The following is a 226745-nucleotide window of genomic DNA, read 5'->3' as shown; positions in this document are numbered from 1 at the left end:
TCAGCGTCTGTCGGAGCTCGACGGGCTCGATCTGCGCGGGGTGGCTGTCCATATCGGCAGTCAGCTGCAACAGCTCGAACCGCTCGAGAAATGCTATGAACGGATGGGACAGCTGGTCGAGCAGCTGCGCGGTGCCGGTCACGAGATCACCCATGTCGATCTCGGCGGCGGGCTCGGTGTGCCCTATACGCCGGACGAGAACCCGCCCAGCCCGGCGGATTATGGCGACATGGTCGCACGGGTCACGAAAGGCTGGAACGTGACCCTGATGTTCGAGCCCGGCCGGGTCATTGCCGGGAATAGCGGCGTGATGATGACGCAGGTTATCCGTATCAAGCCGGGGGTGAACAGCGATTTTGTGATCGTGGATGCAGCGATGAATGACCTGATGCGCCCGGCCATTTACGATGCATGGCACCATTTCGAAGCCGTCCGACCGACGGGTGAAACCATGACCGCTTCCATCGTCGGGCCGATTTGCGAGAGCAGCGATATTTTCGCGAAAGAGCGCGAAGTGGACCGGGTGGTGACCGACGATCTCGGCATTTTCCGTACCGCTGGCGCCTATGGAGCGACCATGGCCAACACCTATAACAGCCGCCCGCTGGTGCCCGAAGTGCTGGTTGATGGTGATCGCTATGCGGTGGTTGCGGAACGCATAGAACCGGCGACGATCATGGCGGCTGAGCATGTTCCGGACTGGCTGAAACAGGGCGGATGACGTGAAACAGCTGCCCATCTTTGTTACGCTCGAAGGGCGCAAGGTGATCCTGCTGGGCACAGGCGAAATGGCAGATGCCAAGCGGCGGCTTTATGAGCGGGCAGGGGCCGAGCTGACCGATGACGAGGCGGCCGAGGATGCCATGCTGGCCGTGGTGGCGATTGAGGACGAAGAAGAGGCGCTGGCCGCTGTCCACCGGCTGAAAGCCCGGGGATTGCTGGTCAATGCCGTCGATCGTTCGGCCCTGTGTGACTATACGACGCCCGCCATCATTGATCGCGACCCGGTTCTGATCGCAGTTGGAACGGGCGGCAAATCTGCCGGTCTGGCAAAGGCCGTGCGTCAGCGTCTTGAACAGCTGTTTCCTGCAAATCTCGGGAGCCTTGCGCAGGCGCTGCATGCCGCGCGGGACAGGATCCGGGAGATCTGGCCGGCGGGGGGCGACCGTCGCCGGGCGATTGATGCGGCACTCGATCCCGGCGGTCCGCTGGACGTGTTCACCGGCAAGGATGAGACGGATGTCGACCAGTGGCTTGCCATGCCGAGTGCCGCCTCCCTGTCACAGGTGATCGATATTGAACTGACGAGCGCGGATCCCGATGATCTGACCATCCGGCAGGCCCGGTTGCTGGGTCAGGCGGACCAGATTTTTGCCGATGCAGCAGTTCCCGAATCCCTATTGGTCCGCGCGCGGGCCGATGCCGAGAGATTTGCGCTTTCGCTTTGGGATGAGCAGCCAAGCGAAGGGCTGGCTCTCAGAATCAGGATGAAGGCATGACACCAGCTCTGCCCGCCATCGCCAGTTCCGAAATCGTGACGGTATTGCAAACCGCGATGGCTCCGGCTTTTCTTCTCGTTGGCCTGGGTGCCATGCTCGCCCTGTTCGCGGGACGTCTGGCGCGGATCATCGACCGCTCGCGGGTGCTGCAAGACCTGTTTGGCCAGACCGAAGGCAAGGAGCATGACCTGATCGTCAATGAGTTGCATGACCTCCAGAAACGCATCAAACTGGTCAACAGCGCAATCTATCTCAGTGTGATCAGCGCGATTGTTGTCTGTGTCCTGATCGGCCTGCTGTTCACCATGGGCCTGGTTGGCAACCTGCCGCTCGATCAGGTTGTTGCCGGCGCGTTTCTGGTCGCGGTGATCCTGCTGTCCATGGCACTGGTGCAGTTCCTGCGCGAAGTGCGCATCGGCATCCGCGATTTCATGATCCGCGAGGAATTTCTGGAGCGGGACGAGAAATAGCTACGGCCTGCATCCAACAAAAAACCCCGCCGGTTTTCACCAGCGGGGTTTTTAAATTGACTGCATCCGGATGGGGTCATCCGGCATGCGCTTGCGGATCAGGCGTAGCTGACCTTTACATTGACCTTGCGACGACGGCGCATGGCTCCGCCGACCAGCCCGAAGCCTGCAATCATCATCGCCCAGGTTCCGGGTTCCGGGACCGCGTTGCGGACGGACGCCAATACCACACTGCCGCGAATGGCCATGCGTTCCTGATCACCTGCGTCACAGCAGGCAATGGAAGAAAGCGCCTCGGCAGGTCCCAAAAATCCGCCACTGTCAAAGCAATTTGAGGAAGACTGCACACAGTAGAACGGACCGCCGGAACCTGTGCCGGGGCTCTGGAACAGGGCGAGGCCGTTGCTACCGAAGTCGTAAAGCAGGTCCGTGGCTGTCGCCGAGAGGCCGGATCCGGTCAAAAGCAGGCCAGAATTGCCGCCGCTCAGTGGTCCGAACAATGTGAAAGACCCGAAAGAATCGGTGACGGTAATCGTCCAGTCGAGAATATTGGCGGAACCAAGCGTGCCAACGGTTCCATCGGTCGTAATGGACAGGTCAGCAGTTCCGCCCGCAACGGTTCGCGAACCGACAAAGGTGGCTGCATTGGCTGAAGTCGCCATTACAAAAGCTGCCGTGCTGGCCAAAAGTAACTTCTTCATAGATATACCCCTCAATCTTGTCTGAAATGCCACGCAACAGGTACCTGGCCGGAATGCCTCATGCCTCTGTGATTCCTGAAAGAATGGCTAACAGATTCGCTCCCGATTGACAAACCCGGCCATCGGCAACTGTCTCGATATGGGACAGTCAGCGCATGCAATTGGCCGGGCCGCGGTCCGTGTTCGAACGAAGTCCGTGAGAAGTGGATCCTCAAGCGCTTCCAAAGGACAAGGATGCTACCCTGTCTGTCTGCTCGGGGGTTCCCGCTGGCAGCCTAAAACTTATACTTGGCCGAGACCTGGACTTTTTGCAGATTCCCGGATGCGCCATTTTCCAGTTGCCGTTTCGCAAACATGTACTCGATGCCGAGATCCAGCGGAGCGACGGGGGAATAGACGATATTGCCGAATACATTCCAGCTTTCATCGGTCACACTGCCGGTCGTCAGGACAACCGGATTATCCGCTTTGAAATAGCTTCCCGACAGCGTGGATCGGACATTGTCGGCCCAGAAATGCCGGTAGGCGACAAAGCCGGAATAGGTGGCAATGGGATCAAGGCTGCCGTCGGCGCGAACCGCAGCATCGTTAACGATGTTCAGTCCGATATAGCGACCCAGGCCCTGTCCCGCTGTCGCCATGAACTTGAAATCGTCTTTTGAGCCGACCTTCAGCTTGCCGGACAGGCTCAGGCCGAAGCCAATAGCGCTGTCGTTGATCAGGCCGAAATCATCCTGGTTGACGCGCAGGTTCCGGCCAATGGCCGCCGCGGTGAGATGCCCGAAATCGCCCTTGTGATTATAGCGCACCACGATGTCGGGAATATTGTCATCCCCGGCAATGACACGCCCGCCGGTCGCCGAAGTGATGGTTGTTTCCGGCTGTTCGAGCGCAATCTGCAAGCCACCATTTGTGTATCGTACCATCGGTTGCCGGTCGAACACCGTGCCCGGTGTCGGACCGATGAAATCAAGGGCTTCCGGGAGCGCACCGACATCCTGGAAAGTCGACCAGGTCTGGCCGAACAGCCAGTTGTCAAAGGTGATATAGGCCTGCCGGACACGCGGGGTGAAGCTGTTGGAAATACGTTCATTGCCACCGGCGGTCACCATAAAATCCAGCTCGATATGGGATCCGATCTTGTGACCATCTCCGACATCGGTTTCGGTTTTCAGGAAGAACCGGGTTTGCCGGGCGCTGAAATCGGTGTCGAAACCGGAAGCCGTGCCCCCGACAGGGATCAGGCCGGGAATCAGAAAATCGCGCGCAATGCTGTTGGAGGCCACCTGGCCGCCGCTGGTGCGTTCGCTGATCGCGTCGACCTTGACATATCCGCCATAGGTGACCCGGGTGTTGCCCACTTTAAAGCCGCGGTTATCGGGGCCTGCGGCTTTCTGTTCCGCGACCTGCTGCTCTACCGCTTCTGTCCGGGTTGCCAGCTGCCGGGTTTCCTGAAGCGCTTGCCGGGCCTGCCGCGCCAGCGCCGCGTCTTCCTGGCTGACAGCCTGTTCCTGGCGGTCGAGCCGTTCAACCAGCATGTTGACCAGCCCTTCCAGCCGGTCGAGCCGGGCATTGACGTCATCATTCTGTGCGAAGGCCGGAGCAGTTGTCATGATACTGCCGGCCAGCAGAAGCATTTTTGCCATGTGTATTTTGCGATGTGCCACAAGATCCTCCCCGGAATGTTGTTGCATTTGGGGTGGCACAGGCGCTGGCGGCGCGAAATTAGCCAATGGTCTATACGACCAATGTCTGAATGCCCGAACCGGCGCTTTGCTCTATCTTCAAGGCAAAGGACAGAGTCGCAAGCGGGAGATGGCGGGATGAACGACGTAGCGGAAAAGACTCGAGAGGCGGAGGTCATTTTGCCGCCGGCCTTGGGCCAGAACACCCATTGTGACGGACCGGAATATGACCGTCTCTATCAGGAAAGCCTTTCCGATCCGGACGGTTTCTGGGCGAAGCAGGCCGGGCGTCTGGACTGGATCACCGAGCCTGGCACCATATCCAGCTGGTCCTATGATCCGGTGGCGATCAAATGGTTTGAAGATGGTGTCCTGAACATCTGTCACAATGCCGTGGACCGGCATGTGGCAGCGGGCAAGGGCGATGTGACGGCGCTGATTTTCGAACCCGATGACCCGGAAGGGGAAGGCCGGGTCATCACCTATGCCGAGCTGCTTGCAGAAGTTGTCATGATGGCGAACAGCCTGAAAAAAATCGGTGTCCGGAAGGGCGACCGGGTCACCATCTATATGCCGATGATTCCGGAAGGCGCGATTGCCATGCTCGCCTGTGCCCGGATCGGGGCAATCCATTCGGTGGTATTTGGCGGTTTCTCACCGGATGCGCTGGCCGGGCGGATAGAGGATTGCGAGAGCAAATTCGTGATCTGTGCCGATGGCGGATTGCGCGGCGGCAAGCCGGTCCCGCTCAAGGCGAATGTCGACGCCGCCCTGGCTCAGGTGGACGTGGAGGCGGTGCTGGTGATCCATCACACTGACATCCCCATCGACATGCAGGAGGGGCGCGACCACTGGTATCACGATATCCGTGCGGACGTCTCCGAAGACTGCCCCTGCGAGCCGATGAATGCGGAGGATCCGCTGTTCATTCTCTATACTTCGGGCTCTACCGGCAAACCGAAAGGCGTGCTGCACACCACTGGCGGCTATGCCGTCTGGACCGCGACCACCTTTCAATATGTCTTTGATTATCAGCTCGGCGAGGTTTTCTGGTGTTCGGCGGACATCGGCTGGGTGACCGGCCACAGTTATATTGTCTATGGCCCGCTGATCAACGGCGCGACCGAAGTGATGTTCGAGGGTGTGCCAAACTATCCCGACCACAGCCGTTTCTGGGAAGTGGTGGAGAAATATCAGGTCAACATATTTTATACTGCGCCGACGGCCATCAGGGCGCTGATGCGCGAGGGCGATGCACCGGTGCAGAAGCACGACCGGTCCTCCATCCGTCTGCTCGGGACGGTGGGTGAGCCGATAAATCCCGAAGCGTGGCGCTGGTATTATAATGTTGTCGGCGAGGGCCAGTCCCCGATTGTCGACACCTGGTGGCAGACAGAGACCGGCGGCATCATGATTACAACGCTCCCCGGGGCGCATGGCATGAAACCGGGGAGTGCCGGCAAGCCCTTTTTCGGAATCCAGCCCCAGCTGGTGACCAATGAAGGCGACGTGCTGGACGGGGCGACCGACGGCAATCTCTGCATCACCGCCAGCTGGCCGGGACAGGCCCGCAGCGTATATGGCGATCATCAGCGCTTCATCGATACCTATTTCTCGACCTACAAAGGCAAATATTTCACCGGCGATGGCTGCCGCCGCGATGCGGATGGCTATTACTGGATCACCGGACGCGTCGATGACGTGATCAACGTGTCCGGGCACCGGATGGGCACAGCGGAAGTCGAATCGGCGCTGGTATCCCATGCGAGGGTCGCCGAAGCTGCGGTGGTCGGTTATCCGCACGATATCAAGGGACAGGGGATCTATTGCTATGTTACGCTGAACGCTGGCGAAGACCCTTCGGATGAACTGGCGGCAGAGCTTCGGGCACATGTCCGGACGGAAATCGGACCAATCGCCACGCCGGACCATCTCCACCTGACGCCGGCCCTGCCGAAGACCCGGTCGGGCAAGATCATGCGGCGCATATTGCGCAAGATTGCGGAGAATGACTTCGGATCTCTGGGTGACACCTCGACGCTGGCGGACCCGAATGTGGTTGATAGTCTGATTGAAGGGCGGTTAAACAGATAGCATGTCGCGCTTCATCATCACCGATGACCATCCGCTCTTTCGCAGCGCTCTGGCACAGGCTGTCGGCAAGATCTGGCCGGATGGAGAGGTGATTGAGGCAGAAACCATAGCTTCGGCGAGGCAGGCACTGGATGACGGTCCGTGCGACATGTTGCTGCTCGACCTGCACCTGCCCGACAGCGAGGGGCTGGCACCATTGCTGGACTTCCGTCAGGATTTTCCGGCGATGCCGGTGGCGGTGGTTTCCGCCAGCGAAGAAGATCGTGTCATCCGCGCCGCACAAAGCCTCGGCGCGTCGGCCTTCATCCCGAAATCTGCGTCACTGGATGACATGTGCCGTGCGCTTTCCGCCGTTCGCGACGGAGACATCTGGTTCCATCCGTCATGTGCGGCAGAAGGGGAGGACGAGTCCGATGATTTCTCGCGCCTGGCAAGCCTGACACCGGCGCAGCGCAAAATCCTGCTGCTGATGAACGAAGGCCTGCTCAACAAGCAGATCGCCTTCCAGATGGAGATTACCGAAGCCACGGTCAAAGCGCATATTACCGCGATATTCCGCAAGCTGGGCGTGATCAACCGGACTCAGGCAGTGCTGATCGCCCAAAAGCTGGATGTCGCCGAACCGGCTACGCAATTGCCCTAGGACGCGGCGTCGGCCGTCTTTTCCTTCTTCGATGATGGTCTGACCAGACTCCCCATCAGTGCGCGGAGCGCCATCGGGGACGCCGGTTTGAGCAGCCGTTCAAATCCGAGATTGCGGCAAAGCGCCAGCGTGGCGTCGGTATCCTCGGCAGTCAGCAGAATTACTGGCGGCTTCTTTCCCCACCTTTCCGTCAACCCGGCATAAATTTCGTCCCCGGTCACGTCATTGTCGAGCTGATAGTCGAGAATGAGAAGATCCGGGCAGCCGGTCTCCACCTCATCCAGCCGCGTGGCCGTCGCGACCTCGCACCCCCAGCGGGTCAGGAGTCCGGACAGGGCCTCCAGCGCCTTTGGCTCATTGTCGATGCACAATATCTCCAGATCATCGAATGATCCTGATGGCGTTGCCGGAACCGCAACCGGTCGCGCTGGCTCCGTCTCCGGTGCGGTCTCGGGCAAAGTCAGCGAAAAACAGCTGCCCTTGTCCGGGGTGGAAACCAGCTGGATCTCGCTACCCAGCAACCGGGCCAGCCTCTGGGCCAGAGCCAGCCCGAGGCCGACTCCCTCGCTGTTGCTGTGAGATCTGAGTTGCCGGAATTCCTCGAAAACGCTTTCCAGATCGTCCTGGGAGATGCCCGGCCCGCTATCCCAGACCTGCAGTTCGATCTTCTGGCCGCGCCGCCGTGCGCCCAGCAATACCCGGCCCTGCTCGGTATAGCGCAGCGCATTGGATATCAGGTTCTGCATGATCGACGCCAGCATGCCCTTGTCCGCGCTGATCCAGGTGGAACTTCCTACCACCCGGAGATCCAGCCTCTCGTCTGCCGCGCGCCCTTCGAACTGGGTCCGCAGATCATCAAAAAGCTCTTGCACTGAAAAAGTTACGGGATTGGGCTTGAGTCCACCGCCATCCAGTTTGGAAATGTCGAGCAGGGTCCGGAGCAGCTTGTCCGCCATTTCAATACTGTGGTCGATCTGGCTGACCAGCTGGCGTGATGTTTCGTTTCCATCATCAATTTCTTCGGACAAGGCCGATGTAAATAGACGCGCGGCATTCATCGGCTGGACCAGATCATGGCTCGCCGCGGCCAGAAAGCGGGTCTTGGACCGGGTGGCCTTTTCCAGCGCGGCATTGGCTTCGGTGAGCTGCCGGGTCCGCTCCTCGACCATGGTTTCCAGCGCCTGTTCCTGCCGGCGATCCGCAGTGATATCGGTATAGCTGGTGACATAGCCCTGCTGCGGAGTCGGGTTGCCCATGATCCGCAGAACCCGGCCATCGGGCTGTTCGCGTTCCAGCGCATGGCGCCGCCCGGCGCGCATATGGCCCAGCCGTTTCTCTACCTCCTCTGCCACAAGATTCCCGTCGGGTTCGGTCCGACCAAGATTATGCGCGATCAGGTCGCCAATCGGCTGCCCGACGATGACCAGTTCTTCCGGCAGGCCGAACATTTCAACATAGCGGCTGTTCCAGGCCACCAGCCGCATATCCTGATCGACCACAGCAACACCCTGGTCGATATTCTCGATCGCGGTTTGCAGCAATTCGCCGCTGAACTGCAGGCGCTGCGACGTTTCGTCGAACATGGCGACCACTTCTTCCAGTGGCACGGCGTCGCCTTCGAGCGTGGATATGATCAGCGAACGCGCGGAGGAGGCGCCCAATATCCCCGACAGCTGCCGTTCCGACATTTCGACCAGCGCCGCATCTGCCCGATCGAGGTCATTATAGCCTTTGCCTGTGGTTTGCCGCAGAGCCGTCAGGGTGGCCCGGGCGTTGTCGCTCCCGACAAATTGTTCCAGCAGCAACCGGAAGTCGGCGACACGTTTGCCGCTGGTTCCGATCTTGTCCTGCGGGAGTTCGCGATCGAGGGCGACGAAACTGGCGGCCTGGGCCTGATCGACAAGATTCGGGCGGGTCGCGACGGACACCAGCGCAAACAGGGAGATATTGGCGACCAGGCTGATGATCACGCCGGATACAAGCGGGTCCCCGGAAATTGCGATCAGGGGATCGCCGCCCAGATAGGCCGGCACAATGAGCAGCAGGAACCAGCTGGCAAATCCGGCGCTGAGTCCGGCCATCATCCCGTTGCGATTGGCGGATTTCCAGTAGAGCCCGGCGATCAGTCCGGGGGCGAATTGTGCCACCGCGGCAAAGGAGATCGTGCCCAGTCCGGCCAGCGTCGCGCTGTTATCGATGGTGCGATAATAGAGATAGGCCAGCGCCAGAAAGCCGAGAACCACGCTGCGGCGCACCCACAGCAATTGTTGCCCCATGGTGAGAGTGCTGTCGCCTGTCCCCTGGCGCAACCGGTAGACAACGGGAACGACAAGATCATTGGTGATCATCGCTGACAGGGCGATGGTGGTGACAATGATCATCCCCGTTGCCGCCGAAAACCCGCCGATAAAGACTGCAATGGCGAGCCAGTCCAGGCCTTGTGCCAGTGGCAGGGCAAGCATGATCATGTCGGGCGCGCTCCGGGCGCCGTCGAGATAGGCGAGGCCGGCCATGGTGATCGGGAAGACGGCGAGCGTGGTGATCGCCAGATAGATCGGGAATGTCCATTGCATCAGGCGTCCCGGCTTGTCGACCGTGGCCTCGACAACGGTCATGTGAAATTGCCGGGGCAAACACAGGGCCGCACAAAAGGCGATCAGCGTCAGCACCCAGAATCGCGCATCCATCTGGTCCGCCGCAAAAATTTCTGCAGGGTTGACCGGCGCGGCGCTGCTGCCGGGTTCGATATTCCAGATCAGCCAGATGGCAAACCCGGCCATGATCATCAGCGCGAAGAGTTTCACGATCGCTTCCGCCGCGATGGTCAGGACCAGCCCGCGGTTATGCCGGGTCAGATCGACACTGCGCGTCCCGAACAATATCGCGAACAGGGCCATGATCCCGGCAACCGCGAGCACAACGTCACTGGTGCCGATATTCTGCCGGATATCGGGTGACAGTTCGGTCAGGGTCTGGGCGACGGATTTGAGTTGCAGGGCGACATAAGGCAGCAGGCCGATCGTTGCGATGACGGTCACCAGTGCGGCGACCGACCCGCTCTTGCCATAGCGTGTGGACAGGAAATCGGCGATTGACGTGCTGTGCATCGCCTTTCCGAGCCGCAATGTCTTGCGCACGATCGGATAACCCAGCGTGAACAGCAGGATCGGTCCGAGATAGATCGGCAGGAATTCGAGTCCTCCCGTGACCGCAGTTCCCACTGCACCATAGAAGGTCCAGCTGGTGGCATAGACGGCGAGCGACAGGCCGTAGACCAGCGCGCTCCGGGTTTCATTGAGCCGGATCCGGCCCCGGTCACCCGCAACGGCCAGCGCAAACAGGCCGGCCGAATAGATCAGGGCTATGGCAATGGCCAGCCAGAGCGTCATCCAGGTCCTCCGTGCCGCCCTGTTCCCTGACGGCTGCGACGGTCATGCCAAAAAAAGAGGGCGACGCCAAGCGCCGCCCTCCGGGCTTCCCGGGAGAAGAGAAAGCCTAATGTGCTGCGGCATCTCCTGCCCCGCGCGGAACGCGGATCGAATCAACCAGCTTGCGGACTTCGAGCGGTGGCGAAGCGGTCATCTTCGAAACCACGATGGCCACGGCAAAGTTGAGCAGCATGCCGATCACGCCGATACCTTCCGGCGAAACGCCGAACAGCCAGTTGGCCGCGACATTGGCCTCCGGATTCACCAGCTTGAAATACGCGATATAGCTGAAGGTGAACACCAGACCGGTGACCATTCCGGCAATCGCGCCTTCCTTGTTCATGGATTTCGAGAAGATCCCCATGAAGATGGCCGGGAACAGCGATGCTGCAGCCAGACCGAAGGCAAACGCCACGACCTGTGCCACCCATCCCGGAGGATAGATGCCAAGGTAACCGGCCACCACAATCGCGGCCGTTGCCGAGATCCGCGCCGCCATCAGTTCCCCTTTCTCGGTGATCTGCGGGCGGAAGGTGGACTTCAGCAGGTCGTGGCTGATGGATGACGAGATCACCAGCAGCAGGCCGGCCGCCGTCGAAAGGGCCGCTGCCAGGCCGCCAGCTGCAACCAGCGCGATCACCCAGCCCGGCAGGTTGGCAATCTCCGGATTGGCCAGCACCATGATATCGCGGTCAACATAGACCTCGTTGGCGCTCTCCTCATTGGGCGGATTGGTGACCATGCGCTGTCCGGCGGTGCCGGTGGTGTCCGCATAGCTCGGCTTGCCCATAAAGGCATCGCCCGCGGCAAGCTGCATCACGCCATCGTCATTCTTGTCATACCAGGCGATCAGGTCATTGGCTTCCCAGTTCTTGAACCAGGCTGGCGCTTCGGCATATTCGGTCTGGTCAACGGTCTCGATAAAGTTGATCCGCGCGAAGGCGCCGACAGCCGGTGCAGTGGTGTAGAGCAGGGCGATGAAAACCAGTGCCCAGCCCGCCGACTTGCGTGCATCAGATGCTTTCGGCACGGTGAAGAAGCGCACGATCACGTGCGGCAGACCGGCGGTACCGACCATCAGCGCCGCAGTGATACAGAACACGTCGATCATCGATTTCGACCCGTCAGTATAGGCCCCGAAACCCATGTCCTGCAGGACAAGATCGAGCTTTTGCAGGACATATAGCCCCGAGCCGTCATTGACTGTCGAGCCCAGACCCAGTTGCGGAATGGGATTGCCGGTGATCAGAAAACTGATGAAGAAGGCCGGCACCATATAGGCAAAGATCAGCACGCAATATTGAGCGACCTGCGTATAGGTGATGCCTTTCATCCCTCCGAGCACCGCGTAAAAGAACACGATCGCCATGCCGATGATCACGCCCATTGTGATCGGCACATCAAGGAAGCGCGAGAACACGATTCCGACGCCGCGCATCTGGCCAGCGATATAGGTGAAACTGATGAAGATCAGGCAGACCACCGCAACCACGCGCGCGGCTTTGGAATAATAGCGGGTGCCGATGAAATCCGGCACCGTAAACTGGCCGAACTTGCGCAAATAGGGCGCGAGCAACAGCGCCAGCATCACATATCCGCCGGTCCAGCCCATCAGGTAGACCGACGCGTCATAGCCGGCAAAGGCGATGATTCCAGCCATCGAAATGAAGCTGGCCGCGGACATCCAGTCCGCCGCCGTTGCCATGCCGTTGACGACGGGATTGACGCCGCCGCCGGCGACGTAAAATTCCTTGGTTGAACCCGCCCGGCTCCAGATCGCGATGCCGATATACATCGTGAAGGAGAGGCCGACAAAAAGATAGATAAGCGTTTGCGTGTCCATGTCAGCCTCCCTCAGTCATCCAGATCATATTTGCGTTCGATCCTTTTCATCTTCCACGTGTAGTAGAAGATCAGACCGATGAAGACGTAGATGGAGCCTTGCTGGGCGAACCAGAATCCCAGCGGATATCCGCCGAGCGAAAACTGGTCGAGAAAATCCCGGAACAATATGCCCGCGCCAAAGGACACGACGAACCAGATCGCCATTAGCGTGACCAGCAGCCGGATATTTTCAGACCAGTAGGCCTGTTCCGATTCCGTGGTTTCAACTTCATCTTCAGACATGAATTCCTCCCCATTTGCGTATGATGGAGATCAGGCTTTTCTCCATTCTGCCCGAGAGGCTAGACGAGGGTGGAAATTTTGAAAGAGCGACTTTGGTCTAATGGTGCCTTTCGACCTTGATTGCCGCGCTGGCGACGATCATGCGCCCATGACGACGTCCTGCAGTTTCAGGTTCGGAGAACCGCGCCTGGCGATTTGCGCGAGGAACAGTTCACCGCACGCGATCGCGTCGGTCAGGCCGTCATGGGCGCGATATTGTGGCAGGCCATATTGCGCCCGAAGCTTGCCCAGTCGCAGCCCGTCAGCTGTGCGCGGCGCCGGAAACCAGCGTTCTTCCAGCTCCATCGTGCAGATATACTGCCCGACAAAGGGCGTACCATATTGCCTGTAGCAGGCGGCGTTCAGAAATCCGGCCTCGATCCGCGCAAAATGTGCAAGCAGCACTTTTCCGGACAGAATGCCCGTCAGTTCGTCGAGCACTTCCCTTTCCGGACGGCCTTCGGCTGCTGCGCTGTCGGTAATGCGATGCACGGTAACCGCCACTTCCTGCAGGGGATCAAGCGCAGCTATGCGCTCGCGGTGCGCGGTTGAAAGATCGATCGCCCGGCTGTTCATCCCGGTCCATCCCGCCTCGAGCAGCGCGGCGTCGGTTCCCAGGCCATCGCTTTCAAAGTCGAGCGCGATGATTTCGATGTCGTCCACCAAATGGTCGGGATCTGGAAGCGTGTTGCTGTAATAGGCTTCCAGCGGCGTTCCTGCAGACTGCTCCCGTGCCTGGTTCCAGCGTCGCTGCCACAATCCCTGCGTTAGCCAGCGCGGAGCGGAGAGCTTCAACTGATCCCTCCGGCATGACTGCGACTGATGCTGTCGAGATGCGTCTTGATCACCTTGAATGCGTCTTTCAGATGCTCGCGCTCAAATCCCGAAAGCGTTTTCGGATCGAGATTGCTGGTCGGTTTCTGGCCGGCCCGGATCTGGCGTGCCTGGTGCCGAAATCTGGTGTCCCGCACAAACTCAAAACAGTCGAGCAAATCCGCTGCACCGCTTTCGCTGAGATGGGGTGTGTCCGCTGCCTTTTGCAGTCTTTCGACTGTCGAGACCTGTTCGAGATCCGCGGCAAGGGCATGGACGCGGCCGATATCGATAATCGGAGCGATCGCCTGGTGCTTCAGGTCGAGAACATCCCCCTCCTGTTCGTCATGCTCGAGCAGAAAATTTCGGAAAAAGCCCAGTGGTACCCGCGTTTTCGCCGCCGCCCGGCCGACGAAGGACAGAAAGATCCTGTTGGCGCTGCTCCACTGCAGCACTTCGCTGCGCAGGTCGGCGACCAGTTCGCTTGCCCCGGCAATGGCGCGCATGTCGAAAAATATGGTGGTGTTGAGGATATTGTCCGGGTCCGGATTGTCGATCCAGTCGCGGTAACATTTTTTCCAGACCGACAACGGCTGGCGCCACCTGTCATTGGTCGCCATGATGTCGCCCGGGCAATAGACATATCCGGCGCTGTTGAGGCCGTCGCAAAGCCGCTGCGCCAGTTGCGCGAAATAGGCGCCATGGGCGTCGGGATCATAGCTGTCATCGAGGACGAACCCATTGTCCTGATCCGATCCTCCGGCCTGCTCCTGACGGGCGAGCGATCCGAACACAACCAGGGCATAGGGCACCGGCGGCGGTCCCAGCTCTGCTTCGGCGAGTTGCAGCAGGCGCTTGTGGGCCGCTTCCCCGATCGCGGAAACAAAGCGGGCCAGATGGTCAGCATCGACTCCGCTGTCGACCAGATAGACAATGACCTGATCCAGCTTTTGCGCTGCCTGTGCGACCGCTTCCGGACTGACAGCTTCGGATATTTCCGCGACGACATGCAGGGCGTTCATCCCGAGCCGTGTGAGCAGATCATTGGCGCTCAGCACACCGATAATTGCATCCGTATCGCCAACCACCGGCAGGTGATGAATATTGTGCCGTGACATGATCAGTTTCGCGCTCAGTGCCTGCTCCCGTTCGGGCAGGGTGATCGGATCGGCGGTCATGATGTCGCTGATCGGGCGGTCATGGGGCATTTGCCGCGCGAGCGCCCGGCGGCGCAGGTCCTTGTCGGTTACGATCCCGACAAGGCGGGTGTTTTCGCAAATCGGAAGCGTCGAAACATCTGCCTCGGCCATCAGACCGGCGCATTCTCCAATCGTCATTTGCGGACTGCCGAAGGTGACCGACTTCCGCCGGAGCAGATCCCGGACCGGCACCGCAAGCATGGGATGCCCGCCATTGCCGTCGCGCGCATTTCGCAAGGATTCCACGGCCTTGCGCAGCCTCTGTGTTTCATCGGCCTGGAAGAAATCCCGGAAAACCGGATGTTTCTCATGAAGCGCCAGAAAATCCTGTTTCCCGAGGCGATAGATCAGACTGTCTTCCAGAGCGATCACCTGATTCCGCGTCCGCGATCCCCGCAGCAGGGAGGGATAGCCGAAGCACAAGCCTTCCCCCAGGCGGTGGCTCAGTTCCGTTCCGCCAATACGCAGCTCGACGGCGCCCGAGCGCACAATATTGAAATGCGCATTATCCTCGTCAGCTTCGATAATCGTGGTGCCGGTACGAAAATAGCGAATCTCGATTTGTCGGGAAATGCGGCCAAGAACCTCCGCCGGAAGATCCCGAAAGGGATTGAACCGCTGCAAAAAGGCAAGGATTTCTTCTATTTCCATGATCGACCGAAGCTATCACGCACCAGCGGGAATCCAAATAAGACTTTCATCTTATCCATGGTAGCTGCGGGTTCTGGCAGTTCAGGCGGTCAACTATTCCTCGGGCGTGTCTGTTATCGACGATTTGCCTGTGCGTTCGGACATATTGTCTTGTATAGACAGAAAGTGAATGAGGTGGATGAAGAGATTGAGGCTATGCAGTTGTCAGTAACAAGACTGGGCTTCGTCAACGGAAAGACCGGACATCCTTGCCCATGAAATTTCGGACTCTGCTGCTGATCGGCCTGGTTCCTGCACTCGCGGCGTGCGGCAGCGCCGACGACCAGCGCGGCGGCCGGGGCGGAGCGCCCACGGTGGTTGGCGGCACCGTGACCCAGGCGGAATTTGTCAGTGACATTGAAGCGGTCGGCACGGCATTTGCCAATGAACAAACCATCCTGACCTCGCCCGTGACCGAAAAAATTGAACGCATCGCATTTTCGGATGGCGCAGTTGTCCGGCGCGGCTCCGTGATTGCGCAATTGTCGCGGGGTGAGGAGTCAGCCGATCTGAATGCTGTCGAGGCGCGCGCGGCCGAAGCGGACAAGCAGCTGGACCGGCTCGTTTCGCTGCAGAAACGCGGGTTCGCAACCAATGCCGCCGTGGACCAGCAGACCGCCTTGCGCGATGCGGCACGCGCCGATGCCAGCGCAATCCGCTCGCGGATATCCGATCGGGTCATTCGTGCGCCCTTTGACGGCGTGATCAGTTTGCGGACGGTTTCGCCGGGTACTGTCGTGACATCGGGCAGCCCGATTGCCACGATCAGCGACATTTCATCGATCAAGCTGGATTTCACCGTGCCGGAGAATTTTCTGACGGCGCTTGAGAAAGGTCAGGCCATTGAAGCCCGGACAGCGGCCTATCCTGACCGGAATTTTTACGGCACGATCGACAATATCAATCCGCTGGTCGATCCCCTGTCGCGCAGTCTGACAGTTCGGGCGATTCTGCCCAATGCCGCCCGGCAACTGCGCCCGGGCATGCTGATGACCGTGCGCATAGTTTCCGAGACGCGAACCGGTCTGGCGGTACCCGAATCCGCGCTGCTCGCCCAGGGCGATCAAAATTTTGTCTTTGTCGTTGATGACGAGGGCATTGCGCGGCGCACACCAATTGAGATTGGCTTGCGATCATCTGGTCTTGTCGAGGTTGTAAGCGGTGTGGCCCTGGGTTCGAAAATCGTGGCCGACGGGACCGTGAAGGTTCGTGACGATGCGCCGGTCAATGCGCTGTTGCCGGGCGAAAAACGCACCGGGAAAGCGGCTGCTCCGGCATCTGCAAACGGTCGGGCCGGTTCATGATATTGTCCGACATATCGGTCAAGCGACCGGTTTTCGCGGTCGTGCTCAGCCTGTTGCTGGTCCTGGCGGGCATTGTCGCCTTTATCGACCTCCCCGTCCGGCAGTATCCGGCAATCGAACCGCCGATCGTTTCGGTCGATGTCAACTATCCCGGTGCCGCAGCCAATGTGGTTGAATCGCGTATCACCCAGATCCTGGAGGACCGCATTGCCGGAGTGGAAGGGATTGAAATGATCCGCTCCTCGTCCCGCGACGGCCGCTCTGACATCACGATAGAATTCTCTCCCGACCGCGATGTGGATGCCGCGGCCAATGATGTCCGGGACCGGGTATCCGGGGCGCTCGATAATCTGCCCGAAGAATCCGATCCTCCCGAAATCAACAAGGTGGACGCGGACGCCCGGCCGTTCATGTGGCTCAACCTGACCGGCGAAGGGCGTGCGTCGCTGTGGCTGGCTGACTATGCCGACCGGGTTTTGGTGGATCGCTTCTCCTCGATCGACGGCGTGGCGCGGGTGCAACCGAGCGGTGCTTCGCGTCCGGCGATCCGGATCTGGCTGGATCGCGAAAAAATGGCGGCCTCCGCGATTTCTCCAAACGATATCGAGGCGGCATTGCGGCGTGAAAATGTGGAACTGCCGGCGGGACGGGTGGAATCTTCCGACCTCAATCTCACGGTGCGGGTGGCGCGGGCCTACGCCAATGTCGATGACTTTCGCGGACTGGTGATCCGGCGGACCGATGACGGCGCCTTGCTCCGTCTCGGCGACCTGGCGCGTGTCGAACTCGGCCCGGAAAATGTCTATGCCCATTTCCGGTCCAACGGGTTGCCGGGTGTCGGCATGGGCATCATTCGCCAGTCCGGTGCGAACGAACTGCAGGTCGCCAATGACATCAAGGACCGGATCAAGGAAGTAACACCGTTGTTGCCCAGCGGAGTCCAGCTGGCGGTGAGCTATGACAGCAGCGTGTTTATCGCCAAGGCGATCCAGAATGTCTGGCAGACTCTGGCATTCGCCGCGATACTGGTCATCACCGTCATCTACCTGTTTTTGGGCTCCGTACGCGCCACTGTCATTCCGGCCGTAACGGTTCCAATTGCCATTATCGGGACATTTTTCGTTCTGTGGCTGCTCGGACTGTCGATCAATCTGCTGACCCTGCTGGCGCTCGTCATGGCGATCGGACTGGTTGTGGATGATGCCATCGTGGTCCTCGAGAATATCTATACGCGGATCGAAAGAGGGGAAAGCCGACTGATCTCCGCTTTTGAAGGTGCGCGCCAGGTCGGATTTGCGGTCGTCGCCACAACGGCGGTGGTCGTCGCGGTTTTTGTACCCGTGATGTTTTTGCCAGGAGAAACCGGCCTGTTGTTCCGCGAACTCGCGATCACGATGATCGTGGCGGTTTCGATTTCCACTTTCACCGCACTGACGCTGATCCCGGTCATGTGTTCAAAAATCCTGCACAAAGGCGGAAGCGAAACCCGGCTCAGCCGGCTGGTGGACGACAGGTTTCAAAAAACCAGCACGCGCTACGAAAGCATCTTGTCACGCTGGATCCGCAAACCGCTGCTGCTCGGTGCCGGAGCCTTCGGCCTCGCTGCGATCTTTGCCGGCATCGGCATGCAGACCCTGAAAACCGAAGTGGCACCGCCGGAGGATACAGGCTTCATGTTTGGTCGCGCTGCACTGTCCGAAGGTGCCGGCTGGGATCGGCTGGTCAAGGTCATGCACGATCTTGAGGACCTGGCCTTGCCATTGACCGAGGAGGATGGCCCGCTGCGGCGGGTCCTGTTCCGTGCTCCGGCATCCTGGGGGCCATCCGGTGATTTTTCCGCGGGACGCATGATCATGTTTCTGAAACCCTGGGACGAACGCGACATGACGACGGCGGAAACGGTGGCGGCGGTGAACGGACTGTTCCGGGATTATCCCGCAGCCCGGGCCTTTGTTTCCGGCGGCTCGACAATCGGCGGGCGCGGCGGGGAAGCCATTCGCTTTGTCATTGCCGGTGACACATATGAAGAACTCACGCGCGCCCGCGATGCACTATTCGTTGCAGCTGACGAATATCCCGGAATCGCGACGCTTGAAAGCGACTACAAGGAAACCCGGCCGCAACTGGTTGTCAATGTGGATACCTTGCGTGCAGCAGATCTTGGGGTGTCGGTACAGGAGATCGGGCGGACACTGGAAACAATGATGGGATCCCGCAATGCCGGGACCTTTGTTGATCGCGGTGAAGAATATGATGTCGTCCTGCAGGCCGAGCCCGAAGACCGGGTGACGGCCGAAGATCTTGCCAATGTGTACGTTCGCGCGAGGGATGACAATCTGGTGCCGCTGTCGGGTCTGGTCAATTTGACCAGCCGGGCGGAAGCCGGAGAGCTTAACCGCTTCAACAAGCTCCGCGCCATCACGCTGGAGGGGACGGTCGCCGACGGCTATTCTCTCGGCGAAGCGCTGACCTTCCTCGAGGATGAAGCAGCGACGCTGCCCGAAGTGGTCTCGATCGGATATGAAGGACAAAGCCGTGCCCTCCGCCAGACCGGCGGATCGATCTGGCTGGTGCTCGGCTTCACGGTCATTCTGGTCTATCTGGTGCTCGCCGCGCAATTCGAGAGCTTTGTCAGTCCGCTGATCATTGTGCTGGGTGTCCCGCTGGCCGTCAGCGGAGGACTGCTCGGGCTGACCGTGATGGGAGGCACGCTCAATCTGTACAGCCAGATTGGCCTGGTCATGCTGGTTGGGCTTGCGGCGAAGAACGGCATATTGATTGTCGAATTTGCCAACCAGCTGCGCGACGAGGGTCTGGAGTTCGAAGCAGCGATACGGGAGTCTGCCAAACGCCGTTTCCGGCCGGTGTTGATGACCTCAATCGCTACCATTGCCGGAGCCTTGCCGCTCATGCTCGCAACCGGTGCGGGAGCGGCCAGTCGCGAAGCGATTGGAACAGTGATTGTCTGGGGCGTCGGAATTTCGACGGTGTTGACGCTTCTGGTGATTCCGGCCTTCTATTATTTGCTGGGCCGCAAGACGGGAAGCCCGCTGGCGGTCACCCGCCGCCTGAAGGAGCAGCGCCAGAGCAAGGATGTGGCCCTGAAAACCTGATCAATCGGTTCCAAAAATGCCGCCCCAATGAAAAGAGGCTGCCCGTCGTTTGACGGACAACCTCTGAACATGGGTCAGCGGTTGGAAGTGCCGCTGCCGGGTTGCCTGATGCCTAGATCAGATTTGCCCCCCGAACGGATTTTTCCGACCCCTGTGCTGAACCATGAGACATCGGACCACCTCCTTTCGCTTGTTGATAAGATACGAACTGTTGCATTGTATATACTCCGCTGTTCGATGTTTACAGGTGTGAATCATATCCTGCGGCCTAACAAGACTTGAAAAAATATAATTTGCTGTCACAATCGCGCGTTCCGGATTTCATCGCCTGACCAGTCAGGATGCGGACGTCCGGCAATCCTCCACAACCCGATGAAACTCCGGCCAGATCGGCAGCGCCAGCGACTGCAAACCGCTGGTTTCAACGGCAAAGCGGCCGCGTGAAAAGATGATGCGGTCCATCATGAAGTCCGACGGCTCGACGGAAATGGCGACATAAGGCAGCGGTCCACCGCTGTTGTTCGCCGGATAGGTCTGCAGGCCGGAACTGCCGCGCAATGTCATTTGCGCGCCATTGCCGGCAACTTCCCCGGCGCGGGACAGAAACAGTCGCGCCCGATTTTTGTCGCAGCGGATCATGAATGTGGCATCACTGCCCGGCTGTCCGAACAGGGCCAGTGATCCGCGGGCGTCCGTGCGATAGACCCAGCTGCCTTGCGAGAGGGGCCAGTCCCGCCAGTCTCCGGAACGAGGCTCGGGAGCGGGCGGAGCGGCCGGTGGGGGCGGTGCAGCAGCGGCCTGGGCCAAAGCTTCCGTAACCACCGGGGCCGCTTGCGAGGCCTGTGTTTCGGGCGGCGCAGCCGAACAGGCGGACAGTGCACTGAAAGCAAGCAGGGTCGTCGATACCGGGCGAACGATTCTCATGGATTGAAATATGGTCAAAAGCCCGGGCTTCGGCTAGTCCCTTTTTGCAATGACAGAAAACAAATCCCGTCCGGGCAAAACCGCACCACCTGCCATCCCAGGAGCGCACAAGACATCACGATTGCGGGTAGACCAGATGCTGGTCGAACGCGGCCTTGCCGAAAGTCGGGCGAAAGCCCAGGCCTATGTCATGGCCGGACTGGTCTCGGTGGCCGATCAAAAGGTTGACAAGCCGGGCCAGAAATTCCCGGCGGATGTCAAACTGGACCTCAAGGGCAAGGACCATCCCTGGGTTTCGCGCGGCGGGCTCAAACTGGATCATGCGCTGGATCATTTCGATCTCGACGTGACCGGAATGACGGCCCTGGATGTCGGCAGCAGTACTGGCGGTTTTACCGATGTGCTGCTGACCCGGGGTGCCGCCAGGGTTTACGCGGTTGACAGCGGGACCAACCAGCTCGCCTGGAAGCTGCGGCAGGATGACCGGGTCGTCGTTCATGAGCAGACCAGCGCCCGGATCCTGACGGATGCCCACATTCCCGAACCGGTGAATCTGATTGTCTGCGATGCCAGCTTTATTTCGCTGACCAAGGTCCTGGAGCGTCCCCTGACTTTTGCGGCAGACAATGCTGTGCTCGTCGCACTGATTAAGCCGCAGTTCGAAGCCGAAAGGCACGAGGTTGGCAAAGGCGGAGTCGTGCGCGATGGGGATGTGCACGCGAAAGTCTGTGCCAAGGTTGAGCAGTGGCTCGCCGCATCCGGCTGGACTGTGACGGGCCTGACGGAAAGTCCGATAACCGGTCCCAAAGGCAATGTGGAGTTTCTGATATCTGCCCGCTTGCCAAAATCTGGCGGAGCCCCTAGCGGATAGACATGACATCGGTAGTGGAAAACGGAATCGCATCACCGGTCACTCTGGCTGACGACGGCGGATTTGACATCGAGCAGTTCGGTCGGGAGAGCCTGGAATGGATTACCGGCCATTATGATCATCTGATCATTGCCGTCATCGTTGCGGTCTCGGTCTTTTTCATTCTGAGCGCAGTCAAACGGCGGCTCACAAAGCTTGCTGAGCAGCGAGGCGATGATGCAGGGGCGACATCGCTCGCCTTGCGCGTCATATCCCGGACCGGCGTGTTTTTCCTGCTGGCGCTGTCGATAGAGCTGGTGGCGGGACTGGCTGAAGCGCCAGATCAGCTGGCCAACATCATTGATCTGGTATTTTTCATATCTTTGGTGTTCCAGTCCGCTATCTGGCTGCGGGCGATCATATTGGGTCTGCTCGATCATCGCATCAACATGTCCGGCCGTGGTCAGGCGGAACTGCAAAATGCCCGGAGCCTGATCCGCTTGCTGGTCACCATCGCGCTGGCGGTGATCGCGGCGGTCATCATTCTCGACAATATCGGGGTCAATGTCACGGCGCTGGTTGCGGGTCTGGGTGTCGGAGGTATCGCCATCGGTCTTGCCGCCCAGGGGATCTTTTCCGATCTGTTTGCAGCGCTGTCGATCATATTCGACAAGCCGTTCCGCAAGGGGGATTCCATCCAGTTTGACGATTTTGACGGCGAGGTCGAGGCGACCGGGCTGAAGACAACCCGCCTGCGCAGCATCACCGGAGAACAGGTGATCATTTCAAATACCAATCTGCTGGACAAGCAGGTGCGCAATCTGACCGGCCTGCCTAAGAGGCGGATCCGGTTCCCGATTGGCGTGACCTACCAGACTACGCCGGAACAGCTGGACGCGATACCGGACATGTTCCGGGCCATTGTTGAAGACCATGGCTATCGCTATGTGCGTTGCGGTTTCATCGGCTTTGGCGACAGTTCACTGAACTTCCGGATGGAGTTTGAAATCTTCAGTTCCAAATGGGATGAGATTTTCTCCGGTCGGCATGCCATCGGACTGGCCATCGTCTCGCGTTTTGCAGCCGAGGGCATCGAGTTTGCCTATCCCACGCAGATGAACTTCACCGCGGCGCCGGACGGGACGGCAATCATGCCCTTTCCCGAACATGGTTCCGACTAGTCCGGCATCGGAAAAAAACTGCAAGCCGAGGGTGCCGTAACGTCACATCCAGTAGCAAAGAAAAACCTTGTCACGGGGCGACTGTGCGGGGACAATACGCGCCAATTTCGACTCTGAATTCATAACATAAAGGACATAATCATGCGTGATGCAGTCATCGTTTCCACTGCCCGGACCCCGATTGGCCGGGCCTATAAGGGCGCGTTCAACATGACCCTCGGGCCCACATTGGGCAGCTATGCCGCGAAGGAAGCGGTGGCCCGCGCGGGTATTGATCCGGGGACAATCGATGATGTCGTCTGGGGCAGCGCGCTCCAGCAGGGTTCACAGGGCACCAATCTCGCACGCCAGGTCGCATTGCGGGCCGGCTTCCCGATCGAAGTCGCCGGGATGACGGTGGATCGGCAATGCTCTTCTGGCCTGATGGCAATCGCCACGGCCCATGCCCAGGTCGTTGTAGATCGCATGGACGTGGTTGTCGGCGGTGGCCAGGATTCGATCTCTACGGTCCAGACCCCTGAAATGCGCGTGCAGCCGGACAAGGCCCTGGTTGCCATGCATGACGATATCTACATGCCAATGCTGCAGACTGCCGAAGTCGTGGGTGAGCGTTATGGTATCACCCGTGAACAATGCGATGAATATGCCCTGCAGTCCCAGCAACGGACGGCCGCCGCGCAGGAGGCCGGCAAATTTGATGACGAGATTTTCGAAGTCACCACCACAATGGGTGTGCAGGACAAGGAAACCAAGGAGATCTCCACCCACGAAGTCACGATCAGCAAGGACGAAGGCAATCGGCCTTCCACCACGCTGGAAGGTCTTCAAGGTCTCAAACCGGTTCTCGGTCCGGACAAGATCGTCACAGCGGGGAACGCGTCGCAACTGTCCGATGGCTCTTCGGCCAGCGTCGTGATGGAAGCCGGTGCTGCCGAAAAGGCCGGCCTTGATCCGCTGGGCCGCTTTGTCGGCATGGCGGTTGCCGGAACCAAGCCGGATGAAATGGGCATCGGCCCCGTCTTTGCCATTCCCAAACTGCTTGAACGGTTTAACCTGAAAATGGATGATATCGGACTGTGGGAACTGAACGAAGCATTCGCCGTGCAGGTCCTTTACTGCCAGCAGAAGCTGGGCATCCCGGACGAAATCCTGAACGTCAACGGGGGTTCGATCTCGATCGGACATCCCTATGGCATGACGGGCGCGCGCTGTACCGGTCACGCGCTGATCGAAGGCAAGCGTCGCGGCGCCAAATATGCCGTGGTCACCATGTGCATCGGTGGCGGTCAGGGCGCAGCGGGATTGTTCGAGATCCTCTGATCATCATAATATTTCGGAGGGCTGGCGGGAAATCGCCGGCCCTTTTTACTTATCGCAAACAAGGATATTTCTCATGGCAGCAGTAGGCCTCATCGCAACCCTGACCGTCGCCGAAGGCAAGAATGCCGATTTCGAAGCGGCTTTTTCCGAACTGATGGATGCCGTCCGTGCCAACGAGCCGGGCAATGAATTTTATTCGGTCTTCCGCAGCAAGGACAATCCGCAGGAATATAAAGTGCTCGAACGCTATGTCGATCAGGCAGCACTCGATGCCCATGGCCAGTCCGAGCATTTCAAGGCCAGCGGACCGAAGCTGGCCCCCTGCATGGCGGCTGCGCCGGTTATTGAAAGGCTCGACGGCATCTAGTCCTGTTCCTCAACGACTGCGGATGCAGGGCGGGGCGGTATTTGCATCGTTACAGCCGCCCCATTTTGGGCGATTTAAGTCAAGCCGAAATTAACGATTTTTTACGGTTCACGGTCTTATGGTCATGCGTGTGGGGACATTGTTGGTCAAAAATGGGCATATATGCAGAACAATTCTATCCACCACGCGCACAATGAGCCGACAGGCGACAACCGCGCTGCACCTCGTCAGAAACTGCTGTTGCGAACCGGAAAACTGGTCGCGGAAGACCGGGAACTGATCTGCGTCGTTCGCGACGTTTCGGTCACGGGTCTCAAGGTCAAGCTGTTTCAGCCGATCCCGCATATCAACCAGTGCGAGCTGGAATTTGCCAACGGCTCGCGTTTCCCGATTCGCAAGGTCTGGGAAGAAGGTGGCCATGCCGGCTTCACTTTCACGGAAGACGTGGATCTGGCCGAAATTGTCAGCCTGTCCTTTGACAATTTTCCCAAACGCTCCCTGCGCATCAATATCGGATTCAACGCCCGGATCAGCTCCGGCCGGTCCGCGCTTGCTGCGCAGTTGCTCAATATCTCGCAAAGCGGCATCTGCATTGCCTGCGATGGCGAGTTGCCGAAGGGCGAAAAGCTGTTCATCCGGTGCGGGGAACTGCCTCCGTTAAACGGCCAGTTGCGCTGGTCGCGGAATGGCTATCACGGGATCATGCTGTCCCAGCCGCTCAGTCTGGAAGATCTGGCCAAATTCTCGGAACATCCGCGCAGCAACTGATTGCTTCGCATCGTTACCGACAGGGACAGCCGGTGCTGTCGTTCTAACCCTTGACCCGTGCCCCTTGGCTCCCGAGCTGTTCCGGCTTGGCCGTTAGCGACAGATTCTGGACAATCGGCTGCCATTTGGCTTCGGCCCGCCGGCGGGCGAGATAGGTATCCAGACCGATCTGCAGCGCGACCAGCATGTAGATGAACGGCTGATAGGCGACCCCGACAAACAGGGCGCCGGTCAGATAGATGATATGCCCGTTCTGCAGGGCGAGGGCGAGCGGAGCGACCCATTGCTCGCTGTCCTTCTTTGACTTCAGGTAGCGCCGGCGCAGGACTTCCATCCGCCAGACACCACCAACATGGATAAACAGCCACAGGGCGAGGCCCGGGAAACCCTGTTCGCCAAGCATCTCGAAATAGCTGCTGTGAAACGCGCGGCTCTCGTCAACAATTTCGACGGGGCCGTCATCTTCCAGTTCATAGGGCAACTCTTCCTCTTCCTGGCTGTCATCTTCTGCCAGTTCATAGGTGAGCTTGTTGATACGATAGACATCGAAGCCGCCGCCAAACGGATTCTGCTTGGCATATTCCCAGGTCCACTCCCACACGGCAATGCGTGTAGAGGCGGATTCATCTGCCTTGTAGTTCTGGATCGTTGACATCCGGTCGGTAAAGCTTTGCGGCAAGAACGGGATCGCCATCAGGCCCAGCGTGACAGCCATGCCGGCATAGACAAAGCGGTAGCGGGCAAAGCGCAACTGGAGCACGGCGAGGACGGCGATACAAACCAGTCCGGTGCGGGCCTGGGTTCCGATCGGAATCAGCAGGGCCGCAAAAACCAGGGCATAGCTGAACAATTTCACGCGCCAGTCGGGCGGGAAGATGGTGCCGTGCCTGGCCAGCCACAGGATCAGCGGAATGATGCAGATGGCCACCATGGATATGATTGAGCCTTCATAAAGACCCGCATTGTCATCAATGAGCAGCACAAGCACCCCGTAGCCGCCACCGGAGGCAAGGGTCTTGATTCCGCCGGTTATGATCAGCGCTGCCGCGCAGAGCACCATGAAAAGAGCCAGTGCTTCCAGCCGGAGCCTGGTTTTCAGCGTGAGTGGCAGGAAGATTGCGAAGATCATCGCTTTCCAGACCCAGTCCCATTTCGCCCAGGCCGCCTCCGGGACGGCAGCCTGCAAGGTCGTGTAGCCGCAATAGATCAGCAACAGCACCATCGCGCCCTGACGAACGGAGAAGCGGCTGTCCTTCTTGTCGTCAGCGACCATATAGCCCAGAAACGCCATCGCGAAGACGATCAGCGACACCGGCACCGAATTGAGCATGAAATAGCTCAGCCGCTGCGGTGCGACGATATCGACATAAGCATAGATCAGGGTGAACAGGAACGGCCGCTTGAATGCGATCAGCAGCAGCACCACCAGATATCCGACAAAGACGAGATCACGCATCGGCATCATCCTGCCACGAACCGGCCTTGCCGCCAGTCGCGAACCCGCTGGGCTCGGGGTCACGTTCGGGCGGGTCCTCGACGTCGAGATCGGGACGATGGATCAATCGCCAGGCCGCGATCAGCAGCAGGCCATGTGTCAGTGCGATTGAAAAATTGTCGATCATTCGGCGTTCCGGGCTTTCCCGTTGGGATCACAAACAGAGCAGACAAATGTCCGCACATATCAGCCGCGATACAGGCTTTGGGTTGACGGGACGTTAATCCTTTTCGGGCACAGAATTGCGCCATGACCCGCATCCTGCACGTTCTTGATCACAGTTTGCCGCTGCACAGCGGTTATTGTTTCCGCACGCGCGCGATCATGAAGTCCCAGCTCGCCGGTGGCCTGGATGTCGCCGGTGTGACGGGAGTCCGGCAGGATCAGCACGGGTTCGAGGCCAGTGGACCACTGGAAGAAGTCGAAGGCCTGTCCTTTTTCCGCACGCTGGCAGATGTTCATGGCCCGTCGCCGATCCGTGAATGGCGTGAAATTTCGGTCTTTGCGGAGCGCATTGCCGAAGTCGTCGAGCAATGGCAGCCCGATGTCCTGCACGCCCATTCTCCGGTTCTGAACGGCCTGGCCGCGCTGCGCGTGGCGCAGCGGACCGGCCTGCCACTTCTCTATGAGATTCGGGCCTTCTGGGAAGATGCGGCGGTCGGCAACGGAACCGGCCGCGAGGGCAGTCCCCGCTACTGGCTGACGCGTCAGCTGGAAAATCACGTGATCCAGTCTGCCGATGCGATTGCCGTAATTTGCGAGGGGCTGAAAAACGACCTCATCCGTCGCGGTACCGCAAGCGAAAAGATCACCATCTCGCCCAATGGCGTGGACCTGTCACTATTTGGCCAGCTGCCGGAAAAAGACGCCGGACTGTCTGCCGAGCTTGGTCTTGAGGGCAAGACAGTGTTGGGTTTCATCGGCAGTTTTTACGATTATGAGGGCATTGACGACCTGATCACCGCGATGCCCACTTTACTGGCGAAGTGTCCGGAGGCTCGCCTGCTGCTGGTCGGGGGCGGCCCGATGGAGAAGCAGCTCAAGGCGCAGGTGGCCGATTCCGCGGCAGCGTCCGCGATCAGCTTTGTTGGCCGGGTGCCGCACGAGGAAGTGGATCGCTATTACGGGCTGATGGATATCATGGTCTATCCGCGCAAATCGATGCGGCTGACCGACCTGGTGACACCGCTGAAACCACTGGAAGCCATGGCGCAGGGGCGGCTGGTTGCCGCTTCGGATGTTGGCGGACACAGGGAGCTGATTGCGGACGGACAAACCGGGCTGCTGTTTCCCGCGGGAAATCCGGAAAAAACCGCCAAAAAACTGGCCGATTTGATCAATTCGCGGGCACAATGGGATCAAATTATTGAAAATGGACGGAAATTTGTTGCGGCAGATCGTAACTGGTCGTCAAACATTTTGCGTTACAATCCTGTTTACCAAAAGCTGATTGCCAGCCGGACGCTGGTGCAGGCAGCCTGATCGACCCTTGTGGCAAGGGTTGTGGTGGAGACAATTGTGGAAGAGTTTGAACAGAATTACCTGCGTTTCAAAGACCCCGCTCTGGCGGTGGTTGGCGGCATTGGTGCGGCCCTCGTCATTGCCACGCTGCCACATGTGTATCTTGAAAATATTGTCGGCCTGACCGGCCTTTCCGAAATCGTTCCGGTGGCGGCACCGCCCCTGGGAAACACGGCGCGGAGCCTGATCGCGATCGCAGCGGGTCTGGTCTCGGCCTCCGCCATTTACTTCATTCTTAATCGCAAGGGGGACCCGGACATGGGTGTTGCACTTAGAGAACAGATTATTGCCAGCGAAGCCGAACAGGCTGAGCGGGAGCTGGAAGCAGAGGCCGGAAAAAGCCGTTTCACCATGCCGAAACTGGCGTTCAATGCCAAATCCCTGACCCGGTTTCTGAAGAAGCCGAAAAAGAAGCCGGCCGAGAAAAAGGTCATGGACCTCGCCGATCTTCCGATGCTGCGGGAAGGGGATCGCCATCCCGACGCGCCAGCGCGCCGCCCGATATTTGCCGATTCCGATCTCGGTACGCCATTGGCGTCCGAAATCCCGCAATTTGAACAGGAAGCGCCTGTTCCGGAACCGGCACCAGTCATGGAGCAGGTCGCTGCGGCCATGCCTGCCGTCGCAAGCGAGGTGGAAGAGCCGCTGGAACTGCAGGAGCCCCTTGAGCCGCAAGTGGCGGCGGAACCCGTGACTGAAGCGGTGGAAGCACAGCCGGAAGATCTGTCCGGACTGTCGGTTTCGCAACTGGCGGACCGACTGGAATTCAGCCTGCGCCGCCTGAAGCAGCTCGAGATTGCCAGCCGCAGTGTGGAATCTGTTGTTGCCGCAAAAGAAGCTGCCGAACCGGTAGCGCCAACGGCAGAAGCCACAGCCCCGGCGCCTGCGGTCGAAGCCGCCGTGCCGGCCCTGAAATCCGTGGACACGGTTCCGGCACCTGACCGGAACCCCCGGCAGGCAGATATGGACGCTGCACTGAAAGCCGCGCTGGGTACGCTGGAGCGGATGACCGCTCAGCGCTGATCTACAGGGTCAACAATCACCAGGATTTCCACCTGACAGTGTTGTCGGGGTGTCGGTGACGCCGGTGTGACGAGCAGGTCAGCAACAAAATGGCCATCCAGGTCGAAATCATGATCGGCCAGCGCCTGCTCGTTTTTGCCGAAGATGTCTTTGTTCGGCCGCCCAGCCAGACTGAGTTCAAAACTGTATCGTGTGCCGGAGAAAGTAATGCTGGCCCAGGGCCGCTCGCGGACGAGCCGGATCCGGCAATCCGGATGCGCGTGCCTCCGGAGTCCGGCCAGCAGATGGTCAACCAGCCTGTCCCGGGCAGGACGAAGTGATGATCTAGCACGCATTGTCGCTGCGCCATTTGTTCATGAAATGTTCTACTCTCTGCGATACCTCGGAACCCGGTTGGCGGCCATTGCGAAGGTCTTCGACAAAGCGGGGATCGCGTACCGACAGCCGCCCGAACCTGGTCCATGGCATGTCGGTTTCACGCAGGAATTTCTCGATCTCTCTCAGCAGGTGCATCATCATTCTCCTTTCTGCAGCTTCGGTCTGGTCTTTCGACTCGACCGGATAGGGAAAATCCTGTCTGATTTGTAATTTCCTACTTGTCTAGGAAAAATCCTACTGCTAGGATTGATGTCATGACAACCGATCCTGCCATTGCCGACCCGCGTGCCCGGCTAGATCAGCTGATCCGGTCCCAGGGAGATGACTATGCATCCATGTCCCGGTTTCTGGGCAAGAACCCGGCTTATGTGCAGCAGTTCATCAAGCGGGGGACGCCGCGCCGGCTGGCCGAGGATGATCGGCGCAAGCTGGCGGCCTATTACCGGATTTCCGAAACCGAGCTTGGCGGGCCTGTACCTGCTGCGCAAAGCCGGGTGCCGCGCGACGGCAAGGCGGGGTTGGTGCGCATTCCGCAACTGCAGGTCGCCGCATCGGCCGGTCCCGGTGCGCTGGCGGAAGAGGATCGACTGGACGGCAATATGGGCTTTGGCCCGGAATGGCTGAAAAAGTTAAGCGTCGATCCCGCAAAACTGTCGATCATCCGGGTCGACGGTGATTCCATGGATCCGACATTATGTGATGGTGACGACATCATGGTCGACCACCGCGCCGCCGAATTGCCCCTGCGGGATGGAATATATGTGCTGCGGATGGATGATGTCCTGCTGGTCAAGCGCATCGCGCTGCGGCCGGGCGGCCGTCTGTCGATCCGCAGCGACAACAGTCAATATCCGGACTGGGAGGACGTTGAAGCGGCGGACACCCGGATTATCGGCCGCGTAATCTGGACCGGCCGGCGTCTTTGAACTGCTGCAGTCGAGCCTCCGTCGGGCCTGTCTTTTTCTAGGCTTGCATCTCCCGCATTCCCTCTCCAAATAGCTGTCCATGACAGAAGCTCCCTTGAAGGCCGTAATCATTCCGGTGACCCCGTTGCAGCAAAATTGCACGCTGCTCTGGTGCACGAAAACCAACAAGGCCGCATTGAGCGATCCGGGCGGCGATCTCCCGCGGCTCAAGGCGGCGGTCGAGGAACATGGCGTGGATCTGGAAAAGATCATCATCACCCATGGCCATCTGGATCATTGCGGTCAGGCGGGAATGCTGGCCGAGGAACTGGGCCTGCCGATCGAAGGGCCGCATGAGGATGACCGGTTCTGGATTGACCAGCTCGACGGAGATGGCGCCCGCTACGGCATGGAAGCCAAAAGCTTTGAACCCGATCGCTGGCTGAAGGATGGTGATCAGGTCACCGTCGGTGATCTGGTCCTTGATGTTGTGCATTGCCCCGGCCACACGCCCGGGCATGTGATTTTCTACCACGAGCCGTCGAAGCTGGCGGTGGTCGGTGATGTGATTTTCCAGGGATCCATCGGCCGAACCGATTTTCCCCGCGGAAATCATCAGGACCTGATCAATGCGATCACCCAGAAGCTCTGGCCGCTGGGCGATAATGTCACTTTCATTCCGGGACACGGCCCGACCAGCCAGTTTGGCTATGAGCGCAAGACCAATGCCTTTGTCGCCGACGATGTCCTGGCGGCGCGATAGCAGGCCAAGGGCATGAGCGGCAGCCTCATCCGGCTCCCGTTGCTGGGCTTGGTCGCGGTGTTTGCACTGACGGGCGGCCAGATTTCTGCGGAAAGTCCGCGCGCATCCGGCTTGCACTCCGATATGGAAGAACTGCTGCGCTGGTTCCCCGGGACCTATGACAATCACCGTCAGGTCTACCGTCAGGCAGTCGACAAGGTTGAACCGGAGCTCAGACAGCGACACACGAATCACGTTTTTTCGCCGCTCCGCATTACCGGCATTCCCGGTCGCACGCTCTATGCGCAGCAATATCAGCATTATGATCCAAAGGACCTCTATCGGCAGCGCATCTATTCCTTCGAGGTGGATGAGGCGGAACAGGCGGTGCGGCTCACAATCTATACGCCAAAGGATCCAGACCGCCTGACTGATGCGCATCTCGACCCGTCGAAGGTCATGGACATGACGGCAGACGATTTCATTCTGAAGCCGGGCTGTGAAGTCTACTGGAAACGCGCTGCTGAGCAATTTGAAGGCTATCTGAAGAAAAATGCGTGCAGCTACTATTCCACCAGCTTCGGCACGCGGGTGTTTCTGAACGAAACCCTGATCCTGCGCCCCGATGCGCTAATCCTGCATGACCGGGCCGTTGACGCAGAGGGCAATCTGATATTCGGTTCGGCCGACAAGGGACCGACGGTCAATCTCAAGATTTCCGGCGAGTAGTCCCGAAAACGCCTGCCAGCCGACATCATTGTTGCGGGTGATGTACTGGCGGCAGGATAAGCGTCAGTACTGCTCAAGATCGTATTCTGCGATTTCCTGCGCCACAGCATTTTTGTGGACATAAGCGGTCGCTTTTTTGAGGTCTTTGGCAAGATGGGGTTTCAAAAACGGCGCTGCCGCCATTGGGTCGCGCCCGGCGAGCGTTTCCCATATGGCGATTGCCGTCACGAGTCCGCGTTCGGTCAGATAACCCTGCCGTTCATATTGCCACCCTTGCTGATCAAAAGAGCTGTGACCCTCAAAATTCCAGGCACTATTTGCCATGAAAATGCCAAAACCCAGATAGACAGCAGTCAGGTCAGTCGTAAGCTCATGGATGTCCCAGCCGCCGGGAGGATCACTTTTTGCATTGGCCATCAAATAGTGGCTGAGTTCATGCGCAAATGTCGCAATGAGGCTTTCCGGGTTTGCCAAATGCCTGGGATTGTAACGAATCTCCGCGAGTTGCTCGCCAGTGGGGCCATTTTTGACAAGAAATTCGCCTGCAGGGGCATGATTCTCGTGCACCAGAGAAATGCCTGATGCGATATTGGCTTCCTTACTCGCTTCTCCAGCAAGGAGCCTTGTCGGCCATTCTGCCATGCCAGACAATGTCCTTACCTGATCGAAAATCTGTTGAGCCTTTTCCGCTGGTTCTCCACTGGTGGGTGGAAAATATTCAGCGGTGGGCAGGACCAGCACGTTGGTGGGGTTGCGTTCAATCCCGCCAAACTCGGCCAACAGCCACTTGAAGCTGGCCAATTGCCATTCCCACTCATCCTTGGAAAGCGGGCGCTTGGGTCCAAAAAGTGACACGGCGTTCTGCTTATCTAATCCTGCGAAAAAGCTGCCACGGATTCGGGGCCGGACACGTTCACAGCTTCAAATGTCAGATAGGGAATTGCAATGGCGTAGATCGCCAGTCCCAGCAGGGTGAGCATGGTGATAAGGGTGCCGATCATCCGGCCTTTGCCAAATTTGCCGTCATCCATGCCGATGCCATGGGCAACGCGCCCGAGGAGATACAAACCGGCAACAATCCACAGCCAGGTCGGGGATTCGCCACCGCCGTGAAGGCTGGCAAACTCGATGACACCAACCAGAATCAGGACCAGCGGTGCGCTTTCGCCGAAATTGGAATGGGCCCGCATCCGCCGGATGACTTTTTCGTTGCCGCCATCCCCGACGCTCACCTTTTCGCTGCTCCGGACCTGGCCCACGCGCACCATCAGCCAGATGTTGATCAGCGCGGCTGCCCCGGCAATTGTCAGTGTTATTGGCAAAACCATTTGCTTCCTCCCTTTTGTTCTGCTGTTCCTGTGCCATTATTCACACGCGCAACCAAGCACAATGCTTGCAACGGGCAGGAAAATCGTTATACGCGCCCTTTCGCGTGTAACTGGCTGTTTGCCGGGCGAGTGATTCTCTGCGAAAAACAGAGCGTGACTTGCCGGAAACCAGCATATGGCCTATTGCACAGTCACAAGATTTTGAAATTTGAAGAGCAGGCTTAGCAATGGCTGTCCCTAAAAGAAAAACCACGCCGTCCAAACGCGGAATGCGCCGTTCCCACGATGCTTTGAAGGTCGAAGCCTATCAGGAATGCCCGAATTGCGGTGAATTGAAGCGTCCTCATCACATGTGCGGCGCCTGTGGTCATTACAATGGTCGCGAAGTCTTGGCCGTCGATCTCTGATCGACTGGCTTTGGCCCACTTGATCAGCGCGAATAAGGGGAAGAATCTGTGGGGATGAGGCCGCGAATCGCAATTGACGCGATGGGCGGCGATGAAGGCGCGCGAATCATGGTAGCAGGCGCTGCCCTGGCGCGCCATCGCCATGAAGGTTTTCAATTCCTGTTTGTCGGCGATGAAACCCGGATCCGCGAAGCGCTGAAAAATCACCCCAATCTCAACGCTGCGTCGGAAATCCTGCATGCGGATGATATTGTCTCCGCAGATGCCAAGCCCAGCCAGGCTCTGCGCAGCTCCAAAAAAACTTCAATGGGCATGGCCGTCAATGCCGTGAAAATTGGCGAGGTCAGTGCCGCTGTCAGTGCCGGCAATACCGGTGCGCTGATGGCGATCTCCAAGCTGGCCCTTCGGACGATGCCTGGTATTGACCGGCCGGCACTGGCCGCATTGCTGCCGACGATGAAAGACAGCGACGTGGTGATGCTCGACCTGGGCGCCAATGCCGAGTGCGACAGTCGCAACCTCGTGCAATTTGCCGTGATGGGGGCCGCTTATAGCCGGATCATGCACGGATTTGAAAAACCGCTGGTCAAGCTGCTCAACATCGGAACCGAGGATGCGAAAGGCACCGGCACGATTCAGGGGGCCGCCCAGGCACTGTATCAGGCCGATGGGTTGGCCATGAACTTTCAGGGCTTTACCGAAGCGGACAAGATTTCGACCGGCGATGTTGATGTCATAGTGACTGACGGATTCTCAGGCAATATTGCACTGAAAGCGCTTGAGGGCACGGCCCGGTTTGTGACCGATTTGCTGCGTCGCAGTTTTCTGAGCTCTCTCCGCTCCAAAATCGGATTTTTGATCTCGCGCCCGGCAACCGAAATGCTGCGTAATCATCTGGATCCGAATAATCATAACGGGGCCGTTTTTCTGGGTCTGAACGGCGTGGTTGTGAAAAGTCATGGCAGCGCTGACGAAAAAGGCGTAGCTAATGCGGTGGAAGTGGCCGCGCGGCTTGTGGAGGACAGCATTTTGGAACGAATCAGTCAGGATCTTGCCAAGATCGGGCCGCTGGAAGTGGCGGAAGCTGCAGCCAAATGACAGTGTCGACCGCCCGGCGTGCGGTCATAAAGGGGACCGGCTCGGCCTTGCCGCGAACCCGGGTCTCCAACGAAGAACTCAGCCAGAAGGTCGATACCACCGACGAGTGGATCGTGGAGCGAACGGGCATCCGTTATCGCCATATTGCCGAAGCTGATGAAACGACAGCCAGTCTGGCAACGGAATCCGCTCGGCGGGCGCTGGAAGCCGCGGACATGAGCGCCGCGGATATTGATCTGATCGTGGTTGCTACCGCGACGCCGGATCAGACGTTTCCCGCAACGGCGACGATTGTTCAGAATGATCTGGGCTGCAATGGCGGTGTCGCTTTTGATGTCGCGGCCGTCTGTTCGGGGTTTCTCTATGCGCTCTCGGTTGCCGAGAGCATGATTCGGGCGGGCAGCGCACAAAACGCCCTCGTGATCGGGGCCGAAACGTTCAGCCGCATTCTGGACTGGGAGGACCGTGCAACCTGCGTGCTGTTCGGAGATGGTGCCGGTGCGGTGGTGCTGTCCGGCGAGGATACGGATCGGGGTATCTTGTCTGCGCGGCTTCATGCCGACGGCGCGCATAACCAGCTTCTGTATGTCGATGGCGGTGCCGGGACCACGGGAACCGTGGGCAAGTTGCGCATGAAGGGCCGGGAGGTTTTCCGTCACGCGGTTGTGAACCTGTCTGCTGTTCTCATCGAAGCCCTCGAGGCAGCGGGAGAGACAGCCGAGAATATTGACTGGGTAGTGCCCCATCAGGCCAATGCCCGGATACTGGATGCCACCGCCAAGAAACTGAAACTCGATCCGGCAAAAGTGGTCAAGACGGTTGACCAGCATGCCAACACGTCGGCGGCCTCAGTGCCATTGGCGCTGGATGTGGCCGTTAATGACGGACGGATCCAGCGCGGCGATCTGCTTGTGCTCGAAGCCATGGGTGGAGGATTTACATGGGGTGCAGCGGTTATTCGCTACTAAATTCCATCGGCAACGCGCTCCTGTAACTGCGTTTGAGTCCCGCTTTCCCTCCTAATCTACCGATATGTGACCGTTTTTGTCATGTTCGTCGCGCAATTTGCCTGCCGGTCGAATGCTGATTGTGCGGCTTCGCGCTCCAAAGCTAATTGCGAACCATGCGGTTGACATCAACAGAGCAGGAAATCGGGAGTGATCTGATTTCCGCACCAATGCTGTTCGCAGCTTATCGCAGTGCCCGGTCACTGGGCGCGAGAAAGCCCGTCCTGTTGCAGGCCTTGCAGATGGATGAACCGGTTCTGCGACAACCAAAGGGACGGCATTCCGTCCGGCACTATGCTACGCTTTGTCACACGGCAGCCATGGAGCTTGGCGGGGTCTGCCGAACGGCAGATATCGGGCGCAACATGGTGCCCGACGGTTTTTCGGATCCGGGCTATTCCGCCGGTTTTCGCAAAACATGGTCGACCGTTCTTGAAGCCATGATCAAGTCGCTGGATCTCGAGCAATCCGAGCCCTGTTTTCATCTGGTCAGGCTGGCCACCGGCGACAGGCTTTACTGGGAGCACCCTGGTTCGGCCTCTGACGAACTGGTCCGGTCACTGTTCTCCATGATAACCCACTGGTTCGCGGCGCTCTCGGCGGGACATCCGCCGTTGGTTCGCACACTCAATTTCCGGCACAGTGAAGACCGGTGCAGAGGTTATGCCCAGTCGATCGGGAAAACGGCTGGGGCCGGTTGCAGTTTCAATCAGATCACCTCGTTTGTCGAATTTTTCCCCGGTGCCCTGGACGGCGCGAATCCGAACCACAATCCAGACATCGTGAACGCCGAAACGCGGCAACGTGCCCGGCGAACATCTCGTAATCCGGGCAAAAAGAAATATGCAAATATGTGTTACGACTATCTGCGACCCTTGCTGGACAAGTCAGGACTGGGCCTGACCGCTGCCGCCCAGAGTTTTGGTGTTGCTGAGCGCACCTTGCGTCGGCGCCTGGTGTCTGAGGGAACATCATTTCGTGAAATTCTGGAGCAGGTCCGGCAGGATTGTTGCCATCTCTATTTTCTCGAGGACAAGCATTTGCTGACCGCGATATCGGCCCGACTCGGCTATAGCGAGCTTAGTGCCTTTACCCGGGCGTATTCCGGCTGGTTCGGGCGGCCGCCGAGCAATGATGCCCGGTCGCCGGACCAGCTGGGACGCGCGCGGGGATTTCGGGAGGAAATGGTGGGCGTAGAGAGAGTTGAACTCCCGACCCCTTCGATGTCAACGAAGTGCTCTACCACTGAGCTATACGCCCACGCTGCAGGCCCTCTAGCCAGCCGCCATTATTCACGCAAGACTAAATCTGCTGCGGGACCTAATTCAGGTCGCTAAGACTGTCCGGTTCGAATAGCCGATCCACCTCCAGAACGAGGTCTTTCAGATGGAAAGGCTTGGACAGGATTTTGGCTTTCGGTACCGATTCACCTGCACGCAAGGTCACGCCGGAAAACCCGGTGATAAACATGACCTGGGTCGATGGTGAGATTTTGGCACATTCCTGAGCCAGCTCGATCCCGTCCATTTCCGGCATCACAATATCGGTGAGAAGCAAGTCAAACTGTTCCGATTCCAGATGCGGGATCGCAGCCGTACCCCGGTCGACAGCCACGACTTCGTAGTTGGCTTTCTGGAGTGCACGTGTAAGATGTTCCCGCATCGCCTGTTCATCTTCTGCCAGGAGAATTCGTATCATTTCGCTTGCCGTCCTGTTCAAAGGGTCCTGCCGATTGACGCTGTTTATGCCGAAAGCCGGTTCTAGGCGCAAATCTCTTAATAATTTGGTGCCAATCGCGAAAAAATGGCGCTTTTCTGGCCGTATTTCAGTTGAAAATGGCCAAGATGGCTGAGGACAACGCCGTTTTGCTGCCAGAAGGCGCAAGTCCGTCATTTTCGCAATTTAACGGAGACGATCACCAGTTTCCGGTACTGATCAGCGTTCCGCATGCGGGGCGTGACTATCCGCCGGCAATCCGGGACAATCTGGCTGTGCCTGCTGCCAGTTTGATCCGTCTTGAGGACCGGTATGCCGATCGACTGGTCACCGGTGCCATTGCAGCGGGATATACCACTATGGTGGCTCGGGAACCGCGGGCGTGGATTGATCTGAACCGGGGTCATCGCGAACTGGATCCGGACATGTTAACCGGAGTCGCTCGCCATCAACTTCCTGAACCCAGCAGGAAAGTTCGCGGCGGGCTGGGACTTGTTCCGCGTCGTCTCAATGGGACGGGAGAGTTGTGGCGCCGCAAATGGGTCTGGGATGAAGTCTGTCAGCGCGTGGATCACAGCCATGCACCCTATCACCGGCTCGTCGAACGGACGCTGGACAAAATGCGTGAAAAATTTGGTGGTGCCATCCTCCTGGATGTACATAGCATGCCGCCTTTGACGGACGGGGACCAAGGTGATGTCGACATAGTGATTGGCGACCGGTTTGGCCGCAGTTCGGGTTCGCGATATTCGGAGATCGCGATGGGTTATTGCAATCAGGCCGGACTCCGCGGTCAGCTGAATCATCCTTATGCTGGCGGATATATACTGGAACGCCACGGGCAGCCCGATCAAGGCATTCACGCGCTGCAGCTCGAAGTCGACCGGCGTTGTTATCTGGATGGTGCGTTGCTCGAACCCGGTGAAGGCCTGCCGGCCATGATCGATCATGTGACCCGGATAGCGAACCTCCTGGCCAATCAAAGCTTTGGCCAGGTCCATTTAATTGCGGCTGAGTAACCGGCCCATTCGGAAAAATTTTGTGCAAGAACAAAAAAACCACCTCGCTTTTGACGGCGAGGTGGCCAAGGTTCAGGGAGGTGGCGTTCCTAAGAACGCCGGCAAAAACCCAATCGGGGGATCTGAGCCTTTGCCCCTTTAATGTGGTCGTTCGGACCACAAGTTGCAAGCCCCAAATGTGAAATTGGGGCTGCTTTGCTGACCCTTCCTTCGGATTTTGCGCCCGAAATGGGTATATCTCAAGTACAGTCAACCTTTGTGCAACCGGATCGGGCACGACCAAGGCCACTGTGGATCAGCCACAATTTCAAGATCCAGCCGTTCGCATGGTCGCTGCGCCATGAGCTCGGGCCGGTAATGCCTGAAAGCGAATCAGACCTGAATGGAAGGGGCCTCACTCACCTGTGGCACCTTGCCCGCAGCAACCTGCTTGGCAAAGACGTCCCGCATGATCTGCAAGGAAAACAGATGCGCATAGATGAGCGGGAGCATACCGTTCTGATTCAGCTTCCGCAGCTCGTCACCGCGCATGTCCCGAAGCTTCTGCTCGTTGACCATGCGAAAACCGCGATAGACATAGGGTTTATCGACCCCGTTTTGCTCGATCGAGACCTCGCCGTCCATCAGCAGTTCCAGCTTCTCCAGTTCTGCCATGAATTGCGCGGTGCGCTGGCCTGAACCTTCGAAATTCTCACAGAATTCCAGAATGCGTTTGGTGTCTTCGCTGGGCTGGTCCCCATCAAAAAGGGGTTGTCCTTCGTCAAATTCACCGATCGCGCCTGCTGTCGGATCGAAGCAAAGAGATAATTCTTCGGCGTCCGGATTGAGTTTCGCAAGCAGGAAGGGATAGCGGCGGACATAAGCTGGAACATAGGTCGGGTGATCAAACTGTCCTTTGTCGTTCAGGTAGGCGTTTACACCCTCGTTCAGACCCATGAGAATCAGTGGCACGCTGTTCTCTCCAACCGAAAAAACGATGGGATAGTTCCGGCACGCGTCGATAAATTCGTCGCTGGTGATCGGAATCGCATGCTGCTGGGCAAGAAACGCCCCGTCGTCGAGACCCTTGATCCGCCATTTCCCGTGCTCTTTGGAATTAAGCGGTACGAGATCCTTGTAGAACATGGGTAGAGCTTGTTGAGGCGCGCTGGCCATGATGACTGTCTCCGAATATTGGTTGTTAAAAAATTTCCTTGCAGCGCCTTTAAGAGGCTGGCTTCCACGACGCAAGGGGAACCAGCTTCCCCGGGTTCATGATGAGATGGGGATCCAGTGCCGACTTGATGGCACGCAGGCTGCCAAGCCGGGCGGAACCGGACAGGCGCTCGAGTTCATCGACCTTGGTCTGTCCGATACCATGCTCCGCAGAAATCGAGCCCCCGGCTGCAACTACCAGATCATGGACTGCCGGCGAAATGGACCTGGCAGATTCCTCGGTCCAGGGCTGTGCCGCGGTTCCCGGTGGGGCCTTGACATGAAAATGGACATTGCCATCACCCATATGTCCGAATGCAGCCACCTCGGTGCCTGTGAATTGCCGCTCGATTTCGGCGCCGGCGTCGATGATAAAATCCGCCATGGCGCTGACCGGCACGCTGATGTCATGCTGCAGGGCCGGACCTTGCGCGCGCTCGGCTTCGGCGATCGAGTCCCGGAGTTTCCAGAAATCCTCGGCCTGAGATTCGCTGCTGGCGATGGCCGCATCCAGAATCAGGTCCTTCCCGATGGCATCGGCAAGGAGCTGTTCGACGCGGTCTCGCGGATCTGGGGCCGACGCCTGATCGCGCACAATTTCGATCAGGACATTCCACTCTGATGGTTTTTCCAGCGGTGCCCGGGTCCCAGGGATATGCGACAGGACGGCGTCCAGGCAGGTGCGCGGAACAATTTCGAAACCCTCCAGCGCCTGGCTTTCCTCGGTGTTGAGAAACTGGAACAACCGGTGGGCCTGCTGCGGCGTCGATACGCCAGCCCAGGCAACACAGCGGTCGATCAGGGCCGGAACAGTCCTGAGCGTGGCCGCGGTCACGACACCCAGCGTGCCCTCTCCACCGATCAGCAGCTGCTTGAGGTCATAACCGCGATTGTCCTTTTTGAGCGGAGCCAGACCCGAATAAATGCTGCCATCCGGCAGGACTGCCTCTATCCCCGCGACCAGCGCGCGCATCGCTCCGTGCCGCAAAACCTGTGTTCCGCCGGCATTGGTCGAGACGAGCCCGCCAACGGTTGCGGATCCCTTGCCGCCGAGAGTGAGCGGGAATCGTTGTCCCTCTCCGGCAAGGGCCTCATGCAGATTTTGCAGGATCACACCGGCATCGCAGGTGACCAGCTGGTCTGCAGCGGCAATGTTCCGGATATTGTTCATCCGTCGCAGCGAAAGCAGGACCGACTGGCCGCTTTTGTCAGGTGTCGCCCCGCCGACCATCCCGCTATTGCCTCCCTGGGGGACGATCGCAATCCGGTACTCTGCGGCGATACGGATGATTTCGGCCACCTCTTCGGTGCACCCCGGAGAAACCAGTGCCTGGGCCGCGCCGGTATACCGGCCGCGCCAGTCGGTCAGCCAGGGTGCCATGTCATCTTCCGATTGCGACAGGCCCTTGTTGCCAACCACGGTTTCCATTTTTTTCAGCCAGTCTGATCGTTCAGGCATGTTCTTGCTCCGCAGGCTCCCTGTTCGGAAGCGGTCAGGTTCCGGTGAGAAGGTCGTCCCGCCGGTCGATTTATCAAGCCCCTTGCCAAAATTTGGTTCAAAATGCCATGAGGCGCAGTTCATCGAATGTTCAATCGGGGCTGTTATAGCATTGATGATAAAGAATAAGGGATTTGGGTGAGTTTTTCGCTTTCTGCCATGCTTTTGCTTGCAGCGCCAATGGCCGCCGAGCCCCTGGTTCCCGAAGAAGGTGCCCGGTCGGAGGGCATTTTTGTGCCGCCAGCTACATGGCGCTGGGCACAGGTGCGTTTTCGCAAGCGGGTGATCATCCGGGTTCCGCGTCAGCGGCCGACACGCCCCTCGACACGTGCCAGCGAATCCCGCACCTCCGCACCGCTCACCTATCGCGAGAAAAGGATGGGCAAGTGCATGCCGATGAACAATATATTGGGCGTGCAGATGTTCGGTGGCCGCAATCTCGATCTGATTACCCGCGATCGCAAGCGGGTCCGGGCTCGACTGGAGAAAAAATGCCAGGCCCGGAGCTTCTATTCGGGATTTTACATGGAGAAATCCGAAGACGGCAAGATCTGTGCTGACCGGGATATTCTCCATTCCCGCACGGGTTCCAAGTGTGAAATCGACCGTTTCCGGGAACTTGTCCCTGAATGAGGCGCCTTCACAGCGTGGAGATTGCTTGACAATCGCGCGTTTTGGCACCATTTCCCGGCCCAGTTCCGGCTGGCATGCTTCCAGTCCGCATTGATACTCTTGATTTCCGGAAACATGATGAAATTTGCCGACCTCGGCCTCTCTGATGAATTGTTAAGTGCCGTCGCCGACGCGGGCTATGACGAGCCGACTCCCATTCAGGCTCAGGCCATCCCGCCGGTGCTGATGATGAAGGACATTATCGGCATAGCGCAGACGGGAACCGGAAAAACCGCCAGCTTCGTGCTGCCGATGATCGATGTTCTGGCGCATGGCCGGTCCCGGGCACGCATGCCGCGATCGCTGATTCTCGAACCGACCAGGGAACTCGCGGCCCAGGTAGCCGAGAATTTTGAGAAATACGGCAAGAATCACAATCTGAGCATGGCCCTGCTGATTGGCGGCGTTTCCATGGGGGATCAGGTCAAGGCTCTCGAAAAGGGTGTCGATGTGCTGATCGCCACGCCGGGCCGTCTGATGGACCTGTTCGAGCGGGGCCGGATATTGATGTCGGGCTGCGAATTGCTGGTCATTGACGAAGCGGACCGGATGCTCGACATGGGTTTTATCCCCGATATCGAGGAAATCTGCTCGAAGTTGCCGGCAACGCGCCAGACGATGCTGTTTTCGGCAACCATGCCGCCGCCGATCAAGAAGCTCAGCGACCAGTTTCTCACCAGTCCGAAATATATCGAGGTATCGCGTCCGGCGACGGCCAATACGTCGATTGACCAGTCGATCATCCACATCGCGCCGCGCGGCAAACAGAAGCTGCTCTATGGCATTCTCGATAATGAAGGCGTCGAGACCGCGATCATTTTTTGCAATCGCAAGACCCAGGTTCGCGATCTGTGCCAGCAGTTGCGCAAGGACGGGTTTGATGCCGGACAGATTCATGGTGACATGGACCAGACATCGCGGCTGGCCGAGCTCGAACGGTTCAAGTCCGGTGAAATCAATATTCTCTGCGCGTCTGACGTTGCCGCCCGCGGGCTGGACATCAAGGGCGTCAGCCATGTCGTGAATTTCGATATTCCCTGGCATCCCGACGACTATATCCACCGGATCGGCCGGACCGGCCGCGCAGGTGCAACGGGCGTGGCGATCACCTTCGTGACCCGCAGCGACAGCGAGCATGTCGAGAATATCGAGAAATTGACCGGCATGAAACTGCCGGTGCGCGACAGCAAGTCGGTCAAGCCTGAGAAAAAGCCGTCCTACGCCAAGGCGGACAAAAAATCAGATCACAAGGATGACCGGCCGAAATCCGGAGAATCCGGGTCTGGTCGGCCGAAACAGCGCAAGGATGGGAAGTCTCTGCCGAGAAATGACAACCGTCCGTCGTCAAAGCCACCCAAAAAAGAGAAGTCTCAGTCACCCAGTCCAAAACCGGCCCCCGCGCGGGACGAGGCCGATGATCAGGATGGAGATGGCTGGAACGGACCCGTGCCTGGTTTCCTGGACGCCAAACTGGATCGCTAGACTGGTTCGAGTGGTTTGCCGTTTTCCGGCAACTCCGTTGAAATGGCATCACCGGCTTTGACCACACCTCCGTTTTCAACGACGGCCATCACACCCGCCTTGCGGACCAGTTCGCCCTGAGGTCCGCGTGCCAGTACCGCATCCGTCAGCCCTGGCGCAAAATCATTCAGTTGCCGGCAGGGGTTGCGAAGGCCGGTTATGCGCAATTTCGCCTGTTCGCCGATGCGCAGCAGCGTGCCCTCGGGCAGGTCGAGCAAGGCCAAGTCCCGGGTCAGGATGTTTTCGCCAATGTCGCCCGGGTGGATCCGAAAACTCTGTGTCCGGAGTTCATCGAGCAGCTCTTCGTGCAGCAGATGCACCTGGCGCAGATTGGGCTGGTCCGGATCCCGCGCCACGCGCGAGCGGTGTTTGACAGTTTGGCCGCGATGGGCGTCGCCTTGCACGCCTTCACCCGCGATCAGGGTGATCTGCTGTTCCGGGGATTTGCTGAACTGGTGATCGCGTTGTCGATGGACCGAGATCACTCTGGCCATCAGCGCAACCGGCCTATTGCAGCGTCAGGCTGTCGAGTATCCGGGGCGCCAGTGCGTCAAGAGTGACGGCCTGGTCTTCCGGATAGGTCAGAGCGGCGCTGATCATGGTTCCGTCGGGCTTGCGCATGATGCGCTGGGCAATCTTGTTGCCGTCGCCATCCGTGCCGCTGGCGCGATATTCATCTTCGTTGACATTCTCGCCATTGATTTCACCCGATCCGGACTCGAGTGCGGTGATGGCGGCCTGCAAATCCGCATCTTCGCGGTTTTCGGTCCATCCGACGGTCAGTTTTGCCCCGGATTCCGCATCATTATAAACATTGCCATTATCGTCGCTGTCCGCTTCGACCACCGTCCATTTCTCGGGTACGAGAATGGAAAATCCGCGCAGATTATTGACATAACTGGTCATCGTTGCGCTATCGACGGCGTCCGCTTCTGCACCTTCGGCAGCAGCAGCTTCGTCCCGGATGGCCTGGCTGGCAGCATCGGCCTGACGCGCGAGCTCGTCACCGGACGGAACGTCACCCACGGCCTCCTGCTTTCCACAGGAGGACAGAAGCAGGGCCGCGATCAGGGCGGCGCTGGCTGGAACGGCTGGACGGTTGTTTCTCATGTCCGACAGACTTAGTGAGTGCGGCGTTAAACATCAACACGCTTTGTGGACCGGCCTGTGGCAAGGGCCATGGCCGAAATTGTCAAGCGGCGTTGTCGATGCCCAGATCTGCGAGTTTCCGGTAGAGTGTAGAGCGCCCGATTCCCAGGCGTCGTGCCACTTCCGTCATCCGGCCGCGATAATGGCCGATGGCCAGACGAATGACGTCGGCCTCGATTTCCTCCAGCGGACGCAGATTGCCATCTTCGGCATAGAGCGTGATGCCAATGCCTTCCGGACTGTTGGACAGATGCGGTTCACTGCCGCCGGATTTGGCGACAAAGGACGAAATCTGCGGGAATTCCTCGCAGGTCAGCGCATCGCGGTCACACATGACGGCGGCGCGGAACAATACGCTCTGCAACTGGCGGACATTGCCCGGCCAGTTATAGCTGCGTAACAGGTTGAGCGCTTCGTCGGTAATGCCCAGACTGCGCAGCCCCGGCTGGTTGGCCAGGCGGGCCAGAAAATGCCGGCACAGGGCCGGAATGTCCCCGGTACGGTCGCGCAGCGGCGGGATCGTCAGATTGACGACATTCATCCGGTAGAACAGGTCCTCGCGGAACCGGTCATCCTTGACTTCCTTTTCCAGCGAGCGGTTTGATGCGGCGATCACCCGCACGTCAATCTGGAAACTGTTCGGGCTGCCGAGCGGTTGAATCTCCGAAGATTTCAGGAAGCGGAGCAAACGGACCTGCGTTTCGGCGGGAATGCGATCGACCTCGTCGAGGAAGATCGTGCCGCCTTCAGCCTGCTGGAACAGACCGATCTTGCGATCAAAAGCTCCGGTAAAGGCACCCTTCTCGTGACCGAAAAGCACCGAATCCAGAAGATTTCCGGTAATCGCACCGCAATTGACCTTGAGAATCGGCATTTTCGCGCGCGGGCTGGCCGCGTGAATGGCATCAGCAATCACTTCCTTGCCCACGCCGCCTTCGCCTTCAATCAGTACCGGCACGCGGGCACGGGCTGCCTTGGCGGCAATGGCAAGCGCGGCGCGGAACGCGGGAGCGGCACCGACAATCTCTTCAAATTCCAGCGGTGTGGAAATCTTTTCGGTGAGCGGGCGCAATTCGCCGTCATCCCGCGCATTTTCGACGGCCGCTTCGAGCGCCATCAGCATTTGTTCGGGCGCGACGGGCTTGATCAGATAATCGGTGGCACCGGCGCGCACCGCATCCACCGCTTCGGTGACGGATCCAACAGCGGTCAGCATAAGGATCGGTAAAGCGGGACGGCGGGACTTCAGTTCGGCAATCAGATCGGTTGCTTCCGAGCCAGGAACCCAATTGTCGAGAATGATGGCATCCAGCATCATCCCGTCCTGCGTGCCGAGCGTGGCGATCGCCGTTTCGGCATCGCGGGCATAGATCGTCCGGAATCCGGCCCGAGAGGCCATGGCCGAGATCAACCGGCACTGGGCCGGTTCGTCATCGATCAACATCAGCAGTTTTGTGCCGTTTTGCGCCATTTCTGTCCCAATTTGAAACCTGTTCGAACGGCATCGGTACCAGCAGGGGGTAAAGACCCGATTAAGGACATGCTATTTTTTCTATCCAAAAAGGGAGGCCGGAGGGCTTGAGCGCCGCCTTATATCCGTTTACACCCCGGTCAGTTTTTAATCGAATATTTGGGGATATTATGGCTTCGGACAACAATATGAAATCGGCTGAGGAGACCTATTCCGGATTCCTGTCCTGGTTGAAGATCGGGACCATCATCACGGCGATTGTGACTATCCTGGTTATCATCCTTATCACTACCTGATTGGAATCATTCGTGAAAATTGCTGTATTGAAGGAGCTCGCGGAGGGCGAGCTGCGGGTCGGCGCGACACCGGAAACGGTGAAAAAATTTGTGGCGCTGGGCGCTTCAATGGCAGTCGAAAAGGGGGCAGGCACCGGAGCGTCCATTGCCGACTCCGACTATGAAGATATGGGTGCGACCACCGGGTCGAGGGCCGAAATTATCAAAGATGCCGATATTCTGCTCGGCGTGCAGGGACCTGAGCCTGCCTCGCTGAAAGGGATCAAGAAGGGTGCCTGGCTTGTGGCCAGCCTCAATCCGTTCGGCGAACGGGCGCGCGTTGACGAATATGCCAAGCTCGATATTGACGCGCTGGCAATGGAATTCATGCCCCGGATTACCCGGGCGCAATCGATGGATATCCTGTCTTCGCAATCCAACCTGTCGGGTTACAAGGCCGTTATTCTGGCTGCTGCGGAATATGGCCGGGCCTTTCCGATGATGATGACCGCTGCGGGCACGGTCAGTGCCGCCAAATGCTTCGTCATGGGTGTCGGTGTTGCCGGGCTGCAATCGATTGCCACTGCCCGGCGACTGGGCGCGCAGGTGTCTGCAACCGATGTCCGTTCGGCGACGAAAGAACAGATTGAATCACTCGGCGCGAAACCGGTGTTCGTCGAGAGCGTCGAAGGCATCGAGGGCGAAGGATCGGGCGGCTATGCCACCGAAATGAGCGAGGAATATCAGAAGGCCCAGGCCGAACTGGTCAGTTCGCATATCGCCAGGCAGGATATTGTGATTACCACGGCGCTGATCCCCGGACGTGCGGCGCCGCGTCTGATTTCGGACGCCCAGATCGCCACGATGAAAGCCGGCAGTGTGATTGTCGACCTTGCCGCCGAACAGGGCGGCAATGTCGAAGGCGCGATGCCCGGTGAAACGGTTCAGAAACATGGTGTCAAAATTATCGGCGCGCAAAACATGCCGGCGACCATGGCGGCCGACAGCTCTGCGCTGTTCGCCCGAAACCTCTATAATTTCCTCTCGGCCTACTGGGACGAAGAGACCAAGAAACCGGTGCTGCCCGATGACGATGAAGTCACTTTGGGCATTCGTTTGACCAAGGACGGACAGGTTGTGAATGAGCGCCTTCTGGCGAGTGGGGACGCATAATGGACTTTATTTCAATTCTTTCGATTTTCGTGCTGGCCTGTTTTGTCGGCTATTATGTCGTCTGGTCGGTGACGCCGGCGCTGCATACCCCGCTGATGGCGGTGACCAATGCGATTTCCTCGGTAATTATCGTCGGAGCTTTGATCGCGGCAGCTGCAGGGGCACAGGCAGATGGCGGGCAGACCGCCAAATGGCTGGGACTGGTCGGCGTTGTGCTCGCCAGCGTCAACATATTCGGCGGCTTTGCCGTCACCGAGCGCATGCTCGCCATGTACAAGAAAAAGGAGCGCAAATAATGCGCGCATTAGCGGGGGGCGCAGCGGCGCTGTTTTTTGCCACGCCAGCGATGGCGGCTTCGGGAGAAGCGGTTAATCCCTGGGTCGCGGTGGCTTATCTGGTCGCCGGCGTATTGTTCATTTTGGCTCTGCGCGGCCTGTCATCGCCGGAAACCAGCCGGGCGGGCAACCGCTATGGCATGGTCGGGATGCTGATCGCGGTGGTCACCACATTGCTCACCCACGACTATGCGACCTTGCCGGAAATCGCTGTCGCCATGGCGATTGGCGGATCGATCGGCTTTGTCATAGCCCGCCGGATTCCGATGACCGACATGCCGCAGCTGGTGGCCGGTTTTCACTCTCTGGTCGGGATGGCCGCCGTGCTGGTCGCGGCGGCTGCCTATCTGAATCCCGGGGCCTTTGGCATCCTGGGTGCGGATGGAGATATCCTGAAGGTCAGCCGCGTGGAGATGGGCCTCGGTATCGCCATTGGTGCGATTACCTTCAGTGGTTCCGTCATCGCCTTCCTGAAACTCAACGGCAACATGTCCGGCGCGCCGATCCTTTTGCCGCTGCGCCATGTGATCAATCTCGGCACACTCGCCGCGATCCTGGGCCTCACCGCCTATTTCACGATTGACCAGAGCCCCTGGGTCTTCTGGACGATCACGGCGCTGGCCTTTGCCATCGGCTTCCTGCTGATCATTCCGATCGGCGGCGCCGACATGCCGGTCGTGGTGTCGATGCTCAACAGCTATTCCGGCTGGGCGGCAGCGGCGATGGGCTTCACGCTGGGCAATACCGCGATGATCATCACCGGTGCGCTGGTCGGGTCGTCGGGTGCGATCCTGTCCTATATCATGTGCAAGGCGATGAACCGCAGCTTCATCAGCGTGATCGCCGGCGGCTTTGGTGCCGACAGTGGACCCGCTGAAGGCGCCGAGAAGATCGACCGTCCCTGGAAGCGGGGATCCGCTGAGGACGCGGCCTATATGATGAAGCAGGCAGAGAAGGTAATCATCATTCCCGGCTATGGCATGGCTGTTGCCCAGGCCCAGCACGCGTTGCGGGAAATGGCGGACATGCTGAAGGAAGAGGGTGTCGACGTGAAATATGCGATCCACCCGGTCGCTGGCCGCATGCCCGGACACATGAACGTGCTGCTCGCCGAGGCCAATGTGCCCTATGACGAAGTGTTCGAGCTGGAAGACATCAACAGCGAATTTGCCCAGGCCGATGTGGCGTTCGTGATTGGCGCCAATGACGTTGTCAATCCGGCGGCGAAGACCGACAAGGGATCCCCTATCTATGGGATGCCGGTATTCGATGTCGACAAGGCCAAGCAGATCTTCTTCATCAAACGCTCGATGGGCGGGGTCGGTTATGCCGGTGTCGATAATGAGGTCTTCTACATGGATCAGACCATGATGCTGCTGTCTGATGCGAAGAAGATGTGCGAGGATATCGTCAAGGCGTTTTGATTTAGCCCTCAAGCGCCGGGAGTCTTTTTTTGACCCTCAGGCGCCGGGCGCGGGCATCCGCCCGCTTGGCTTCCCTCGCATAAGCTCGGGTGCGCGGTCGCGCTTGCCTCGCTGCGCTCGGTTTGGGGAACTGTCGAAATGTCGCTTTTCCGAGCGTAGCGAGGCAAGGCCGACCGGCCGCCGCGCCTTATGGCGCGTAGCCAAGGCGACGGATGTCGCCGCCCGGCGCTTGAGGGTCCAAAAGAACAAATCTCCGCGCCCGGCGCTTGAGGGAATAAACAAAGACTCAAAACCTCTCCCTTAATCCAATACCCCGCTCATCCTGAGCTCGTCGAAGGATGAACCGTCGCGCATGTCATGGTTCGACAAGCTCACCATGAGCGGGCCGGGATCCATATCCCGCGCGCCGCTTGATATCGTAAAAACAGGTCTCAATTCCCGCTTCCACTCCCGGTGCGCTTGTCCAACCGGGAATTTCATGTCATTCGTGCCTTCCATAGCCACAGGATAGGCGGATGCACCCGATCATCGGGCGGCCCCTATCTTTTCATAGTCGGGAGTAGACATGCGGAAATTCGGGTTGATCGGTGGCATGTCCTGGGTGTCCACCGAAAATTATTACCGCCGGATCAACAGCGAAGTGCAGCGCCGTCTGGGCGGTTTTGCGAGCGCGCATCTGCTGATTGAAAGTGTCAATTTCAACGACTATGCCCGCCTGCAATCGGATGATGACTGGGATGCGGCGGCCGGACTGATGATCCGTTCGGCCAAGCGCCTGAAGCAATCGGGGGCGACGGCGATGCTGATCTGCTCCAATGCGATGCACAAAATCTACCCCAAAGTCGCACCGGAAGTGGATATTCCCATTCTCCACATCGCCGAATGTGTCGGCGACAGGATGGTTGCCGACGGGATCAAGACGGCGACGCTGATCGGGACACGCAATGTGATGACGGAGGGCTTTTACCGCAAGCGCCTGGTCGGCAAGGGGATCACCCTGACGCCGCCGGACGAGACCCGGGTCGAGGAGATTGACCGGATCATTTACGAGGAACTGATGTTCAGCAAAATCCGCCGGGATTCCGAGCGGACGCTGAAAACCTTCCTCACCGATATCGCCAAGCAGGAAGTCGATGCGGTGGTGCTCGGTTGTACCGAACTCGATCTGCTTGTCGATACCAAGGCAAATGTCTTGCCAATCTATGACAGTACCGAAATCCACGCCGACGCCGCGGTGGACTGGATATTGGGGGAATAAACAAACACTCCCCTCACGCATTTTCTTTTTCCGCACGAAAAAAATATTTCTAGCGATAATTCGGACACTTGCCTAAACGCAATCCATGAGCACGAGACAGGTTTCAAATAGCAACGATCCTCTGATCGAGGATATCAGCCAGCTCATCGAACCCATGGTCGGTGGCGAAAAGCCCCGGGACCAGTGGCGGATCGGAACCGAACACGAGAAATTCGTCTATTGTACCGATGATTTTCACGCACCTTCTTACGAAGAGCCGGGCGGCATACGAGACTTGCTGCTGGCGCTGCAGGAATTTGGCTGGAAGCCGGTCGAAGAGAACGGAAAGGTCATCGCGATGGCGGGCGATGATGGCACCGTCAGTCTGGAACCGGCGGGCCAGCTGGAGCTATCCGGCGCGCCGCTGGAAAATCTGCATCAGACCTGCAACGAAACCGGACGGCATCTTGAGCAGGTGAAGGCCATTGGCGCGAAAACCGGCAAGGGTTTTCTGGGCATGGGCATGTGGCCCGACAAGACCCGGGATGAGCTGCCGATCATGCCCAAGGGTCGCTATGGCATCATGCTGAACCACATGCCGCGGGTCGGCAATCTCGGCCTCGACATGATGCTCCGGACGTGCACCATCCAGGTCAATCTTGATTATGCCAGCGAAGCCGACATGGCGCAGAAATTCCGTGTCGGACTGGCGCTGCAGCCCCTCGCGACGGCGCTGTTTGCCAGCTCGCCCTTCACCGAAGGCAAGCCCAACGGCTATCTCTCCTATCGCAGCCATATCTGGTCGGACACCGATCCGCATCGCACCGGGATGCTGCCGTTCGTTTTCGAGGACGGGTTCGGCTATGAACGCTATGTCCAGTACATGCTCGACGTGCCGATGTATTTCGTCTTCCGCGACGGGAAATATATCGACGCCGCCGGGCTCAGCTTTCGGGATTTTCTCAAGGGTGACCTGTCGGTTGTGCCGGGTGAGAAGCCCACCATGGCGGACTGGAACGACCATCTGTCCACGGCCTTTCCCGAGGTGCGGCTGAAGAGCTTTCTGGAAATGCGCGGGGCCGATGGCGGCCCCTGGCACCGGATTTGTGCACTGCCGGCCTTTTGGGTCGGGCTGCTTTACGACCAGACCGCACTGGATGCGGCCTGGGATCTGGTCAGGCACTGGTCGATGGACGAACGCGAGGCGCTGCGTAATGCCGTGCCGAAAGAGGGGCTGGATGCGGCCATTCCCGGCGGCCGCAAATTGCTCGATCTCGCCGGAGAAGTACTTGATATCGCATCCGCCGGCCTGACCGCGCGCGGTCGGCTCAACACCAGCGGCGACAACGAGACCGGCTTTCTCGACCCGCTGCGCGACGTGGTCGCCAAAGGCAAATCCCCGGCACAGCAATTGCTCGATCTCTATCATGGTGAGTGGAACGGGGACCTGTCGAAAATCTATCCGGAAATGAGTTTTTGAAGGCCGTTTTTGTTATTTGGAAAGCAGAGTGATGGTGGTGATTCTCCTAAAGTTCTCACCGGATTCGAAGCTCATCGAACTGATGCCTTCAAACGAAATTGGCATGCCTGTTTTGTCATCAAATCGGGCATTGACGCTTTGAGTAACGTTGGCCTTCTGAAGTTGCTTCATCGTCTTTTGAAATTGTTCCAATTTTTCCTGATCGCCGTCGAACATCCCTTCCATCAGTTTCTCAAAATCCGAAAACATCTCATTTTCTTGGTCTGATTTACCCGCATTTGTCTGCTCAAAATAGATCAGAGTATCGCTGTCTTGATCCCGACTCAGCCCGAGCAAACTTTTCGCCGGGACCGGAACGCCGCCAAAATCCATGCTGGTATCAGCTTCATAATCTACATCCAGCTCCAGCTCCAGACCGCCATATCCCAACACGGGAATCCAGTCTTTGAGGAAATAGTTGGCAGCCTGTTCTGACGTCATGCGCGAGAAGAACAGCGTAACCTTCTCTGCTAACTGTGCGTCGGCATCATCGCCATCGGTCGTACCTTGCATGACTGAACGCAGACCTCCTTGCGGAGATTGAAGATTCTGCTTCAATTGTTCCCAATCTCGCATCCGAAGAATTGTGCCATCACTTGCCAGATCATAGCTTATTTCCTTCGAGAACGGCGACATCCGCTCGATCTCTTCTGAAAAAGGGCTGAAACTTGTCATTTCACCATTGATCAAAACCGCGACAGGAATCACGGTCATAACATAACCCTCTTCCGACCTGGTGAATCTGACTTTTTGCTGCATTTTCTGGATTTTTGCGTCGCCTTTGTCACGCGTAATCTCGTACAGCATGTCCACGCCGGTTGCAGGTGCGAAAGGAATGACGACCGTTTCAGCTTCCTGATCAACCGATTTATCCCTATCAGGTGTTTCACTCTGAGCGGAAATCGAAGTGGCAAGCGAACCGAGCATCAGACCGGCGGCGAATTTACAAAATAGTCTCTTCATGCGTTCAGAGATAGAAGCCGATCGTTGGCAATGAAAGCGGGATATGTCCTGTCAGCCACTATCATTGTAACGCAAGTGCAACAGTCGCTTGTGAATCGACCGGATTCCAGCCGCTGACACCAGTGTGAGCTTGACCGGAATCGCCAAGGGCGTTCAGGCTTTTGTCCCAATGACGGCTCGCAGACGAGCCGGTTTCTCGAACCTGTTTTCATTTTCGTCATTGGGGATCATCATGCACCGCATTTCTCGTACCATCATTTCCCGCACTGCTCTGGCAGGTGCCTTGCTCACTGCGGGTCTGGCACAGCCGGCTCTGGCTCAGGAGCAAAGCGCTGCTGAAAATACCGACGGACTCGGCGTTATCGTGGTCACCGCACAGCGGCGGGAAGAAAATCTGCAGGATGTACCGCTGTCAATCTCGACGCTGAGCGATGACAAGCTCGCCGCGATCGGTTCCGGCGGGCAGGATGTCCGGGCACTGTCGGCCCGGGTGCCCAGCCTGGTGGTCGAATCCTCCTTCGGCCGGACCTTCCCGCGTTTCTACATTCGCGGTCTCGGCAATACCGACTTTGATTTCAACGCTGCCCAGCCGGTCAGCCTGGTCTATGATGACGTCGTCCTGGAAAACCCGATCCTCAAGGGCTTTCCCGTCTTCGATCTCGACCGGGTTGAAGTGCTGCGCGGACCGCAAGGCACCCTGTTTGGCCGCAATACCCCGGCTGGTATCGTGAAATTTGACTCGGTCAAACCGAGCAATGACGTCAACGGCTATGGCCGGATCAGCTATGGCCGGTTCAATGCGATCAATGCCCAGGGTGCAGTCACTTTGCCGCTGGTCGACGACACGCTTTCCGCCCGTATATCGATGCTGTTCCAGCGCCAGGATGACTGGGTCGACAACACCAACCCCAATGCGCCGGAAGAAAATGCGCTTGAGGGATATGAAGAATTCGCGGTTCGCGGCCAGCTGTTGTTCACGCCGAGCGATGAACAGGAATTGCTCCTGACCGGACAATATCGAGATCTCGATGGTACGGCCCGGGTTTTCCGCGCCAATGTCTTTACCCGCGGCCAGTCGGGTCTGAACGCCAATTTCGACCGGGATGCGGTCTCGGTGGACGGGCAGAATGAACAAAAGGTCGAGACCTATAATGTGGCCGCCCGCTATACCCATGATCTGGGTCCCGTATCGTTGATTTCGGTGACCAGCCTGTGGGGCGGTGATGCGACCTCGGTCGGCGATGTCGATGGCGGTTTTGGCGCCAATTTCCTCCCGCCTGCGCTGTTCGGTCCGGGCGATATCCCGTTTACTGCCGAAACCCGGGATGCCGTGCCGTTCCTGACCCAGTTCACGCAGGAAGTACGGCTGGAAAGCAATGGCGACGGCCCGGTCAGCTATCAGCTCGGGTTCTTCTATTTTGATGAAGACCTGCGCATCGACAGCACCAATTTCTCGACCCTTGGCGATCCGAACAACCCTGTAGGCGGGCCGAATATCTTTGTGCGCCAACGCCAGTCCAGTGAAGCGTTCGGAATTTTCGGGGCAGTCACCGTTGAACTGACCGACCAGCTCAGCCTGTCCGGCGGCCTGCGTTACAATGATGATGAGCGCGACTATAGCGTCGTCCGCTCGCTCGATACGCAATTCCCAGGCTTCCTGCAAAACCCGTTGGGCACTGTTACCCGTTCGGTCAGCGATGACAATATCACCTGGGATGCCAGCGTCACCTATGCCGCCAGCGACGATGTCAATCTCTATGCACGGGTCGCCCGCGGCTATCGCGCGCCGAGCATTCAGGGCCGGATCCTGTTCCCGCCCGCCACCGCTACGCCACTGGAAGACGGGGTGACTATCGGTGATTCAGAGACCATCCAGTCCTATGAAGCCGGTGTGAAGGCGACGATCCTGGATGGGCGTGGCCGGATCAATTTCAACGGTTTCCTCTACAATCTCAATGACGCACAGCTGACCGCTGTCGGCGGCGGCGTCAATGCCAACCGGTTGATCAACGCCGACAATGTCCGCGGCTATGGCTTCGAGATGGATGCCGAATTCAAGCCGGTTCCGGAACTGCTGCTCAGCGCCAGCCTTAGCTACAACAATACCGAAATCCGGGATGATGGCCTGACTACGGCCGCCTGTGGCGCGACCCGGGTCGACACCTTCCCGGACGTATCGCTTTGTACCATCCTTGACCCCATTGTGGTCGCGGCGGCGCCCTTCTCGGCAGCGATTGTCAATATTGACGGCAACAGCCTGCCGCAGAGCCCGCGCTGGATCGCCAACTGGACGGCCCGCTATGGCTTCCCGGTCGGTGATGGCGAAGTCTATGCCTATACCGACTGGTCCTACCGCTCGAAGATCAACTTCTTCCTCTATGAGTCCGTCGAATTCCAGGATGCCGGCCAGCTCGAAGGCGGTCTGCGCATCGGTTACCAGACCGACAGCTATGACTTTGCCGCCTTTGTCCGGAACATTACCAATGACGAATCCGCAGTTGGTGGTATCGACTTCAACAACCTGACCGGCTTCGTCAACGAGCCGCGGATCTGGGGGATTGAGGCCGGCTTCAAATTCTAGGTCAGGTCGCAAATTTCCATATGGACGTGCCCCCGCGCAGGCGGGGGCCCATCTCCGATTGTATCGTAACATTGCCAGCGGGCTGATTTGTCCTGCCGGAAAGTCCCGCGCTTCCATCTCTCAGGCATCAAGTCGCGCCGGCAGGAGATGGACCCCCGCCTGCGCGGGGGCACAAGAGCGCATAGGGGCCGTCGATCTGCCTCCCGCTGGAGGAGAGATCAAAATTCAAACGCCGCCTGCCCGGTCTCTCCGCTGGTTTCGGGTTCGCCGTCGGCAGCATCAGCCCCTTCGAGATTGGCGAGCGTCAGCCCGAGCAGGCGAATGCCGTTTTCCACCGGCATGATGCTCGCCAGCAGCTCCCGGCCAAGTGCCGCGAACTCCGCCTTGTCCGCGACATAATGATCGACCGATTTTGACCGGGTAATCTGGCGAAAATCGGCATATTTGGCCTTCAGCGTCACGGTCCGTCCGCGCGCGCCGGATTTTTCGATGCTGTTCCAGACAATATCGATGATCTTTTCCATTGCCTCCTGCAGGTCAGTTTCGCTCGCCAGATCCGTGCCATAGGTGCGCTCACCGCCAACGGATTTGCGAATCCGGTTCGGCTTGACCTGACGATGGTCCACACCACGCGACGCCCGATAGAGATACCCGGCGGACTTGCCGAAATGCTGGCGCAGAAATTCTTCCGACTGAGCCTTGAGGTCTGCACCGGTATGAATATTGAGCTTTGCCATGCGTTCCGCCGTTTTCGGCCCCACGCCAAAGAAGCGGCGCACCGGCAACTGGGCGACAAAGGCCGCGCCCTGATGCGGCTTGATCACGCACATGCCATCGGGCTTGTTCTGGTCGGAGGCGATCTTGGCGATGAACTTGTTGTAGCTGACGCCGGCACTGGCGGTCAGCCCGGTCTGTGCCTTGATCTCCGCGCGGATCATCTCGGCGATCCGGGTGGCATTACCGATCCCCATCTTGTCGCCGCCATTTTGCGGCGTCACGTCAATATAGGCCTCGTCCAGCGACAGCGGTTCGACAAGATCGCTGTGCATCCGGAAAATCTCGCGAATCTGCCGCGACACCTGCTTGTAGACGTCAAACCGGTGCTTCACGAAGATCAGGTCCGGACAGCGGCGCTTGGCGATCACCGACGGCATCGCGGACTTCACTCCGAACTGCCGCGCTTCATAAGAGGCCGCTGCCACCACACCGCGTTCAGAAGACCCGCCAACCGCCACCGGCTTGCCGCGAAGGTCCGGATCGTCGCGCTGTTCCACACTCGCGAAAAACGCATCCATGTCGATATGGATAATCTTGCGGATTCCGGTATCGGCGACCAGATCGCTGTCGGGACCGGCTTCCGGGAACGGGGCGTCAGTAGCGGGGCACATAGGAGGATTTGATGCGTGCCATGGTCGCGTCATCAACGTCCAGGCGCCGCATCCCGGTAAAACTGGCACGCGCGCCGCAGCTGACATGGTCCGGCACGGTGGGATATTTGTCATAGTCGGGCTTCCCGTTGCCGATAATCTCCATACGGTCATCCATCAGCCGGAATATTGGCGCCGGATCGCCATCAGAGACGACGCTGTACCAGCCGGTTTCCTGGTCGAGATAGAGCGAATCCGCGCGCAGGCCACAGGTATGGGCATTGGCCCCGATCGACCAGCCATTGATATTGTACAACCCGTCTTCCTGCCGTCGCAGCCAGGTCTGGGTGCGCGATCCGCCGAGCAACGCCAGCGCAATTTTCTGGTGCAACGGGCTATTGATGAAATCCGCGGGCAGCGGCAGTACTTCCGAAACAAAAATCGCCTCCCCGCCGGGTTCCAGTCCGGGATCGCTGCCCATCAGGCCCAGCAATTCGCCCTTGCGCTCCGAATATCGTCGGCGGATGCAATCTGCTGGATAATCATCTTTTGCACAGGCGTTGCGCTTTCTCAGCCAGGCTCGCTGGGGTCCGCGCAGGGTCGGATCTGCAGCAACAGCCCGCGTATAGAGGCTCGCCAGATCCCGATCTGCTGCCCGCAAGGCCGACTGATATTCGCCGCAAATTTCCTTTTCGACGATTGTCCGCGCCTTTGCACAGTCAAAGGATGCCTGACTGTCCTCGGTCTGCCGCCGGCCATTTGCTTCAATCAGCTGGCGGGCTTCGGCGGCCGTGATCGCGACATCAAATTCGCCGCCGCGCAAAACCAGGTTTCCGGCAAAATCGGCGCGCGCCAGATAGGGTAACTGCCCGGGCCCGACAATGGTGCCGTCGAGCCGGGCTCCGGCCAGATCGACTTCATACAGGCCAAAGCTGTGCAGGGTCGCACCGGTCAGGTTCGCGCCCTTCATGCTGACCTGTTCGCCGCCCTGATAGACAGGGCAGCCATCATCCAGCGTGATTCCGCAGTCAAATGTAAAGCCGCTGAGATTCGCGCCATCGAGATTCCAGCCGGCAATGCCCCCTTTGAACCAGCCGCCGTCAAACCGGCCATCGATGAAATCCGCCCCTTGCGCCTGCGTGCCGGTCAGGTCGGCATGCCGGAACAGCACGGCCGAAAGGCGGGCACCCTGCAGGATCGCTCCGGACAGGTCCGTTTCGACAAATCCGGTCCCATAACCGGACACGCCTGCCAGATTGGCCTCCGTCAGCTTGCTCTTTTGAAAACAAACCGAGGTCAGGTCGAGACCGGCCATGTCCCAGCCAGCAAAATCGCCGCCGCGGATCATTTTCAGCTCTGCAGGAGCCACTGACGTCAGCCGGGTGAATTCCTCGACTGAGCCGATTGTGTTGCCGTCAATCTCGCGGCTGGCCAGTTCGGTTTTGTCCTTGCCCCATTTGTCACCCAGGGCCGCGAGGCAGCGTGGCGCCGGCTCCGGTTCTTCGGACTGCGCAGGGCCCGCATAAGCCGAGAGAAACAGACTGGCGATCATCATGTACAACAAGCTGGTCTTCAAAGTCCCGGTCCCTCTTTATCACTTCTGCTATAGCCTTGCCCGGCGTTCCTTGCCATAGCGCGTCGGTGCAAAAAACTGACCTGCCTTTTCCCATCGGCCGTACCGAACTGATCGTCCTGATGGCGAGCCTGATGTCGCTCAACGCATTGGCGATAGACATCATGCTGCCGGCCCTTGGCCTGATCTCGGATGATTTCGCCCTGCCCGGAGAGAATGATCGGCAGTGGGTCATCTCCTCCTACATTTACGGCATGGCGATCGGATCGATTCTTTACGGGTCGCTGGCCGATCGCTTTGGTCGCAAGCCGGTACTGCTGGTAACCACGGCCATCTACATCATTTTCGGCGTCATCTGCGCGATCGCACCGGAATATGATCTGTTGCTGTGGGCCCGCTTTGTCCAGGGGCTGGCGGCGTCGGCTCTCGGCGTGCTGGTCAACAGCATCATTCGCGACCGGTTTGAAGGCGATGCGATGGCGCGGATGATGTCGACGATCATGATGGTGTTCATGATTGTGCCGATCACCGCACCGCTGATCGGTCAGCTGGTCTTGCTCGTGGCGCCCTGGAAAGCGATTTTCCTTGTCTTGTCGGCATCCGGACTGGTCCTGTTTTTCTGGGTCATCGCCCGTTTGCCCGAAACACTGCGCCCCGAGGACAAGACGCCGATCGAGGCCCTGGCGATCACCAGCGCCTGGAAACAGGTGATCTTTCATCGCAACGCTTTCGGCCATGTGCTTGCCAGTGGCCTCATGATGGCGCCGCTATTCGCCTATATCGCGTCCGCCCAGCAGATCTTTGTCGACCTGTTCGAGGCTCCGGAGCTCTTTGTCTACATATTCGCGCTCAATGCCGCCGCGATGTCATTGGGCAGCTTTGTGAACAGCCGGATCGTCATGCGTTTTGGCGCGCGCCGCGTGTCGCAGGCGGCACTGATCTTCTTCATCTCGGTCTCTGCCATCCTCTGGCTGACCACCGCTGCGGGCTGGGCGAATCTGGTCCTGTTCACGCTGTTGCTGATCCCGACCATGGGAATGGTTGGCCTGACCGGTGCGAATTTCAGCTCGATTGCCATGCAGCCGTTCGGCGCCGTCGCCGGGGTCGCGTCCTCCTTCCAGAATTTCGCAAGAACCGGCGTCTCGGTCACGCTGGGCGCTGCCATTGGCCTGCAATTTGATGGCAGTATTTTGCCGCTGTCCGTCGGATTTCTGCTATGCGGGATCGCCGCGCTGCTCGTTGTGCTTTGGGCTGAAAAAGGGCGCCTGTTCCGCCGCATTCACCCTGCTGTAACAAACGCAACGATAAATGCGAAGCAGGAAACAGGATAAACGTGCCGAAGAGGAAATGTAGATGTCCGGAACCACCATTGTGAAAGCCGGCCTGCTGGCCGCCGTCGTTTCGTTGTCCAGCCCGGCACTGGCGAGCAACTCGATCAACGGCAACTGGGTCACCCAGGACAAGGACGCAATCATCAAGATCGGACCTTGCGGAAAAACCATCTGCGGACGGATTGCCCGATATCTGGTGACCCCGCCCAACGGCGTGGACCAGCGGGACATCCACAATCCCAATAAAAAACTCCGCAGTCGCAAGCTGCTGGGCACGGCGGTGCTGACCGGGTTCAAGCGCGACGGAAAAGTCTGGCGCGGACGGATTTATGATCCGAAAACCGGAAGAAGCTACCGCTCAGTCGTCCAGCTCCAAGGAGCGAACGGACTGAAAGTGGAAGGTTGTGTCGCTTTCTATTGTCAGGGCCAGAACTGGACCCGGCGGAAGTGATGATTTTTGGAAGCTCGGGCGCGCGGTCGCGCTTGCCGACGCTATGCGTCGGTTTGGTGACCCATCGATAGAGCACTAATCCGAGCGCAGCGAGGCAAGGCCGACCGGCCGCCGCGCCTTATTGGCGCGTAGCCAAGGGCACGGATGTGCCCGCCCGGCGCTTGAGGTCAAAAAAGACTCAATCCCGCGCCCGGCGCTTGAGGTCAAAACAAAGACTCCAATTCTCTCCGCAATTCCAAACCCTCGTTCATCCTGAGCGGGCTTCGGTACTATCTCACTCCATCTCCGCGATCCACGCGCTGAGCAGTTCCACGCCTTCATCATGCACAGTTGACCGTCCGACCTCGGGCATCGCGATTCCGGGATCGAGGCTCTTCAGCCGGTAGATCATGAAGCTCTGGTCCGGCTGGCCCGGGGCTATGGCAAATTCCATTCCGCCGCTGCCGCGACCGGCTGCCGTCGGTCGCTTGCCGACACCGACATGTACCGGATTGTCTTCTTCCCAGGTCAGGAACATCCCGCTGTTGCTCGCCGATCCCTTGCGGTTGTGGCAATGGGCACAATTGGCGTCAAGATATCCCCGTGCGCGGTCTTCCAGTGAAGCCGATTGCGGACCGTCCCAGACCGGGAGAGGTTTTTTGATCTCCGGCCGTTCCGCGATCAGGCCAAGCTGTGTCAGGCGTTCCAGCTGCATGCCGTCATCGAGATTGCGCGCCTTGGGCCCGATCGGTGTGACCGCATCGGACAGCGAATGGCATTCCTTGCACTGGTTTTTATTGGGTACAGCATAGCTGATCGTCCGCTCGGTGCCGGAAGGATCGGTGAAGGTCACCGGCAGACGCTTGCCCGCCACCTTCAGCTTCGCCTCGGTCTGCTCGGCATTCCAGACATAGGGCAGTGCCAGCCAGCCATCCGCGCGGTGCAGCAGCACACGGGTTTCGATCAGATGCGGCTCGCCGGCGATTTCATAGCCGAAGCTCTTGATCAGCGCCGAGCCGACCGGAAATCGCAGCAGGCCCTCGCCATCGGTTTCGACCTTCTGGCCCGGCGGGACATAGATGAAGCGATATTTGTCGGCATAGTCGGTGAACAGCGGCGTGTTCAGCTTGTAGGGCACGACGCCGTCACTGGGTTGCCAGCCACTGGCATCCTGGAAAAACCCGTATTCCGCCAGGGTGCGCGGGAAGCCTTCTCCGGTAATCACGGCATCGGCGACGCGCTGGTCGGTCGACGCCGCGCTGACCGCGAAACCGGCGGCACAGAGAGCAAGGGCGGCAGCAAACAGACGCATTATTTCAGCGCCGCCTCCATCGATGCCGGCAGGGTGATCGGGTCCAGAGCGGATACAGTGCCTGGCATGTCACCCAGAGGCGCCGGATTGGCGTTTTCCGGTCCCTGCCCGACTTCGGTCAGGCCCAGATTGACGCCGGACACCTTGTCATTCACGATCAGATTCTCGCCCAGACCGTCATACATGATCGAAGGTAGTGATCCGCCAAAGGCTGCCGCCAGCTGCTGTCCGCCCGGGAAATCCGGAGCAAATCCGGCACGGCCATAGACATTGCCTTCGACAAAGACGTCGCGGGCCGTCGGCTGATAATTTGGATCATCAAATTTCTGGGTATAGGCGACAACCATGATATTGGACGTGCCATTGTTGATAATTGCATTGTCTTTCACATGAACATTGCGGTTAGCCATGATCATGACCCCGGTCCCGGCGGGGACGCTGGCGACAATATTACCTTCTGGTGCGAAATTGTCGGTATTGTTGGCGATAATCGCATTGCGCGCGACCAGCACATTATGACCGCCCATTTGTGGCAGATTGGGCAGGTCGAAGACGAGGATGCCGCCAGTATTGCCGGTGACGAGATTTTCGGTAACCTCGGCATCGAAACTGTTTTCGATCTCGATCCCGGCGACATTTTCGATCGCGGTGTTGCGCCGGACGATGATATTTTTCGACTGTCCAACATAAATGCCTGCGTCGGAAGCACCACGCACGACGCTGTCCTGCACCAGAATGTCGGAAGCCTCGACCGGATAGATGCCATAGGCGCCATTGGTTGCCTTTGGTCCGCCGGTCCATTCGACGCGCAGGGCGTGATAGACAATCCGGTCCGCGCCCTTGGACTTGATGCCGTCGCCCTTGCTATCCTCGATCGCGAAATCACGAAGGACAACATCATCAGATGTCACCAGCAGTCCCTCGCCAGCGCCCAGCTGGCCGGCAAAGTTGAGCACGGACTTGTCCATGCCCTGCCCGCGAACGGTAACCCGGTCGACATCCAGCGACAGCCCGTCGGTCAGATCAAAGCGCCCTGCGCCCAGCTCCACCACGTCGCCCGGCTCGGCCAGGATCAGCGCTTCCTGCAACCGCTCCTGTGCATCGGCCCCCGCCTCGACGGTGAGGGTCTTGGCCAGCACGGGCATGGAACAGCTCAGGGCGGCAATGGCAATCAGACTGCGGATCATGTTTCTCTCTCCCAATTTTGGTGTGATAATGGCGCAAGAAGCCGCAATTGCCAAGAGTGTTGACAGCATTGTCAGTAGGGCGTGGGGATTCCTTATTTTCCCTCAAGCGCCGGGCGCGGAGATTTGTTTTTACCTCAAGCGCCGGGCGGCGACATCCGTCGCCTTGGCTACGCGCCATAAGGCGCGGCGGCCGGTCGGCCTCGCCTCCGCTTCGCGTCGGTTTGGCGACCTGTCGACAGAGCGATGAACCGAGCGCAGCGAGGCAAGCGCGACTGCGCGCCCGAGCTTATGCGAGGAAAGCCAAGCGGGCGGATGCCCGCGCCCGGCGCTTGAGGGCCAAAAAAGAATCCCTCAAACCAGCCATTTCACGGCAACAAAGCCGCCGACAAACAGGACGCCGCCCAAGGTGGTGGCGAGGGCGAAATTCTTGTCGATCCATTCTTTCATCGGCGGACCGAAGAAACGAAGCAGGCCGGCGACGAGGAAGAAACGGGCCGAGCGGGCAATGATCGCCGCAATCACGAGGATGTAGATCGGCATGGCGGTGCTGCCCGCCGCGATGGTGATGACCTTGAACGGCAGCGGCGTGAAACCGGCAAGCAATACCACGATCCAGCCCTGCTCGTTGAAGTTCTCCGCAAAGACGTCGAATTCCTTTGTGACGCCGTAGAATTCGAGAATGGCGATGCCGACGGTCTCGAACAGGAAATACCCGATGGCATAGCCCAGCAGCGCGCCCAGCACTGACGAGATCGTACAGATGGTCGCGTACCAGAAAGCCCGGTGCGGCTTGGCGAGGCACATGGGCGCGAGCATGACGTCCGGCGGGATCGGGAAAAAACTGGATTCGGCGAAACTGATGCCGGAGAGCCATTTGGTTGCTTGCGGATGCCCGGCTTTTTCCAGCATCCACTCATAAAGACGTTTGAGCATTCTTATTACCCCTCAAGCGCCGGGTGCGGGCATCCGCCCGCTTGGCTTTCCTCGCAGTAGCTCGGGCGCGCGGTCGCGCTTGCCTTGCTGCGCTCGGTTTGGTGAACTGTCGATAGGTCGCTTTTCCGAGCACAGCGAGGCAAGGCCGACTGGCCGCCGCGCCCTATGGCGCGTAGCCAAGGCGACGGATGTCGCCGCCCGGCGCTTGAGGTCCAATTCAAGAATCCCGGCGTTTGAGGGATCAGCAAACTAGTGCCCGGCTGCACCGCTGATTTCCTCGGTCAGTTCCTTCGGTGTTTCGCGTCCATGATCGGTGCCGGCGGTGCGATTGCCCTTGGCCAGAGCGAAGACTACGCCCGACAGCGCAAGCAGCGCGACAATATTGGGCAGCGTCATCACCGCATTGGAGATGTCTCCGAGACGCCAGACCAGTTGCAGCGGCGCGAAGGATCCGAAGAATATGACTACGCACCACAGGATGCGCCAGACCAGGTGCAGCTTCTTCTCGCCGCCTAGCGTCGCGCCCGGCAGCAGGTCATAGAGATAGGTGATCGCCCGCTCGCCATAATAGCTCCATGTCAGCAAGGTGGTGAATACGAACAGGATCAGGGCGACGGATACGATCAGCGTGCCGATCGGAATGCCGAAAACCTCGAACGGGAACGCCGCGGCATACGCACCAGAGGTCATTGCAAAACCTGTCAGGTCGGACTGCCATGCATGCTCAACCGCCTGCACCGCGCCGCTGGCGTCGGTATGGGTGAAATTGCCGGACACGGTGAGCATGACCAGCGCCGTCATGGTGCAGATCACGACCGTGTCGATAAATGTGCCCATCATTGCAAACCGGCCCTGTGCTGCCGGATCGTTGGTCCGGGCAACAGCATGGGCAATCGGTGTCGAACCCTGTCCCGCCTCGTTCGAAAACAGCCCGCGCGCGACCCCGGCCCGGATCGCCATGATGATCGCCGCGCCCAGGAACCCGCCACTGGCCGACTGGACATTGAACGCGCCGTGGAAAATCCGGCCGAATGTTTCCGGCAGGTAGGGCAGATTGATGATCAGCGCGACAAGGGCCATCAGCAGATAGGCCGCGGCCATCCACGGGACGATGGTTTCAGCCACCTTGCCGATGGACTTGATGCCGCCGATAATGACGATGAAAACCGCGATGGCGGCCACTGCGCCGCCGATCCATTCCTGTACACCAAACAGCTCCTTGGCACTGTCGCCAAGGCTGTTGGCCTGAATGCCGTTGCCGGTGACCAGCGCCGAGAATAGTGCGCCGAGGCAGAACAACACTGCCAGCCAGGTCCATTTGGGCCCGAGGCCATAGGTGATGTAGGTCATCGGTCCGCCGCGATAGGTACCTTCCTCGGTCTTTTCGCGAAACCGGACAGCGAGCGAACCCTCGGCAAAGGCCAGGGCCATGCCGAACAGGGCCGTCACCCACATCCAGAATATCGCGCCCGGCCCGCCCAGCGTGATCGCCGTGGCCACACCAGCGAGGTTGCCGGTTCCGACCTGACCCGACAGGGCCGTGGACAGCGCGGCAAAGGGAGAGATCTCGCCCACACCCTTGCTGTCCGATTTCTTGAACAGCCCGGCCATGGCAGGGAACAGCCGGCGCAGCGGATAGCCGCGCAGACCGATCATGAAATAGAGGCCGGCACCCAGGAGGATGATGACCATCGGCGGGATGGGCAGCACTTCCGCACCATTCCACGTTCCACCCCAGATAAAATCCGAAACATTGGTGACTGGTTGAATCGCGGCTTCAAGCCCCGAAACTGGTGCTGTACTCACAGAAAATCTCCCCGTTCACGCACTTTGGCGCTGTTGACCCGACATGATCGTGGCAGGATTAGCAGTCAGACCCGGTTTGGCAAATGCTTTTGCGACGAAGGCACGTGCGTCTCTTCGCTCGCGCAATTGCTTTTGCTAATCGATCCGGACGCCTTATGGTGCCCGGCAACCCGGATCGCCGGAGCAGTGATTCACGAAATGGAGCAGGAACATGACCGATCAGATCAGCAGCCTTTGGGTGAAGAAAACCGACTTGCCGAACAGTGAGTGGCGTGACAGCCCCGTTCCCGCGCTGGTCGAAGGGCAAATTCTTCTCGAGGTCGAGAAATATGCGCTGACCGCCAACAATATTACCTATGCCGCAGTCGGTGACGGGTTCGGTTACTGGAATTTTTTCCCGACCGGCGAGGCTGACTGGGGCATTGTGCCGGTCTGGGGCTTTGCCCGGGTCGTGGCTTCGGAACATGACGACATTGCCGTCGGGGAAAGGGTTTACGGATACCTCCCGATGGCGACCCATTTGCTGGTTGCTCCCGGCAATGTGGCCGAGTCCGGATTTGTCGACACCGCACCCCACCGACAGGGGCTGGCGATTATCTACAACCAGTATCAGCGACTGGGAACCGACACGGGCAGCGGCGAAGCAGAACGGGCGCTTTATCAGCCGCTTTTCACGACCAGTTTCCTGATTGAGGACATGATGCGCCAGTCGGAATGGTTCGGTGCGGAAGCGGTGTTGCTGACCAGCGCATCGTCAAAGACCGCGCTTGGTCTCGCGCTGGTGTCGAAAAATCTCAGCCCGGAAATCCGCCGGATTGGTCTGACATCATCGGGCAATGCCGGGTTTGTGGAATCGACGGGTCTCTATGACGAGGTGCGGACTTACGAGGATCTGGCCAATGCCAATGCCGACGAGAAAATCGTCTCGGTGGACTTTGCCGGCAACAGCTCGGTGCTCAGTCAGATTCACGCGCACTGGGGCACCAGTCTCCAGTTCAGCTCGCTTGTCGGGGCCACCCATTTCTCCGAACGGGCGGGCGCGGGTGACCTGAAAGGTCCGGAACCGGTTCTGTTTTTTGCACCGACCGCCGCCGAGACACTGATCAAGGAAATCGGACCCGTCGAATTCCGCTCCCGGGTGGACGCCCAGTTCGCGGCCTTTGTCGCGGCGGTTGCCGGGCATCTGTCGGTCGAAAATCTCGCGGGTCAGAAAGCGCTGCAGGACGCCTATCTCGAGATGCTGGCCAATCGCGTGGCGCCGAGCCGGGGCCTGATCTGTGCCTTCGGGTAAAGGCCGGCCAGCTTGCGGGTAAACCACGAAAATCATTGATTCTTCCGTGGAAGCGCCGATAATGCGGCGCAACGGGGTCGCACCTGTTGGGGAACATGATGTCAGACGACAAGCCCACCGATGGCGCGGTACCAGGAACCGAAACCGACGTTCCTGACCTGTCGCGCCACGCGCTCTTTGCTGATGTCCCTGCCGATGCGCTGCATGCGCTTGCCGCTGTTTCCGAGATCAGATCCGTCGCTGGCGGGGAAGCGCTCGTGCATCAGGGTGATGACGCCGATGCGCTGTATTTTGTCGAATCCGGCCGGTTCCGGGTTGTGGTCAACAAGGTGCATGTTGTTGCTCATATAGAAGCAGGAGAAGCGGTGGGCGAACTGGCCTTTTTCGCCGGCGGCAAGCGGACGGCGGACGTGGTCGCAACCCGGGATTCTTCGGTTCTGGAGGTATCGCGCAAAGCTTTTGACGATATCGCGATACGCCACCCTGAGCTCAATCAGGCAATGCTCAAACTGGTTTCCGAGCGGCTGGCCGTTGCGACGTCACGCATATCTTCGGTTTCGACCAGCATGCCGCGAGTGATTGCGATTCTTCCGGCGGGGGATTCCCGGCTGCCTGACGGTTTCCTGTCGCGACTGGCCAGCGCCTTTGCCGCCGTGGCGCGGAAGGAAACACCGATCGTTGCCATCGACCAGGCAACCAGTGAAACGTCGGACGCCGCCGCCTATCAGGCCTGGCTGGCCGAGCAGGAGGCGCGCGGGGCATGGGTCCTGATCGACGGCAGCGGGTCACAGGACTGGAGCGACCAGATTTGCCGCAACGCCGATGCGCTGGTGATGGTGGGCCGACCGGGTCAGGCGAACAGCGCGATCAGTCCGGCGGAAGAGTCCGCCATGCGCTGGATAGCGGAGCCTCAGCGAACCTTGGTGCTGGTTCGCGAAAAGGGCAGCAAGACAATTGCCCACAGTTCGGAATGGATCGATCCGCGCCAGCCGAAACTGCATCATCATCTCGCACTGGACGAGGACGGGGATTTCACCAAAGTCGCCCGATTCCTGACGGGGCGCGCCGTGGGCGTCGTGCTGGCTGGCGGCGGTGCGCTGGGTTGTGCTCATCTCGGTGTTATCCGGGCGCTGCAGAAAGCGGATATTCCGATCGATTTCATTGGCGGAGCGAGCGCCGGGGCCGCCATGGGCGGCGCGGTGGCCAAGGGCATGTCGGTGGCCGAAACACTGGACCAGATGGAAGCGATGTTTATCGAGGCCAGGGCGATGCGCCGGCTGACCCTGCCGCTCTATTCGCTGCTCGATCCGACCGTTTTCGATGCCGAGTTGCGCAGCCGTTACGGGACCCGGGATATTGCCGATCAGCCGGTCGGTTTTTTCGGTGTCTCGACCAACCTCTCGACCAATGGCCTGCACGTACATCGCCGGGGTCCGCTCTGGGAATGCGTCCGCGCTTCCGGTTCGCTGCCCACCATCCTGCCGCCCTTCATTGACCGCGACCGCAATATCCTGGTCGACGGCGGCGTGCTCGACAATGTTCCGGTGAAGGTCATGCACGATCTCAAGACCGGCCCCAATATCGTGGTGTCCCTGGGTGATCCCAACGAAGTGTGGCGCACCGATGTCGCCTATGACGATATCCGCGGGCGCTGGGCCTTGCTGCGGGACGTGATGATCCGCAAGAAGCGCGAGGCGGAGTTCCCCTCGATCGTCGAGATCATGTCCCGGTCGATGGTTGTCGCCAGCCGCATGGCATCCAAGGAAATGCTGAGCGACGGCGATATTTTGGTGAACCCGCCGATCATTCCCGACATGCAGATCCTCGACTGGCATCTGGGCCGGGAACTCGCCGAAATGGCAGAGCAATATATCACCGAGAAAGTTTTGATCAGCGCAGATTTCCGGGATCAGATCAGCGGGTAAGCGCAGCGATATTTGACCTTTGCAAAAAATCCCGCCCGCAATGGGAAAGGATAACTCTCTGGAAGAAATGTACCAAATAGGATAAAATACTTGACATCGTCACGCTCTTTAGGTACATCTTGCAATCATCGAACGAAAGCGATTCGGGACGGGCCAATCGTTCCCGAATAGATTCGAACAGGATCAGCCGCGAAAGTGCGGCCGTCCTCAATCAACATGTTCATGACAGGATCAGAATGCACAATATGAGGTCCCGGCCGTGAAGCGCCGGTCGTCCGGCCGAAGCCTGTTGTCTTCCGGTGAACCGGGGATCGGGTACCGGGAAAACCAGCGCCGGGTGTTCCTGTCGGAGCTGGCGGCGACCTCCAGCGTGACGGTTGCGGCTGACAAGGCCGGGCTGGCCAAATCCACGATCTATTTGTGGCGGGAGAAGGATCCGGAATTTGCCGATGCGTGGCGCAAGGCGCTGACCGCCGGATTTGAATTGCTGGAAACGGAACTGCTCGAGCGGGCCCGGCACGGAGTCCTGAAACCGGTATTTCACAACGGACGGAAGATCGGCGCGATACGGCAATTTAATGATCATGCAGCGTTTCGTCTGCTCTCGCTGCACAAGCAGACCGTGGCGCTCGAGCGGGCGGCGCGGGAGCAAATGGGCGACATCAGCGAGATGCGGGCGCGGATTGACGCCAAACTGGATGCGATGCGGGACCGGCTGGAATACCAGCGGCAGCGGAAACAGGATGAGGAGCGGGAAAACAAACAGCCGGGTAGTTCGTTATCCGTGCATTACAGGAACTGAACAATGACAGGAGTCCGGACTGCGCGGCACCTGATCGCGCAGGAGCCGGCGGATCAGACACGCTTCCTGAATGGCTTGACCGAACGGGAACTGATTTGCTGGGAGCATGACTGGACCCGGTGGGGGCGTCCCGACCAGATGCCGCCGGACCCGCCATGGTCAACCTGGCTGATCATGGCCGGCCGCGGCTTTGGCAAGACCCGGGCGGGCGCCGAATGGGTGCGCGCGATTGCCGAACAGGATGGTTCTGCCCGGTTTGCTCTGGTCGGCGCCAATTATGCTGAATGCCGGTCGGTGATGATCGAGGGGGAAAGCGGCCTGTTGACCATTTCTGCGCCGGACCAACGACCGGAATGGGAGCCGTCACTCAAGCGGTTGCGCTGGCCCGGTGGCGCGGAAGCGCAGATCTATTCCGCGGCCGAACCGGAAGCACTGCGTGGTCCGCAATCGAGCCACTCATGGTGTGATGAAATTGCCAAGTGGATCAACAATGCCGGGCAGGCGGAAGCGACCTGGCACAATCTCAAAATGGGATTGCGTCTGGGGGAAAATCCGCAAGTGGTGCTGACAACAACGCCGCGCCCGGTGCCGCTGGTGCGGACACTGGTCAAGGACCCGGATGTTGTGATCACACGAGGCCGGACATATGCCAATGCGCTCAACCTGCCGCAGGCTTTTCTGACCGCCATGGAGCGTGACTATGCCGGAACACGGCTGGGACGCCAGGAGCTGGACGGGGAACTGATCGAGGACATTGCGGGCGCTCTCTGGTCGCGGCAAATGATTGAATCCAGTCGCGTACAAAACAGACTGCTGCTGGACCGGATCGTTATCGGTGTGGATCCACCGGCTTCGGCCCATGGGGATGCCTGCGGGATCATTGTCGCTGGCGTGACCGGGTCGGGAAGCGCGATCCGCGGCTTTGTTCTGGCTGATTGTTCGGTGGAGCAGGCCAGTCCCGAAACCTGGGCGCGGGCGGTTGCGAGCAGTGCGGAACACTGGAACGCCGACCGCATCATTGCCGAAGCCAATCAGGGCGGCGCGATGGTCAAATCGGTGTTGCAGGCGGCGCGAATTTCGCTGCCCGTCCGGCTGGTTCACGCCGCGCGGGGCAAGGTGGCCCGGGCGGAGCCGGTCGCCGCCCTTTACGAGAATGGCCGGGTACATCACGCGGGATGCTTCCCGCGCCTCGAGGACGAAATGTGCGGGCTTCTCACAGGTGGTGCTTATGAAGGCCCGGGTCGATCTCCTGACCGTGCGGATGCACTGGTCTGGGCGCTGACCGAACTGATGCTGGCTCGCGCCAGGACACCAAATATCAGACCCATGATTTAGGAAGACACATGACATTCTGGAAAAACTTCGCGCTGGCCTTCAAGGGCGGGAGCGGAAGGTCTCGGCCGTCACTGGGACGGTCTTATATCGGGACTTATGGCGGGGCCTTTTTCTCGGGAACGGCGCCGTTTTCCTATGAGGCCTCGGTGCGGGAAGCCTATGTGGAAAACGCTGTGGCCCAGCGCGCCGTGCGCATCGTGTCGGAAGCGGTGGCCGATGCGCCATTAATGCCGCTGCAAGACAAGGCGGCGGCACTGATCGGGCAAAGCGTGGCCGGACAGCCCTTGCTGGAAACAATCACGGCTCATCTCTTGCTGCACGGCAATGCCTATGTGCAGATTGCCGGTGTTGCCGAGGAGGTTGGCAGAAACAATCCGCCCGAACTGTACGCACTGCGTCCCGACCGGATCACGGTGGAACCGGATGCGACCGGATGGCCGGCGGCCTATGTCTATCGGGCCGGGGAACATGAGACCCGATATCCGGCAAATGATGCAGCCGGGCCAGTGCAGATTGTCCATATAAAGGCCTTTCATCCGACCGATGACCATTATGGCCTCGGATGTCTGGGTGCCGCTGCCGGAGCGGTGGCGGTGCACAACCGCGCGTCCGACTGGAACCGCGCCCTGCTGGACAATGCGGCGCGACCATCTGGCGCGCTGGTTCATGATCCCGGACCCGATGGTGCACATCTGTCCGGCGAACAGGTTGACCGATTGCGCGCCGAAATGGAGGCGAGCTTTTCCGGCCGCGACAATGCTGGCCGGCCCTTGCTGCTTGAGGGCGGCCTCAGCTGGCAGGCACTCAGCATGACCCCGGCGGAAATGGATTTCGTGGCGCTCAAGGCCGCGGCAGCGCGGGAAATTGCACTGGCCTTTGGCGTCCCGCCGATGCTGCTCGGCCTGCCCGGCGACAACAGCTATGCCAATTATCGGGAGGCCAATCGCGCCCTGTGGCGGCTGACCATCCTGCCGCTCGCCGGGAAGATCCTCGAAGGGCTGTCCCGCGGACTGAAACCCTGGTGGCCCGATCTCGACTTGCGCGTCGACCGCGACCAGATCCCGGCCCTGTCCGAAGATCGCGAGCGCATGTGGAACCAGATCAGCGCCGCGGATTTCCTGACCGGGGAGGAGAAGCGAAAATTGCTCGGGATTGATTAGGGGGGAAGGTTGAGCGAGGGATTGGAATAACGGAGAGATCTGGAGTCTTTGTTTGACCTCAAGCGCCGGGCGGCGACATCCGTCGCCTTGGCTACGCGCCATAAGGCGCGGCGGACGCCAGAAGATTTTGGCGCCCTTGCCTCGCTGCGCTCGGTTCGGTGATCTTTCGATAGGGTACCAATCCGACGCGTAGCGTCGGCAAGCGCGACTGCGCGCCCGAGCTACTGCGAGGAAAGCCAAGCGGGCGGATGCCCGCGCCCGGCGCTTGAGGTCAAAAAAAAAGGAATATCACCATGTACAAGGATGAAATGCTCGCCCGCTTGCTCGAGCAGGCGGAGGGTGAGGGCGCGGATCTTGTCACGCTGCGTGCGATTGTCGAGGAAGCGACGGACAGCGGTGCCGAGCGAGTGCTCGACCGGCTGGGACTGGCCGACCCCAAGGCGCAGGACGATATTGACCAGCTGCGAGAGCTGCTCCGGGCGTGGCGGGATGCAAAGGCCAGTGCGTGGAAGGCGGTGCTGACCTGGATCGTGCGCGGCATGCTGGCGCTGTTGTTGATTGGCATTGCCGTCCGTCTGGGTCTGGGTGACATGATCCAGTGACGGCCATGCGATTTGCCGGCTATGCGGCGATTTTCAATCAAGTCGACCGGGGCGGCGATATTATCCGTCCAGGTGCTTTTGGCGATCTCGAGCCGGGGCGGGAAATGCCTCTGCTGTGGCAGCATGACCCGCTGCGACCGATCGGTATGGTCGGCCATGCCCGCGAAGATGATCGCGGTTTGCAGGTCATTGCAACAGTCCGCGAAACAACACGGACGGGTCGTCTTGCCTTGAAGATGTTGCGCTCCGGAGCCGTGACCGGACTCAGTTTCGGATACCGTGTGCGCGAGGCCCGTGGCCACATCCCCCGCGAATTGCTGGACCTCGATGTCGCCGAATTCTCGCTTGTAACCCACCCGATGCAGAGCCGGGCGCAGATCATTGCGCTGGCTGATGCCGACAACTGACGCGCCGGGCTTCCCCGCCCGGTTTTTCCCATTGCCCAACTGAAAGGAATGACATGACTGATACCTCTGCCCCGCTCCCGGCCGACATGGAGTGTGCCGATCTGGAGTATAAGGCTGATCCGCTGGAAGCGAGCTTTGACACGGAAGCCGCAGATGCGGATTCGTCCGGTGCCAGCGATCAGCGGATCTCTGGTCTGTGCAGCGATGTCGACAGCCTGAAGGACCAGATGGTCGAGATTTCCCGTGCTGCCGCCCGGCCGATGCTTGCCGGCGGTGCCAGCGAGATCAAGGGCCTGCCGGTCTCTGATGCGGCTCGGGCCTTTACCGAAAAATATCTCCGGCGCGGCGACCATGGCGGGATTGAGCTGAAAAGCTTTTCGGGTGCTTCCGGTCCCGAAGGCGGGTTCGCGGTTCCGCAGGAGATTGACGCGCTGATCGGGCGGACGCTCCATGACATTTCCCCGATCCGCGCGATCGCCACGGTCGTCCAGACCGGGAGTTCGGGCTACCGCAAGCTGGTCACCGATGGCGGCACGCCCTCTGGCTGGGTCAGTGAGACGGCCGCCCGCCCGGAAACCGACACGCCCAATTTCAACGAGATCGCGCCGCCGACCGGAGAACTTTACGCCAACCCGGCCGCGTCGCAGACGATGCTCGATGATGCGGCCTTTGATGTCGAAGCCTGGCTTGCCGACGAGATCGCCCGGGAATTTGCCCGGGCTGAAGGCGCCGCCTTTGTGGGCGGCAGCGGCGTGAACCAGCCGCTGGGATTTCTGAACAGCACCGTGACCGATGAGCCGGATGACCAGCGGGAATTCGGCACCCTCGAATATCTTGCCTCAGGAGCTGCAGGCGGCTTTGCCGGCAGCGATGGCGAGGATGCGCTGGTCGACCTGGTGCACGCGCTGAAGCCGGCTTATCGGCAGGGCGCCAGTTTTGTCATGAACAGCGCGACGCTCGCCCGGATCCGCAAATTCAAGACCGCGGATGGCGCGTTTCTGTGGCAGTCATCGCTCGCCCAGGGTCAGCCGGGCACATTGCTCGGATACCCGGTGGTCGAGGCAGAGGACATGCCCGATATCGCCGCGGATTCGCTGTCGATCGCGTTCGGGAATTTCCGTGCCGGCTATCTGATTGCGGAACGCAGCGCGACGCGCATTTTGCGGGATCCGTTCACCAACAAGCCCTTCGTGCATTTCTACGCGACCCGGCGGGTTGGCGGGCAGGTGATGAACAGCGAGGCGATCAAGCTGATGCAGTTCAGCGCCTCCTGAATCACATCTCCGTTCCGTCTTGCCGCCCCGGCGGCAGCGCCTGCACCGGCAAGCTCCCCTGAGCCGGTGCAGGCTTTTCTTTTCACTCCATTCTGTCCGCCGAAAGGATCCTGACTGGTGACTGTTTCGATAGATGTGCTCCCGGATATCCCGCCCGACCTGATTGCCGATGTGAAGGATTTTTTGCGCCTGGTACATGACCAGGATGACGCGACCCTGTCTGACATGCTGCGCAGCGCTGTTCTCCTCTGCGAAAATTTCACGCGTCAGCTGCTGATTGCGCGGACGGTAACAGAGATTCTGCCGGTCCGGAATATCTGGCAGCGGCTCAGCCAGTTGCCGGTCCAGGTCATTGGGGCGGCCGAGGATCTGGCTTCGGACGGTACCGCCACCGAAGTTCCGGTTGAGGACTATGCAGTCGATATCGACAGCGAAGCCTATGGCTGGATCCGCCTCCATGCGGATGCGGGTCTTTCGCGCTTGCGCGTGACCTATGTCGCGGGCCTTGCGGAGGAGTGGGCGGACGTTCCGAGTTCGCTGCGCCAGGGAATCGTGCGGATGGCGGGACATCTCTACGCCAATCGCGACGATCCGGAGATGGAAGGGCCACCGCATGCGGTCACGGCGCTGTGGCAGCCCCATCGCCGGATCCGGATCTGCTGAGATGGTACGGGAGAAAAGCCGGGAATTTGCCGGGACCCTGCGTGAATGGATTCGCGTGGAAAGACCGGTGAATGTCCGGGATGGCAGTGGTTCCGCGTCAGGGGAATTCGAACTGATCGGCGAATATCATGCCTCCGCAACACCTGCCGGTACCGGTGCGGAATCCATTGCAGAAAGCCGAAGCGCACTGCTGGTCTGGCAATTCCGGATGCGGCAGTCGGACGCAATTTTGCCCGGAGACCGGATCATCTGGAACGACCGAATTCTGACGGTTCGGAACGTAATCGCCGAACTTCGGCCGACACCCAGGACCCGCATATTGGCGGAGGAGAACCGATGATCGAAAAATGGAGTGCCGAGATGAAGGCTTATGGCATGGCCGTGGGTCGGACCCGCGTGAATGATCTGGCGGAGAAGCTGACAACCGGCCTCACCGATGACCTCCCGGACCATGTCCAGGCCCGGCAGGACGGCGACGATGTCATCATCAGTGGTCCGGATCTGTCCAGCGAGCTCGAAGACAACAGCAGCCTGCGCGATATCGGCTTCCTGCTGCAGGGTGTCCGGTGAGCAGCGCTCTCGACGCCGTGCAGATCAGCCTGGTCAGCGCATTGCAGGGTGATCAGGCGCTGATGGAAGCGGTCAGCGGCATCTATGACGGCCCGCCGCCGCGCGCGGAATATCCCTATGTCTCACTGAGCACGGGTGCGTCCCGTGACTGGAGCCACAAGACAGGCGCCGGGCGGCTCCTTTCCATCGGACTGACCGTGCATGACAGCGGCGACAGTGCCGCGCGCATCCATCAGATCATGGCAATGATCGAGGCCATTCTGGAAGGCGGTGTGGCCGAGCCAGCTGAATGGCAGATCGTCACCTTCGCCTTTCACCGCTCCCGCATCCTGCGGAGCGCGACCGGTCCATGGCGCGGGCTGATCGAATATCGGGCCCGGTGCCTGCAGAATTAACCTCATGACCCAGAACGAAGGAACAGAATCATGGCAGCAGAAAAAGGCAGCGCCTTTCTCCTGAAAATCGGTGATGGTGCAGATCCCGTCAGTTACACCACCATCGCCGGTCTGCGCACGACGCAACTGACCATTAACGGCGAGCCGGTGGTGATCACCAGCAAGGACAGCGCTGGCTGGCGGCAGCTGCTGTCCGGGGCAGGCATACGGTCGGTTTCGGTTTCCGGCGCCGGGGTATTCACCGGGTCGGATGCCGAACTGCGGATCCGGGATCATGCCTTGAACGGCCTCATCGACAGCTATGAACTGAGCTTTGAAAGTGGCGAAATCATGCGGGGAGACTTTCTCGTCGCCCGGCTCGATTACAGCGGCGATTTCAATGGCGAGCGCAGTTACACGATGAGCCTGGAAAGTTCGGGGGCGGTGGTCAATGGCTGATCCGGCGCTGGCTGTCAGGGGCGAAGCGGTTTTGCAGATCGGCGAAGACCAACTCGTGCTGCGCCCGACTTTCGCGGCGCTCTCGGCAGCGGAAGCGGAGCTCGGGTCCCTGTTCGCACTGGTCAACCGGGCGGCGGAGGGCAAGCTGCTTTTCACCGAAATCACGACCTTGTTCTGGCACGTGCTGCGTGACCGTCCCGCCCATGTGACCCGCTCGGTATTTGATGAAGCGATGGCGGAACTCGGACTTGCGCGACTGACACCGGTCCTGAAGATCCTGCTGCGCCAGATATTGCAAGGCCAGCCGGCGCAATCTGCCGCGGCAAATGGCTGACAGTTTCGCCGCCAGGGCGCGCCAGATCGGGGGGCAGGTGAGCCTGATTCTCGGCTGGACGCCCGACCAGTTCTGGACGGCCACTCCTGATGAATTGCTGGGGATATTTGCAGCAATGGAAGAGGCCGGCTCGCCGGGCGCACCGGTCAGGCCGCTGGATCGGCGCACACTCGAACAACTGCAGAAAGACGATCCCGATGGATGAAGAGATTGAACAACTGATAGTCCAGGTGCGCGCCGACACGGCCGGATTTGCGCGGGATGTTTCCACCATGAACACGGAGCTGGAGGGATCTTTTGCGCAAGGCGTCGAGCGCGCGGGTGATGTGCTGGGCAATGCGTTGAGTTCCGCCATCCGCAGGGGTTCGCTGGATTTTGAAGACCTCAGGCGGACCGCACTGGCGATTATCTCTGACATTGCCGATGCCGCAATCACCAGCGGTCTTGGCGGACTGTTCGGCGGAGGCGGCAGTTCAGGCCTGCTCGGCATCGGGAGCTCGGTTTTGAGCGCCTTGCTGGGAGCTCCGGGTCGTGCCACCGGCGGACCGGTTGTTTCCGGCCGCGCCTACCGTGTCGGCGAACAGGGTCCGGAATATTTCGTTCCGGCTTCAACAGGACGGATTGAGCCTGCCACAGGTGCTCCGTCCCGGTCGGACATCAATCTGACCATCCATGTTTCGGACCATGGTCAGGGCAGCGCACCCGACCAGTTGCGTCGCTCTGGCCGACAGGTTGCCCGCTCAATCCGCAGCGCCCTCGTATCGCGCAGCTGAACCACCGATTCACAATCAGGGACGATCATCATGGGATTCTGGCTTGCCGACAGGCGCAATGGCCAACAGGCTTCGACCATCCAGAGATTTGATCCCCGCTTCTGGACCGCCAATTTCCCGCGTCCGATGATGGCCTCACTGGTCACGACAGCGGCGGATGCGATGCGGATTGATGCGGTATTTTACAACAGCGATGAACTGGCCGGTCTGATCTGGGAGAGCGAGGACCGTCTGGATCATCCACTTTTGCGATATGAGACGAACACCGATTACAGTCGGCTGACATTCCGTTTCCACTGGCGCTCATCCGGGATCATGCCGCTTAACGCTGTTAATGGCCCGACCCTGACAATCGAAGGCACAGATGCGGCCGGCAATGAGAAATCCTGGTATGTGCGGCTGTGGAATTACGCCGCCGGCTCGCCGGAAGATGCGGATATCGAGATGGCCTTCTCTTCACTCGATGGCGGCTTTCTGCTGCCCGGTGAAGCGGACCCGGTGCATCCGGAAAATATCGTGAGGCTGTTCATTTCCATCATTCCGCCGGAATATGACCGGGCCGGGACACGATACACCGCGCCCCGGCACGGATGGGTGGAAATCAGCGAGATCAGCACAGACGGCGCCGGTGCGGTGCTCGAAATCGGGGATATCATGGTCCCCGAACATGGCCTTTCCATGGCTACGGCCTATGATGACAGCTTTAACCAGACACCGGAACGGTTGCTTCGCTCGATCCGGGCGCTGGGATATCGCGGATCGATCAACCATTATCTGGGCATGAGCCACTATTTCCGGCTCGAAACCCTCGGGGACGGCCTTTATGTCAGTCTCTCCGTGCCCCAGAACGGGGAGGAATTTGCGGCGATCAATCAGCCTTGCGCGACCTGGCACCGCGACTTCCTGAGCCGCGCCACAGCTATGGGTTTTGGGGTCATCCAGTCGCTGTCCTACGAATTGTTCAACACGCATTGCTGGAATGACTGGAAGCAGCGGGCGCAAAATGGTGACCCCGCGCTGACTGGCTGGGACCCGCCATCGACGCTGCTGTCTCCGGCGCACGCGGGGGCCATGGCCTATCTTCAGGCGGTTGCGCGCGCCTTTGTTGCCATTGCCCGGGATGTGGGCGCGCCAATCCGTTTCCAGGTGGGCGAGCCATGGTGGTGGATCATGAGTGATGGCCGGATCTGCCTCTATGATGCCGCTGCCCTGGTCGCCTTCGGGGATGAGGCAGTGGCAATTGATGACATCAACGGGACCAAGACCGTGCAGCAGAAAGCCATGCTGGATCTGGCAGGCGAGCTGCTCGCGCAATCGACCAGCAATCTGATGACCGCGGTTCGTGACGAGGCCGGAACCGCCGGCGCGGAGACATTGTTGCTGGCCTATCTGCCGACCATATTGGACGACGCGGCTCCGGAAGCGCGCCGGGCAAATTTGCCCGCGGGCTGGGCATGGCCGGCTTTCGATGTGCTGCAACTGGAGGATTATGACTGGGTGATTGCCGGTAACCGGTCCGCGACCCGCAAAGGGATCGAAGCGGCGACCACAAGGCTGGGTTACCCGTCGGGCGAACAGCATTATTTTGCCGGCTTCGTGCTGAATGAAACGGACCGTCACATCTGGCGGAACATGGCTGCAGCGATCACCGATGCGCAGGAACGCGAGGCGGCCGAAATCTTCGTGTGGGCGCTGCCGCAGGTTGCCCGTGACGGGTTTGTCTATTTTGCTGAAGAGGAGTCCGAAGTGCAGGCCTTTGATGATGTCGAATTTCCGCTGTCCATCGGGATGGGGGCGACCGTTTCCACGGAATTTTCGACCAGCATCATGACCGGTCTGTCCGGGCACGAGTCACGCAACAGTGAATGGGCCGATGCCCGGATCGCATTTGACGCAGGCCCCGGAATCCGGAGCGATGCGGAAATCGATCAGTTGCTGGCTTTTTTCCGGGCTCGCCGCGGGGCGGCCAGGGCCTTTCGGTTCCGTGACCCGGGAGATCACAGTTCTGCCGACATGACCGGTGTGCCAGCCGCTACGGACCAATTGTTTGGCACAGGAGATGGAGAGCAAACCCGTTTTGCGCTGACAAAGAGCTACGCCCAGGACGGTACTGATCCCCAGGTCCGTTACATCACCCGCCCCGACCCGGATTCGCTGATTATTGCCGTGGACAATGTGGAAACTGACAAGTGGATACTGAGAGAACTCGGGCAGGTTGAATTTGATGACCCCCCTGCGGCCGGGCTGCGGGTCACGGCCGGTTTCCTGTTTGATGTGCCGGTGCGCTTTGCGACGGACCGGCTCGACATCAGTCATGCGACATTCCAGGCTGGCGATGTCCCGGTTGTGCCTTTGCTCGAGGTGAAGGAAGCCCCATGAGCCTGGACTGGATGGATGGCGATCTGACCACCCGCACCTATGCCTGGCGGCTGGAACGGTGTGATGGCGTTGCGCTTGGCTTTGTCTCGCATGATCGCGACATCTGGATTGATGACCAGTGTTACCGCGCCTCCCCCGGGATGGTCCCGTCCACCATTTCGTTAAGCGACAGCATGGACTGGGACAGCGTCGAGATCGAGGGCGTCATGACGAGCCCGGCGATAACCGAAACAGATCTGGCTTCAGGGCGCTGGAACGGCGCGCGCCTGTCCGTACTGCTGGCAGACTGGTCTTCGCCGCAAAACCAAACGGCCATGCTTTTTGCGGGAGAATTCGGCGAGATCTCCAGATCGGGTCAGGAGTTTGTGGCCGAAGTCATAGGTGCGACAGCCAAACTCGATCAGTCGATCGTGCCTGCAACCTCGCCGACTTGCCGCGCGCATTTCGGGGATGCGCATTGCAAGCTCAGCCTGCATGCCCATCAGAAGGAACTGGTCGTGACGGCGGCAAGCGGGAGCACTGTGGAATGTGCCGGTTTGTCCGGTACCGCGCCGGTCTATGGTCTCGGCCGCATGCGCTGGCTTTCGGGGACCAATTGTGGCCTTGAGGCCGTGATCATGGCGGGAGAAGGGAATGACCTGACCCTTGCCGACGAACCACATGATCCGCCAAAAGCAGGTGACAGGGTGCTGCTGACGGCCGGATGTGACAAGCAACTGGCCACCTGTCGGGACCGGTTTGCCAATATGTCCAATTTTCGGGGAGAGCCGCATCTGCCCGGAAACGACCTGCTCACTCGCTATCCCGGCGCATGACACTGCAGGCAGACCGACCGCAGGCCATTGCAGACAGAGCAGGCGCTCTCGTCGGAACACCCTTTCGGCTGCATGGCCGGAATCCGGACCGGGGCCTCGATTGCATAGGCCTGTGTGCGCAGTGCATCGGCGCCGCCGGAGTGAAAGCGGATATTCCCAATGGCTATGGCTTGCGGGCAAGCGACGCCGACCGGATTTGCCGCCTCATGCAGCATCTCGGCTTTCGGCAGATCAGCGGGCCAACGGCATCTTCGGTGTCTGAATGGCGGATTGGCGACATCCTGCTGACCCGTCCGGCACCCCTGCAATTGCACATGCTCGTCCATACTGCGGAGGGCATGGTTCACGCCCACGCCGGGTTGCGCCGGGTGGTTTGTACGCCGGGCTTGCCTGACGGGCGAATTTTACATCTGTTCAGACTGATGGAGAGTTAAATGGCGACAATCTTGCTGACCGCTGCCGGCAGCGCCATAGGCGGTCCGGTTGGCGCAGGTATTGGTGCGCTGCTCGGCCGGACCCTCGACCAGCAATTTCTCTTCAAGCCGTCCGCCCGCGAAGGTGCGCGCCTCGAGGATCTGGCGGTTCAGACTTCGAGCTATGGCTCTCCGATCCCGCGAATATACGGCGCGATGCGGGTCGCCGGTACCGTGATCTGGGCGACGGATATCCAGGAATCGCGGGACAGGGAAGGCGGGGGCAAGGGCCGGCCGGCTACGACCACCTACAGCTATTCAGCGAGTTTTGCGGTTGCGCTTTCCAGCAGGGTTGCCAGTTCCGTCGGCCGGATATGGGCCGATGGCAAATTGCTGCGCGGAGCCGCAGGAGACTTCAAGTCACGCACCGGTTTTCGATTCCATGCCGGACATGAAGACCAGCGGCCGGATGGTCTGATCGCCGCTGCAGAAGGTCTGGCCTCCGCTCCCGCTTTTCGGGGCCTTGCGGTTGCCGTTTTTGAAGACATGGACCTGGCGGATTTCGGAAACCGTATTCCCTCGCTGACATTCGAGATTTTCGCTGACGACGGAACCGTGTCCCTTCCGGTAATGGTGGCGGATGTCTCGGATGAGGTCATTTCCACGACTGTGGATCCAGGCTTCACCGGTTATTCGGCTTCGGGAAATACACGTGCGGACGCACTGCGACCGATAATGGAAGTTCTTCCGATTTCGCTCGAAAACGATGGGACGGGCTATCGGGCCTTTCACCGCCTGGAAGATGTCCGGCCTCCCTTGGCAGTCGACAAAGGGAAAATTGTCCGGGAGCTAAATGGTCAGCAAATTGAACCACCAGAAATCCGGACCCGGCAGGAGGCCGAAACGGCTACGCGCCAAGCGTTGCGATTTCACGATCCGGTGCGGGACTATCAGGCGGGCCTGCAAATGGCATTCCGGCCGGGAAACGGGCGTGTTACCGTTCAGACCGGCATCCCGGCTTCTCTTCCCGCCGTTTTGGCTCGCAGTCTGGCTGAAACCGCGATCTGGTCAGCATATCAGGACCGGACCACCATGCGAATTCATCTCGCTGTTGGTGCTGGCCTTGCCAAACCGGGGACAGTTTTGACCCTGCCGGACGGTCAGGGAAACTGGCGCGTCCGTGACTGGGAGTTCAAGGGGGGAGCCATCGAACTGCACCTGTCCCGACAGGTCATTGGTTCACCAGTCGCAGAAGGATCGACCGATAGCGGCCGGTCGGTGAGTGAACCGGATCTGGCGGCCGGTATCACCCAGGCGGAACTGGTGGACTTGCCTTTCGCCCTCGAAGCACCGCAGCAGATGTCGGAAGAGCCGCGGCTTTACGCGGCGGCTTCGGGTGATGCGGGCTGGCGCAATGCGCAGGTCTATGCCTCCGAAGGTGCTGGCGGCGGGACGGGGCAATGGGTCACACGCATCTCTGCGCCGGCGACAATGGGTGTTGTCAACGGCATTCTGGGCAATGCCAATCCGATGCAGATCGACCGGCGCAATTCCATTGTCGTCACGCTGCACAATTCCACGATGGCGCTGGGCAATGCTGATGACGAGCAATTGCTGGCGGGCCGGAACATGGCAGCAATCGGCAAGGAAATCCTGCAATTCGGATCCGCAATGCCTCTTGATGAGACCCGCTATCGCCTGTCTCGCCTGTTGCGCGGACTGGGCGGGAGTGAAGCGGAATTGGCTGGTCATGTCGATGGCGAGGCCTTCGTCCTTGTCGACAGCAGGCTGGCTGCAATCGAGCCGCAATTTTTCCCCCTGTTCCAGCCGGTGAGCATGGCTTTTGTCGGGCGGGATGATGAAGATCCGGTGATTGCCTCGCTTTCATCTGCCGGACGAGCACTCCGTCCCTGGTCCCCGGTTCACCCGCGCTGGTTCTCTGATTCGGCCGGCGGGCTTCAGGTCGGCTGGACCCGTCGCTCGCGATCGGGGCTACCGTGGCTGGATGGCGTTGAAGTTCCGCTGGGAGAGGACGCCGAACGGTACAACATATTGATCACGCCGGACAATGAACCAGCTGCCGCGTTCTCGGCAGAAACATCCCTGGCCGAGTGGCAATTATCCTCCGCCGAAGTGCAGCTGTACCGCAGTTCCGGGGCAATCCGTCTGACATTGGATATCCGCCAGATCGGAAGATATGGCTGGTCGGATCCGCTGACCATCGACATTCCATTGTAATCAAATTTCGCGTCCGTTCGCAGCAGGCCACCGAAGTGCTTGCGCCAGCCGGTTTGACAAACCGATTTCCTGATTCCCGAGACATATTGGAGACGTTAAATGGCCGAATATCACACGGCTCGCTACGAGCTGCCTTTGCTAGCGGCTGGGCAGGCCCACAAAGAACTGTTCCACAATGAAGCGATCACGCTTGTCGACTTCCTGATCGATCCGGTCGTGCAGGCAATCACCGCCGATCCCGGTCTTCTTGCACCCGAAAATGGCCAGTGCTGGCTGGTCGCAGCCAGCGCAACTGGTGATTGGGCGGGTCATGCCGGGAAAATCGCAGCCTGGACGAATAATGGCTGGCAATTCATAGCCCCGGTCGAAGGGATGCGTGTGATGCTGGCGGATTCAGCGGTTGCGGCAATTTTTCGCCAGGACACCTGGCTGCACTGTGATCCCGTTTCATCCGCCACTGCGGGAACGACGATAGACAGCGAAGCTCGCGCGGTTATCGATTCGATTCTTATCGCATTGCAAACACATGCAATTTTGCCGAAAAACTGAATAACCCGTCGTTTCACCGGCAATTTCCCTCATTTCATCGTTCGGCACCGGTCTGACCGCGTCGCTTTTTGATCTAAATGGCGAAAATGGCGACATTTTCGCAACAGTTCTGGAATTTGTCGGCTTGCAAGAGATGGGACGAAAGGTTACAAAGCGCCGTGAATTTTAGAACCTAAATGAGAAGGGGAATATAAATGCGGAAGCTTGCCATAGGTTTGGCGCTTGCCTCCACGGCGCTTGCTTCACCTGCTCTGGCCCGTGACGGTCAGTGGTATGTGGGCGTAGAAGGCGGTGCTTTGCTTGCAGAAGATCTTGATCTGGAAATTGCAGGTATTACCGATGCCGCAACGATCGACCATGATGAAGGTTATGATTTTGATGCCATCGTCGGATATGACTTCGGGAATTTCCGTCTGGAATCTGAAGTTGCCTACAAGTCGGCCGCTGCGGACAATATTATCGGACCGGGTCCAAATCTCGGTGGAGTTCTCATCCCCGGTCTTGGCAACACAGGTAACGCTGGCATTAACTTTCCGACAAGTGGCGAAGTCAATGCTCTGAGTTTCATGCTGAACGGTCTTGTTGACTTCGGTGATGATGATGGCCTTCAGGGCTTCGTCGGCGGCGGTGTCGGCGTAGCGCGTACGGAAGTCACCAACATTATCTCATTCCCATGGGTGGATGACTCCGATACAGGTTTCGCATGGCAGTTGCTTGCAGGTGTGCGTGCACCGCTCAGCGACAGCTGGGACGTCGGTCTGAAATATCGCTATTTCAACCAGTCCGGACTGGATCTGGTAGACTCAACCGGCCGGGACGTGTCGGCGGATCTGACCACCCACTCCATTCTGGGTAGCCTGATCTACAACTTTGGCGGTGAGCCAGAGGCACCACCACCACCTCCTCCTCCGCCACCACCACCTCCTCCGCCACCGCCACCACCACCGCCGCCACCACCGGCACCGGTATGTGCGCCTGGACCTTACATTGTGTTCTTTGACTGGGATCAGTCAGACATCACACCAGAAGCCGCTACGGTTCTGGACAATGCGGTTACGGCTTATGGCGATTGTGGTTCGGCACAGGTCATGCTGGCTGGTCACGCTGACAAATCTGGTTCTGCCAGCTACAATGTCGGCCTGTCACAGCGTCGCAACGAAGCGGTTCGGGCTTATCTCGAATCTCGCGGAATTGGCGGCGGTGCGATCAGCAGCGAAGCATTCGGTGAATCGCGTCCGCGCGTTGAAACCGCCGACGGTGTGCGCGAGCCGCAGAACCGTCGTGTGGAAGTCATGTACGGACCTGGTTCCGGCAACTAAACTGCCACAAATGAAAAATTCAGGGCTGGTCTTCGGACCGGCCCTTTTTTTGTCCTCATTCCGATAACAGCAATCGGCCGAAGGCAATGACCCGCCGAAGCAGGCCGATGCATCGCGCACGTAAATTTCAGTTTATTGGCTAGTTGAGCAGGGCTTCAAACAGGCGGCGGCCATCGGTGCCACCATGCTTGCTGTCCATCGCCCGCTCCGGGTGGGGCATCATTCCCAGGATATTTCCCTCGGCATTGGTGATGCCGGCAATATTTCTCGCTGAGCCATTGATGTTCTCGGCGTAACGAAAAACCACGCGTTCTTCATCTTCCAGTCTATCCAGCTCGTCTTCGGCAGCAAAATAATTCCCGTCGTGATGCGCGACAGGAATCGAAATCAACTCTTCCGCCGGATATGCTGCAGTGAATTGAGTCCGATTGGGCGCGACTTCAAGAGGTGCATCCTTGCAGACAAAATTGATCTGGCTGTTGCGCATCAGGGCTCCGGGTAACAGGCCAATTTCGGTCAGGATCTGAAAACCGTTGCAAACACCGAGCACCCGGACGCCTGTATTTGCTGCATCCCGGATTGACGGCACGATATTTGATCGGGCGGCCATGGCCCCGGACCGCAGATAATCTCCGTAGGAAAAGCCCCCGGGAATGGCAATCAGATCCAGGCCGTCCGGCAAACCGCTCTCTCCATGCCAGATCATATGTGGCTTGTTTCCGGATACCATCTCCAGCGCCACCGCCATGTCGCGATCACAATTGGATCCCGGGAAGACGATCACCGCCGATTTCATCAGGCCGTTTCCTGAACAGCTGAATCCGCGACCTTCTCGATCGCGTAATTCTCGATCACGGTATTGGCGAGAAGCTTTTCGCACATCGCTTCAATATCCGCGTCCGCGATATTGTCATCGACCGTCAATTCGATCAGCTTGCCGGCCCGGACATCCTGCACGCCCTTGAAATCGAGACTTTCCAGCGCATGATGGATCGCCTTGCCCTGTGGGTCCAGGACTCCGTTTTTCAACGTCACATAGATTTTCAGCTTCATGGATCTCGCTTCGCAAATGACCGGTGCTATGTTGCTTCCCTATAGCGCGGTGATCGTCAGGAGCAAGAGGGTGCCGGAAAGTCTTTCCACCCGATAACCGGCCAAATGATAGTGGCTGGTCAGAAAAATTTCGCCAGTTTGAAATTCACTCTGTGCCGGTTCATTCGATACAGCTCATAATTGCTGTCCAGGCGCGAGTAGTTATAATCGATGGATGGCGAAAATCCGAGCAATTTGACTTTTCTGCTGCCGATATATGCACGCCCAAACAGACGCCAGTCCTTGCGCTTTTCGAAGGAGTACAGTGTAATGGCTTCATCGAAACTGGAGCGGCTTATGCTCGTCGACAGACCGGCATTCAGGCCGAATGGCATTTCACCGCCTATGCCCAGATTTGTTCCATAGCTGATGTTTGAATGCCCATCGGAATTCAACAGATCACGGCGAACAAAAACACTTGCCGATGCGATGAGTGATTTGCCGATCAAATGCTCGTAGGTAGCGTTGGCTCCAAGTTGCCAGCCGCTGAAGTCATCACTGAACTTTGATTCTGTACGTCTACCGTCAAGCTCAATTCCGACGCGCTGGCCGCGGCTGAGCGCGGTTTGGAAGCCAATTCGAGCGCCATAATCACGAGTAGCCAATCGTCCGCCATACCATCGCTGTTGCCCGACGGCCTGAAAGGACAGACGGGCATATCTGGCTACACGCAGCTCGGGGCCGACCGCGATCTGACCAACGATGTCATCCGCAGCTTTCCCGGAATAGTTCACGACCTTTGTATTGGCGTCAAAAAGAACTGCAAGCTTGTCTGTCGCTTTTAGCCGCACACCACCGGAAAAGCTCGCTGTTTGACCTATGCCCGAACGTTCGCGGGCATCCTCATCCAGCGTCAAAGGCAATTTGCTGGTGCCAAAGTTGATGTCGATTGTTTCTGCGTCCGTAGCACCGTTGATATTGGTATCGGGCGCAAATCCAAAATCAAAACTGAACCGCCACACCCGCTGATCGCGCAAGATACTGCGTGTGTTGCGAATGGTACGGGCTATCTCTTCGGGAAGATTTTCGTCATTTTGTGCCAGCCTGAAATGATAGTCTGCGCTCGCTTCCTTGCCACTCATGAGATAGGCGCGGGCGAGTTCAAGGCGCACGCGTGTTTGCCCGGGATTATCGTTCAGGATCGCACGGAAATTCTTGATGCCGGTTTTCATGTCACCGCTCTCGACGGCGATAAAGCCGGCGAGGAACCGATGTTGCATCTTGAATTCGGGAACCTGGGCCAGTGCCTCGACAAGAGGTTTGGCCGCTTCATAGTTTTTGCTGAGCACCAGTTCTTCGGCTTTTGCGAGCACCTGCCTGGGTGTCACTTGAAGCCGGCACAGCCCCGACGTGTCACATCGCGGCTGAATCGCCGTCGCGACAGCATTTGCGCTGACATCCGCTGTATCGCCGACGCTCGCCGTTGCCGGGGCCCAGACGAAAGCACTCGCCAGTATCCCCGAAAACAGATCGGCTCTTCCTGATGAAACGACCCTTTTCATCATCAGATCTGCCTATGGCCGCACGCCTGTGAATGCACCCATGATATCGACGCGTTCATCCGGTACACCGCCGACGATTCTGAAACCGCCGCCAACTTCCTCTGCGGCCGGACCGAAAAAGGTTCCGTCAATACTGGATCCGCTCAAATAGCGCTGATCGAGAACAACGTCCGCACCGGGAGCGCTGAATGATGCGCTGTCAAATGCACCCTGAAAACCGCCATATTGCACGAAATCAATTGCTCCGCTGCCGGAAGCGTTGAAGGTCGATCCATTGGCAACCGTATGGGCTGTGCCACCGCCATCATAGAATTGTGGACCAAATACGGTGCCCGTCAGATCCAGGTTGAAGGTATTGGCGCCAAAGTCGACATTGGTTGTCGCTCTCCCCTCAATCCACTGGAACAAGCTGGATTTGAGGACGGTATCCAGATCATCGTTGAAGACCATCGTAGCCACCATGGGGCCGCTGAAGGTCCCCGTTCCGGTGGTCGGGACGTCGTCTCTTGGCGTGACTTCACCAAATGCAAATGCCCCGCGATCAAGTTTGTAGGACTCGATGATCACGCCGTTGTCATCTCTGGACGCAGTGTAGTTGTTGCGGGCAAACCCGGCAAAACTGACATATTGGGTTTCGGTACCCGGCAACTGGTAAAAGAAGGTCGTCGCCACACCGCTGCCGGCATCAGCTTCCGCATCAAGCACAAAATTCAATTCGTTTGGTGCATTTACGCCGAACGGATTTGGCGATCTGGGCAGAATGCTGCCATTCGTGGCAGTGCTGGTTTCCAGATACCGGACGTTTGGGGTAGTGAATTCATTAATACCCACTTGAGGTTCAAGATTTCCGCCAAAATCGGTTCTGTGTGCGGGGTCCTGAAAGGTGGAAGTGATACTGACGCTGGCCAGGGGGTCAACATAGCTGAAAGTGAATTCTGCGCTACGCGGATCGAAGGAAATGGTCACACCGCTATTGCGGACGGTCGTTGCGTTGCTGTTATAAAGCTCGCCACCGCCTTCTGCAATTTCCAAGTGCTGACTGGAGCCGATTCCGTTATAAGTTCTGACTTCCGACGGATCGACAAAACTATGCGGGTTGCCGGTACCACCGCCGCCACCGCCGCCAACCCCGCCACCTGGAGGGGCACTACCACCGGCAGTTTGCGGGCCGGCGCCGCCACAGGCGGCAAGCATGGTTGTACTGGCTAACAGGATCAGAAGGCGCATCGGAATAATTCCTCACATGAGTTCCACATGAGGGCACTGCTATCATTCAGCTGGTTAAGATCGCGTAAACCATCCGAGCTTTTTGCCTGCCCCCGTATCTGGGGAATGCGCAGGCCGGTCTAAAAGCCGGACAAAAAACTATGGTTACTTTCCGCGCTTCTTTCGTTCACTATCCAGGTCGAGCACTTCGCTCAGGCCACCTTCCGGCAGCAGGCCCATGCGCCGGGCAACCTCCTGATAGGCCTCGGCTTCGCCGCCAAGGTCGCGGCGGAACCGGTCCTTGTCCAGCTTTTCGTTGGTTTCCAGATCCCACAACCGGCACCCGTCGGGGCTGATTTCATCAGCGAGGATGATCCGCGAGAAATCTCCGTCGAACAGGCGGCCGAATTCCAGCTTGAAATCCACTAGCCTTATGCCGATCCCGGCAAACATGCCGGCCATGAAATCGTTGATGCGGATCGCCATGGACGAAATGTCCTGCATTTCTTCCTGAGTCGCCCAGCCGAAGCAGGCAATATGCTCTTCGGCAACCAGCGGATCACCCAGGGCATCGTCCTTGTAGCAATATTCCAGCAAGGTGTGCGGCAATGGCGTGCCTTCTTCGATGCCCACGCGTTTCGACAGGGACCCGGCCGCAACATTGCGGACAATGACTTCGATAGGAACAATTTCCACCTGCTTGACCAGCTGTTCCCGCATATTCAGGCGGCGGATGAAATGACTGGGTATGCCGATATGGGTCAGCTGCGAAAAAATATGCTCGCTGACCCGGTTGTTGATCACGCCTTTGCCACTGATCGTGCCCTTTTTCTCCGCATTAAAGGCGGTGGCATCGTCCTTGAAATACTGAATGATGGTGCCGGGTTCCGGACCTTCATAAAGAATTTTGGCTTTGCCTTCGTAGATCTGGCGACGACGGGACATGGGCAGTTTCCTACTCGCATTGGAAGCGAAAAATCATGCCCCGAAAAGTCGAATCGCCTGGACTCGAACCGTTCGGGGCAGCGCAAAGGCTATATAAGCAAAAGCGATGATTGGCGCAATCAATCCTCCTGATTCTCAGCGACCTTCCGTTTGCGGCCCCAGAATGTGCGGTTGGCGGATTTGAAGCGACGGCGGAGATAGATGGCCAGTGCCAGCACCAGTATCCAGGGCAGGGTCGCGGTCACGATCGTGATCAGCGCGCCTATGGAACTGCCGAGCATGCTCGCCATGTTGTTCCAGGCTCTTCTGATGGGAGCAGTAAAGCTTCCCGTTCCGGGTGCATTCGACTCATAATTTACAACAACCTTGCTGAACGCGATGCGTCCTCTCATCTCCTTCAGCCAGCTGCGGGCCTTGTCGATTTCCTCATTGACTTCGGTGACGGCCCGTTCGGCCTTGACCAGTTCTTCCACCGTGCCGGAGCGTGTCTGGAGCAGCTCGGTGAGTCGTTCTGACAAAAGTTCCCGACTGCGAAGCCGGGCTTCGGTGTCGACGATTTGCTTCGACAGATCCTCACCCTCGATCGATGTGGAGGCCTCATATCCCCCTGCTTCTTCGACGATTCCGGTCAGACCGGTGCCAAAGCTTCGGGCCCGGTCTGCTGCAACTTCGAGATGGAGCATCGCGTAGGCATAACTGGCTTCGTCACCGCTGCGTTTCAGGTTGATTACACGACAAACCGCGGGGCCCTGCTGCTCACAATAGGCTGCGTGCTGCTTCTGAACGCCGGATATCTTTCCTGCGGAAATCCGGTATCCAAAGTCATAGCTATAGGCAATTTGGGGACTGGAAACGGGGACGTCATTATCCTGTGCGGGCTCGGAACTCTGGTTCCTCGCGTCTGCAACGGCGTTCTGCATTTCGGCTCTGGCAGAGTCACTCTCATCATATGAATCAAACGGACCAGTGCTCATAGCCTCCATCATGCCGAACTGATTTTGAGGGGCTGACGCGTCAGAGCTGTCGGCGGACACATATTCCGCAGCTTCATATTCCGCGGCCGTTTCGCTGCCATCACTACATGCGGCCAATACCAATAGGGCCGCTCCTGCCAACAAATGTCGTTTCATTGTAAATCCTTCCTTCCGGAACGTGAAAATCGGTTCGCACGCCGCCGACCGCACAGACAGCTGGCGATCGGCGACCATGTTCTATGCTGTGATCGGTTCGGTCGGTCTGGACCTTCTGGACCGATAATATGACCCCGCTATTCCCACGATCAGCAATATGACCAGCGCATAGGGCAGGAACGGACCGAATCCCGATATGCTCGAATACGAGGCATCCAGACGGGTGAAACCAAGTTCGCTGGCAACATTGTCGAGATCGCGCTGGCTCGCATTGAGGCTCGTGGTGAGAGTGGCCAACTGGCCGCGGGCACTTTGCCTGTCGGCGCTGGTGGTGCGGCGGTCGTCAATTATCGCCTGCAGACGGGCCTTTTGCGCCAGCAGTTCCTGCATCCGCAATTGTGCCTGGTCGAGTTGCCGGGTGGCGTTGGTACCGTTGATATTCGCTTCCACACGCTCGCCTCCGAGCTCGCGCGCAATATCTGTCATTTGCCGGGCCAGATCACGTATCCTGTCCGTGGCGACATAGAATTCCAGAGAAGCTTCCACCCCTGCCAGGCCGTCGAGATTCTGGTGAAAATTCGCCAAACGACATTGTTGCGGCCCCATATCGTCACAGGCTGCAACATGGGCATCCTGCATCTTGCCGATATCCTTGCCACTGCCTTCGAACCGATAGGCATGAACATAGGTAAAGTCTGGCATCGTCGCACGGCCTTGGGGGCCATCGGCTGCGGGCGCCTCGCTGCCCGGTTTTGAAGATGAATCGGGCAAAGGCGGCATGGCCAGCCTGCTCGCTTCTTCCTCCAGCGATCCCGGATCCGGGGCCAGTTCTTCGGCTGTCCCGACGTCATCAGAAATTTCCTGACTACAGGCAGTCAGGGTCAGTGCGGCGGCGGATGCCACCAGGATGAGTTTTCGCATAATTGTCCTCTCCGTTAATTGGGGGAACGGGACAGACAGATATTCAGGGATTCAAGGATGGGTCTGTCCCGCTTCAGGGCAGGATGCAAGGAGCCGGTGATCGTCACAATCACCGGCTCCTGCCAGACCTTATTCGGTCTCTTCTTCTTCTTCCGACTCTTCGGCGTCTTCGGACGATTCGTCCCCGGTGCTTTCGTCTTCCGAAGACTCGTCATCGAAATCTTCTTCGGACTCGTCACCGTCTTCGACTTCGGAACCGGCTTCGGGGGATGCCTGCTCCTCTTGTGCACAGGCCGCCAGCGGCAAAGCCAGGGCTGCGGCAGTCAAAAAGATCTTGCGCATTTGTACTTCCTCTCCTCAGTTCAGGGACCAACAGAGTTAATGAGATAATATATCTCCGTCAACGATGAATCGTTTTCCACATACGACGAACCGAGTTTTGGGCCGGATTTCTGCCTGATCCGGACGTAAAAATTTCTGCTCTACGGGTTCCATCAAGGCGCATTTTGCCAGCGGTGAATGCATTCTGCCGACGGTCATCGGAGCAAGTCTCGACTCCCTGGCGCAGGAGAGGCACAAGGTCCGGGCCGGATGTGAAGGAGGTGCCCAAAATCATGACCAGATATGCAACCATCGATGCGGTGATGACGACGCTTTACGAGTGCATTTCCGGTCCACCTGGCGGTCAGGACTGGGAGCGCGACCGGGAAATTTATCATCCGCGCGCGCTGATCACCCGAACGCGGATCGAGGACGGAAGGCCCGTGGCCTATACATTCTCCTATGATGAATTTGTCGAGGCGACGTTCCCCTTGCTCGAAGGCCGCAGTTTTTACGAAATCGAAATCAGTCGTGAAACCGCGAAGTTTGGGCAGATTGCGCATGTCTTTTCGGCCTATGAAGCGCGGGAGACACCCGACCATCCCGACATTCAGTTTCGGGGTGTGAACATGGTGCATCTCTGGAATGACGGAGAGCGCTGGTGGATCATGAGCATCATCTGGGACAATGAACGCGAGGGACTGGAGCTGCCAAATCAGTGGCGACACCAATGAGAGCCGTGGAGAAGAACATGACCGTCGAATATGAAACACGTGGCGACATTGCGATCGTCACAATCAACCGGCCCGAACGGCGCAATGCCGTGGATGGGCCGACGGCCCAAAAGTTGTTTGATGCGTTCGAGCGATTTGATCGGGACGAGAATCTGAACACCGCCATTTTGCAGGGTGCTGACGGTAATTTCTGTGCGGGCGCGGACCTTCAGGCCGTCGCCGCTGGCAAGGGGAACACCGTCGAGAAAACAGGACCACTGGCTCCCATGGGTCCCACCAGAATGCGATTGTCCAAACCAGTGATAGCGGCAGTCGAAGGCTATGCGGTTGCGGGCGGGATGGAACTGGCCCTGTGGTGTGATCTGCGGGTGATGGCGGCATCAGCGCGGTTCGGCATTTTTTGCCGCCGGTTCGGGGTGCCGCTGATCGATATGGGGACGATCCGGTTGCCGCGGCTGATCGGACAGTCCCGTGCCAGCGATCTGATTCTCACCGGGCGGGAAGTGGACGCGGAAGAATCCCTTGCCATAGGTCTGGCCAATCGTGTCAGCGGTGACGGCGAGGCACTCGACATGGCCCTGGAACTGGCCAGGCAGATTTCTGCCTTTCCGCAGAAATGTTTGCGCAATGACCGCCAGTCCATGCATGATCAATGGGCGATGGATCATGACACGGCCATGCGCAACGAGATCGAACTCGGACTGGAAACCTTGCGAAGCGGAGAGACCCTTGCCGGCGCAACGGCCTTTTCGAAAGGCAAAGGTCGGCACGGACAATTCTAGCGGGCTTCAACAATTTTCCGGTTGATGCATTTCGCGCTACACAGCGGGAATCGACCCTGCTATCGCAGCGCTCATGAGTGATGTGACCGATACGCCCGAAGCAACTCCCGAAGACGAATTTGACGCGATTGTCGACGCGCCGTTCGATGCCGCATTGTCGGAGCGCTACCTGATCTATGCCATGTCGACGATCACTGCCCGGTCGCTTCCGGATCTGCGTGACGGGCTGAAACCCGTGCACCGCCGTTTGCTCTGGGCGATGCGCCTGCTCAAGCTGGATCCGGCGCAGGGGTACAAGAAATGCGCCCGCGTGGTTGGCGACGTGATCGGCAAATATCATCCCCATGGCGACCAGTCGGTCTATGACGCGATGGTTCGTCTGGCCCAGACATTTTCACTGCGCTATCCGCTGGTCGACGGGCAGGGGAATTTCGGCAATATCGACGGCGATAACGCGGCGGCCTATCGCTATACCGAGGCCCGGCTGACCCGGACGGCGATCGAACTGATGCACGGGCTGGATGAAGGGACGGTCGATTTCAAGCCGACCTATAATGGCGAGGACGAAGAGCCGGAAATCATGCCGGGGCTGTTCCCGAACCTGCTGGCCAATGGCGCCAGCGGGATTGCGGTCGGGATGGCCACCAGCATTCCCTCGCACAATGTCGCCGAAATCATCGATGCCGCGACCCTGCTGATTGACTCGCCGAAGACCGAGCATGCCGAGATCATGGAAATCGTGAAGGGACCGGATTTCGCCACGGGTGGCACGCTGGTCGACCCCAAGTCGGTTATCGATGCGGCCTATGAAAGCGGTCGCGGCGCCATGCGCCTGCGCGCAAAGTGGCACAAGGAGGATGCGGAGGGGCGCGGCGCCTGGCAGGCGGTAGTCACCGAAATTCCCTATCAGGTGCAAAAGGGCAAGCTGATCGAACAGATCGCGCAGCTGATCGCCGACAAGAAACTGCCGATTCTCGCCGATATCCGTGATGAGTCCGATGAACAGATCCGCATCGTGCTGGAACCGAAAAACCGGGCTGTGGATGTTGACCTGCTGATGGATAGCCTGTTCCGGATGAGTGATCTGGAGAATCGCTTCTCGCTCAACATGAATGTGCTCGACGACACCCGGACGCCCAAGGTGATGGGGATCCGGGAAGTGCTCAAGGAGTGGATCAAGCACCAGATCGAAGTCCTGGTGCGCCGTTCGCAGCACCGGCTGGAAAAAATCGATGCCCGGCTGGAATTGCTCGATGGCTATATTATTGCCTTCCTCAATCTCGACCGGGTGATCGAGATCATCCGCTACGAGGATGATCCCAAGGGCGAACTGATGAAGGAATTCAAGCTCAGCGATCGCCAGGCCGAGGCTATTCTCAACATGCGGCTGCGCAGCTTGCGCAAACTGGAAGAAATGGAGCTGCGTTCCGAACGCGACAAGCTGCAGGAAGAGCGCCAAGGGCTGGAGAAGCTGATTGCCAGCCCGGCAAGGCAGAAGACGCGGCTGAAAAAGGACCTCGCCGGACTGCGCAAGCTTTATGCGGAAGATACCGAGCTTGGCAAACGGCGCACGTTGCTCGAGGAGGCGGCTCCGGCGCGCGAAATTCCGCTGGAGGCGATGATCGAAAAGGAACCGGTCACCGTCATCATGTCGCAGCGCGGCTGGATCAAGGCGATGAAGGGCCATGCCGACCTGTCCCAGCCGGAAAGCTTCAAGTTCAAGGAGGGCGATGGCCCCAGATTCGCGTTCCATGCCCAGACCACCGACAAGCTCCTGATGTGTTGTGATAATGGGCGCTTCTATACCATCGGAGCGGACAAGTTGCCCGGTGCGCGCGGTTTTGGCGAACCGGTGGCGTCCATGGTCGATATGGAGCCGGGAACCGAGCCGGTGGCGCTGATGGTCGCGCATCCCGAGGGCCGTTTGCTGATAGCCTCAACCTGGGGCCGGGGCTTCATCGCAAAAATCGCCGATGTCGTGGCGGAAACCAAAAAGGGCCGGCAGGTCGTCAACCTGAAAGGCGATGCCCGCCTGCTGGTCGTCCGCACCGTACCCGAGCAGGCGGATCATGTTGCGGCAATCGGCGAGAACCGCAAGCTGGTCGTTTTCGCGCTGTCCGAAATGCCGGAAATGGCCAAGGGGCAGGGCGTGATGTTGCAACGGTACAAGGATGGCGGACTGTCCGACGCGACATGCTTCACGCTGGAGGAAGGCCTGAGCTGGGCCATGGGTGGCGATACGGGCCGAACCCGCACGGAAAATGATCTCACCATGTGGCGCGTGGCCCGCGGAGCCGCTGGCCGCTTGCCACCGACCGGATTTCCGAAAAGCGGGAAGTTTGACTGACTAACGCCAGCATCCGGCCTGCCCCGAATTGGCTCCAACGGCGATGACAATATCGGACCGCTGCTCGACAATGTGATGCTTGAAATCGTCAGTCCGGCGGTGCCCGAACCAGCCACCTGGGCGATGATGATCGGGGGCTTCGGTTTGGTAGGCGGGGCCATGCGTCGTCGCAAGAAGCTGACTGCCCAGCCGGCGCTCGCCTGACACCAGCCTGACCGGTTCAGCGGGTCGACGCCTGCCGGACCATCAGTTTTGCAAGTTCAAAGGCTTCCCTGTCACCGGGGAAGCCTTTTTCGATCCACGCCTGTTCAATTTCGCGCAGCGTCTCCGCGACAATCGGCCCGCGCTCCAGACCCATCTCCACCAGATCCCCGCCACCGATGGGAAATTCGGGTTTTGTCCAGTTCTCCAGAAGCGCGAGACTAGCAGGCAGATCGCTGTCTTGGGCAAATAGCAGGGCCATGTCCCGCGCTGCATCTGCCCCATGATGATAGGCCAGCGCCGGGATCGCCTCCGGGACCGGCGACGGCTCGCTGAGCCGGCTGGTAACCGCACGCCGCATCTTTTTGGAAAAGCGCAAGAGCGTGACAATCTTGAGCGACAGGTCACTATCCTTGGGAAGCAACGCGATCAGACGCCGCAACGGATCGGCGGAGACGTCCATCTCCGTTTCGCGCCGGATCAAACGGGCGAGCAGCAGTTCGGCCTCCCCGTCCGTTTCCGCAAATATATGGGCAAACAGTCCGGCCTGGAACATCTGGCCAACCGCGAAGACCGGATTTTTGGTCGCGAGCAGTTTCATCAGCTCGTCGGCAATACGCTCGCGAGACAGGGAGCGGAGACTGGCTGCCGCCTGTTTGCATGCCGCAAAGGCGTCCTGATCGACCGCATCATTTCCAAAGCGCGCCAGAAACCGGAAATAGCGCATGATCCGCAAATGATCCTCGGCAATGCGTTCGGTGGCGGAACCGATAAACCGGACATGGCGGGTCTCGAGATCCCGGGTTCCATGGAAATAGTCATGAACCTCCAGCGTCACCGGATCGGCCGAAAGCGCGTTGATGGTGAAATCCCGTCGTGCAGCGTCTTCTTTCCAGTCATCGGTAAAGGCGACAGTCGCGCGCCGTCCGTCGGTGGAGACATCGCTGCGCAGGGTGGTGATCTCCACCGGTCCGTCGTCGGTCACCGCGGTGACGGTTCCATGCGCAAGCCCGGTCGGGATGACCTTGATTTTCGCCGCTTTCAACCGGTTAATCACCGCTTCCGGCGTCAGTGTCGTGGCAAGGTCAACATCCGATACCGGCAGGCCGAGCAGCGTGTCGCGCACCGCGCCGCCGACAAACCGGGTGTCACCTTGATCTCCGCCGAGTAGCGCCACCAGATTTTTGAGAGACTCGCGCTGATGCCAGCTCGCGGGTGGCAATTTCATGATGCCCACCCCAGCCGCCTGGACAGGTTTACCAGGATCCCGGCGGTAATGCCCCAGATCCGCCGGTTCTCCCAGTTGATCTGATAATATTGCCGCCGCGCCCCGCGCCATTCGCCGACATGGGCACTCTGGTTCTTGGGATCGAGAATGAAGTCCAGCGGGGCCTCGAACCAGTCGGCGACCTCTTCCGGACATGGCACGAGCGGCAGGTCCGGCGGGATAACGCCGAGGACAGGCTGGATCTTGTAGCCGCTGCCTGAATGATACAAATCGGTCTCCCCGATAATATCGACCTCTCCGCGGGCGAGGCTGACCTCTTCATTGGCCTCGCGCAAGGCGGCATCCACGGCGTCCCGGTCTTCCGGATCAATCTTGCCGCCGGGAAAAGCAACCTGCCCCGGATGGTTGCGCATATAGTCGGGGCGCTGGACAAAGATCACGCCCGGATCGGGCCGATCGGTAATCGCAATCAGCACCGCGGCATCGCGCAGGCTGTCCACATCGGCGACAAAATCCCGTTCGTCCGACATGTGCGCGTCCAGATCATTGGCATGTCCGGTGCGCAATGCCGCCGACAGGCGATCGCGGAGACCTTGCGAACAGCGTGTCATGGTCCCGCGTCAATCGCGAAAAAAGTGCCATGACTCCAGATGCCAAATGGCTCCAGATTGTCTTCCAGTGCCATTTCGGCCAGCGTGTAATAGACCGGTCGGGCCAGGACGGCTTCGAGGCCCCGGCGCACGGTCAGATAGGGTTGCGGTGCATCGGTTCCAGTCGGGAAACGCAGTGGATGTTCCTGGTCGGCGAGAACGAGATGATCCGTGTTGAGCCGGAACGCCAGTTTCCGGTCTGCGCCGGTCCCTGAACTCTCCATTTCCACGGCCACAAATGGTACATCGTCAACCGCTATGGCCAGTTTCTGATAGGGAGTGACCAGGGCGAAGCTGCCATCTTCTTCCCGGCGCAACAGAGTCGAGAATGCCCGGACCATCGCCGGTCGGCTGATTGGATCTCCCTGATGAAACCAGCCACCATCAGATGCAATCCGCATCTCGCTGTCGCCGGTTTCCTGTGGATCCCACTGCTCGACGGGCGGCAGTTTCTGCTGCGCAACCAGATCCGCAATATCGGACAGGGACAGTGAAGCCATTTCGGGCGGTGGAGCATAGGGCATGCAACAGGCCTATTGTGGCCCGAACTGTTTGTAAATCCTGGTTTGCCTTTTGGCGTCAGGGACTTGCCGGGCGGACCCAGGGACCCAGCTTGCCCTTTTTAGGCAATTTGGCGGTTTCATGCGCCCGGACCAGCAGACGGTCCGGTTCCCAAGGGCCGGGCAAAGTCCAGCCTCGTGTGCGCGCCGGGGAGAAATCGAAGAAGCGGTCATAATAGGCCGGGTCGCCGATCATCACGAGAGGCAGGCTTTCGCCTTCCTGCAATTCCTTGAGCATTGCGCCCAGCATCGCCTTGCCGACGCCCTCTCCCTGGCAGTCGGGATGGACGGCGACTGGTCCGACCATGATCATCGGATGCATTTTCCCCTGTTCATCGGTGAGCGCCACCGGCCAGCATTGCAAGGAACCAAGCAATTCATTTTCCGCACTGTCTACCGCCGCTACGCTCAGGCCTTCCAGTATATTCATGCCTTCGCGCACCTTGTAGGCGGTTCTCTCGTGGCGATCCTTACCGAACGCCGCATCAAGCAACTGCTCGACCAGCGCGGGATCAATTTCGACAAGCGGAATAATGCTAATCACGGTGTAATTTCCATCCGTCGGTCACAAGCGAAAACGCGCGTCTAGCCCCAATCCCGGCATCTGTCGACTGGTCGGCAAAAATTGTCACAATCTGAACCATTGGTTGGGGGAAAAGGAGCTGATTGCACTATGCCCGCCCGGTGTCTAAAAGACCGGAACAAAAGGGAGTAAGGGTGTGAACGAACAGACAGACGGCAGCGCAGAAGTTGCGACATCCGGCGGCAAGCTGGCGAGTTTGCGAAAAGATCCAAAGGGCTGGCTGGTTCTGGTCATTGCCGTGGGCGCCGTGATCACCTTTTTCGGAGCGGCTGCGGGTGGCGGTTTCGGCCTGTGGGGCTGGCAGGCTGGCCTCTCAATCCTGCCCTTTACCGGACTGGCGGCGCTCATCGCGCTGATTATCGCCATTGTCGGCATCATTCTCGACCGGAGGAAGGGGCGCAAGACCCGGTGGCCGCTCCTTGGTCTCGGTACTGTCATCACATTGGGATTTCTGAGTTTCCTGGCCAGCTATGCCTTCACCATTGCTACCTTGCCGGCCATCCACGACATCACCACCGATCTGGCCGATCCGCCACAGTTTTCGGCCTTGCCGCTTCGCGCAGATAACTGGGACAATATTCCCGGTGCGGATGACAGCGATATGCAGGGCATGAATCCCCGCCAGCGCTGGGCGACATTGCACCAGGACGCCTATCCCGACATCCGGTCCGTGCGGATTGACGAGCCTGTCGCCGATGTCATTGAAAAGGCCCGCCGGCTCGCAGAGGACCGCGGGTGGGAGGTAGCCAGTATTGATCCCGCGGCCGGCCATCTGGAAGCCACTGCGACCATTTCATTGTTCCGCTTCAAGGATGATGTCGTAATCCGGGCGCGTGCCGCGGATAATGGCGACGCCAGTATTATCGACATGCGTTCGGTCTCGCGGGTCGGCATCCACGATCTCGGAGCCAATGCGGAACGTGTCCGGGAATTTCTCAGCGATCTGTCAGGCACCACTACGGCGTCCCGCTGAACCGGCGCGCGTGCCAGCTGTACGCTCTGACCAAGCGAAGGCTATTCGGGTGGTGTCAGCCTTAACAGGCGTCCGCCTTCCCCGTCTTCGAGGACCCACATGGCGCCGTTTGGCCCCTGTTCAAGCTCGCGGATCCGGGCACCCATGGAAAAGCGCTCGGCTTCCCGGGCTTCTTCCCCGTCAAAACTGACGCGAATGATCGCTTCGCTGGCGAGACCTCCGATAAAGGCGCTGCCCTTCCACGCAGGGAACAGGTCCCCGGAATAGAAAACCAGTCCGGCCGGAGCAATGGTCGGGACCCAGGCGACATCGGGTGCATCAAATTCCGGGCGGGTGTCGTGATTGGGTATATCCTTGCCGTCATAGTGCACGCCTTCCGACACGATCGGATAGCCGTAATTGGATCCGCGCTGGACAAGGTTCAGTTCATCCCCGTCCCGAGGTCCCATTTCGGTGTTCCACAGCCGGCCTTCACTATCATAGGCAATGCCCAGGATATTGCGGTGACCGAGAGACCAGATGTCGGGCAGTGCGCCTTCCTGATCGACAAAAGGGTTGTCCTCCGGAATGCTGCCGTCGGGATAAAGCCGGACGATCTTGCCCATGTTGCTGGCCATGTCCTGGGAGGGATCGAACTTCTGGCGTTCGCCGGACCCGATGAACAGATATTTGCCATCGGGCGAGAAAACCATGCGGTGAGAATAGTGTCCGCGCCCGGTGACCTTGGGCGTCTGCGTCCAGATGACTTTCAGATCCTCCAGCGCCAGATTCTCGCTCCCCAGATCCAGCTTCGCCATGCCGACGACTGCCCCGCGGGTATTATCGTCTCCGGCCTCCGCCCAGCTCAGGTAAATGGTCCCGCTGCTCGCGAAATCGGGCGCCAGGATGACATCGCCAAAGCCGCCCTGACCGCCATAAGCCACGTCGGGGACATTTGCGATTTCTGTCTTGCTGCCGGAATTATCGACGAGGAGCAATTTGCCGGCTTTTTCGGTCACCAGCATCCGGCCATCCGGCAGGAAAGTCATCGCCCAGGGTTCGTCAAAAACGGCAATTTCAGTTTTTTCAAATGGCATACGGTCAACCGGCGAAATATCCGCCAGCGCCGCTCGTTCTTCGGAGGCTGCGTCGGTAGCCTGGGCGTCCTCGCTGTTGGTGCATGCTACAAGTGCAATCGGGAGAGCAATTAAACTGAGGGTTTTCATAAATTGTCCTGTCGGCATGAGGGTTTGCGTTCCGGTTTGAAGATGGTCGCAATATAGGGACTGAGACCGGAATTTCCTAGGTTTTTCCGCTGCATCCGGTGCTGTTCACGGGTTACTTACCATTTTTGGTTAAAGCCCGGGCCATGTTCGGACCAAAATCATCCGGGGCGGACCCGCGTCCGCAATCTGCGGTCTCGTCCGGTGTCGGCCTCGCCGGACTGATCGGGCTGGGCTGCTGGGTCCTGATCGCTCGTCAATATGGCATGGACGGGCCCTATTCGGCGCTCGCGGCCTGCGCCGCCTGTGCGCTCCCGATGATCATCTGGTCGCTGCTCTATGACAAGGTCCATCTGCGCCCGACAACGGGCATTGACTGGCAAAACCCCAGACCGCTGAAAGAGACGCTGGATGTCAGTATCGTCAAGCTGACCGGCCTCTGGGCAACCTGGGGACTGATCGCGCTGATCTACTGTATCGGCCGCTGGTATTGGACCGGTCAATATCAGTTCTCGATGGACATGATGGAGACCGTTGCACCCTGGCTGGTCGCCATTTCCGTTCCCTATGTTCTGTGGCTCGACCGCTATCTGGTCGACCCGCGCGACGGGGCCTGGCATCTCGGCCAGTTCCTGATCCGTCAGCGGGGCAGTTTTGAACCGGAACAGATCTATCACCACCTGCGCGCCTGGGCGGTAAAAGGCTTTTTCCTCGCGTTCATGATCTCGATTGTGCCCGGCGGCTTCGGCGATTTTGTCCGGCTGGATTTTGCGGAAATTGCCGGCGACCCCGTCGCGATCGCGCACTGGCTGATCGTCGCCATGTTCGTGGTCGACGTGCAGTTTGCGACGGTCGGCTATCTGCTGACCATGAAGCCGCTCGATGCGCATATCCGCACGGCCAATCCCTATCTCGGCGGCTGGGTCGCGGCCCTGATCTGCTACCCGCCCTTTGCGCTGATGTATCCTGGCGGTCCGCTGCATTATGAGGTGGACACGGCGGGCTGGGACTACTGGTTCCAGGGCCATGAGACTTTGCTCTGGATCTGGGGCAGCCTGCTGGTCATCCTGACCGCTATCTATGCCTGGGCAACGGTGGCCTTTGGTCTGCGCTTCTCCAATCTCACCCATCGCGGAATCTTGACCCATGGCCCCTATTCCTGGACCAAGCACCCGGCCTATATGGCGAAGAATGCCTATTGGTGGCTGGCCTCGCTGCCGTTCCTGACCGTGGGCGGCAATTATACCGACATGATCCGCAATGCCGTGATTCTGGCTGCGGTCAGCGGTGTCTATTACTGGCGAGCGAAGACCGAGGAAAAGCATTTGCTCGCCGATCCGGCCTACAAGGAATATGCCGAGTGGATGGACCGCAATGCCCCGATCCCGCGCGCGATCAACTGGGCCAAGCGCCGCAGTGGCTGGTGGGGACCGGACAAGGGACGTACGCCCGATATCCAGCCCGCCGAATAATCCGGAAGAGAGTCTTCCCAAGCCGCATATCCGGGCCTATCCCGGAGACATGACAACCATGGGTTCAGACGGAAAGGCGCGCTGTTTCGGCGGACAGGCGGGCAAGGAATTTTACGGCGACTATCACGACAATGAATGGGGAGTGCCTGTTCATGATGACCAACTGCTGTTCGAAGACCTGATCCTGGAAGGGGCTCAGGCCGGCCTGAGCTGGGAAACCGTGCTGCGCAAACGCGATGGCTACCGCCGCGCCTTTCATGGCTTTAACATCGAAAGATGTGCAGAAATGAGCGACACCGAACTGGAAGCGTTGCGCGAGGATGAGGGAATTATCCGCAATCGCCTGAAAATCTATTCTGTGCGCAAGAACGCGCGAATCTTTCTGGACATGCAAGAAGAATTTGGCAGTTTCGACAGCTGGTTGTGGGAACATCTCAATGGGCCGCCACCAATCAATCGCCCGGCAAGTTTTTCGGATATGGCAACGACCAGTCCGGTCAGCGATACCATCTCCAGGTCTCTCAAGAAGCGGGGCATGAGCTTTGTCGGCAGCACAATCATTTACGCCTATATGCAGGCGATCGGGATGACCGATGATCATCTGAAAGGATGCTGGAAAGCATGAAGGACAGGTTTGAACGGCACAAGCAGCCCTGGAATTCCGAAGAAATCCAGAAGCTGCATGCCTTTGCCAAAAAGGGGATGACCCTCAAGGCGATCAGCAAGGCGCTGACCCGCAGCGAGGAATCGATCAGGAAACGGGCGAAGCAGGACAAGCTCAAGATTGCCCGCAAACGCTAGCGGCGGGATCAGCCAGCCACGGGCTCGAGCCCCATGGCGACACGACCGGTAAACTGATGCTGCCGTTTCTCGGGCAGCGGATGAAATTGCCCGGCATGGGCATCGCGAAGCAGGCGTTCAATACCGGCACCGCGCATGAACCCGCCGCCGCCGCTGGCTTCCAGCGCCTTTTCGCAGGCCAGAATGACGTGATTGGCGCAGATCGTCTTGCGCGCAAGGATCTGGCTGGCGAGCTGTTCGCTGGGCGCAAAGGTCAGATCGTCACAGAGGTCCACCATGGAATCGACCGCCAGCTGTGCGGTGGTCAGGGCATTTTCCATTTCTCCGACAAGAAATGGCGTGACCGGATCCCCGGCACGTTTTTTGGCACGTTCCCTTGCGATCTCTGCCGCGGCTTCTGCCACGCCGGTGTAAACCGACATGATGAGCGGCATGGCGACGGTCACGATGATGCTGAATGCGCCATGAAATGGTCCGCGGGGCCGCTTGAGACCGACCGCTTCCTCGGGAACGAACACATCCTTGAAACGCAGGGTTTGCGACCCGGTGGCACGCATGCCCATGGCTTTCCAGTCGTCGAGAAATTCGACGCCCTCGCTTTTCAGGCTGAGGGGGAAATGCAGTACAGACGGCCCGTCTTCGGGACAGTCAATGGCGCATGACGTGATCGCCAGGTCTCCACAGGGCGAGCCGCTGCCGAAAGGCTTGATCGCGTTGACCTTGTAGCCGCCGTCGACACGGGTGGCCTCACCATTGGATTCCAGCCAGTCATTGGCGCCGGTGCTGACAAGGACCAGCTCGCCCGCGGCGACCTTTTCCAGCAGGGCCTGTCCGGGATTGCCGGATTCATGATTTTTTCGCGCGGCGCTGACCAGATGCTGGTGCATCGCCACGGCGAGAGCGGTCGACGGGCAGTCTTTGGCGAGCCGCCGCAAAAAGGCGCACATCTCGCGATGGGACAGGCCACGTCCGCCGAATTCGACGGGCACCTGACCGGAAAAAATCTTCTGATCCTTGAGGATTTTGTAATTGTCGAAAACAAACGCGTCGTCCTGTTCAAATTGCGACGAGTGTTCTGCAAATTTCGCGCCGAGCTCGGCGGCTTCTGCGACCATTGATTCTGTCGTCATGGTTTTGCCTCCTGAATGTCCGGTGGCGGGACCCTTTGCCGATCCCGCCCCGTTTGATTGTCAGACTATGCAGCCTGTGCCTCGGCACCGGCCATAGCATGAACGTCGGCGGCTTTCAGCATCTGGCCGCCAATACCCCAGTCGCCCTGTTCGACTTCCTGAATCCGGACCCAGGTGACCGGCCGCAGGGCTTCGCCTTCGATGGCGACCATGGTTTCGGTGACGCGGGAAATAATGTCCTGCTTCTGCTCCGGGGTGAATACATCCTTGATGACGTCAATTGTTACGAGTGGCATTGTGTTTCTCCTGTAAGTTGAGCCGGACCATCCGGCGACAGGAGCTTCTCTAGGCGGACCCGGTCTCGGGGTTTAGTTCACGCATTGAAGCATTGCGCTACAAAGTATAGAGTATCCCACTACAGAAGTTGAACTTAGCTTCAGAAGTTTGCTGTTGAGGGGAAGAGCTTATGAAATATGGTCAGTTTTGCCCGATTGCCAAAGCCACCGAAATTCTGGGTGAAAAATGGACGATCCTGATTGTCCGCGAACTGCTGATGGGTGGGCGCAGGTTTAACGAATTGCAGCGCGGTCTGGGGGACATATCCCCGGCCTTGCTGACCAGCCGGCTGAAATCGCTGGAAGAACAGGGCATGGTTGTACGGCGCAAGCTGCAAGGGCAGAAAGGCTATGAATATTACCCCACCGAAGCCTGTGAGGCGCTGCTCCCGGTTCTGGTGAATCTGGGAGAATGGGGTTTGTGCTGGGCGCGGCACACGGTGCTGGGAGAAGATATCGATCCCGAATTCCTGATGTATTATCTGGAACGCAGCATAAACCCGGCCAAGCTGATCGGCGACCAGACGGTGATCCGTTTTCACTTCAATGATATCGATGAACAGAAAAACTGGTGGCTGCTGGTCAATGGTGAGAAAGTCGATCTGTGTCTCAAGGATCCGGGCAAGGACGTGGATGTCTATTTCACCTGTTCCATTGTGACCATGCACGATGTCTGGATGGGGGATCGCACTTATCGTGAGGCCATAAAGTCCGGCGACCTGTTTGTGGAGGGAGAAGCGGCACTGACGCGCAACATTTCTTCCTGGCTCACACCCAGCGTATTCGCCGAATCCCCCCGGACAGCTGTGGCGGCCTGACAGACCGCCAACCGCAGATGATAGCGGGAACCGGCTAAACAATCAGACGTTGGACGACCATGGCCAATAGCAAACACTGGATCGAACCACATCCGCAGGGGATTTATGTCCGGCCGGCGGATGTCTGGATTGATCCGTCCGGCGCACAGCCGCGGGCGGTGGTCACCCATGGCCATGCCGACCATGCGCGCGGCGGCCATGGCCAGGTCTGGGCCACGCGTGAGACCCTCGCGATCATGGGATTGCGGTACGGCACCGATGCCGGAACGGCCTTGCGCTATGGAGAAACGATGGAAGAGGGCGGCGTGACCTTCAGTCTCCATTCGGCGGGCCATGTGCTGGGTTCTGCCCAGATTCTGATGGAGTATCAGGGTGAGCGGGTGGTCGTGACCGGGGATTACAAGCGCCGGCCAGACCCGACCTGCGCACCATTTGAGCTGGTCCCCTGTGATATTTTCATTACCGAGGCGACTTTTGGACTGCCGGTCTTCACCCATCCGCCGATCGCGGGGGAAATCGGGAAGCTGTTTGACCGGCTGGAGGCAGAGCCGGAGCGCTGCGTTCTGGTCGGCGCCTATGCACTGGGCAAGGCGCAGCGGGTAATCGCCGAATTGCGGGCGGCCGGGTGGGACGAACCCGTTTACCTGCATGGCGCGCTGGAGAAAATGTGCCGGCTTTACGAAGATCTGGGGGTCGATCTGGGCATGTTGCGATCGGTTGCCGACACGCCGAAAGAAGAGATGGCGGGCAAGATTGTTCTTTGCCCGCCCTCGGCGCTCACCGATCGCTGGAGCCGGAGGCTTCCCAATCCGGTGACGGCCATGGCCTCCGGCTGGATGCGGGTGCGTGGCCGGGCGCGGCAGCGCAATGTCGAACTGCCGCTGATCATCTCCGACCATGCGGACTGGAACGAGCTGACCAGCACGATTGCGGATCTCTCACCGCGGGAAACCTGGATCACCCATGGCAGCGAAGATGGCCTGTTGCGCTGGTGCGAACTGACTCAGCGCAAGGCGCGGGCGCTGGCGATGGTTGGCCGCGGGGAAGAGGATGACGGCTGATGCAGCGCTTCGCCGCCCTGATTGACCGGCTGATCTACACCCGTTCGCGCAATGCCAAGCTGCACGCGCTGGCGACTTATTTGCGGGAAACGCCGGATCCGGATCGCGGCTGGGCGCTGGCGGCGCTGACTGACAGTCTGGATTTTCCGGCGGTAAAAAGCTCGACGATCCGCAATCTCGCCGGAACCCGGATTGATCCTGACTTGTTTCGTCTGTCGCGTCATCATGTCGGAGACACGGCGGAGACAGTCGCGCTGATCTGGCCGGGCAGCGAGGGAGTGGAGCCGGAAGATCAGCGCCTGTCGACGGTGGTGGATGCGCTTGCGGCAACGACCCGGACGACGGCACCCGATGCGGTTGCCGATCTGCTCCATCGTATGGATGTCGACAGTCGCTATGCGATGCTCAAACTCGCGCTTGGCGGCATGCGCATCGGGCTTTCCGCGCGCCTCGCAAAAACCGCCTTTGCGCAGGCCTTCGACGTATCGGTCGATGCGGTCGAGGAATATTGGCACGCGCTGGAGCCGCCCTATACCGAGCTTTTCGCTTGGGCAGCCGACGGTGGCCCGGCCCCGGATCTCTCTGCGATTCCGTTTTTCCGGCCGTTCATGCTGTCGCACCCGTTCGAGGGTGAAAGCCTCGACCTCACCGAATATGCCGCGGAGTGGAAATGGGATGGCATCCGCGTGCAAATTGCGCGGATCGCTGGCGAAACCCGGCTCTACAGCCGTGGCGGGGACGAAATCAGCAAGGCCTTTCCCGATGTTGTTGCGGCTTTTGACGTTGATGGCGTGGTCGATGGCGAGCTGATGGTGCGCGGCGAAGCCCAGGGTGCGGATGTCGCCGGCGGTGGCGCGGCCAGTTTCAACGCCCTGCAGAAACGGCTGGGCCGCAAAACCGTATCGAAAAAAATGTTGCAGGAGGCACCGGCCTTTATCCGCCTTTACGATCTGCTGGTCGATGGGGGTACCGACCGGCGGGAACTGCCCTGGGATCAACGGCGGGGGCATCTTGAAGATTTTGTGCCGCGCCTCACTGCAGATCGCTTTGACTTGTCGCAGGTGATCGATGTGCCGGATTTTGAAGCGCTGGCAGAGCTTCGGGCATCCTCGCGCGATGCGGCAATCGAGGGCGTCATGCTCAAACGCCGGGACAGCCCCTATCTTTCCGGTCGCAAGGTCGGGCATTGGTACAAATGGAAACGCGACCCGCTGACAGCGGATTGCGTGATGATGTACGCCCAGCGCGGCAATGGCCGGCGCGCGTCCTTCTATTCCGACTATACATTTGGCTGCTGGAGCGATGAAGGTCAGTTGCTTCCGGTTGGCAAGGCCTATTCCGGCTTCACAGACGCTGAGCTCAAGATGCTCGACCGGTTTGTCCGGCAGAACACGCTGAACCGCTTTGGTCCGGTGCGGGAAGTGGCGAAGACTCTGGTGCTCGAAGTGGCTTTCGATTCCATTCATGACAGTAAACGGCACAAGTCGGGACTCGCCATGCGTTTCCCCCGCATTCACCGCATTCGTCAGGACAAGCCACCGGAAGAGGCGGACCGGGTGGCAACGCTGAAGGCGATGGTACCCTAGGCCGCGTCAAATGCGACCGTCATGCGCTGCCCGGAGCAGGAAAACGGGACCGTTCCATGATACAGAAAACTCGGGAAAAGCGCGAGATGACCGGCGCGCGGCTTGATCATATGAACCGGTTCAAGCGCCATGGGGATGTCTTTTGGCGGGTGGCCCAGTTGCAAGTGGCCGGCCCGCTCCTTGTCATTCAGTTCGGGTATGCTGATATAGCAGGCCGAGCTGATCTTGCCGCCCGGGTGCAGATGGCTGGTGTGATAGCCACCGGCGGTGGCACGGATCGACCAGCCGCCCGTAATCCTGATCGCTGACTGTCGATGCTTCAATAGTGGATGCGCGGGATCAGGATCGGGCAGGGTTGCGAACCAGGTATCGACGGCCGATTGCAGGCGATTGAACAGATGGACGAGCAGCGGATTTCTGTTGCGCTGCAGATTTCCCCGGGTCTGGGTCCCGTTGCGGACGCTCTGGCCGACCGGCTGATACTGGGACGCGTGCAATTTTTCGAGAAGGGCCGTCAGGTCTTCCAGCTCTGTGTCGTCCAGACCAACCGGGGCAAAGGAAATCAGCCCCCCATTCCGGAACAGCCAGTCATGGCGGGGGTCCTTGCGGGATCTCCAGATCAATTCGGTGAGCGCCCAGGCGGTCAGGTCCTCGGGATTTTCCTCCCGCGCCTGATCGAGCAGGACGGAAGCCCGGTCGAGCTGGTTCATCCGCATGTGCTGCCGGGCCTCGTTGACAGCGCGCCCGGTGAGTTGGTCTGGCAGTTCGGCGAAAAGCTGCATGGCGCGTCGGTGGTCGCCGGCCGAACCGGCATGCATGGCTTCGATCAATTGCAGCACGGGATCCGCAAAGCCGGCATTGATCGCGGCCCGGGCCCCATCAGCAGCCTCTTCGAAGCGTTCGACGGCCGCCAGCAGGTCAATGTAAAGGTTCCATAATGCGGGATTTTTCGGCTGTTGCCCGAGTGCCTGTTCGAGATCAAAGAGGAAATTTTCCCGATCCCCGGTCTCCCAGCGCAGCCGTGCCAGTGCGGCATGGCCGTCCACCCAGTCCGGCGCGCGGCGGATGATATCGGTGAGATGTGCGAACGGATCGCGGTCTCCGGAATCCACCCGTGCCACAGCATGCTGGATGATCAGGGCACCGTTATAGGGGTCGGTTTCGAGCGCCCTTTCCAGTTTGACGCCCCGTTCCGGGTCGCCCTCCTCCGCCGCACGCAAGGCGCTGCGAGTTGTCTCCTTAAGCTGCGGATTCCCCATCATGTCCCTCCCGATGCCCCCATCGGTGCCGGTGCATGCCGGGATGTAATTCCTGACGGATTATTGGCCGCCGAGCGCCCTCCCGGCATCCGGCACTGACCATTCTGGTCAGTCCAGAGATATTGGAAAGTTGATGTCGACCGGCGTGATTCGGCCGTCGATCAGCGCAGCCAGGCATCGACCAATGGCCGGTTCTGTTCGATCAACAGCAAGGTGGGATTTCCCAATCGCGCTTTTTCGCTGGGCAAGCGCTTCGCATTTGTCCTATGCCCAGGAGGCAATCGGGGAATGGAATGTCGGGATCGCAACTTCGCTCTGTCTTGGCCATCTGGCTCTCGGTCGTCCTTGCCCTCGCTCCTGCCCAGTCCGCTCCGCCGCCGCTAACCGCAGAGCGGATCGCCGAAATTGACAGCTTCGTCGAACAGCGCATGGCAGATCTGGCTGTCCCGGGTGTTGCCATTGCGCTGATCGCGGATGGCGAGATTGTGCATGCCAGGGGCTTTGGCGTGACACATGCCGAAGGCGAGCCGGTGACCGAAAATACCGCGTTCATGATCGGATCGATCAGCAAGCCATTTACCGCAACCGCCATTTTGCAACTGGCGGACCAGGGCGTGCTGGGTCTTGATGACCCGGTCGTGCAGCATTTGCCTTGGTTCCGGACCCGGGAAAAATCCAGGTCTGACGCGATCACCATCCGCCATCTGCTCAGCCATCGCAGCGGACTTTCGATGTTTGACGGCAACCGCAACCAGGACGGTGTCAGCAATGCGGCAGACGCGCTGGAGCAAGTGGTACGCGACATGGCGAATTTGCAACTGGTCTCGGCTCCCGGTGCCCGGTACCAATATTCCAACGCCAATTATCAGATACTCGGGCTGCTGCTCGAGCAGCTTGGCGGTCGGCCCTATGAAGACGCGGTCACTGCCAGCATCATTACCCCGGAAACCATGCCGGACAGTGGGGCAGGGCAGTTGCAGCCGGGTACCGCAGGCGCGGCGCTGGGGCATCGCTACTGGCTGACACGGCCACAGCTCTATCGCGGCGAGATTGGCCGCGCCGTGGTCGCGCAAGGCGGCGTGCATGCCTCGAGCCGGGACCTGGCTGGATTTCTGATCCATTTTCTCAATCGCGATGGCCATTTCCTGTCACCCGAAATGCAGGATCAAATGCTGACCCCTTCGGAGCCCGGGTCGTCCGCCCGATATGCGCTGGGCTGGTTTGTCCGCGATTTTGACGACGACCGGCTGGTCTTTCATACCGGCAGCAATCCCGGCTATCAATCGATCGCCGGTTTCTCGCCGGAACACCGATATGGCTTCGTGGTGCTGGCCAATGCCACCACGAGTTTTGGCAACAGGGAGATTGGCCGCCTGACCTGGGGAGTGGGTAACCTGATGATGGGTCAACCAGTGCCACCGGCTTCTCCCGATATCCTGTCCCGGATCGCCTATTTCGGGATCTGCCTGTTCCCGCTGTTCATGGTCATGGTGATGATCGGATTCCTCACCATCCGCAAAAAGCTTGTTCCGGTGAGCGGCAAATTCCGGTCCAGTTCGACGATCACACGACTGCTTCTGCCGTCGCTGATCCTTGCGGGAATTGCCTGGCTGCTTTTGTTTGGGATTCCCCGGGCCAACGGCGCGCCCATGTCGGCAATATCGCTGTTCAACCCGGACCTCGGCCTGTTGCTCCAGACCGGGGGCTATCTTGCGCTGTTCTGGGCCGCTGTGCGGCCGTTTTTGCGCTGGGGAGCAGGTCGAGCCTAGTCCCCGGACAGGTGCAGGACCACTTCCCGCTGATGCGGGTGGCGGCGATGTTCGAACAGATAGATGCCCTGCCATGTGCCCAGCACCAGCCGGCCTGCCACCACCGGGATGGCAAGATGCGTCTGGGTCAATGCTGCCTTGACATGGGCCGGCATGTCGTCCGGTCCTTCACTGTCATGCAGGTAATGCGATCCCTCCGGTGCCAATCGATCAAAGGCGGCGACAAGATCATCCTGCACTTCCGGTGCGGCATTTTCCTGAATGACCAGCGATGCGGAGGTGTGACGACAGAAGAGTGTCAACAGGCCGGTGGCGATCTCTGTCTCCGCCACCCAGTCTGCGGCTTCGCGGGTGAATTCGGTCAGTGACGGGCCGTGGGTGGCAATGGTAAGGCTGTTGGTATGATGGGGCATGGAGCGCTGTTATCACCAATTTGTTCTGTTGGGGAACCGTGTGTTGTTGCAGGCAGGGAGTTAAATCTGCATTGTCCCGAAAGCGGGTATTTGTTGTTACTATGTCTCACGGCGGGTTCTTGAAGGTCAAACCGGACCACCTTCCTGGATCTTAATACCCAGGAGCGCAGTCAAACTTGCTTCTGAATAATACTAAGCAACCGCTATGCATGCCAGTCCATCAATCAGGCGTCATAGCAGTTCTAGCTTGCAAGAAACCTTATTTCCCACGACGATGCCTTCTGCCTTACGCACCGAGGCTTTAACAGGAAGCACATAGGCATTCTCATCAATTCCCGGAAACATCGATGTCTGCCAAACCGTCTTGCCAATCGTTGCCTCCACCTTCACCGCGCCCCAGCCGCGCTTTGTCGGCAGCCCGAGTTCCAGTCGCCTGACTGCGGCGTGTGTCCGAATCTCTTTCTCAATATCATCGGGTACAGACAGAAAATGATAGTTGCCGCGACGGTTTTCGCTGGTCCAGGTCCAAAGCTCGTTGGTTATCATGTAGGCATGATTTGACATTGAACTACTTTTTCAGATTATCCGGGATATGCTTCAAACGCTTCGGAAGCATCCAATTCGGGGCACCATGTTGGCCGGTGCTGATTTTGCACGGTGCTTGAAAGTTTGAAGGCCGATGGATCATCGAAGCATCCGAGAGAGACCAGTCGCATCCCGGGATAGGCTTTTGGGTTCACCCAATGCACATTAGAATAGCATTCAGGACAAACATACCTCTTCACCCCCGGCCATTTGGGCATTTGAGGATCGAGTTCATGAGCATCTGACATTCTGACAACGTCTGTTTCCGGAAAAACCGCAACGGCATTCCCCACGGAACCCGTCATTCGCTGGCAGTAGTCACAATGGCAAACGAAGCATCTTATTGGATCACCGGCTAACTCTATCGAAACGGATTTGCATGCACATTGTGCTGAAATGGGCATTGTTTAACTCCTGTGTTGAACTCACATTCAGTCTGGCAGCCAATCTGCAATTGCTTTCCCAATCTCTTCAGGAGAGTCTTCCTGGATGAAATGGGTTCCGGCGACAGTCACTTCGCTGAGATTGGGCCATGAGCGCACCATATCTCTTACAGGCCCGACGATCAGAGCACCCGGTTCGGCATTGACGAACAGTTTCGGAATCTGTGTTTCAGCCAGCCACGCATTATATTGGCTGACAATTTCAACGACATCAGCGGGTTCCCCAGCGATAGGAATCTGGCGCGGCCATGTCAGGGTCGGTCGGCGATTTTCGCCCGGATTGGCAAAGGGCCTGCGATATTCGGTCATCTCTTCGCCGGTGAGCTGACGCAAAATTGCGCCCGGCAGGATAGCTTCAATAAACATATTGTTTTGAAGCACCATCTCTTCGCCGCTAGGTGAGCGGAACCCTCCAAAAACTTCAGCAAAATCTGGTGGAAAGCTCTCCCAACTCGGAATGGGAGCAACGATAGCTTCCATGAAGGCGATGCCTTTGACCGCATTCGGGTTTTGATGCGCCCAGTGAAATCCCAGCCCCGATCCCCAGTCGTGAATGACGAGCGTTACATTCTCCTTCACGCCGAGTTGATCAAGCAATGTGAACAGATATTGGCGGTGCTCCACAAAGGTATAACTGTCTGGCCCACTGTTATCGAGCTTATCAGAATCCCCCATGCCGATGAGGTCAGGTGCAATCAGGCGGCCTCGACCGGCAAGATGCGGCATGATGTTTCGCCAGAGATATGATGACGTAGGATTTCCATGCAGGAAAACAATCGGATCTCCTTCACCCTCGTCGATATAGGCCATTTGTTTGCCGTGAACCGTCTGGAATTTTTTCTTGTCACGAAAGGCGGTCGCCATGATGTGCTCCTAAACTGATGGGTGAGTCGAAGTAGCTTGTATTGGAATGATCGTTCCATTACAAGGTGGCATATGCCAAGACCTATATCTCAGTCCCGCACCGACCTTGTGGACAATGCTCTTGCAGCATTCTGGAACGTCGGCTTTCAGGCGATATCAATGGGTGACCTGGTTCAAGAAACAGGGGTCAGCCGGGGTTCGATTTACAGTGACTTCAAGGGAAAGCGCGAGCTCTTCCATGCCTGTCTTGCCCGCTATCAGGAAGTGGCGGTCACGCCAAAGTTTGCACGGGTTGAAGCCGAGGGGGCAAAACTTTCCGAGATCAAACAGTTTTTGGAAGATGGTATTGCAAGTCAGGAATCGTTTGATGGCCCAATGCGGGGATGCCTGGTCGTTAATACCTTGGCGCAGCTCGACCCCGCGGATAAGGAAACCAAGCAATATCTTGATTTCCATACCACCCGTCTCACCAATGGATTTCGGACGGTGTTTGAGCGTGAAAACGCTTTGACTGGCGCATTGAGCGATCAGGATGTCATTGCTCTTGCCGAGTTTACGACCACATCAGTACTAGGCCTCTGGTCCATTTCTCGGAAAATCACTGATGCAGACGAAATGCGTCGATATGCGGACATGCTGATGAGCTTGATAAGTGCAAAATTGGGAGTTGAATGTCCAACGTGACGATTGTTCCAACCAATGCCCGCTTTTGCACCCAAAGCGGACATCGGGCTCCGCCCAATCAAATATCCAGATTCGCCACGTCCAGCGCGTTGTCGACGATGAATTCGCGGCGCGGTTCGACCACGTCGCCCATCAGCTTGGTGAAAATCTCGTCGGTGACGTCGGCCTGTTCCACCGTCACCTGAAGCAGCGAGCGCACTTCCGGATCGAGAGTGGTCTCCCAGAGCTGTTCGGCATTCATTTCACCCAGACCCTTGTAACGCGAGATGGCGATCCCCTTGCGGCCGGCAGCAAGTACCGTTTCGAGCAGTTCGGACGGACGCGTGATCAGCGTGCCTTCACCTGTCTCTCCGGCATCCCCGTCCTCTGACCCCTTGATCAGACGGCTGGTGGCGGCATAGGTGCCCTGTTGTTCGGAAGCCAGCCGGTGCAGTTTGCGCGCTTCGGCAGATTCCAGGAATTTGGCCTCGATGACATGATGGTCGGTGACGCCGCGCCACAGCCGTTCGAACAGATAACCGCCCTCTTCGGACATCTTGCCGGACCAGCGGCCCTCTTCGTCGACCTGGTCCATCCATTTTGCAGTGGCTTCGACGGCGGCTGCGCGCTGGTCGGCAGCGAGCGCCGGATCCAGCGCACCGGTCAGTGCCATGCCCTCGACAATCGTGCTGTCATAGCGGCGCGGGACATAGGCCATCAGGCTGCGCATGCGGCGACCATGTTCGATCAGGACGCGCAGATCTTCACCGCTGCGTGCCCCTTCCGCCGTTTGCAGCACCATATTGCCGAGCCCGGCATCGACCAGATACTGGTCGAGGGCATTGTCGTCTTTCAGATAGACCTCGCTCTTGCCCTTGCCGACCTTGTAGAGCGGTGGCTGGGCAATGAAGAGATGTCCGTTCTCGATAATCTCCGGCATTTGCCGATAGAAGAAGGTCAGCAGCAGCGTGCGGATATGGGCGCCGTCGACATCGGCGTCGGTCATGATCACGATCTTGTGATAACGCAGCTTCTCCAGATCAAAATCCTCGCGGCCGATGCCGGTGCCCATCGCCTGGATCAGCGTGCCGACTTCCTTCGAGGAAAGCATCCGGTCAAACCGGGCGCGCTCCACATTGAGGATCTTGCCCTTGAGCGGCAGGATCGCCTGATACTGACTGTCGCGGCCCTGTTTGGCGGAACCGCCTGCGGAGTCACCTTCGACCAGGAACAGTTCGCATTTGGAGGCATCCCGCTCACGGCAATCGGCGAGCTTGCCGGGCAGCGACGCGATATCCATCGCGCCCTTGCGCCGGGTCAGTTCGCGCGCCTTCTTCGCGGCTTCGCGGGCGGCTGCGGCATCGATGATTTTCTGCACCACCATGCCCGCATTTTGCGGATTTTCCTCCAGCCATTCGGCGAGCTTGTCCGCCATCAGACTCTCCAGCGGCTGGCGCACTTCGGACGAGACCAGCTTGTCCTTGGTCTGCGAACTGAATTTCGGATCGGGCAGCTTGACTGACACGATCGCGGTCAGCCCTTCGCGCATGTCATCACCGGTCAGCTTGACCTTTTCCTTCTTCAGCGCGCCCGAGGCTTCGGCATAATTGTTGAGTGTCCGGGTGAGGGCGGACCGGAAAGCCGCAAGATGGGTGCCGCCGTCGCGCTGCGGGATATTGTTGGTGAAGCACAGGACGTTTTCATAGTAGGAATCATTCCACTCCAGCGCGACATCAATGGTGATGTCATCACGGGTGCCGGTGATCGCGATCGGATCGGGGATCAGCGCCGTCTTGTTGCGGTCGAGCCATTGCACAAAGGCCGCAATCCCGCCTTCATAGAACAGGTCGATTTCCTTGGCTTCCTCGTGCCGTTCGTCGCGCAGCAGGATGTGGACCCCGCTGTTGAGGAAAGCGAGCTCGCGATAGCGGTGCTCAAGCTTTTCGAAATCAAACTCGGTGATCTTGAATGTCTCGGGCGAAGGGAAGAAGGTTACCCTTGTGCCCTTTTTGACGCCGGTTTCATTGTCGGCCGGCGGGGCATCGCCAATCACTTCCAGCGAGCGCACCGCCTCGCCGAATTCGAAGCGCATATTGTGCTCCTTGCCGTCGCGCCAGATGTTCAGCTCCAGCCATTCGGACAGCGCATTGACCACCGACACACCGACACCATGCAGGCCGCCGGAAACCTTGTAGGCATTGTCGTCGGAGGTATTCTCGAACTTGCCGCCAGCATGCAGCTGGGTCATGATGACCTCGGCTGCGGAGACGCCTTCTTCCTTGTGCATGCCCACGGGAATGCCGCGCCCGTTATCTTCAACTGACACACTGCCATCGGGGTTGAGGGTGATCAGGATCAGGTCACAATGTCCGGCCAGCGCTTCGTCAATCGCATTGTCCGAAACCTCGAACACCATGTGATGCAGGCCGGAGCCATCATCGGTGTCGCCGATATACATGCCGGGCCGCTTGCGAACCGCGTCGAGCCCTTTCAGGACCTTGATGGAATCGGCGCCATATTCATTGGTATTGGACGCACTGGACGCTTGTTCTGCATCCGTGTTGTCAGGTGTTTCGGGGGTGGAATTTTCAGAGTTGTCAGTCATGTGTTCCTTTTAGACCTTTGGCCCGGGAAACCCAAGGAATTTGTTGGATTTTCGGATATTATAAGCCAATAAAAACAGATGGTTACCATAAAAGGACATTCTTCCGTTTCTTGTCGCGCGAAGGCGCGAAGAATGCGAAGATAAGCCCATGGAACATTCTGTTGAAAGGCTTTCCGAAATTGCGGTGAATTGCGGTTACAAGCTGCATGTAGACCTTGGTCCGGGACTGCTGGAAAGCGTATATGAGGCATTGATGGCCAACGCCCTGGCCGGGCATGGATTGCAAGTCGACCGGCAAAAACCGGTCAGGATTGAACATGATGGAATAATCCTGCGGGAAGGATTTCGGGCTGATATTGTTGTCGGGAACAAGCTGCTGATTGAGTTGAAATCTACCGAGCGGCACATGCCCGTGCATGCAAAGCAGGTTCTGACCTATTTGCGTTTGATGCAATTGCCGCTCGGTCTTTTGATGAATTTCGGCGCCCCGACATTCAAGGAAGGTTGCAAACGTATCGTCAACAACCATAGTGACTTCGCTTCTTCGCGCCTTCGCGTGAATCAAACCGAACAAGGTGATCCCGATGACCAATCCTGCCGACATGGTACCTTTTGCCAAGACAATGGGTATTGAAATAACCGAGATGAGCAAGGACCGGATTGTCGGGCAGATGCTGGTGCGGCCGGAAATCTGTACGGCTGGCAATGGCCGCGGGACGCCGTCAATTCATGGCGGTGCGGTGATGACCTTTGCTGATGTGCTGGGTGCCTTTGGCGGCTTTGCCAATCTGCCCGAAGGATCGAACGGGACCACTACCTCGGAAAGCAAGACCAATTTCCTCAGCGCTGCGCCGGAAGGCCAGACGGTATTTGGTGAGGCAACTCCGCTGAAAGTCGGGCGGCGCCAGTCGGTCTGGCAGACACGGATCACGCTGGCGGACGGCACGCTGGTGGCGGTGGTGACCCAGACGCAGATTGTTTTGTGAACGGGGAAATATTTTAGACCTCAATCGCCGGAGATTCTTTTTTGAACCTCAGGCGCCGGGCGCGGAAGAGTCTTTTTTAGACCTCAAGCGCCGGGCGGCGACATCCGTCGCCTTGGCTACGCGCCAATAAGGCGCGGCGGCCGGTCGGCCTTGCCTCCGCATCGCGTCGGATTAGTGCCCTCTCGATAGATCGGTGAACCGAGCGCAGCGAGGCAAGCGCGACTGCGCGCCCGAGCTTATGCGAGGAAAGCCAAGCGGGCGGATGCCCGCGCCCGGCGCTTGAGGTTCAAAAAAAGACTCAATACCTCTCCGCTATTCCAAACCCCCGCTCATCCTGAGCCTGTCGAAGGATGAAATGGCATGACCATCATGGTTCGACAGGCTCACCACGAGCGGGGCCGGGGACTTCTTCTCCGGTTCACGATGAACAGAAATCCGTTCTCTCACGCTGCCCCGCATTCAAATCTTCCCAAAGCCCATGCTTTTGGTCTAGACCCGCAACATGTTCAGACGATTGCTTGTTCTTTTGCCCGCTGTGCTTCTCGCCAGTGGCTGCGCGGAAAATACCCAGGTCAGCGAGGACCTGCCCGATGCTCAGACCGACGTAGCCAATCCCACGGGCCGCGGTGACCGGGTCGCCTCCAGTCCCGGCGAACGCCCGGTGCGGATCGGCGAGGGCGGTCCGCGATTTGATGCCTGTCAGGCGGTTGGTCAGGTTACGGGCCCGCCAGGCGGCCCCCTCAGCGTCCTGATCGCCCCCTTTGACGCCGCAGAGCGCAAGGACGGGCTGCAAATCGGCCAGCAGGTCTATATCTGCACCCGCAGCCATGACCAGCAATGGCTCGGCGTTGTCTATGCGCCCACGCCTGCCGAGGGCGAAAGCGCGGTCGATTGCGGCGTCTCCTCACCGGTCCGCTCCAAACGCAACTATGACGGCCCCTGCGCCAGCGGCTGGGTCGAGAGCACCTTCGTGAAGCTGGTGGCGGGGTAGATTGTCCCGTCTTGTCAATTGGATTGAACGTCTGTCTGCATTAGACTCGCTTCGTAAAGTTTAATCACGCGAAGCCGCGAAGGCACAAAGCGAAGGCGCTGTTGGACCGGTTGGAAGATGTGATAACCGATGTGATCGATTGTGGGTTTCATATTCACAAACAGCTTGGTCCGGGTCTGCTGGAATCGGTGTATGAAACCGTTCTCGCAACGACTCTCCAAAAGCGGGGTTATGCTGTTGACCGGCAGAAGCCGGTCGAAATCCAATTTGACGACATGACTTTTCGCGAAGGGTTTCGGGCGGATATTGTTGTGAATGAAATATTGCTTGTCGAACTGAAATCCACAGAGCGCATGGCTCCGGTTTATGGAAAACAGGTACTGACATATCTGCGTCTCATGAATCTGCCGATAGGCCTTCTCATGAACTTTGGTTGCGCCACTTTCAAAGAAGGATTGAAGCGCATAGCCAACAACTACACGCCGACCTCTTAGTGCCTTCGCGGCTTCGCGTGAAAAATCTTCGGAATCGGACGCGACCACAAATATCGCGCGTTGCTTTTCAGAACGGATGCTGAAACAAGTTCAGCATGACCAAAATCGACCCCATCGCCTATCTCGACCAGCCTTTCGGCCATCTCGCCGATCTTATCAACGCCCATGCGGTCAATCAGCCTGACCGGATCGCGCTGGATGACGGGGAGGAGCAGCTCAGCTGGGCGGAGACGGCGGCGCTGGTCAACCGGATTGCGGCGCAGTTGCAGGCGGACGGGCTCGAGAAAGGCCAGGCGGTGGCGATCTTGGGCACGACGACCATTCGCTATGCTTTGGTCTATCTCGCGGCGATTGTCGCCGGCGGTTGTGCGGCGCCGCTGACGACCTCGGCAACGCCGAAGCAGCTGGCGAACATGGCGCGGGACAGCGGGGCGATGCACTGGTTTATCGACGGCCCCAAACGCGCCGAGATGCGTGACAGCGGGCTCGAGTTACCGCCGCTCAAGCACATCATGATGGATGCCGCCGAGGACGACGCACCGCTCTTCTTCGACTGGATGGCGGAGGAAGGCGCGATGCCTGCGGATCCCGGTGTTGGCCCGGAAGATCCCTATAATATCATCTATTCCAGCGGCACCACCGGCACGCCCAAGGGCATTGTCCACAGCCGCCAGATGCGCTGGTACCAGATGGCGGTGGGCGAGAATTCGGGCTATGGCAAGCCGGGTCAGGTGTCGCTCTTTTCGACGCCGCTCTATTCCAACACGACGCTCGGAATCTTCGTCGCGACCATGGCCTATGGCGGCACCGCCGTGCTGATGCGCAAGTTTGACTGCCAGCGCTGGCTGGAGCTGGCCCAGCAACATCGCGCCACGCATACCATGCTGGTTCCGGTTCAATATCAAAGACTTATGGATTTTGAGGGTTTTGATGATTATGACCTTTCGACCTTCACCCACAAATATTGTACCAGCGCGCCCTTCTCGGCCGAGCTGAAAGCCGAGGTGCTCGAACGCATGCCGGGCGGGCTGATCGAGATCTATTCGATGACCGAGGGCGGGGTGGTCTGCATCCTGCTCGCCCACGCCCATCCCGACAAGCTGCACACGGTCGGAATCGCCTGGGGCGGCAGCGAGGTGATCACGGTCGACGAGGATCTGAATCGCCTGCCCACTGGCGAAATGGGTGAGCTGGTCGGGCGCTCACAGACGATGATGAGCGGCTATCAGAACCAGCCGGAAAAGACCGAGGAAGCCAGCTGGTATGACGAAAATGGCGACCGCTGGCAGCGCATGGGCGATATCGGCCGGGTCGATGCAGACGGCTTCATCACCCTGATGGGCCGGTCCAAGGACATGATCATTTCCGGCGGCTTCAACATCTATCCGCGCGATCTGGAAGAAGCACTGATGGAGCAGCCCGGTGTCGCCGATGCCGCAGTGATCGGCGTGCCCTCGAAACAATGGGGCGAGACGCCGCTTGGCTTTGTTGTCGCGGAACCGGGTGTGACGCTTGACCCGGAAGGCTTGCGGGCGGCGACCAATGCCGATCTCGGCAAGACCCAGCGCCTCTCCGAACTGCGCCTGATCGCCGAGCTCCCGCGCAGCCATATCGGCAAGATCCTGAAGACCGAATTGCGGGCACTGGTTGACGTGGAGATATGAAGCAACTCGGTTTTTCTGTGCTTTTCCTTCTTGCGGCATGCGGATCTGCAGAAAAGCTGGTGCAAACCGCAGAATCACCAGATGGTTCTATGTCCGCGAATTTCTATACCACGAACCTTGGCGCCTGCTGTTCCATGCATTCGCGAATTGAGTTAACTTACACGAACTGGAAGTCTGAGCGCGTGACAGAAGAAGTGTATCGTTCGTCAGGTGGTTCGCCGGTAAAGATAGAATGGCTTGATAACTGGAATCTGTTGGTCACGGATTGCGATGCAGCAAAGATTGAAATGAAAAGTTCCATCTCAACCCACAAATCATCGGAGCATGATTATCGCCGTTTGCATCTGATTTCGGCCTATTCCCGCAACGGTTCTGTCAATGGTATTCCCTATTGCGAAAGGCACGACATCAGGGAAGATTGGCGACCGTAGGTGACCTGTTATTGTCGGGACAAATCAAAGCGGCGATCTACCTACTGGGAAGCTTTCGCCGCGGCGTGGCGCGAAGAAACTGGCCGGGGAACATGTCGGGCCGGAGCGCACCGTCGGCGATGACCAGCTTTCCGTCGACCAGCAGCCAGTTTACGCCCGTCGAGGCCTGATGCGGTTGTTCATAAGTCGTATTGGCGCGGACGGTTTTCGGATCGAATATGGTCAGATCCGCGTCCATGCCGATTTGCAAGCGGCCTTTCAGGCGGAAGACGGGAGCCGATTTCTCCAGCAATTGTGCGGGTTGCAGCGACATTTTTGACAGGGCCGTCATCATGTCCAGTGCCTGTTCGTCGCGGACATATTTGCCGAGGATTTTGGCAAAGCTGCCGACGCCCTGGGGCGGAATATTCTCCTCCGTGGTCCGGGCGACCAGGCCGTCGCTGGAGATGATCACATCGGGTGCGGCGACCAGCATCCGGGTCCATTCTTCCTTCAGATAATGGTGGATGATGTCGGCCCGGGGATTGTCCCGTTGGGTGCGTTCAAAGCTCTCTTTGGTGAACCATTCGCCGGTCGCGGCCAGCTGGATGTCGCCATAGTCGATGTTGAAAATCGCCTTCCAGTCGCGCTGGAAGGCCGCGGCACCGATAAAGACCGATCCGGCATTATAGGGCAGGACCTCGGCCCAGATGTCGACGCCCTCACGGCGGGCGGCGCGGACCTTTTCGAGGAACAGCCCGGTGTTCTGGATCGCGCTGTGGGACATGTGACAGATCAGGGTGCGGCTGCCATGTTTGCGGGCCATCGCAATCGCTTCGTCAAGTCCCGCCGGGTCACCTGCCAGGCCGCGACGGATATGGATGAAGAGCGGTGCGTCATGGCTGGCCGCCAGCGCAAACAGCATGTCCAGTTCGGGCGTTTTCACCGCAGCACTGACATAATCCAGCGGCACCCCAATGCCGATCGCTCCGGCATCCAGCGCTTCGGTGATACGCGCCTTCAGTTCGGTCAGTTCTTGCGCACTGGCTTCGGCGAGAAATGCGCGGGTTATGGGCTTGCCCTCGTCGCCGGTTTTGACCAGTGGTTCCACACCGTGAGATTGCTGATAGTCTGTCATCACTGCGACCCGGGCCGAAGCGAAACCGGCAGAGGACCCGTGGTTTATCAGTGCCTTGTCACGTATCAGTCGGCCATAAGCGGCCAGCGGATATGCGCCGGCTTCCAGATCCAATGTGGTCGTGACACCGTCCTGCGCCTGATAATGAAGGCCCAGCGGCGTCGGGCTGTGGCTGTGGATATCGATAAAGCCGGGTGCCACGATGTGGCCGGTAGCATCGATGGTGCGGGCGCCGGTCAGCGGCTGGTCCGAAATAGCCACAATAGTCCCGCCGGAAATCCCGATATGGCGCACCGCATCCAGACCGGTTTCGGGATCCATTGCGCGTCCGTTTTCGATTACCATGTCATAGCGGATGCTGTGCAGGGGCTCGGCCGTCGCGGCGACAGACAGGCACAGGGCCAGAAGGGAGCCTATCGCTGCTCCAAGCGTCTGTGTGATTGTCATGGCCCTGCTCCCCGATTGGCAGCGGCGAGGGTAGACACTGGCTCGGGTGAAAGCAAACGCCCAAAGAAAAAGGGCCGCGTCACCGCAGCCCTTCTGAAATTCTGTTCTGACCTTCGATCAGGCGGTGACGGTGGCTTTCGCCGCTTTCGGACGACGCGCGAAGCCGAGGCCGGCGAGGGCCAGCGCGAGCAGGCCGAGCATGCCCGGTGCCGGAACCGGAGTTCCGCCGGTCGAACCGGTATATTTCAGCTTGCCTTTGCCATCAAAGTCAATGTGACGACCCCAGCGGTCGCGGCCATAGGTCCACAGGAAGTTGGAATTGCCGCCCAGCGCGATCTGCGTGTGCTTCGGCCGGGTCGACTGATAGGCACTGTAAGTGCGGCCATAGCGACGGAACGATCCGCTGATATTTTCCGCCTTGTAGGTGGTCCGGCGGCTGTTGGCCCCGGAAAAGCCTTTGAGCGAGTTGCTGGAGACCGTCAGATTGATGTTGCGACCGGTATAGGTTGCGGTACCGGCGGTTGAATCCACCGATACCTGCGCGCTACCGATGCCGTTGCTGATCCAGGCGTTATAATTGTAGATCGCCGCCTTGGCCGGCGTCATCGCGGCCAGCGTTCCGGCGATTGCGGTGATGATCAATGTCTTTTTCATCAAATTGTCCTTCCATCTCTGTTTTCGATGCCGCGGTCCTTTGCCGGACACCAAAAACATTCCCGGAACAGGATAAGCAAGTGACGTGCCACTCGGAGAATATCATTAAATATCAGATGGATATATATTAACCACAATCATTAGCTAGGCAATAACGTTAAAATTTCCGACACCATTGGCCGATTGGCGCAATCCCGGTTTGCGCGCGGCTTTTGCATCGAATCGTTAGCCAAAAAGAAAGACCTTTTTGCTAATTTGAACGGATGAAAATGACGCGCAAAAAGAGATTGCAGGGCCTTGTCCTGTTCCAGATTATGGCCGCCGGCGCCCTGAGTGCCTGTTCGGCCGGCTCGGATAATCCGGTGGCGGACGCCGAGGCGGCGATGGGTGCGCAGGACTATCTGTCCGCCCGCATCCATCTGATGACCGCGCTGCGCGAGGACAGCCGCAATCCGGAAACCAACCTGCTCTATGCGCGGACGCTGATCGAACTGGGCGATGGCATCGGCGCAGAGGCAGCGCTGCGCAAGCTGGACGGGCAGGCGGAATTTGCGGACAAGGTGCGGCCCCTTCTCGGCAAGGCGCTGCTGCTCAACGGCAAGAATGACGCGGCGCTGGAACTGGTCGCCGACGCCGGGGGAGCAACGGCACCGGAATTGCAGGCCGTGCATGTGCTGGCACTGTTTGGGCTGGGGCGCGATAGCGAAGCCGAGGCCGCGCTGGCCGAAGCTCTGCAGGCCTCTCCTGATCATGCCGAACTCAACTGGGTGCGCGGCAGCCGCGCGCTCGACCTCGGCGATTTTGACGGCGCCGCGGAGCATGCAGACCGCGCGCTGCAGCAGGCACCCGACAGCATGGAAGCGCTGTTGCTCCAGGGGCGCGTGGCGCTGGCGAAAGCCGATGGCAAGGCGGCGCTGGCGGCTTTTGACCGCGTCCGGGAAATTCGTCAGGATAGCGTCATGGCGGAGTATCTGCGCGGTGCAGTCCTGCGCGACATGGGCGACGGCCGCGCCGCGCGGCAGAGCTTTGAAAAGGTGCTGACTGCATCTCCGGCCCATCCCTGGGCGACCTATTATCTTGCCCGGATGGATTTTGATGCCGGCAAAAGCGACGCTGCCTTCGAGCGGATCCTGAATTCGCAGGCGGACCTGGCCGAGGCACCACCGGCCTTGCGGCTTGCCGGTATTCTCGACATGCGGCGCGGCAATCACGAACAGGCGATTGACAAGCTCAGCCGCTATCTGTCGCAAAATCCGGCGGATGCGGAATCGGTTGTGGCCTTGTCCTCGGCCCTGTCCGCAGCGGGCAATGCCAGTGAAGCCTGGCAGGCCATCGCCCCGCTCGCGGACACGGTGACGGCACCGGTTGCGGTGCTGCAGCAGGCGGCAAAGCTGGCAGATGCGGCCGGTCAGGATGGTGCGGATTATGCCCGTCGGGCAGCGGAGCTTAAAAAGGTAGCGGACCTGAATGCCGTGTTCCGGGCAGAACAGGCGATCATCGCACAGGACTGGCGGACGACGGCCGAGATCTACGACCGGCTGCTGGCCAAACCCCATCCGCAAAAGGTGATGCTGCTCAACAATGCGGCCATGGCGCAGCTGAACCTGTCGCAGGGCGACCGGGCGGTGGAACTGGCGCGAGAGGCGCTGGCACTGGCGCCCGATGACGCGATGGTCAAGGACACACTCGGCTGGATCCTGCTCAAGACACGCAAGGATCCCGTCCGGGCCCTCGCGCTGATCCGCGAAGCGGCGGCGGCCCAGCCTGGCAATATCGAGTTTCGCTGGCACCTTGCCAATGCGCTGGCGGTGAACGGCGAAGCAGACGAGGCGCGCCAGATTGCAAGCAGTCTCGCGGCGCAGGCGCAGGGGGAACAGCAGGTGCAGATCGACAATCTGCTGGCGTGGAATTAGAGGATACGACACCTATTTTCCGGCTATCCCGAGCGGATATTTGGTGTAGCGGTGAGGTTTTGAGTCTTTGTTTGGACCTCAAGCGCCGGGCGCGGAAGAGTTTTTTTTGGACCTCAGGCGCCGGGCGGCGACATCCGTCGCCTTGGCTACGCGCCATAAGGCGCGGCGGCCATTCGGCCTTGCCTCGCTGCGCTCGGTTCGGAGCCCTCTCGGGAGTTCACCAAACCGACGCGCAGCGTCGGCAAGCGCGACCGCGCGCCCGAGCTTATGCGAGGAAAGCCAAGCGGGCGGATGCCCGCGCCCGGCGCTTGAGGGACAAAAAATATAGACTCTTCCCCCGCGTCTCATTAAGCGCAACGCCATGTCCATAGCTCATGAAGAAACCATCCTGATCGTCGATTTCGGCAGTCAGGTGACGCAGCTTATTGCCCGCCGCGTGCGCGAGGCCGGGGTCTATTCCGAGATCGCGCCGTTCAACAATGCCGAGGAGGCGTTCAACCGCCTGAAACCGAAGGGCGTGATCCTGTCCGGATCGCCGGCCGGGGTGCCGGAAGAGGGCAGCCCGCGCGCGCCGGATGTGATTTTTGATTCCGGATTGCCGATCCTCGGCATCTGTTATGGCCAGCAGGTCATGACGCATCAGCTCGGCGGACAGGTCGAGTCCGGCGACAGCGGCGAATTTGGTCGTGCCTTTATCGAGATTTCCGAAGAATGTGTCCTTTTCGACGGCCTCTGGAAAGTCGGCGAAAAGCACCAGGTGTGGATGAGCCACGGCGACAAGGTGACCGAATTTGCGCCCGGCTTCCGCATCGTCGCCACCACCGACGGCGCGCCCTTCGCGCTGATCGCGGATGACGAACGGCGCTATTATGGCACGCAGTTCCATCCCGAAGTGGTCCACACGCCCGATGGCGGCAAGATGATCGCCAATTTCGTCCGTCATGTCTGCGGCTGTGCCGGCGACTGGACCATGGCCGAGTTCAAGGAAGCCAAGATCAAGGAAATTCGCGAACAGGTCGGGGACGGCAAGGTGATTTGCGGGCTCAGCGGCGGTGTCGACAGCGCGGTCGCGGCCGTCCTGATCCACGAAGCGATTGGCGAACAGCTGACCTGCGTGTTCGTCGACCATGGCCTGATGCGCCAGGGTGAGGCGGATCAGGTGGTGAGCCTTTTCAAGGGACATTACAACATCCCGCTCGTGCATCTCGATGTCGAGACGCTGTTCCTCAATGGCCTGAAAGGCGAGACCGACCCCGAAAAGAAACGCAAATTTATCGGCAAGACCTTTATCGACGTGTTCGAGATCGAGGCGAACAAGGTGGGTGGTGCTGATTTCCTGGCCCAGGGCACGCTCTATCCCGACGTCATTGAAAGCGTATCCTTCACCGGCGGCCCGAGCGTGACGATCAAGTCGCATCACAATGTCGGCGGCCTGCCCGAGCGGATGAACATGCAACTGGTCGAACCGCTGCGCGAGCTGTTCAAGGACGAAGTCCGGGCGCTCGGCCGCGAGCTCGGCCTGCCCGAGATATTCGTCGGCCGCCACCCGTTCCCCGGCCCGGGCCTCGCGATCCGCATTCCCGGCGAAGTGACCAAGGAACGCTGTGATATCCTCAGAAAAGCCGACGCCATCTATCTGGAGGAAATCCGCAATGCCGGGCTCTATGACGCGATCTGGCAGGCCTTTGCGGTGCTGCTGCCGGTGAAAACCGTCGGCGTGATGGGCGACGGCCGCACCTACGACAATGTCTGCGGCCTCCGTGCCGTGACCAGCACAGATGGCATGACCGCCGATGTCTACCCCTTTGACTCCAGCTTCCTGACCCGCGTGGCGACGCGAATTGTGAATGAGGTGAAGGGGATCAACCGGGTGGTTTATGATTATACCAGCAAACCGCCCGGGACGATTGAGTGGGAGTGAAGCCGCAACAGAAATCGTCCGGGAGACGGTTTCCGGTTTCACTCGGCAATGCAAGGAGCCGCTGAGGCTGTGAAGCAGCATTTCATCCCGGAATTTCTGCTAAAAAACTGGTGTGGAGATGACGGCCGACTGGAAAGGTACACCAGTCCTATCGATGGAAAAATTGTTTCAAGGCGAGTGTTTCCAAGTGCTACCGGCTTTCAGAAAGATATTTATACACTTGATGATGTTGCAACTGAGCACCGGCATCACATTGAGTTGGAATTCTTTCAGAAGGTCGATTCATTGGCCGCTAAGACATTCTACAAAATTTTGAACAGGGAAATTGAATCGATGAGCGATGATGACATCGTTAATTGGGCAAGATTTGTCTATTCATTGATGCACCGAGTTCCTCAATCGATCGAAATGTGGAAAGAAAAATGGCGATCGACTCAATTGTCCGACGGGTCTTTCTTGAATGATTCCGAGGCCGTTGAAATGGCAAAACAGAATCTTCCCTTTTTCATTGAAAGTGAGCGAACAGTCTTGTTCATAGCTCAAATGGATTGGCACGTTGTAAGAACCGATAGCTGCAGGTTTCAGTTGCTTGTCTCCGAGCAACCAATAGTGATGACAAATGGCTTGATGCGCGAAGATGGTCACATTGCATTACCAATTTCTCCAACGGAAATTTTTTTGGCAATTCGAACAGACTCAAATTTCATGACGAAACTGAAGAGGCAAAAGCTGGAGGAAGTAGTGAGAAATTTGAACAGACAAGTAGTTGAACGCGCTTCGCATTTTGTGGCGGCAAGCGACAAAAGCCAAGAGCGTTTCATTGTCAATCGCTTTGGAAAAAGCAAGCTGGATACGGTCCAATCTATTTTTGGGTAACCCGGCCGCGCAACGGGATGACGATATTGGGAGGCATGGAAACACTATCGTGACCGAACTCGACCTGATCATCGATCTGCACAAACAGGGCCACCGGCAAGGCCCCGGCGGTGATGACGAGACGCGGCTGGCGATCACGCTGTCCGGCCTGCAGGACAAGTCCGGTCTGACAATCGCCGATATCGGCTGCGGCACGGGGGCGTCGACGCTGGTGCTGGCAGAGGCACTGGATGCGCAGGTGATCGCAGTCGACTTTTTGCCCGATTTTCTGGAGCGGCTAGATGAGGGGGCCGCAGCAGCCGGGCTGTCAGACCGGATCACCACACAGGCGGTCTCCATGGATGCGCTGACCTTTGACCCCGGCTCGCTTGACGCGATCTGGTCGGAGGGGGCGATCTACAATATCGGTTTTGAAAAGGGCGTCCGGGCGTGGCGGGATTTTCTGAAGCCGGACGGGATACTGGCGGTGTCCGAACTGACCTGGCTGACCGATGCGCGGCCGACCGAACTGGAAGACCACTGGACCCGGGAATATCCCGAAGTCGCGACGGGATCCGCGAAAATGGCGATTCTGGAACGGGCCGGATATGCCCCGCTCGGCTATTTTCCACTGCCCAGACATTGCTGGCTCGACAATTATTACCGGCCGATGCAGGCCCGCTTTCCGGAATTTCTCGAACGCCATGGCCAATCCGAAGCGGCACAGGCGATCCTGAGGGCCGAGCAGAAAGAGATCGATCTCTACGAGCGTCATGCCGACTTTTTCGGCTATGGCTATTATGTTGCCCGTCGCACTGCGGACTAATCAGGTCACGACAAGCTGGAAAACCGAGCGCAACTCGCGCATATCCTCCTCCATGCAACTCCCTCTTGGTTCTGATCCGCGCACCGAAATCCTTCGCCGCATTCACGCGGCGCTGATTGCGCGTTTTGGCCGGATCATCCGGCCGCCGGAGAAGCGCCGGGACCCGGTCTGGACGCTGGTGCAGGGAGTGGTCGGCGCGCGGTCGAAGACGCGGATTTCCAATGCAAATACCGATAACCTGCTCGCGGAATATGGCGCGTGGGAAAGCGTTGCGGATGCGCCGGTCGACGAGCTGACCGACCGTCTGCGCACCGCGACTTTTCCCGGGCAGTCGGCGCAGCGGCTCAAGGCCTGCCTCACTGAAATCCGCGAACAACGCGGCGAGGTCAGCCTGACCCATTTGCACAACCTGCCGATTGAAGACGCGATGGCATGGCTGGAAAGCCTGCCTGGCGTCGGGCGCAAGATCAGCGCCGGGGTGCTCAACGCCAGCACGCTAAACCGCAAAGCCCTCGTGATCGAAACCGCCCACTGCCGGGTGATGCAGCGTACCGGTCTGATCCCTCCCACTGCCGACTTTGCCCGCGCGTTTGACGAGTTGATGCCGGTGCTGCCCGAAGAGTGGGCGGCGGAAGATATGGACGAGCATCATCTGCTGGCGAAACGCCTCGGCCAGACATATTGCCGGCCGAAGCAGCCCGATTGTGCCTCCTGTCCAATTCGTCAGGATTGCCGAACCGCCGGGCAGATGTGATAGAGGGCCGGAAAACAAGAACAGAGGAATCCTGACAACATGAAAGCCATCCAGCTCGCCGCACCCGCATCACTCGATAATCTTGCACTTGTGGATCTGCCCGATCCGGCCGTTCCGGGGCCCGGCGAGATTGCGGTGCGTCTCCGGGCCTCCTCGCTCAACTATCATGACTATGCGGTGGTCAAGGGCATGCTGCCGACCGCGGAAAACCGGATTCCCATGTCCGACGGTGCCGGCGAAGTGACCGCCGTGGGCGAAGGCGTGACCGAATTCAAGGCGGGGGATCTGGTGGTCTCGACCTTCTTTCCCGACTGGATTGACGGCACGCCGCCCGAGGGCGGCTTCCAGCGGGTGCCGGGCGACGGCATTGACGGCTATGCGTGCGAACAGGCGGTTGGTCCGGCCACATCCTGGACCCATGCGCCGGACGGTTACAACGCGGCGGAAGCTGCGACCCTGACCTGCGCCGGTCTGACCGCCTGGCGCGCATTGTTTGTCGATGGCTGTGTGAAGCCGGGCGATGCTGTGCTGGTGCAGGGGACGGGCGGCGTATCGGTATTTGCGCTGCAATTTGCCAAGGCGGCCGGCGCCACGGTGATCGCAACATCCTCGTCGGATGACAAACTCGCCCGGCTGAAACAACTGGGTGCCGATCATCTGATCAACTACAAGCAAGTGGAGGCCTGGGGCCCGAAAGTGCTGGAGCTGACCGGCGGCAAGGGTGTCGACTGTGTTGTCGAGATCGGTGGTCCCGGCACACTCGACCAGTCGATGATGGCGAGCCGGATTGGCGGACATATCGCCTTGATCGGCGTGCTCACCGGATTTGCCGGACCCGTCCAGACCGCGATGCTGATGGCGAAAAATCTGCGTGTGCAGGGGCTGACCGTGGGCAGCCGGGCGCAGCAGGAGGAGATGATCGCGGCGATCAATGCCAATGGCATCAAGCCGGTGCTCGACAAATCCTTCCCGCTGGCGGATCTCGCCGACGCGTTCCGTCACCAGGAATCGGGTCAGCATTTCGGAAAAATTGTCGTCGATATCTGATGACCGGGCGGGCTGAATCTGTGCGCAGTGCCACGCCGGACGATCGGGAGGCAGTGATTGCTTTGTGGCAAGCCTGCGACCTGACCCGGCCCTGGAATGATGCGGCGGCAGATTTTCAGCTGGCCATTGAAGGTGAGACATCCGTCATTCTGATCCTGCAGCGGGACCGCCAGATAGTGGCCACGATCATGACCGGATTCGACGGGCATCGCGGCTGGGTCTATTATCTGGCCGTGGATCCGGGACATCGACGTGCCGGATATGGCCGGAAGATGATGGGCGCGGCGGAGCAATGGTTGCGGGACCGCAAGGCGCTGAAGATCCAGCTGATGGTTCGCGAAGATAATGCGCAGGCCATCGGGTTTTATCAGGCCATCGGATATGAAACGCAGCCGGTGGTGACCATCGGTCGCAGACTGGATTCGATATGAGGAGATTGACGAGATGCTAGAGGGGAGCTGTCTGTGTGGGTCGGTCAGATACGAAGCCGACTGTGATCCGGGCATCATCATCCATTGTCATTGCCAAACCTGCCGAAAGGCGCACAGCGCGGCCTTTTCCAGCGTCATGCCGATTGCGCCCGAAGCGTTCCGCTGGACGGCGGGGAAGGATGTGCTGAACCGGTTCGAGTCATCGCCCGGCAAGCACCGGTATTTCTGTACCAAATGCGGCTCGCAGCTGATCGCCGAACGGAAAGCGGCCAATATGGTGCTGCTGCGCATGGGTTGCATGGATACCGAGATCACCCGGAAACCGGACGCCCATATATGGCGTTCGGATGCCGCGCCCTGGTTCGATCCGGATCATGAGATCCGCCAGCTGCCCGAAGGCTATGAAGCGCGGGATTGACGATTTACCGGACATCTGGTGTCGTAGTGCGATGAGAATGGATTTTTTGACCTCAGGCGTCGAGCTGGAGAAGAGTCTTTGTTTTGACCTCAGGCGCCGGGCGCGGGCATCCGCCCGCTTGGCTTTCCTCGCAGTAGCTCGGGCGCGCAGTCGCGCTTGCCTCGCTGCGCTCGGAAACGCGACCTCATGAAGGAGCGCCAAACCGACGCGAAGCGGAGGCAAGGCCGACCGGCCGCCGCGCCTTATGGCGCGTAGCCAAGCGGGCGGATGCCCGCGCCCGGCGCTTGAGGTTAAAATCAAGACTCAAAACACTCGATCCACACGCAAACGATACTAAAATCTCGCGTCTCCATACTGCTCATCCCGCACGATTGCCTCTTGCACCGCCGCGATTTGTGGCTATCTCCGTTCCTCAAACGCTGCGCGAACAAGTAACCGCATGCAGCAGACCAGAAAGCAGGGTAAATATCATGGCAGGCGAAACCAAGATGTATGGCATCTCCAATTGCGACACGATCAAGAAAGCGCGCAACTGGATGGAGAAGAACGGCCACAATTATGTGTTCCATGACTATAAAAAGTCGGGAATCACCAAGGAAAAGCTGGAAATGTGGGTGTTGCAGGTGGGCTGGGAAACCCTGCTCAACAAGCGTGGCACCACGTTCAAAAAACTTCCCGACATGGTGAAACAGAATGTCGGCGATGACACGGCGGTGATGCTGATGGCGGAAAATCCCAGCATGATCAAACGCCCGGTGCTGGAACATGGTGACGAGCTGGTCGTCGGATTCAAGGCTTCAGATTATGAGGCCGCCGGTCTGGAAGCCCGCAACAGCTGATATGGGCCGGGCGTGAGGGACTGACCTGATGCCCACGATCATGACCCACGCCGCGGTGCCGATTGCCGGAGCGCTGATGCTGGGACGCCAGCGGATCCCGATGCCGGTGCTTGTGACCGGCATGGCGTTCGCGATGTTGCCAGATGCCGATGTCATCGGATTCAGCTATGGTATCGACTATGCGCACAGCTGGGGCCATCGCGGGGCCACGCACAGCCTGGCCTTTGCGGCTGTCGCTGCTTTGCTGGCCACGGCGCTGCTGCGACCGCAGAAATATCTGGTCGCGGGACTTTTTCTTTTCATTGCCATGGCTTCCCATGGCTTGCTGGATACGCTGACCAATGGCGGTCTGGGGGCGGCTTTATTCTGGCCGTGGAGCGATACGCGCCATTTCGCGCCACATACTCCGATCGCCGTGTCCCCCATCGGAATCGCAAATTTTGTCAGTGAACGTGGTCTGGCCGTGCTACAATCCGAGGCCAAATGGATCTGGTTGCCGCTTGCCCTGCTGACGGCAATTGTGATTTATGTCCGAAAAGGGAGAAGATGATGGTGCAGGCGAAATGGAACGGCACGGTGATTGCGGAAAGTGACGATACAGTTGTGGTTGAAGGCAATCACTATTTCCCGCGCGAAGCGGTCCGGGCGGAATTTCTGACCGACAGTAGTCATAGCAGCTTCTGCCCGTGGAAAGGCACGGCCTCTTATCACAATCTTGTTGTCGATGGGGAAACCAATGGCGATGCGGCCTGGTACTATCCCGATCCCAAGGATGCCGCGGCGGAAATCCGGGACCGGATCGCGTTCTGGAAGGGCGTCGAGGTGTCGGCCTGATGCGCGCCAGCTGGGCGTGGCTCATCCCGCTGACACTGATGCTCGGCGGTTGCGGAACGGATGCGGAGGTGACGAACAACATGCCCACCCTGAACGGCGAACCGCCGATCATCATCGCCCATCGCGGCGCGAGTGGGGAACGGCCGGAGCATACACTGGCGTCCTATGAACTCGCCATCGCACAAGGTGCGGATTTTATCGAACCGGATCTGGTGCTGACCAAAGACGGGATCCTGGTTGCGCGGCACGAGAATGAGATCAGCGAGACGACGGATGTCGCCGACCGGCCGGAATTTGCCGATCGCAAGACCAGCAAGACCATCGACGGCCGCGACTATGAAGGCTGGTTCACCGAAGACTTCACGCTGGCTGAACTGAAAACGCTGTTTGCGCGGGAACGCCTGCCGCAGCTTCGCGAAGCCAATACCGCACATGACGGCAAATATCCGGTGCCGACTTTTGAGGAGATACTGGAGCTTCTCAAGCAGCATGAAGCCGAAACCGGCAAGCGGATCGGTGTTTACCCCGAAACCAAGCACCCGTCCTATTTTGCCGGTATCGGCTTGCCGCATGACGCGCCGCTGCTCGAACTGCTCGCCCGCTATGGTTATGATGGGCCGGAAGACCCGGTATTCATCCAGTCGTTCGAGGTCGATAATCTCAAACTGCTCAAGCTCGGCACGAAGGTGCGCCTGATCCAGCTTGTAGCCGGAGAAGGCGGTCCGCCGGACCAGCCAGACACCAGCTATGCGGACATGGTCTCGGCGGAAGGACTGGCGGACATCGCCCTCTATGCCAGCGGTATCGGCCCCTCCAAATCCATGGTGATCAGCCGGGATTCGCTGGACCGCCTTGATGCCGACACCGGTCTGGTCGCGGCCGCCCACGCGGCCGGGCTGGCAGTGCATCCCTGGACGTTCCGGCGTGAGAACTATTTCCTGCCGACAGATCTCAAGGGCAGCATCAATCCCGCCGGGACCGGATATCTCGAAGAGGAAATCCAGCGTTTTCTCGCGGTCGGGGTCGACGGGCTGTTCAGCGACAATGTGCCGGAAGCCGTGACGGCCCGTAATCAGGCCGGCGCTGAGTAGAAACGCCGAGCGGTTACGGCATAGATCAATAACGACAGCCCCATCAAAACCGTGCCGACAAGAAACGGCGCGCCGGGGAAATAATAACCGGTATCATCCGCCCATGCCGCGAAAATCGCGGTCATCATGACCGGACCGAATATGGATGTCAGGCTGATCATGCTGGCAACTGCGCCCTGCAATTCCCCCTGCGCATTCTCGCTGATCCGGCTGCTCATCATCTGCTGCATGGCGGGAAAGGCAAAGCCGCTCATCGCGCCGATGACGATGCCGAAATAGACCATCCATTCCTGGGTGGCGAAAGCGAAGCAGAGATAGGCAGGCATTGCGAACATCAGGCCGAACAGTCCGGTGCGCCGTTCCCCGAACCGGGCAATGGCGAGCCCGGTCAGGCCGCCTTGCACGATCGCAATGAGCAGGCCGTAAATCGCAACGCTGATCCCGATCTGCAGTACGCTCCAGCTGAACCGTTCGATCAGCCAGTAGGCCCAGACCGCAATCTGGGCCTGCGCGGCGAGCTGCAGCACAAAGATCGACGACAGAAAGCCGATCACCAGCGGCGTCCGCGCCATCTGGATGATGCTGCCCAAGGGATTGGCGCGCGTCAGCGAGAAGGACCGGCGTTTTTCCGGTGGCAGCGTTTCCTGGAGAATGAACAGGCCGATCAGCGCCCCGAGCAGGGCGAGTATGGCGGCCGCAATAAACGGCAGCCGGTCGCCATATTGGCCGAGCAAACCACCGATTCCGGGGCCGATCACGAAGCCAAAAGCACCAGCGCCACCCAATATTCCGAAAAATTTCCCACGTTCCTTCGGGCTGGCAACATCGGCGACACAGCTATTCGCCGCGGCCCAGCTGGCACCCATGATGCCGGAGATGATCCGGCCGATAAACAGCCAGACCAAATCGGGGGCCCAAGCCATGATCGCATAGTCCAGACCCAACAGGAACAGCGTGACGAGCAAAACCGGTCGCCGCCCGAACCGGTCGCTGAGGCCACCGATCACCGGCGCAAACAGGAATTGCATCGTGGCATAAGCAAACAGCAACCAGCCACCAATTTCAGCGGCGCGGTCGATGGTTGCGCCGCTGAGCCCGCCGATCAGGGAAGGCATAACCGGCAGGATCAGGCCGATCCCCACCATGTCGATGAAGACAATGAACGCGACGAACAGCAATATGGACTGCGGCTTGCGGGCCGTAGGCATGACAAATTCCCAAATCTGGAGAAATATTTCGGTGCTGAGTCGTGAGAGAATTATTGTCTGCCGCATTTCCGGGGGAAACGCAATGCTGGCCTTATGCGACTGTCGGAGCTATTGGACAGGCATGTCTACAACCTACAAACTTGATACATCGACGAGCCGGGCCAATCCGACTCCGCAGCCCCGCAAGCGACTGACCGTACCTGTGATTCAGCGCCGGAAATTCGAGGGCAAGACCGAAGAACCGCTGGTCATGCTCACCGCCTATACCGCGCGGACGGCGCAGCTGCTTGACGCCCATTGCGACATGCTGCTGGTCGGCGATTCTCTCGGCCAGGTGATTTACGGTTTGCCGTCCACCCTGCCAGTGACGCTGGACATGATGTGCAACCATGGGGCGGCGGTCGTGCGCGGAAGCTATCACAGCCTCGTCATCGTCGACATGCCGTTCGGCAGCTACGAGGAATCTCCGCAAAAAGCGTTTGAATCGGCGAGCCGGATCATGGCCGAAACCGGATGTGCGGCGGTCAAGCTGGAAGGCGGCGATTCGATGGCGGAAACCATCGCGTTCCTGTCGAAACGCGGCATTCCGGTCATGGCGCATGTCGGTCTGACACCACAGGCGGTGAATACGCTCGGCGGATATGCCGCGCGTGGTCGCAGCCAGGAAGAGCATGACAAGATCCTCGCGGACGCCAAAGCCGTCGCAGATGCCGGAGCCTTTGCGATGGTCGTGGAAGGCGTACTCGAGCCGATCGCCATCGCGCTCACCAAATCGGTCGAAATTCCGGTTATCGGAATTGGTGCCTCGGCGCAGTGCGATGGTCAGGTTCTGGTCACTGAAGACATGCTGGGCATGTTTGAGCGCACAGCCCGTTTCGTCAAACGCTATCATAATATTTCGGAACAGATCGAGCAGGCGGCCGGAGAATATGCCGAGGATGTGCGCAATCGCAGTTTTCCGGGCCCAGACCAGCTCTACCAGCCGAAAAAATAGACAGTTTTTGAATCGTGGGCGAATTTCATGTTCAGCTTGTGGAAATGGACGATTGGCTTGGACTTTTGGCGTACCAACGCTAAAGAACAGGCGAAAAATCCGGGGCACGCTTTTTTTGTCTCCGGCAGACCTGGCTGAAGCCGGAAAAAGTTGAAGGAAGCCACATTGGCAAAAGACGACAAGAAAACCCCGGAAGAAGAACCGGATCGCAGTGAACAGGTCTTCATGCGCGAAGTGGATGACGCCGTGCGTCAGGCCGATCTGCAGAATTTCGCGGCCCGTTATGGCATCTGGATCGGACTGGTGATTGTGGTCGGTCTGGCATCGCTCGCAGGCTGGATATTCTGGAACAACAGCCAGCAAGAAGAAGCCGGATTGCGCAGCGAGGAATATGTCGCGGCGATCGACAGCATGCGGCAGAATAATCTGGATGGTGCTTCGACGGCGCTGAAACCGCTGGAAGAAGCCAAGCAAGACGGGTATCGCGCCGCGGCTCAGCTGATGCAGGCGAATATTGCGCTCGAAAAAGAAGATCCGGCAGCGGCGATTGCAGGATATCAGAAGGTCGCTGCGGACGAGACATTGCCCCAGCCCTTTCGCGATCTGGCACTGATCCGTCAGACTGCCACCGAATATGATTCGCTGGAGCCGCAGCAGGTGGTCGATCGCCTGAAACCGCTTGCGGTTCCCGGCAATCCCTGGTTTGGCAGCGCTGGCGAAATGGTCGCTATTGCCTATCTGCAAATGGAAAATACAGACTTGGCCGGGCCGCTCTTCGCGCAACTGGCGCAGGATCTGTCGGTTCCGCCGACCATCCGGTCGCGTGCCTTGCAGATGGCGGGCGTGCAGGGCATTGATGCCGTAACGGAAATTGAAGAGGATGCCGAAACCGGCACGGGAGAGACTGAGTAATGCGTAAGTCCCGACAAGGATATTTTGCAAAAGCCTGTGCCGGACTGATCGCGCTGTCGCTGCTCGCAGGTTGCGGCGTACTGGGCGGCGGTGATGGCGACAGCAAGAAGAACACGCCGACGCTCGGCAAGCGGACCAATATCCTGACCGGCGAAAGCGGAGCGGAAGTAGATCCGGCCCTGGCGGGTATTTCGGTCATTCTGCCGATCCCTGCAGCAAATGCCGACTGGGCACAATCGGGTGGTAATGCCGGCAAATCCGTTGGCCATGTGGCGCTGGGGGAATCCCCGTCTCGTGTCTGGACTGCGGATATCAGCGGAACCACCAAACGCGAACGTCTGGCTGCGGCGCCGGTCGTCTCTGGCGGACGGCTCTATGCCATGGATACCAATGCCGTCGTCCATGCCTTTGATGCCGAGACGGGTTCAAAAGCGTGGTCCATGCAGATCGAGGTCAAGGGCGATGGGTCCTCCTCGGTATTTGGCGGCGGCGTCAGCGCTGAGGGCACGATGGTCTATGCAACCAACGGTGTCGGCGATGTCGTGGCGCTCAATGCCAGCGATGGCAGCCAGGCCTGGAAGGTGCGTCCGGCCGGACCGCTGCGCGGGGCGCCGACCATATCCAATGGCAATGTCTATGTGATGACCCAGGACAACCAGATCTACGCGCTCAGCCAGAGTGACGGGTCGGTGCAATGGAATGAAGCGGGTACCGTCGGTCTCGCCGGAATTTTCGGAGTGGCTGCCCCGGCCGCGGCACAGGGAACGGTGATCGCAGGCTATTCGTCCGGCGAGCTGACCGCCTATCGCTATGAGAACGGCCGGAATCTCTGGAATGACGCGCTCGCGCGGACCAGTATTTCCACATCTGTTGCAACCCTTTCCGACATCGATGCCGACCCGGTGATCGATCGCGGCCGGGTTTTCGCGCTGGGGCAGGGTGGTCGCATGGCCGCCTATGAACTGGTCACCGGACAGCGGATCTGGGAACTGAATATTGCCGGGATTGCGACGCCGGTTGTGGCCGGTGAATGGGTATTCGTGCTGACCGATGACGCGAAGTTGCTGTGCATCGCCCGGCCGACCGGCAAGGTCCGCTGGATCAGCCAGCTGGCGTCCTATCGCAATCCGAAGAAGAAAAAGAACCCGATCAACTGGACCGGTCCGGTTCTTGCCGGTAACCGGCTGATCGTGGCGAGCACCGAGGGCGAAGTGGTCTCGGTTTCGCCGGGTGAAGGCTCGAGTACGACTTTGTTCGAACTGAAAGACAGCGTTTCCTTGCCGCCGATTGTGGCGGGCGGGATGCTTTATATCCTCGACGACAGCGGCCGCATTTCGGCTTTTCGGTAAGGATTCAGAAAAAGGACGGGACCCAGCCACATGCTGCCCAATATCGCGATCATCGGGCGGCCCAATGTTGGAAAGTCCACCCTGTTCAACCGGCTTGTCGGCAAGAAGCTGGCGCTGGTTGACGACCGTCCTGGCGTGACCCGCGACCGGCGCGAAGGCGCTGCGCATCTGCTGGGTCTCGACTTCAACATCATCGACACGGCTGGCTATGAGGACGAGGATGCGCGGAGCCTGCCCGGGCGGATGCGCAAACAGACGGAGATGGCCGTCGCCGGTGCCGAACTGGCGCTGTTCGTGATTGACGGGCGCGCTGGCCTGACCCCGCTGGATGAAGAAATCGCCCGCTGGTTGCGCAGTTCGAAAACCCCGGTGGTGCTGATCGTGAACAAGGCCGAAGGCAAGGCTGCGGAATCGGGAATCCTGGAAAGCTATTCCCTGGGGTTCGGAGATCCGATCCCGCTCAGCGCCGAACATGGCGATGGCATTGCCGATTTGTTCCAGGCGATACGGCCCTTTGTCGAGGGCTTTGAAGCAGCGGCTCATGACGATCCGGCGGACCAGAACGCGCCGCTGAAACTCGCCATTGTCGGGCGCCCCAATGCCGGGAAGTCGACGCTGATCAACAAAATGCTCGACGAGGACCGGCTGATCACCGGACCGGAAGCGGGGATCACCCGGGACAGCATCACCGTCGACTGGATCTGGCATGATGCCCATCTGTCAGAGGAAGACCGGCTGGACGGGATCGATCCGGAACGGCGCGTGCGTCTGATCGATACCGCTGGCATGCGCAAGCGGGCAAAGGTCAATGACAAGCTGGAAAAGCTGTCCGTCGCTGATGCCAAGCGGGCGATCGATTTTGCCGAAGTCGTGGTGTTGCTGCTCGACGCGACCAAGGGGCTGGAGGCGCAGGATTTGCGGATTGCGGATCAGGTCATTCAGGAAGGCCGCTGTCTGGTGATCGCGATCAACAAATGGGACGTGGCCGAAGGACCGAGTGCGTTGTTCAACGGGATCCGGGCGGCGCTGGATGACGGTCTGGCCCAGGTGCGCGATGTGCCGCTGATCGCCGTATCGGCATTCACCGGGAAAGGGATCGATCAGCTGGTCAGTGCCGCTTTCCAGGTCCGCAAGACCTGGTCGCAACGCGTCCCGACCGGTCAGCTCAATCGCTGGTTTGAAGACGCCATCGAGGACAATCCGCCGCCGGCCCCGGGCGGCAAACGGATCAAGCTGCGCTACATTACCCAGGCCAAAACCCGGCCGCCTTCATTTGTCATCTTCGGGACCCGGGTGGACGATTTGCCGGAGAGCTATCGCCGTTATCTGATCAACGGGATTCGCAAAAATCTGGGCTTTGGCGGCGTGCCTGTACGGCTGATCATCCGGTCGCCGAAAAACCCCTATCATGACAAGGAATAGCCCGGTTTTCCGCTATTCTTGCCGGCTCCATGGTTAACTTCATTTAAGCCGGTTAACCCTGTTTTTACATATTGCGTTCTATCTTGCCGCATAGGACCAGTTCTCTGATCACACATCACAGGGAAATCTTGCGCGGTGGAGCTTGAAAACGAACTCATAGACTGGACGGTGTTTACCGAATCGCGCAATGCGCTCGGGCCCGATTTTGTCCGGATTCTGGGCTATTTTCGGGAAGATGGAACGCAATCGGTCGCACAGATCGAAACCGCGATGCGCAATGGCGATGCGGCAGGTATTGTCATGCCGGCCCATACCCTGAAAGGCGAATCCGCCCAGTTCGGAGCGGTCCAGCTGTCCTCTGCGGCAGAAAATATTGAAATGACGGCGCGCAAATGCGTGGACTATCACCAGGGTCCCGACGAACTGCTTGAAGCGATCGTAGCGCTGCGGCCGATGTTCGAGGAAACGCTGGCCGAACTCGATCGCGAGTCCAGCCCCGTTGTCCAGCGTGAAAGCAACGGATTCGGCTCTCGCGCCAGCGGTTTCTAAATCGGTCGGTGCTCAGATCGAGCAACAAGCGGGTTTTCTATTCCGCCGATTCCGATTGCAGCTGGACATAATTTTCGATGCCCATGCGTTCGATCATGTCAAACTGCTGTTCCAGCGTATCGACATGTTCTTCTTCGCTTTCCAGGATCTCGGCGAACAGGTCGCGGCTGACATAGTCGCGGACCTTTTCGCAATGCTCGATGGCATCCTTGAGCGGAGGCAGGGCTTCATGCTCCAGCGCCAGATCGGCTTTCAGGATTTCCTCCACCGTCTCACCGATTTTCAACCGGCCAAGCAGCTGGAAATTGGGCAAACCGTCGAGAAACAATATGCGTTCCGCCAGCTTGTCGGCATGCTTCATCTCGTCGATCGATTCTTCATATTCGAATTTCGCGAGTTTGCTCACACCCCAGTTGTCGAGCATCTTGCTGTGTAGAAAATACTGGTTGATCGCGGTGAGCTCGTTCTTGAGACACTCGTTGAGATAGTCGATGACCTTTGCGTCGCCCTTCATGGCAGCTTCCTTCCCAGTTGCCGATTGCATGTGAAGGCAAGCCTATACAGCATGGCCGATCGAAACGGAAGGCCCGCAATGATAGAAAATGTAATTATTTCAATGGGATGCTAAAGAGAATGCTAAGCGGTCGCAACTTCTGACTTGATAATGGTTTGCGCAAACGAAAGGCACTGACCGCATTTCGGCTTGCGGCCGAGCTGGGCATAGACGTCGGAGGGCTTCTCCGCACCGCTGCGAACCGCGGCTCGCAGGTCTTTTTCCTTTATCGCATTGCAGACACAAACAACCATATTTTGCTCCTGTCCGACTCGTATATAGCTAATGAGAATAGATCGCAATAGCAAAAGTGGAGGCGATTTCCGCAATCCCGATCAACTATTGGCGATCCGGTTTTGCACGGCTAGTTGATGGGTATGAAAATCACCCACATAGTCCTGCCTTTCGTTTTTCTCTTTGGTCCATCAGCCGGTGCGGTTCCAAATGAAAAGGTTGTCGTTCCCCGTGAAAGCAGATCCCATCTGGATCAGCCCGACAAGGAAAAGGAGAGATTTACCTTTTCGGCGCCGCTTTTTTGGCAGCTCATGCAGAACAGCGTGGACCAGATACTGGACGACATGGAGCCGACACTGGAACCAATCTGGGAAGAGCTGATGGCGCCAACCGGTTCGATGAATCCGGACTGGCAAGAGGCGGGAGTCGATGTCCTGGCGCTATTGTCCAGTCGGTCCGGTGGTTTCGCGGGCAATGCGCTGCTCAGTTCGGGTGAATCGCCATCGATCACTTTTTTCGGACGCATTCCTCCGAAACTGCTGAAGGATTGGCAATTGATTCATGCCGGAGAAAATTCGACAGAACCAGGCGAGGCGGTGTCGGGTGGGTTTGTTGCATTGGGTAAACGCCATATTGTCTTTTTTGATGGAACCAAAACCGAAATGCTGGGACGGGCCCACTGTACGCCCGAGGGCATAGAGGATTTGCCCAGCCATTTTCGCGTGTACCGCGATTCCAGATTTTCATTTGATACGACGACTGACGAAGACCTCGACCCGGAAATTGAAGCCATGGTCCTGATGCGTCTCTTCGCCGCAATTGATTTCCCGCAGATATGTGTCGTGTACGAGGCTGCCGGGAAAGATATGTTCCGGGAAGTCACCTATAACCGGAATGGTGAACCTCTCGGAAATGTTGATGATGGCACTCAGCTGACGCGTATTGTCCAGAATTTCGACCTGCGCGAGCAATTGACGTCGAAGGCGAGCAGTTCGCTGTTTGATTTTATAGAAGAGGACGCACAAGACGAGTAGAGGATCGCGCGACTATTCGACACGCATCTTCTGCATCTGTCCCCGGGCCAGCGAACGCCAGAGCCATTCGAGCGGTCCATAGCGGAAATGGCTGAGCCAGGGCTGGGACCAGAGCAGCATCACGATCCATGTTCCCAATACGAACAGATAAAGCTCGGCCCGGCCAAATTGCCCGAACAGCCCCAGGCCCCAACCATAGAATATGAAGGTCATCAGAATGCTGGTGCCGAGATAGTTTGTAAAGGCGACACGCCCGGCCGCGGCGATGCGCTGGAGGATCGAATGATGGGCGAGCTTCTGGATCAACAGGATGAGCAAGGCCGCAAATCCCAACGTCAGCAACATTCGCGAGGGAATCGACCAGGCGAGTGAGGCGTTGATGGCGATCAGCGGATCAAATCCCGACGCCCAGACCAGCCAGGCCAGTGGCAGCATCAGCAAAAGCCCCCATCCGACCAAACGCAGACCGAAGGAACGGTAGCGTGCCGCATCCCATTGCCCGGTCATGAATCCATTTTTGTAGAACGCCATGCCCAGCATCATGAGAGGCAGAGTTTCCAGTCCGTTCATGACGAGAAGTATGAGCGGGCCGTCCCATTTATTGGTGAGCTTGTCCGTGAGAATCTGGAAATAGCTGCCCTGATATTTGGCAATTTCCTCAGCAGTAACTGCTGCGCCGGGTGCAATTTCGGAGAGCATATCCCTGTAATCGGCGTCCGATTCCGAACCCGGTCCGGCCATTTCCGCCAGATATTCCAGGTAAAACATGCCGCCCATGAACAGCAAATAGGCAATAAAACCCATCGCATAGATGAGCAGCGCCTTGCGGATCAGCTCGTCGCTATCCCAGTCCGCCACGAACCAGGCGAGACAGCCGATTACGGCGTAGAGAAACAGGATGTCACCAAACCAGACCAGGAAGAAATGCGCGAGGCCGAACAGCGCCAGCCAGCCCATGCGCGTGAAGTGCACTTTCGCCGCATTTTCACCCTTCGCTTCGGCGCGCGCGATAATCAGCATCATGCTGGCACCGAACAGCAGGGTGAACAGTCCGCGCATCTTGCCGTCGACCAGGACGAAGGAGAGAAACCAGCTGATCGTATCCGCGTTGTTTGACATGCCGTAAACAGCCGGATTGACATAGGCCATTTCGAGCAAGGCAAAGCCGATGATGTTCATCAGCAATATGCCCATGACCGCAAATCCGCGCAGGGCATCCAGCTCGATATGGCGTGGCAGGGCCGGTTTGGCTGAGGTCATGCGGGTGTGTGTCCTTCTATAGACGGGGCCGTGATGGGCTCTGCGCCCGGGCGTTCAAAGCCAGGACGCAATCTGGTCGAGCGGTTTCTTGAACGTGGCATGTTTGGGAATGGTCGCATCCGCCGCCGGTTTCCCGACAACAAGCACCATCATCGGTTTTTCATCCGACGGACGATCACAAATCTGGTTGAGGAATTTCATTGGGTTGGGCGTGTGGGTCAGCGTTGCCAGCCCGGCGTCATGGAGCGCGGTAATCAGCATGCCGGTGGCAATGCCAACGCTCTCGTTGACATAATAATTCTGTTTCTTCTCGCCGGGGAACATGCCGCCCTTGCGCTGGCCAAAGATCACGATGAGATAGGGCGCGGTTTCCAGAAACGGCTTGTCCGCATCGGTTCCCAGCGGATCGAGCGCTTCCAGCCATTCATCACTGGCTTTCTTTTCATAAAACTCCCGCTCTTCCTGTTCGGCGGCTTCGCGCAGGGCCGCTTTCTTGTCCGGAGATTCGATCACCGCGAAATGCCACGGCTGGTGATTGGCACCATTGGGCGCGGTCCCGGCCGCCAGCAGGGCATGTTCGATCACCGCGCGCGGCACGGGCTCGTCCGAAAAATAGCGGCACGTGCGCCGGGTCCGGATGGCCTCGTAAAAAGCCTTTGCCCGGGCGATGCGCTCATCGTCCGAATAGTCCGGCAATTCGGTATAGGGCAGGGTTTCATGAGGTTGCATAAACAGGGTCCTGCGATCAGGCTGACATGAGAGCTGGAGGAATAGCCGAGCGGGCTCCCCGTGGAAAGCGCGTTTCTACTATTGACAGTAATGTAAGTAGTGGTTAGAGCGAAAATCATGAAGATTCAACATGACTTTGCCGCCAGTCAGGGCGGAACCGCCGGAGAACCGCCTCTGGTCCATCCCGAACGCCCGGAACCGCGCTTTCGTCCGTTCAAGGCGCTGCATCATTTTCGCGAGCTGCTGAAAGACAAGGAAGATACCGAACAGGTCTTTCACATATTCGAATCGCTCCCGCGCAAGAATTTCCGGACTGATGCCGCGGAATTTGCGCTCAGCGAAAACGGACGCGCCGTGCGTGCCCAGGAACCCTCCCTACCCGAACTGCTCGATGACCATGAACGGTTGCGGGCAATGCCCGAAGGCAGTCTTGCCCACGCCTATTGCGATTTCATGGAGCAGGAAGGTCTGACCGCTGCCGGACTGGTCGCGGAATCGGACAAGTTTCAGCAGAAACGCTATGGCGATCTGATCGAATGGTATGGCTACAGGCAGCGTGACACGCATGATCTGCTGCATGTGCTGACCGGCTATGGCCGCGATGCGCTCGGCGAACAATGCGTGCTGGCTTTCACCTATGGCCAGAGTCCGGCACTGGGCCATTTGTTCATTGCCTATGGCGGCGGACTGAACCTCAAGCAGACGGTCAAAAGCAAGGCGCCGATATTCAAGGCGATCCGGGAGGCGCAGAAAATGGGTCGGGCCTGTCCCAAGATTACCGACCGGTCGATCACTGACCTGCTGGCGCGCCCACTAGAGGAAGTGCGCCGCGAGTTCGGAATCGGTACGCCCAAATATTACCAGCAGTCGCATGAGATTTATCGGTCAGAGGGGATCGATCCCTATGACCTGCTGGCGGAAGGCGAAGCGCAAGCCGCCTGATCCGGTTCGACGGCGGGACCCGCCAAAATCGCAGATACAGTCGGCAACAGCCGGTCCGCGAGATGGTCCGGTGTTCCGCCGGGTTTGCCAGTGACCACCTAGCGCAGCTCCTTGCGGATGACCAGTTTCAGCCCGGACCACACCGCATCGACGGCGCAGACCTTGATGTCGACAAACCCCATCGGCAGGCAGACGCTGCGGATCGTGTCTTCGGTAATGTCAGTTTCGACCTTCGACGCTTTTTTCGGCCAGCTGACCCACACCTGTCCCGCCGGGTCGATCAGGCGCCGCAGGCTGGTCAGATGTTGTTCCATAACCGCGCGCTCGGTGACAAAAACATGCGCGGCGTTCAGGCCCTCGACCGGCACCACCTTTTCAAACAGCTGCAGGCCATGGTCATCAATCTCGTCGCGCACGCTGTCCGGCATGCCTTCAAACCAGACGGTCATCCCGTCTTTCAGCGTCAGCTTTTTCGCCAGCGGTGTTCCGGAATAGCCTGATGCCATGAAATGCTCCTCTTGAGACGGTCTCTACCAAGTCTGCATCAAACAGTCACCGCCATCAACCGCCAGATGGAGCAGGCAGCCAAGCCCGACCGCGCGCAGTTTCCACGAAGGCGGGATCAGCAGCAGGACATAGATGAGCGCCGCCCAGCCGCCATGCAGCGGATGAAAACCGATGCTGCAGCGGTCCGGATCAAAAATCGGATCGGCGAGCAGATGGTCGAGATCAATCGCGATCGTCGCCGTCATGATCAGCCCAGCAACCTGCCAGTGCCGCCGCCAGATCAGCCAGGCGAGGGCAAAGGGCAGCAGGAAATGCCCGCCATAATGGAGCAGGGGCTGGAGGAGATCGGTCACGCTAGCCACCTCTTCCTACTGCGTCATCCTGAACTCGTTTCAGGATCCATTTCTCCGGAACAGGGAACAGAGCGATGTGGCACCATGGATGCTGAAACAGGTTCAGCATGACATGGGCAGTCGGTCATACAGTCATGGAACACGTTCAGATCTCCCTTGCAGAATTCTGTTTTTTGAAGAAAACCAATGCTGTTCCCAACAGTGCGATCAGTGCGGAAAAAAAATCCGATGCCCAGAATAACCAAGCCCACCATGAATATCACGGCGAGTTGGGACAGATCAAACGTTCCAGAGATTCCAACTTGCCAAAGCTGATCATAAACGTCGAACCCAGCTGCAATGAAGGCCAGCAGGAGTGATATACCTGCTATCCAGATCAAAATTGGTGAAGCGCTTCTGACATGTGCCGATGATTTTGATAAATTGCCGGCAGGCGTAAAAAGGACTCTCAAAATCAGATAAATGGAAAAAACGAAAAGCAATCCAATTGCCAAAATGCAAATTTGGGGAATTGCTTCAAGTTGCCGGGCGGCCTCAGCAGATGTGTGAAAAGCCAATGGTGTAACTGGGCCGCCGGCCGCCATTGTTAATCCGCCATCCAGTCGCGGAAGAAACTGTCACTGGCTTCGCGAAGATCGGCGAGGGGGACAGAGTGTCCGGAAATTTTGGAGCCATCACCAGTCTGATAGATTTCAAGACTGTCTCCGGCAACAATTCCAGCTACATGCGCGGGAACGTCTCGTTCTTTGGCCAGGGTTTGGACTGCATCCACCTCATCTTCAGACGAGAGAGAAACGACGTATCGCCCTTGCCCTTCTCCGAACAATCGAACTTCGTCGGAAATCGATCCAGGATTGTTGTAAAGGTGCGCACCGCGGTCTCCATTCAGTGCCATTTCCGCCACTGCGACAGCCAAACCACCATCAGAAATGTCGTGAACAGCGTTGACCCGACCTGAAGCTACCAGCTCACGTACAAAATCTCCGTTCTTTTTCTCTGTGGCAAGATCCACCTTCGGAGGGTTGCCATTTTCCTGCCCATGAATTTGGCGTAACCAGACAGACTGACCCAAATGATTGTCTGGTTCTCCTATCACCAGAAGGATGTCCCCTTCATCCTTGAACCCGATCGTCATCATCTTGTCGAGATCTTCAATCAGGCCCACCGCACCTATCGCGGGGGTCGGCAGGATCGCGTGGCTAACACCATCCGCGCCGGTAGTCTCATTATAAAGGCTGACATTGCCGGACACGATCGGCATGTCGAGCGCTTCGCAGGCTTCGGCCATGCCTTCGATACAGCCGACAAATTGCGCCATGATATGCGGCTTCTCGGGATTGCCGAAATTCATGCAGTCGGTGGTCGCCAGGGGTTTCGCCCCGACGGCGGTGAGGTTGCGCCAGGCTTCGGCAATGGCCTGCTTGCCGCCCTCAACCGGATCGGCCTTGCAATAGCGGGGGGTGCAGTCGGTGGTGATGGCGAGGCCCTTGTTGGTGCCGTGGACGCGGACGACCGCGGCATCGCCGCCGCTGCGCTGGCAGGTGTCGGCGCCGACCTGGCTGTCATATTGCTCCCAGATCCAGCGGCGCGAGGCCAAGGCCGGGCTTGCCATCATCTTGAGCAGGTCCGCGCCAATGTCGGTGCTTTCGGGTATGTCGCCCAGCTCGGTAATCGCGACATGCGCTTTATATTCATCCTGCGTCAGATGCGGGCGGTCATAGAGCGGCGCGTCGTCGGCGAGGGGGCCCAGCGGGATGTCGCAAACTGTCTCGCCCTTGTGGGTCAGCACCATGCGGCGGCTGTCCGTGACTTCGCCGATCACCGCGAAGTCCAGTTCCCATTTGCGGAAAATCGCCTCGGCCATCTCCTCGCGGCCGGGTTTCAGCACCATCAGCATGCGTTCCTGTGACTCGCTGAGCATCATTTCATAGGCTGTCATGCCGGTTTCGCGGCACGGCACCTTGTCCATGTCGAGAATGATGCCGACTTCGCCATTGGTCGCCATTTCGACGCTGGAGCTGGTCAGTCCGGCGGCACCCATGTCCTGGATCGCGACAATCGCATCGCTGGCCATCAGCTCGAGGCAGGCCTCGATCAGCAGTTTCTCGGTGAACGGATCGCCGACCTGCACGGTGGGGCGCTTCTCGTCGCTGTCATCATCAAATTCCGCGCTCGCCATGGTCGCGCCATGAATACCATCGCGGCCGGTCTTGGAGCCGACATAGACAATCGGATTGCCGACGCCGCTGGCGGCAGAATAGAAAATCTTGTTCGCATCCGCGACTCCGACGGTCATCGCATTGACAATGATATTGCCGTCATAGGCTTCGTGAAAATTGGTCTCGCCGCCGACGGTAGGAACACCGACGCAATTGCCATAGCCGCCGATGCCCGCGACCACGCCCTTGACCAGATGCTTCATCTTCGGATGTTCGGGCCGGCCGAAGCGCAGCGCGTTGAGATTCGCGACCGGTCGCGCGCCCATGGTAAACACGTCGCGCAGGATCCCGCCAACGCCGGTGGCTGCGCCCTGATAGGGTTCGATATAGCTCGGGTGGTTGTGGCTCTCCATCTTGAAGATTGCGGCCTGACCGTCGCCAATGTCGATGACGCCGGCATTCTCGCCGGGACCACAAATGACCTGGGGCCCGGTGGTCGGCAGTTTCTTGAGGTGCAGGCGAGAGGATTTGTAGGAGCAATGCTCGGACCACATGACCGAAAAAATCCCCAGTTCGGTGATATTCGGTTCCCGGCCCAGCGCGTTGAGGATGCGCTGATATTCCTCTTCGTTCAGGCCATGTTCGGCAACGGTTTCGGGTGAGATTTGCGGCTCGGCGATCAGCGTGTCTGTGGTCATGCTGCCCCTTTAGCGAGACCGGTCTATTTCGCCTAGAGGGAAAGTCTGTTTTGGTGGCGGGAATCTCCATCCAGGCGGTCCGGGAACAGGCTATTCCAATTTGGCATTATGCCCTTCCTTTTTGGCATTGGCCGTAATCCGGATGTTTTGATAGGCACGGACCGATAACAGGGAGAGAGAAATGATCCGCATGCTTGCCGGGCTTTGCGCCACGCTGATGATGTTTTGGCAGCCGACGGCCGTGTCCGCCGCTGCCAAGGAAGATGGTGCCGTACCCGAATATCGGGTGCCGAAAAATCCGGGAGACAAGAAATTTGTTGCGCACGGACAGTTCAAGGCCGCGCCATTCACGGCCGGAGAGGTCACCCGTTTCATGTTCGATGGCTGGGCCGGGAAGCCGATCCCGGTGTGGACCTATGTGCCGCGCGGGGTGGATGTAAGCAAGGCGCCGATCATGTTCATGATGCATGGCGCAACGCGCAATCCGGCGCGCTATCTTCTGGAATGGGTGCCCTATGCCCAGCAATATGGGTTTGTTGTGATCGGTCCCGAATTTGCCAAGCGCGATTTTTCGGGATCACGCCGATACAATCTCGGCTTTGTCTTTGGTCGAAAAGGTGACGATTATTATCTGCGCGACGAAGAAAAATGGACTTTCTCCGCTATTGAACCGCTGTTTGATCATGCAGTTCGCGCGCTGGGCAGCGGGCAGAAAAAATACACGCTCTATGGTCATTCCGCCGGCTCGCAGTTCGTCCACCGGTTTCTCTATTACAAGCCCGACGCCCGGGTAAAACGGTATCTCGCTGCCAATGCCGGCTGGTACACCATGCCGGATACGGAGCAGGTCTATCCCTATGGATTCAAGGATCCTTACGGGCTTGCCGATGCCGCGCTGGGCGAAGACCGGATCCGGATGGCGGTGCAGAAAGACATGATCATTTTGCTGGGGGACAAGGATATCGATGTCACTCACAAAAGCCTGCGCCGGACCCCGGAGGCGATGTTGCAGGGCGCCCACCGGTTCAACCGGGGTGCGTCATTTCTGGATGCCGGGCGCCTGCAGGCCGAACGGCTGGGCGTGACCTTTGGCTGGCGCGGAGCAGTGGTCAAGGACGTCGCGCACAGCAATGGTGGCATTGCAAAAGTGGCGGCCAAATATGTAAAATAGACCGGTCGATCTTACGCTCCTGCCGAAAAGCTTTGCTCCCCGGGCCAAAACATGGTTTCATGATGAGAGTAAATTGACAGGAGCGGCTCCGCATGACCAGGACCATTGAACTGATTTTCGATTTCGTCAGCCCGAATGCCTATCTGATCTGGCAACCGCTGAAGGCGCTGGCCGAAAAGCACGGGGCCGAACTGGTGATCACCCCGGCCTTTCTGGGCGGTATGCACAAGCTGACCGGCAATGCGCCGCCATTCATGCGCGATGCGGATGTCAAAGGTAAAAACGAATATGCGATGCTCGAGATGAACCGCTATATTGCCAGATATGGTCTGACGAAATTCAAGATGAATCCGAAATTTCCCTTCAACACCGTGACGCTGCAGCGCCTGCTGCTGGCAGTGGAGCCTTCGGAGCGCATCAAACTGGTCGAAGCGCTTCAGCCCGGGGTGTGGGAACAGGGTCTCGACGTGACCGATCTTGAGGTACTCGGGAAAATCCTGACCGACGCCGGATATGATGCCAAGGCGCTGCTGGAAAAAACTCAGGATCCGGCGATCAAGCAGCAACTGATCGACAATACTGAACAGGCAGTCGCGCGTGGAGCCTTTGGCATCCCCACCATGTATGTCGACGGCGAGATGTATTTCGGCAAGGAACGGCTGGGCCAGATTGACGAGCAATTGCAGGTCGCTGGCTAGGGCCGGATCGCCGTCACGACCAGATAGCGCAACAGGTCTTTCCGCCAGGCCCAATCCAGAAAGCGCGCGGTGATTCCGTATTTCAACCGACTCGACAAAGGCAATCGGGCGGGTGGCCGATAGTCCCGCCACCATTGTCCGAAAGCCGGAAGGACGTCAGAGCTGATGTCCTGCAATTCGATTTGCTCGAATCCGGCTTGCGTCATGTTTCGCACATAATCGTTTTCCCGGACCAGGTTGGCCGATGGTATGCGAGAACTCTTCAGCATGAGCTTCAGGACAAGTGCGCGGAAACCTCCTGGCCGGTAATGATCGGACAATATCAGGTCGGTGACTCCAATCCGTCCGCCGGGTGGCAGCGCGCGGACTGCCTGATGCCAGAACCGGTCGCGATCAGGGAAATGATAGGCGCAATCCAGTGCGATCAAGCGGTTCACGGATGGCATGTCGTCCCCGAAATCCCAATTGTCAGGATCATGGATATCGCCTTCACGCAGATTTTCCGCATCACCAGCATGGCCTGCCTCCGCGAGGCGACGCCGCGCCATCGCCGTTTGGGAACGGGAATGATTCACGCCGCGGACCCCGGCAACCTGATAACGATTCAGCCACATTAGCAACTGGTCGCCACAACCGAAACCGGCGTCCATGACTACCGAACGGGAACCCAGATGCACGGCGTCCCCAAGCAGCCGGGCCAGTGCGGCGCAGGCGGCGGAATAATCGGTGGCGTCTTTCCAGTATCCGAGATTGCCCCAGGCTTGCCCTTCGCTGTTCAGCGTGACTTCGGCAAGGTCATGAAATTCGGACATCGGGCGGCTCAGTCTGCGGCCCCGGATTGCCACGGGATTGGTACTCCAAGCCGCTCAGCAACGGCGACAGAAGAGTCGACCGCCGCATCCAGAAGCGGGATCTTGTCCGCCACATAGGATCCGCAAAACCACAGGCGATTCCCTTGCTGGCCGTGGAAATCGCGCAGTTGCGACATGGCGTCCCGACTATCCTGAGTGACGGTCGGCCGGGTGAAGCTCACGCGGGCCAGCTCCTTGTCCGGATCCGGGTCGCGGATCGGATTCCATGTCTGGAACACGGTGTCCTGGTCGTTCAGGCGGGCAATGGTCCGGGTCAGGTTCACGGTGACTTCGGAGCGGGTGCTGCCCTCCGGAATATGGTAGCTGACCGGGGACAGCTGATCTGCCCGGCCGGGCAAAAGGCTTTCGTCGGTGTGCACGCTCATTTCGGATGTTTCGAAAGGGACCGTGTCGAGCAGCTGTTTCTGCGCATCAAAGCCGGACAGCATCGCCGAAGCCTGCTGCGCCTGGGCTGCGACGACGACATGATCGAATGTCCGGCTGTCTCCGCCCGCGACGGTGACGGTCAGCGCGTCATCGCCTGACCGGATTTCCGCAACCGGACTGTCGGTCAGCAATTCCACGCCGTCGAGCAGCCGGGGCACAATATCGTCGACGCCCTTCGCCGCGCTCATGATCCCGAGCTCCTGCACGCCGCTGGTCAGATAGCCGAGCATGATGTCCGCCGGATAATCCCGGACCGCCTGATAATCACAGGTGCAGGTCACCGACATCATCGGCAGCAGGACAGTATCGACAAATTCGGGGCCCGCTTTGCTGTCCTGCAGATATTGTCCAAAACTAGTGTCCGACAGGGTGCCCGGATTCTTCATGTCCTTGGTCGCCCGGGCGAAAAAACGGCGGCCCTGGAGGCCGATTTTCCAGGCGTGCGGATCAAACAGGCTGCGGCCTCTGGGATAGGAGATGCTCTGACCACCAATGTTGAAATTGCCGTAATGAAACAGCATGTCCCCGTCCCCGTCGGCAAATGCTCCGGCATGATCGGTGGCCAGAATTTTGACCCCGACATGTTCGTAAAGTGCGAGCAAATGCTTGTAATATCCGCGGCTGAAAATCCGCAAGGGCACATCAATCCGGCTCTGTTTCCCCCGACTGGTCCAGTCGATTGTATGGACACCCATGCCGGCCCGCGACTGGCTTTCGAACACCGTCACCCGATACTGGTTGCGCAACAGCCAGGCCGCGGACAGGCCGGCTATCCCGGTACCGATGACCGCCAGAGTCAGTTTGCGTTCGGGCATTTTTGTTCAGAATCTCCTGACGGCCAGCCTATTCAGGCTTTGACGAAGCGCAAGATCAAATAGGCCGTGAGTGCGGCGGTTGTGCCGGTGGCAAATGTTCCCCAGGCAATGTCATAGAGCGTGATCTTTGTCGACCAGGTCTTGAGCACCGCCTGACTGGTCAGGTCATAAGTGGCATAGGCAATGCCGCCAAACAGCGCCCCGTTGAGCAGAGCGCTCGTCCACTGTCCGCTGATCAGTGCCGGTTTGATCCCGAACCAGACTATGCCGAACAAATAGATGAAATAGAATGCCGCCGCCGGCGCCTTGCGGAACTCGTCGGCCATGATCTCTCCAATGACCGGTCGATAGAGCGAGCTCGCCATATTGCTGAGCCACAGAAAGTCGAGAATGCCGAAAATGACGGCAGCAACAAGATAGGCGACAATATATTGGGTCATGGTTGGTTCCTCGGTGCCTGCTCAGGCGGTTTTCAGTGTCCGGGTCCGGGCGACAAAGGCGGCCGCTGCGGCTGCGAGGGCGAACGCGATCAACGCCGTGATCATCATGGCCGCGTCCGCGGTTTCCGGCTCCGGTCCAAACCAGTTATAGATTTGAAGAAAGGCCAGCAATACGGCCAGAAGGACGAGCGCCAGGCGCGATCGCGGCGAAGTTGAACGGGTTCTGCTCACAAAAAAGGCCAGCGCGCCGAATGTCAGAATGAGCTCAAGCGGCATGGTGATGGCGGGATAATTCCACAGCCCGAGACCGAGCATGGGCGGCGCGCCCGTTAGCGTGAGATCAGGGGCATGGACGAGCAGGTCGAGAAGCCAGTGAGACAGGACGACGAGTCCCCCGATGATTGCGCCGGTCCGGTTGCGTGTGATCATCCAGATCAGCAACCCGAATGCCAGCGCCCATATGCCGCTGCCGAGCAGGCTGTGCGTATAGGGCATGTGATAGAGGTCCAGCGGATTCATCACCGTGGTGCCGGGCACGATACGGAATTTTTCGATGCCCAGCAAAGCCAGACCGAAAAAGCCGAAATCAACCAGCTGTCCGGCAACGAAAAGCGTTCCGAGACCCGGCGCTTTGGGATGAGTGGCGGCAACCATGGCCGGCGCAAAATGACCGATAAACATTGTTTCGTCTCTCCCCCTCAGGACTGTCGCCTGGCGTTCAGCTTAGTCCGGATGCCGCCGCTTGACCAGACGGGCCGTTTTTCCCGGCGCAAGCGGTATTTTGCGCGACCCGGCACTTGACCCCGACACAAAGCGCCGTCATTGGATTGCAAATGAATGAAACCACTCCACAAGATGCCGGCCCTCAGGATGCGGCGGGGGCGGGCGATCTGAGTTTTGAAGATGCGCTGCGCAAGCTGGAAGATATTGTCCGCAAGCTGGAAAGTGGAGATGTTCCTCTGGATCAGTCGATCGCGCTCTACAGCGAAGGTGAGAAGCTGCGGGGCCTCTGCCAGCAACGGCTGGAAGCGGCTCAGGCAAGGATTGAAAAAATCACGCTCGATCGCGATGGCAATCCCGATGGCATCACCGCCTTTGATGCGGACTGAACGCGGTCGTGGCCGCCAACAGCAATCTTGATCTTTTGCAGGAAATGCAGGCGGTCGCGAACGCCGTCGACTCACAATTTGACTTGCTGCTTGCGGTTCCGGAAGATCCGAGAGCTGTGCTTTTCAAGGCCATGCGTCACGCCGCCATCGGTGGTGGCAAACGTTTGCGCCCGCTGCTGGTCATCGCGACGTCCCGGTTGTTCAATGTCGACCAGGTCAGTGCCATCAAGGCGGCGACCGCGGTTGAGGCGCTGCACGTATACTCGCTTGTTCATGACGATCTGCCGTGCATGGATGACGATGATTTGCGCCGCGGCAAGCCCACTGCGCATGTGGCGTTCGGGGAAGCCGAAGCGGTGCTTGCCGGTGACGCATTACATGCGCTGGCCTTTGATCTGCTGTCGGACGAATCGACTCATCCGGATCCTTTCGTCCGGACCGAAATGGTGTCCTGTCTCGCCCAGGCGGCCGGTCCGTCGGGAATGGCGGGCGGCCAGATGATGGATCTGGTGGCCGAAAACGAAACATTTGACCTGCAGACCGTGACCCGGTTGCAGCAGCTCAAGACCGGCGCGCTCATCGCCGCCTGCGTGGAGATTGGGGCGATTCTTGGGAAAGTCCCGTCCGAAGGGCGAACGGGCCTTCGCGGCTATGCCCATGATCTCGGACTCGCCTTTCAGATTGCCGATGATATTCTGGATGTCGAGGGTGACGAGGAACGGGCTGGCAAAGCCCTGCACAAGGATGAAGAGGCCGGCAAACAGACCTTTTTGAGCCTGATGGGACTGGAGCGTGCCCGCGAACAGGCAAAAATGCTTGTTGAACAGGCGCAATCGCACTTGAGCAGCTATGGAGACGAAGCGGACATGCTTCGCGAGATTGCCGCATTTACCGTGGAACGGGACAGATGATGGATAAAGAAGCAGGGGGGCATGGATCATGAGAGTAGGCGTTTATCCGGGGACATTTGACCCCATTACCCTGGGGCATATGGATATCATCCAGCGGGGAACCCGGCTGGTCGACAAACTGGTCATCGGTGTCACCACGAATCCATCCAAGTCGCCGATGTTCTCGCTCGAAGAGCGTCTGAACATGGTGCGTCGCGAAACAGCGGATCTGGGCGATGCCGTCGAGGTTGTGGCCTTTGATGCCCTGCTGATGAAATTTGCAGAAAAACAGGGGGCCAGCGTCATTGTTCGCGGGCTTCGCGCCGTGGCCGATTTCGAATATGAGTATCAGATGGCGGGAATGAACCAGCAACTCAACGACCAGATTGAAACCGTCTTCCTGATGGCGGACGTTTCGCTGCAGCCGATTGCGTCGCGGCTTGTGAAGGAAATTGCGATGTTCGGCGGGGAAATCCACAAATTCGTGACGCCGCTGGTGCGGGACGAGATTGTGGCAAGGGTTCAGAAACTCGGCCTCAAGGGCGAACAATAGTCACCGATGCAAGCAATTCATTGCAGCGAAAGGCCGGATGGTTCAAAGGCGTTGGCAATCAGACTTATCCAGATCAGGATCGAACAGATATGAGTATGTTGCGCAAATTTTTTCAGCTAGTCGCTGCCGCAGTTCTTGTCACAAATCCGGCATTTGCACAGGAAAGCGAAACCACTGAAGCCGCCCCGGCATCGGTCAATCCCGAGGAAAATATCCTCCATCTCGACCTTTCCACCGGCGGCCGGGTTTCGATCCAGATGTTCCCCGATATTGCCCCCAATCATGTCGAGCGGGTCAGAACGCTGACGCGCCAGGGCTTTTATGACGGCGTGATTTTTCACCGTGTGATCGAAGGTTTCATGGCGCAGACCGGCGATCCCACTGGTACCGGCACTGGCGGATCCGAATTACCCGATCTGAAAGCCGAGTTTAACAATTACCCGCACTTGCGGGGTGCCGTTTCGATGGCCCGGGCGCAGAGTGAAGACAGCGCAAACAGCCAGTTCTTCATCGTATTCTATCCGCGTTTCTCGCTCGACAGAAACTATACGGCCTTTGGCCGGGTGACCGCGGGGATGCAATATGTCGATGCCATTAACCGGGGCGAGCCGCCCGCCAATCCCAGCCGCGTCATCCAGGCTTCGATCGCGGCAGACGGCAAGGCGCCGCCGCCACCTTCGGCGCTCACGCCAGCTCCCGAGCGGGAATTTTCGATCGACGATCTGAACGCGCCGATCAATCCGTGACCTGACTCGTGCGCGTTGATCTTTTTGACTTTGCGCTACCTCCTGAAAATATCGCGCTCCGCCCGGCTGTACCGCGGGACAGCGCCCGGCTGCTGCTTGCGCAAAATGGCCATATCACCGACCATATCGTCCGGGATCTCGCCGATCTGCTGACACCGAACGACGTCCTGGTCTTCAATGACACCCGGGTTATTCCCGCTCAGCTGACGGGACGCCGCGGAAATGCCACCATTGGCGCCACGCTGCACAAACGGGTGGATCTGCGCCGATGGCAGGCCTTCGTCAAAAATGCGAAGCGGTTGAAACCGGGAGACCGGATCGATTTCGGTGCCGACGTGTTTGCGACCGCCGAACAGAAAAACCCGGATGGCAGCTTCACTCTCCGGTTCCTGGGTGACGAACCGGTTGAAATATTGCTGGACCGTGCGGGAACCATGCCATTGCCTCCCTATATCGCCAGCAAGCGGGAAATCGACGAACGGGATGCGGAAGACTATCAGACCATGTTCGCGCGTGAAGACGGTGCCGTGGCGGCGCCGACTGCCGCGCTGCATTTTACGGATGAGCTGATGGCCAGTCTGGCCGCCGCCGGGATCGGCACGCAGACACTCACCCTGCATGTCGGGGCGGGCACGTTTCTGCCGGTGAAGGCGGACGAGACAGACGACCATCAGATGCACAGCGAGTGGGGCCGGATAGAAGCGGATGTCGCGGACCGGCTCAACGATATCCGTGCTTCGGGTGGACGCGTCATTGCCGTGGGCACGACCAGCTTGCGTCTGCTTGAAAGCGCAGCGGGAGATGATGACATCATCCGTCCGTTCGCGGGAGATACCGATATCTTCATCACGCCGGGCTACCGGTTCAAGGCGATCGACGGGTTGATGACCAATTTCCACCTGCCGAGATCGACCTTGTTCATGCTGGTCAGTGCCCTGATGGGACTCGAACGGATGCAGGCGATATATGCCCATGCGATCGCGCAGGATTATCGTTTCTACAGCTATGGTGATTCCAGTCTTTTGATTCCCTGAAGCTGCCCTTCCGGTGAGAGAAAAGCCGTGGATCTTTTCTGTCTGCTTGCTTTGGCCTTCCGCGCCATTTAATCGGCAGAGCCATGAGTGCTGCCAAATCATCCAGTCGCCTTGATCGCCGCACAGTGCTTCAGATCGGCACCGCGGTCCTCGTTGGTGCCGGTATGGCCACCCTCCTGAGAAACAGCCGTTCGGTGGGCGAAGATGTGGGCAATAACGGGCTTGTCCAGGAAATCCGCGCTGATCGCTCTTCACCGATGAAACAGGTTCCTGGTGCGGATCTGACGATCATTTCCTTCAATGATTTTAATTGCTCCGCCTGCCGCAAGGCCCATCCGGCAATCCAGCTGGCCGCGGCCGAAGATGGCCGGTGCAACATGATTTACAAGGACTGGCCGATTTTCGGTGCGGCATCCGAGCGCGCGGCTCGCATTGCCATGGCCGCGGACTATCAGGGCCTGTATCCGCAAGTCTATGACCGGCTGATGCGTCAGGCAGGCCTCGGCAATGGCCGGTTACAGGATGCCGTCGAGCAGTCAGGCGGGAACTGGGACCGGTTGCTGGAAGATCTCAACGCCCATCAGCAGGAAATTGACAACCAGCTGGATCGCAATCGCCGGCAGGCGTTCAGCCTGAACCTCCAGGGGACGCCGGCCTTTCTGATTGGCCCGATCCTGATACGCGGGGCGGTGTCTCAGCGGAATTTTGCGCGGGCCATTGCCGCTGCGCGTGAGGCCGAATCCTAGGACAGACCATGCCGACAGAGCATCCGATTTTTGCCGACAATCCTCTGACCGGAACAATCGATCTGGAAACCGGGACAGCGCCGGTGCCTTATCACGTCTATGACGGGGAAGGGCTGCTGATTTTCGGTCACGCGGATCATGATGCGTTGACGGCTCTTCTGGAAAAGGAGGGTATCTGTCCGGTAACCACAATGTCCGGCGATATTGCTGCTGGGTTCATCATGGCAGATTTCCGCGATGCCAGCATGGGGCCCCATCATGAATTGCAGTTTTTCGTGCTGGTCAGCGAGCGGCCAGGAGAGACAATCGATGATGCTCCCTTCGCTCTTCCGCTCGCCATGGCGGGTCGCCCGGACTGGGGGACATTATGTGTGCGCCTGTGGAACGACAGGGCCGACGTCATCGCCTATAATAATGACTATCTGGGACTGAATGCGCGGATGGCGAGTTTTGGACTGTTCGACAGAAACGAAGGTCAGGTCGGGTTTCGGGTGACCGCCGAGACAGGCGATCCGATCATTGAGGGCCGGATCCGGGAAAGCCGGTCTACGAGCCTGAAAGCCGGGTGGGAAATGTTGCGTATAGCGGGCTTGAGGGAAATCATGCGTCTGGGCCGGATGCCCTATGCGCCGGGCCATGTGGTGAACCGGATCAGCAGGATATTGCCGCAAAATCGCAAGGCGCAGATATTCACGTCATCGGACAAAAATATCGCCCGCCACTGGGATCCGTCTCATGACTGCCTGACGATATCAGAACCAGAGATCGCCGACCTCGATTTCCGTCCGCTCGCGATTCAGAACATCCGGCCGTTCCGCTTTGTCTATCGTCATCCGGACGATCCGGTCTGACCGGTTTGTCGTATCCACAAAGAAAAAGGGCGGCTCCCGGAGGAACCGCCCTTTTTGGGACATGGTATCAGCTACCAGTCAGAACTGCTTAGCCTTCCGCTTCAGCCGGAGCGACTGGCGGATCATTGTCAGCAACTTCGGTCAGCGAACCACCCTGGGCTTCACATTCACCAGCGTCGGTATATTTCCAGGCATTGCCCTGATAGTCGACGACCGATGTACCGGCGCAGCTTGTGCCTTCACCAGCAGCACAGTCATTTTCACCCGCGAGGGCGATGCCGAAGCATTTTTCTTTTTCAGCCGCAGCAGTTTCCGTTGCTTCTGCTTCAGAGGCTTCTGCGCCTTCGGTGGATTCACCCGCACCACCGGAACAGGCGGACAGTGCCGCTGCTGCGATCAGGGCGGTTGCAGCGGAACCGAGTTTACTTGCTTTCGTCATATTGTGCTCCAGATTTTGGTCTTTGAAAAATTACCTATATCCTGCACAGACACTGAGGGATTCGAACAGGATAGAGCGTTAACTACACGATCAGAACCAAAACGCAAAATCTGCCTTGTTCTGGCCATCATTACCGTTTCCGGGAACATTTTATGACCGACCGCTTCCGTTTTTCCATTTCCGCAACCGACGGACGATCGCGGCTGGGTACGATCCACATGCAGCGGGGTGAAATCCGGACGCCGGCCTTCATGCCGGTCGGGACTGCCGCCACGGTGAAGGCGATGAAGCCGGAATCAGTGCGTGCAGCGGGGGCAGACATTATTCTTGGCAACACCTATCATCTGATGCTGCGGCCCGGGGCCGAACGGGTGGCACGACTGGGCGGCCTGCACAGTTTCATGAACTGGGACCGGCCGATCCTGACCGACAGCGGCGGCTATCAGGTGATGAGCCTGTCCGAGCTCACCAGGATGAGCGAAGATGGCGTCGAGTTTCAAAGCCATCTCGATGGCTCACGGCACATGCTGACTCCCGAACGCTCGATGGAAATCCAGCGACTGCTGGGCAGTGACATTGTCATGGCGTTTGACGAATGTACCAAAAACGGGGCGACCAGGGATGAGGCGCTGGAATCGATGGAACGCTCGATGCGCTGGGCCAAACGGTCGCGGGGCGGCTTTGACAGTGGCGAGGAACATGCGGCGCGGTCGGCACTGTTTGGTATCCAGCAGGGTGCACTGGACCCCGATATCCGCGCAGCCTCGGCGGAGGCGCTGATCGATATCGGATTTGACGGCTATGCGATTGGCGGGCTTGCGGTTGGCGAGGGGCAGGAGGCGATGTTCGGAGTGCTCGACTATGCGCCGGACCAGTTGCCGCAGGACAAGCCGCGCTATCTGATGGGGGTTGGGAAGCCGGATGATCTGGTCGGCGCTGTCGAGCGCGGGGTGGACATGTTCGACTGTGTGCTGCCGAGCCGTTCGGGGCGCAACGGACAGGCGTTTACAGCCGATGGGGCGCTCAATATCCGCAATGCCAGATTTGCCGAGGACCTGGAACCGCTGGACAGTGAATGCCCATGCCCGGTCTGCCAGACCTACAGCCGCGCCTATCTTCATCACCTGATCAAGGCGAAGGAAATTCTCGGTGCGATGCTCATGACCGAGCATAATATTGCCTGGTACCAGGCACTTATGGCCAACATGCGCAGCGCGATCGGGGAGGGGCGGTTTGCCGCCTTCGCGTCGGCATTCCGGAGCAGATATCTCGGATGACGGATTTGCTGCCACTTCCGACCGGTCTGGCAGATGCCATGGAACGGGCGCGTCAAAATGCCCCCTATCTGGCGATGGCCATGGATATCCAGCCGGAACTGACCAGTTTGCTGGAGCAGGAGAATCTGGATGCCGCGCTGGAATTTGTGGGTCAGGCAGGTGCCGGTGCGGAAACCGTCAGTCAGAAGTTGCGCCGCGAAAAACGGGCATTGGCTTTGGCACTGGCCATCGGGGATCTGGCCGGGCAGTTGAGCCTCACCGAGGTGATCACCCGGCTGTCGGACTTCGCAGACCGGGCGCTGGATGACGCGCTCGCCGACATCTATGCGACGCGCTATCCCGATGCGCCAATGGAAGGTTTTGCCATCATCGGACTGGGCAAGCATGGCAGCCGAGAGCTCAACTATTCCTCCGATATCGACCCGATCTTCATCTACGATCCCGAGCGGATTCCAACTCGGGGGCGGGAAGATCCGCCGGATGCCGCGCGCCGGATCGGGCAAAAGCTGGTCGAGGCACTCAATGCCCGAGACGAGGATGGCTATGTGTTTCGGGTCGACATGCGCTTGCGACCTTCGCCCGAGGTCAGCCCGGTGGCACTGCCGGTAGACGCGGCGATCAGCTATTATGAATCCAGCGCGCTGGCCTGGGAGCAGGCGGCCTATATCCGGTCCCGCGCCGCGGCCGGGGACCGGCAACTGGGCGGGAATTTTCTCGAAGCAATCCATCCCTTTATCTGGCGGCGATCACTCGATTATGGCGCCATCCGCAACATTGGTGCGGTGTCCGAGCAGATCCGGGATCATTTCCGCGCAGGGCAGAAATTTGGTCCCGGCTATGATCTGAAAAAAGGCCGGGGTGGCATCCGGGAAGCGGAATTTTTTGCCCAGATGCACCAGCTGATCTATGGCGGTCGGCAGCCGGAACTCCGCACGCCTGCCACGCGCGATGCGCTGGATGCGCTGGCAGAGGCCGGACGGATTGACCCCGACAAAAGCGCGAGCCTGAAGCAAGCCTATCATCGCTACCGGGTGATTGAACACCGGCTGCAAATGGTCAATGACCAGCAGACCCACAGTCTGCCCGACACTGCTGACGGACTGGACCGGGTGGCGCGGCTGCACGGCCTCGAAGACGGAAACAGCCTGCTCGATCATCTCGCGCCGCATGTCGACCGGGTCGGCACGATCTATGATACACTGATCGATCCAGACGAGACCCGCCAGATGCCGCGGGATGAGCGGAAACTGCAGGAAGCCTGCCAGAAACTGGATGTCACGGATCCCGGTTTCTTTGCCGAACGGATTCAGCGCTGGCGCAGCGGCAAGGTGACGGCGTTGCGCAGCGCGGCGGCGCTGGAGTCTTTTGAAGCGGTGCTGCCGGAGCTGATCGCGACGCTGGCCGGATCGCCCAATCCGGACAAGGCGCTGTCCCGTCTCGACAGCCTGATCGACAAACTGCCGACGGCGATCAACTTCTTTCGCATGCTGGAAGCGCGTCCCGGACTGCGCGACTTGCTTGGCCGGATTTTGAGCCACGCCCCCACGCTGGCGGATGCGCTGGCGCGGCGGACCGAATATCTCGAAGGCCTGATCGATGCGACCGCGCTCGATCTGCCGCCCGATGTGGAGGTGCTCGCAGAGGAATTTGCGCGCACCGAAAGCGGGGATGATTATCAGGTCCTGCTTGATCTGGTCCGGGCGCGGGTTGGCGAAAAGCGCTTTGCTCTCGGCACCCAGCTGATCGAGGGGCGCCATGACCCGCTGGCGGTGGCGGGCGGCTATGCCCGGGTCTCAGAAGCAGCGATCAGGGTTCTGGCAGACGCCACGATTGCCGAATTTGAAACCGTCCATGGCAAGGTGCCGGGCAGCGAGCTGATCATCCTCGCGCTTGGCCGGCTGGGCGGGGAGGCACTGACCCATGCGTCGGATCTGGATCTGATCTTCCTTTTCACCGGCGATCACAGCGCCGATTCCGACGGGGACCGGCCGCTGGGCGGAACCCAGTATTTCAATCGCCTGGCAACGCGGGTGGTTTCGGCCCTTTCCGTCCCGACCGCTGCGGGCCCGCTTTACGAAGTGGACACCAGGTTGCGGCCATCGGGACAGCAAGGTCCGATGGCTGTCAGCTTCGAAAGCTTCCGCAAATATCAAAATGACAATGCCTGGACCTGGGAACATATGGCCCTGACTCGCGCGCGGCCGGTTTATGGCAGCGCTGCAGCTTGCGAAATCCTGCAAGCCGACATTTGCGCGGTGCTGGGCAAGGAACGCGAACCGGAACGGCTGCGCAAGGAAGTGCGCAAAATGCGTCTCGATATTGTTGAACACAAGCCGCCCCAAGGGCCGCTTGATACCAAGCTGATGGAAGGCGGTCTGGTCGACTGGGAGTTCATCATCCACTTCCTGCAGCTCAAGACCGGGGATGCGCTCTATCCTCAGCTGGGGAAGGCAGCGCGCGCGCTGGCCGGGGCCGGGCATCTCGACCCGCGGCTGGTGGACGCGCACGAACTCATGACCCGCCTGTTGGTAGCGCTGCGCCTGATGTCACCCAATTGTGATTATCCGCCCGAGGCCAGCCGCGACCTGATCGCCAAAGCGGCCGGACAGGAGGACTGGCATGCCCTTTTGAACGGGTATGACAGGGCCCGGCAATGCGTTATTGAAGAGTGGAACCGGCATCTCAGGCCGGACCCGGACGAAATATTAGGAGACATATTATGATCGCAGCTGGTGACAAGATGCCGGACGCAGACCTGATCGCACCAGATGGTTCCGCCGTGAAACTGTCCGATTATATGGGCAAGAAGCTCGTCCTGTTTTTCTATCCCAAGGCGAGCACACCCGGTTGCACGACGGAATCAAAGGACTTTTCGGCGTTGATGCCGGAATTCGAAAAAGCCGGTGCCACCGTGCTCGGCATGTCCGCTGATTCCCCGAAACGGCAACAGAATTTCATCAACAAGCAGGAATTGACCGTTGATATTGCCTCCGATGAATCGACCGAATTTCTGGAGAAAATTGGCGTTTGGGCGGAGAAAAAAATGTATGGCAAGACCTATATGGGCATCATTCGTTCGACTTTTCTGATCGGCCCGGATGGCACGGTTCTGGAGGCCTGGCCCAAGGTCAAGGTCAAGGGACATGCCCGGGAAGTGCTGGCTGCGGTGCAGGCCGCCTGAACCGTCTGACAGACCAGTTGATGACCTTGCATTCCTCTGCCGGACTGGCCGCTCGCGAAGTCCTGCTGACAGCCGATCCGGCGCAAAAGGTGATGCGGGCCCGGAAATCGACGCGAAACTGGCGCAAGGGCCAGCTGGAACATGCTTTCGTCCAGGATTTGCCGGATGTTCCGGCGCGTCCGGACCACCCGGAATTGCTGCGTCCGGGGCAGATGCCGCGGCGGGGCAAGGGGACGTCGCTCAAGCGCCGAATCGCCCTGATTCACGCGCTCGCGCATATCGAATTTGTTGCCATTGACCTCGCATTCGACATGATCGCGCGCTTTGGCAAAGAGTTTCCGCGCGAATTTTGTGACGACTGGTTCCGGGTTGGTGCCGAGGAGGCCATGCATTTTGTGCTTCTGGACCGCCGATTGCGCGAAATGGGCAGTTTTTACGGGCAGTTGCCCGCCCATGATGGTCTGTGGGACGCGGCCCGGGACACCGCCCATGACAGCAGCGCCCGTCTGGCGATCGTGCCGATGGTTCTGGAAGCTCGCGGGCTGGATATCACGCCGGATACAGTGGAACGGTTCCGTCAGCAAGGTGATCCACTGACAGCCAAGGTATTGAATCGCATATATAATGATGAAATCCGACATGTGTCCTTCGGCACAAAATGGTTCGAATGGGCGTGCAAGGCGCGAGAATCAGAGCCGTACCGCCACTGGAAAAATCTTGTAAAAACCCACTTCAAAGGCGGTTTGAAGCCGCCATTTAACGACTCAGCGCGTCATGCAGCCGGTTTAACGCGGGAATATTATCTCGGTATTGAATAGTTAAGCATTATGAATTTACACGTGTAATCAACACGGGGGCGGAATTTCTGCCAAAAATCAGAGCTCAGTGGCTCGACAGTAACAGGAGTCGATCATTCAATGACCGACAGCGTAGTGAGTTTGTTTAGAGGGGCTGTGACCAGGATCACTGCCCTGGCACTGGCCGCAACGGCTTTTGCCTTTTCCCCAGCCGCACATGCCGCAGAAGCGGAAGCAGATGCGGCCATCCCGTTTGATGCCATCAAGGAAAAATTGTCCGGCTCTTCCAGCACATCCATTCTGGGTGATGAAGACCCGGCCTTTCGCCTGCTGTTCAACAATTTGTCCGGTGAGGGCAAGAAAAAGACGGTTCAGCTGACCATCCCGTCGATCAAGCCGGTGAAAAACTACCGCCTGACCAGCACCTTCGGTTTCCGGACCGACCCGTTCAAAGGACGTCGCGCCCGGCACAAGGGTATCGACATGGCTGGCCCGGTCGGAACACCTATTTATGCCACAGCCGACGGAATTGTCGGCCGGTCGCAATGGGTTCGCGGCTATGGCAACTATATCGAAATCAATCATGGCAACGAAATTCAGACCCGTTATGGCCACATGTCGCGGCTCAACGTCAAGGCCAATGCCCGCGTCAAGGCGGGTGACCTGATCGGTTTCATGGGTTCGACCGGACGGTCCACCGGAAGCCACCTGCATTATGAAGTGCGGATCGCAGGACAGGCCGTCAATCCGATGCCGTTCATGCAGTCCAACGATTTCCTGCTGGCCCAGAAAGCCATTCCGGGAGTTGCACTTGGAGGTCCTGCGGAGTAAGCAGGTACGCGAAATTGCCGAACACCTTTGGGAGAGGGTGCTGAAAAGGGGTTGGTATTGCTGAAAAAGCGTACCGCCCCTTTTGACTATCTGGTCCGGGATCACTATCTGATAATCATGACCGAAACAGCAGAAATTGCAGGCCAGGATATCATCCTCACACCCAGCGCAGCCAAACGCGTGGCCGCCATTGCGGAAAAGCAGGACAAGCCCGCGATATTGCGACTGTCCGTTGAAGGCGGCGGCTGCTCCGGATTCCAGTACCGCTTCGGTCTGGCCGATGGGATCGAATCCGACGATATCGCTGTTGAAGAATCCGGTGTGACGCTGGTTGTTGACGACATCAGCCTCGATCTCGTGCGCGGCAGCGCCGTCGACTTTGTCGAGTCTCTGGGTGGCAGTGCGTTTCAGGTGACCAACCCCAATGCCGCATCCGGCTGCGGCTGTGGCTCCAGCTTCTCGGTCTGATCCATCCGGTGCGAATCGCCAGCTTCAACATCAACGGTATCAAGGCCCGCATGCCGCGGCTTCTGGAATGGCTCGAGGAAACCCGTCCCGATGTTGCCTGCCTGCAGGAAATCAAGTCACAGGATGAAGGTTTTCCGGCCGAGAAGTTTGAAGACATCGGCTATGGCGCAATCTGGCATGGCCAGAAAAGCTTCAACGGCGTGGCCATTCTGGCCCGGGATCAGGTGCCGGAAGAAACAAAACGCGGGCTCGATGGCGAGCCGGAAGACGAGCATAGCCGCTATCTGGAAGCCAGTATCAAAAGACCGGAAGGTCCGGACGTGCGTGTCGCCAGCATTTACCTGCCCAATGGCAATCCGCAGCCCGGCCCGAAATTTGATTTCAAGCTGCGCTGGATGAAGCGCCTGCGCAATCGCGCGGCGGAGCTCTGGCAGGAGGAAACCCCGGCTGTCCTCGCCGGGGATTATAACGTCATTCCCCGCGACAATGATGTCTTCTCGGTCAAAGCCATGGCAAATGATGCTCTGATGCAGCCGGAAAGCCGGCAGGGCTATCAACGGTTGTTGCATGATGGCTGGACGGACGCGCTGGGCGTGACATATCCGGCTGGTCAGATCTGGACCTACTGGGATTATCGCAGTGGCGGCTGGCAACGGGATCAGGGTTTTCGTATCGACCATCTGCTGCTCAGTCCGCCAGCTGCCGATCGGCTTCTGCGTTGCGGCGTGGACAAGGAACATCGCGGCCGGGAGAAGGCCAGCGACCACGCCCCGACATGGGTCGAACTCGACCTTTGAAGCAGGCTGTGCTGTCCGCGCTGGGCCTCGCTGCCCTTGTCTATCTGATCCTTGTAGCGCTGGCCTTTCTGTTCCAGCGCAGCCTGCTCTACTTCCCCTCACAGCAGAAACCGGAAGCGGCGGCACTGGCCGCAGATGGATTTGCGGCGGTTGCCATCGAAATCGAGCAGTCCGGTGCGCTGCTCTCTCTGTGGCGGGCTCCGGAAACTCCGGCGCACCCGGTTTTGATCCATTTTCACGGCAATGGCGGCGGCGTGATGGACCGGCTGCCCATGTACCGGGCGCTGGTTCTGGAAGGCGCAGGGCTTCTGGCCGTCGGTTATCCCGGATATAACGGCAATCCGGGCCAGGCTTCGGAAGACCAGTTTTATGCCGCCGCGCAGGCCCATTATGACTGGCTGGTTGCCAAGGGTCATGCGCCCCGAAAAATCGTTATTGCCGGGCAATCGCTGGGCACCGGTGTGGCGACCTGGCTGGCATCCCGCAACCCGGCAGCGGGGTTGATCCTCGAAGCCGCCTATACCGGGATGGATGACATGGCCCAGCAACAGTTTCCGATATTGCCGGCGAAATGGCTGACCCGCGACCGGTACCGGTCGTTCGATCGCATTGACCGGATCGACATGCCGCTGAGCTGGATACACGGTACGGCGGATGAACTGATCCCCTTTGCAATGGGGCAGGAGCTGTTTGACCGCGCCAGCAAACCCAAAATTGCCTTCCCGATCCGGGATGGTGGCCACAATGACCTGTGGCAACGCGGCATTGACCGCATCATCCGCGAAGAAGCCGTGCGCATGGTGGACACGCAGCGGTAAGGAGCCGGATCGTCGCAGAATTGTGCAGCGGATCCCATTGTCCCCAAGCGAGTCACAATTAGGTTCAAAACTATTTGACAAACAACCATATTCCTTTATTTCAGAAAATACAGAAATAAAGGAATATGGTGAGTCGACCGATGAGCGTAACCAGGATCCCGGAAGCCCAGGAATATATTCTCCATTGGGGGGAAATGGGCAGTCATTGGGGTGTGAACCGCTCTGTATCCCAGATTCATGCGTTACTCTATCTGTCCGACCGGCCCCTTCATGCAGAAGAGATTTGTGAATCGCTGTCCCTCGCACGATCCAACGTGTCGACGGCGCTGAAGGAGCTCCAGGGCTATAATATTGTACGTCGCACTCATGTGGTTGGGGATCGCCGCGATCACTTTGTCGCAGAGCTGGATCTCTGGGACATGTTCATGGCCATTGTTGCAGAGCGCAAGCGACGCGAGATCGACCCGATTATTGCCCGCCTTGGCGAACTGAGCGAACGTATGGCCGGCCGCGAAGAAATACCCGGGCATGTCCGTCAACGTATTGGCCGGATGCACGAGTTTATTTCGACACTCACAGGCTGGTATCTGCAGGTTCGCGGCCTCAAGAAATCCACGTTGATTGCCTTGATGAAGCTGGGTTCCAAGGTCGCCAGGTTCGTCCCCGGTTCATCCACCCCAAACAACTGAACAACAGGAGAAACATATGACAGGATTTTCATTCACCTATTAATTTCGGAAATTACAGAAATAAATGAAATACAAAAACTGGAGTTTGTCATGACGATAATTGCTTACGCTTTGTACCTTGTCCTTGCCATTGGCATGACGATCTGGGTGGCTCACACGCTTTCCCGAAACGGACTGGTTTTCCTTGTGCGCTGTTTCGGCCATGATCAGGAACTGGCCACGTCCGTAAATCATTTGCTGGTGGTGGGGTTCTATCTCGTGAATCTCGGATTCATCGCTATTGCCCTGAGCTACGCAGATGAACCGCAAACGGCTGTTGAAGTTATCCGGTTCCTCGCCTGGAAGGTCGGGGTCGCGATATTGGTGCTGGGATTCATGCACTTTTTCAACATGCATTCAATCGCCCGCTACGGGCAAAAGGTTGCGGACTGGATTCACGAACGCATTGATCGTGAGGACCTTGCCGAACACGGCGTCAGATATGCTGCTCCTGCCGATGGACGCGGATGATCAACACTGAGAATATTGACGGGAGCGGGAAAGGCTCGCTCCCGTTGCTGCATTACTTGTTCGCTCAAATATTTTTTTCGTAGAGTGTGTAGGTCCGGTTGATCTCCGACTTGATGGCGTCGGCAATTGCCACCATCCCCTGATTGTCTTCGAGAATCCAGCCGATTTCCGCTTGCTCGGTTCCGAAATTGGCGACCGCCTTGCGCCGGATATATTCGATCATCATGAAGGCGAGCTGGCTGGCGAGGCGGCTGTTCTGCAGCTCCCGCTTCACGCCCATCAGTGGGACCCGCATGGTTTTCGCTGTGGGAAATTTCAGCCACCAGAGCAGTTTGATCCAGTTGAACGGCAGCAAACTGCCTTTCATCGGTTTGAGCTTCTCGTTGAGATCCGGCAGCGTCATCATGAACGCCACTGGCTCTCCTTCCAGCTCCGCGATCATGATCAGATCTTCATAGACGATGGCTTTCAGCTTTTTGCCGACATGCGCGATTTCGGTATCGGTCAGGGGAACGAAGCCCCAGTTGGCCGACCATGCATCGTTCAGCAGACCCATGATGATCGCTGCATCCCGGTCGAAATGCTTCTTGTCGACCGGCCGGATGACAAGTTTGTCATTGCGTTCACCAGAGGCGATAATCCGTTCGATCAGTCTGGGAAAGCCGTCCTTGACTTCCAGCGCATAGGTATGGAGCAGCTTCGCCGGAGAATAGGACATGGCCTCGATCCAGTCCTGATAGTCGGGCTTGTTATGGCCCATCATCACAGTCGGCGGATGGTCGTGCCCCATGGTCAGCAGGCCGGGTTCATCCCAGACAGACAGGCTGAGGGGCGCCAGTACGCGGTGCATGCCCTGTTCTTTTAGCCAGCTTTCTGCCTGCCGGATCAGCGCTACGGCCACGGCTTCGCTTTCCGCCTCCAGCATGCCCCAGTTTCCGGTGCCCGGCCCCATGCCCTGTTCCGCGGGCTGGGCGAGCGCCAGTTCGTCGATATGCGCGCTGATCCGCCCTGTCACCCTGCCGTCCTGCCGGGCCAGATACAACTGGACCCTGGCATGTTCGAAAAACGGGTTTTTTCCAGGGGTCAGCAGGGCGTAAACCTCTGATTTCAGGGGCGGTACCCAATGCGGATCATCGGCGTTGATCCGATAGGCACATTCGACAAACTGCTTTGTCTGGGCCTTGGTTGTGACCGGTTCGATGACTATGTCTGCTGTTCCCACGGAATGTCCGTTCCTTTTCGTTCAGGCAGGCTGTGGCGACAATTTCCCGATCATGTCAAGAGCAGGATCGGGCAAGGAAACGCCGTCGCAAACATATTCAGGCCTTTTTTGTGCCATGATATGCTGCTGTAGGCGGCGCGTAACAGAGACAGGTAGATATGGACAGTTCGTTTCCCCCGGCACAGGATGCCCGCGAATATGCTGCAGGAGCCGTCGATGACGGCGCGGCCCGGTCACGCGTGGCCGAAGACACGCATCTCATCCGCACGGCCGCCAAGGTCACCCGAGACCTGCATGGCGCAAAACCCGCCATTTACTGGACGGATTTCCTCCTTTCGGCGGGGATCGGCTATGCTGCCCTGTTCGCTGCGATTTTCGCACCGTCGGTCGCTGTGGCCCTGTTTTCCGGCCTGATTGCCGTTCTTGCACTCTATCGTGCGGGCAGTTTCATTCACGAGCTGACCCATGTCCGCCGCAATGCCCTGCCGGGCTTTCATTTTGCATGGAATGCCCTGTTCGGCGTGCCGATGCTGATTCCGTCCTTCATGTATGAAGGCGTGCACAGTATCCATCACCGGACCAAAAAATACGGAACGATCGAAGATCCGGAATATTTGCCGCTGGCGCTGATGAAGCCCTGGACCGTGCCGTTGTTTGTGGTCGTGGCGTCTCTGGCGCCGATCGCGCTCTTGTTCCGTTTCGGTGTGCTGACGCCGCTGTCCTTTGTGATTCCGCCGCTCCGCAAGCTGGTCGTCGAACGCTATTCCGGCCTGATCATCAATCCGGAATTTCGTCGCAAACCGCCGGAAGGCGATCTCCGCCGCCGCTGGCTGGTCAGCGAAATAGCCGCCAGCATCTGGGCGATCGCCCTGATGGCCATGGTTGCCCTGCAGGTCATCCCGGTGCGGGCATTTGTGATCTTCCTGCTGGTGATGTCCGGCAGTGTCGTCCTCAACCAGATCCGGACGCTGGTTGCGCATCTGTGGGAAAATGACGGTGAGGAAATGACTGTTACCGCGCAATATCTCGACAGCGTCAATGTCCCGCCGCCGGCAACCCTGCCGGCACTGTGGGCGCCGGTTGGTCTGCGCTATCACGCCCTGCATCACCTCCTGCCGGGCCTGCCTTACCACGCCTTGGGCGAAGCCCATCGCCGGATCGCGCGGGAGCTGCCGGAAGGGTCGACCTATGCAAAGGGCAACTACAAAAGCCTTTGGGCGCTGATCATGGGCCTGGTCCGCGGATCGGCTCGCACCGGGTCCGCCTGATCGCGGCTATTCTTCGGTGCGAACCAATACCGTTTCGCCGATCAGGAAAAACAGCAGGAACGGTGCCCAGGCCGCCAGAAAGGGCGGGTAGGCGCCGATATTCCCCATTGCGAGCGCGAAATTGTCCGCCACGAAATAGGTGAAGCCGAGCGCCATGCCAATAACGGCGCGCAGAAACAGCTGGCCCGACCGGGCCAGTCCGAAGGCAGCCACCGCACCGAGCAAGGGCATAAGCACAACCGAGAGCGGTCCCGACAATTTGTGCCACAGACTGGCTTCCAGCTTTGCCGTCGGTCGGCCGGCTTCCTTGAGCTGCTGGATGGCGCTGCGCAGTTCCGGGAAGGACAGGGCGTCCGCGCTGACATCTGACAGGGTAAACTGGTCCGGAGTCAGGTTGCCACCGATTTCCAGCGTTTCCAGTTTTTGTTCGGTGCCGCTGGCGACATCAAACCGGGTAACCGTCGAAAGCGTCCATATATCGCCGCCATAGCGGCCTTCATCGGCCTGTATCACGCTGCTCAGGCCGCTTTCGGACCGGTTATAGACCGTGATGTCCTTCAGGAGAACCGACCTGCCGTTGCCGATTACAGTTCGCGCATTGATCAGATTATTTCCATCACGCACCCAGACCCGCGACCGGACGTTGCTGGCTTCCGGAATGGGACCGAATTCCACTTTCTCCCAGGCCGAAAGCCGGGCGGTAGCCGGCGCGACCACAATTTCGTTGAACAGGAAGGACACGATCGCCACTCCCATGCTGGCAAGGATCAACGGCGCCAGGATCTGGTGGGCGGACAGGCCGCCAGCCTTCATCGAAACCACTTCGCTGTTCTGATTGAGCGTGGCGAGCGTGATCAGGGTGCCGAGCAATACCGAAAAGGGAAGGGCGAAGGCGAAAATCTGCGGAAGACGCAAGGATGTGTAGGTCCATAATTCCGCCTCGCCATTGCCCGGATAGGCGAAAATCTTGCCGCTCTGCCCAAGCAGGTCGAGCGACATCAGGACGACGACGAGCAGGGCGACAACGCTGAACACCCGGATCAGGAACATGCGCGCCATGTAGACGGACAGGGTGCGGGACGGGAAAAAGTTCATGCGCTTCGACCTCGCCGTGCAGGGAAAGAAAGATCAGTCATTCACATTGGCTCGCTTGCGATTGAAATTGAGCAGACCCTTGAACACGCCGCCGAATTTCGAGAATCCTTTTTCCAGCGCTCCGATCGGCTGACCACCGGGGACATGGGCAACCATGTGATACATCCATATGATCAGCGCGGAGAAGACAAAGAACGGCACCCAGAGAGCGATGATCGGATCGACAATGCCGAGCGCACCGATATCCTCTCCATATTGATTGACCTTGTGATAGGTCACAATCATGATGATCGACAGAAATACGCCCAGCGCGGAATTCGATCTTTTGGGCGGAATCGCGAGGGCCACCGCGAGCAGCGGCATCAGCAGCATCATCACCACTTCCACCATGCGGAAATGGAAATTTGCGCGGGATTCATTGCGCTGGGTCTCGGTCCGGCTGGTATCGAGCCCGACGCGCACCAGTTCGGGGATGGTATATTCGAGATTCTTTTCCCCCCGTTGCCGGAACGCGGCAATGTCCGGCAGGTCGATGGGCAGGTCGTGGCTGCTGAAACTCAGGACCCTGGGCTGATCATAATTCGGCGCGTCATGGATCAGGACACCATTGGACAGCCGCAAGATGATCGTGTCAGGATCATCCGTTGCGAGAAACTGGCCATTTTTCGCGGTAACCGAGACAATCTGACCTTCGCGGTTTTCGGCGCGGACAAACATGCCGCTGAGCCGTGTGCCATTGTCCCGGCTTTCCTCGATCCGCATGGTCATGCGCTGCCCGAGGCTGGTAAACTCGCCGACCTTGATCGAGGCACCCAGTGCGCCAGACCGCAGTTCAAACCGCAATTCTTCGTAATAATAGCGGGATAGCGGCTGGATGAAGCCGACCAGCGTGAGATTGACCAGCGCCAGTGCGATCGCAAACATGTAGGGAACCCGGAGCAGCCGGCCATAGCCTTGTCCGACGGCCCGGAAAACATCGAGTTCGGAGCTCAGCGCCAGCCGGCGAAAAGCCAGCAATATGCCGAGCAGCAGCCCGATCGGAATGCCAAGAGACAGATATTCCGGGATCAGATTGGCCAGCATCCGCCAGACCACACTGACCGGGCCGCCTTCGGCCGCCACGAAGTCGAACAGACGCAACATTTTTTCAAGAACCAGCAACATTGCGGCAATAACCAGTGTCCCAAACAGGGGCACCGCAACCAGCCGGGCGATATAGCGGTCGGTGGAAGTGAACAATTTCAACTTATCGTCGCCCTCTCACCATGTTTCTGCCGCAAATCAAGGTCATATGAATCGCTATTAAAGGGGCAAATACCATCACCCGCCGGAGTACAGGTGGGTGTATAACGTCTAGGAGTATTCTCGTCATGTTGAAAATTGCAGCAGTTTCTGCCCTTTCAACCCTGATTCTGGTGGCTGCCGCCCCTGCCGAAGCCGGTCGTCAGAAAATCGACAACGACCTCAGCCGCTGCAATGGCAGCAACGGCTCTGCCGTGCTGGTCAAGATCAGCGGCGTCAAGGCCGGAACCGGCATGATGCGGGTGCAGACCTATCGCGGCACCAAATCGGAATGGCTCAAGAAAGGCGCCTGGCTGCACCGGGTCGAAGTGCCTGCGCGCAAGGGTGACATGCAATTCTGTCTGCCGATTGAAGCTGCAGGAAATTACGCCGTCGCGGTTCGCCATGATATCAACAATAATGGCAAGACTGACATCTTCAGCGATGGTGGCGGAATGTCGAATAACCCCAGCATCAACATCTTCAATCTTGGCAAGCCAAGCTACAAGAAAACCGCCTTTGCCGTCGGCAATGAAGTGAAATCCATCAATATCCGGATGAAATACAGATGATCCAGACCCTCTCTCGTTTGGCAGGCCGCAGCTAATGGCCAATGTCGCGCTCCTCTCCAATCCCAACTCCACGGGAAACCGGGCGATTCTGCCCGAGGTGCGCTCCTATTGTGTCAAGACGAGCGATGTATTTCACTATGAAGTCGATACAGTCGACGAAATAGCGAGAGCGCTGGAAACCATTGCCCGGGTCAAGCCAAAAGTGCTGGTCATCAATGGCGGCGACGGGACGGTTCAGGCGGCGCTAACCGAGCTTCATCAGGGCGGCCATTTCGGAGACAATCCGCCGCCGGTGGCGGTCCTGCCCAACGGCAAAACCAATCTGATCGCGCTCGATCTTGGCGCAGAAGGCGACCCGCTCAAGGCGCTCGAACGCATTGTCGAGATGGCCAAACATGACCTGCACGAGCATCTGGTTGATCGCGAGCTGATTGCCCTTTCGGACGGCAGCAAGGACAGCAAGGTGGTGCTCGGCATGTTCCTCGGCGGTGCCGGCCTCTCGGAATTCATTCTTTATTGCCGCCATAAAATCTATCCTCTGGGTCTGCCCAATGCGGCGGCACATGTGCTGACGGCGATTGCCGCGCTGGCTTCAGTCCTGTTTGGCCTGCGCGCGAAATTCCTGCCCAACCGGCCTTCGCCAGTGAAGATCTCGCTGATCCGGGAAGGCGAGTATCAGGGTAATTTTGCGGTGCTGATCGTAACCACTCTTGAGAAATTGCTGCTGATGCGACGTTTTGCGCGCAGCAAGAAAATTCGCGGCCGCATGCAGCTGGTTGCGATTGATCAGCAGGCGGGTGCCATTTTGCGGTTCCTGTTCGCGGTCATATCCGGCCGCCTCGGACAGAAGCGACAGAAGGGCATTCATTTCGAGCAGGGTGACACGATCCGCATTGAAGGGAAAAACAGCAATGTGCTGATGGACGGCGAGCTGTTCCGCGCCCAGGAGGGCCGTCCGATTGTCCTCAAATCGACCAAGCCGGTTTCCTTTCTGAAGCTTGCCGCTTGAGCCAGGGCCTTCGCGTGAGCGACCTGACACCCCTGATCACTGAAGAGCTGGCGGAACCCGTCGATGTGCGTGTGTCGGATTTTGCCGCCGACATTGCTGCGCAATATGGCGAGGCCGCCCGCGCGGTCCTGTTCTATGGTTCCTGTTTGCGCACCACTGAGCTGGACGGGCAAATGCTCGATTTCTATCTGATCGTGTCCAGCTATGAAGCCGCATACGGGAAAAGCTGGCTGGTGGGGGCGAACCGGCTGCTGCCGCCCAATGTGTTTCCCGCCGAACATGACGGCCTGGTCGCCAAGGTGGCCGTGCTCAGCGAAGCGGACTTTCTCCGGCTGAACCGGCCAGAGGCCAGTGCGGTCAGCGTCTGGGCCCGCTTTGCCCAGCCGTCACGGCTTGTCTGGAGCGCCGACGATGTCGCCCGGGACAAGGCGGTGGCCGCGATCGAACAGGCGTCGATCACGCTGTTCGAGCTGACCATTCCCGTGCTGGGGACACAGCCGCAAACGCCCGAGCGTATCTATCGCCACGGATTTGAGCTCACCTATGGTGCCGAATTGCGTGCAGAACGTGCCAATCGCCCAGGCTCGGTCGTGGACGCGGATCCGGGACGCTATGATCGCATCGGCCTGGCGACCATGGTCACGATGCAGCAGCAGGATCCGGCGGAGGCCCTGAACCTGACCACGCCTGCGGCCGAGAAACGCTGGAAGGCCCTGCGCCGGAATGGCAAGCTGCTGACACTGGCCCGCCTGGCCAAGGCGTCGGGGACCTATGCCGGCGGGATCGATTATCTGGCCTGGAAGATCAACCGCCATGCGGGGACCGACTATGTGATCAAACCCTGGCAGCGCAAATGGCCAATCCTCGGCGCGCTGACGATGCTGCCCCGACTGATTGCGGGCGGCGCGATCAAGTAACGCGTCACCCCAGCGAAGGCTGGTATCTCAGGCGGCTTTGAAACACGCCAGAGACCCCAGCCTTCGCTGGGGTGACGGAACAAGCTACCGGTCCTTGTAGTCCGGCTTCCGCTTGGCGAAAAAGGCTTTCGCCGCTTCGCGGCTGTCCTCGGTCATGCTGAGCATCACCTGCTGCCGGTCCTCAATCGCGAGCGCCGCTTCGAAACTTTGCGCGTCGATATTGCGGTTGAGCGCATCCTTGGACAAGCGCAAGCCCATGGGCGCAGTGTCGAGCATCTCTTCGGCGAGCGCGAGGCCGGTGGAGAGCAGCTGATCCGCATCCACCACTTCGCTGATCAGCCCGGCTTTCCCGGCGCGTTCCGCGTGCAGGAACCGGCCGGTCAATATCAGTTCCGAAGCCAGCGAGGAGCCGACCAGACGGGGCAGGAAATAGCTCGACCCCATGTCACATCCGCCGAGGCCGATCTTGATATAGGCGGCATTCATTTTCAGGTCCGGCGCGCCATAGCGGACATCACTTGCCAGCAGCAGGGAAAAGCCGCCGCCACAGGCCGCACCCTGGGCGAGCGCGATGATCGGCTGCGGACATTGTCGCATCAGCTGCATCACGGTCGCGATATGGCGCTGTGTCCGCCAGACATGCTGGACCTGCCCGCGGGACCCGTCATTCTGCCAGGCACCGATGTCGAGACCGGCGCAAAAGGCCCGCCCCTCGGCGCGGAACAGCACGACCCGCACCTCATGCCGGTTCTGCAATTCGCGAAAATAGTCCTGCAATGCGAAGATCATGTCTTCGTTCATCGTGTTGAGCTTGTCCGGCCGGTTCAGCGAGAGAATTTCAATCGGCCCGCGCTGTTCGACAAGCAATGTGGGATTTTTGGTATCCATGCAGCCGCCCCTAAATCGCGCCCACCGCTTTTCCGGCTGCTTCAAACATGCCGAGGATCTGGTCGACCTGCTCACTGGTATGTTCCGCGCAGAGCGAGCAGCGGAGCAGGGTCATGTTTGCAGGAGTTGCGGGCGGGCGGGCGAGGTTGACGTATAGTCCTTCCTCGAGCAGCGCCTGCCACATCATGGCGCCCTTTTCGAGATTGGGCATGATCACCGCGATGATCGCGCTTTGTGCTTCCGGCGTGCCCAGTTCGAATCCCAGATCGCGCAGGCCCTTGTGGAGTTTCTTGCTGTTTTCCCAGAGATGTGCACGCTTGTTCCCCGAATGCATAAGCTTGCGGATCGAGGTGCTGGCGGTGGCCATCACGCTGGGTGGCAGCGAGGCGGTAAAGACATAGGGCCGGCAGACCAGCCGCATGATCTCGAATTTCGGATGGTTGGATACACAAAAGCCACCAACCGTGCCGACACTTTTCGAGAAGGTGCCGATGATGAAGTCGACATCGTCAATCACGCCCTGATCTTCAACCACGCCGCGACCATTCTCGCCGATAAAGCCCATGCTGTGGGCTTCGTCGACCAGTGTCATCGCGCCGTTTTCCTTGCAGATGCGGATCATTTCCTTCAGCGGGGCCACGTCACCGAGCATCGAATAGACGCCTTCGAGCACAACCAGCTTGCCGGCCTCTGCGGGCAGGCGTTTGAGCCGCTTTTCGAGCGCTTCGGCATCATTGTGGCGGAACGCGACAATCTCGGCATTGCCCATGGCGCAGCCGTCATAGATGGAGGCATGGCTGTCGATGTCGAGAATGACATAGTCGCCCTTCCCGGCCAGCGTTGATATGATCCCGAGATTGGCCTGGTAGCCGGTGGAAAACACCATGGCATGATCCATGGCGTAAAATTCCTTGAGCGCCTCTTCGCAATCCTTGTGCGGGCTGTAGGTACCGTTGAGCACGCGGCTGCCGGTGGTGCCGGAACCGAAGTCCTCGAGTGCCTTGAGCCCGGCTTGCCGGACGTCATCGTCAAAGGTCATGCCCATATAATTATAGGTACCCAGCAAAATGGTTTCCCGGCCATTGCAAATCGCCACAGTGGGCGAAAGCACCTCTTCCATCACCAGCGAGAACGGGTCTTTTACGCCGGTCGCGAGAAGGGTTTCACGCTCCTCGATCAGCGGGTCAAATTTCGAAAGCAAATCAGTCATGTCCTGGCGTCCCTGCGTCATCCCGAATGTGATTCAGGGTCTTCCCGAATGGCCGACCGGCCCTCCGGGATGCCGAACATAGTCCGGCATGACGCTTATCATTCCCTGTTCAGTTATCCATCAGTTTCGCGACAGCATCGGCGAGCTGGCCTACATTCTCGATCTCGGCCTGCATGTTCATCGTGATGATGATGTCAAACTCGTCTTCGACAGCGGCCACGAAATCCATCACGGTCAGGCTGTCCCATTCGAGATCATTTGCAAATGTGGTCTCTTCCTTGAGCTCGACGCCCTTGTTGTTGAAAGGACCGATCAGACCTTCCACTTTTTCCATTATCTGTTCGCGACTTGCCATGTGTGTTTCCTGCATTGTTGTGATTGACCTTTGCCAACCCATGCGCCCCATTGGCAAGGGAATAAGGCGGAAACGGGGCATCAACTTGCCCAATTAGGCTAGTTGTGCGAGTTTGTGGCGAAGCAGGAGGGAACTATGGCGGCTGACAGCGACTCGCCCGGGCAGGAATGGCCAGCCGAGGTCATCCAGCTGCTCCGGACAACGCAACAGCATCATGTGCAGCTCAGCCTGATGGCCGATCACAAGGCCAACATGCTTATCGGTGCGACTTTCGTCGTGTTTACTCTCGCCATTGGCCAGAGCCATGTCAGCAGCTTTTCCCTGCCATTGCTGATTCTCGCCATTTCAGCCTTTTCTGCAGCCGGATTGGCGGCGATTGCGGTGATGCCGGCTACCAAAATCAGAGCAGGCGCAAATCCCAACATATTATTTTTTGGTGCTTTTTCCCAGATGTCGGAAGAGGAGTTCAAGGACCAGCTTCTGGCCCGGAATCTGCGAGAGCAGGAACAGGTCTATCGCACCATGTTGCGCGATATTTACCAGATGGGTCTGGTTCTGGAGAAAAAGAAATATCGCTATCTGGGACTGGCTTATCGGGTGTTCCTGATTGGCTTGTCGCTGACTTTTGTTACATATCTGGTTGAACAGGTGTCCGGGCCGTTGCTTGGGACGACCTGATCGCCTAGTATTTCGCAGAACTGGTCGCCGCAAATTGATACGGGAGTGATAATGGAACCGTTGAGCCCGCCCACTGTGCAGCAGCCGGAAGAATCCGTAAGCCCAAAACAGCCGGAAGCGCCTGTGGCCCCAAAGAAGAAGTGGCCGAAAGAGGCGGTGACTCTATTGCGCACGACACAGCAGCATCATGTGCAATTGAGCATGATGGCGGACCAGAAAGCCAATATGCTGATCGGTGCGACTTTTGTCGTGTTCACGCTCGCGATCGGACAGGGTGCGAACGAAGCTTTCTCGCTTCCCTTGCTGATCCTGGCTGGCACCGCATTCGCCGCTGCGGGTTTTGGCGCTCTGGCGGTGCTGCCGCAAACCGGAACCCCCGCAAGCGGCCAGCGCAACTGGCTGTTCTTTGGAAATTTTAGCGAACTTGATGCCGACAGCTTTTACGACAAGCTGGTGGACAGTCATCTTTCGGATCAGGACGAGGTCTACCGGGCGATGTCGCTCGATATCCACCAGATGGGAATGGTGCTTGCGAACAAGAAATATCGCTATCTGGGCCTGGCTTACCGGGTGTTCCTGATCGGACTGACGCTGACCTTTGCGGTCTATGTGCTGGAAAAGCTCGCCGGTCCGCTGCTTTGAATGCCGCATCCTACCGACAGGTTTTGAACAATTTCCTGTCGATTGAGTCCGCGCTTTGCACCTGATCGAAAAACTCGCCCAGATAGGCGCGCATCTGTTTTCGGGAATCCTCACTCAGGACAGTGATCGAAGCAATCTCGCCTTCAACAGCGGCGCGCCGCGACAGAAATTCCGGAACGGCCTGTTTCACCGCTTCGTTCATCCGGCAATGTCCGCGATAGTAGCGTTGCCGCACTGACCGGATCGGCAGCACGTCGGCCGGGACGGCATAGGGGGCATTGACGATCCCCGCATTGTCGAAATCATAGGGAACCGGGATCAGATCAGACCGCGCAGCCTTGTTCTGGCCAACCAGTTTGGAATTGTGGCAACAGTCGGATCCCGGCGGGCCGGCAATCATGGCCCAGTCCGTATTGCCGATCATGTACTGGAACAGCGTGTAGCGCGCTGCTGCAGGAACGCTGAGTGCCGAGACCGAGGTTCGCGGAATGTCGATTTCCTTGCCGCCCAATCGCCGCGCGGCATCATCAATATCTTCAATAAAGAAGCCGTATCGTTCTGCCACAACCGTTTCGCCGTCGCGGTACCGCAATCTGGCCAGCCGGACTTTCAGGCTTTCCGGGGTCATGAGATTGTACAGGCGATAGGTCGCATATTCGCGCAAGAGCACCTGCTCGTTGCGATCCTTGTCCTTGCAGTGCGTGACCAGCTTGATGCTGCGCTGTTTGTGGAAAAGCGATCCTTTGGATGGTTTTTCTGCAAACCGGATGCGCAGGGGCGGGAAGACGCAATTCTCGCGTTTCCGCCGCGAGACACCCCGCGCCGACAGGGCGATATTATGGGTTTCGCCATTGGCTTGCAGAACTGCATCTTGAGGATCGATCGACTTGGCCGCGCGCTTTGCAATCGTCTTGATCGGGCCGGCCAGCTCGACCGTGAGAAGTTCATCGCTGGCGAACAGCGGTGTGACGCGGTCCTTTGCTCGCACAGGGGTGCTGCTGATACAGGCCAGCCCGGCAACAAGAAGAAGCAGGCGAGGCAACAAAACCCAGTGTTTCCCTACGAAACCATCCATCCGAGTATCCTCTTTTCAAAGGCGACCCTACTTCATGTTTTTCAACGCTATCAGATGCTTCGCGCTACATCCAGTCATTAAGGCGGTACCATTGCGCCGTGTCCCGCAGCCCTTTTTCGGTTTCGATTTTGGGAACCCAAAGCTGGTGGGGCAGGCGCTTCGCCGGATCGATGGTCCAGTCATCATGGCAGAAATAGCTGACCCGGTCCGCGGTGAGCTTGGCCTTGTCCTTGCGGAAAAACCGGTCCGCCTTGGCCCCGAACTTAAGTAAGGCCCGCGGCATGCCGATTGTCCGGACCTTTTTGTTGCCGACCGCCTTGCCGATCTCCCGGGCAAACTGGATCTGTGTCCAGCCGCCGGGAGTGCCGTCGTCGACTTCAAATATGCGGGCAGTCAGATCTTCATGTTCCGGGATCAGCGTCATCAGCGCCCGGGCAAGATCATCCACATGAATAACCGACAAGACACCATCGGCATCGGGCGGCAGCGTTATCACGCCCAGCTTTGCCATTTTGAACAGGTCGAGCATCTCGCCGTCTCCGGGTCCAAACACGGCGGGTGGCCGGATGATGGTCCAGTCGAGTCCGCTGGTCGCAACAATCTTTTCCGCTTTGGCTTTCGTTTCGCCGTATATCGACAGGTCGGGTTGCCTGGCGGCGAGCGAGGAGACATGCAGGAACCTCTTGCATCCCGCCTTTTTGGCCGCCTCAACCATCGCCAGTGTTCCCGCAACATTTCCCGTTTCGAATCCCTGGCGATCCGGTGCGTTGACCACACCCGCGATGTGGATGACGACATCGGCACCAGTGCAAAGCTCGTCCAGACTCGCCGGTTTTTCCAGTGATCCGTCAACCCAGGTGACATTCGGCCGGTCGTCCTGGCGCCGACGGGTGAGTGCCCGAACCGGGAATCCGGCACGGACCGCCAGATTGAGCAGATGCTCTCCGACAAAACCCGTTGCTCCGGTAATGGCCAGTGTCTGTTTGGTCCGCATGACTTATCCGGTGATTTCCGCCATCATACGAGGACCATCTGGTTGCGGTGGATCACGGCGCTGCGGGGGGCATAGCCGAGCAGGGCTTCCAGTTCGGAGCTGTGCCGGCCGATAATCCGGGCGCAATCCATGGCATCATATTCCGCCAGCCCGCGCGCGATGACCTGACCTTCGGGATCGAGGATGTCCAGCACATCGCTGCGCATGAACTGCCCGTCCAGCGAAATGATTCCGGCCGCGAGCAGGCTGTTACCGCTGCGCAAGGCTTCCACCGCACCGGCGTCCACGGTGATCGATCCGCTGGCTGTCAGTCGCCCGCCCAGCCAGCTTTTGCGGGCATTTTCTGACCGGCTGGCACGAAATACCGTTCCGGTGCCGCTCTCCGCAAATCGCTTGAGCGGATGATCTTCCCGGCCGGAAATAATCGACAGCTCGATGCCGGCGAGATTGGCAATCCTTGCCGCTTCAAGTTTGGAAGTCATCCCGCCGGAGCCCATGCCGGACGACGATGTGCCGTCTGCCATCGCCAGAATATTGTCATCGACGGCTTCCACCACGGGAATGAACTGACCTTCGGTTTCGCTTCCGGGACGGCGATCATAAAGGCCATCCACATCGGACAGCAAGATCACGCGATCAGCCGAGGCCGCCTGCCCGACCCGGGCGGCGAGCCGGTCATTGTCTCCGAACCGGATTTCGTCGGTTGCCACGCTGTCATTCTCGTTGATTACCGGAATCGCACCTTTTTCGGCGAGCCGCTCCAATGTGGCTGTCGCATTAAGGTAGCGCTTGCGGTCTTCCATGTCCCCGAGGGTTAGCAGCATTTGCGCCGCCGTAAGTTGCTTTTCGGCAAATAGTGTGGACCAGAGCCTGCTCAGCGCAATCTGGCCGACCGATGCCGCCGCTTGTGCATCCGCCAGACTGGCACGACCGCCGGACTCCAGGTCCAGCTGTCTTGCTCCCAGCGCGATGGCACCGGAGGACACGACGATGAGCGAGTGACCTTGCTGTTCCAGATCCGCGATATCAGCGACCAGTGTTTCCAGCCAGGCTTGCCGCACTTTTCCGTCATCACCGATCAGCAGTGACGAACCGACTTTGACAATGATTTTCTGCCCCTGACGCGTCATAGGGGGGACCAGTCCTTTTTCGGCTCCTCGCCATCTTCCGCGTCGTCGGCTGTCTGCTGATTTTCGATGGAGCTGCTGGTGCCAATGGCTTCAAGAACAGCATCCAGAACCTGATCCATCCCCGCGCCGGTCGCGCCGGACAGGGGCAAGATCTCTCCGGCGCCAGCTGCGCGCAGGTCATCGGCAATGGCAGCCATCAGTTCGTCATCCAGCAGATCCGCCTTGTTCAGGGCGAGGATCTGGGGTTTGTCGGAAAGTCCGGCTCCATATTGCTCAAGCTCTCCGGTCACCGTTTTCCAGGCCGCCACCGGATCGTCTCCGGTCGCATCAATCAGGTGGAGAAGGACCTTGCAGCGTTCGATATGGCCGAGAAACCGGTCACCTATGCCGGCGCCTTCGGCTGCGCCATCAATAAGCCCCGGGATATCTGCCAGCACAAATTCGCGATTGCGGTGGCGGACCACACCCAGTTGCGGATGGATGGTCGTGAACGGATAGGCCCCGACTTTGGCCTTTGAATTGCTGACAAAATTGATCAGCGTCGACTTGCCGGCATTGGGCAGGCCGACAAGCCCGGCATCGGCAATCAGCTTGAGCCGTAGCCAGACCGCGCGTTCTTCCCCCGGTTCCCCGGGCTGATGCTGGCGCGGGGCACGATTGGTTGCGCTTTTGTAGCTGGCATTGCCGCGTCCGCCGACGCCGCCTTCGAGGAAAACTTCTTCCTGACCTTCGCGGGTGAAATCGAGCAGCACATGTTCCTTGTCTTCCGACAATATCTGTGTGCCGACCGGGACCTTGATCACGAGGTCCTCGCCACCGGCACCGGTCCGGTTGCGACCCGCACCGCCCTTGCCGCGAGGTGCCCGCAAATGCTGGGCATAGCGAAAGTCGATCAGGGTGTTGAGACCTTCCACGGCCTGGAAAATAATGTCGCCACCCTTGCCGCCATTGCCGCCATCAGGCCCCCCGAACTGGATATACTTCTCGCGCCGGAAACTGACAGCACCGGGCCCGCCCGCGCCGGAGCTTACATATATCTTGGCCTGATCGAGAAAATGCATGTGGCAGCATTTAGGGAAGGGGATGCGGAAAGACCAGACCCTGCGGCAACTAATCGGCCGTCGCCGGGCATTCAGAAGATCTGCCCTGAATGGAATTGTCCATTGTTTTATCGATATTATCGATCTCTCTGAGGAAGACAATTGACTTGGTCTATTTATAGGCAGGGTGTAAACCGACGTCATACACAAGCAAAAAGGAACCCCTGAAATGGCAGAACAAAACAAATGTCCCGTGATGCACGGTGGAAGCACAAACCTCAGCGGCCAGTCGGCCAACCAGAAATGGTGGCCCAACCAGCTCAACCTGCGGGTGCTCAACCAGAATTCTCCCCTGATCGATCCGATGGATGATGATTTCGACTATGCGACCGAATTCGAGTCGCTTGACCTGGCGGCAGTGAAAGAAGACCTGACCAAATTGATGACCGACTCGCAGGACTGGTGGCCGGCGGACTATGGCCACTATGGCGGATTGTTCGTCCGCATGGCGTGGCACAGCGCCGGAACCTACCGGACATTTGACGGCCGTGGCGGTTCCTCCACCGGCACGCAGCGTTATGCGCCGCTCAACAGCTGGCCCGACAATGGCAATCTCGACAAGGCCCGTCGCCTGCTTTGGCCGATCAAGCAGAAATATGGCCGCAAGCTCTCCTGGGCCGACCTGATGATACTCGCCGGCAATGTCGCGATGGAGTCGATGGGCTTCAAGACCTTCGGTTTCAGCGGCGGACGGGAAGACGTCCACGAACCGGAACAGGATATCTATTGGGGCCCGGAAACTGAATGGCTCGGTGACGAGCGCTATAGTGGTGAACGCGATCTGGCCGAGCCGCTGGGTGCCGTCCAGATGGGTCTCATCTATGTCAATCCCGAAGGACCCAATGGCAACCCTGATCCCCTGGCATCCGCCTTTGACATTCGTGACACGTTCGCACGGATGGCAATGGATGACTATGAAACTGTCGCTCTGGTGGCTGGCGGACATACGTTCGGCAAGGGCCATGGGGCGGGACCGGAAGACAATGTCGGACGCGAGCCGGAAGGTGGAGCGATGGCGGACCAGGGTTTTGGCTGGCTCAACAGCCATGGAACCGGAAGCGGTGCCGACACGACCACAGCCGGTTTTGAAGGTGCATGGACGGTCAACCCGACTCAGTGGGACAATGGCTATTTCGATGTTCTGCTCGGCTATGACTGGGAACTGACGACCAGCCCCAGCGGGCACAAGCAGTGGACACCGACCGCCGACTCCAACGCGGATCAGCCGCCGGCAGCGCATGACTCCTCGAAAACCGAACCGCTGATGATGACCACGGCGGACATGGCGCTCAAGATGGATCCGATTTACGGCCCGATCTCCAAGCATTTCCATGAGAATCCGGACGAGTTTGCCGATGCCTATGCCCGGGCCTGGTACAAGCTCACCCATCGCGACATGGGCCCCAAAGCCCGCTATATCGGAGCGGAAGTTCCGGAAGAAACGCTGATCTGGCAGGACCCGGTTCCGGCCCCGACCGGTGCACCGATCGGAGAACAGGATATTGCTTCTCTCAAGGCACAGATCCTCGAGTCCGGCCTGAGCACGGCCGAACTGGTGCGGGTAGCCTGGGGCTCGGCTTCGACCTTCCGTGGCAGTGACAAGCGTGGTGGTGCCAATGGCGCTCGCATCCGTCTGGCTCCGCAAAAGGACTGGGCGGTCAACAATCCGGACGAGCTGGAAAAAGTCCTGTCGGTTCTGGAAGGCATCCAGTCCGGTTTTGCCGGTGACGTGTCGCTTGCGGACCTGATCGTTCTCGGCGGCTGCGCGGCCATCGAAAAAGCGGCAGAGGCCGCGGGATCGGCCATATCCGTCCCGTTCACTCCCGGCCGAACCGATGCCTCGGCCGAACAGACCGATGCGGACTCGTTCGACGTCCTCGAACCCAAGGCAGACGGTTTCCGAAACTATCTCAATGTCGACAGCCGTCGACCGGCCGAAGACACGCTGGTTGATCGGGCAGCGCTGCTCACGCTCACTGCACCGGAAATGACCGTGCTGGTTGGCGGGATGCGGGCGCTGGGTGCCAATGCCGACGGATCATCCAACGGCATCTTCACCGATCGTCCGGGTCAACTGACAAATGATTTCTTCGTCAACCTGCTTGACATGGCGACAGAATGGAAAGCGACTTCGGATGCGGAAAGCCATTTTGAAGGCCGTGATCGGGCAACCGGCGAAGTGAAATGGACCGGCACCCGCAATGATCTGGTGTTCGGATCCAACTCGATCCTGCGCAATGTTGCAGAGGTCTATGGCGCCAGCGACGCCCAGGACAAGTTTGTCAAAGACTTTGTTGCGGCCTGGGACAAGGTGATGAACCTCGACCGGTTCGACCTGCACCGTTAAGACCTTGTGAAAATCCCGGCCGGAAGCCCCCGACCGGCCGGGATACCCGCGCGAAACATCCGGGCGATGCTATTCAGCCGCTTCCATCTGTTCCATTTGCGCGACCCGCGGATCATTGGGCCAGACCCATTCCTCGCCAATCACCTGTTCGACAGCCAGTTCTTCCGGCACCCGGTTGAGGCCGATAATCTTGTCGCATGACTGGTGAAAGCTGTAGATCCGGGCTTCCTGGTAACTGAGCGGGACACTCTTGAACCCGTCGCTCTCCATCGATTTCTGGATCATCTCGCCAAATTGCGTGTCTTCCAGAATGATCGGACTCATGTCGCGGCCCCCCGGCTTGGTCTCGTCGGGCACGGTCCACAGATCGGGAGCCGGACCGTCACCCCAGTCAAGAGCCATCGTGACCAGTTCCAGCTTCGTGGTGTTGAGGCTGGTCGGCCAGAAGATCAGCGGCGGGACAAAATAATTGCTCAGCGGTGACACCCAGTTGGGAAACATGGTGTAGCTTTGGGTGCAGGTTCGGCCAAATTCGCCAACCGATTCAATCTGTTGCCATTCCGGCGGCGAATCGACCGCCCGGACATGTTCGCGATCGGTTTGTTTCGGTGGCGGTGCCAGCATTCGCGCATGACCGTTCGGATAGATGGTATTCACATTGCGCTTGCTGTCGACCAGCGGGGCCACGGTGTCGGGATGGATGAAGGGCACGTGATAGACCTCCATATTCGCCTCGATCGCGACCTTCCAGTTGCACTGCAGATCAAAACTGTGACGGGCGGCCAGCCGGACCTTGTCGAACCGGAATTCCTCCCATTCTTCCCAGACTGGCCCCAGCCAGTCTTTCAGCGGCATCGCATCGGCGTCGAAGTTGATGAAGATCAGATTGCCCAGCTGTTCGCACCGCACCGGAATCAGACTGCGGCAGGACATGTCGAAATCCGGTCCGAAATCCTGTTTTTCCGGGACCCCGACCAGACTGCCGTCGGTCTTGTAGGTCCAGTTGTGATATCCGCACATCAGACGCGGGGCCTTGCCCTTTTCTTCGGTGACCACCGGGGCGCCGCGGTGACGGCAGGTATTGTAAAAGGCGCGAATCTCGCCGTCCATGCCGTGCACGATGATAATCGGATCACCGATATTTTCCCATTTCATGAAGCAGCCGGGTTCCGGCACTTCGTCAATATGGGCGGCGAACAACCAGGTTTTCTTCCACAGATATTGCTGTTCGAGGTCGTAATATTCCTGGCTGGTATAGCGGCCCGCAGGCATGTCGGGCAGATGCGGAAATCCGTCAGGCGGAGCGGTTCGGGTGGCTTCCCACTCCATCAGGCGCTTCATCCGGTCAATATAGGCTGCGTCCATCGGCATGCTTCAATCCTCCGCTCCGGGTGTCGCGATATGGCACGGGCTGAACAGACCGGTCGATTGGCAATTCTGATAAAGGCCTAGCCGGCGGCCATGCCGGTCCACATCGCGACCATCAGATTGAATGACCGGGGGTCGCCGGTAAGGCCATTGTTCATCTTGTTCATTACGTAGGAAAAGGTGGTCCGCTTATCCATGTCGATAACGATCACGGAACCGCCATAACCGCCCCAGAATATCGTATTGGGGTTGGGCAGCGGGATCATCTCGCCGGGCAGGCCAAAGCCCAGTCCATATTTGATCGGCAGGTTCATCAGCACCATGTCATTGCCTTCAATCTGCGGCTCCAGCGCCTTGCGGCACCCGGCTTCGGACAGGATCCGCTTGCCTTTGGCGACACCGCCATTGGCCAGCAAGGCATGGATTTCCGCCACAGATCGCGCATTGCCGGTGCCGCCTGCCGCCGGAATCTCCGCGCCGCGCCATTCCCGGGTGCGCGTGGACAGCGGATCGATGGGAGGATTGATGAACGTCTTGCGCTGGATATCATTTGAAAAATCGCCGTCGCCAACACCGGCTTCCGGCGGGATCAGGTCGGCAACGCGGTGGTCATGTTCCGGCGGCAGACCGATATGGAAATCGGCATCCAGCGGCTCGGCGATTTCCTCGCGGAATACCGTGCCCAGCGACTTGCCGGTGATCCGGCGGACAACCTCACCGACCAGATATCCCTGGGTGATCGCATGATAGCCGGGCGTCGTTCCGGGTTCCCACCATGGTTCCTGTGCTGCGAGAAGGGATGTTGCTTTTTCCCAGTCATAGAGGTCCTCGGTCGTCAGCGACTCTTCCCAGCCCGACAGGCCGGAGGCATGGCTCATCAGGTGAGCCACGGTCACATTCTCTTTGCCACCCTGGGCAAATTCCGGCCAGTAGTGCGCGACCGGCTTGTCAAAATCCAGTTCGCCGCGATCCGCCACCAGCAAAGCGGTGAGTGCGGTCATGGTCTTGGTGGTCGAGTAGACATTGACGATCGTATCGCGTTCCCACGGCCGGCTTTTTTCTGCATCGGCCCAGCCACCCCACAGATCGACCACGGTTTCGCCCTCGATGGTCGCGGTGAAGGACAGTCCGACATCCTCGCCGCTGTTGACGCTCGCGGCCATGAGATTGCGGACGGAAGCAAAGCGGTCCTGTGCTTCGCCGTGGATGATCGTTTCTGTCATGAGTTACCCTTCGGAAATATTGCGAGGGCAACGCTAGCATGCCGCATCGCGGATGCAATCGCCAAAAGCTGGGATCAGGCCGCGGCGACCTTGACCGGGATCGCGCTTTGCACCGCCTGGCCGGTGATCGGATCATAATGACTGTCGTCGACAATCAGGCGGTTTGTGGACCCACCCTTGGTCATGACATCCTCCTTGCCGGCATCGGAATCACCAAAGGCATGGCTCATCGATATTACTCCACGGCGGACTTTCTCGTCCGCCTTGGCCATTCCGAAAATCGACGCGGTCGGCGAAGTGATCTCGATAATCGCACCGTCCTCGATACCCGCATTGGCAAGATCTGCCGGATTGAAGAAGGCGGGATTGGTCGGCATTTTCTCGACCAGCTTGGGGAAAGTATGGCCGTTGCTGTTGTAGCGGTGCTTCGAACGCCGCGAGATCAGTCGGAAATCAAAACCGTTTTCAACCGGATCATTCTCGGCATATTCCGTCAGGCTCTGCGGCATTTCTCCCGCATTGAGATCGAACTTCTCGCTGGCATCGGGGTCAGCTGGCCCGACGACCGGATGGCGGTCGGCATAGGTGATCGCGGCGCCTTTCCGTTCCAGTGCCGCCGCATCGGCTTTGGCTTCGCTGGGTTTGACCAGAGAGCCTTCCGAGATCAGGTCGAGGATCGTCGCCTTGTCCGGGCACTCGTCCATCGACGCCGCCCCGCCGGGATAGTTCATTTCTACTCCCATATGCCTGGCGAGCCACCAGAGCATTTCATATTCGTCCATCGTATCGCCCGGCGGCGGCACCATGGCCTCGGTATAATGGGCATAGGCTTCTTCGGTGAACGCATCGGAGACATTGTTGATGTCCTCACGCTCCAGACACATGCTCGGTGCCAGGATGATATCCGCCCGCTTGGCACTCGCAGACATCCAGGGGTCGACCTGGATATAGAGCTCGCATTCCTCCAGCGCGCGCCGGACTTTCTGCTGATCCGGGAAGGCGATCTCCGGATTGCCGCCGATCGAAATAAAGGCCTTGATCTGGCCATCACCGGGCGTGAGAATTTCATCGGCCAGGACATTGCATGGCATTTCCTTGCCGAGCACACCCAGCCCGCGAATCCGGGACTTGGCAAAACCCTCTCCAAAAGTCGGCATTTTGGGCGCAACCTGGGCCTTTTTCGGACCACCCATAAGGGGGTTGAAAACCATGGGCGCGGAGACTTTTTCGCCCTCCTGGTTGAACCGCGCGCAGAGAATGTTGAGCGACGCCACCAGATATTCGGTGAGCGTGCCATTGCCGGCCATTTCGGGTCCGGTTCCGGTCACGACCCGGCCCTTGTTGGCGCCAGCAAACATGCGCGCAGCGGCGATCAGTTGATCCTTGTCGACTCCTGCCCGCTTGGCGGCAATATCCGGCGTCATCGGTTTTACCGCCGCTTCCAGTTCCTCGACACCGTCGACATGGGCGGCGACGAAATTCTGGTCATAGAGTTTCTCGGCGAAAATCACGTTGAGCATGCCGGCGAGCAAGGCCGGGTCCTCACCCGGTTTGACCGGCAAATGGATGTCGGCCAGCTTGCCCATTTCGTTGACCCGGGGATCGGCGACGATCAGTTTCAGTCCCCGGTCGAGCGCATCGCGCAGACCGCGGGAGGGCGAGGAAGTGGGCATTCCGCCAGAATAGTGCGACACGATCGGGTTGTTTCCGACAAACATCGCGACATCGGATTCGGTAAACGCATTGCCGCCGCCCATCCAGGTGCCATAGCGGGCGGTCGTGAACACCTTGGCGGGCTGATCGACGGTGACGCTGGTATACCAGTTGCGCGTTCCGACACCCTGCGCAAAGGCATAGGACGTGCCCAGTACGGCGCTGTTCTGAAACGCATTGGTGCCGCAATAGACCGCGACGCTGTGCGGGCCATGCTCTTCGACTATTTTCTTCATCGTTTCGCCAGCGAGCTTCAGCGCGTCAGCTGTCGCGATGTCCTTGAAGCTGCCATCCGGCTGGCGAATCTTGCTGGTGATCATGCGCGTGTCGAGATTGTGCATGTCCGGCATCTGGCGCCCCTTGATGCAGGTATAGCCGTGGAACAGATGATCTTCCTTGTCGCCTTTGACGGACAGGATCTTGTCATCCTCCACTTCAACAATCATCGCGCAACTGGCGTGACAGAAACGGCAAAAGGTACGTTTGGATTCGACGGCCATAAATTCTCTCCTGATCGCCTGATAATGGCCATTTGGGGGGATTCGGGCGACTGACAAAACTGTTCGGGCTGTTGACGGGATCGGGGGCAATCCAGTGGGCCAGAAATGTGGTAAGAGGATCCCGGGTTGCCGGGAGATGACAAGATGACATTGATGAGCGCGTTTATTGCAGACCGTACACCACCGGACCTCTATGAAACCTACCTGGCTGAGGGTCTGTTCATGCCCTGGGCAAGCTTGCTGCTGGACAGGCTGGACGCTTGTGGTGCCTGTCTCGACATTGCCTGTGGCACGGGCGTGATATCGCGGAACCTGTCCGACCGGGCGGACGTGGACATGATCAGGGCGATCGATGTCGCGCCGCCGATGATCGCCAAGGCTATCACGCTACAGCAGGAACAGGGCTTGGCTCCGCGTGCGGAATTTCTGGAGGCGAGCGCACTTGATCTGCCCTTTGCTCCAGACAGTTTCGACAGGGCCTTTTGTCAGCAGGGACTGCAATTTTTTCCCGACAGGGTGCGGGCACTGTCGGAGGCGCGGCGGGTGTTGAAGCCGGGCGGCCAGCTGGGGGCGGCGGTCTGGACATTTGCCGGTGATGGCAATCCGGTTTTTGCGGCCTTTGAAGAGGTTCTCGCGCGCCACGTCGGAGCGGATGTGCTGCCGATTGGCCCCTTTTCCTTTGGCGATGCCGGGGCGCTGCGATCGGTCGCTACGGAGGCAGGGCTCGAGGTGCAATCGCTCGACAAGGAGACATTGACTATATCGCTGCCGCCGGTGCGGGAATTTGTGCTGTTCGACCTGATGTTTCTGGGTCGCCCCGGGCCGGACGGGAGCCTTCAGCCGGTTGTTGATCCCGAAGACACGGCCGCCGATGCGCTGGTGGAAGCGATCATCGCTGATCTGGCGGCTTTGGTGAGCGAATATGTGCAGGAGGACGGATCGCTGCGCGCACCGACAAGTGCGCATCTGCTGGTGGCGCGCAAACCCGTGCCCTAGAATTCCAGCAAGAGGGCGTCGGCAATGAATTTCATCAGCGGCGCCACTTTCTGAAACTGCTCCTCGACCGCGGCTTCAAAACCGTCGGAACAAGCCAGTTTTTCGTCGGCATCGCGAAAGCTGAAGAAGCTTTTGCGGCGCAGGTCTTCGATCAGCGGATGTTCCGGATCAAATCCCTTGGGCGCGCGGACCAGCTGATCACCGCGCAATTCGAGCGCTCCGGTCGCCTCCTGCCAGCGCTCCGGCTTGTCGACAATGCGCTGCCGGATCTGGCGCAAAGCCTCGCCCTTTGGCCCCCAGACACCGCCGCCGAAAAAGACTTCGCCCGGCGCGAGGTGGATATAGAAACCGGGTGCGTGGGCATCCTTGCCCGCTTCGTGGCGGAACTGGCATCCGACCTGGGTCTTGTAGGGGCTTTTGTCTTTCGAAAAACGTGTGTCGCGATAGATGCGGAACCGGCTGCCGCCATTGGGACGGGGATCGACAATGATATGTGGGCTTATCCGGGCTACCGGCTCTACCAACCCGGCGATAAATTCGGTGACGGGATCCACGACTTCTGCCTCGTAGCGCGGTTTTTGCGCCTTGAACCACTCGCGATCATTATTCTGTTTCAGGTCCCGCAGAAAATCGAACAGGGCAGGGGTGATCATTTTTGCCTCCGGATAGCCCCGGCATCCTGTCACCTGGGACCGTCGGAGTCAAAAGCCCGGCAGCACCCCGGGGTCAATCCCAGCTTGCGAATTGCTGATTGCCGACAAATCCGATTTTCTGGATACCCGCGCGCTTGATCATGGCGACCACCTTATCGAACCGCTCATATCTCGCCTGGCCGTCGGTTTCGAAATGCAGCTGGATGCCGGTCGGGTCTTCCGCCAGTTTGCCCAGCGCGGATCGCAAGGCCAAATCATCAAGTCGTTCTCCGTCGAGCAAAGTCTCGCCGGCGGAATTGAGCTGCAACATGTGGATGATGGCGGGTTCTGTTGTGGTTCCGCCGGAGGGCAGATTCACCTCTACCTTATGCAGGGCGGCCGGAATGGAGAGCATCAGCATGACAAGCAGGACCAGCAGGACATCGATCAGCGGCGTAATATTGAGCTGCGACATGGGCCGGTCCGTAGCAGCGAACCTGGCAGTGGTCCGAAATCGACGAGCGCGTGGCTTTTGAGCATGTACTGTCATGATATTCTCCCGTTAAATCAATTACTCCGCAAATAGATATGATATAACATCATATACTGATAACGATTCATAAGCAATCAACCATATTTTAAGGTCCAGGACTTATGGAAGCGTCAGGAAAGCCCGCTATGCGCCGGTTTTCATAAGTGTTGAGCAGCAACAGGTAGGGCCAGATACCATGGACGCACAGAATGATTCACAGGCGGGACAGGCAGGTTTCGGTATGCCCCGCACACATGCCCGGGACACCCGGTTCAATATTCGCCTCAAGGTTCCGATGGAACGGGACAACGGCATGTCGGAAACGATTTGCATTGAAAACCTGTCTATCTGGGGCTTCCAGGCCACTTGTCATTTCCCCCCCGAAGTCGGCGAGGCGGTCATTGTGACCATCGGTGATCTGGGCGAATTCGAAGGCGTCGTGCGCTGGCAGCGGGACTATCGTTTCGGCGTGCACACATTCGAGAAGATCGATATCCAGGCGCTTCCGAAAGCTCCCAACTAATCCGAATCCGCAATTGCCCGGGCATTGGCGGGGTAATTCAGCATTCCGGTTGACTCTATTCAATTAACAATTACGTTAAATAACGAATCAGTTAATTGAATGGATGCTCATGGATCAGCTCTCTGCAGTTTTTTCCGCGCTGGGTGACCCCACGCGCTTTGCCATTGTCGACCGCCTGTTGCGCGAAGGGGAGCTGAGCGCGGGCGAGATCAGCGCAACGGCGACCATTTCCCCGCCAGCTTTTTCCCGACATCTCAAACTATTGCGTGAAGCGGGCCTTGTCCGGCAGCGCACCGATCGCCAGCGCCGGCTCTATTCGGTGCGGCCCGAGGCCGTTCGCCAGATTTCCGAATGGACGCTGAGCCATCGTGAATTCTGGGAAGCCAGCATCGACCGGCTCGAATCCGCTCTGGAACAGGAGATGAAAAACGATGGCTGACCTCGAGATCAAACGACATTTTGCGGCGCCGCCGGACCGCGTTTTTGCGTTCATTTCCCAGGCTGAACATCTGAGCAAATGGTGGGGTCCTGAGGGCATTGAACTGGGCGAACATGATCTGGACTTTTCCCGGCCCGGCCCCTGGGGGTCAGTCATGCATGGCAGCGGGGGCGCCCGCTACAAGGTCACCGGTGAAGTGCTTTCCGTGGAACCTGGAAAGTCCGTCACTTTCACCTGGGCCTGGCATGACGAAGACGATCAGCGAGGCGCGGAAAGTGAAGTCACGTTTTCGGTGGCCGGTGATGGCAATGGCGGAACAGACTTCGTGATGCTGCACCGCGGTTTGCCCGACGATGACAGTGCAAATAATCATGACAGCGGCTGGACCTCAAGTTTTCAGAAGCTGGAAGCCTATGCCCGAGAGCAGAACGGTTAACTCACCCAAAAGCAGCAGAGGAGACGGAAATGCCGAAATATATATATGCCTATCATGGCGGCAGTGCGCCGGAGACGCCGGAAGAAGGTGAAAAAGTCATGGCGCAGTGGATGAGCTGGCTTGGCGGAATGGGCGAAGATGCCCTCGACATGGGAAATCCCGCCGGACCTTCGAAGACCGTTTCGGCCGGTGGCGTGGCGGATGATGGCGGATCGAACCCGATTTCCGGCTATTCGCTGGTCCAGGCGCCCGACATGGATACGGCGGTGGAGATGGCCAAAGGCTGCCCGGCCCTGTCGAGTGGCGGCACTGTGGAAGTTGCCGAAGCCATGGAGATGTAGACTCCGGCCGGTTCCGGTGGTTCTGCCGGAGCCGGGAAAAAGCCGCTTGCCTTATCCGGGAATTTGGCGAAGACTTGTCCGCATGTCGGAGGAGATAGAAGCAGTCGGGGCAGCGGTCACGGGCACGGCGATGGCCAAGGCCGTTGAAGATGATACGGGCAGTTTGGCAGAAGGCGGTGCCGGCGCGTGTCTCAACTGTGGATCCCAGGTCACCGGAAATTATTGCAGCGCGTGCGGACAACCGCTCCACGTACACCGTTCGATTGGCGCATTCTGGCACGATATCCTGCACGGCGTGCTGCATTTCGAGGGGAAGCTCTGGCGCACCTTGCCGCTTCTCGCCTGGCGGCCCGGCGAGCTGACTCGGCGCTATATCCATGGCCAGCGCGCGCGCTTCATTTCGCCGATGGCGCTGTTCCTGTTTTCCGTGTTCATGATGTTTGCAGTCTTTTCCTTCGTCAGTGATCCTTTTGGCAGCGATGATATTTCTGTTGCGGACCAGGCAATTGATGCCGAAATCGCTGAACAGATGGAACGCGCGGAAGAACAGCTCGCCATCAAGAATGCCGAATTGGCCGAGGCATCAGAGGAAGACCGGCCGGGGCTGGAAAAGGAAATTCTCGATCTCAAAAAAGCGCGCAATGTCATGGCAACCGTGAATGGGGAAGATCTTCCCTTTCCCGACGTGAGTCTGGCGGACGGCGATGCGCGGATCGGCAATTACACGCCGGAAGAAGTGCGGGAAATTGAATCACGGATTGGAGATATCAGGGAAGGCAATATCCTGACATCGGACAGCGATGTCAGTACCGGTTCACCGGAAATGGACGCCTTTCTGAAGGACACGTTCAATAATGTTGTCGAGAACCCCGACCTGCTGCTCTACAAGATCAAGGCCAATGGTTATAAATTTGCCTGGCTGCTGATCCCGATTTCGCTGCCCTTTGTCTGGCTCACCACTATCGGGCGTCGGGGCTATCATTTCTATGATCACGCGGTTTTCACCACCTATTCGATCAGCTTCATGTCACTGCTGTTCATCACCTGTGCCTTGCTGGCCACATTTGGCGTGACCGACGCGATATGGGGCGTGCTGCTCATCTTCTATCCACCTTTCCACATGTACCGGCAATTGCGGCATGCCTATCAGATGTCGCGGGTGGAAGCGCTGATCCGGTTGATGGCCCTTTTGTTTTTCACGGTGACATGCTTGATATTGTTCTTCACCATATTGCTTGCACTTGGATTGTTGGGATAGTTTATGACCTTTGAAATAGACCGCCGTCAGCTGATGGCCCTGGGCGCGTTTGGCCTGGGTGCAGGCAGCGTTCCGGCTGCGGCGACACTGGCCGGAAAGACCGGATTTACCCACGGTGTGGCCAGTGGCGAGCCGTCGCAAAACTCGGTCTTGTTGTGGACGCGTTTTGTCAGCAGTGCTGACAGTCGGGTGACCGTGGAAATTGCGCGCAGCGCGGATTTTTCCGATGCCCGGATGGCTGGCGAAGTCACGGCTTCGGCCAGCCGCGATCATATCGCGAAATATGTCGTGAGCGATCTCGATCCGGATCAATGGTATTTCTATCGCTTTGTCGCGCCCGACGGACAGAAATCACTCACCGGCCGGACGCGCACATTGCCCGAAGGACCTGTCGGAAAATTCGCTCTCGGCGTGTTCAGCTGTTCCAACCTGCCATTCGGGCATTTCAATGCCTATGCCCATGCCGCGCAGCGCAATGACCTCGACCTGATCATTCACACCGGCGATTATCTGTATGAATATGGTGTGGGCACCTATCCCTCCGCCAAGGATGCCTTGCCCGGCCGAATGATCGCGCCGGATCATGAGATGGTGCAACTGGCCGATTATCGCCTGCGCTATGCCGCCTATCGCAGTGACCCGGATCTGCAGCGAATCCACCAGGTGCTGCCGATGGTGGCGATGTGGGATGATCACGAATTCACCAATGATGCCTATCGCGATGGCGCCCAGAACCATCAGGCTGAAACGGAAGGGGACTGGGAAGTCCGCAAGCGCGTGGCGGAACAGGTCTACCGCGAATGGATGCCGGTCTCCGATTCCGGCACAGCGTCCGAACGCTGGAGCAAATATGAAATTGGTGATCTGGCGACGCTGTTCCTGACCGAAAGCCGGATTGGCGGTCGCAGCAAGCCCGCCGAACTGGAAGCCGCACTGAAAGGGCAGGGCGCGAATGTCGAAGCCGCGCTCAAGGCTTTCCGTGACGGCGAGTGGCAGGATCCGGAACGGACAATGCTTGGTGCAGTACAACAGCAATGGCTGGCCTCCGGAATGCAGTCATCGCGCAAGGCGGGGACCAAATGGCAGGTTCTGGCCCAGCAATGTGTGATGGGAGAGCTGAAGCTACCGCAGGAATCGCGCGACTGGGTGTCAAAAGACGCCCCCGCCATTGCCCAGGCCAGGGTTGCCGTTGGAGCGCTTGCATCGAAGGTGGGACTGCCAATCAATTTTGACAGCTGGGATGGCTATCCCGTGGCGCGGGACCGGCTGTTGCGCGGTGCGCAGGAAGCCGATGCGGATCTGATCGTCCTGTCCGGCGACAGTCATAATGGCTGGGCCTTCAATCTCGAAACAGCCGATGGTCCGGCAGGCGTCGAATTTGGCGGCCACAGTGTCACCTCGCCTGGTTTTGAGGCCTATACACAGGGAGTGAAACCGGCGACCGTGGCCAAAGCGGTGGTGGAAACCAATGACCAGCTGCAATGGGCGGACACCGAGCATCGGGGATATATGAGTGTGGCGCTGACTCCGGAGAAAGCGACATCGACATGGCATTTCCTCGATACCATCCGGGCGAAATCGACCCGAATGGCATCGAGCGTCAGCCAGACAGTCCTGCGCGGAGCGAAAACTCTCGAAACCGGAATCTAGTCGGCCGGATTATGCTCCGTCAGAAAAGACTCGAGTGAGTCCAGCCAGTTTTTTTCGTTTTCGGGATCCGAAAATCCGTGACCTTCGTCTTCATAGACAACAAGCTTCACCGGCTTGCCTGCTTTCTTCAGGGCTGATCGATAAATCTTGAACTGGCTGAAAGGGACGATGCTGTCTTTTTTGCCATGGGCCAGCATGACGGGCCGCGAAAGCTTCTCGGCCATCCGGGCTGGTGATACCGTATCCAGGTCGAAATCCTCTTCGCCACGGATTTCCTCCTTCCATTCCCGTTCATAGCGGCTCGACAGAAAACGGCGGTCATAACTGAGCTGTTTTCGCCAGTCCGTGACGCCCGCAAAACTGGCTGCACAACGATATCTCTCGGGATTCCGTGTCGCGCCCCACAATGCGGCATATCCGCCATAAGAAGCTCCCACGATACAGACTTTCTGTGGGTCGACGATGCCGCGCTCGACGAGCCAGTCCATGCCGTCGTCAAGATCATCCTGCATTGCCCTGCCAATCTGGCCAGTGCCCTTTTTGTGGAACTCCTCTCCATAACTGTCGGAACCCCGGAAATTAGGCTGCAACACCGCATATCCGCGATTGGCCAGAAACTGGACTTCATTGTCATAGTCGAGGGTGTCACGCACCCAGAATGGCCCGCCATGCGGCAATATGATCAGGGGCAGGTTTTCTGGCTCGCGATGTTTGGGCAAAGTCAGGTAGCCATGAATCTTCAGGCCGTCGCGGGCCGTGTAGCTCACATATTCCGTGGTTGAGAGCTTCTCGATATCGAGCTTTGCATTTTTGCTGGCAAACCATGCCAGTTTCTTTTTTTCCGGTTCGTACAGATAATAGCTTCCGGGGTCAGTGGAAGATGTTGAGAACACAATCATCCGGGAACCGTCGCGGCTTTTTGAAACAATCCAGGCTTCCTGGCCGGGCAACGCCTTGTTGAGCTTTTTCTGGTGTGCGGCAAAAGAGGCATCAAACCAGTGCTTCCTGTCCCGGGAGTCGGTAAAGTAAACCGCCTCCAGTGCCGTACCTTCCGGATTCAGGTCAAATCCGGTAATGTCATTCTGGTCATGGCCATAGACCATGTCGCCCACTTCGCGGGTCAGGTAGTTGAATTTGTAGAGTGCGAAGCGGCCGGTTTGCTTGTTGGACAGGACAAATCCTTGATCGGCGCCAGAGACGATGTGAGAAATGTCGAGAAGCGCTTCGTTCGGATCGTCTTTTTTCCCGATTTTCCCAATCTGTTTGAACTTGTCGGACGACGATCGCCGGTAATAGATTTTCAATGTACTGTTTATGTAACTGAGACCCATTCTGACCACGCCCTCACTGTCAGCAATCCATGTCCAGATACGCTTTTGCCTGGGCACAACTTCAGAGATTTCATTGTTGGACAGAGTGACGCGGTAGACTCCCGGATAGTCGTAAACTGACCTTTGCATCGACAGCAACAGGTACGTTCCGGCCGGATCAACAAAGAGAACATTGTCGCCGTCAAAACCCTGGACCTTCCGTCCCAGGGCCATCGTCTCGCCCGTCCCGATATTGTGGACATAAAGTCCGGTATGTCGCCGTTCACCGAACCGGGTCGCCGCCACCGCCGAGACGCTGAACAGGATTTTGCCATCGCCTGCCCAGCGATACCAGCGCAGGTCGACATTTTCCGGAATCGCAATGCGTTTTGTATCATTCTTGTAAAGGACGGTGGCAGTCAGATAGGTCTTGCCCTTGAGTTGCTGGCGAAACAGGACCTGGTCACCGTCCGGTGATAATCTGGGGCTGCCAAAATGTCCCGGATTGGCAAAAATTGAAGTTTCGACAATATGGGCTGGAAGCCGGGCGCCTTTTGGCGGCAGCGTGTCTCCCTGGTTCTGCGCTTGAACAGCAGACGACAATGCCGGGGCGGACAGTAAGAAAGTCAGCAATATCGTCAGGGACCAGAAAAGAATTCTCATGGCAAAATAATATCTCTCAACAAGTTCCGGAAAATGGACCAATTTCTGGCCGGAGATAGAACAAATATTTACTGGGGCGGCAACTGTTTTTGAAGGCTGATTTTGCCGACAGCCTGAAAATGAGTTTTTTTGTCAAGTTTTCTGATTTTCAGAGCCGGGTTTTGTAACAGCCATACAGGCGGGAATGAATCCGGGTTTCACAACCGCTCGACATTTGCCCCGTTATTGCGCAAAGCAGCGATTCCGAAAACCGCAACACTTGAAAAGACCGGATCATGTCTGAAGAATTTTACCGCATCAAACGCCTGCCGCCCTACGTATTCGCTGAAGTGAACGCGATGAAGGCGGAAGCGCGGGCGCGGGGGGAAGACATTATCGACCTCGGCATGGGCAATCCCGACGGGGCACCCGCACAGCATGTGATCGACAAATTGTCGGAAGTGGCCAATGACCCGACTGCGCATCGTTACAGCGCGTCCAAAGGCATCAAGGGCCTGCGTCTGGCCCAGGCGAATTACTACAAGCGCCGGTTTGATGTCGATCTCGACATGGACAGCGAAGTGGTCGTGACGCTGGGATCCAAGGAGGGACTGGCCAATCTGGCGCAGGCGATTACCGCTCCCGGTGACGTCGTGCTGGCACCCAATCCGTCCTACCCGATTCACACATTCGGTTTCATCATCGCCGGGGCCGCCATCCGTTCAATTCCTGCCGCGCCCGGTCCGGATTTTTTCACGCGTCTGGAATATGCGATGAGCTATTCCGTGCCCAAGCCTTCGGTCCTGGTCATGGGCTATCCCAGTAATCCGACTGCCTATGTCGCTGATCTCGATTTCTATCAAAAGGTTGTCGATTTCGCGCGAGAGCACAAGCTGTGGGTGATCAGTGACCTGGCCTATGCCGAAATCTATTATGGCGACACGCCGACGCCTTCCATGCTCCAGATCGAGGGCGCGAAGGAACGGGTGGTGGAATTTACCAGCATGTCGAAAACCTATTCGATGCCCGGCTGGCGCATGGGATTTGCGGTGGGCAACCAGAAGCTGATCAGCGCGCTGACCCGGGTGAAAAGCTATCTCGATTATGGTGCTTTCACGCCGATTCAGGTGGCGGCGACGGCGGCGCTCAACGGGCCGCAGGATATTATCGACCAGAACCGGGCGCTCTACAAAGGTCGCCGCGATGTGATGGTGGAGAGCTTTGGCCGGGCCGGATGGGATATCCCTTCTCCGGAAGCCAGCATGTTCGCCTGGGCCCCGGTGCCGGAACAGTTTCGCGAACTGGGATCGATGGAATTTTCCAAGCGGCTGATTGCCGAAGCCGGCGTCGCGGTCGCCCCGGGAACGGGTTTTGGCGACGAAGGCGAAGGCTATGTTCGGCTGGCACTGGTCGAGAACGAACAGCGCATCCGCCAGGCGGCGCGCAGCATCAAGAAATTCCTGAGCAAGGGCTGACGGATGGGCCCGGTGTTCGGGCAAAGTTAGCCGTAACTCACCCTGATGCGATTTTTCCGTCTGCGCAGTGACGCGCCGGCCATGCCAAATCCGGCTATCATCATGGCCCATGTGGCCGGCTCTGGAACTGCTGCGGCGACAATGGAGGCCGAGAATCGCGCATCACCTGGTATGGGAGGGCTAGTGAAGACGAGCTCGCCGCCATTAGTCTGAACCGAAGGAGCGAAAAAGTTCCCCAGCGTCAGATTTGTGTCGAATGCCGCGAGGTTCGAGATGCCGTCCCAGGTTGAGAAGGGACTCGGCTCACCGGTGATGTTCACAAATGCAAAACTGTTGACGATTCCCGGGGGTGGTCCGATCAGTTCTGAGAATCCGAAGACATTGGCGTTATTGTTGACAAAACTGATGTTGAACCCCGTCAGATTGAACTGTCCCAAGCCTGCAATATCCAGTTCGACGCTGTCATTGACGACCAACGCACAGCCGGCCACGGGCATCCCCTCAAAAATACATGGTTGCTGAGACCCGGTGTCCGCTCTGCTCGTGATCGTAAATGCGCCGTCGAAAGCGTCACCACCGAGAGTGCCGCTGCCGTTGCCGCTGACCTGATATTCGATGATTGCTGCCGATGCGGTCGTTGCTCCACCCAATGCGCTGCCGATGGCGATCGCCGACACAGCTGCTGCCCAAAATTTTCTCATGATTGCCCCCGTTTGGTTCAATTGCAGGCTATCTTTGGCTCGTCGAAGAGGCAAGGATATTGTTCTGAGCACAGCTGAATGGAATCACTTGTTTCATATCGGGACGTTCCTTGTGGGTGAGGTAGCACAAGCAACTGTTTTATCTCGAATCTTGTAGACCCTGGCTCGCCTTCCACTCCATCGCATTGCGCACGCGCCATTCCACCGAGGGATGGGTATAGAAAAGCATCTCCTGCACGGCTGACGGGCGCGGGTAGCGATATTCCGCGGTCTTGATCAGCGCGCCGGCAAGAGCGTCCGGCAGATTGACGGTCTGCAGGGAATAATTGTCCGCCTCGCGTTCGCCGATGCGTGTCAGGCCGTTGGTCAGCGGCTGAGCCATTCCTCCCAGCAGGCCGACGACAAAGACCAGTATGGGCAGGCCGATGGGGTCACCAATGGAGGCGGAGCTGCCGAATTTGCGGGCAAACCAGGGAAACAACCGGTCCGCCAGGAAGAAGAGGATGATCGCCAGTACGGAAAGCACTGCGACCGATCGCCAGATATGATTCAGAACATAATGACCGATTTCGTGCCCGGTCACCGCCCGGACTTCATCCAGTGAGGCTTCTTTCAGCGCGACGTCCGAAATGGCGATGCGCGCGGAACCGAACACGCCCGACACATTGGCGGTGAAATTGTTGGACTGGCGTGACCCGTCATACATGAAGATCCGGTCGTGCGGAATGTCCGCCTCATCGGCCATTGCCTCGATCGCAGTGCGGACTTCACCTTCGGGCACCGGCTTGAACTCATTGAACAGCGGCTCGATCAGGATCGGCGAGATCAGCAGCATGACGGTGATAGCAAAGGCCGCCAGTCCGCCGGACCAGAGCCACCAGCGCTTTCCCGATTTGCGAATAAGTGCGTAAACGCCGAGAAAAAACAGGCCCATGACAAAGGCCGAAATCACCGTGCCCATGGCCCCTTGTGAAAGAAAATCCCCGATCGGCTGGCTGGTCCTTTCATAGGCCGATTCCCGCCACCAGTCGGTATAGATGGTCCAGGGGAGGAACAGGATCGAAGAGATGATGGCAAAGGCGGCGCTGACAGTGAATGTCCGGAATGCCCAGCTGCGTTTGTCCAGCCTGGCCCAGATTTTATCGAGAATTCCCCAGCGCACGACAAGCCATGTAACCAGCGCCGACACGACCAGACCCCAGAGCAGCAACCAGTGGCTGCCCACGGTGTAGTTTGCGGCTTTTTCGAGCGATTCCGGCCCCAGGGCGTCGATCATGCGGGCGGCTTGCACGGCTGGATCAACTGTCATCATTTTCCTCCCCATAAGACTGCCCAAAGAGGTGCCAGAAGAAAGCCTGACTGGCAATCATCATCAGCGGTGTACCCGATCGCGGCTCCTGCCTGTAGCGAGCAACACCGAACGGCCGCGGCAGTTGTCATCTTCCGGAACGAAAGTGATGGTCTCAAACCCGTTCTCGCGGAGCAGGCTGTGATATTCTTCCGGCGACAGGCTGGCGTGATAGACGGTTTCCCCGCCGATGGTGCCGGTCACTTCGCCTTCCCCGGTTCCCACGGTCAGCAGCATCGCGCCACCCTCTTTGATCCGCTGGCACAGGTCCGGCAGAACGGCGCGCTGTTCGGCGACGGAAAGGTGAAAGAACCCGTCCCAGCTGTAAATGCCATCAAACTGTCCCATGATCGTCAGATGGTTGATATCCTGCACATGCCACTCGGCCGCCGGATAGCGCTGACGGGCAAGTGCGATCATCGGCTCGGCATAGTCCGTGCCGACCACGGTAAACCCTTCGTCCAGAAAATAACCGGCAACTGGCACGCCGGAACCACAACCCAGATCCAGCAATCGCCCGCCGGCAGGCAGATTGGCGGTGAAGCGATCCAGCCAGGGCTTTTCATAAAGCAAAGTGGGCCGGACTTCGTCCCAATAACCGGCCTGTCGTTCGTAGACGCCTTTCGTGGCCTCCTTTGCCTGCTCGATCCTGTTGGCGGGAATGGTCATTGCGGGTTGCCAGCGGCTATTTTGACAAGCCGTTTTTGAGAATGCCGGAAGCGATGTCTGCGATGTCTTCGGGGGTCCGGTTATCGCTCCAGATCGCATATTTGAGGCCGAGAAAAACATTCATGCCCATGACCGCCCAGGCGTGGGCTTCTTCAAGGTCCGGGCGCAGGTCTCCGTCTGCACTGCCAGCCTGCAATCGCTCCAATATGCGCTGAGCAGTATTTTCATAGTGATTGCGATAGCTTTCCGGGTCGACAAATTCCGATTCATCGATGATCCGGTAAATTTCCTTGTGCTCGCGAGCAAACTCGAGGAAGGCGGAAAGCGCATCCCGTTCTCCGGTCAGTGCGTCCTTTTCTCCCTCCAGTCGGGCAGCAGCATGCGCCTTGACCCGGCCGCTGAGGTCGTGGACCAGCGCCTGGAAAATTTCATCCTTGGAATCGAAATAGGTGTAAAAACTGCCCAGCGCGGTTCCCGCACGACGAGTGATTCCGCTGATTGACGCTTCGTGAAAACCCCGCTCTCCAAATTCGATGGCTGCGGCATCGAGCAGTTTTCTGAGCGTTTTCCGGCCCCGCTCGGTGCGTGGTCGCTTGCTTGCATTATCCGGCGTCGGTGTCGAGGCGGCGATATCCATGTCCTCACGGCTAGCGCGAAAAAGGCGGCTTGGCAAACATCAAACTTGAAAGATGGTTCAACTTTCAATATAGGGGCAGCAATCAAATCACAAAACTGTTCAATCGGGAGGATTTCCAGGGCCATGAAAAAGCTTGCAACCGTCAGCCATTCCGCGCTTGCCGCAGCCGCACTTGTCGGCAGTCTGTTCGTGCCAGCGCAAACTGCTCAGGCACAAACCGAATCATCCGCAACCGCATCCGATAGAGAAGAAGGCAATGTTATCGTCGTTACCGCCCGGCGGCGCGAGGAGTCGTTGCTTGACGTTCCGATTGCCGTGTCGACCTTTAGCGACGAGCTCCTGACCCAGCGCGGCGCGATTGACATTACCGATCTCGGCCAGATTACGCCCAACACCACCCTCGAGCCCTCGCGCGGAACCAATTCCACGTTGACCGCGTTCATCCGGGGGGTTGGACAACAGGATCCGGTCTCCGGCTTCGAGCAGGGAGTCGGGATCTATCTCGATGATGTGTATCTCAACCGTCCGCAAGCCGCAGTGCTGGATATTTATGAGGTAGAACGGATCGAAGTGCTCCGCGGCCCACAGGGTACGCTCTACGGGCGCAACACGATTGGCGGTGCCGTCAAATATGTGACCAAGCCGCTTCCCCAGGATTTCTCGCTGAAACTGCGCGGCAAGTTCGGGACCGATGATCTGGCCGAGGGCGTGGTGACCGTTTCCGGCCCGCTTGGCGATCAGGTTCGCGTCGGCGGCTCAGTGGCACGGCTGTCGCGCGGCGGATTTGGCGACAATCTCACACTGGGCATCGAAAATTATAACAAGGATATCTGGGCCGGCCGGGCTTCACTCGAAATTGGCGGCTATGGCGAGCCGATCCTGATCCGGATTTCCGGCGATTATACAAAGGACGAAAGCAATCCCCGGGGTGGCCACCGGCTGATCCCCGGTGCCGATTCGGGTGCACCGGTCCTGGACGATGTCTTTGACACACGCGGCGCACTCAATGACCCGGTACAGGATGTTGAAGCCTATGGCGTGGCGATGAACATCACGGCGGAGCTGACCGACACGCTGACATTGCGGTCGATCAGCGCATGGCGAAAGGATGACAGCGCATCCCCGATCGATTTTGACGCCCTTCCGGCTGTCGATCTCGATGTCCCGGCGATCTACAATAATGAACAGATCAGCCAGGAAGTGCAGTTGCTCTATGGCGACGGGCCGCTCAATGCCTTGCTCGGCTTCTACTATCTCGACGCATCAGCAGACACCCTGTTTGATGTGCGGCTGTTCAATACGTTTGCGGGCTTTACGGCCTTCACCCAGGCCAATGTTGATACCGAGACATACGCCATATTCGGTGACGTGACCTATGATTTTTCCGAACAGATCAGCCTGTCCCTTGGTGGCCGCTATACCTGGGACGAGCGCGAAGCGGACATATTGCGCCAGAACTTTCTCGGCGGCGGTTCGCCGGTATTTGGCGGCGCCGGCATTCCCTTTGGCGGGCCGAGCACCGATTTCCAGGGTAGCCGCGATTTCAAGAAATTCACGCCTCGCGCTTCGCTGAGCTTCAAGCCAACGCCTGATCACAATATCTATGCCAGCTATTCGCAGGGCTTCAAGGGCGGCGGGTTTGATCCCCGCGGTGTCGGGGTCAATGCCCCCGATGCCAATGGCAACGGCATGCTGGACGATCAGGATATCGCGACATTCCTGAGCTTCAGCCCCGAACAGGTCGACAGCTACGAAGTCGGCTACAAGGGCAGTCTGCTCGGCGGTGATCTGAACATCGCGCTGGCCGGATTCTATGCGGATTATACCGATGTCCAGATCCCCGGCTCGGTGGCCTGTAATGTCGGCGGCATCGCGACCTTCTGCGGGGTTGTTTCCAACGCCGGCAAGGCCGAGTTCTGGGGCCTGGAACTGGAAATGAATGCCCGTCTGGCACAGGATTTTGCGGCAAGCGGTGACAGCCTGACCTTCAATGGCGCACTGGGCTATATCAACGCCGAGTATAAACAGTTCATCACCAATATTGGCGGTGTGCCCACCGATGTCGCCGAATTCCGGGAGGTGCAAAATACACCGGAATGGACCGCCAGCGGAACCCTGGCCTGGTCGGCGCCGCTGGGGGATGGTGATATCTATCTCGGCACCACGGTCTCCTATCGCAGCAGCACCAACCAGTTCGAGATCCCGAACCCGTTTATCGATCAGGGCGGGTTTGCGCTGTGGGATGCGAGCATTGTCTATACCGCGCCGGAAGGTCGCTGGAGTCTCGGCGTGCATGGCAAGAACCTGACCGATAAGGAATATATCACCTCGGGCTATACATTCGTTGTGGCCGATCCGGTGACCGGTGCGATCACCAGCGGGCCCAACGGTCTGCCGATTTCCGCTCTCGGAACGGAAGGGACATTGTCGGCCTTCTATGGCAATCCCCGGCAGATTTTTCTGACAGGAGAAATCCGCTTCTGATCGCGGTCTGAACAATCGGGAGGACCGACATGGCACATTCCGGACGACCGTGGTCCGAACATTTCTACCGCAGTGCGGATGACCGGCTTCAGCTTTTTGCGCGGGATTATCCGGGTGATGGCCCGACCTTGCTGATGATGCACGGGCTGACCCGGAACAGCGCCGATTTCGAGCCCTTGATTGCCGGACTGGATGCCGATTATCGCGTGATCTCGGTGGATCAGCGGGGCCGGGGCCGGTCGGACCATGACCCGGACCCGGTCCACTATCTGCCGGAGGTCTATGTCGCCGACATGTTCGCGCTGCTCGATGGACTGGGGATAGACAAGGTGACGGCCATTGGCACCTCGATGGGCGGCCTGATGGCGATGATCATGGGAGCCATGCAGCCGGACCGTGTTCCGGCGATCATCATCAATGATATCGGTCCGGAGGTAGACCCGGCGGGTATTGCGCGGATCCAGTCCTATGTCGGCCAGGCCGAACCGCTCGCCAGCTGGGAAGACGCGGCGGCGGCCTGTCGGGACGTGCACAGGCCGGCATTTCCTGACTTTGGGGACAGCGACTGGATGGAATTCGCCCGCCGGACCTGTGTCGAAGAAAACGGGACCGTCCGTCCCGCTTATGATCCGGGCATAGCCAGCAGCATGGAAGGCGACCAGCCGGCGACGGTGCCGCCGGACCTGTGGCCGATGTGGGATATGCTCGCGGACCTCCCCATTTTGCTTCTCCGCGGCGGCATTTCCGACATCTTGCCCGCCGACACCGCTGCCCAGATGGAAGCCCGGCACAGTGGATGGTTTCGGCGCGTGAACGTGCCTTATGTCGGACATGCCCCGATTCTCGACGAGCCGGAGGCGCTGTCTGCAATCCGGGACTTTCTGAACCGGCATGCCGCCTGAATGACCCGTCCCGCATTCGCCTCGACGCCGCGCAGCAGGCCGAATGTCGTCCTCGGCATGTTGCTGGTGGTTTACATATTCAATTTTGTCGACCGGCAGATCCTGGCGATACTGGCGGGTCCCATTCAGGCCGATCTCGAACTCAGCGACACCGAAATGGGACTGCTGGGCGGCATCGCCTTTGCGCTTCTCTACTCGACGCTCGCGGTGCCGCTCGCCTGGCTGGCAGATCGCACCAGCCGAAGCTGGGTGATCACCATTTCGCTGGTCTGCTGGAGCGGGTTCACGGCGATTTGCGGCATGGCCCAGAATTTCTGGCAGATATTCCTCGCCCGTCTCGGTGTGGGGATTGGCGAGGCCGGCGGCATCGCGCCGTCCTATGCGCTGATCTCCGAATATTTCCCGAGCGAAAAACGGGCCCGGGCGCTGTCGATTTACTCGCTCGGCATTCCGCTCGGATCGGCTCTCGGCGTGCTTGCAGGCGGCTATATCGCGGCGACGGTCGACTGGCGGGTGGCGTTTTTCGTGGTCGGCCTTGCCGGTGTCCTGATCGCTCCCCTGTTCAAATTTCTGGTCCGTGACAGGAAATCCGCACCATCCCCCGCCGACCTGACCGCAACCGATCCCGTCGCCACAGACCCAGCCCCCGAAAGGGTTCCGTTCTCCAAGATTGTCGGGTTATTGGCCCGAAAAAAATCCTTCTGGTTTCTTGCTTTCGGTGCCGCCTCCAGCTCGATGCTCGGCTATGGCATCGGGTTCTGGCTTCCCAGCCTGCTTCAGCGCAGTTTCGGATTGTCGCTGGTTGAAACGTCACAGTTTTTCGGCGGCGTGCTGCTGACTGGCGGCGTTATCGGCGTGCTGGCCGGTGGCTGGCTGGGAGACTGGATGGGCACGCGGGACAAGGCGGCCTATGCGCTGGTACCCGCGATCGCGTTTCTGCTTGCCATTCCCCTGTTCGCCGGAGGGATCATGTCCGGGAGCGTGACGCTGGCATTCGTCCTGTTCCTGATTCCGCAGGCACTCGCCTATGTCTGGCTGGGTCCGGTGCTCTCCGCCATCCAGCATCTGGTCACGCCGGAATCGCGCGCCACTGCCTCGGCCCTGTTCCTGCTGATCAACAATCTGCTCGGACTGGGCGGCGGCATATATCTGCTGGGCGCGCTGTCGGATCAGCTGGCGCCGATCTATGGCGACGAAGCCTTGCGCTATTCGATGCTCTATGCGCTCGCGCTCTATGGTCTCGCCGCCCTGCTGATGGCGCTGGCGGCAAGACCCTTGCGCAAAGACTGGGTGGCCGACGCTTAGCTGCCGGCCGGTTTGCGCACCATCAGCACATCCACCGGGGACCAGCCGAGCATTTCGCTGGCGCGGCTGCCAATGGTGGCGTGGACAAACCCGCCCCGGCCATGGGTGCCCAAGACGAGCAGGTCCACATCACCGCCGTCGAGCATCTCATAGATGGACTGATGCAGACTGCCTTCGACGAGATGGGTGGTGATGCGGTCGGCATCGCGGGGATCGAGGACGAGACTGTCCATGAACTGGTCGAACTCTTTTTGCGCATCTACGCGCATTTCCTCGGCAACCCCGTCAGACCGCAGCCAGGCCTCATAGGCAACGTGAAAGGCGTGGGCGAGGTGGATCTGCGCATCCGGCCACAACTCGAGCGCCTTGCGCAGGGCATGAGCCGAAAAGTCGGAAAAATCGGTGGCTACCAGGATGCTGCGGTAGTTGACGTGCGGGCGTTCCTTCACGATCAGCACCGGCGCCGAAGCATGATGCACCAGATGATTGACGGCGGTACCCAGAAAGAAATCCGACAGGTTGTTGTGCCGCGCAGCGCCGACAACGATCAAGTCGCTGCCCAGCCGCTCGGCAGTTTCAGCAATGACCTTCGGGGCCTTGCCTTTCCCGATCACCAGCGTGCACTCCTTCGCATCATCGCCATAATTGCGATCCAGCAATTTGCGCACCTGTTTTTCCTCCACCGGTTTTTTCCCGGCGTCGACAAACACGATCGTGCGTTCGGCATTCCACGCCCTGGCGAGTTTGTGTGCCCGGTCAATCGGTCGGTCACCGCGGGCGGTCAGGTCGGTTGCAATCAGTATCTTTTTGGCCATGGAACAATTCCTCCTTTGTGTTCGCTTGCCTGTTGCCTCTTCCTCCCATAACAAGGAGATCCCGTCATTGATCTAGCACAACAAATCGACGGACCTTGATTGAATATGTGCATGATAAGGATAAGCCGGTTTCTATGATTGACCTGTGTTTTGCCCCGACGCCCAATGGCTGGAAAATTTCTGTCATGCTGGAGGAGTGTGGCCTCGATTATCGCCTCAACTGGGTGAATATCGGTGCCGGCGAGCAATTCGAGCCGGATTTTCTCGCCATCAGCCCGAACAACCGGATTCCTGCCATTGTCGATCATGAGCCCGTCGGCGGCAGCGATCCGGTCAGCGTGTTCGAGACAGGCGCCATCCTGCTCTACCTCGCGGAAAAGACCGGCCAGTTTCTGCCCGCGGACCTGCGCGGCCGGACGGCCACTACCGAATGGCTGATGTGGCAGATGGGTGGTCTCGGGCCGATGATGGGGCAACATGGCCATTTCAAACTCTATGCCCCCGAGCGCATAGCCTATGCGACCGAACGCTATCGCAATGAGGTCCTGCGTCTGTTCGGCGTGATGGACCGCAGGCTGGCGGATCATGACTATCTGGCCGGCGCAACCTACAGCATCGCCGACATGGCCTGTTTCCCGTGGGTACAGACCTACAAGCGCCAGGAAATTGATCTCGCCGATTTTCCGGCGGTGCAGCGCTGGTATGAAGAGCTGAAACAGCGCGAAGGTCTGCGCCGGGGGATGGCCGTTGGCCGTGACAAGATCAATCGCAATCCGCAAAATGACGAGCAGACGCGCAAGGTGTTGTTCGGGATAAAGGACGCGTAATGACCACTGTAGAATTCTATTTCGATCTTTCGAGCCCCTGGACCTGCGTCGCGTTCCACAATATCCAGCCGATCATCCGCGAAACCGGATCGGAGATCATCTGGAAACCGTTCCTCGTCGGCGGCGTGTTCAATGCGGTCAACCAGACGGTCTATGCCGCACGGGAAAATCCCGATCACCGCAAGTCTGTCCACAGCTTCCGGGTGCTGAAAGACTGGGCTGCGCTGGCCGGTGTGCCGATGAATTTTCCCAGCGAACATCACCCGGTGAAATCGGTCCATGCGATGCGGGTCTGCTGCGCGCTGGAAGAGGATCAGGCCGCACTGCACCAGTTCGCGACGGCCGCCTTCAACGCCTATTATACTGACCAGCGCAATCTTGACGATCCGGCAGTCCTGGCAGCCATTGCCGACGAAATCGGCATGGATGGCGCGGCACTGGTGGCCCGGACCCAGGACCAGGCGGTCAAGGACCGGTTGCGCGCGAATACCGAAGAAGCCATTGCCCGCGGGTCCTATGGTTCCCCCAGCATTTTCGTTCCGTTCGGTGACGGCGAGCGGATGTATTTTGGCAATGACCAGTTGCCGCTGGTTAATTGGGCGATTAAACAGGGTCAAGAATCAGCATGATGTCATCCCAGCGGAGGCTGGGATCTCAGGCATGTTGAAACCAGGATAGCGGCCAGAGGCCCGGGACCCCAGCCTGCGCTGGGGTGACGAACAAGGAGTATAGGATGTCAGAACGTGTCACTATTTCGGTTGAAAATCATATTGCCGATGTCCGGTTCAACCGCCCGGAAAAGATGAACGCGCTGGATGCCGAGCAGATGGACGGGATCGTCGAAGCCGGTGAGAAACTGGCGGCCATGGACGGCATTCGCGCGATCGTCCTGTCGGGCGAGGGCAAGGCTTTCTGTGCCGGGCTGGACATGGGCAGTTTCGCGGCATCGGCGGCTGCGGCGACAAAAGCGGCGAATGACGGGGACAAGACACCGCTCTCCCACACGCTGGCCGAACGGACGTTCGGCAATGCCAACAAATTTCAGCATATTGTCCTGCTTTGGCGGCGCCTGAAGGCCCCGGTGATCGCCGCGATCCATGGTCCGTGTGTTGGCGGCGGACTGCAATTTGCCAGTGCGGCCGACATTCGCGTGGTGGCACCCGATGCCAAAATGTCGATCATGGAAATGCGCTGGGGGCTGATCCCGGACATGGGCAGCTTCACCACATGGCGCAGTTTCGTGCGCGACGATATCCTGCGGGAGCTGACCTATACCAACCGCATTTTCACGGGTGAGGAAGGCAAGGAGCTGGGATTTGTCACACATCTTTCCGACGACCCTCACGCCCGGGCAATGGAAATCGCAACCGAAATTGCCGGCAAGCACCCGCAGGCGGTTCAGGCGGCGAAGAAGCTGATCAATCAGCTGCCGGACATGAATGAAGACGAAATCCTGATGATGGAATCGGTTGAACAGGACAAGGTCAGCCGGACTCCCAACCAGGTCGAAGCCGTCATGGCGTTCATGCAGAAGCGCGCCCCGAATTTTTCCGACTAGTTCTTCGTCCGCATTTTTTCCAGCTCTTCAACCACCGCCTGCCGGAGAGGTTTGCCTTCGCCATCGGTGCGGCACACGATTACGGAATCGCAGGTTGCGATACAGTGACCATGCTGGAACATTGCCTGGGCGATGACATAGCTGGACGTACCAATTTTGCTGACTCCTGACGCAATCTCGACATCATCGGGATAGGATCCTTCGCGCAGATAGTTGATCGTCACGGCCGCGACCATGCTGCGCTCGTTTTTCGGCCGGTCGGCCCAGGGGCGCAGCGCCCGGTTAAATCGCACCCGCGCATTTTCAAACATGGTCGCAAAGGCGACATTGTTGAGATGCCGGTTGGGATCGATATCCTGAAACCGGGTCTGGGTGACGAGCGATACGGGATAACTGGCAGGATCAAGCTGCCATGATTCGGGTCGTGCCATGATGTCTTATTTCATTTTTGCGACAAGATCGGATTGCAGTGTCTTGCAGCACATCAGATAAAGCAGTCCGGAAACTGCCATCAGGCTTGCCACAACCATGATCGAATAGCGTAGCCCGGCGGCGCTGGCATCGATGCAAGCCTGCGCTTTGGCGGCGCCAAGGGCTGCAATGATTTCGTCCGGTCTGCCCTTGCACATGTCTGTCGTCAGCTCCGCACCAAAAGAGGAACCAGAGAGGTTCATGTTCATGAAGATATCGCTCAGAATCCCGACACCCAGAGGCCCGAGGCCGTAACCGATCAGATTGACCGCGAACAGGAAGAAGGCGACAGCTGTGGCCCGCGACTGGGCACTCGCCACGCCCTGGCACAGCGTATATTGCGCGCCCAGATAGGTGTAGTGCAAAACCGCGCCGATGAGCAGCAGGCCGATGGCGAGCGGCACATTGGAGGTGGCGAACCCGAACCAGTAAAAGGGGACACTGATGATCAGCCCCCAGCCCGGTATCAACGCCACCGCATTTTCATGTTTGACGCTCAGTTTTTCGGTCAGATAGCCGGCGAGGAAAGCACCGGCAGATGCTGCCAGTCCGAGCGGGACCGAAATGAATAGTGCAACTTCGGCCAGCGGCATTTCAAAAGCGCGCTGGAAATAGGCCACCTGAAAACTGGCGATACCATATCCGACGAAAGCCACCAGCGCCGCAGCGGCCATGTTCAGCCAGAATGTTCTCTTGGCACCCAGTTCCGCGAGGGTTTCCTTGAGACCCAGCGCATCGACCTTCTTGGTGTCCACCGGATCGGAATATCCGCGCGGCGGTTCCTTGACGGTGAACAGGAATATCAGCCCGATGATTACGCCCGGCAAACCCAGTACGATAAATGCTGTCCGCCAGGAAAAGGCCTGGGCAATCGGTCCGCCAAAGGCGGCCGCAAGAACCCCGCCGAGCGTGATGCCGAGCGTATAGGTCGCCAGCGCCCGGGCGCGGCTGCGTGGCGGGAAATAGTCGGCGATAATGGAATTGGCCGGTGGTGTCAGGCCGGCTTCCCCGATCCCGACCCCGATCCGGAAGATCAGAAGCGACAGAAATCCTTCGGCAAAACCGCACAGAGCGGTCATGACCGACCAGAGTATGACGCTGAAAGCGATGATCCGGACGCGGTTTCTCTTCTCCGAGAGCCGGGCAATCGGAATGCCCATCAGAGTATACATGAAGGCAAAGCCAAAGCCGGACAGCAAACCGAATTGCCAGTCTTCCAGCCGGAATTCCTCGATGATCGGCTGGGCCAAAATCTGAATCAGCACCCGGTCGATGAAATTCAGCGTGTAAAGCAGTGTCAGCGACAGCAGGACATAATTGCGATAGCCGCTCGTTCCGAAAGCCTTGCCGGTGTTGGTGAGCGGCGCGGCTCCTGCCTGGGATGCACTCATATCTTCTCCTGAACTGCTTTTTTTGAGGTGATGGCCTGAACGTGACGGGGAGTCCAGCCTCGTTTCGCGAAAACCCTGCAATTTGCCCATGATGGAAGGGGGTTTTGACGACCGGCGATGGTGGCGGGAACCGGGCCTGTGTTTACAAATTGCTGACAAAAGCATATTGCAAGGGCTGCCAGAGGCACTGGCATGACTGATATTTACAAGTCGTGCAGACAGGCGACCGGCCCCGTGTTGAGATATTGTGGGAGGCCGGATGGATGATCGGAACTGGACCAGAGCCAGCTCCTGTTATCGCATGAACAAGCGACCCAGGAATGATTGAGTAAGGCGAACAGCCCGGAATCCGGTCTGGTTTCGCCGGGGGGCTTGTTTGGTTGTGGTTGCGTATTTTTTTCCGGTTCTGGAACTGCTGCAGCGAGAACTGCTGTTGTTTGCGAGCCTCTGTTTCCTGATCGGGGCGGTGGATGATGCCGCGTTTGACGGCTTGTGGATTGGGCATGTCCTGAAACGGAAGCTCCTGATCCACTTGCGGTACCCGCGGACCACAGTCGAGGAGCTGGTGCCGGAAGACGGCGAAAATCCGCGAGGTGCGCTGGCCGTGTTTGTGCCAGCCTGGCAGGAAGCACCGGTTATCGGCGCGATGATCGCGCGTTGCCGGGAGCAATGGCAATATCCCGATTACCGGATCTATGTCGGTTGTTATCCCAATGATCCGGAGACGGTCGCCGCGGCCGCCCGGGCGGCCGGGGGTTGTGACAAGGTTCGCCTGGTCATCTGTGCCCGTGACGGCCCGACGTCCAAGGCCGATTGCCTGAACCGTTTGTGGCAGGCCATGTGTGCGGACGAGATCGCGGAATCCATGCGGTACAAGGCGATTGTATTGCAGGATGCGGAGGATCTGGTTCACCCTGGGGCACTGGACCTGTTTGATCACCTCTCGAGCCGGGCTTCGCTTGTGCAGCTGCCGGTTATCCCGCGCCGGGCCGAGAATTCGCGGTGGATTGCGGGGCATTATGGTGACGAGTTTGCCGAGCTGCACGGCAAGCAGATGGTGCTCAGGGAAGCGCTGGGTGTCTCGCTGCCTTCCGCCGGGGTGGGCAGCGCTTTTTCGCGTGATGCTCTCGGCAGGATGGCATCCCGGACGGACAGCAAGCCATTTGACGCGGCGAGCCTGACCGAGGATTACGAGCTCGGGCTCAATCTGACGGCCGGCGAGGCGAGAGGCATTTTTGCGCGATTGTCCGACCGACAGGGCGAGCTGGTCGCAACCCAGGAATTTTTCCCGGACAACATGGAAGCTGCTGTCCGCCAGAAAAGCCGCTGGATTACCGGCATTGCCCTGTCCGGCTGGGACCGGATGGGCTGGAAGAATTGCTGGCGCGAAAACTGGATGCGATGGCGTGACCGCAAGGCTTGTTTTGCCGCACTGGTGATCGCCGTGGCCTATGTCGCGGTAGTGTTGACCGGCCTGTTGGAACTCGCAAAGCTGGCTGGTTTCCATTCCCCCCGGCCGCTTTCCGATGCACTGGTGATCCTCCTGCTGTGCAATGCTTTTTTCCTGGCGTGGCGCCTGGCGTTCAAATCCTGGTTTGTCTACCGCGTATACGGTTTTTCCGAGGCCCTTTATGCTATACCGCGGACAGTGGTCGCCAACTGGGTGAACATTCTGGCCGCCAGGCGTGCCATCATCCAGTATGTCAAAAGCCTTCACGGTGCACCGCTGGAGTGGGACAAGACCGGTCACAGTTTTCCGGTTGACCGGAAGATCCGGGCCTTGCGACTGAAAACTGTTCCAACAGCTTCGGCGAAGCTCCGTGATGGATGAGGCCGCGCCAAAGCGAAGCGCCGGCGCACCACTCAGAATGTTTCTGGTGTTCATGACCTTTTGGGTCGTTGGACGGACGGTCTGGAACCTGTCCGCACCGGTGCCGGAGGCGGAGCAGGGATATCCACGATTGGTGGAGGAAGTGAAAGCCATCGGTACTGCTTCCAATGCGATCGCAAGGCCGCCAGCGGATCGATCCGGGGATTTGTCGAGATCATCATCTGCCGACATGTCAGTGTCCCAGGTTCAGGGGGCAAGAGCTGGTGCGCCTAAACACACAGGCGGACCAAGGGCATCCCGGTTCGCTGCAACGGCGCCTTTTTCTGAGGTCCGGACTGTGCCGATCAGCATGGGACAGGAAGCACAGGGCCGGATGCCGGCACAGCGTCCCGCCGCGCACAACCGGGAGGACAAGCGGGAGCCATCGGAACTGTCCCATCCGGTTTCGGAGGAATTCGCAAGTTCGCGCCGATTCACCGGCTACGCGTGGATCCTTTTGCGGCAAGGCAGCTCCCGGTCCTTGTCCGCGGTACCGGTTCTGCCCGGGGGCCTGTCTGGTGGGCAATATGGGGCCAGCCAGGCTGGAATCCAGTTTGCCTATCGGATCACGGGCGATGACCAGCGGCACATTGCCGGTACGCTGCGCGCATCCACTGCGCTGGAAAATGACGGAGGCGAAGAACTGGCCATCGGGGGACGGATCCGGCCGATTGCCCGTGTGCCGCTGGCGATTCATGCCGAGCAGAGATTTGATCTGAAGTCGGCCGATATGCGGGGCACGGCCATATTCCTCGCTGGCGGAACAGGGCCGCACCCGTTGCCAGCCGGCCTGGCAGTCGAATCCTGGGGGCAGGGAGGTTATGTGTTCGGCCATGGCGAAACCTGGTTTTTTGACGGTTCTGCTTCGCTCAGCCGGGAGATTGCACGTTCGAAAAGCGCCGTATTGACGATCGGGCCCGGTCTCTGGGCAGGGGGGCAAAAAGGTGCGACACGCGTGGATGCCGGCCCCCGCGCCAGTCTGCTGGCACCACTTGGCGACGGCCATGCCCGCCTCGATTTCGACTGGCGACAGCGGGTAGCCGGCAATGCCCGGCCGGGTTCGGGCCTGACCCTGACCCTGTCCACCGGTTTCTGATTTCCCGGCAAACACCGCCTCCGCCCGGACGGTTTTCTTGCGAACAACACGCCAAGTCCCTTTATCCTGTCACCAAAAGAGATTAGTCATTTGGAAACATGGATATTTACCTTCCCATAGCCAGCCTTTCGGTCGATGCATTCGTCATCATCCTGCTTGGCGGTCTGGTGGGTATCCTGTCGGGCATGTTTGGTGTCGGCGGCGGCTTCCTGACGACACCCCTGCTGATCTTTTACGGCATCCCGCCCACCGTCGCGGCCGCCTCGGCATCGACCCAGGTGACCGGAGCCAGCATCTCCGGCGTTGCCGCGCACATGCGACGAAAAGGCGTTGATTTCCAGATGGGCGCCGTGCTGGTCGTCGGTGGCATATTCGGGACCTTTATCGGCACCTTCCTGTTCCAGATCCTGCAGCGGCTGGGCCAGATCGATACGGTGATCAATGTCCTCTATGTCCTGATGCTGGGCGGAATCGGCGGGATGATGGCGAAAGAGTCCTTCACCAGCGTGCGGGCGTTGCGCTCCGGCAACCCGTTGCCGGCTCGCAAGCGCCGCCACCATCCACTGGTCGCCAATCTGCCGATGCGCTGGCGGTTCTATCGCTCGGGCCTTTATATCTCGCCGATTGCGCCGTTCATGCTCGGCCTGATCACCGGCATTTTGACCATGCTTCTGGGTGTCGGCGGTGGCTTCATCATGGTGCCGGCGATGCTCTACCTGCTGGGCATGGGCGCGCAGGTGGTGGTGGGGACATCGCTGTTCCAGATCCTGTTTGTCACCATCGCCTCGACCATGATGCACAGCATGACGACGCGCGCGGTGGACATAGTGCTGGCGTCCCTGCTGCTGGTCGGCAGCGTAACCGGTGCGCAACTGGGTGCCAAATTTGCCCAGCGCATGCGCCCCGAATATCTGCGCCTGTGTCTGGCGATCATGGTCCTGCTGGTCGCGGTGCGGATGATGCTCGGTCTCGGGTTCCAGCCGGATGAAATCTACACGGTGCAGCTGCTATGAGCCCGTCCGTGCCCGTTTTCTGGAAAATCCTCGCCGGAATGTGCGTGCTGTTTTTCACGGTTGGCAATACGCCGGTGCTGGTCACCGACTGCTCGCCGGACCAGGTCAGCATTCGTGGCGATTTCAATGGCGCACAATTGTTGTGTTTCGGAGCCATCACCTATCCACCAGGAACGCGCAACCGGGACCGGGCGGATATTGTTGTAGTCCTCAAAGGCCCGACCGAGTCCATTGTCGTCCGGGAAAAACAGCAGATTGCCGGCATCTGGATCAACGCAGCCAGCAGCGAATTCCGGTCAGCGCCCGGATATTACGCGGTCGCGTCTTCCCGCCCGATTGAAGAGATTGTCGATGACAAGACGGCGGACATCTATGAACTGGGGCTTGACCATCTGCAATTGTCGCCGGCCGGAACCATCGACAGCAAGGAACTGGGCCGGTTCACGCAGGGGCTGGTCGACCTCAATTCCCGTGGACAGTTGTACAAGACCTTGCCCGAGAGTGTCGGTATCGAGGATTCGGTGCTCTATCAGGCCCGGATTGATCTGCCCGCCAGCGTGCCCGTCGGGGAATATTCCGCTGAGACATTCCTGATCATCGACGGACGGGTGGAGGCCGCAGAAATCAAGGAAATCACGATCGAAAAGATCGGCATGGGACGCTTCATCACCAACCTGTCGCAGGAAAACGGCTTTATCTATGGATTATTGGCGGTTTTGATATCCGTCATACTGGGCTGGGCAGCGGGCTATCTTTTCCGCAAAATCTAGCGCTTGCAGCACGTCTGCAAAGCCGCCGGACCAGTAAATATTCCTTAACTATAACGGCCTATTACACCCTCTGAAATTCAACGGGGTGACGATTTATGTCAGATATGGGTTCACATAATTTTCCTGCGGCGCGGCCGCTACCGGAAGTGGACGAGGAATCGGAAGTGCCGGTTGCGGAAGCCCCGGCCAGCCCCGCTTCAACGCCCAAGAGGTCTGAAGGCCACAAAATTGGTGAAGTCATTGAAATCGCGGGATCCTCATCGCGTATCGTCCTCGACGCGGCGGTGCTCGCCAGCCTCGCGGATCATGACGATGCGACGGTCAAAATGGCCGGTCAGGTCGGGAGCCAGATCAAGATCCGCGTCGGTGCGACATGGCTGCTGGCCAATATCCGGACCCAGCGCCTCTATGAAGGCCAGTCGGGTCTGATCATCGCCGAAATCGATTTCCTCGGAGAAGGCGACGAAGAGCGTCTGACCGGACATATTTACAATTTCCGCCGCGGTGTAACCCGCTATCCGGTTCCCGGATCGGTCGCCTATGCGGTAACCACGGCTGACCTGAAACAGGTCTATGCGTCAGATGGCCGGGCGAATGTCGAAATCGGCATGGTCTATCCGACCGACGATATCCGCGGGGCGCTCTATGTCGATGCCATGTTGGGCAAGCATTTCGCGCTGCTGGGTTCGACCGGTACCGGTAAATCGACATCGGCTGCGCTGATCCTGCACAAGATTTGCGATCTCGCACCCGAAGGTCACATTCTCATGATTGACCCGCACGGCGAGTATTCGGCGGCGTTCAAGGGCAACGGCAAGCTTTTCGACGTAAACAATCTCGCGCTGCCTTACTGGCTGATGAACTTCCGCGAACATTGCGAAGTCTTCGTCCAGTCGACCGGTGATGCGAAACAGACCGATTGCGATATTCTCGCCAAATGTCTGCTTGCCGCCAAGGCCAAGAGCCAGGCTGCGCAGGGCATTGCCAAGCTGACTGTCGACAGCCCGGTACCCTATCTGCTGTCCGATCTGACGACGATCATCCAGAACGAGATGGGCAAGCTCGACAAGTCGACCAACAGCGCGCCTTATATGCGGCTCAAGACCAAGATTGACGAGATCAAGGCGGACCCGCGCTACAGCTTCATGTTTTCCGGCATGCTGGTCGGCGACACGATGGCGGACTTCCTGTCCAAGATTTTCCGTCTGCCGGCCGAAGGCAAGCCGATTTCGATTATCGACGTGTCGGCCATGCCGTCCGAGATCACCCCGACCGTTGTGGCCGTGCTCAGCCGGCTGGTGTTCGACTATGCGATCTGGGCCAAGAACGAACCCAAGCGTCCGGTCCTGCTGGTATGTGAGGAGGCGCATCGTTACATTCCGAATGATGACGTGGGCGGCGAAAGCAGCGTTCGCGACATTCTCAGCCGGATCGCCAAGGAAGGCCGTAAATATGGTGTTTCCCTCGGTCTGATCACCCAGCGTCCGTCTGACCTTGCGGAAGGCGTTCTGTCACAATGCGGTACGATCCTCTCCATGCGTCTGAACAACGACCGGGACCAGGCATTTGTGAAAGCGGCCATGCCCGAAGGCGCGCGCGGCTTTCTCGATTCCATTCCCGCTTTGCGCAACCGCGAGATCATCTGTTGCGGCGAGGGTGTGGCGATTCCGATCCGTGTCTCGCTCGACACATTGATCGAGGAACGTCGTCCGGCGTCCGAAGACCCGGTATTCTCCGAACTCTGGCGCGAACATGGCGGCGAGGAAGAGATTATCCAGCGCGTCGTCAAACGCTGGAGAAGTCAGGGACGCTGATCCTTTTGGGGCGCATCCCCGTGATCTGTTTGTCTTTTTCCGTCGACTGTTGATCGAATGGCGATGGCCTGATCTGCTCTTGCGACTACATCTGTAATCAATAAGCCGTGCACAGGGCGCGGCTGATTCAGATGGAGCAGAAAATGCACAAATATCACTTTATCGGAGCCGCGGCCGTTGCCGGACTGGCGGCATCCCTGCTGCCGCTCGCAGCCGGACAGGCGCATGATGGCAAGCACAAGTTTGACAAGGAATGGAGCGAGAATCTCGCCAGGGAAATCCATGCAAAAGTCCATGCCGGGCTGGCCAGGGGTGCGGTCGGCATGGAAAAAGGCGCGGAAAAGATGCTCCGGGGCGCGGACAAGATGGAGGCCTATGCCGAGCGTCTGGAAAATGATCCGGAATTCCGCGAGCAGGAAGCCGCCAGGCAGAATAAATGGAATGACAAGGAGCTGTCCGCCCAGGACATGCTGGAAAAAGCCTCAGAGATGCGCCGCGGAGCCGAGGAAATGCGCAGAGGTGCCGAAGAAATGCGCCGCGCCGCCGAAGAAATGCGGCAGGGCAAGACCTGAACCGATAACAGCTCATCCTGTTGTCCCCGCAATGCGGGGGCCCGCGTCCCGGGCCCGGGACCTGCAGCAAGACCCGAGGGCACAAAGATGAGGAGTCAGTCGGGAATTTGCGTTACTATTCGTCATCCTGAACTTGTTTCAGGATCCATTGTGCCCCGATCGCCCAGCGTGCGAAAACAGAAATGGGCCCTGAAACAAGTTCAGGGTGACTATATGGGGGGAAGGCCCGAATCCAGTCTTCCATCCTTGCGGGGGGCAGGGATCCATCTCCTGACAATGCCAGTTGCGTAAATCGGGAGATGGGCTCCTGCCTGCGCAGGGGCACGGTCAGCCCAGCCGGTCCAGTGCCGCTTGCAGCCGTTCCGATTCCGCTTCCTTGTCAGCGAGATCCGCGCGCGCTTTTTCGACCGCTTCCGGCTTGGCTTTCTCGACAAAATTGGGATTGCCTAGTCGGCCATTCAGGCTTTTCGCTTCCTTCTGAGAAGCTTCCAGTGCTTTGGTCAGGCGGGCTTTCTCGGCGTCGATGTCGATCGCCCCGGCGAGCGGCAGGACATAGGTTGCCTCGTCGATCACGATCTGGGCCGAGGCGCCTTCGGGTGCCGGCTCGAACGAGACAGTCTCCAGCCGTCCGACGCGGTCCAGTGCCGGCATCTGCCGGGCAATCCGGTCCTTGAGCGCATCGTCACCATCACGGACATGCGCTGCCATTTTCGTGCCCGGCGGGATGTTGAGCTCCACCTTGGCCGTTCGGGTTGCCGAAATCAGCCGGATCAGCCAGTCGACCTCGGCCTTGGCTTCCGCATCAACGTCCACCTTGGGCGCAGGCCATTTGGCGACAATCAGGTCGTAATTTCGTCCGCCATGCTCTTCGGCCATCTTGTGCCAAAGCTCTTCGGTGATGAAGGGCATGAACGGATGCAACATGACGATGATCTGGTCGAGTACCCAACCGGCTACCTGTCTGGTCTCGTCGGCGGCTGTCGCATCATCGCCCTGCAGTACCGGCTTGATCAGCTCGAGATACCAGTCACAAAACCGGTCCCAGGTAAAGTGATAGATCGCGTTGGCGGCCGCATCAAAGCGCAGGTCGGTCAGTGCCTTGTCCAGCGTGGCCAGCGTCTCGACCACCTCCGAAATGATCCAGCGGTTGACGGGCAGCCGCGCTTCGGGCGCGCTCAGCGTCTGGCTCGCACCGATATCATTCACTTCGCAGAAGCGTGCGGCGTTCCACAGCTTGGTAGCGAAATTGCGATAGCCCTCGACGCGTTTGTCATCCATCTTGATGTCGCGGCCCTGGCTTTCCATCGCTGCCATGAAGAAGCGCAGCGCGTCTGCGCCATATTCGTCGATCAGTCCGAGCGGATCGACGACATTGCCCTTGGATTTGGACATTTTCTGCCCGTCCGGCGCGCGGACCAGCCCGTGCAAATAGAGCCGCTTCCACGGCACATCCTTCATGAACTGGATCCCCTGCATCGCCATGCGGGCGTCCCAGAAGAAGAGGATGTCAAAGCCGGAAATCAGCAGGTCATTGGGATAATGGCGCTTGAGATCGTCCGTTTCCTCGGGCCAGCCCAGCGTGCCGAACGGCCAGAGCGCGGAAGAGAACCAGGTATCGAGGACGTCGGGATCGCGCCAGACCCCCAATTTCCTGACATCAGTTTCCGACATGTAGGTCCGTGCCTCAGCCTCGGTATCAAACACCTCAACTGCCATGGCTTCGCCATTTTTCCATGCCTTGCTGTAATATTCCAACAGTTGAGGTGTCAGTTCCTCAATCGACTCTGCAACGAATATTCTGGTTTCTTCGGGATTGTCGATGTCGGGTCCAAACCACGCCGGAATCCGATGCCCCCACCAGAGCTGGCGGGAGACGCACCAGGGCTGGATATTCTCCATCCAGTTGAACCAGGTCTTTTCCCAGCTTTTTGGAACAATCTCGATATCCCCGTCGCGGACCGCCTTGATCGCGGGCTGGGCGAGGGTTTCGGCATCGACATACCATTGATCGGTCAGCCACGGCTCGATGACAACACCGCCGCGATCGCCAAAAGGCGTCGCGATGGTGCGCGGTTCGGCGTCGAGCTCGGTCTTTTCGCCATCCTTCTCGACCACATGCGGGATGAGCAGGCCCAGGTCCTTGAGCTGTTTGATGACCAGCTCGCGGGCACCGTCCACTCCGTCCAGCCTGAACCGGTGCAGGCCGATAAACTCCTTGGGTACCAGACCATCGGCCGTCTGGCAGACATTGGCCTCGCCATCGAGCATGTTGAGCATGTCTGCCGGGGCAATGCCGGCGCGCTTGCCGACTTCAAAGTCGTTGAAATCATGTCCCGGCGTGATCTTCACCGCACCGGAGCCCAGTTCGGGGTCGGCATGTTCGTCGGCGACGATCCTGAACCGGCGGCCGGTAATTGGCTGTGCGATTTCCTTGCCGATCACGCTTTTGTAGCGTTCGTCCGAGGGGTGCACCGCGACGGCCATGTCGGCGAGCATCGTTTCCGGCCGGGTGGTGGCAATCGCGATATAATCCTCGCCGCTGTCCAGCGTCACGCCATCTGCCAGCGGATATTTGAAATGCCAGAAAGAGCCCCTGATATCGGTGGTCTCGACTTCCAGATCGCTGATCGCGGTCTTCAGCTTCGGGTCCCAGTTGACCAGCCGCTTGTCGCGATAGATCAGGCCGTCATTATAGAGATCGACAAACACCTTGAGAACCGCTTCGTTCATGCCGTCGTCCATGGTGAAGCGCTCGTTCGCCCAGTCCATCGAACAGCCCAGCCGCCGCAGCTGCTTGGTGATTGCGCCGCCGGATTCCTCTTTCCACTCCCAGACCTTTTCAACAAATTCTTCGCGCGTGAAATCGGTGCGCTTCTGCTGGCGTTCGGCCATCTGGCGTTCGACCACCATCTGCGTCGCAATCCCCGCATGGTCCATGCCGACGACCCACAGCGCATCCTTGCCCTTCAGCCGCTCGTGGCGGATGATGATATCCTGCAGCGTGTTGTCGAGCGCATGGCCGATATGCAGGCTGCCGGTGACATTGGGTGGCGGGTTGACGATCGTATAGGGCTCGGCATCGCCGCGTTCCGGGCGGAACTGGCCGGTTTTTTCCCAATGCTCGTACCAGCGGGTTTCAATGCCGGCGGGGTCGAAATTTTTGTCTAAGGTCATGGGGAGCCTTTGGCATTGGTTTTCGCGCGTGACAACAGGGTCTTTTTTGGGACTGCGAGCGGAGTTGCTATTTTGACCTCAGGTGCCGGGATGAGTTTTTTCCAACCTCAAGCGCCGGGCGCGGTTTTTTTTAACCTCAGGCGCCGGGCGCGGGCATCCGCCCGCTTGGCTTTCCTCCCCCGGATCAAGTCCGGGGTCCGGGCGCGCGGTCGCGCTTGCCGACGCTACGCGTCGGATTGGTACCCTATCGAAAGATCACCGAACCGAGCGCAGCGAGGCAAGGCCGACCGGCCGCCGCGCCTTATGGCGCGTAGCCAAGGCGACGGATGTCGCCGC

The 226745-nt window shown here is 58.8% G+C and carries 225 protein-coding genes, 1 tRNA gene and 2 pseudogenes (1 of these 228 running past the window's edge); 139 read left to right on the top strand and 89 right to left on the bottom strand.

Annotation, left to right across the window (positions count from 1 at the left end):
* The 3 genes in view from lysA to BUQ90_RS01145 are tightly spaced (at most 1 nt apart) and all read left to right on the top strand, a layout consistent with a single transcriptional unit that may run on beyond the window.
* Positions 1 to 721 carry the 3' portion of a diaminopimelate decarboxylase gene (gene lysA, locus BUQ90_RS01155; RefSeq protein WP_074203335.1) on the top strand. 548 nt of this gene lie to the left of the window's left edge, so only the last 721 of its 1269 coding nucleotides appear in the window; the start codon falls outside the window, past its left edge; it ends in the stop codon at positions 719 to 721.
* 1 nt (position 722) lies between these two features.
* Complete coding sequence (locus BUQ90_RS01150; protein ID WP_074203334.1) at positions 723 to 1499, top strand: precorrin-2 dehydrogenase/sirohydrochlorin ferrochelatase family protein; 777 nt, start codon at positions 723 to 725, stop codon at positions 1497 to 1499.
* Positions 1496 to 1969, top strand: coding sequence for a DUF2721 domain-containing protein (locus BUQ90_RS01145; protein WP_074203333.1), 474 nt, complete (start codon positions 1496 to 1498; stop codon positions 1967 to 1969). Before BUQ90_RS01150 ends, BUQ90_RS01145 begins: the two co-directional genes overlap by 4 nt.
* A gap of 98 nt (positions 1970 to 2067) precedes the next feature.
* On the opposite strand, the gene BUQ90_RS01140 is transcribed toward BUQ90_RS01145, so the two are convergent.
* Both BUQ90_RS01140 and BUQ90_RS01135 read right to left on the bottom strand, forming a co-directional pair.
* Positions 2068 to 2670 carry a PEPxxWA-CTERM sorting domain-containing protein gene (locus BUQ90_RS01140; protein WP_084192415.1) on the bottom strand — a complete coding sequence of 201 codons (603 nt, stop codon included), beginning with the start codon at positions 2668 to 2670 and terminating at the stop codon, positions 2068 to 2070.
* A gap of 275 nt (positions 2671 to 2945) precedes the next feature.
* Entirely contained in the window at positions 2946 to 4316 is a 1371-nt protein-coding gene (locus BUQ90_RS01135; RefSeq protein WP_074203331.1) for a DcaP family trimeric outer membrane transporter, read from the bottom strand.
* A gap of 177 nt (positions 4317 to 4493) precedes the next feature.
* Here BUQ90_RS01135 and acs point away from each other — a divergent pair, with 177 nt between their 5' ends.
* On the top strand, positions 4494 to 6449 hold the full coding sequence (gene acs, locus BUQ90_RS01130) for an acetate--CoA ligase (RefSeq protein WP_074203330.1): 1956 nt from the start codon (positions 4494 to 4496) through the stop codon (positions 6447 to 6449).
* A 1-nt stretch (position 6450) separates the two neighbouring features.
* Complete coding sequence (locus BUQ90_RS01125; protein WP_074203329.1) at positions 6451 to 7092, top strand: response regulator transcription factor; 642 nt, start codon at positions 6451 to 6453, stop codon at positions 7090 to 7092.
* On the opposite strand, the gene BUQ90_RS01120 is transcribed toward BUQ90_RS01125, so the two are convergent.
* From BUQ90_RS01120 to BUQ90_RS01100, 5 genes are all read right to left on the bottom strand, one after another.
* Complete coding sequence (locus tag BUQ90_RS01120) at positions 7089 to 10481, bottom strand: hybrid sensor histidine kinase/response regulator (protein WP_074203328.1); 3393 nt, start codon at positions 10479 to 10481, stop codon at positions 7089 to 7091. The genes BUQ90_RS01125 and BUQ90_RS01120 overlap by 4 nt on opposite strands.
* 106 nt (positions 10482 to 10587) lie before the next feature.
* The gene (locus BUQ90_RS01115) at positions 10588 to 12363 is read right to left on the bottom strand and encodes a sodium:solute symporter family protein (RefSeq protein WP_074203327.1); all 1776 of its coding nucleotides are present in this window, start codon (positions 12361 to 12363) and stop codon (positions 10588 to 10590) included.
* A gap of 11 nt (positions 12364 to 12374) precedes the next feature.
* Positions 12375 to 12647 carry a DUF4212 domain-containing protein gene (locus tag BUQ90_RS01110; RefSeq protein ID WP_074203326.1) on the bottom strand — a complete coding sequence of 91 codons (273 nt, stop codon included), beginning with the start codon at positions 12645 to 12647 and terminating at the stop codon, positions 12375 to 12377.
* 138 nt (positions 12648 to 12785) lie between these two features.
* The gene (locus BUQ90_RS01105; RefSeq protein WP_159437001.1) at positions 12786 to 13481 is read right to left on the bottom strand and encodes an exonuclease domain-containing protein; all 696 of its coding nucleotides are present in this window, start codon (positions 13479 to 13481) and stop codon (positions 12786 to 12788) included.
* Positions 13478 to 15349, bottom strand: coding sequence for a DUF294 nucleotidyltransferase-like domain-containing protein (locus tag BUQ90_RS01100; protein ID WP_074203325.1), 1872 nt, complete (start codon positions 15347 to 15349; stop codon positions 13478 to 13480). The genes BUQ90_RS01105 and BUQ90_RS01100 overlap by 4 nt, the downstream gene beginning before the upstream one ends.
* A 254-nt stretch (positions 15350 to 15603) precedes the next feature.
* On the opposite strand from BUQ90_RS01100, the gene BUQ90_RS01095 reads away from it, so the two are divergent.
* On the top strand, positions 15604 to 16692 hold the full coding sequence (locus tag BUQ90_RS01095; RefSeq protein WP_074203324.1) for an efflux RND transporter periplasmic adaptor subunit: 1089 nt from the start codon (positions 15604 to 15606) through the stop codon (positions 16690 to 16692).
* On the top strand, positions 16689 to 19805 hold the full coding sequence (locus BUQ90_RS01090) for an efflux RND transporter permease subunit (RefSeq protein ID WP_074203323.1): 3117 nt from the start codon (positions 16689 to 16691) through the stop codon (positions 19803 to 19805). Before BUQ90_RS01095 ends, BUQ90_RS01090 begins: the two co-directional genes overlap by 4 nt.
* A gap of 336 nt (positions 19806 to 20141) precedes the next feature.
* Here the strand turns inward: BUQ90_RS01090 and BUQ90_RS01085 are convergent, their stop codons facing one another.
* On the bottom strand, positions 20142 to 20729 hold the full coding sequence (locus BUQ90_RS01085; protein WP_074204787.1) for a hypothetical protein: 588 nt from the start codon (positions 20727 to 20729) through the stop codon (positions 20142 to 20144).
* A 136-nt stretch (positions 20730 to 20865) separates the two neighbouring features.
* On the opposite strand from BUQ90_RS01085, the gene BUQ90_RS01080 reads away from it, so the two are divergent.
* The 5 genes from BUQ90_RS01080 (at position 20866) to BUQ90_RS01060 (ending at position 25215) form a co-directional block, all read left to right on the top strand.
* Positions 20866 to 21600 carry a TlyA family RNA methyltransferase gene (locus BUQ90_RS01080; RefSeq protein ID WP_074204786.1) on the top strand — a complete coding sequence of 245 codons (735 nt, stop codon included), beginning with the start codon at positions 20866 to 20868 and terminating at the stop codon, positions 21598 to 21600.
* 2 nt (positions 21601 to 21602) lie between these two features.
* The gene (locus BUQ90_RS01075; protein ID WP_084192411.1) at positions 21603 to 22760 is read left to right on the top strand and encodes a mechanosensitive ion channel family protein; all 1158 of its coding nucleotides are present in this window, start codon (positions 21603 to 21605) and stop codon (positions 22758 to 22760) included.
* A 141-nt stretch (positions 22761 to 22901) separates the two neighbouring features.
* The gene (locus tag BUQ90_RS01070) at positions 22902 to 24080 is read left to right on the top strand and encodes an acetyl-CoA C-acyltransferase (protein ID WP_074203322.1); all 1179 of its coding nucleotides are present in this window, start codon (positions 22902 to 22904) and stop codon (positions 24078 to 24080) included.
* Between the two features lie 73 nt (positions 24081 to 24153).
* Positions 24154 to 24447 (top strand): putative quinol monooxygenase, encoded by a 294-nt coding sequence (locus BUQ90_RS01065; protein ID WP_074203321.1) that lies wholly within the window; start codon positions 24154 to 24156, stop codon positions 24445 to 24447.
* 162 nt (positions 24448 to 24609) lie between these two features.
* The gene (locus BUQ90_RS01060) at positions 24610 to 25215 is read left to right on the top strand and encodes a PilZ domain-containing protein (RefSeq protein ID WP_074203320.1); all 606 of its coding nucleotides are present in this window, start codon (positions 24610 to 24612) and stop codon (positions 25213 to 25215) included.
* 43 nt (positions 25216 to 25258) lie between these two features.
* Here BUQ90_RS01060 and BUQ90_RS01055 read toward each other — a convergent pair whose 3' ends face one another.
* The gene (locus tag BUQ90_RS01055) at positions 25259 to 26671 is read right to left on the bottom strand and encodes a putative O-glycosylation ligase, exosortase A system-associated (protein WP_074204784.1); all 1413 of its coding nucleotides are present in this window, start codon (positions 26669 to 26671) and stop codon (positions 25259 to 25261) included.
* Positions 26664 to 26837: a hypothetical protein gene (locus BUQ90_RS17745; RefSeq protein ID WP_204244721.1), complete on the bottom strand. Its 174-nt coding sequence runs from the start codon at positions 26835 to 26837 to the stop codon at positions 26664 to 26666. The genes BUQ90_RS01055 and BUQ90_RS17745 overlap by 8 nt, the downstream gene beginning before the upstream one ends.
* Before the next feature lie 122 nt (positions 26838 to 26959).
* Here BUQ90_RS17745 and BUQ90_RS01050 point away from each other — a divergent pair, with 122 nt between their 5' ends.
* Complete coding sequence (locus BUQ90_RS01050) at positions 26960 to 28192, top strand: TIGR04063 family PEP-CTERM/XrtA system glycosyltransferase (protein ID WP_074203319.1); 1233 nt, start codon at positions 26960 to 26962, stop codon at positions 28190 to 28192.
* A gap of 36 nt (positions 28193 to 28228) precedes the next feature.
* Positions 28229 to 29254 (top strand): hypothetical protein, encoded by a 1026-nt coding sequence (locus tag BUQ90_RS01045; protein WP_143182681.1) that lies wholly within the window; start codon positions 28229 to 28231, stop codon positions 29252 to 29254.
* Here BUQ90_RS01045 and BUQ90_RS01040 read toward each other — a convergent pair.
* Both BUQ90_RS01040 and BUQ90_RS01035 read right to left on the bottom strand, forming a co-directional pair.
* The gene (locus BUQ90_RS01040) at positions 29245 to 29589 is read right to left on the bottom strand and encodes a hypothetical protein (RefSeq protein ID WP_074203317.1); all 345 of its coding nucleotides are present in this window, start codon (positions 29587 to 29589) and stop codon (positions 29245 to 29247) included. The genes BUQ90_RS01045 and BUQ90_RS01040 overlap by 10 nt on opposite strands.
* Positions 29579 to 29767 (bottom strand): hypothetical protein, encoded by a 189-nt coding sequence (locus tag BUQ90_RS01035; protein ID WP_074203316.1) that lies wholly within the window; start codon positions 29765 to 29767, stop codon positions 29579 to 29581. The genes BUQ90_RS01040 and BUQ90_RS01035 overlap by 11 nt, the downstream gene beginning before the upstream one ends.
* 119 nt (positions 29768 to 29886) lie before the next feature.
* On the opposite strand from BUQ90_RS01035, the gene BUQ90_RS01030 reads away from it, so the two are divergent.
* From BUQ90_RS01030 to BUQ90_RS01020, 3 genes are all read left to right on the top strand, one after another.
* Positions 29887 to 30558 carry a S24 family peptidase gene (locus tag BUQ90_RS01030; RefSeq protein WP_074203315.1) on the top strand — a complete coding sequence of 224 codons (672 nt, stop codon included), beginning with the start codon at positions 29887 to 29889 and terminating at the stop codon, positions 30556 to 30558.
* Between the two features lie 79 nt (positions 30559 to 30637).
* Complete coding sequence (locus BUQ90_RS01025; RefSeq protein WP_275425804.1) at positions 30638 to 31300, top strand: MBL fold metallo-hydrolase; 663 nt, start codon at positions 30638 to 30640, stop codon at positions 31298 to 31300.
* A 12-nt stretch (positions 31301 to 31312) separates the two neighbouring features.
* Positions 31313 to 32008, top strand: coding sequence for a chromophore lyase CpcT/CpeT (locus BUQ90_RS01020; RefSeq protein ID WP_074203314.1), 696 nt, complete (start codon positions 31313 to 31315; stop codon positions 32006 to 32008).
* Positions 32009 to 32071: 63 nt separating this feature from the next.
* On the opposite strand, the gene BUQ90_RS01015 is transcribed toward BUQ90_RS01020, so the two are convergent.
* Both BUQ90_RS01015 and BUQ90_RS01010 read right to left on the bottom strand, forming a co-directional pair.
* Positions 32072 to 32863 carry a hypothetical protein gene (locus BUQ90_RS01015; RefSeq protein WP_074203313.1) on the bottom strand — a complete coding sequence of 264 codons (792 nt, stop codon included), beginning with the start codon at positions 32861 to 32863 and terminating at the stop codon, positions 32072 to 32074.
* 14 nt (positions 32864 to 32877) lie between these two features.
* The gene (locus BUQ90_RS01010; RefSeq protein ID WP_084192410.1) at positions 32878 to 33336 is read right to left on the bottom strand and encodes an MAPEG family protein; all 459 of its coding nucleotides are present in this window, start codon (positions 33334 to 33336) and stop codon (positions 32878 to 32880) included.
* Between the two features lie 227 nt (positions 33337 to 33563).
* Here BUQ90_RS01010 and rpmF point away from each other — a divergent pair, with 227 nt between their 5' ends.
* From rpmF to BUQ90_RS17965, 4 genes and pseudogenes are all read left to right on the top strand, one after another.
* The gene (gene rpmF / locus BUQ90_RS01005) at positions 33564 to 33743 is read left to right on the top strand and encodes a 50S ribosomal protein L32 (RefSeq protein WP_074203312.1); all 180 of its coding nucleotides are present in this window, start codon (positions 33564 to 33566) and stop codon (positions 33741 to 33743) included.
* A gap of 54 nt (positions 33744 to 33797) precedes the next feature.
* On the top strand, positions 33798 to 34841 hold the full coding sequence (gene plsX / locus BUQ90_RS01000) for a phosphate acyltransferase PlsX (protein ID WP_074203311.1): 1044 nt from the start codon (positions 33798 to 33800) through the stop codon (positions 34839 to 34841).
* A complete protein-coding gene (locus BUQ90_RS00995; protein ID WP_074203310.1) occupies positions 34838 to 35809 on the top strand; it encodes a beta-ketoacyl-ACP synthase III in 972 nt (323 codons plus the stop codon). The genes plsX and BUQ90_RS00995 overlap by 4 nt, the downstream gene beginning before the upstream one ends.
* Positions 35810 to 35964: 155 nt before the next feature.
* Positions 35965 to 36969, top strand: a pseudogene (locus BUQ90_RS17965) (helix-turn-helix transcriptional regulator); the annotation flags it as partial.
* A gap of 64 nt (positions 36970 to 37033) precedes the next feature.
* On the opposite strand, the gene BUQ90_RS00975 reads toward BUQ90_RS17965, so the two are convergent.
* Together BUQ90_RS00975 and cpdR are read right to left on the bottom strand one after the other, a co-directional pair.
* A tRNA-Val gene (locus BUQ90_RS00975) sits at positions 37034 to 37108 on the bottom strand.
* A gap of 60 nt (positions 37109 to 37168) precedes the next feature.
* Positions 37169 to 37546: a cell cycle two-component system response regulator CpdR gene (gene cpdR, locus BUQ90_RS00970; protein WP_074203307.1), complete on the bottom strand. Its 378-nt coding sequence runs from the start codon at positions 37544 to 37546 to the stop codon at positions 37169 to 37171.
* Between the two features lie 146 nt (positions 37547 to 37692).
* On the opposite strand from cpdR, the gene BUQ90_RS00965 reads away from it, so the two are divergent.
* Entirely contained in the window at positions 37693 to 38583 is an 891-nt protein-coding gene (locus tag BUQ90_RS00965) for an N-formylglutamate amidohydrolase (protein WP_074203306.1), read from the top strand.
* Between the two features lie 372 nt (positions 38584 to 38955).
* Here the strand turns inward: BUQ90_RS00965 and BUQ90_RS00960 are convergent, their stop codons facing one another.
* Positions 38956 to 39738, bottom strand: coding sequence for a SapC family protein (locus tag BUQ90_RS00960; RefSeq protein WP_074203305.1), 783 nt, complete (start codon positions 39736 to 39738; stop codon positions 38956 to 38958).
* 49 nt (positions 39739 to 39787) lie between these two features.
* Positions 39788 to 41236 (bottom strand): FAD-binding oxidoreductase, encoded by a 1449-nt coding sequence (locus BUQ90_RS00955; RefSeq protein WP_074204781.1) that lies wholly within the window; start codon positions 41234 to 41236, stop codon positions 39788 to 39790.
* Positions 41237 to 41413: 177 nt separating this feature from the next.
* Between BUQ90_RS00955 and BUQ90_RS00950 the strand changes: the two genes are divergently transcribed.
* Together BUQ90_RS00950 and BUQ90_RS00945 are read left to right on the top strand one after the other, a co-directional pair.
* On the top strand, positions 41414 to 41908 hold the full coding sequence (locus tag BUQ90_RS00950) for a hypothetical protein (protein ID WP_084192408.1): 495 nt from the start codon (positions 41414 to 41416) through the stop codon (positions 41906 to 41908).
* Positions 41909 to 42025: 117 nt separating this feature from the next.
* Complete coding sequence (locus BUQ90_RS00945; RefSeq protein ID WP_074203304.1) at positions 42026 to 43429, top strand: DEAD/DEAH box helicase; 1404 nt, start codon at positions 42026 to 42028, stop codon at positions 43427 to 43429.
* Here BUQ90_RS00945 and BUQ90_RS00940 read toward each other — a convergent pair.
* The 3 genes from BUQ90_RS00940 to BUQ90_RS00930 form a co-directional block, all read right to left on the bottom strand.
* Complete coding sequence (locus BUQ90_RS00940) at positions 43426 to 43962, bottom strand: MOSC domain-containing protein (protein WP_074203303.1); 537 nt, start codon at positions 43960 to 43962, stop codon at positions 43426 to 43428. The genes BUQ90_RS00945 and BUQ90_RS00940 overlap by 4 nt on opposite strands.
* 13 nt (positions 43963 to 43975) lie before the next feature.
* Positions 43976 to 44578 carry a hypothetical protein gene (locus BUQ90_RS00935; protein WP_074203302.1) on the bottom strand — a complete coding sequence of 201 codons (603 nt, stop codon included), beginning with the start codon at positions 44576 to 44578 and terminating at the stop codon, positions 43976 to 43978.
* An 82-nt stretch (positions 44579 to 44660) separates the two neighbouring features.
* Entirely contained in the window at positions 44661 to 46088 is a 1428-nt protein-coding gene (locus BUQ90_RS00930) for a sigma-54-dependent transcriptional regulator (protein WP_074203301.1), read from the bottom strand.
* A gap of 188 nt (positions 46089 to 46276) precedes the next feature.
* Here BUQ90_RS00930 and BUQ90_RS00925 point away from each other — a divergent pair, with 188 nt between their 5' ends.
* The 6 genes from BUQ90_RS00925 to BUQ90_RS00895 all read left to right on the top strand — a co-directional run bounded on the left by BUQ90_RS00925 (position 46277) and on the right by BUQ90_RS00895 (position 52012).
* Entirely contained in the window at positions 46277 to 46384 is a 108-nt protein-coding gene (locus tag BUQ90_RS00925; RefSeq protein WP_239447321.1) for an aa3-type cytochrome c oxidase subunit IV, read from the top strand.
* Positions 46385 to 46396: 12 nt separating this feature from the next.
* Positions 46397 to 47536 carry an NAD(P) transhydrogenase subunit alpha gene (locus BUQ90_RS00920; protein WP_074204779.1) on the top strand — a complete coding sequence of 380 codons (1140 nt, stop codon included), beginning with the start codon at positions 46397 to 46399 and terminating at the stop codon, positions 47534 to 47536.
* Positions 47536 to 47832, top strand: a complete 297-nt coding sequence (locus tag BUQ90_RS00915) for an NAD(P) transhydrogenase subunit alpha part 2 (RefSeq protein WP_074203299.1) — start codon at positions 47536 to 47538, stop codon at positions 47830 to 47832. Before BUQ90_RS00920 ends, BUQ90_RS00915 begins: the two co-directional genes overlap by 1 nt.
* Before the next feature lie 50 nt (positions 47833 to 47882).
* On the top strand, positions 47883 to 49295 hold the full coding sequence (locus tag BUQ90_RS00910) for an NAD(P)(+) transhydrogenase (Re/Si-specific) subunit beta (protein WP_074204778.1): 1413 nt from the start codon (positions 47883 to 47885) through the stop codon (positions 49293 to 49295).
* Positions 49296 to 49860: 565 nt separating this feature from the next.
* Complete coding sequence (locus BUQ90_RS00900; RefSeq protein WP_074203297.1) at positions 49861 to 50553, top strand: aspartate/glutamate racemase family protein; 693 nt, start codon at positions 49861 to 49863, stop codon at positions 50551 to 50553.
* A gap of 85 nt (positions 50554 to 50638) precedes the next feature.
* Positions 50639 to 52012 (top strand): glutamate--cysteine ligase, encoded by a 1374-nt coding sequence (locus BUQ90_RS00895; protein WP_074203296.1) that lies wholly within the window; start codon positions 50639 to 50641, stop codon positions 52010 to 52012.
* A 12-nt stretch (positions 52013 to 52024) separates the two neighbouring features.
* Here the strand turns inward: BUQ90_RS00895 and BUQ90_RS00890 are convergent, their stop codons facing one another.
* Positions 52025 to 53014, bottom strand: a complete 990-nt coding sequence (locus BUQ90_RS00890; RefSeq protein WP_143182680.1) for a hypothetical protein — start codon at positions 53012 to 53014, stop codon at positions 52025 to 52027.
* Positions 53015 to 53246: 232 nt separating this feature from the next.
* Here BUQ90_RS00890 and BUQ90_RS00885 point away from each other — a divergent pair, with 232 nt between their 5' ends.
* Entirely contained in the window at positions 53247 to 55595 is a 2349-nt protein-coding gene (locus BUQ90_RS00885) for a TonB-dependent receptor (RefSeq protein ID WP_074203294.1), read from the top strand.
* 218 nt (positions 55596 to 55813) lie between these two features.
* Here BUQ90_RS00885 and dinB read toward each other — a convergent pair whose 3' ends face one another.
* Positions 55814 to 56983: a DNA polymerase IV gene (dinB, locus tag BUQ90_RS00880; RefSeq protein ID WP_074203293.1), complete on the bottom strand. Its 1170-nt coding sequence runs from the start codon at positions 56981 to 56983 to the stop codon at positions 55814 to 55816.
* Complete coding sequence (locus BUQ90_RS00875; RefSeq protein ID WP_143182679.1) at positions 56967 to 58538, bottom strand: pentapeptide repeat-containing protein; 1572 nt, start codon at positions 58536 to 58538, stop codon at positions 56967 to 56969. Before BUQ90_RS00875 ends, dinB begins: the two co-directional genes overlap by 17 nt.
* Before the next feature lie 65 nt (positions 58539 to 58603).
* Between BUQ90_RS00875 and BUQ90_RS00870 the strand changes: the two genes are divergently transcribed.
* Together BUQ90_RS00870 and BUQ90_RS00865 are read left to right on the top strand one after the other, a co-directional pair.
* Positions 58604 to 59866: a multidrug effflux MFS transporter gene (locus BUQ90_RS00870; RefSeq protein ID WP_074203291.1), complete on the top strand. Its 1263-nt coding sequence runs from the start codon at positions 58604 to 58606 to the stop codon at positions 59864 to 59866.
* A 22-nt stretch (positions 59867 to 59888) separates the two neighbouring features.
* Positions 59889 to 60317 (top strand): DUF2147 domain-containing protein, encoded by a 429-nt coding sequence (locus BUQ90_RS00865; RefSeq protein WP_074203290.1) that lies wholly within the window; start codon positions 59889 to 59891, stop codon positions 60315 to 60317.
* Positions 60318 to 60591: 274 nt separating this feature from the next.
* Here BUQ90_RS00865 and BUQ90_RS00860 read toward each other — a convergent pair whose 3' ends face one another.
* The 4 genes from BUQ90_RS00860 to BUQ90_RS00840 form a co-directional block, all read right to left on the bottom strand.
* Positions 60592 to 61608 (bottom strand): SO2930 family diheme c-type cytochrome, encoded by a 1017-nt coding sequence (locus BUQ90_RS00860; protein ID WP_074203289.1) that lies wholly within the window; start codon positions 61606 to 61608, stop codon positions 60592 to 60594.
* Positions 61608 to 62795, bottom strand: coding sequence for a parallel beta-helix domain-containing protein (locus BUQ90_RS00855; protein WP_074203288.1), 1188 nt, complete (start codon positions 62793 to 62795; stop codon positions 61608 to 61610). The genes BUQ90_RS00860 and BUQ90_RS00855 overlap by 1 nt, the downstream gene beginning before the upstream one ends.
* 351 nt (positions 62796 to 63146) lie before the next feature.
* Positions 63147 to 63728: a YqaA family protein gene (locus tag BUQ90_RS00845; RefSeq protein ID WP_074203286.1), complete on the bottom strand. Its 582-nt coding sequence runs from the start codon at positions 63726 to 63728 to the stop codon at positions 63147 to 63149.
* Positions 63729 to 63977: 249 nt separating this feature from the next.
* The gene (locus BUQ90_RS00840; protein WP_074203285.1) at positions 63978 to 65534 is read right to left on the bottom strand and encodes an alanine/glycine:cation symporter family protein; all 1557 of its coding nucleotides are present in this window, start codon (positions 65532 to 65534) and stop codon (positions 63978 to 63980) included.
* 211 nt (positions 65535 to 65745) lie between these two features.
* Here BUQ90_RS00840 and BUQ90_RS00835 point away from each other — a divergent pair, with 211 nt between their 5' ends.
* The 22 genes from BUQ90_RS00835 (at position 65746) to BUQ90_RS00730 (ending at position 85216) form a co-directional block, all read left to right on the top strand.
* Positions 65746 to 66825 (top strand): DUF2855 family protein, encoded by a 1080-nt coding sequence (locus BUQ90_RS00835; protein WP_074203284.1) that lies wholly within the window; start codon positions 65746 to 65748, stop codon positions 66823 to 66825.
* 98 nt (positions 66826 to 66923) lie between these two features.
* On the top strand, positions 66924 to 68750 hold the full coding sequence (locus BUQ90_RS00830; RefSeq protein ID WP_074203283.1) for a patatin-like phospholipase family protein: 1827 nt from the start codon (positions 66924 to 66926) through the stop codon (positions 68748 to 68750).
* Between the two features lie 259 nt (positions 68751 to 69009).
* Positions 69010 to 69552 (top strand): hypothetical protein, encoded by a 543-nt coding sequence (locus BUQ90_RS00825; RefSeq protein WP_143182678.1) that lies wholly within the window; start codon positions 69010 to 69012, stop codon positions 69550 to 69552.
* A 3-nt stretch (positions 69553 to 69555) separates the two neighbouring features.
* Positions 69556 to 70887 carry a DNA-packaging protein gene (locus tag BUQ90_RS00820; RefSeq protein ID WP_074203281.1) on the top strand — a complete coding sequence of 444 codons (1332 nt, stop codon included), beginning with the start codon at positions 69556 to 69558 and terminating at the stop codon, positions 70885 to 70887.
* Positions 70888 to 70895: 8 nt separating this feature from the next.
* Positions 70896 to 72047 carry a phage portal protein gene (locus tag BUQ90_RS00815; protein WP_074203280.1) on the top strand — a complete coding sequence of 384 codons (1152 nt, stop codon included), beginning with the start codon at positions 70896 to 70898 and terminating at the stop codon, positions 72045 to 72047.
* A 293-nt stretch (positions 72048 to 72340) separates the two neighbouring features.
* Positions 72341 to 72649, top strand: a complete 309-nt coding sequence (locus BUQ90_RS00810) for a DUF6127 family protein (protein ID WP_074203279.1) — start codon at positions 72341 to 72343, stop codon at positions 72647 to 72649.
* Positions 72650 to 72654: 5 nt separating this feature from the next.
* On the top strand, positions 72655 to 73056 hold the full coding sequence (locus BUQ90_RS00805) for an HK97 family phage prohead protease (RefSeq protein ID WP_204244765.1): 402 nt from the start codon (positions 72655 to 72657) through the stop codon (positions 73054 to 73056).
* Positions 73057 to 73109: 53 nt separating this feature from the next.
* The gene (locus BUQ90_RS00800; protein ID WP_239447320.1) at positions 73110 to 74330 is read left to right on the top strand and encodes a phage major capsid protein; all 1221 of its coding nucleotides are present in this window, start codon (positions 73110 to 73112) and stop codon (positions 74328 to 74330) included.
* Between the two features lie 117 nt (positions 74331 to 74447).
* Positions 74448 to 74993 (top strand): head-tail connector protein, encoded by a 546-nt coding sequence (locus tag BUQ90_RS00795; RefSeq protein ID WP_159437000.1) that lies wholly within the window; start codon positions 74448 to 74450, stop codon positions 74991 to 74993.
* 1 nt (position 74994) lies between these two features.
* Complete coding sequence (locus BUQ90_RS00790; RefSeq protein ID WP_074203276.1) at positions 74995 to 75333, top strand: phage head completion protein; 339 nt, start codon at positions 74995 to 74997, stop codon at positions 75331 to 75333.
* A complete protein-coding gene (locus BUQ90_RS00785) occupies positions 75330 to 75563 on the top strand; it encodes a hypothetical protein (protein WP_074203275.1) in 234 nt (77 codons plus the stop codon). Before BUQ90_RS00790 ends, BUQ90_RS00785 begins: the two co-directional genes overlap by 4 nt.
* Positions 75560 to 75958, top strand: a complete 399-nt coding sequence (locus BUQ90_RS00780; RefSeq protein WP_074203274.1) for a DUF3168 domain-containing protein — start codon at positions 75560 to 75562, stop codon at positions 75956 to 75958. Before BUQ90_RS00785 ends, BUQ90_RS00780 begins: the two co-directional genes overlap by 4 nt.
* Before the next feature lie 30 nt (positions 75959 to 75988).
* Positions 75989 to 76396 carry a phage tail tube protein gene (locus BUQ90_RS00775; RefSeq protein ID WP_074203273.1) on the top strand — a complete coding sequence of 136 codons (408 nt, stop codon included), beginning with the start codon at positions 75989 to 75991 and terminating at the stop codon, positions 76394 to 76396.
* On the top strand, positions 76389 to 76730 hold the full coding sequence (locus tag BUQ90_RS00770) for a GTA-gp10 family protein (RefSeq protein ID WP_074203272.1): 342 nt from the start codon (positions 76389 to 76391) through the stop codon (positions 76728 to 76730). Before BUQ90_RS00775 ends, BUQ90_RS00770 begins: the two co-directional genes overlap by 8 nt.
* Positions 76723 to 76935 carry a phage tail assembly chaperone gene (locus BUQ90_RS00765; protein WP_074203271.1) on the top strand — a complete coding sequence of 71 codons (213 nt, stop codon included), beginning with the start codon at positions 76723 to 76725 and terminating at the stop codon, positions 76933 to 76935. The genes BUQ90_RS00770 and BUQ90_RS00765 overlap by 8 nt, the downstream gene beginning before the upstream one ends.
* Positions 76928 to 77503, top strand: a complete 576-nt coding sequence (locus BUQ90_RS00760; RefSeq protein WP_074203270.1) for a tail tape measure protein — start codon at positions 76928 to 76930, stop codon at positions 77501 to 77503. The genes BUQ90_RS00765 and BUQ90_RS00760 overlap by 8 nt, the downstream gene beginning before the upstream one ends.
* Positions 77504 to 77533: 30 nt before the next feature.
* Positions 77534 to 79882, top strand: a complete 2349-nt coding sequence (locus BUQ90_RS00755; RefSeq protein ID WP_074203269.1) for a DUF2460 domain-containing protein — start codon at positions 77534 to 77536, stop codon at positions 79880 to 79882.
* On the top strand, positions 79879 to 80697 hold the full coding sequence (locus tag BUQ90_RS00750; RefSeq protein WP_074203268.1) for a DUF2163 domain-containing protein: 819 nt from the start codon (positions 79879 to 79881) through the stop codon (positions 80695 to 80697). Before BUQ90_RS00755 ends, BUQ90_RS00750 begins: the two co-directional genes overlap by 4 nt.
* Positions 80694 to 81131 carry a C40 family peptidase gene (locus BUQ90_RS00745; protein ID WP_074203267.1) on the top strand — a complete coding sequence of 146 codons (438 nt, stop codon included), beginning with the start codon at positions 80694 to 80696 and terminating at the stop codon, positions 81129 to 81131. Before BUQ90_RS00750 ends, BUQ90_RS00745 begins: the two co-directional genes overlap by 4 nt.
* Complete coding sequence (locus tag BUQ90_RS00740; protein ID WP_074203266.1) at positions 81132 to 83348, top strand: GTA baseplate fiber-binding domain-containing protein; 2217 nt, start codon at positions 81132 to 81134, stop codon at positions 83346 to 83348.
* 99 nt (positions 83349 to 83447) lie between these two features.
* Positions 83448 to 83897, top strand: coding sequence for a DUF2793 domain-containing protein (locus BUQ90_RS00735; protein WP_074203265.1), 450 nt, complete (start codon positions 83448 to 83450; stop codon positions 83895 to 83897).
* Positions 83898 to 84091: 194 nt separating this feature from the next.
* The gene (locus tag BUQ90_RS00730; protein ID WP_074203264.1) at positions 84092 to 85216 is read left to right on the top strand and encodes an OmpA family protein; all 1125 of its coding nucleotides are present in this window, start codon (positions 84092 to 84094) and stop codon (positions 85214 to 85216) included.
* Between the two features lie 139 nt (positions 85217 to 85355).
* Here BUQ90_RS00730 and purQ read toward each other — a convergent pair whose 3' ends face one another.
* The 8 genes from purQ to BUQ90_RS00690 form a co-directional block, all read right to left on the bottom strand.
* Positions 85356 to 86012: a phosphoribosylformylglycinamidine synthase subunit PurQ gene (gene purQ / locus BUQ90_RS00725; protein WP_074203263.1), complete on the bottom strand. Its 657-nt coding sequence runs from the start codon at positions 86010 to 86012 to the stop codon at positions 85356 to 85358.
* Positions 86012 to 86269: a phosphoribosylformylglycinamidine synthase subunit PurS gene (gene purS, locus BUQ90_RS00720; RefSeq protein WP_074203262.1), complete on the bottom strand. Its 258-nt coding sequence runs from the start codon at positions 86267 to 86269 to the stop codon at positions 86012 to 86014. The genes purQ and purS overlap by 1 nt, the downstream gene beginning before the upstream one ends.
* A gap of 119 nt (positions 86270 to 86388) precedes the next feature.
* Complete coding sequence (locus tag BUQ90_RS00715; RefSeq protein WP_159436999.1) at positions 86389 to 87480, bottom strand: surface lipoprotein assembly modifier; 1092 nt, start codon at positions 87478 to 87480, stop codon at positions 86389 to 86391.
* Positions 87481 to 87822: 342 nt separating this feature from the next.
* Positions 87823 to 89037 (bottom strand): transferrin-binding protein-like solute binding protein, encoded by a 1215-nt coding sequence (locus BUQ90_RS00710; protein WP_074203260.1) that lies wholly within the window; start codon positions 89035 to 89037, stop codon positions 87823 to 87825.
* A 144-nt stretch (positions 89038 to 89181) separates the two neighbouring features.
* Entirely contained in the window at positions 89182 to 89961 is a 780-nt protein-coding gene (gene purC / locus BUQ90_RS00705) for a phosphoribosylaminoimidazolesuccinocarboxamide synthase (RefSeq protein ID WP_074203259.1), read from the bottom strand.
* A 119-nt stretch (positions 89962 to 90080) separates the two neighbouring features.
* Positions 90081 to 91091, bottom strand: coding sequence for a DUF4349 domain-containing protein (locus tag BUQ90_RS00700; protein WP_074204776.1), 1011 nt, complete (start codon positions 91089 to 91091; stop codon positions 90081 to 90083).
* An 81-nt stretch (positions 91092 to 91172) separates the two neighbouring features.
* Positions 91173 to 92012: a DUF4349 domain-containing protein gene (locus BUQ90_RS00695; RefSeq protein WP_074203258.1), complete on the bottom strand. Its 840-nt coding sequence runs from the start codon at positions 92010 to 92012 to the stop codon at positions 91173 to 91175.
* 129 nt (positions 92013 to 92141) lie between these two features.
* Positions 92142 to 92354, bottom strand: a complete 213-nt coding sequence (locus BUQ90_RS00690; RefSeq protein ID WP_074203257.1) for a hypothetical protein — start codon at positions 92352 to 92354, stop codon at positions 92142 to 92144.
* A gap of 272 nt (positions 92355 to 92626) precedes the next feature.
* Between BUQ90_RS00690 and BUQ90_RS00685 the strand changes: the two genes are divergently transcribed.
* From BUQ90_RS00685 to BUQ90_RS00670, 4 genes and pseudogenes are all read left to right on the top strand, one after another.
* Positions 92627 to 93067 (top strand): hypothetical protein, encoded by a 441-nt coding sequence (locus BUQ90_RS00685; protein ID WP_143182677.1) that lies wholly within the window; start codon positions 92627 to 92629, stop codon positions 93065 to 93067.
* Positions 93068 to 93084: 17 nt separating this feature from the next.
* Complete coding sequence (locus tag BUQ90_RS00680) at positions 93085 to 93849, top strand: crotonase/enoyl-CoA hydratase family protein (protein WP_074203255.1); 765 nt, start codon at positions 93085 to 93087, stop codon at positions 93847 to 93849.
* 73 nt (positions 93850 to 93922) lie between these two features.
* Positions 93923 to 96196, top strand: coding sequence for a DNA topoisomerase IV subunit A (gene parC, locus BUQ90_RS00675; RefSeq protein ID WP_074203254.1), 2274 nt, complete (start codon positions 93923 to 93925; stop codon positions 96194 to 96196).
* A gap of 54 nt (positions 96197 to 96250) precedes the next feature.
* Positions 96251 to 96400: pseudogene (locus tag BUQ90_RS00670) on the top strand (PEPxxWA-CTERM sorting domain-containing protein); the annotation flags it as partial.
* 16 nt (positions 96401 to 96416) lie between these two features.
* On the opposite strand, the gene BUQ90_RS00665 reads toward BUQ90_RS00670, so the two are convergent.
* From BUQ90_RS00665 to BUQ90_RS00650, 4 genes are read right to left on the bottom strand one after another with little or no spacing between them, the layout of a single operon-like run.
* A complete protein-coding gene (locus BUQ90_RS00665; protein WP_074203253.1) occupies positions 96417 to 97625 on the bottom strand; it encodes a CCA tRNA nucleotidyltransferase in 1209 nt (402 codons plus the stop codon).
* The gene (locus BUQ90_RS00660; protein ID WP_074203252.1) at positions 97622 to 98236 is read right to left on the bottom strand and encodes a CoA pyrophosphatase; all 615 of its coding nucleotides are present in this window, start codon (positions 98234 to 98236) and stop codon (positions 97622 to 97624) included. Before BUQ90_RS00660 ends, BUQ90_RS00665 begins: the two co-directional genes overlap by 4 nt.
* Positions 98233 to 98799: a DUF1285 domain-containing protein gene (locus BUQ90_RS00655; RefSeq protein ID WP_074203251.1), complete on the bottom strand. Its 567-nt coding sequence runs from the start codon at positions 98797 to 98799 to the stop codon at positions 98233 to 98235. The genes BUQ90_RS00660 and BUQ90_RS00655 overlap by 4 nt, the downstream gene beginning before the upstream one ends.
* Before the next feature lie 55 nt (positions 98800 to 98854).
* Positions 98855 to 99379 carry a GNAT family N-acetyltransferase gene (locus BUQ90_RS00650; RefSeq protein WP_074203250.1) on the bottom strand — a complete coding sequence of 175 codons (525 nt, stop codon included), beginning with the start codon at positions 99377 to 99379 and terminating at the stop codon, positions 98855 to 98857.
* A 175-nt stretch (positions 99380 to 99554) separates the two neighbouring features.
* Between BUQ90_RS00650 and BUQ90_RS00645 the strand changes: the two genes are divergently transcribed.
* Complete coding sequence (locus tag BUQ90_RS00645) at positions 99555 to 100391, top strand: DUF1499 domain-containing protein (RefSeq protein WP_074203249.1); 837 nt, start codon at positions 99555 to 99557, stop codon at positions 100389 to 100391.
* A gap of 41 nt (positions 100392 to 100432) precedes the next feature.
* Here the strand turns inward: BUQ90_RS00645 and BUQ90_RS00640 are convergent, their stop codons facing one another.
* Entirely contained in the window at positions 100433 to 101596 is a 1164-nt protein-coding gene (locus BUQ90_RS00640; protein WP_074203248.1) for a PQQ-dependent sugar dehydrogenase, read from the bottom strand.
* A 143-nt stretch (positions 101597 to 101739) separates the two neighbouring features.
* On the opposite strand from BUQ90_RS00640, the gene BUQ90_RS00635 reads away from it, so the two are divergent.
* The 3 genes from BUQ90_RS00635 to BUQ90_RS00625 are packed head-to-tail and all read left to right on the top strand — an operon-like array spanning position 101740 to position 103866.
* The gene (locus tag BUQ90_RS00635) at positions 101740 to 103065 is read left to right on the top strand and encodes a methyltransferase family protein (RefSeq protein WP_074203247.1); all 1326 of its coding nucleotides are present in this window, start codon (positions 101740 to 101742) and stop codon (positions 103063 to 103065) included.
* 49 nt (positions 103066 to 103114) lie between these two features.
* On the top strand, positions 103115 to 103690 hold the full coding sequence (locus BUQ90_RS00630) for a DNA-3-methyladenine glycosylase I (RefSeq protein ID WP_074203246.1): 576 nt from the start codon (positions 103115 to 103117) through the stop codon (positions 103688 to 103690).
* Entirely contained in the window at positions 103687 to 103866 is a 180-nt protein-coding gene (locus BUQ90_RS00625) for a hypothetical protein (protein ID WP_074204775.1), read from the top strand. Before BUQ90_RS00630 ends, BUQ90_RS00625 begins: the two co-directional genes overlap by 4 nt.
* A gap of 8 nt (positions 103867 to 103874) precedes the next feature.
* On the opposite strand, the gene BUQ90_RS00620 is transcribed toward BUQ90_RS00625, so the two are convergent.
* Entirely contained in the window at positions 103875 to 104996 is a 1122-nt protein-coding gene (locus BUQ90_RS00620; protein ID WP_074203245.1) for an acyl-CoA dehydrogenase family protein, read from the bottom strand.
* 65 nt (positions 104997 to 105061) lie between these two features.
* Positions 105062 to 105292: a tautomerase family protein gene (locus tag BUQ90_RS00615; protein ID WP_074203244.1), complete on the bottom strand. Its 231-nt coding sequence runs from the start codon at positions 105290 to 105292 to the stop codon at positions 105062 to 105064.
* A 170-nt stretch (positions 105293 to 105462) separates the two neighbouring features.
* Here BUQ90_RS00615 and BUQ90_RS00610 point away from each other — a divergent pair, with 170 nt between their 5' ends.
* Genes BUQ90_RS00610 through BUQ90_RS00600 form a run of 3 tightly spaced genes read left to right on the top strand, consistent with a single transcriptional unit; the run spans position 105463 to position 108796 of the window.
* Entirely contained in the window at positions 105463 to 106149 is a 687-nt protein-coding gene (locus BUQ90_RS00610) for a winged helix-turn-helix transcriptional regulator (RefSeq protein ID WP_074203243.1), read from the top strand.
* A 59-nt stretch (positions 106150 to 106208) separates the two neighbouring features.
* Positions 106209 to 107210: a ligase-associated DNA damage response exonuclease gene (locus tag BUQ90_RS00605; RefSeq protein WP_074203242.1), complete on the top strand. Its 1002-nt coding sequence runs from the start codon at positions 106209 to 106211 to the stop codon at positions 107208 to 107210.
* Positions 107210 to 108796, top strand: a complete 1587-nt coding sequence (locus tag BUQ90_RS00600) for a cisplatin damage response ATP-dependent DNA ligase (protein ID WP_074203241.1) — start codon at positions 107210 to 107212, stop codon at positions 108794 to 108796. Before BUQ90_RS00605 ends, BUQ90_RS00600 begins: the two co-directional genes overlap by 1 nt.
* On the opposite strand, the gene BUQ90_RS00595 is transcribed toward BUQ90_RS00600, so the two are convergent.
* Positions 108793 to 110058, bottom strand: a complete 1266-nt coding sequence (locus tag BUQ90_RS00595; protein ID WP_084192403.1) for a putative 2OG-Fe(II) oxygenase — start codon at positions 110056 to 110058, stop codon at positions 108793 to 108795. The genes BUQ90_RS00600 and BUQ90_RS00595 overlap by 4 nt on opposite strands.
* Before the next feature lie 290 nt (positions 110059 to 110348).
* On the opposite strand from BUQ90_RS00595, the gene BUQ90_RS00590 reads away from it, so the two are divergent.
* Positions 110349 to 111824 carry a serine hydrolase domain-containing protein gene (locus BUQ90_RS00590; RefSeq protein ID WP_074203239.1) on the top strand — a complete coding sequence of 492 codons (1476 nt, stop codon included), beginning with the start codon at positions 110349 to 110351 and terminating at the stop codon, positions 111822 to 111824.
* Here BUQ90_RS00590 and BUQ90_RS00585 read toward each other — a convergent pair.
* From BUQ90_RS00585 to BUQ90_RS00570, 4 genes are all read right to left on the bottom strand, one after another.
* Positions 111821 to 112237, bottom strand: a complete 417-nt coding sequence (locus BUQ90_RS00585; RefSeq protein ID WP_074203238.1) for a secondary thiamine-phosphate synthase enzyme YjbQ — start codon at positions 112235 to 112237, stop codon at positions 111821 to 111823. The two genes, BUQ90_RS00590 and BUQ90_RS00585, sit on opposite strands and share 4 nt — an antisense overlap.
* 231 nt (positions 112238 to 112468) lie before the next feature.
* Positions 112469 to 112801 carry a DUF1905 domain-containing protein gene (locus BUQ90_RS00580; RefSeq protein WP_204244720.1) on the bottom strand — a complete coding sequence of 111 codons (333 nt, stop codon included), beginning with the start codon at positions 112799 to 112801 and terminating at the stop codon, positions 112469 to 112471.
* A gap of 17 nt (positions 112802 to 112818) precedes the next feature.
* Positions 112819 to 113226: a GFA family protein gene (locus BUQ90_RS17960; protein WP_084192401.1), complete on the bottom strand. Its 408-nt coding sequence runs from the start codon at positions 113224 to 113226 to the stop codon at positions 112819 to 112821.
* Positions 113227 to 113253: 27 nt separating this feature from the next.
* Positions 113254 to 114129, bottom strand: coding sequence for a haloalkane dehalogenase (locus BUQ90_RS00570; protein ID WP_074203236.1), 876 nt, complete (start codon positions 114127 to 114129; stop codon positions 113254 to 113256).
* Positions 114130 to 114201: 72 nt separating this feature from the next.
* Here BUQ90_RS00570 and BUQ90_RS00565 point away from each other — a divergent pair, with 72 nt between their 5' ends.
* Positions 114202 to 114813: a TetR/AcrR family transcriptional regulator gene (locus tag BUQ90_RS00565; protein WP_074203235.1), complete on the top strand. Its 612-nt coding sequence runs from the start codon at positions 114202 to 114204 to the stop codon at positions 114811 to 114813.
* Positions 114814 to 114871: 58 nt separating this feature from the next.
* Here BUQ90_RS00565 and gyrB read toward each other — a convergent pair whose 3' ends face one another.
* Positions 114872 to 117397 (bottom strand): DNA topoisomerase (ATP-hydrolyzing) subunit B, encoded by a 2526-nt coding sequence (gene gyrB, locus BUQ90_RS00560; RefSeq protein WP_074203234.1) that lies wholly within the window; start codon positions 117395 to 117397, stop codon positions 114872 to 114874.
* A 148-nt stretch (positions 117398 to 117545) separates the two neighbouring features.
* On the opposite strand from gyrB, the gene BUQ90_RS00555 reads away from it, so the two are divergent.
* The 6 genes from BUQ90_RS00555 (at position 117546) to BUQ90_RS00530 (ending at position 121963) form a co-directional block, all read left to right on the top strand.
* The gene (locus BUQ90_RS00555) at positions 117546 to 118031 is read left to right on the top strand and encodes a GxxExxY protein (RefSeq protein ID WP_074203233.1); all 486 of its coding nucleotides are present in this window, start codon (positions 117546 to 117548) and stop codon (positions 118029 to 118031) included.
* A complete protein-coding gene (locus BUQ90_RS00550; RefSeq protein ID WP_074203232.1) occupies positions 117982 to 118383 on the top strand; it encodes a PaaI family thioesterase in 402 nt (133 codons plus the stop codon). The genes BUQ90_RS00555 and BUQ90_RS00550 overlap by 50 nt, the downstream gene beginning before the upstream one ends.
* A gap of 502 nt (positions 118384 to 118885) precedes the next feature.
* Positions 118886 to 119374 carry a hypothetical protein gene (locus tag BUQ90_RS00545; protein WP_074203231.1) on the top strand — a complete coding sequence of 163 codons (489 nt, stop codon included), beginning with the start codon at positions 118886 to 118888 and terminating at the stop codon, positions 119372 to 119374.
* Between the two features lie 101 nt (positions 119375 to 119475).
* A complete protein-coding gene (locus BUQ90_RS00540) occupies positions 119476 to 119868 on the top strand; it encodes a GxxExxY protein (RefSeq protein WP_338044493.1) in 393 nt (130 codons plus the stop codon).
* A gap of 95 nt (positions 119869 to 119963) precedes the next feature.
* Positions 119964 to 121532: a class I adenylate-forming enzyme family protein gene (locus tag BUQ90_RS00535; protein ID WP_074203229.1), complete on the top strand. Its 1569-nt coding sequence runs from the start codon at positions 119964 to 119966 to the stop codon at positions 121530 to 121532.
* Positions 121529 to 121963: a DUF5412 family protein gene (locus BUQ90_RS00530; RefSeq protein WP_074203228.1), complete on the top strand. Its 435-nt coding sequence runs from the start codon at positions 121529 to 121531 to the stop codon at positions 121961 to 121963. Before BUQ90_RS00535 ends, BUQ90_RS00530 begins: the two co-directional genes overlap by 4 nt.
* A gap of 37 nt (positions 121964 to 122000) precedes the next feature.
* Here the strand turns inward: BUQ90_RS00530 and BUQ90_RS00525 are convergent, their stop codons facing one another.
* Entirely contained in the window at positions 122001 to 123527 is a 1527-nt protein-coding gene (locus BUQ90_RS00525) for an amidohydrolase family protein (protein WP_074203227.1), read from the bottom strand.
* Between the two features lie 117 nt (positions 123528 to 123644).
* Positions 123645 to 124181: an LPXTG cell wall anchor domain-containing protein gene (locus tag BUQ90_RS17740; protein WP_074203226.1), complete on the bottom strand. Its 537-nt coding sequence runs from the start codon at positions 124179 to 124181 to the stop codon at positions 123645 to 123647.
* A 269-nt stretch (positions 124182 to 124450) separates the two neighbouring features.
* On the opposite strand from BUQ90_RS17740, the gene BUQ90_RS00515 reads away from it, so the two are divergent.
* The 12 genes from BUQ90_RS00515 to BUQ90_RS00460 all read left to right on the top strand — a co-directional run bounded on the left by BUQ90_RS00515 (position 124451) and on the right by BUQ90_RS00460 (position 135110).
* On the top strand, positions 124451 to 126094 hold the full coding sequence (locus BUQ90_RS00515) for a tetratricopeptide repeat protein (RefSeq protein ID WP_159436998.1): 1644 nt from the start codon (positions 124451 to 124453) through the stop codon (positions 126092 to 126094).
* 361 nt (positions 126095 to 126455) lie between these two features.
* Positions 126456 to 128015 (top strand): glutamine-hydrolyzing GMP synthase, encoded by a 1560-nt coding sequence (guaA, locus tag BUQ90_RS00510; protein ID WP_074203224.1) that lies wholly within the window; start codon positions 126456 to 126458, stop codon positions 128013 to 128015.
* 69 nt (positions 128016 to 128084) lie between these two features.
* A complete protein-coding gene (locus tag BUQ90_RS00505; protein ID WP_159436997.1) occupies positions 128085 to 128891 on the top strand; it encodes a DUF4238 domain-containing protein in 807 nt (268 codons plus the stop codon).
* A 49-nt stretch (positions 128892 to 128940) separates the two neighbouring features.
* Positions 128941 to 129696 (top strand): class I SAM-dependent methyltransferase, encoded by a 756-nt coding sequence (locus BUQ90_RS00500; RefSeq protein WP_074203222.1) that lies wholly within the window; start codon positions 128941 to 128943, stop codon positions 129694 to 129696.
* A gap of 52 nt (positions 129697 to 129748) precedes the next feature.
* The gene (locus BUQ90_RS00495; protein WP_074203221.1) at positions 129749 to 130450 is read left to right on the top strand and encodes an endonuclease III domain-containing protein; all 702 of its coding nucleotides are present in this window, start codon (positions 129749 to 129751) and stop codon (positions 130448 to 130450) included.
* 39 nt (positions 130451 to 130489) lie between these two features.
* Complete coding sequence (locus BUQ90_RS00490; protein ID WP_074203220.1) at positions 130490 to 131497, top strand: zinc-dependent alcohol dehydrogenase family protein; 1008 nt, start codon at positions 130490 to 130492, stop codon at positions 131495 to 131497.
* On the top strand, positions 131497 to 131928 hold the full coding sequence (locus BUQ90_RS00485; protein WP_074203219.1) for a GNAT family acetyltransferase: 432 nt from the start codon (positions 131497 to 131499) through the stop codon (positions 131926 to 131928). The genes BUQ90_RS00490 and BUQ90_RS00485 overlap by 1 nt, the downstream gene beginning before the upstream one ends.
* Before the next feature lie 13 nt (positions 131929 to 131941).
* On the top strand, positions 131942 to 132346 hold the full coding sequence (locus tag BUQ90_RS00480) for a GFA family protein (RefSeq protein WP_074203218.1): 405 nt from the start codon (positions 131942 to 131944) through the stop codon (positions 132344 to 132346).
* Positions 132347 to 132816: 470 nt separating this feature from the next.
* Positions 132817 to 133185 carry an ArsC family reductase gene (locus tag BUQ90_RS00475; RefSeq protein ID WP_074203217.1) on the top strand — a complete coding sequence of 123 codons (369 nt, stop codon included), beginning with the start codon at positions 132817 to 132819 and terminating at the stop codon, positions 133183 to 133185.
* 28 nt (positions 133186 to 133213) lie between these two features.
* Entirely contained in the window at positions 133214 to 133735 is a 522-nt protein-coding gene (locus tag BUQ90_RS00470) for a metal-dependent hydrolase (RefSeq protein WP_074203216.1), read from the top strand.
* Positions 133735 to 134019, top strand: a complete 285-nt coding sequence (locus BUQ90_RS00465) for a DUF427 domain-containing protein (protein ID WP_074203215.1) — start codon at positions 133735 to 133737, stop codon at positions 134017 to 134019. Before BUQ90_RS00470 ends, BUQ90_RS00465 begins: the two co-directional genes overlap by 1 nt.
* Before the next feature lie 80 nt (positions 134020 to 134099).
* The gene (locus tag BUQ90_RS00460; protein WP_239447378.1) at positions 134100 to 135110 is read left to right on the top strand and encodes a glycerophosphodiester phosphodiesterase; all 1011 of its coding nucleotides are present in this window, start codon (positions 134100 to 134102) and stop codon (positions 135108 to 135110) included.
* On the opposite strand, the gene BUQ90_RS00455 is transcribed toward BUQ90_RS00460, so the two are convergent.
* Entirely contained in the window at positions 135092 to 136318 is a 1227-nt protein-coding gene (locus tag BUQ90_RS00455) for a TCR/Tet family MFS transporter (RefSeq protein WP_074204773.1), read from the bottom strand. The two genes, BUQ90_RS00460 and BUQ90_RS00455, sit on opposite strands and share 19 nt — an antisense overlap.
* A gap of 121 nt (positions 136319 to 136439) precedes the next feature.
* On the opposite strand from BUQ90_RS00455, the gene panB reads away from it, so the two are divergent.
* From panB to BUQ90_RS00430, 5 genes are all read left to right on the top strand, one after another.
* Complete coding sequence (panB, locus tag BUQ90_RS00450) at positions 136440 to 137312, top strand: 3-methyl-2-oxobutanoate hydroxymethyltransferase (protein ID WP_074203213.1); 873 nt, start codon at positions 136440 to 136442, stop codon at positions 137310 to 137312.
* Positions 137313 to 137477: 165 nt separating this feature from the next.
* On the top strand, positions 137478 to 138224 hold the full coding sequence (locus tag BUQ90_RS00445; protein ID WP_239447318.1) for a tetratricopeptide repeat protein: 747 nt from the start codon (positions 137478 to 137480) through the stop codon (positions 138222 to 138224).
* Positions 138224 to 139573, top strand: coding sequence for an outer membrane protein assembly factor BamB family protein (locus tag BUQ90_RS00440; protein ID WP_074203212.1), 1350 nt, complete (start codon positions 138224 to 138226; stop codon positions 139571 to 139573). Before BUQ90_RS00445 ends, BUQ90_RS00440 begins: the two co-directional genes overlap by 1 nt.
* A 30-nt stretch (positions 139574 to 139603) precedes the next feature.
* Positions 139604 to 140995 (top strand): ribosome biogenesis GTPase Der, encoded by a 1392-nt coding sequence (gene der, locus BUQ90_RS00435; RefSeq protein ID WP_074203211.1) that lies wholly within the window; start codon positions 139604 to 139606, stop codon positions 140993 to 140995.
* A 135-nt stretch (positions 140996 to 141130) separates the two neighbouring features.
* A complete protein-coding gene (locus BUQ90_RS00430; RefSeq protein ID WP_074203210.1) occupies positions 141131 to 141544 on the top strand; it encodes an Hpt domain-containing protein in 414 nt (137 codons plus the stop codon).
* A 37-nt stretch (positions 141545 to 141581) separates the two neighbouring features.
* Here the strand turns inward: BUQ90_RS00430 and bfr are convergent, their stop codons facing one another.
* Both bfr and BUQ90_RS00420 read right to left on the bottom strand, forming a co-directional pair.
* On the bottom strand, positions 141582 to 142058 hold the full coding sequence (gene bfr / locus BUQ90_RS00425) for a bacterioferritin (protein ID WP_074203209.1): 477 nt from the start codon (positions 142056 to 142058) through the stop codon (positions 141582 to 141584).
* Positions 142059 to 142180: 122 nt separating this feature from the next.
* Positions 142181 to 142351 (bottom strand): (2Fe-2S)-binding protein, encoded by a 171-nt coding sequence (locus BUQ90_RS00420; protein WP_074203208.1) that lies wholly within the window; start codon positions 142349 to 142351, stop codon positions 142181 to 142183.
* Between the two features lie 117 nt (positions 142352 to 142468).
* On the opposite strand from BUQ90_RS00420, the gene BUQ90_RS00415 reads away from it, so the two are divergent.
* Positions 142469 to 143365, top strand: coding sequence for a hypothetical protein (locus tag BUQ90_RS00415; protein WP_074203207.1), 897 nt, complete (start codon positions 142469 to 142471; stop codon positions 143363 to 143365).
* A 12-nt stretch (positions 143366 to 143377) separates the two neighbouring features.
* Here the strand turns inward: BUQ90_RS00415 and BUQ90_RS00410 are convergent, their stop codons facing one another.
* Positions 143378 to 144625: a DUF418 domain-containing protein gene (locus BUQ90_RS00410; protein WP_074203206.1), complete on the bottom strand. Its 1248-nt coding sequence runs from the start codon at positions 144623 to 144625 to the stop codon at positions 143378 to 143380.
* A gap of 54 nt (positions 144626 to 144679) precedes the next feature.
* Positions 144680 to 145354 (bottom strand): nitroreductase family protein, encoded by a 675-nt coding sequence (locus tag BUQ90_RS00405; RefSeq protein WP_074203205.1) that lies wholly within the window; start codon positions 145352 to 145354, stop codon positions 144680 to 144682.
* Positions 145355 to 145471: 117 nt separating this feature from the next.
* Between BUQ90_RS00405 and BUQ90_RS00400 the strand changes: the two genes are divergently transcribed.
* Positions 145472 to 146296, top strand: a complete 825-nt coding sequence (locus BUQ90_RS00400) for a Coq4 family protein (protein ID WP_084192398.1) — start codon at positions 145472 to 145474, stop codon at positions 146294 to 146296.
* A gap of 98 nt (positions 146297 to 146394) precedes the next feature.
* Here BUQ90_RS00400 and BUQ90_RS00395 read toward each other — a convergent pair whose 3' ends face one another.
* The 4 genes from BUQ90_RS00395 to purL are packed head-to-tail and all read right to left on the bottom strand — an operon-like array spanning position 146395 to position 150013.
* Positions 146395 to 146802, bottom strand: a complete 408-nt coding sequence (locus BUQ90_RS00395; RefSeq protein WP_074203204.1) for a hypothetical protein — start codon at positions 146800 to 146802, stop codon at positions 146395 to 146397.
* 24 nt (positions 146803 to 146826) lie between these two features.
* Positions 146827 to 147156: a DUF6122 family protein gene (locus BUQ90_RS00390; RefSeq protein WP_204244718.1), complete on the bottom strand. Its 330-nt coding sequence runs from the start codon at positions 147154 to 147156 to the stop codon at positions 146827 to 146829.
* A gap of 23 nt (positions 147157 to 147179) precedes the next feature.
* Positions 147180 to 147740: a hypothetical protein gene (locus BUQ90_RS17495; RefSeq protein WP_143182674.1), complete on the bottom strand. Its 561-nt coding sequence runs from the start codon at positions 147738 to 147740 to the stop codon at positions 147180 to 147182.
* 2 nt (positions 147741 to 147742) lie between these two features.
* A complete protein-coding gene (gene purL, locus BUQ90_RS00380) occupies positions 147743 to 150013 on the bottom strand; it encodes a phosphoribosylformylglycinamidine synthase subunit PurL (RefSeq protein ID WP_074203201.1) in 2271 nt (756 codons plus the stop codon).
* A gap of 181 nt (positions 150014 to 150194) precedes the next feature.
* Here purL and BUQ90_RS00375 point away from each other — a divergent pair, with 181 nt between their 5' ends.
* Together BUQ90_RS00375 and BUQ90_RS00370 are read left to right on the top strand one after the other, a co-directional pair.
* Positions 150195 to 151184 (top strand): alpha/beta hydrolase family protein, encoded by a 990-nt coding sequence (locus BUQ90_RS00375; protein WP_143182673.1) that lies wholly within the window; start codon positions 150195 to 150197, stop codon positions 151182 to 151184.
* 92 nt (positions 151185 to 151276) lie between these two features.
* Complete coding sequence (locus BUQ90_RS00370) at positions 151277 to 151882, top strand: 2-hydroxychromene-2-carboxylate isomerase (protein ID WP_074203199.1); 606 nt, start codon at positions 151277 to 151279, stop codon at positions 151880 to 151882.
* Here BUQ90_RS00370 and BUQ90_RS00365 read toward each other — a convergent pair.
* From BUQ90_RS00365 to BUQ90_RS00350, 4 genes are read right to left on the bottom strand one after another with little or no spacing between them, the layout of a single operon-like run.
* Positions 151879 to 152694 carry a class I SAM-dependent methyltransferase gene (locus BUQ90_RS00365; protein ID WP_143182672.1) on the bottom strand — a complete coding sequence of 272 codons (816 nt, stop codon included), beginning with the start codon at positions 152692 to 152694 and terminating at the stop codon, positions 151879 to 151881. The two genes, BUQ90_RS00370 and BUQ90_RS00365, sit on opposite strands and share 4 nt — an antisense overlap.
* 8 nt (positions 152695 to 152702) lie before the next feature.
* A complete protein-coding gene (locus BUQ90_RS00360) occupies positions 152703 to 153995 on the bottom strand; it encodes an FAD-dependent oxidoreductase (RefSeq protein WP_074203197.1) in 1293 nt (430 codons plus the stop codon).
* A 32-nt stretch (positions 153996 to 154027) separates the two neighbouring features.
* Positions 154028 to 154435: a DUF2177 family protein gene (locus BUQ90_RS00355; RefSeq protein WP_074203196.1), complete on the bottom strand. Its 408-nt coding sequence runs from the start codon at positions 154433 to 154435 to the stop codon at positions 154028 to 154030.
* Between the two features lie 21 nt (positions 154436 to 154456).
* Positions 154457 to 155116 carry a hypothetical protein gene (locus BUQ90_RS00350; RefSeq protein ID WP_074203195.1) on the bottom strand — a complete coding sequence of 220 codons (660 nt, stop codon included), beginning with the start codon at positions 155114 to 155116 and terminating at the stop codon, positions 154457 to 154459.
* A 152-nt stretch (positions 155117 to 155268) separates the two neighbouring features.
* Between BUQ90_RS00350 and BUQ90_RS00345 the strand changes: the two genes are divergently transcribed.
* From BUQ90_RS00345 to BUQ90_RS00315, 7 genes are all read left to right on the top strand, one after another.
* Complete coding sequence (locus tag BUQ90_RS00345) at positions 155269 to 155544, top strand: exodeoxyribonuclease VII small subunit (protein ID WP_074204770.1); 276 nt, start codon at positions 155269 to 155271, stop codon at positions 155542 to 155544.
* A 44-nt stretch (positions 155545 to 155588) separates the two neighbouring features.
* Entirely contained in the window at positions 155589 to 156455 is an 867-nt protein-coding gene (locus BUQ90_RS00340) for a polyprenyl synthetase family protein (protein WP_074204769.1), read from the top strand.
* Positions 156456 to 156483: 28 nt separating this feature from the next.
* The gene (coaD, locus tag BUQ90_RS00335; RefSeq protein WP_074203194.1) at positions 156484 to 156987 is read left to right on the top strand and encodes a pantetheine-phosphate adenylyltransferase; all 504 of its coding nucleotides are present in this window, start codon (positions 156484 to 156486) and stop codon (positions 156985 to 156987) included.
* A gap of 95 nt (positions 156988 to 157082) precedes the next feature.
* Positions 157083 to 157733: a peptidylprolyl isomerase gene (locus BUQ90_RS00330; protein ID WP_074204768.1), complete on the top strand. Its 651-nt coding sequence runs from the start codon at positions 157083 to 157085 to the stop codon at positions 157731 to 157733.
* A gap of 8 nt (positions 157734 to 157741) precedes the next feature.
* A complete protein-coding gene (gene queA, locus BUQ90_RS00325; protein ID WP_074203193.1) occupies positions 157742 to 158767 on the top strand; it encodes a tRNA preQ1(34) S-adenosylmethionine ribosyltransferase-isomerase QueA in 1026 nt (341 codons plus the stop codon).
* A gap of 83 nt (positions 158768 to 158850) precedes the next feature.
* On the top strand, positions 158851 to 159513 hold the full coding sequence (locus tag BUQ90_RS00320) for a DsbA family protein (protein WP_074203192.1): 663 nt from the start codon (positions 158851 to 158853) through the stop codon (positions 159511 to 159513).
* 8 nt (positions 159514 to 159521) lie between these two features.
* On the top strand, positions 159522 to 160364 hold the full coding sequence (locus BUQ90_RS00315) for a hypothetical protein (RefSeq protein WP_074203191.1): 843 nt from the start codon (positions 159522 to 159524) through the stop codon (positions 160362 to 160364).
* An 88-nt stretch (positions 160365 to 160452) separates the two neighbouring features.
* On the opposite strand, the gene BUQ90_RS00310 is transcribed toward BUQ90_RS00315, so the two are convergent.
* The gene (locus BUQ90_RS00310; protein ID WP_084192397.1) at positions 160453 to 160803 is read right to left on the bottom strand and encodes a BufA1 family periplasmic bufferin-type metallophore; all 351 of its coding nucleotides are present in this window, start codon (positions 160801 to 160803) and stop codon (positions 160453 to 160455) included.
* A gap of 152 nt (positions 160804 to 160955) precedes the next feature.
* Between BUQ90_RS00310 and tgt the strand changes: the two genes are divergently transcribed.
* The 10 genes from tgt to BUQ90_RS00260 all read left to right on the top strand — a co-directional run bounded on the left by tgt (position 160956) and on the right by BUQ90_RS00260 (position 170171).
* Positions 160956 to 162080 carry a tRNA guanosine(34) transglycosylase Tgt gene (tgt, locus tag BUQ90_RS00305; RefSeq protein WP_074203190.1) on the top strand — a complete coding sequence of 375 codons (1125 nt, stop codon included), beginning with the start codon at positions 160956 to 160958 and terminating at the stop codon, positions 162078 to 162080.
* Entirely contained in the window at positions 162077 to 164803 is a 2727-nt protein-coding gene (locus BUQ90_RS00300; protein ID WP_074203189.1) for a bifunctional [glutamine synthetase] adenylyltransferase/[glutamine synthetase]-adenylyl-L-tyrosine phosphorylase, read from the top strand. The genes tgt and BUQ90_RS00300 overlap by 4 nt, the downstream gene beginning before the upstream one ends.
* Positions 164800 to 165261 (top strand): peroxiredoxin, encoded by a 462-nt coding sequence (locus tag BUQ90_RS00295; protein ID WP_074203188.1) that lies wholly within the window; start codon positions 164800 to 164802, stop codon positions 165259 to 165261. Before BUQ90_RS00300 ends, BUQ90_RS00295 begins: the two co-directional genes overlap by 4 nt.
* Before the next feature lie 20 nt (positions 165262 to 165281).
* Positions 165282 to 166079, top strand: a complete 798-nt coding sequence (locus tag BUQ90_RS00290) for a ferritin-like domain-containing protein (RefSeq protein ID WP_074203187.1) — start codon at positions 165282 to 165284, stop codon at positions 166077 to 166079.
* A 99-nt stretch (positions 166080 to 166178) separates the two neighbouring features.
* Entirely contained in the window at positions 166179 to 166889 is a 711-nt protein-coding gene (locus BUQ90_RS00285; protein WP_084192396.1) for a M23 family metallopeptidase, read from the top strand.
* 117 nt (positions 166890 to 167006) lie between these two features.
* The gene (erpA, locus tag BUQ90_RS00280; protein ID WP_074204765.1) at positions 167007 to 167357 is read left to right on the top strand and encodes an iron-sulfur cluster insertion protein ErpA; all 351 of its coding nucleotides are present in this window, start codon (positions 167007 to 167009) and stop codon (positions 167355 to 167357) included.
* Between the two features lie 8 nt (positions 167358 to 167365).
* Positions 167366 to 168154 (top strand): exodeoxyribonuclease III, encoded by a 789-nt coding sequence (gene xth / locus BUQ90_RS00275; protein WP_074203186.1) that lies wholly within the window; start codon positions 167366 to 167368, stop codon positions 168152 to 168154.
* Positions 168151 to 168972 (top strand): alpha/beta hydrolase, encoded by an 822-nt coding sequence (locus BUQ90_RS00270; protein WP_074203185.1) that lies wholly within the window; start codon positions 168151 to 168153, stop codon positions 168970 to 168972. The genes xth and BUQ90_RS00270 overlap by 4 nt, the downstream gene beginning before the upstream one ends.
* Before the next feature lie 140 nt (positions 168973 to 169112).
* Positions 169113 to 169661, top strand: coding sequence for a GbsR/MarR family transcriptional regulator (locus BUQ90_RS00265; RefSeq protein WP_074203184.1), 549 nt, complete (start codon positions 169113 to 169115; stop codon positions 169659 to 169661).
* Between the two features lie 90 nt (positions 169662 to 169751).
* Positions 169752 to 170171: a hypothetical protein gene (locus tag BUQ90_RS00260; protein WP_074203183.1), complete on the top strand. Its 420-nt coding sequence runs from the start codon at positions 169752 to 169754 to the stop codon at positions 170169 to 170171.
* A 64-nt stretch (positions 170172 to 170235) separates the two neighbouring features.
* On the opposite strand, the gene BUQ90_RS00255 is transcribed toward BUQ90_RS00260, so the two are convergent.
* Positions 170236 to 171393, bottom strand: a complete 1158-nt coding sequence (locus tag BUQ90_RS00255; protein WP_074203182.1) for an N-acetyltransferase — start codon at positions 171391 to 171393, stop codon at positions 170236 to 170238.
* A gap of 158 nt (positions 171394 to 171551) precedes the next feature.
* Here BUQ90_RS00255 and BUQ90_RS00250 point away from each other — a divergent pair, with 158 nt between their 5' ends.
* Positions 171552 to 172661, top strand: a complete 1110-nt coding sequence (locus BUQ90_RS00250; RefSeq protein WP_074203181.1) for a fatty acid desaturase family protein — start codon at positions 171552 to 171554, stop codon at positions 172659 to 172661.
* A gap of 6 nt (positions 172662 to 172667) precedes the next feature.
* Here BUQ90_RS00250 and lptG read toward each other — a convergent pair whose 3' ends face one another.
* Positions 172668 to 173756 (bottom strand): LPS export ABC transporter permease LptG, encoded by a 1089-nt coding sequence (gene lptG, locus BUQ90_RS00245; protein WP_074203180.1) that lies wholly within the window; start codon positions 173754 to 173756, stop codon positions 172668 to 172670.
* Positions 173757 to 173789: 33 nt separating this feature from the next.
* Positions 173790 to 174995, bottom strand: a complete 1206-nt coding sequence (gene lptF / locus BUQ90_RS00240; RefSeq protein ID WP_074204764.1) for an LPS export ABC transporter permease LptF — start codon at positions 174993 to 174995, stop codon at positions 173790 to 173792.
* Positions 174996 to 175126: 131 nt separating this feature from the next.
* On the opposite strand from lptF, the gene BUQ90_RS00235 reads away from it, so the two are divergent.
* Genes BUQ90_RS00235 through BUQ90_RS00225 form a run of 3 tightly spaced genes read left to right on the top strand, consistent with a single transcriptional unit; the run spans position 175127 to position 177535 of the window.
* On the top strand, positions 175127 to 175609 hold the full coding sequence (locus BUQ90_RS00235; RefSeq protein ID WP_074203179.1) for a DUF2141 domain-containing protein: 483 nt from the start codon (positions 175127 to 175129) through the stop codon (positions 175607 to 175609).
* A 34-nt stretch (positions 175610 to 175643) separates the two neighbouring features.
* The gene (locus tag BUQ90_RS00230) at positions 175644 to 176618 is read left to right on the top strand and encodes a diacylglycerol/lipid kinase family protein (protein WP_074203178.1); all 975 of its coding nucleotides are present in this window, start codon (positions 175644 to 175646) and stop codon (positions 176616 to 176618) included.
* A gap of 14 nt (positions 176619 to 176632) precedes the next feature.
* Positions 176633 to 177535: a hypothetical protein gene (locus BUQ90_RS00225; protein ID WP_074204763.1), complete on the top strand. Its 903-nt coding sequence runs from the start codon at positions 176633 to 176635 to the stop codon at positions 177533 to 177535.
* Between the two features lie 84 nt (positions 177536 to 177619).
* Here BUQ90_RS00225 and BUQ90_RS00220 read toward each other — a convergent pair whose 3' ends face one another.
* The 3 genes from BUQ90_RS00220 to BUQ90_RS00210 form a co-directional block, all read right to left on the bottom strand.
* Positions 177620 to 178423 carry an enoyl-CoA hydratase/isomerase family protein gene (locus BUQ90_RS00220; protein ID WP_074203177.1) on the bottom strand — a complete coding sequence of 268 codons (804 nt, stop codon included), beginning with the start codon at positions 178421 to 178423 and terminating at the stop codon, positions 177620 to 177622.
* A 10-nt stretch (positions 178424 to 178433) separates the two neighbouring features.
* Positions 178434 to 179633 carry a serine palmitoyltransferase gene (spt, locus tag BUQ90_RS00215; protein WP_074204762.1) on the bottom strand — a complete coding sequence of 400 codons (1200 nt, stop codon included), beginning with the start codon at positions 179631 to 179633 and terminating at the stop codon, positions 178434 to 178436.
* A 109-nt stretch (positions 179634 to 179742) separates the two neighbouring features.
* Positions 179743 to 179988, bottom strand: a complete 246-nt coding sequence (locus BUQ90_RS00210; protein WP_074204761.1) for an acyl carrier protein — start codon at positions 179986 to 179988, stop codon at positions 179743 to 179745.
* A 135-nt stretch (positions 179989 to 180123) separates the two neighbouring features.
* Here BUQ90_RS00210 and BUQ90_RS00205 point away from each other — a divergent pair, with 135 nt between their 5' ends.
* Both BUQ90_RS00205 and BUQ90_RS00200 read left to right on the top strand, forming a co-directional pair.
* Positions 180124 to 180666 carry a Pycsar system effector family protein gene (locus BUQ90_RS00205; protein WP_074203176.1) on the top strand — a complete coding sequence of 181 codons (543 nt, stop codon included), beginning with the start codon at positions 180124 to 180126 and terminating at the stop codon, positions 180664 to 180666.
* A 51-nt stretch (positions 180667 to 180717) separates the two neighbouring features.
* A complete protein-coding gene (locus tag BUQ90_RS00200; protein WP_239447317.1) occupies positions 180718 to 181308 on the top strand; it encodes a Pycsar system effector family protein in 591 nt (196 codons plus the stop codon).
* Positions 181309 to 181318: 10 nt separating this feature from the next.
* On the opposite strand, the gene BUQ90_RS00195 is transcribed toward BUQ90_RS00200, so the two are convergent.
* The 4 genes from BUQ90_RS00195 to obgE all read right to left on the bottom strand — a co-directional run bounded on the left by BUQ90_RS00195 (position 181319) and on the right by obgE (position 185568).
* Positions 181319 to 182383: a hypothetical protein gene (locus tag BUQ90_RS00195; protein ID WP_074203175.1), complete on the bottom strand. Its 1065-nt coding sequence runs from the start codon at positions 182381 to 182383 to the stop codon at positions 181319 to 181321.
* A 64-nt stretch (positions 182384 to 182447) separates the two neighbouring features.
* Positions 182448 to 183377 carry an NAD-dependent epimerase/dehydratase family protein gene (locus tag BUQ90_RS00190; protein ID WP_204244717.1) on the bottom strand — a complete coding sequence of 310 codons (930 nt, stop codon included), beginning with the start codon at positions 183375 to 183377 and terminating at the stop codon, positions 182448 to 182450.
* Between the two features lie 23 nt (positions 183378 to 183400).
* A complete protein-coding gene (proB, locus tag BUQ90_RS00185) occupies positions 183401 to 184507 on the bottom strand; it encodes a glutamate 5-kinase (RefSeq protein ID WP_074203174.1) in 1107 nt (368 codons plus the stop codon).
* Entirely contained in the window at positions 184504 to 185568 is a 1065-nt protein-coding gene (gene obgE, locus BUQ90_RS00180) for a GTPase ObgE (RefSeq protein ID WP_074203173.1), read from the bottom strand. Before obgE ends, proB begins: the two co-directional genes overlap by 4 nt.
* Positions 185569 to 185776: 208 nt before the next feature.
* Here obgE and katG point away from each other — a divergent pair, with 208 nt between their 5' ends.
* Entirely contained in the window at positions 185777 to 187954 is a 2178-nt protein-coding gene (katG, locus tag BUQ90_RS00175; RefSeq protein WP_074203172.1) for a catalase/peroxidase HPI, read from the top strand.
* Between the two features lie 69 nt (positions 187955 to 188023).
* Here katG and BUQ90_RS00170 read toward each other — a convergent pair whose 3' ends face one another.
* The 3 genes from BUQ90_RS00170 to BUQ90_RS00160 all read right to left on the bottom strand — a co-directional run bounded on the left by BUQ90_RS00170 (position 188024) and on the right by BUQ90_RS00160 (position 192758).
* Complete coding sequence (locus BUQ90_RS00170; protein WP_239447316.1) at positions 188024 to 189325, bottom strand: aromatic ring-hydroxylating oxygenase subunit alpha; 1302 nt, start codon at positions 189323 to 189325, stop codon at positions 188024 to 188026.
* A gap of 77 nt (positions 189326 to 189402) precedes the next feature.
* Complete coding sequence (locus BUQ90_RS00165; protein ID WP_074203171.1) at positions 189403 to 190545, bottom strand: serine hydrolase domain-containing protein; 1143 nt, start codon at positions 190543 to 190545, stop codon at positions 189403 to 189405.
* Positions 190546 to 190619: 74 nt separating this feature from the next.
* Positions 190620 to 192758 carry a molybdopterin-containing oxidoreductase family protein gene (locus tag BUQ90_RS00160; protein ID WP_074203170.1) on the bottom strand — a complete coding sequence of 713 codons (2139 nt, stop codon included), beginning with the start codon at positions 192756 to 192758 and terminating at the stop codon, positions 190620 to 190622.
* A 144-nt stretch (positions 192759 to 192902) separates the two neighbouring features.
* On the opposite strand from BUQ90_RS00160, the gene BUQ90_RS00155 reads away from it, so the two are divergent.
* Entirely contained in the window at positions 192903 to 193754 is an 852-nt protein-coding gene (locus BUQ90_RS00155) for a class I SAM-dependent methyltransferase (RefSeq protein WP_074203169.1), read from the top strand.
* On the opposite strand, the gene BUQ90_RS00150 is transcribed toward BUQ90_RS00155, so the two are convergent.
* Entirely contained in the window at positions 193751 to 194407 is a 657-nt protein-coding gene (locus tag BUQ90_RS00150; protein ID WP_074203168.1) for a DUF2461 domain-containing protein, read from the bottom strand. The genes BUQ90_RS00155 and BUQ90_RS00150 overlap by 4 nt on opposite strands.
* 73 nt (positions 194408 to 194480) lie before the next feature.
* Positions 194481 to 194936, bottom strand: a complete 456-nt coding sequence (locus BUQ90_RS00145) for an ExbD/TolR family protein (RefSeq protein WP_084192395.1) — start codon at positions 194934 to 194936, stop codon at positions 194481 to 194483.
* Positions 194937 to 195159: 223 nt separating this feature from the next.
* On the opposite strand from BUQ90_RS00145, the gene BUQ90_RS00140 reads away from it, so the two are divergent.
* From BUQ90_RS00140 to BUQ90_RS00115, 6 genes are all read left to right on the top strand, one after another.
* Complete coding sequence (locus BUQ90_RS00140) at positions 195160 to 195441, top strand: hypothetical protein (RefSeq protein WP_143182670.1); 282 nt, start codon at positions 195160 to 195162, stop codon at positions 195439 to 195441.
* Positions 195442 to 195550: 109 nt separating this feature from the next.
* A complete protein-coding gene (locus BUQ90_RS00135) occupies positions 195551 to 195880 on the top strand; it encodes an ArsR/SmtB family transcription factor (protein ID WP_074203165.1) in 330 nt (109 codons plus the stop codon).
* Positions 195873 to 196316, top strand: a complete 444-nt coding sequence (locus BUQ90_RS00130; RefSeq protein ID WP_074203164.1) for an SRPBCC family protein — start codon at positions 195873 to 195875, stop codon at positions 196314 to 196316. The genes BUQ90_RS00135 and BUQ90_RS00130 overlap by 8 nt, the downstream gene beginning before the upstream one ends.
* Before the next feature lie 29 nt (positions 196317 to 196345).
* Positions 196346 to 196657 (top strand): YciI family protein, encoded by a 312-nt coding sequence (locus tag BUQ90_RS00125; RefSeq protein WP_074203163.1) that lies wholly within the window; start codon positions 196346 to 196348, stop codon positions 196655 to 196657.
* Between the two features lie 82 nt (positions 196658 to 196739).
* A complete protein-coding gene (locus BUQ90_RS00120; protein WP_074203162.1) occupies positions 196740 to 197915 on the top strand; it encodes a DUF3667 domain-containing protein in 1176 nt (391 codons plus the stop codon).
* A gap of 3 nt (positions 197916 to 197918) precedes the next feature.
* Positions 197919 to 199565, top strand: coding sequence for an alkaline phosphatase D family protein (locus BUQ90_RS00115; protein ID WP_074203161.1), 1647 nt, complete (start codon positions 197919 to 197921; stop codon positions 199563 to 199565).
* Here BUQ90_RS00115 and BUQ90_RS00110 read toward each other — a convergent pair.
* Positions 199562 to 201538: a S9 family peptidase gene (locus tag BUQ90_RS00110; RefSeq protein WP_074203160.1), complete on the bottom strand. Its 1977-nt coding sequence runs from the start codon at positions 201536 to 201538 to the stop codon at positions 199562 to 199564. The two genes, BUQ90_RS00115 and BUQ90_RS00110, sit on opposite strands and share 4 nt — an antisense overlap.
* 275 nt (positions 201539 to 201813) lie before the next feature.
* On the opposite strand from BUQ90_RS00110, the gene BUQ90_RS00105 reads away from it, so the two are divergent.
* The gene (locus BUQ90_RS00105) at positions 201814 to 202992 is read left to right on the top strand and encodes an LL-diaminopimelate aminotransferase (RefSeq protein WP_074203159.1); all 1179 of its coding nucleotides are present in this window, start codon (positions 201814 to 201816) and stop codon (positions 202990 to 202992) included.
* Between the two features lie 26 nt (positions 202993 to 203018).
* Here BUQ90_RS00105 and BUQ90_RS00100 read toward each other — a convergent pair whose 3' ends face one another.
* From BUQ90_RS00100 to BUQ90_RS00085, 4 genes are all read right to left on the bottom strand, one after another.
* Positions 203019 to 203714, bottom strand: coding sequence for a PEPxxWA-CTERM sorting domain-containing protein (locus BUQ90_RS00100; protein ID WP_239447315.1), 696 nt, complete (start codon positions 203712 to 203714; stop codon positions 203019 to 203021).
* Positions 203715 to 203832: 118 nt separating this feature from the next.
* Positions 203833 to 205002 (bottom strand): M48 family metallopeptidase, encoded by a 1170-nt coding sequence (locus tag BUQ90_RS00095; protein ID WP_084192394.1) that lies wholly within the window; start codon positions 205000 to 205002, stop codon positions 203833 to 203835.
* Positions 205003 to 205065: 63 nt separating this feature from the next.
* The gene (locus tag BUQ90_RS00090) at positions 205066 to 205710 is read right to left on the bottom strand and encodes a class I SAM-dependent DNA methyltransferase (RefSeq protein ID WP_159436996.1); all 645 of its coding nucleotides are present in this window, start codon (positions 205708 to 205710) and stop codon (positions 205066 to 205068) included.
* A 16-nt stretch (positions 205711 to 205726) separates the two neighbouring features.
* On the bottom strand, positions 205727 to 206347 hold the full coding sequence (locus tag BUQ90_RS00085) for a TetR/AcrR family transcriptional regulator (RefSeq protein WP_074203156.1): 621 nt from the start codon (positions 206345 to 206347) through the stop codon (positions 205727 to 205729).
* Positions 206348 to 206470: 123 nt separating this feature from the next.
* Between BUQ90_RS00085 and BUQ90_RS00080 the strand changes: the two genes are divergently transcribed.
* The 3 genes from BUQ90_RS00080 to BUQ90_RS00070 are packed head-to-tail and all read left to right on the top strand — an operon-like array spanning position 206471 to position 211038.
* A complete protein-coding gene (locus BUQ90_RS00080; RefSeq protein ID WP_074203155.1) occupies positions 206471 to 208831 on the top strand; it encodes a TonB-dependent receptor in 2361 nt (786 codons plus the stop codon).
* Positions 208832 to 208860: 29 nt separating this feature from the next.
* Positions 208861 to 209733: an alpha/beta fold hydrolase gene (locus tag BUQ90_RS00075; RefSeq protein ID WP_074203154.1), complete on the top strand. Its 873-nt coding sequence runs from the start codon at positions 208861 to 208863 to the stop codon at positions 209731 to 209733.
* Positions 209734 to 211038 carry a spinster family MFS transporter gene (locus BUQ90_RS00070; RefSeq protein WP_074203153.1) on the top strand — a complete coding sequence of 435 codons (1305 nt, stop codon included), beginning with the start codon at positions 209734 to 209736 and terminating at the stop codon, positions 211036 to 211038.
* On the opposite strand, the gene BUQ90_RS00065 is transcribed toward BUQ90_RS00070, so the two are convergent.
* Complete coding sequence (locus tag BUQ90_RS00065; RefSeq protein WP_074203152.1) at positions 211035 to 211853, bottom strand: universal stress protein; 819 nt, start codon at positions 211851 to 211853, stop codon at positions 211035 to 211037. The genes BUQ90_RS00070 and BUQ90_RS00065 overlap by 4 nt on opposite strands.
* Before the next feature lie 134 nt (positions 211854 to 211987).
* Between BUQ90_RS00065 and BUQ90_RS00060 the strand changes: the two genes are divergently transcribed.
* From BUQ90_RS00060 to BUQ90_RS00050, 3 genes are all read left to right on the top strand, one after another.
* Positions 211988 to 212680 (top strand): glutathione binding-like protein, encoded by a 693-nt coding sequence (locus tag BUQ90_RS00060; protein ID WP_074203151.1) that lies wholly within the window; start codon positions 211988 to 211990, stop codon positions 212678 to 212680.
* Positions 212680 to 213309 carry a 2-hydroxychromene-2-carboxylate isomerase gene (locus BUQ90_RS00055; RefSeq protein WP_074203150.1) on the top strand — a complete coding sequence of 210 codons (630 nt, stop codon included), beginning with the start codon at positions 212680 to 212682 and terminating at the stop codon, positions 213307 to 213309. The genes BUQ90_RS00060 and BUQ90_RS00055 overlap by 1 nt, the downstream gene beginning before the upstream one ends.
* Positions 213310 to 213413: 104 nt before the next feature.
* Complete coding sequence (locus BUQ90_RS00050) at positions 213414 to 214238, top strand: crotonase/enoyl-CoA hydratase family protein (RefSeq protein WP_074203149.1); 825 nt, start codon at positions 213414 to 213416, stop codon at positions 214236 to 214238.
* On the opposite strand, the gene BUQ90_RS00045 is transcribed toward BUQ90_RS00050, so the two are convergent.
* Together BUQ90_RS00045 and BUQ90_RS00040 are read right to left on the bottom strand one after the other, a co-directional pair.
* Positions 214235 to 214669 (bottom strand): acyl-CoA thioesterase, encoded by a 435-nt coding sequence (locus BUQ90_RS00045; RefSeq protein WP_074203148.1) that lies wholly within the window; start codon positions 214667 to 214669, stop codon positions 214235 to 214237. The genes BUQ90_RS00050 and BUQ90_RS00045 overlap by 4 nt on opposite strands.
* Positions 214670 to 214675: 6 nt before the next feature.
* Positions 214676 to 216100 carry a spinster family MFS transporter gene (locus BUQ90_RS00040; RefSeq protein WP_074203147.1) on the bottom strand — a complete coding sequence of 475 codons (1425 nt, stop codon included), beginning with the start codon at positions 216098 to 216100 and terminating at the stop codon, positions 214676 to 214678.
* Positions 216101 to 216482: 382 nt separating this feature from the next.
* Here BUQ90_RS00040 and BUQ90_RS00035 point away from each other — a divergent pair, with 382 nt between their 5' ends.
* The 6 genes from BUQ90_RS00035 to BUQ90_RS00010 all read left to right on the top strand — a co-directional run bounded on the left by BUQ90_RS00035 (position 216483) and on the right by BUQ90_RS00010 (position 223235).
* Positions 216483 to 217931: a glycosyl transferase family protein gene (locus tag BUQ90_RS00035; protein WP_239447314.1), complete on the top strand. Its 1449-nt coding sequence runs from the start codon at positions 216483 to 216485 to the stop codon at positions 217929 to 217931.
* A complete protein-coding gene (locus BUQ90_RS00030; protein ID WP_143182669.1) occupies positions 217921 to 219066 on the top strand; it encodes a hypothetical protein in 1146 nt (381 codons plus the stop codon). Before BUQ90_RS00035 ends, BUQ90_RS00030 begins: the two co-directional genes overlap by 11 nt.
* Positions 219067 to 219164: 98 nt before the next feature.
* Complete coding sequence (locus BUQ90_RS00025; protein ID WP_074203145.1) at positions 219165 to 220079, top strand: sulfite exporter TauE/SafE family protein; 915 nt, start codon at positions 219165 to 219167, stop codon at positions 220077 to 220079.
* Positions 220080 to 220117: 38 nt separating this feature from the next.
* The gene (locus tag BUQ90_RS00020) at positions 220118 to 220849 is read left to right on the top strand and encodes a TIGR02186 family protein (protein ID WP_074204755.1); all 732 of its coding nucleotides are present in this window, start codon (positions 220118 to 220120) and stop codon (positions 220847 to 220849) included.
* Positions 220850 to 220944: 95 nt separating this feature from the next.
* Entirely contained in the window at positions 220945 to 222663 is a 1719-nt protein-coding gene (locus BUQ90_RS00015; RefSeq protein ID WP_084192391.1) for an ATP-binding protein, read from the top strand.
* 143 nt (positions 222664 to 222806) lie between these two features.
* Complete coding sequence (locus BUQ90_RS00010; RefSeq protein ID WP_074203144.1) at positions 222807 to 223235, top strand: hypothetical protein; 429 nt, start codon at positions 222807 to 222809, stop codon at positions 223233 to 223235.
* Positions 223236 to 223562: 327 nt separating this feature from the next.
* Here the strand turns inward: BUQ90_RS00010 and BUQ90_RS00005 are convergent, their stop codons facing one another.
* Entirely contained in the window at positions 223563 to 226409 is a 2847-nt protein-coding gene (locus BUQ90_RS00005; protein WP_074203143.1) for a valine--tRNA ligase, read from the bottom strand.
* Positions 226410 to 226745 lie beyond the last annotated feature (336 nt).

It is taken from the genome of Parasphingorhabdus marina DSM 22363 (assembly GCF_900128895.1).
GTDB lineage: Bacteria > Pseudomonadota > Alphaproteobacteria > Sphingomonadales > Sphingomonadaceae > Parasphingorhabdus > Parasphingorhabdus marina.
This window is presented reverse-complemented; position numbering and strand designations above follow the sequence as displayed.

Coding starts and splice junctions, on each gene's coding strand:
- BUQ90_RS00355 (WP_074203196.1), bottom strand. CDS start 154,435: ATGACCCAATATATTGTCGCCTATCTTGTTGCTGCCGTCATTTTCGGC.
- BUQ90_RS00770 (WP_074203272.1), top strand. CDS start 76,389: ATGGCTGATCCGGCGCTGGCTGTCAGGGGCGAAGCGGTTTTGCAGATC.
- BUQ90_RS00155 (WP_074203169.1), top strand. CDS start 192,903: ATGACATTGATGAGCGCGTTTATTGCAGACCGTACACCACCGGACCTC.
- BUQ90_RS00755 (WP_074203269.1), top strand. CDS start 77,534: ATGGGATTCTGGCTTGCCGACAGGCGCAATGGCCAACAGGCTTCGACC.
- BUQ90_RS00730 (WP_074203264.1), top strand. CDS start 84,092: ATGCGGAAGCTTGCCATAGGTTTGGCGCTTGCCTCCACGGCGCTTGCT.
- BUQ90_RS01120 (WP_074203328.1), bottom strand. CDS start 10,481: ATGACGCTCTGGCTGGCCATTGCCATAGCCCTGATCTATTCGGCCGGC.
- BUQ90_RS00845 (WP_074203286.1), bottom strand. CDS start 63,728: ATGCTCAAACGTCTTTATGAGTGGATGCTGGAAAAAGCCGGGCATCCG.
- BUQ90_RS00590 (WP_074203239.1), top strand. CDS start 110,349: ATGTCGGGATCGCAACTTCGCTCTGTCTTGGCCATCTGGCTCTCGGTC.
- BUQ90_RS00750 (WP_074203268.1), top strand. CDS start 79,879: ATGAGCCTGGACTGGATGGATGGCGATCTGACCACCCGCACCTATGCC.
- BUQ90_RS00125 (WP_074203163.1), top strand. CDS start 196,346: ATGCCGAAATATATATATGCCTATCATGGCGGCAGTGCGCCGGAGACG.
- BUQ90_RS00005 (WP_074203143.1), bottom strand. CDS start 226,409: ATGACCTTAGACAAAAATTTCGACCCCGCCGGCATTGAAACCCGCTGG.
- BUQ90_RS00635 (WP_074203247.1), top strand. CDS start 101,740: ATGTTCGGACCAAAATCATCCGGGGCGGACCCGCGTCCGCAATCTGCG.
- BUQ90_RS00810 (WP_074203279.1), top strand. CDS start 72,341: ATGTACAAGGATGAAATGCTCGCCCGCTTGCTCGAGCAGGCGGAGGGT.
- BUQ90_RS00890 (WP_143182680.1), bottom strand. CDS start 53,014: ATGAAGAGACTATTTTGTAAATTCGCCGCCGGTCTGATGCTCGGTTCG.
- BUQ90_RS00830 (WP_074203283.1), top strand. CDS start 66,924: ATGTCAGACGACAAGCCCACCGATGGCGCGGTACCAGGAACCGAAACC.
- BUQ90_RS00570 (WP_074203236.1), bottom strand. CDS start 114,129: ATGGCGACCGCCTTTCGTGACAAGAAAAAATTCCAGACGGTTCACGGC.
- BUQ90_RS00615 (WP_074203244.1), bottom strand. CDS start 105,292: ATGCCACTCGTAACAATTGACGTCATCAAGGATGTATTCACCCCGGAG.
- BUQ90_RS00055 (WP_074203150.1), top strand. CDS start 212,680: ATGACCACTGTAGAATTCTATTTCGATCTTTCGAGCCCCTGGACCTGC.
- BUQ90_RS17740 (WP_074203226.1), bottom strand. CDS start 124,181: ATGAAAAAGACATTGATCATCACCGCAATCGCCGGAACGCTGGCCGCG.
- BUQ90_RS00700 (WP_074204776.1), bottom strand. CDS start 91,091: ATGAAACGACATTTGTTGGCAGGAGCGGCCCTATTGGTATTGGCCGCA.
- BUQ90_RS01095 (WP_074203324.1), top strand. CDS start 15,604: ATGAAATTTCGGACTCTGCTGCTGATCGGCCTGGTTCCTGCACTCGCG.
- bfr (WP_074203209.1), bottom strand. CDS start 142,058: ATGAAGGGCGACGCAAAGGTCATCGACTATCTCAACGAGTGTCTCAAG.
- BUQ90_RS00070 (WP_074203153.1), top strand. CDS start 209,734: ATGACCCGTCCCGCATTCGCCTCGACGCCGCGCAGCAGGCCGAATGTC.
- BUQ90_RS00620 (WP_074203245.1), bottom strand. CDS start 104,996: ATGACGACAGAATCAATGGTCGCAGAAGCCGCCGAGCTCGGCGCGAAA.
- BUQ90_RS00865 (WP_074203290.1), top strand. CDS start 59,889: ATGTCCGGAACCACCATTGTGAAAGCCGGCCTGCTGGCCGCCGTCGTT.
- BUQ90_RS00045 (WP_074203148.1), bottom strand. CDS start 214,669: ATGGCACGACCCGAATCATGGCAGCTTGATCCTGCCAGTTATCCCGTA.
- BUQ90_RS00065 (WP_074203152.1), bottom strand. CDS start 211,853: ATGGCCAAAAAGATACTGATTGCAACCGACCTGACCGCCCGCGGTGAC.
- purQ (WP_074203263.1), bottom strand. CDS start 86,012: ATGAAATCGGCGGTGATCGTCTTCCCGGGATCCAATTGTGATCGCGAC.
- BUQ90_RS00855 (WP_074203288.1), bottom strand. CDS start 62,795: ATGATCCGCAGTCTGATTGCCATTGCCGCCCTGAGCTGTTCCATGCCC.
- BUQ90_RS00955 (WP_074204781.1), bottom strand. CDS start 41,236: ATGCCTGAACGATCAGACTGGCTGAAAAAAATGGAAACCGTGGTTGGC.
- lptG (WP_074203180.1), bottom strand. CDS start 173,756: ATGAACTTTTTCCCGTCCCGCACCCTGTCCGTCTACATGGCGCGCATG.
- BUQ90_RS01140 (WP_084192415.1), bottom strand. CDS start 2,670: ATGAAGAAGTTACTTTTGGCCAGCACGGCAGCTTTTGTAATGGCGACT.
- BUQ90_RS00805 (WP_204244765.1), top strand. CDS start 72,655: ATGCGATTTGCCGGCTATGCGGCGATTTTCAATCAAGTCGACCGGGGC.
- BUQ90_RS00440 (WP_074203212.1), top strand. CDS start 138,224: ATGCGTAAGTCCCGACAAGGATATTTTGCAAAAGCCTGTGCCGGACTG.
- BUQ90_RS00630 (WP_074203246.1), top strand. CDS start 103,115: ATGACAACCATGGGTTCAGACGGAAAGGCGCGCTGTTTCGGCGGACAG.
- BUQ90_RS00115 (WP_074203161.1), top strand. CDS start 197,919: ATGACCTTTGAAATAGACCGCCGTCAGCTGATGGCCCTGGGCGCGTTT.
- BUQ90_RS00020 (WP_074204755.1), top strand. CDS start 220,118: ATGTGCGTGCTGTTTTTCACGGTTGGCAATACGCCGGTGCTGGTCACC.
- BUQ90_RS00160 (WP_074203170.1), bottom strand. CDS start 192,758: ATGGCCGTCGAATCCAAACGTACCTTTTGCCGTTTCTGTCACGCCAGT.
- BUQ90_RS00195 (WP_074203175.1), bottom strand. CDS start 182,383: ATGGATGGTTTCGTAGGGAAACACTGGGTTTTGTTGCCTCGCCTGCTT.
- BUQ90_RS00260 (WP_074203183.1), top strand. CDS start 169,752: ATGACGATAATTGCTTACGCTTTGTACCTTGTCCTTGCCATTGGCATG.
- BUQ90_RS00685 (WP_143182677.1), top strand. CDS start 92,627: ATGACCAGATATGCAACCATCGATGCGGTGATGACGACGCTTTACGAG.
- BUQ90_RS00790 (WP_074203276.1), top strand. CDS start 74,995: ATGGTACGGGAGAAAAGCCGGGAATTTGCCGGGACCCTGCGTGAATGG.
- BUQ90_RS00885 (WP_074203294.1), top strand. CDS start 53,247: ATGCACCGCATTTCTCGTACCATCATTTCCCGCACTGCTCTGGCAGGT.
- BUQ90_RS00900 (WP_074203297.1), top strand. CDS start 49,861: ATGCGGAAATTCGGGTTGATCGGTGGCATGTCCTGGGTGTCCACCGAA.
- BUQ90_RS01065 (WP_074203321.1), top strand. CDS start 24,154: ATGGCAGCAGTAGGCCTCATCGCAACCCTGACCGTCGCCGAAGGCAAG.
- BUQ90_RS00135 (WP_074203165.1), top strand. CDS start 195,551: ATGGATCAGCTCTCTGCAGTTTTTTCCGCGCTGGGTGACCCCACGCGC.
- panB (WP_074203213.1), top strand. CDS start 136,440: ATGTCTACAACCTACAAACTTGATACATCGACGAGCCGGGCCAATCCG.
- BUQ90_RS00190 (WP_204244717.1), bottom strand. CDS start 183,377: ATGCGGACCAAACAGACACTGGCCATTACCGGAGCAACGGGTTTTGTC.
- BUQ90_RS00835 (WP_074203284.1), top strand. CDS start 65,746: ATGACCGATCAGATCAGCAGCCTTTGGGTGAAGAAAACCGACTTGCCG.
- BUQ90_RS00760 (WP_074203270.1), top strand. CDS start 76,928: ATGGATGAAGAGATTGAACAACTGATAGTCCAGGTGCGCGCCGACACG.
- BUQ90_RS00545 (WP_074203231.1), top strand. CDS start 118,886: ATGTTCAGACGATTGCTTGTTCTTTTGCCCGCTGTGCTTCTCGCCAGT.
- parC (WP_074203254.1), top strand. CDS start 93,923: ATGAGTGATGTGACCGATACGCCCGAAGCAACTCCCGAAGACGAATTT.
- BUQ90_RS00525 (WP_074203227.1), bottom strand. CDS start 123,527: ATGACAATCACACAGACGCTTGGAGCAGCGATAGGCTCCCTTCTGGCC.
- BUQ90_RS00050 (WP_074203149.1), top strand. CDS start 213,414: ATGTCAGAACGTGTCACTATTTCGGTTGAAAATCATATTGCCGATGTC.
- BUQ90_RS00595 (WP_084192403.1), bottom strand. CDS start 110,058: ATGATGGGGAATCCGCAGCTTAAGGAGACAACTCGCAGCGCCTTGCGT.
- BUQ90_RS01135 (WP_074203331.1), bottom strand. CDS start 4,316: ATGGCAAAAATGCTTCTGCTGGCCGGCAGTATCATGACAACTGCTCCG.
- BUQ90_RS00775 (WP_074203273.1), top strand. CDS start 75,989: ATGGCAGCAGAAAAAGGCAGCGCCTTTCTCCTGAAAATCGGTGATGGT.
- BUQ90_RS01075 (WP_084192411.1), top strand. CDS start 21,603: ATGACATCGGTAGTGGAAAACGGAATCGCATCACCGGTCACTCTGGCT.
- BUQ90_RS00080 (WP_074203155.1), top strand. CDS start 206,471: ATGAAAAAGCTTGCAACCGTCAGCCATTCCGCGCTTGCCGCAGCCGCA.
- BUQ90_RS00655 (WP_074203251.1), bottom strand. CDS start 98,799: ATGCCCTATGCTCCACCGCCCGAAATGGCTTCACTGTCCCTGTCCGAT.
- BUQ90_RS00945 (WP_074203304.1), top strand. CDS start 42,026: ATGAAATTTGCCGACCTCGGCCTCTCTGATGAATTGTTAAGTGCCGTC.
- BUQ90_RS00550 (WP_074203232.1), top strand. CDS start 117,982: ATGACCAATCCTGCCGACATGGTACCTTTTGCCAAGACAATGGGTATT.
- BUQ90_RS17745 (WP_204244721.1), bottom strand. CDS start 26,837: ATGATCGACAATTTTTCAATCGCACTGACACATGGCCTGCTGCTGATC.
- BUQ90_RS01060 (WP_074203320.1), top strand. CDS start 24,610: ATGCAGAACAATTCTATCCACCACGCGCACAATGAGCCGACAGGCGAC.
- BUQ90_RS17495 (WP_143182674.1), bottom strand. CDS start 147,740: ATGGCGGCCGGCGGCCCAGTTACACCATTGGCTTTTCACACATCTGCT.
- BUQ90_RS00740 (WP_074203266.1), top strand. CDS start 81,132: ATGGCGACAATCTTGCTGACCGCTGCCGGCAGCGCCATAGGCGGTCCG.
- acs (WP_074203330.1), top strand. CDS start 4,494: ATGAACGACGTAGCGGAAAAGACTCGAGAGGCGGAGGTCATTTTGCCG.
- BUQ90_RS01090 (WP_074203323.1), top strand. CDS start 16,689: ATGATATTGTCCGACATATCGGTCAAGCGACCGGTTTTCGCGGTCGTG.
- BUQ90_RS00660 (WP_074203252.1), bottom strand. CDS start 98,236: ATGACACGCTGTTCGCAAGGTCTCCGCGATCGCCTGTCGGCGGCATTG.
- BUQ90_RS00235 (WP_074203179.1), top strand. CDS start 175,127: ATGTTGAAAATTGCAGCAGTTTCTGCCCTTTCAACCCTGATTCTGGTG.
- BUQ90_RS00995 (WP_074203310.1), top strand. CDS start 34,838: ATGACAGTGTCGACCGCCCGGCGTGCGGTCATAAAGGGGACCGGCTCG.
- BUQ90_RS00230 (WP_074203178.1), top strand. CDS start 175,644: ATGGCCAATGTCGCGCTCCTCTCCAATCCCAACTCCACGGGAAACCGG.
- BUQ90_RS00860 (WP_074203289.1), bottom strand. CDS start 61,608: ATGCGTCTGTTTGCTGCCGCCCTTGCTCTCTGTGCCGCCGGTTTCGCG.
- coaD (WP_074203194.1), top strand. CDS start 156,484: ATGAGAGTAGGCGTTTATCCGGGGACATTTGACCCCATTACCCTGGGG.
- BUQ90_RS00695 (WP_074203258.1), bottom strand. CDS start 92,012: ATGCGAAAACTCATCCTGGTGGCATCCGCCGCCGCACTGACCCTGACT.
- BUQ90_RS01020 (WP_074203314.1), top strand. CDS start 31,313: ATGAGCGGCAGCCTCATCCGGCTCCCGTTGCTGGGCTTGGTCGCGGTG.
- BUQ90_RS00295 (WP_074203188.1), top strand. CDS start 164,800: ATGATCGCAGCTGGTGACAAGATGCCGGACGCAGACCTGATCGCACCA.
- BUQ90_RS00060 (WP_074203151.1), top strand. CDS start 211,988: ATGATTGACCTGTGTTTTGCCCCGACGCCCAATGGCTGGAAAATTTCT.
- BUQ90_RS01110 (WP_074203326.1), bottom strand. CDS start 12,647: ATGTCTGAAGATGAAGTTGAAACCACGGAATCGGAACAGGCCTACTGG.
- BUQ90_RS00495 (WP_074203221.1), top strand. CDS start 129,749: ATGCAACTCCCTCTTGGTTCTGATCCGCGCACCGAAATCCTTCGCCGC.
- guaA (WP_074203224.1), top strand. CDS start 126,456: ATGTCCATAGCTCATGAAGAAACCATCCTGATCGTCGATTTCGGCAGT.
- BUQ90_RS00800 (WP_239447320.1), top strand. CDS start 73,110: ATGACTGATACCTCTGCCCCGCTCCCGGCCGACATGGAGTGTGCCGAT.
- BUQ90_RS00485 (WP_074203219.1), top strand. CDS start 131,497: ATGACCGGGCGGGCTGAATCTGTGCGCAGTGCCACGCCGGACGATCGG.
- BUQ90_RS00915 (WP_074203299.1), top strand. CDS start 47,536: ATGGACTTTATTTCAATTCTTTCGATTTTCGTGCTGGCCTGTTTTGTC.
- BUQ90_RS01030 (WP_074203315.1), top strand. CDS start 29,887: ATGACAACCGATCCTGCCATTGCCGACCCGCGTGCCCGGCTAGATCAG.
- BUQ90_RS01125 (WP_074203329.1), top strand. CDS start 6,451: ATGTCGCGCTTCATCATCACCGATGACCATCCGCTCTTTCGCAGCGCT.
- BUQ90_RS00960 (WP_074203305.1), bottom strand. CDS start 39,738: ATGGCCAGCGCGCCTCAACAAGCTCTACCCATGTTCTACAAGGATCTC.
- BUQ90_RS00625 (WP_074204775.1), top strand. CDS start 103,687: ATGAAGGACAGGTTTGAACGGCACAAGCAGCCCTGGAATTCCGAAGAA.
- BUQ90_RS00405 (WP_074203205.1), bottom strand. CDS start 145,354: ATGCAACCTCATGAAACCCTGCCCTATACCGAATTGCCGGACTATTCG.
- BUQ90_RS00395 (WP_074203204.1), bottom strand. CDS start 146,802: ATGGCATCAGGCTATTCCGGAACACCGCTGGCGAAAAAGCTGACGCTG.
- BUQ90_RS01010 (WP_084192410.1), bottom strand. CDS start 33,336: ATGGTTTTGCCAATAACACTGACAATTGCCGGGGCAGCCGCGCTGATC.
- BUQ90_RS00415 (WP_074203207.1), top strand. CDS start 142,469: ATGGGTATGAAAATCACCCACATAGTCCTGCCTTTCGTTTTTCTCTTT.
- BUQ90_RS00165 (WP_074203171.1), bottom strand. CDS start 190,545: ATGACAGAAACGATCATCCACGGCGAAGCACAGGACCGCTTTGCTTCC.
- plsX (WP_074203311.1), top strand. CDS start 33,798: ATGAGGCCGCGAATCGCAATTGACGCGATGGGCGGCGATGAAGGCGCG.
- BUQ90_RS00200 (WP_239447317.1), top strand. CDS start 180,718: ATGGAACCGTTGAGCCCGCCCACTGTGCAGCAGCCGGAAGAATCCGTA.
- BUQ90_RS00710 (WP_074203260.1), bottom strand. CDS start 89,037: ATGCGCCTTCTGATCCTGTTAGCCAGTACAACCATGCTTGCCGCCTGT.
- BUQ90_RS00320 (WP_074203192.1), top strand. CDS start 158,851: ATGAGTGCTGCCAAATCATCCAGTCGCCTTGATCGCCGCACAGTGCTT.
- BUQ90_RS17960 (WP_084192401.1), bottom strand. CDS start 113,226: ATGCCCATTTCAGCACAATGTGCATGCAAATCCGTTTCGATAGAGTTA.
- BUQ90_RS00400 (WP_084192398.1), top strand. CDS start 145,472: ATGAAGATTCAACATGACTTTGCCGCCAGTCAGGGCGGAACCGCCGGA.
- BUQ90_RS00535 (WP_074203229.1), top strand. CDS start 119,964: ATGACCAAAATCGACCCCATCGCCTATCTCGACCAGCCTTTCGGCCAT.
- BUQ90_RS00290 (WP_074203187.1), top strand. CDS start 165,282: ATGACCTTGCATTCCTCTGCCGGACTGGCCGCTCGCGAAGTCCTGCTG.
- BUQ90_RS00140 (WP_143182670.1), top strand. CDS start 195,160: ATGCCCCGCACACATGCCCGGGACACCCGGTTCAATATTCGCCTCAAG.
- BUQ90_RS00350 (WP_074203195.1), bottom strand. CDS start 155,116: ATGTTTATCGGTCATTTTGCGCCGGCCATGGTTGCCGCCACTCATCCC.
- purC (WP_074203259.1), bottom strand. CDS start 89,961: ATGTCCCGTCGTCGCCAGATCTACGAAGGCAAAGCCAAAATTCTTTAT.
- BUQ90_RS00150 (WP_074203168.1), bottom strand. CDS start 194,407: ATGATCACCCCTGCCCTGTTCGATTTTCTGCGGGACCTGAAACAGAAT.
- BUQ90_RS00690 (WP_074203257.1), bottom strand. CDS start 92,354: ATGCGCAAGATCTTTTTGACTGCCGCAGCCCTGGCTTTGCCGCTGGCG.
- BUQ90_RS00555 (WP_074203233.1), top strand. CDS start 117,546: ATGGAACATTCTGTTGAAAGGCTTTCCGAAATTGCGGTGAATTGCGGT.
- BUQ90_RS00025 (WP_074203145.1), top strand. CDS start 219,165: ATGGATATTTACCTTCCCATAGCCAGCCTTTCGGTCGATGCATTCGTC.
- BUQ90_RS00680 (WP_074203255.1), top strand. CDS start 93,085: ATGACCGTCGAATATGAAACACGTGGCGACATTGCGATCGTCACAATC.
- BUQ90_RS00925 (WP_239447321.1), top strand. CDS start 46,277: ATGAAATCGGCTGAGGAGACCTATTCCGGATTCCTGTCCTGGTTGAAG.
- dinB (WP_074203293.1), bottom strand. CDS start 56,983: ATGTGCCCCGCTACTGACGCCCCGTTCCCGGAAGCCGGTCCCGACAGC.
- purL (WP_074203201.1), bottom strand. CDS start 150,013: ATGACCACAGACACGCTGATCGCCGAGCCGCAAATCTCACCCGAAACC.
- BUQ90_RS01055 (WP_074204784.1), bottom strand. CDS start 26,671: ATGCGTGATCTCGTCTTTGTCGGATATCTGGTGGTGCTGCTGCTGATC.
- BUQ90_RS00105 (WP_074203159.1), top strand. CDS start 201,814: ATGTCTGAAGAATTTTACCGCATCAAACGCCTGCCGCCCTACGTATTC.
- BUQ90_RS01085 (WP_074204787.1), bottom strand. CDS start 20,729: ATGAGAATCGTTCGCCCGGTATCGACGACCCTGCTTGCTTTCAGTGCA.
- BUQ90_RS00075 (WP_074203154.1), top strand. CDS start 208,861: ATGGCACATTCCGGACGACCGTGGTCCGAACATTTCTACCGCAGTGCG.
- BUQ90_RS00765 (WP_074203271.1), top strand. CDS start 76,723: ATGGCTGACAGTTTCGCCGCCAGGGCGCGCCAGATCGGGGGGCAGGTG.
- BUQ90_RS00205 (WP_074203176.1), top strand. CDS start 180,124: ATGGCGGCTGACAGCGACTCGCCCGGGCAGGAATGGCCAGCCGAGGTC.
- BUQ90_RS00455 (WP_074204773.1), bottom strand. CDS start 136,318: ATGCCTACGGCCCGCAAGCCGCAGTCCATATTGCTGTTCGTCGCGTTC.
- BUQ90_RS00820 (WP_074203281.1), top strand. CDS start 69,556: ATGACAGGAGTCCGGACTGCGCGGCACCTGATCGCGCAGGAGCCGGCG.
- BUQ90_RS00420 (WP_074203208.1), bottom strand. CDS start 142,351: ATGGTTGTTTGTGTCTGCAATGCGATAAAGGAAAAAGACCTGCGAGCC.
- BUQ90_RS00585 (WP_074203238.1), bottom strand. CDS start 112,237: ATGCCCCATCATACCAACAGCCTTACCATTGCCACCCACGGCCCGTCA.
- BUQ90_RS00360 (WP_074203197.1), bottom strand. CDS start 153,995: ATGCCCGAACGCAAACTGACTCTGGCGGTCATCGGTACCGGGATAGCC.
- BUQ90_RS00610 (WP_074203243.1), top strand. CDS start 105,463: ATGAAATATGGTCAGTTTTGCCCGATTGCCAAAGCCACCGAAATTCTG.
- BUQ90_RS00480 (WP_074203218.1), top strand. CDS start 131,942: ATGCTAGAGGGGAGCTGTCTGTGTGGGTCGGTCAGATACGAAGCCGAC.
- BUQ90_RS00265 (WP_074203184.1), top strand. CDS start 169,113: ATGAGCGTAACCAGGATCCCGGAAGCCCAGGAATATATTCTCCATTGG.
- BUQ90_RS00580 (WP_204244720.1), bottom strand. CDS start 112,801: ATGTCAAATCATGCCTACATGATAACCAACGAGCTTTGGACCTGGACC.
- BUQ90_RS00785 (WP_074203275.1), top strand. CDS start 75,330: ATGATCGAAAAATGGAGTGCCGAGATGAAGGCTTATGGCATGGCCGTG.
- rpmF (WP_074203312.1), top strand. CDS start 33,564: ATGGCTGTCCCTAAAAGAAAAACCACGCCGTCCAAACGCGGAATGCGC.
- der (WP_074203211.1), top strand. CDS start 139,604: ATGCTGCCCAATATCGCGATCATCGGGCGGCCCAATGTTGGAAAGTCC.
- BUQ90_RS01040 (WP_074203317.1), bottom strand. CDS start 29,589: ATGCGTGCTAGATCATCACTTCGTCCTGCCCGGGACAGGCTGGTTGAC.
- BUQ90_RS01025 (WP_275425804.1), top strand. CDS start 30,638: ATGACAGAAGCTCCCTTGAAGGCCGTAATCATTCCGGTGACCCCGTTG.
- BUQ90_RS01035 (WP_074203316.1), bottom strand. CDS start 29,767: ATGCACCTGCTGAGAGAGATCGAGAAATTCCTGCGTGAAACCGACATG.
- BUQ90_RS00715 (WP_159436999.1), bottom strand. CDS start 87,480: ATGAAAACCGGCATCAAGAATTTCCGTGCGATCCTGAACGATAATCCC.
- BUQ90_RS00895 (WP_074203296.1), top strand. CDS start 50,639: ATGAGCACGAGACAGGTTTCAAATAGCAACGATCCTCTGATCGAGGAT.
- erpA (WP_074204765.1), top strand. CDS start 167,007: ATGACCGAAACAGCAGAAATTGCAGGCCAGGATATCATCCTCACACCC.
- spt (WP_074204762.1), bottom strand. CDS start 179,633: ATGACTGATTTGCTTTCGAAATTTGACCCGCTGATCGAGGAGCGTGAA.
- gyrB (WP_074203234.1), bottom strand. CDS start 117,397: ATGACTGACAACTCTGAAAATTCCACCCCCGAAACACCTGACAACACG.
- obgE (WP_074203173.1), bottom strand. CDS start 185,568: ATGCATTTTCTCGATCAGGCCAAGATATATGTAAGCTCCGGCGCGGGC.
- BUQ90_RS00315 (WP_074203191.1), top strand. CDS start 159,522: ATGCCGACAGAGCATCCGATTTTTGCCGACAATCCTCTGACCGGAACA.
- BUQ90_RS00330 (WP_074204768.1), top strand. CDS start 157,083: ATGTTGCGCAAATTTTTTCAGCTAGTCGCTGCCGCAGTTCTTGTCACA.
- BUQ90_RS00640 (WP_074203248.1), bottom strand. CDS start 101,596: ATGAAAACCCTCAGTTTAATTGCTCTCCCGATTGCACTTGTAGCATGC.
- BUQ90_RS00940 (WP_074203303.1), bottom strand. CDS start 43,962: ATGGCCAGAGTGATCTCGGTCCATCGACAACGCGATCACCAGTTCAGC.
- BUQ90_RS00285 (WP_084192396.1), top strand. CDS start 166,179: ATGACCGACAGCGTAGTGAGTTTGTTTAGAGGGGCTGTGACCAGGATC.
- BUQ90_RS00010 (WP_074203144.1), top strand. CDS start 222,807: ATGCACAAATATCACTTTATCGGAGCCGCGGCCGTTGCCGGACTGGCG.
- BUQ90_RS00665 (WP_074203253.1), bottom strand. CDS start 97,625: ATGAAATTGCCACCCGCGAGCTGGCATCAGCGCGAGTCTCTCAAAAAT.
- BUQ90_RS00085 (WP_074203156.1), bottom strand. CDS start 206,347: ATGGATATCGCCGCCTCGACACCGACGCCGGATAATGCAAGCAAGCGA.
- BUQ90_RS00965 (WP_074203306.1), top strand. CDS start 37,693: ATGGCTGAGGACAACGCCGTTTTGCTGCCAGAAGGCGCAAGTCCGTCA.
- BUQ90_RS00930 (WP_074203301.1), bottom strand. CDS start 46,088: ATGGCGCAAAACGGCACAAAACTGCTGATGTTGATCGATGACGAACCG.
- BUQ90_RS01070 (WP_074203322.1), top strand. CDS start 22,902: ATGCGTGATGCAGTCATCGTTTCCACTGCCCGGACCCCGATTGGCCGG.
- cpdR (WP_074203307.1), bottom strand. CDS start 37,546: ATGATACGAATTCTCCTGGCAGAAGATGAACAGGCGATGCGGGAACAT.
- katG (WP_074203172.1), top strand. CDS start 185,777: ATGGCAGAACAAAACAAATGTCCCGTGATGCACGGTGGAAGCACAAAC.
- purS (WP_074203262.1), bottom strand. CDS start 86,269: ATGAAGCTGAAAATCTATGTGACGTTGAAAAACGGAGTCCTGGACCCA.
- BUQ90_RS00345 (WP_074204770.1), top strand. CDS start 155,269: ATGAATGAAACCACTCCACAAGATGCCGGCCCTCAGGATGCGGCGGGG.
- BUQ90_RS00110 (WP_074203160.1), bottom strand. CDS start 201,538: ATGAGAATTCTTTTCTGGTCCCTGACGATATTGCTGACTTTCTTACTG.
- BUQ90_RS01050 (WP_074203319.1), top strand. CDS start 26,960: ATGACCCGCATCCTGCACGTTCTTGATCACAGTTTGCCGCTGCACAGC.
- BUQ90_RS01100 (WP_074203325.1), bottom strand. CDS start 15,349: ATGGAAATAGAAGAAATCCTTGCCTTTTTGCAGCGGTTCAATCCCTTT.
- BUQ90_RS00145 (WP_084192395.1), bottom strand. CDS start 194,936: ATGACAGTACATGCTCAAAAGCCACGCGCTCGTCGATTTCGGACCACT.
- BUQ90_RS00170 (WP_239447316.1), bottom strand. CDS start 189,325: ATGCCGATGGACGCAGCCTATATTGACCGGATGAAGCGCCTGATGGAG.
- BUQ90_RS00460 (WP_239447378.1), top strand. CDS start 134,100: ATGCCCACCCTGAACGGCGAACCGCCGATCATCATCGCCCATCGCGGC.
- BUQ90_RS00910 (WP_074204778.1), top strand. CDS start 47,883: ATGGCGGCTTCGGGAGAAGCGGTTAATCCCTGGGTCGCGGTGGCTTAT.
- BUQ90_RS00530 (WP_074203228.1), top strand. CDS start 121,529: ATGAAGCAACTCGGTTTTTCTGTGCTTTTCCTTCTTGCGGCATGCGGA.
- BUQ90_RS00090 (WP_159436996.1), bottom strand. CDS start 205,710: ATGACCATTCCCGCCAACAGGATCGAGCAGGCAAAGGAGGCCACGAAA.
- BUQ90_RS00300 (WP_074203189.1), top strand. CDS start 162,077: ATGACGGATTTGCTGCCACTTCCGACCGGTCTGGCAGATGCCATGGAA.
- BUQ90_RS00935 (WP_074203302.1), bottom strand. CDS start 44,578: ATGAGAAACAACCGTCCAGCCGTTCCAGCCAGCGCCGCCCTGATCGCG.
- BUQ90_RS00470 (WP_074203216.1), top strand. CDS start 133,214: ATGCCCACGATCATGACCCACGCCGCGGTGCCGATTGCCGGAGCGCTG.
- proB (WP_074203174.1), bottom strand. CDS start 184,507: ATGACGCGTCAGGGGCAGAAAATCATTGTCAAAGTCGGTTCGTCACTG.
- BUQ90_RS00370 (WP_074203199.1), top strand. CDS start 151,277: ATGACCAGGACCATTGAACTGATTTTCGATTTCGTCAGCCCGAATGCC.
- BUQ90_RS00340 (WP_074204769.1), top strand. CDS start 155,589: ATGCAGGCGGTCGCGAACGCCGTCGACTCACAATTTGACTTGCTGCTT.
- BUQ90_RS01145 (WP_074203333.1), top strand. CDS start 1,496: ATGACACCAGCTCTGCCCGCCATCGCCAGTTCCGAAATCGTGACGGTA.
- BUQ90_RS00250 (WP_074203181.1), top strand. CDS start 171,552: ATGGACAGTTCGTTTCCCCCGGCACAGGATGCCCGCGAATATGCTGCA.
- BUQ90_RS00120 (WP_074203162.1), top strand. CDS start 196,740: ATGTCGGAGGAGATAGAAGCAGTCGGGGCAGCGGTCACGGGCACGGCG.
- BUQ90_RS00095 (WP_084192394.1), bottom strand. CDS start 205,002: ATGACAGTTGATCCAGCCGTGCAAGCCGCCCGCATGATCGACGCCCTG.
- BUQ90_RS00515 (WP_159436998.1), top strand. CDS start 124,451: ATGACGCGCAAAAAGAGATTGCAGGGCCTTGTCCTGTTCCAGATTATG.
- BUQ90_RS00410 (WP_074203206.1), bottom strand. CDS start 144,625: ATGACCTCAGCCAAACCGGCCCTGCCACGCCATATCGAGCTGGATGCC.
- BUQ90_RS00015 (WP_084192391.1), top strand. CDS start 220,945: ATGTCAGATATGGGTTCACATAATTTTCCTGCGGCGCGGCCGCTACCG.
- tgt (WP_074203190.1), top strand. CDS start 160,956: ATGACCGACCGCTTCCGTTTTTCCATTTCCGCAACCGACGGACGATCG.
- BUQ90_RS00605 (WP_074203242.1), top strand. CDS start 106,209: ATGGCCAATAGCAAACACTGGATCGAACCACATCCGCAGGGGATTTAT.
- BUQ90_RS00600 (WP_074203241.1), top strand. CDS start 107,210: ATGCAGCGCTTCGCCGCCCTGATTGACCGGCTGATCTACACCCGTTCG.
- BUQ90_RS00490 (WP_074203220.1), top strand. CDS start 130,490: ATGAAAGCCATCCAGCTCGCCGCACCCGCATCACTCGATAATCTTGCA.
- BUQ90_RS00375 (WP_143182673.1), top strand. CDS start 150,195: ATGATCCGCATGCTTGCCGGGCTTTGCGCCACGCTGATGATGTTTTGG.
- BUQ90_RS00210 (WP_074204761.1), bottom strand. CDS start 179,988: ATGGCAAGTCGCGAACAGATAATGGAAAAAGTGGAAGGTCTGATCGGT.
- BUQ90_RS00220 (WP_074203177.1), bottom strand. CDS start 178,423: ATGGATACCAAAAATCCCACATTGCTTGTCGAACAGCGCGGGCCGATT.
- BUQ90_RS00310 (WP_084192397.1), bottom strand. CDS start 160,803: ATGACGAAAGCAAGTAAACTCGGTTCCGCTGCAACCGCCCTGATCGCA.
- BUQ90_RS00815 (WP_074203280.1), top strand. CDS start 70,896: ATGACATTCTGGAAAAACTTCGCGCTGGCCTTCAAGGGCGGGAGCGGA.
- BUQ90_RS00130 (WP_074203164.1), top strand. CDS start 195,873: ATGGCTGACCTCGAGATCAAACGACATTTTGCGGCGCCGCCGGACCGC.
- BUQ90_RS00565 (WP_074203235.1), top strand. CDS start 114,202: ATGCCAAGACCTATATCTCAGTCCCGCACCGACCTTGTGGACAATGCT.
- BUQ90_RS01115 (WP_074203327.1), bottom strand. CDS start 12,363: ATGGACACGCAAACGCTTATCTATCTTTTTGTCGGCCTCTCCTTCACG.
- BUQ90_RS00475 (WP_074203217.1), top strand. CDS start 132,817: ATGGCAGGCGAAACCAAGATGTATGGCATCTCCAATTGCGACACGATC.
- BUQ90_RS00745 (WP_074203267.1), top strand. CDS start 80,694: ATGACACTGCAGGCAGACCGACCGCAGGCCATTGCAGACAGAGCAGGC.
- BUQ90_RS00465 (WP_074203215.1), top strand. CDS start 133,735: ATGGTGCAGGCGAAATGGAACGGCACGGTGATTGCGGAAAGTGACGAT.
- BUQ90_RS00735 (WP_074203265.1), top strand. CDS start 83,448: ATGGCCGAATATCACACGGCTCGCTACGAGCTGCCTTTGCTAGCGGCT.
- BUQ90_RS01080 (WP_074204786.1), top strand. CDS start 20,866: ATGCTGGTCGAACGCGGCCTTGCCGAAAGTCGGGCGAAAGCCCAGGCC.
- BUQ90_RS00040 (WP_074203147.1), bottom strand. CDS start 216,100: ATGAGTGCATCCCAGGCAGGAGCCGCGCCGCTCACCAACACCGGCAAG.
- BUQ90_RS00365 (WP_143182672.1), bottom strand. CDS start 152,694: ATGTCCGAATTTCATGACCTTGCCGAAGTCACGCTGAACAGCGAAGGG.